Below are 230686 nucleotides of genomic sequence, written 5' to 3'. Positions count from 1 at the left end.
GGATTGCAAAGGTGTTTAGATGATGAGTTAAACAAGCAGCCATTCAATCAAGAGAATATCGTTGCCAAGGTGCAGTTGGACGCGGTAGAAGATGAACGCTGCCGGTATTTCTTGCAGGCACTGACAACGCTGCAAGGTGAACCAATCATTGGCTTAGGAGAGGAAGTATCCGGTTTCCCTGTGGTATGGGTCTTTTCGGGTGATGACTGGTCTGGTTCTGTCGGTTTGAATATAACAATGGCATTGCGAAATGCGTTACAGCAGGCCGTTACGAAAGCCCAAAATCAAACAGTTTGCCCCACAACGGAAGAGGTAGAAGGTTCACGCTTGCTTCAGGAAGGCAAAGCGCCGCTAAAGCTTGTGATTCCTGCGTACGAGGTGACAGCGCATTCTGAGGTTTTTCAGTCTGCCATGCAAGTTTTGGAAAGGAATAAAAAGCGAATCTGTGTTTTCGAACTAGAGTTGGAATCGTTTTTGAAAGAAGAACTGGCAGGGGTGTTTGGAGTGTTGTTGCGAGAGGAGGAATCAGGGTGAAAGCTGACGTATTGGTTGTCGGAGAAGGAGTGTTGGCTGACCATGTTTATGGAGACCTGTCCGGCCAATACCAGGTCACTCACCAAACCGATTTCGAGGCAGGAATACCGCAAACGACTGCTATGGTTCTGGTGTTACTAGATGCTTGGAATCCTATTGCCCATCAAAAGGCAGAAGAGATGTTACGGCCAACGGGCATTCCTTGGCTGCGGGGCTTCGTTTCATTTGGAGAAGGAATAATTGGTCCGCTGGTACGCCCGGACACTCAGGGGTGTTCTCAGTGTGCAGATTTAAGGCATCTCATGGCAGGACGTGATCGTAAAGAGATGTGGGAAATTCGCAAGCAGTTACAAGAAAAAGGAGGAATACAGCGTGATGTGGCGGCATCACGTACAGGACTTATGCAGATGGCTCACCTGATAGGCGCCGAGGTAGGGAGGGTAATGAAAGGTGATCACCCTCATTCGGAAGGAAGGGTTGCATTAATCAACCTGATAACACTGAATAGTTCATGGCATTCTTTTTTACCTGATCCGCTGTGTGCAGTTTGCAGCGAATTGCCTGAAGACTCGCCAGAACTGGCCCGTATTTCATTACAATCAAGTCTGAAAATCAGTCCCGACAGTTACCGCTGTCGTTCTATGGAGGATTTGAGTAAAGTATTAGCCAAAGATTATTTGGACCACCGCATGGGATTTTTGAATAATAAAATGTATGATCTTGTGCCTCCATTTGCTGATGTAAGTGTTAATCTGCCTTTGTTCATTGGAGATGAGGGAGCTGCAGGTCGGACTCTCTCATACGCCGTAAGTGAGATGACGGCTATATTGGAGGGCTTGGAAAGGTATTGTGGGATGGATCCCCGTGGCAAACGGACAGTAATCCATGACAGCTATCGTAATTTGAAAGATCATGCACTTAATCCTACCAAGGTAGGCGTACACGCCAAGGAACAATATGCAAAGTCTGATTTTCCGTTTCCACCGTTTAATCCTGATCGCTCAATAGATTGGGTATGGGGCCATTCATTTCTGCAGGAGCGTCCGATCCTTGTTCCGGAGTTACTTTCTTATTACAGCTTAGGCTGCGGGGAAGGATTTGTTTATGAAACCTCCAATGGCTGCGCTTTAGGTGGAAGTTTGGAGGAGGCCATTTTCTACGGCATTATGGAAGTGGTGGAGCGTGATTCGTTTCTGTTGACTTGGTACGCGCAGTTGTCTCTCCCGCGTCTTGACCCTTATTCTGCAAATGACAAAGAACTGGAGTTGATGATTGACCGGGCAAGGGCTGCGGCGGGATATGATATTTATTTGTATAATTCGACAATGGAACACGGCATTCCAAGCGTATGGGCGATGGCGAAAAACAGGAAGCAAAAAGGCTTGAATATCATATGTGCGGCCGGAGCTCATCTTGATCCGATAAGGGCGGTGAAAAGCGCAGTTTTCGAGTTGGCTGGCATGATGCTGACTCTTGACGAGAAAATGGAGGAGGACCAAGAGGAGATTGAAAAAATGCTGCATGATTCCTCGCTGGTGCAGAAGATGGATGATCATGGCATGCTGTATGGCTTGCCACAAGCTGAAGAACGCTTGCAGTTCTTATTGGATGATAATCGTCCATTGAGAACATTTGATGAGGAATTCAAGCAAAAGGCGAAGCATTCAGATTTGACTGATGATTTGCAAGATATTCTTCAAGAATTTCGCCGATTGAAACTTGAGGTGATTGTGGTAGATCAGACGACTCCGGAAATCAAACGAAACGGATTACATTGCGTAAAGGTGCTGATTCCAGGAATGCTGCCGATGACATTCGGACATCATCTTACCCGTACAACTGGGCTGGAGAGGGTATTGAAGGTTCCAATGGAACTCGGATATGCAAAACAACCGCTGAAACTTGAACAGCTCAACCCACATCCGCACCCGTTTCCATAAGCGGTGACTAGGAGGCAGGAGGATGAGTCTAGACACATTTCTTCACAATCTACATTTTGACGTTGAGAAGGCAAGTCCACCAGATTGGGTGGTGGATTGGAATGATGCACCGCTTACGTATAAGCTCTACCGTGATAGACCGGTGTTTCCTTTATCCATGGAGATGCCGCTGACGCTTGAAGAAGGGGCAACGCCTTCGAACCCTGATTGCGATAGAATCGGTCATTTTCTCTGGTATGTATTCGGACTTACACAAGTAAGTCAGACTTTGGGTTCTGCAGATCAGGCGGATCTCATGCAATCCTTTCGGCGTTTTGCTCCTTCAGGAGGAGCGTTGTATCCAAACGAATTATACGTGTATTTGAAGATGGAGGAGTTGCCTGTAGGTGTGTACCATTATGATGTGGCACATCATCGATTGGTGTTGTTGCGCGAAGGAAATTTTGATGAATATTTAGAACAGGCTCTTGGGAATCGGTGTGACATCTCATCCTGTTTTGGCACTGTTTTTGTGTCGACCATGTTTTGGAAAAATTTCTATAAATACAATAATTTTTCATACCGTCTGCAAGGATTGGATGCTGGAGTGCTGATTGGACAGTTGCTAGAAGTGGCAAAACGGTTTGGCTTTACATCCATGGTATACTTCCAATTTTTAGATCGTGCCATCAATCATTTGCTTGGGTTATCCGAAGAAGAAGAGAGCACGTATGCGGTGATTCCTTTATCTGTGGAACCGATTCACTCGTTTGCAAATGTAGGCAACACAGGCGGGCTTGTCTCTTCAAAAGAATTATACAGGGAATTGACAACGATTCAGTGTAATCACTATGTTCGGTCACTGACGATTAAAGAGTATCCGATGTTAACCAAAATGAATGCAGCATCCATGATGGAGTCATCAGAGTCGTTTCGACCAATGAAAGCAATGAAAGGTAGGAATTGTGAGGGAATCGAGATCGCTCTGTCCTCTACGAAGCGATTGTCGTATGATTTGGCTTCGGTTAGCCGAAAGCGATTTTCACCGGAAATGGATTTCGTTTTGGGAAAGGTAAGTCAAACACAACTAGCCACACTTCTTCAGGAGGCGACGGCTTCCTTTTCCTATCGAAATGATTTGGATGAAACAGATACAAAGCAAAATCCGCGTGTTTCCTTGTATGGCTGTTTATATAATATAGAAGACATACCTGATGGAGCTTATCAATATGACAGCATGGATCATGTGTTACGTCAGATACAGCCCGGAGATCATCGGATTCCTTTGCAATACGGAATGTCGCTGGATAATGTGAATTTGCAGCAAATACCGCTCTGCCTTCATGTAGCGGGTAATAAGGATCACTACAAACCGGAACTAGGCTATAGAGGATATCGAATCCAGCAAATGGAAGCAGGTATGCTCGTACAACGATTACTTATAGCGGCTTCAGCACTCGGGATGAATGGTCACCCCCTACTCGGATTTGATGTGAACGTGTGTGATGAAATTTACAAGATGGAAAATCACCTAGGAAAAACAAGCCTCATCCAAGTTCCAATCGGTCCCTATCGACAGCGCCCATGGCTGAAAGGAAGTTTGCGTAGTTAATAGAATGTATCATTCTTAATAAGCTAAAGCCTCCATTCCCCTATAAGGAATAGAGGCCGTTTTTATTTTAGCAGAGAATTCCAATGAGTTTGAAAAAATGGATGAAACTCACCAAATGTTGTGAACCTCTATCCCAATCGTGCAATAATCTTGATAGAGGATTATACTGACATAAATGGTTTTTCCACTTAAGGGAATAAATAAGGATTTAGTACGCTTTTAACTAAACGATTTTAAAGGGTGTAGCTTATGGAATGGAGAACGGATAGAAAATCCAAGGAGCCTTTATATAAACAAATAGCCGGTTATATTGAGAGTGGTATTGCTGATGGAACATTTTTACTAGATAAGCCGTTACCTTCTGAGCGCTTCTTGGCACATGAACTTGGGGTTAACAGAAGTACAGTTGTAGCAGCTTATGATGAATTGGAAGCAAATGGGTTAGTTGAACGAAAAAAAGGAAGCGGAACAATGATCAGCAAGGATATATGGGGAATCAACAGAAAACGTATGCCTAGTTGGAATAGATATATCGAAGCTGGTTCATTTTTACCCAATTTGCCGGTAACCCAAAGAATACGTAAAGAGACGGAAGGGCATAACCTTATAAACTTAGCTAGTGGGGAGTTATCAGAAGACTTATTTCCAGTCCAATCCTTACGTGAGATCATTTCGAATAGGTCTTTTATTGGTAGCTTAGGTTATGATCATCCTCAGGGCAATGCGGTTTTAAGGGACACCATTACCAATCATGTTAAACAGTATAGGAGAATTGACACGAATCCATCCTCCATACTAATTACTTCTGGTGCACAACAAGCTATATATCTCGTTATCCAATGCTTGTTAAAGCCAGGAGATGCCGTTGTATTGGAAAATCCTTCATACAGTTACAACCTTCCCATTTTTCAATCCGCAGGACTAAGAACTTTTCTATTACCAGTTGATAAGGATGGCATCAACCCAGAGGATTTACTAGCACTCCACAAAAAACATCGAATCAGGATGATTTTTTTGAACCCTGTTTTTCAAAACCCAACAGGAACTGTACTTCATATCAACCGTCGTAAAAGGATTCTAGAGATTTCATCCGAATATGGAATACCGGTTATAGAAGATGATCCTTATAGTTTAACTTCCTTTTCTGGGGAGGAAATCTCTACTCTTAAATCGATGGACAACAACGGAAATGTTTTATATATAAGCTCTTTGTCAAAAATTGTTGCTTCTGGTTTAAGAATTGGCTGGATAATAGGACCGAAACCAGTAATAGAGAGACTGTCTGATGCTAAGCAACAGGTTGACTTCGGTCATGGCTCATTCACTCAATGGATAGCAAACGATTTTCTTGATTCAGATCATTTCCCAACTCATATTACCTACTTAAGAGAACAGCTAGAAAAAAGAAGGGATGCAATAGTATCGAGCCTCCAACAATTTCTAAAAAACAAAGTTGATTATTATTCGCCAAACGGTGGTATTCATTTGTGGTGTAAGTTGAAAGTACAATTAAACGAAATACAATTACTAGAGGAGTCTATCAAAAGAGGAGTCATTTACGTTCCCGGTTCAACATTGGGAACAAACAAGGAATATATTCGATTTACCTTTGCGAGAGAAAACGAGGAGTCCATTCAAGAAGGGATCAAAAGATTTGCAGATGCTGTAAGGAGCTTATAGCTGTATGCTCAAATATTCTCGAGTGAATCATGACAAAGTCATGATTCTTTTTTTTGTCTTTTCAAAGAAGCGAGTTAGGTTAGAGGTGCCACAAGACGTGGTATCTTAGCCGTTCCTTCAAAGGTTCTTTTCCCTTTTTATGTATATTAATAAAAGAGTTCAACAAGTGGAGGGTGGAAATATTACAAGATTGGATGGTCATAAAATCGGTCGTTCTTTTATTATAGAGAAGTAGGGCTCATTCTAATACATTTACACCGTAAAAACTAAGAGTAGTCTACCTAGACAATTTAATTTTGGTATGTAAATTATTTCATATTCATATACACTGAATGTTTTGTGTTATTTTTAAAGGCTCAAATTTTAAAGAAAATAAAAAAAGGTATTGTTGCACTTTAGAAGAGGAGGTACAAGGATGGAGAACAAAGAGAATGTCCGAGTAGCTGTTGTTCAGGCTGCTTCCGTCATAATGGATAAAAAGGCAAGTGTGAAAAAAGCCATTGATCTTATTCACGAGGCTGCAAGTAAAGGAGCCAATATAGTCGTTTTCCCGGAAGCGTTCATCCCTGCGTATCCAAGAGGGCTTTCATTCGGAACAAAAATTGGCAGCCGTTCTCAATCAGGAAGAGAGGATTGGTATCGTTATTGGGATAATTCTATACTTGTACCAGGGGAAGAAACGAATTTATTATGTTCAGCTGCTCGTAAAGCTAATATTTATCTTGTTATTGGAGTAATAGAAAGGGATTCTGAGAATAGCGGTGGAACTCTCTATTGCACAGTGCTTTTTATTGGGCCGGACGGATTGATTTTAGGAAAACATCGTAAACTTAAACCTACGGCCTCAGAAAGAATTGTATGGGGCGAAGGAGATGGTAGCACTTTACCTGTTTTTGATACTCCATATGGAAAGATTGGGGCGCTTATTTGTTGGGAAAATTATATGCCATTAGCAAGGAGCGCCATGTATGCACAGGGCATACAACTTTATATTGCTCCAACAGCCGATTCAAGGGACTCCTGGCAATCTACTATTCGTCATATTGCTATGGAAGGAAGGTGCTTTGTTTTGTCATGTAATCAATACGTAACAAAGGATATGTATCCCAAGGACTTGGCCTGCTATGATGAATTAGAGACTTCCCCTATTGAAATGTGCCGGGGAGGAAGCGCAATTATTAATCCTTTTGGTGAATATGTCTCTGAGCCAGTGTATGGTGAAGAAGCAATACTAATTAGTGATTTGAACCTTAAACAAATAGCATACAGCCAATTTGACTTTGATCCAGTTGGTCATTACAGCAGACCTGATATATTTACGTTACACATCAATAATGAGAATCAGAATAATGTTAAATGGTTAAAGGATATAAATACTAATAATATTGGAGGCGTATGATGATGATGATTAGTGTAATATTAGTAGTAGCCATTAGTTTAGTTGCCTTAGTTAGTACCATTTCATTAATGGGGAAGAGTGATAGTAATTATTCTTCAGCTACAAAAGGGAATTTGTTGAATCTTAGTTATATTTATATTGGTCTTGCACTAGTATTAACTGTAGGCATCTTCTACTTCATAATAAAATTAGCTTGAATTATTGTTTAAGGTATACCATAAATAAGTATTTGTATAAATGTTTAAAGCATTTCTAAAGTAATCATAAAAATAATCAAATGTTGAGGTTTATAATTCATTTATGGCTAAGATTTGGATTAATAGCATGAAGCAGAGGTTAACTAATTAGTATTTTTTCTAAAAAAAATAAAGTGGATGGTCAAAATACCACCCAAGTGGATGGTTTAATTTCATCCAATTTTATTATGATAGAATTATCAACTTAAAACCAACTTACTGTTGCTGATTATTGACAGAATGGAGATGAAAAGACGGGAGAAAAATATAGGCTTAATTGTATAAAGGTCATGTTTGTTCGAGTGATGTACATGACACTAACTATTTGTGAGTATTTGTGAATTAGTTCACAAATGTGACAAAATTGTGAACTTAACTTACTGGTCTCTAGTTTAAGTACAACGTTTCACCAAAAGTGAAACGTTAATAGAGCGGTCATTTCTAAGAAAAACTGTCCGCTCCTTGGATATAACAATTAATTTATAACGTAGCGGAGATGATGAAATATGACATTGCCTATTTTGATTTTAACAATTCTCTTAGCCTTGTTAAAAATATTAGTTACTTGTCTTCCAACCGATGCAGTGAATTGGATTATCAGTAAATTTAAGCTGCATTCAGAACTTAGTGACGCGAATGCCATCGTAACCATTGACGGAAAACGCTTGGAAGGTGAAGACAAGATTCAAGTTATTAATTATTTTAACAAAGCGATATTTTTGAAAAAAAATCATATATTTCCAGGGAACGAGCAATTATTTTTGCATCCAGAGAACGGTGGGACTCCATTAATCATTGATACTAAAAGAGGCAAAACGGATGTTAGATTATTTGTGTACATTTACAACGACCACGTGGATGTAGTCAAACAGTACAAGAAGAAATTAATTGCGTATAGTCTGCTTTCCGATAGCCTCCAAGAACGTTCTATGCCAGTAATAAGGGATATAGTTTAAAAGGAACTGCACCCCAATTGTTAGACACCGTCTAACAATTGGAGGTGTAGTTTTTTTATGACAAAGTATTCATTTTTTAAAAATTAAAAGCTGTTTTTGCTTATTTAGAAGGAACGGAGTCAACTCCAGTATTATGAATAGTATCGATGACCTTCTGTCAGGTTTAGCTAACAAAAACATGCTGAAAACTTACAGCCCTATGATACATATCACTAACAACTACAATTGCCCTGTTTTCTGCAATTTTTAAAGCTGTAGTTGTATGGATGTTATAGGGAGATTCGCTATGATTAAGGCTGAAATCCACATTTTGGGTGATTATACTGATATATAGTTGTAAATAAAATCACAAAAATATCCAAATGATTTTTAGTATAATTCGGGTATTGGTGGGTAAATGTTATTTTTCTGAAGAAAAAACATTTTTTTTATTGAAAATCCGAATATTGTCTTGTGTAATTCACAAAAAGTATATATAATTACCTCAAACAACAGGTTTGGCAGGTGATAGTCATCTTACCGATAAACTCTAACGAAACGAAGAAATTGCTTTCTCATATGTATAATGAGGTATCGAAGGAATTGTTCGGCTTTGGTACGACGTTGCTAAAGGTTACTGTTGAGCTGAATGTGATTACATTTCAGGCCAAACATCGACGTGCCCCACGCTCTGAAGCTTTAGAGGGAGAAGTTCCTAGCCTAAAGCAGGAGGTTGATTTTCATATGTCACTGCTTTATAAAAAGAAATTAAGACAAAAGTTAGAAACGCAAACGGATTGGGATATTGAAGCCGTCCTAAGAGATTATGACTCAGCGACGCAACAAGCATTTACCAATATAGTATTGAAAGAAAAATAATATAATAATATAAATGGATTTCCACTTCGGATTTATCTGGAGGGAACGCCACAAAAGAACCAAATGATAGGTTTTATCTTTGTTTACAAAGAAAAGACAATCTTGGGTAGAATTTATATTCTATTTAAGATTGTCTTTTTTTACATTTATATTAGTAAGAAAGGCAACTTTAACCATATAAAAAACGGAGGTTTAATTGATGAAAAAAATAATTAGCTCATTTATGATGTTATCGGTTTTTGCAATAGTTTTAGCTGCATGCTCTTCAAATGAAAATACTTCTGATGGGAAAAAGCCAACAAAATTAGTCATTTCAACTTGGGGATTTGCTGAGGATTTCTTTCGACCTGAAGTTTACGAACCATTTGAAAAGGAGCACAATGTTGAAATTGTAATAGATTCAGGAAACAATGCAGATCGATTGAACAAAGTGCGTCAAGAAAACACCGATGTGGATGTTATCTATCTATCCGACTACTATGCACAACAGGGAATCGATGATGGTTTGTTTGAAAAAATTGATCATAGCAAGATTTCGAATATTGATAAAATTTATGACAAAGCAAAAGCTCCAAATGGCGATGAGTATGGACCAGCCTATACAATTGCGCAATTTGGAATTGCGTATAACCCTGATGAAGTGAGTAAACCAATTTCCTCTTGGAAAGATCTTTGGAGTAAGGATTTAGGTGAAATTACAATTCCATCAATTACTTCAACAACTGGACCAATGTTTTTAGATGCTGCTTCAAAAGTCAGTGGAAGTAATGAGTTTAATGAAGATAAAGCCTTTGGTCAAATGAAAAAAGTATTGCCAAATGTTGTTAAAGAATATGGACAAACATCTGAGTTTGTCAACATGTTCTCGCAAGGTGAAATTGCTGCAGGTCCAATAATGGAAATGTACTTTGGCGATTTACAGGAAGCCGTTCCTAATGCTAAGTTCGTTTCCCCTAAAGAAGGCGGATACGCAGTCATGAATACGATGAATATCGTAAAAGGAAGCGATCAAAAAGAATTATCTGAGGAATTTATTAATTACATCTTAAGTAATGAAGTTCAGGAAAAATCAGCGAAAGCGAAGATCGACTCTCCAGTTAACACAGAAGTTAAGCTATCTAAAACAGAAGCAAAAGGCTTAACGTATGGAGAAGATGTTGTTAATAGATTATTTGTACTAGATATGAAGTTTGTTAATGAAAACTCTAAACAATGGATTGATCGTTGGAATCGTGAACTTGCACACTAAGAAAAAGAGGTTTGATCGATGAAAAAAAAATTGATTCTCGATGTGGATACAGGAATAGATGATGCAATCGGGATCATTCTTGCTGTTAAAAGCCGTCAATTTGACATATTAGGCATTACAACAGTTAACGGGAATGTATCACTTGATACTGCCACACGGAATACATGCAAAATACTAGATCTGTTAGGTGAACAAGAAATTTCAGTCATTAAGGGGGCAGATACTCCAATTATCAGGAATTCCTTTTTTGAACATCGAGTTCATGGGGAAGACGGTCTTGGAGGTGCCTTAAAGAATGTTGAAGTTAACAAGCAGCCTGATGATGGCTTTGCTGCTGACTTTATTATTAATTCCATTTTAAATTTCACTAATGAAGTAACACTTGTCATGACGGGACCTCTTACAAATTTGGCCCTGGCAGTTAAAAAATGTCCGCAAATTACCAAGCTTGTGAAAGAAGTTATCTTTATGGGAGGAGTTGTACAAGGGGTTGGCAATGTCACACCAACCTCGGAGTATAACACGTTTGTCGACCCTGAGGCAGCCAAAATTGTATTACAAGCGGGGTTCGAATCTATTACACAAGTTGGTCTTGATGTCACGAGAAAGGTTCTTCTAACAGAAGAGCATATACAATTGATTCAAAACAGTACACTTGCTGACTATATAAGAGACAGTACGTCTGAATATCGGAAAAGGTATTTTGAACGTAATAATATTTGGGCGTGTGCTATGCATGATCCATTAGCTGTAGGTATTGCTTTGCAAAAAGATCTTGTCACTAGTGAAGAATACTATGTGGATGTAGAAACAAGAAGTGAGATTTGTGACGGGCAGATGGTTTGCGACTTTCAAAACCGGCTGATGAAGCCAGCAAATGCAAATGTTTGTCTAGACGTCAATGCGGAGGCGTTTTTCAACCTGTTTATTCGCATAATCAATTCATAAATAATATGAACAGGGGGTTACGAGGTGAAAAAACGTTATCTATACCTGTTGCTGTTGCCAGGTGTTCTTTTTTTAACGATTTTTATGATTGTTCCAATCTTCTTAACGATTGGTACGACATTTTTTAATGAAAGTGGCTTTACTATCCAAGGGTACCTCGATTTTTTCAAAGATCGATACTTCATTGAAATTCTGCTCACGACACTTAGAGTGAGTCTGTTCACGACTATTATTTGTATTCTGTTAGGATTTCCAGCAGCTTATTATATTTCTAAGCTAGGAAAAAGAACAAAGGCTATCATGCTATTGTTGACAATTTTCCCACTATTAACAAGTCCGGTTGTTCGATCATTTAGCTGGATGGTGATTATCGGTAAAAACGGCGTAATAAATAAATTGCTGCTGAGTATAGGCTTGATCGACAAACCACTCGACATCTTGTACACGCCAACGGCTATTATTATCGGATTAGTCCATTTATTTTTGCCATTGATTATTGTAACACTGGTAGGAGTGATGGAAAATATCGAAACTGATCTATTAAAAGCAGCGGAGAGTTTAGGTGCTTCAAGATTGGCGGTATTTTCAAAAGTGATTATTCCGCTTTCAGTTCCAGGTTTGGTCATTGGTAGTATTCTAGTTTTTGTAGGGAGCTTTACTGCGTATACAACGCCAGCATTACTTGGTGGAAAACAGCGTGTTATTTCGACGTTTCTTTATCAAAATGCCATTACATTGAATGAATGGCAAGTGGCATCAATTGTCGCTACGATAATGATCGCAGTAACTGTTCTTATCATATCAATAATGAATGGTTTGGCTAAAAAATTAAATCCGAAGGGGTAGAGGTGTATGCAGGAAAAAAATCGAGGATTGGCCCTGTTTACCTTCCTGGTGTTTCTCTTTTTACTAGGGCCTTTACTTATCATATCCGTTACGTCATTTGAAGGCGGCAATATTTTAAAATTCCCGCCAGAAGAATTTTCTTTAAGATGGTATGAAAATATTTTTAATGTGGAAATGTTTTTAATTTCGTTTAAAACGTCCATTCTAGTTTCACTTGCAGGCAACCTTTTGGCTCTTTTACTAGGAGTGCCAGCTGCCTATGCATTAAGCCGATTTGATTTTAGAGGGAAAACAATCATAAATGCATTTTTTGTTTCTCCTATATTAGTTCCGGGAATTGTGCTGGGCTTTGCGTTTTTACGATACATTGTGGGGACGTATCAGCTACCGATTTATGCGGCACTGTTTGTTGGACATACAGTCATAATGCTTCCTTTCATTATACGTGTGATTTCTTCAAGCTTATCAAATTTTGACTTTTCAATTGAAGAAGCGGCTGAGAGTCTAGGAGCGAGTAAGGTGGGTACCTTTTTTACAGTGGTCCTCCCGAATATAAAATCAGGAATCTTAGCAGCTGTCATGATTGCCTTTTTAGAATCCTTCAATAATGTAGACATTTCAGTGTATATGACAGGTCCTGGGGTAAGCACGTTTCCGATTCAGATGCTGACATATGTAGAGAACTACTTTGATCCTACCATTTCAGCTATTTCGGTATTACTCATGATCATTACGGCTTTCTTCATGTTTATAGTTGAACGGCTAATGGGCTTGTCCTATTTCACAAAACGATAAGGAGGTAATAATGGATGGCTTTATTTACATTACAAGATATTTCTGTAGCTTATAATAAACAAAATATTTTAAAAGACTTCAATCTTGAGATTGAAAAAGGAAAGCTAGTTTCTCTTCTTGGCCCTAGCGGCTGTGGAAAAACAACAACTTTGCGTTTAATTGCTGGATTTTTACAGGCAAACGAAGGGAAGTTTTTATTTAAAGATAAGGATTATACGAAAGTACCTGTTAACAAGCGGAACTTTGGCTTTGTGTTTCAAAACTATGCATTATTTCCGCATTTGTCCATTTTCGATAATATTGCATTCGGTCTTCGGCTTAGAAAGATTTCTAAAAGTGAAATTGAAAAGCGTGTTATGAATGTGCTAGAAATTGTTAATCTAAAAGGATTTGAAAAGAGATATCCACAAGAGCTTTCTGGAGGACAAAAGCAGCGAGTTGCGATTGCAAGGGCACTCGTCATTGAACCTGATATCCTATTATTTGACGAGCCTTTGAGTAATCTTGATGCAAATTTGAGGGTGAATATGAGAGTTGAGATTCGCCGTATCCAACAAGAGCTGGGGATTACAACGGTGTATGTTTCGCATGATCAGGAAGAATGTTTCTCCATCTCTGATCAGGTAGCGATTATGAATAAAGGTGTCATTGAGCAGCTCAGCGATCCTGCGTCTATCTACAAATATCCTGAAACCAAATTTGTCGCTGACTTTATCGGTTTTAAAAACTTCATTGATTTTGATAAGCGCGTGGATCACGAGGATAAAATTGAACTTAGTAAGTCGGGTTATGTCTTTGTGATACAAAAGGACGCACAAATGACCAATTTATCTGGAAAAATAGGGGCTATCAGACCGGACGATCTTTTAATTCGGGCAAAAGATATCTCTGAAGTTATTTCGGAAAATAGTATATCTGGCCGAGTTAAAGTTAGCACGTATCTGGGAAGAAGCTTTCAATATGTTGTTGAAACTCCAATAGGAGATTTCACTGTGAACAAGGAAATGACAGAATCTTATCGTGCTGGTCAGGAAATTGTCCTTGAAATTCCGAGAAACCAGATGGTGCTTGTTGATTAGCTTAGGAGGGTAAGTTATGCAAATAGATATGCTGGTAAGAGATATCTACGTTTTTAACAGCTATTTTAAAAGATTTATTAAAGGAAATGCAGCTATCAAAGACGGGAAGTTTTATTATATTGGAGATCGGGAAATAGATACCTTCCAGCCGGATCAGATTATTGATGGGCATGGTAAGTATATGGTTCCAGGTCTGATTGATATCCATTTACACATTGAAAGTACGATGGTAACGCCGTCCACGTTTTCCTACGGGTTAATCAAGAATGGCGTGACAACGATCGTGCCGGAACCACATGAAATGGCCAATATATTCGGAATTTCAGGTGTTAAGGAAATGATTAAAGCGAGTAAAGATTGCGTAGCAGATATGTTTTATGCAATCCCGAGTTCTGTTCCTGCGACGTCGATGGAAACAACAGGCGGTTCTATTGAAATTAGCGACATAGATGAATTGATCCAAACAGAAGACATTAAATGTCTGGGTGAAATCATGAACTACTATGAGATTATTTCCGACCCGGATTGTAAAACGAATCAGATTTTGTCTCATATCCGTTCTCGTTATCCCGATTTAATAATAGAGGGGCATGTTCCAAAACTGCTCGATTTAGACTTACAAAAGATAGCATATGCCGGAGTAAATTCAGATCACACCCACCAAACAGTGGAAGGAATGGATGCTAGGATTGCTGCTGGAATGTTTCTTGAGATTCAAGAAAAATCAATGACTAAAGAAGTTATCGATTACTTAAAGGAAAAACAAGTAGATGAACATTTCTGCTTTGTCACCGATGATGTTATGACTGACTCTTTTCAAAAAATAGGACATCTCAATGTCCTATTAAAGAAAGCGATACAAATGGGCTTGTCCCCGGAAAAAGCTATTTATGCGTGCACTTACACACCTGCACAGCGGATGAGAATGTATGACCGGGGTACCATTGCACCAGGGAAAGTGGCTGATTTTCTGCTTGTATCAAACTTGGAAACCTTTGACATTGAACAGGTATACAAAAAAGGTGAGCTTGTTTATGAATCTTCACAGCCATACCTGCAGGTAGTAAAGGAGAGACAATTCCCTGAAGCGTTTTATCAAAGTGTGAAGCTTGAAGCACTTATAGAAGACGATTTTGATGTCCCACTTTCACACAAGCATGACCGCTGCAAATGCCGCATTATAAACGTGCAGAATGGTTCAACTTTTACAAGTGAGACACATGATATGCTTGATATAAGAGATGGTAAGTTATGCTGGGAAGAAAGTTCTTACGGTTTAATCGCAACATTTGAACGATACGGAAAAAACGGTAATCGTGCGCATGGGTTAATCACAGGGGATGTTTTAAAGCGGGGAGCAGTCGCCACCACCTATTCCCATGATAACCATAATCTATTGGTGATTGGTCGCAATAAGCAGGATATGCTGATTGCCGCAAACGAAGTAATAAGGAAGCAAGGCGGAGTCTGTTGCGTAGAAGATGGTAAAGTCCTTTCCATGATTCCTCTCCCTGTAGGAGGAATTCTTTCGGAAGAGCCATTAGACATTGTATCGGAACAGGTTCAGCATCTAACTAATGCTCTTAAGTCGTTAGGATATGAACATTACAATGTAATTATGTCATTGAGCACTTTATCGCTTCCTGTCAGCCCGGCTCTAAAAATAACTGACCATGGATTAATCAACGTAAATGAAGGGAAAATTGTCCCTCTTATAGTAAGTGATGAGGATTAGTTTAGTATATAAATCCTTTCTACATTAAATCAGGGAAAAAACTGATACCAAAAACCATGTAAAGTGGGGTTGGCTCAGTTTTTTCTCTTTTTAATCCAGTATTGTATTTTTGATAAGTTTTGCACTGCATCAGTTTTTTGGCCTGAATATTTGGCTTTCCTATCCAGCTGCCAATTTATGCTAATAAATATTTTATCTGAATGGTTATTGAATTTCATTGACTCTTTTTTATTGATATGGTATAATTTTTCCAATCTAAGAAAAGGTGTGGTGTTTTATGTCGGGAGTAGGTATCAACTAATTTAGTTGAATAAGGTTTTTTAATCACTGGTTTATCAGTGCATTAAGTGTGCCTTTTTTTACAGTGTAAATATGCACTGTAAATACCTACCTTAAGACTGCTTCCTTTTCCATAATCGTGTAACATAAAGGTGTTACGACGAAAAGCATGGTGGGATTTGTCCTGCCATGCTTTTTCGTTGTAAGTAGGTCTATTTGACCTGCCGATTTTGTTATCGATAAAGGTCCTTATTATCTATAAGGCCGATGCCCGCAGGAGCTTTCTACTCAAATGAATGGCTGTCAATGCAGCCTGTTCATTTGTAAAGGTAGGAGGACTTTTGCGGGCATTTTTTTGGAATCAAGGATTTTTAATCTCTCACTCATTCAAGGAGGCAATCATAATGAATAAGATGACATATGAAAAATTACAATATATAGAACTGAAAGAAATGGTAAAAAAACATTGCATAAGTGGTTTAGGAAAAGCGTTGTTGGATCGGCTTCAGCCAAGTACTCAGTTGAATGTGGTTAAAATTCGTTTAAACGAGACGACTGAGGCGAGGAATTTACTGAATGCTGAAAACCATATTCCCTTAAAAGGCATATCTAATGTTGGATACCAAATTGAAAAGCTAGAAAAAGGAATGATTTTAGAACCATCAGAGTTAGTTGCAATAGCAGATTTTTTAAGAGGCTGCAGGAATATTAAGAAATTTATGAAAGATAAAGAATTCTTCGCACCCACATTGCATGCCTATGCTCACTCCATGACTGAATTCAGGAGTATTGAAGAAGATATTCAATTCGTTATAAAAGGAAATATGGTTGTTTCCGAAGCGAGTAAGGATTTGAAGCGCATTCGAAACCAAATAGTTAAGACAGAAAGTAAAATAGAGGAACGCTTAAATAAATTTTTAAAGAGTGGGGCGAACAAAGAGTTCATTCAGGAGTTTTTTATCAGTAAAAAAGATGATCGCTTTACGATCCCGATTAAAGCTTCTTATAAAAATCAAGTGGCTGGAACAATCGTGGAAGTATCATCTAAAGGGGCAACAGTGTTCATTGAACCAGCATCTGTGACCAAATTAAATGTAGAATTAGCGAGTTTAAAAGCTGAAGAATCGATGGAAGTGTATCAACTTTTAGCAACTCTATCCGGCACGATTTACGAGGAACTGAAACCAATAAAAATAAATATAGAACTAATCAGTCAATACGACATGATTTTCGCAAAAGCAAAGTTCAGTAAAAGCATGGATGCCATTGAACCGAAAATAAATAATCATGGTTATATTCAGTTAAAAGGTTGTAAACATCCTCTTTTACCCCAAAATAGCGTACCTTTGGATTTTGAGATAGGTAAGGACTATCGCAGTCTAATTATTACAGGCCCTAATGCCGGTGGTAAAACAGTGGTCCTGAAAACAATCGGTATCCTTACATTGGCTGTTATGTCAGGGTTTCATGTTGCCGGAAAAGAGGGAACGGAACTGGCAGTCTTTGATCAAGTATTTGTCGATATTGGTGATAACCAAAGTATTGAAAATGCACTCAGTACTTTTTCATCGCATATGAAAAACATCTCAGAAATCATGAGTGCATTAACCAATAATTCATTGCTGTTATTCGATGAAATAGGGAGCGGGACGGAACCGAATGAAGGCGCAGCTCTAGCTATTGCAATACTCGAGGAATTTTATCAAATGGGCTGCATAACAGTTGCAACAACCCATTATGGTGAAATTAAACGCTATTCGGAAATACACAGTGATTTTATGAATGCTGCCATGCAGTTCAATAGTGAAACACTAGAGCCAAAGTATAAGCTTTTGATCGGTCAATCCGGGGAAAGTAACGCCCTTTGGATAGCAAAAAAAATGGATGTGCGCGAAAAGGTTTTGCAAAAGGCAAAGCTTTATATCGAGAATAAAGACTATGACTTGAACCGTATCCAAGAAGGTAAAATCAAAAAACCGAAAGTAGCGGCGGTTCCAAAGGAAGCATTGTATGAATTTGAAGTTGGAGACAAGGTAAAGTTAACTGAACTGAATGGTTATGGCATTGTATATAAAAAAATGGATTCTTACAATAATGTAGTTGTGCTTTTCGAAGATACATTCATAGAAGTTCACGTTAATAGAATGGAGCTTGAAATAAAAACCAGCGATTTATATCCTGAAGGCTATGACCTGAATTCTTTATTTGTCAGTTACAAAGAAAGGAAATTGAAGCGGGACCTTGAAAGAGGATCCAAAAAGGCGTTGAAGAATGTAGCAGCGGATATACGGAAGAAACTTGGTGAATAGTACGGTCATGAGACAGTAGATAAACCATTTTATATCAAACCAAAGTGCAAAAAAGCCTCTAAATGATAGGCTTTTTTGCATATTATTCGTGTGCTTTTGCTTACAGGCACTGGCAAAAGTCTATTTTTGATTATTACTGATTTCTTTTACTTCTATCATTATATAGATTAATTAATTCTGCATTTTGCTTATTCATTTTTTTCACATTCTTATTAATCGTTGCCAATTCCCATAGTACAGCTAATCCAAAGATTATCATAAGCGATAAGTAATCCATTGTTGTCCTCCCAATTGATGTTTTGTACCTTTATAATTAAGCGATTCTTTTTACTTTCCTTGGATTCAATTCTTCAACTTGGGAAGGCAAGTTTTTTCTTTGATAATAATTGTTTTGAATCAATGCATATATCACTAAAAAAGTTCCCAGTAATTCGAATGATGTAAGTGATCCCCCTTGGATAAAAACAATGACTAACGTGGTTATCGGAACTACATTGATAAATAGAATTCCATTAATGGGAGTTAAAAGTTTAATACCTAAATTCCAGCTTAATAGTGCTATGGCACCGGGGAAAATAATCATAAAAATCATCTCACCATAAATGGATTCAATAACCTCTGCTGTAGGGACGGACAGGCCCAGTACAGTTGCAAAGAATGTTATGATTCCTGATACAGATGTTCCTAAAATGCACGTTAAAGTCGAATAGCGGAGTGTTGACCATCCACTAAACTGGTTGCCGCCCATCGTATATATAACCCATCCTATAACCCCAATAAGAATGAAAAGGATAGGAATGATGCTGTCTTTCAATAAAAATAGGAATGATAAGTTTCCATTGGTAATAACAAGAATGGCCCCTATTAAGGCAAGGAGCATACTGGCGATGGTATATTTCATGGGTCTTGCATTTTTGAAAACCCACATTATCATAATTGAAATCATAGGCATTAATGATTCCATGATGGAAGCAACAATTACCCCGTTATGGCCCAGTAAGTCTTGACCTGAGAAAATGAGAAAATTGTATACTGTAAACGCCATCGTTCCAAAAAACAATAAATTCTTTCCTTTACCTTCCAAGCAAAAAGACTTCTTTCCCTCTTTAATTAAAAGCAATATCCCTAAAATTATGCTAACAGCTAAATATCGCAGAAAAGAGAAATAAATAGGATCAATATATCTTAGTGCCCTTTCTGCAACTGGAAACATGGCTCCCCAAGAAATACTGGCTGTCAAACATAAAAGTGCACCGATTAAAACTTGATTTTTCTTCATTAAAAGCTTCCCCTCAAAAAAATAATGATTGATTAAATTCCTATACACACCTTATGATAAAGTCATTATCATGTAAAATGACTTAAAATGAATATAACCATCATTATTAATGATATTTTGGAAAGGGGGGTCACTTATATGGAAATGAGGGATTTGCAAATATTCCAGTGTGTCGCTAAATATGGAAGCATAAGTAAGGCAGCTGTTGAGTTAAATTACGTCCAATCCAATGTAACGGCGAGGATTAAGCATCTGGAGCATGAGTTACGGACGCCTTTATTCAATAGGCATAAACGTGGTATGTCTTTAACTGCAGAGGCACGAAAAATGCTGGAGTATGTAAACAAGATTTTGCTTGATATGGAAGAACTCAAGCAAGTATTCCTGGATAGTGAAACACCTACAGGGATATTGAACATCGGTACAGTTGAAACGGTCAGCGGTCTTCCTAAGATTCTAGCCTCTTATCATAAACAGTATCCAAATGTCGATTTATCCATAAAGGCTGGGTTAACAGAGGATTTAATTAAAGATGTTATTGATCATAGGCTAGATGGCGCATTTGTTACAGGACCGATTAAACATCCACTCATTCAGCAATACGATGTGTGTACAGAAAAACTTGTTTTAGTTACAAGAAATGAAACATTAAACCTTGAAGAATTTTTAACAGAACCAATTTTAGTATTCAGTCAGGGGTGTGGATATCGCTCTAAACTAGAACAATGGTTGAAAGAAGAAGAAGTGATGCCTAAAAGGATTATGGAGTTCAATGTATTAGAGACCATCTTAACCAGCGTAACACTCGGCCTTGGCATAACCCTCGTACCACAATCAGCGGTAAATCACCTTGCAGCCAATGAAAATGTGCATGTTCATGCAATTCCAGAAGAGTACGGCAATATTTCGACTGTCTTCATTCACCGTAAAGATGCTTATTTGACAAACTCCATGCAAAGCTTCTTACAAACAATTGAAGCTCATCATGAATGTACGGTTAAACAGATTTAATCAAAAGCTTGGAACCATTCCTGAGCCGATATGAAATCATATCTCTTTACATAAAATGATTAAGGATCGCTGAAACTTGGGCTTGTCCCGAACATGCAAGAAATAATAGCAAAAAGACGATTTTCCCCTTGGATTAGGTAAAATCGTCTTTTCCATTCCAAAAATACTAGCAGGAGTTTTATGTATACACGTAGTTAGAAAGTTAGGAAACGCGTGTGCCCAAGGAATAACTGGTATCAGGTTAATGGGGAAGTCCCTATGACTATTAAGTAGCTAACGTAAAACCAGATTCGACAATGATTTCTTTGCTGTTGTAAGATGAATGAAAAAGCCAGAAAAGGGGTGAATGATTTGGTTCTATTATTACCGTCGTTGATTGAAAAAGTAGGGATCATCGTGATTGCTGCATTCCTGCTTTCTTATATGAAACCCTTTCGGCAAATGATTGGTCATGAACATCAAATGTCAAAGAAAATCATGCTCATAGCACTTTTTGGGGCATTCGGAATTATAAGTAACTATACAGGAGTCGAAATTGGGAATCATGTAATACCAGAAAGTGTTTGGCATACTGAGATAGCTCCCGATAACGCTATTGCGAATACGCGGATCATGGGAGTAGCAATCGGTGGTTTGCTAGGGGGACCATTTGTTGGTTTAGGTGTCGGTTTGATTGCAGGGTTGCACCGTTATTCTCTTGGAGGTTTTACAGCGGGGGCTTGTGCGATAGCAGCAATTTTGGCTGGAGTCTTATCGGGGTTTTTAGGTAATAGGCGCCGAAAGTATGGGATGATCACTCCCTGGTTTGCTCTTCCTATTTGTATGGCCTTAGAAGCGATTCAAATGGTCATTATACTATTAACCGCTAAACCATTTGAAAGGGCGTGGGAGCTCGTAGAAGTAATCGGACTCCCTATGATTATTATCAACGGGTTTGGCACTTTGCTATTTATGCTCATCATTCAATCCACTATGAGGGATGAAGCACGGACGCGGGCTGTACAAACGAACCTTGCGTTTTTGATTGCTGATCAGACATTGCCTTATTTCCGACAAGGATTAAATCAAACTTCCTGTAAGAAAATAGCACAAATCATTTTGGGGCTGACTGAAGCCGACGCTGTGGCCATAACCAATGAACACAGTGTCCTTGCTCATGTGGGTGCTGCTTCTGATCACCATGTCCCAAAGGAGGGAATAGCTACAGGCTTAACAAGAAAAGCCCTTGAACAAGGCAAAATTATTATAGCTAAAACAAGAAAGGATATTTATTGTTTCCATGAACTTTGTCCATTGCAAGCTGCCGTAGTCCTGCCATTGCAAGTCCAACAGAAAACGGTCGGAACTTTGAAGATGTATTTCAAGCATCCCGATAAATTAAGCCAAGTAGAACAAGAGTTAGCTGAGGGATTGGCGAAACTATTTTCCACACAATTGGAACTAGCCGAAGCGGAAATGCAAACGAAATTATTAAAAGATGCTGAAATCAAGGCTTTACAGGCCCAAGTCCACCCTCATTTCTTGTTTAATGCGATCAACACGATATCTGTTTTATGCCGGACTGATGTGGAGAAAGCAAGAAATTTATTGTTGGAGCTAAGTGCCTTTTTTCGTAGCAATTTACAAGGTGCTCGTCAAATACTAATTCCGCTTGAAAAAGAATTAGAGCATGTCAACGCTTATTTATCACTAGAGCTGGCCCGATTTCCAAATAAATATCATATCGTGTATCGAATTGAGCCAAGTCTTAAAGAAGTTCTGTTGCCTCCATTTACGTTACAGCCACTTGTTGAAAATGCGATACACCATGCCTTTCCACATGTGAAGAGCAATGTTGAAATTATCATTCATGTATATTTTAAAAACGAAATGATGTGTATTGTTGTAGAAGATAACGGGAAAGGGATTTCAAGCGAGAAATTAGATGAATTAGGTAAACATGCTGTAAAATCTAATAAAGGAACAGGAACCGCCCTTTATAATATCAGTGAACGGCTAGAAGGTATATATAATGGTCATGCCAGCCTCTCTATTGAAAGTGAAACTGGTCATGGAACACAAGTGAAAATATCAATCCCACTTAACGAAAAAGGAGTATATGTCAACGATGATGAAAGCATTTATCGTAGAAGATGAACCACTGGCAAGAGATGAATTGAAATATCTTCTGAAGAGAAGCAGACAGGTTGAAGTTGTGGGCGAGGCTGATGGGATAGAAGAAGCCATGAGGGATATCCCTCGATTGAATCCTGATCTTGTCTTTTTGGATATTGAGCTTGCGGAGGGAAATGGTTTACTATTGGCTAAACAATTAGTAGAACTAGACCCTGCGCCTTCGATTATTTTTGCGACGGCTTATGACGAGTTTGCCCTTCAAGCCTTTGAATTATATGCTTTTGATTATCTATTAAAGCCATTTAATGAAAAAAGAATTCGTCAAACTTTGGATAAAATTATGAAACTCCATAAGATCGGGGAAGACGAATCTAGGATAAAATCTCCTGATAATCGAACCGCGGTTGAACAAACAAGTAAATTGGCTGTTGTAATAGATGATCGGATTGTCTTGATTGATAGGGACAACATTATATTTTTAGGATTCATAGAAGGAAAGACAATCATTAAAACCGAGGATAATGAATATAAAATAGGTGACCCTCTCATTGTGCTTGAAAGGAAGCTCGACAATCGCTCTTTTTTACGCGTGCATCGCAGTTTCATTGTAAATATTGTCCATATATTAGAAATACAACCTTGGTTCAACTCGACTTATAACCTCATTATGAGTGATGGATCAAACATTCCAGTAAGTCGCACATATGTGAAAGAGCTAAAGCAGCTTATTGGTTTTTAATATTTTAACAATTCTGCATTTTAACTTCTTTATTTTGCAACCCATCCCTCATTATTTGCATTATAACTTGAAAACCATTTGAATCCGCTTTCATTGTGATATCATCATTTTACGATGTAAGAAATAGAGGGGGTTCAAAAATGAATGCGGTTCCAATCGTCATAGGCTCCATTTGTATTTTAATGATTGCCTACCGTTTATACGGGACATTCATAGCACTCAAAGTGTTAAAGCTCGATGATTCTAAGCCGACTCCGGCTCATAAATTAGAAGATGGAAAAGATTATGTACCAACAAATAAATGGGTGGCATTTGGCCACCATTTTGCAGCCATTGCAGCTGCTGGTCCACTTGTGGGCCCCATCTTGGCTGCACAATTCGGCTATTTGCCAAGTTTATTATGGCTTTTAATCGGAGCTGTAATCGGGGGAGCCGTCCATGATGCCGTGGTGCTTTTTGCGTCCATGCGTAAAGACGGTAAATCCCTATCGGAAGTAGCGAAAGAAGAACTTGGACCTGTAGCAGGCTTCTGTACAGGACTAGCGATGCTTTTTATCATTACTATTACGATGGCAGGACTTTCAATGGTCGTTCTGCATGCTTTAGAAAATAACCCATGGGGGACCTTTGCTGTTGGGATTACAATTCCTATCGCAATGGGTGTTGGGATTTACCATAAAAAAACTGGCAATCTAAAAGGTGCCACCATTGTCGGGTTCGGGCTCATTATGGCCGGGATTTTACTTGGGCCTAACATTCAAGGTACAGCACTTGGGGAATTATTGACACTAGAAGCAAGCACACTTGCTATTATTCTACCAATCTATGCTTTCTTCGCAGCCGCATTACCGGTTTGGCTGCTGCTCGCACCGCGTGATTACTTGAGTACATTTATGAAAATTGGTGTGTTTGCCGCATTGATAATCGGCGTTTTCGTGGTAAATCCAGAGATACAATTTCCTGCGGTTACGGAATTCATTAATGGCGGAGGTCCGATTGTCGCTGGTCCGGTTTGGCCATTTATTTCAATAACCATTGCCTGTGGTGCCATTTCAGGATTCCATGCATTTGTTGGATCAGGCACAACTCCAAAAATGTTAAATCGCTGGAGTGATATAAAATCCGTTGGTTTCGGTGCGATGCTTGTAGAATGTGTAGTTGCCATTATGGCATTGATTGCTGCAGTTTCCCTGCAACCAGGCGATTATTTTGCCATTAACTCCTCACCTGAAGTATTTCAAACTTTAGGCATGGAAACCGTACATCTTAACGAACTTAGTGAGGAAATTGGCATTAATCTTGAGGGAAGAACAGGTGGGGCAGTTACACTTGCTGTTGGGATGACCTATATTTTTACCGGAATTCCCTTCTTTGACAAGTTGGCTTCATTTTTCTTCCAATTCGTCATCATGTTCGAGGCGGTCTTTATACTAACCGCAATCGACTCTGGGACACGTGTTGCCCGTTACTTAATCCAGGACTTCTTCGGAGAGTTTTATAAACCATTAAAGAAAGTCGACTGGTTACCGGGTAACATTTTCGCCAGTGCGTTAGCCTGCTTTATTTGGGGCTATCTTCTCTACTCTGGTGACATTGGTTCAATTTGGGCACTCTTTGGTGTATCAAATCAGCTTATGGCCTCGATTGGACTCATCATCGGTGCGACTGTCGTCTTAAAAATTGCAGACAAACGTTGGTATATATGGACATGCCTCGTACCTCTTGCCTACTTATATGTAACGGTTAATGTAGCGGGGTACTGGATGGTAAGAAACGTATACTTAAATCCAGAATCTGCAGGATTTAGTATCTTAAATGGTGTATTATCTATCACCATGTTATGCCTAGGATTAGTCATTCTTATTTCAGCCTTGAAAAAATGGCGGGAGCTTTGGAAGATCCCACAAGCCGAACTTTTGGAAAAGTCAGCATAATGTTAAAGAATCCGGGCGAAAGTTGCCCGGGTTTTTTAGATTCATTTATATCCAATCAACTTCAAAAGAATATTGTGAACAGAAAAAAAACGACCTAATGTCTAAAATATCTAAACAGTATAACGAGAAAAAAGTCCTTTGTTAATCGGTTAAAAAGCTTTTATTTCCCGATTCATGACATTTATTTTAAAGTAAAGGAACTTGAGCCTGAAAAAGGAAAGTATCAATAACCCCAACTTTGTTAATGATAACAAATGAGGAGGTGTGATACTATGGCAAAAGATGTTCTATGTGAAGTGAATAATTGTAAATTTTGGGATTCTGGAAACAAATGTAGTGCTGATGCTATTTATGTAGTTAGTAATAAAGGGAAACAAGCATCTAATAGCGAAGAAACTGATTGCAAAACATTTGATCCAGAAATTTAAATCATCGGGGGTAACCATCATACTGGTTACCCTTCTTTATTTATATTATTGATAACAATTATCATTTTCATTCAAGATTATAGAAATTCATTTTATTTTTTCTGCATGACCTCGTGAGATTCGTGAGTTAGTGCGTAAACTTGAGTTAGAGCGATAAATTCGAGAGTTTGAGCAATTTACTCGTGAATTTAGCAGTTTTACTCGTGAGTTTGAGCTGTTTACTCGTGATTTTGTGCAATTTACTCGTAAATTTAGCTGTTTTACTCAGAGTTCGCAATTTACTCGTGAATTTAGCAGTTTTACTCGTGAGTTTGAGCTGTTTACTCGTGAATTTGGCCGTTTTGCTCAGAGTTCGCACTTTACTCGTGAATTTAGCAGTTTTACTCGTGAGTTTGAGCTGTTTACTCGTGAGTTTGAGCTGTTTACTCGTGAGTGTGAGCTGTTTACTTGTGAGTTTGAGCTGTTTACTCGTGAGTTTGAACTATTTACTCGTAAATTTAGCAGTTTTACTCGTGAGTTTGATCGATTACTTTTGAAATGGTCAGCCCATCACCGATTGGAATAAGCAGGGATTCTAATTGAGGATGATTGGCCACAGTTTCATTGAATGTCTTCATAAATGCAGTATAATGTTTAGGTTCAGCATCCTGATCCGCCACACTGCCTCCCACAAGTACGTTATCCATGACGATTAAAGCACCCGGTTCCGCCAGTCTAATGCAATATTGCAAGTAATTTTCATAATTGTCCTTGTCAGCATCTATAAAGAAAAAATCAAATCGCTTGTTATCACCAACGAGTTTTTCAAGGCTTTGCAAAGCTGCTCCGGTCATATAGGATACTTGATCGCCAAAGCCAGCTTTGGATAGATTGGCATAAGCTAACTTTGCGTATGACTCTTTTAATTCAAGGGAGGTTAATTTTCCTTCGCTGCCGAATCCCCTGGCAAGGCAAATTCCGCTATAGCCCCCAAGAGCTCCTATTTCCAAAACATTTTTAGCTCCTGAAATGGATATAAGCATGGTAAGAAGTTTTCCAGATGAGGGAGATACCGATATGGACGGCATTCCATTTTCTTGTATGGTCGTAATGACTTCTTCCAAAAGAGCATCTTGGGTATAAAACAATGAATCGATATAACTGTTAATTTGTTTCATTCATTTCAATTCCTTTCTCATCATTATTGGAAGCTTCCTTTTCTTCACTTTTCTTATCGGCTGCCTCACTTTCTTGTATTTCAAATAATTGAATAAATTCGTTGATTAACATATCAATGGCTTTCAATTCACCGACTAAGATTTGGTTTATGGATTGAAACTCTGGTTTATCTAATTGCTCCTTGATGGTTGAACGTTTAAGATTCATCATTTCTAAAAAAGCAATTGCCCTTCCGCGGCGAAACGTTTTTGGACCACGATGGTGTGAACCATGCTCTTTTCCTTTGTGATGCTCACCACGGTGATGTCCCTCTCTCTTGAAATCCTTGAATTTTTCATTTTTCATTATAAAACCCCTTCCTGTGTATACGATTGTATACACATTGTATTATGTATTAACTGTATACATATGTATACAAAATGTCAACTAGTAATCAAATGTGCATTTTAAAAATTAAAATGCAGTTTATAAAAAGTTTGTCTAAATTGTGAATTCGTTATATAGAGAGGCAAAAAAGTACTTACATTCAAAGAAATTTTTTTGTTATAGTAACAAATAGACCGGTTGGTATGGTGGGGGTGTGCTACGGAAATGGATACTAAATCGTTGATAATCGACAATGCAACGATTCTTTTCCAACAAAAAGGATATAAAGGTGTTGGACTTAACGAAATATTAAGAGTATGTAATGTTACGAAAGGTTCGCTTTATCACCACTTTCCTAATGGAAAAGAGGAATTATTAATTGCTTGCCTTCATTTTTAGAATGAAGTAATTACGTTGGATATCGTGGATATTTTTGAAAGATATCCGACAACGTTAGAAGCGACAAATTCAATGATTGAAAAGCTAATCGTCAATTTAGAAACGGAAGGGACGATTACGGGTTACACATTTAGCAGCATGGTAAGTGAAATGGCCACATTAAGTGATCCTGTACGAAAGGCTTGCGCCGAACTCTATGCAAAAATTCAAGGGATTTATTTTAAAAAGCTTATGGAAGATGGATATTCAAAAGAGTTAGCTTCCAATATTGCATTGATGATCACAGCCTCTATCGAAGGGGCAATGATGCTTTGTTTGGCCGAAACATCGGCAAAGCCGCTAAAAGTAATTTCGCAATTGTTACCCAATAAATTGAAGGAGTTTTAACAAGTGAATCATAAAAATATTAAAACAGGACCCATAATGGCTGCTCTTTTGGTAGCAGGCTTTGTTGGGCTATTTAGTGAAACCGCATTGAATATCGCCTTAGGTGAATTAAGCCAAATTTTTGGCGTGGATGCGACGACAATACAGTGGCTTGCAACAGGCTACTTTTTAACGCTTGGTATTTTAGTGCCGGTAACAGGAATTTTAATGCAAAAATTCACAACACGCCAAATGTTCATGGCGTCTTTATTTTTTTCAATCATCGGAACGGTTCTCGCTGCAGTAGCACCGGTTTTTAGCGTGTTATTGACAGCACGTGTCATTCAAGCGGCTGGACTGGCGATTATTTTGCCATTGACGCAAAATGTCATTTTTACGATTTTTCCACCGAATAAACGTGGTGGGGCAATGGGTGTGATGGGCTTAGTCATTTTGGCAGGTCCGGCATTCGGTCCTACATTGGCAGGGATGATTTTAGATACGTTATCATGGCATTGGATATTTTGGATTACGATTCCGTTCTTATTATTCTCCCTTATCTTTGGCTATTTCTATATTCCGAATGTCAATGAAACTCGACAAGTATCAATCGATATCCTGTCAGTTGTGTTATCGACGATTGGTTTTGGAGGAGTTGTATACGGTGTAAGTGTAGGCGGGGATCACGGTTGGACGAGTACGACGGTATTTGGCACGATCATCGTTGGGTTGATCGCCCTGATTCTCTTTGCAATTCGACAAACGAAGATGGAAAACCCAATGTTGAATTTAAAAGCTTTCAAGTACCCACTATTTGTACTTGGTCTTGCGATGAACATGATTACGTTCCTTAACATGTTATCGATGCTGGTTGTGTTACCAATGTATATGCAAATGGCTTTATTGGTATCTGCGTTCGCCACTGGGCTGATTATGCTGCCTGGTAGTCTATTAAACTGCGTTTTTGCCCCAATAATCGGGCGGCTATTTGATAAATATGGACCTCGTGCCGTGATTACACCAGGAACGATTCTCGTTGTCATTGGCTACGGGCTATATGGAATGTATGGTACAGAAACAGCACTATGGATTATGGTTGTTACGCATATCGTGATGATGCTTGGTATTGGTATGGTACTTGCTTCAGTACAAACGAATACATTGAATGCATTGCCAAAACAATTCTATCCAGATGGTATTGCGATTACGCAAACCTCTCAACAAGTAGCAGGGGCAATTGGTATAGCGGTCATGGTTTCGCTATTCTCAGCGAAGCAAAATGGCTACTTGACTGATGTGGCAAATGATTTACCGGCAGCTGCTGCCTCAGGTTCATCACTTGTATTTAAAATTAGTTTAATTTTCGCCATCGTGAATGTGGTACTTTCATTGTTCATGAAAAAACCGAAGTAACATATGCTCAAAGTATTATATAAGCTTAAAAAAACAGGTCACCGTCTAGTAGGTGATCTGTTTTTTATTTTATATAAACGCTTCTTTCTCTAACGTAGTAGTATTTATTCATGAGCCATAATGTGCACAAATGTTTATAGAGTATATTGTTGTGCAGTCCATGTGACAACAATCGGACTTAGAAACGATTCATTTTCAATAAGAAGTAAGATATCGTAGAAGCAGGGAGAGGGATAAGAGAATGTTTTTAGATGAAAGAAGCGCCAATTTACTAAAACTATTACAGCATTCGCCCATTTCAAAAATGAAAGAACTTGAAGCACAAACCGGTCTGACAAGAAGGCAAATACAATATGGCCTGAATAAAGCGAATGACTGGCTCCAATTTCAAGGATATCAGCCCATTCAATATAATCGTGAAACAGGCTATTCCTTTTCTGGAAACATCAGAGATGAAGAATTGAACGTAAAACTGACAAAACGCAATTATATATTTTCAGAGACAGATAGAGAAAAAGTATTTTACCTCATGATTTTACTAAGCCAGGAAGAATTATCGGTCTATCATTTCCAATCGATCACAGGGCTTTCTCGAAATACTGTGTTGAAAGATTTAAAGCGGCTTAAGGAGAAAAACAGGAACATAGCGCTTAAGATCCAGTATTCCAAACAAGATGGTTACGTGATGAAGGGTGAAAGTCGATTAAAGAGATATATCATCGAACATCTCGTACATGATGTACTGAACAGCCCAAATAGTGAATTGATCTTGGAGTGCATATGGGGAAATCAAGAAAAACAAATAAGCTCAATCCGGTTACAGCTTGAAAGAATCGAGCGTAAATTGGGCATTACCTTTACGGATGAGCGGCTTCATGAACTGACATATTTGTTTTTATGTACAGATCAGCTCATTGGAAAAGGAGAAGAATTACAATCTGATCAGAGCTGGGCGCCTTTTGTTACAACTGAAGAATATAAAATGGTTGAGGAAATGACCAAAACCGATGCTTTTCAATCAGTATGGAGCGAAACGGAAAATTTATACGCAACCTTACATTTACTAAGTATGAATAGAACGAAGGATATTTCCCCACTTAAGGATGATGAAGTCATTCAACATCTTTTGCAGGAGATTGTAGAAGAGTTTGAGAGATTGGCTTTTGTTCATTTACATGATAAAGAACAGCTATGCCAACAATTGTACGTTCATTTTAAACCGGCTTATCATCGTCTAAAATATGGGCTCCCACAAATGAATCTGATGACAGAACGGGTGCAGAAGGTCTATCCTGAACTGCATCATCTGACCAAAAAATCTCTATGGTTATTAGAAAAAGAGATTGGCCGTTCAGTATCTGAAGAAGAAATAGCATACTTTACTATTTATTTTGGCGGATGGCTGCGCAAGCAAGGGACAACATTGGATGATCGAAAAAGAGCGATAGTTGTATGCCCGAATGGTATAGGAATCAGCAATATTCTCATTTATACATTGAGAGAATTGTTTCCGGATATTTTATTTTTGGATGTTCTGTCTGTTCGAAATGCCGCTGATTATCGACTGTCGTACGATCTTGTTTTTTCAACGGTGCATATGAGAACAAAAGCAACTTTATTTGTTGTACCGCCTATTTTAGAAATGCAGGACAAACATAAGCTGCGTCAGCAAGTCATGCAGGAATTGTATGGGTATACGACGGACAATGTAGATGTTGCAGCATTATTAAAAGTCATTTCCAAGTATGCAACCATTCATGAACCGGATCAGCTTGAAAAGGCACTTCAATCAAATGTGTATAATCACACACCAAAAGTAACCCAATTTTCTTTAAAGGAGGCAGAGAAGCCTGTGTTAGAAGAATTACTCAACATACAAACGATTCAATTAAAGTCGCATGTTTCAGATTGGAAAGAAGCCATTCAAGTCGCGGCCAAGCCTCTCGTGGATTTAGGAACTGTCGAAGAGCGATATGTGGAAGCCATGATTGAGGCTATAGAAACGAATGGCCCATATGTGGTCATCACGCCTGGAGTGGCCATACCTCATGCGCGTCCGGAGCAGGGAGTTCGCTCTTTATCCATGAGTCTGTTGAAATTGGACGAACCTGTGGACTTTGCGCCAGATAAACCGGTCCGGCTGATTATTGTTTTGGCAGCTGTAGATAACGATTCGCATTTGCGGGCATTAATTCAGCTCACTCAATTATTGAATGAACCAGCTAATATTGAGGAGATTTTACAGACTGCAGATAAATCTGTACTTATGGAGTATGTTCATAAATATTCAAAGGAGGAAGCGGAATGAAAATCATGGTAGTGTGCGGAAACGGATTAGGCAGCAGTTTCATAATGGAAATGAATGTGAAAAAAGCATTAACGGAAATGGGGAAAACAGCTGAGGTAGATCATACAGACCTTACATCTGCAAAAACAGTGCAAGCGGATATTTTCCTTGGAGCAGCGGATATTGTAGGCCAGCTAGATGATGGAACCCGAACAATCGTTACGCTTGAAAATATGATGAGCATTCCTGAAATCAAATCTAAATTAGAGTCGCATTTAGGATAAAAAAAGGAGAGATTGATATGAAGAAAATCATGGTAGTGTGCGGGAACGGTTTAGGCAGTAGTTTCATTATGGAGATGAATGTGAAAAAGGCATTAACGGAAATGGGAAAAACGGCTGAGGTAGATCATACAGATCTAACATCCGCAAAAACGGTACAGGCGGATATTTTCCTTGGAGCAGCGGATATTGTAGGTCAACTTGATGATGGGACCCGTACGATTGTTACCCTGGAAAACATGATGAGCATTCCTGAAATTACATCGAAATTAGCGTCACACCTATAATAAAAAACAGAATGAAGAGGGGGAGAGGCAATGCTGGAACTGATCATGAATGACATCTTAGGTACACCTTCCATACTAGTAGGGCTGTTTGCTCTCATTGGCTTGCTGTTACAGCGAAAGTCCAGTGCGGATGTTGTATCCGGAACGCTAAAAACAGTTATGGGCTTCATTATCATTGGAGCGGGAGCGACAGTACTTGTTGGCGCCCTTGATATATTCAGTCAAATGTTCGATCATGCGTTCAATGTTCAAGGCGTCATACCAAATAACGAGGCCATTGTCGCTGCAGCACAAAGTGATTTTGGTACTTCGACTGCACTTATTATGGTATTTGGTATGGTTGTCAATGTTTTACTAGCTCGTTTCACGCCATTTAAATATATATTTTTAACTGGCCATCATACATTATTTATGGCCTGTTTAATTGCGGTCACCTTGTCGGTCGGAGGGCTTAACGGTGTTCCGCTTATCCTTGTCGGTTCTATTATATTAGGGGTATGCATGGTGTTGTTCCCTGCTATCCTTCAACCATACGTACGGAAGATTACCGGAAGCGATGATTTTGCCATCGGCCACTTTGGGACGATCGGGTATTTTGTTTCCGCTACTGTTGGAAAATGGTTTGGAAATAAGGAAAAGACGACGGAGCAGATTAAGGTTCCTAAATCTTTAGGATTTTTAAGAGACACTTCAGTCGCTGTATCACTTACGATGACATTGTTCTTTGTGATTGTTGCGTTGTTTGCGGGTCAAGACTATATTGAAACGAAACTATCCGGTGGTTCTAACTTCATCGTATTTTCATTCATCCAGGCCATTACATTTGCGGCCGGTGTGTACATCATTCTTGCAGGGGTGCGGATGTTAATTGCTGAAATCGTTCCTGCCTTCAAAGGGATTGCGGATAAAGTGGCGCCTGATACAAAGCCTGCGTTAGATTGTCCAACCATCTTTCCATTTGCTCCAAACGCAGTGATCATCGGGTTCTTATTCAGTTTTTTAGCTGGACTATTATCCATGTTCCTTCTTCCGGCAATAGGATTAAAAGTAATCGTTCCAGGGCTCGTACCACATTTCTTTACCGGGGCAGCTGCCGGTGTATTTGGAAATGCTACGGGTGGCCGACGTGGAGCGATGCTAGGATCATTTGCCAACGGAATCATTATTAGTTTTCTGCCGGCGGTTCTCTTGGTCTTCTTAGGAGATGTAGGGTTTGAAGGTACCACATTTGGTGATTCAGACTTCGGTGTGGTTGGTCTCTTAATTCTAAGTATTATGAAACTATTAGGATTATCTTAATCTGATATTGAATAAGGAAAAAATCATATATTTGCCAACAGCCTAAGATCTTATAGATAGTAGGCTGTTGGCATTTTTATTACATAATAGAAATTTATCATTTCCCGCCAGAAGACTCCCTCTTCAAGCGTGTGAAGGGCGAGAGCCCAACGGTAAGGGGGAGATGAATGGCCGGTTGGCATAAGCCAAAGTAATCTTTTGACAAACGTATGTTCCTTGGTTAATAATAACTATAAGGGGGTGAAACCAATGGTCGTAAACAAAGCTTATAAATTTCGAATCTATCCAACTAAAGAACAATTAGTTCTAATCAATAAAACGATCGGCTGCTCCCGTTTTGTCTATAACTTCTTTTTAGGCAAACAAAAGGAGAAAGATGCCTACTGGTATATCTGTGAAGAAATGAAGCAGAACGGCCAATTACCCTCTAATGAATGGAAAGGTTCTTTTCTGAATAAATACGCAACAATCAAAGAACTTCCAGCTTTAAAGAAAGAGTATTCTTTCCTGAAAGAAGTAGACAGTATTGCCTTACAGAAATCGGTGGAAAATCTAGCAGATTCCTATAGTCGATATTATAAAAAGCAAAACAGGTCACCACGCTTCAAATCGAAAAAGAATCCTATCCAGTCCTACACGACTAAACATACGAATGGAAATATCGGAATAATTGGAAACAAAATCAAATTGCCAAAACTCGGTCTAGTTCGTTTTGCTAAAAGCCGCGAAGTCGAAGGGCGAATCATCAATGCCACAATCAGGCGGAACCCTTCGGGTAAATATTTCATTTCCGTTTTAGCCGAAACCAATGTACAAGTACTTCCTAAAACGAATCGTTCGTGCGGTGTAGATGTTGGTTTGAAGAACTTTGCTATTCTTTCAGATGGTACGGTCTATCAAAACCCAAAATTCTTCCGGACGGTCGAAAAAAAATTGGCCAAAGCACAACGGATTCTTTCAAGGCGACAAGAAATAGCCTTGAATCAAAATAAACCATTGACTGAAGCCAAAAACTATCAAAAACAAAAACGAAAAGTGGCTATCCTACACGAAAAAATTTCAAATGCCCGAATGGATTACTTACATAAAGTTTCTACCGAAATCATCAAAAACCACGATGTTATTGGAATGGAAAACTTTCAAGTGTCGAATATAATGAAAAGTCACAAACTAGCTAAAGCTATTAGTGAAGTATCTTGGTACCAATTCAAAAAAATGTTGGAATACAAAGCAAAATGGTATGGTAAACAAATCGTGACCGTATCTAAAACGTTTGCTTCTAGCCAATTGTGTTCTAGCTGCGGTTACCAAAATAAAGACGTTAAACATCTGAATCTTCGTGAATGGGATTGTCCTTTTTGTTCTACTCACCACGATCGAGATATTAACGCAGGACTCAATCTAATGAATGAAGCCATAAGGCTTCTAACCGTAGGAACTACGGGAGTAGCCTAATTAAAAATTGGCCGATAGGCTAATGTTCTTAGGAATCCCCCACTTCAATCAGACCATAAGGTCGATAAGTGGTGGGTAGTTCAAGAGGTGATGGTATGGATTATAAAGTAATTGTACTAGATTTGGATGGCACGACACTGAATGAAATGAATACGGTGAATGAGACACTGAAAAATTACTTAATCGAACTTAGAGAAAGTGGAAAGTTGATTTTTATTGCAACGGGAAGAACGTTAAAAGAAGTAAGAGACGTTTTGCCGGCTGATTTGAAAGTGGATGGAATGGTAACTGCGAATGGAATGTCTGCATTTATTGGAAAGAAGCAGATTGTCGAACACACTCTGTCGCCTGAACTTGTGGAAGAATTGGTCGCCAAAGCAGGAGAGGGAGAGATTTATTACGAAGTTCATCCGAACGACGGATCACGGATGGCATTACTTAAAGATAAAGTCTTTATGGTTAAACAGGGTTTGGGGCCCAAGCCTGCAACAGTCGAAGAAAATGAATGGCTATCAAGACAGGATGCAATAGATGGGAAAATCCACTGGTCAGAACAATTAGATATAAAAAGTGTCGCCAAAATCTACTTTTTCAGCAATGAAATGAATGTCATTCGGAAATGGAAAGCAGATTTGGAAAAGATCAAGCAGTATAATGCTTTTACGACTGCTTCTTCTACGCATCACAACGTGGAAGTGACGGTGGAAGGTGTCTCAAAAGCAACAGGCGTTCAAATATTACTGAAGCATTTCCAGCTAGCACCGGAAAATATCCTGGCAGTAGGCGATGGAGAAAATGACCTCCCTCTATTTAAACTCGCTGGGCATTGTACGGCCATGAAAAATGCCACTGACCTTGTCAAAGAACAAGCCGATGAAGTGACAGAGTATTCTTATAGAGAAGATGGCTTGTATCGCTTTTTGAAGAAAATGTTTCAATTACCTTAAGAAAGACCCCCTTGCTGTAGAGGAAGTACCCATAACGTTCATCTATTCTATGTGTCTATCAATCTGACTTATGTAAACTTTAAAAACCCTAACTATCTCTTTTAGTTAGGGTTTTTTACGGAATTTCTAGGTCTACTTCAAGCCTTGCCTAATCCTTTCTTTTATAATCTAACCGGTTTACGTCACGAATCAGTGGTTAAAACTGTAAACGATAAAATGCATGTAGGTTGTCTTAATGGTCATAATGATTTTTAATCACAAAACTTTTTTAATATTGACGGTATCAATCTCTGACTTTATCATAACAACAGTAATGATAATCATTTTCAATTATGATTATCTCGTTGGAGAATTAGTTAAATAGGTATAGAAGACAGAAGGGGTGCAAAAAATGCGAGGATTTAATAAAGTAAGAACATTTGGAGGGGGAATATTAATCCTGTTATTTACTATTATGATGTTGTTAACAGGATGTAATACCTCTCAAAAAACGACAGAAGCAGAGAAGAAACAGAATTCTGCCGAAACAAAAAATCAAGAAATAAGAACAATTAAGCATGAAATGGGAGAAACAGAAATTCAAAATACTCCTACAAAAATCGTTACACTTGAGTTATCTTTCGTTGATTCTTTAAATGCTCTAGGAATAAACCCTATTGGAATTTCAGATGACAACAAAAAAGATATGATTACAAAACTTGTAGGTAAAGAAATAGATTATACTTCTGTAGGAACACGTGAACAGCCTAATTTAGAGGTTATTAGTTCTTTACAGCCGGATTTAATTATTGCAGATGCTGAGCGACATAAAGGTATTTATAAAGATTTACAGAAGATTGCTCCTACCGTTATCTTAAAAAGTCGGGAATCTACATATCAAGAAAACTTGGATTCTTTTAAAACGATTGCAAAAGCAGTAAATCAGGAAGAGGCCGCAGAAAAAAGGTTAAGTGAGCATGAAAAAACGATTAAGGAACTTAAATCAAAGCTTAATGTTAATTCAAATATGACGGTTTTACCTGCAGTTGTTCGAGATACTTCATTCCAAGCTCATACTTCTTCTTCTTATGATGGAGAATTGCTTGAACGTCTGGGATTGAAAAATGCTATTCAGCAAGAACAACCACATGCTGAGATGAATCTAGAGCAGCTTGTCGAGATTAATCCAGATGTGCTACTTTTAGCGAACAATGAGGGTAAGTTACTTACTGATGAGTGGAAGGACAATCCTCTTTGGAAAGACCTAAAGGCTGTAAAAAACGGACAAGTTTATAGTGTTGATCGAGATTTATGGACGAGATACCGTGGTGTTGTATCCGCGGAGGCTATTGCTAAAGACACTTTAAAAATGCTAGATGAAAAATAAAGGAACAAAAGCGAAGTAAGAGATCTAATTCTTACTTCTCTTTCTATTAGTTATAAATTTTGTTAGGAAGTGTGTTGTATAGTCAATGGATACTGTAGTTAGAAGTAAAATGAAAGTGTATTGTACGGCTATAGCTGGAATAGTTTTGTTAATTTTAGGAGTTATAACAAGTATTTCTGTGGGAGCAGCTGATATAGATGTAGCAATGGTTTTGAAGTCCTTTTTTGAGGTGGACTCGTCTAAAGAACAGACTATTATAAGGACTCTTCGTTTACCTCGAGCTTTAGTTGGAGCATTAGTCGGTGCTAATTTAGCGGTGGCGGGTGCTCTTATGCAGGCTATTACCCGGAATTCATTAGCTTCTCCACAAGTATTTGGTGTTAATGCCGGTGCCTCATTTTTTATTGTGACATCTTTTGTTTTTTTTCCTAACCTCTCTTCTGTCTCTCTAGTTTGCATTGCATTTATTGGTGCAGCAGTGGGAGGAATGGCAGTCTATTCTTTTGCTTCGGGAGGAGGAATGACACAAGTAAAGCTGGCATTGGCCGGAATGGCTGTTCACTTTTTTTTATCTTCTTTAACGCAAGGTATGATTATCTTTAATGAACAAGCGAAAGATGTGCTCTATTGGTTAGTAGGATCTATTAATGGAAAAACATGGACGCATGTTAACATGATTCTTCCGTGGTCTCTTTCCGGGCTATTTGTTGCTGTATTGTTCTCTCGATCTGTTTCTATCCTTGTATTAGGAGAAAATATGGCGCAAGGACTTGGGCAACGGGTGTATCGAATCCGCATTTTAGCAGGGATATTGGTAATTATCTTGGCAGGATCTTCTGTGGCAGTCGCAGGCCCAGTGGGCTTTATTGGATTGATTATTCCTCATATTGTTAGGAGACTAGTGGGGGGAGATTATCGAAGAATCATCCCTTTTTCTGCATTATTCGGCGCTTTACTCTTAGTTTATGCAGATATTCTCGCTCGGTTTATCGCCTATCCTTTTGAGTCGCCGGTAGGAATTGTAACAGCTATAATCGGTGCGCCATTCTTCCTTTACTTAGCGAAGAGAGGCAGGAATATTAAACAATGAAACTAAAACAAAGGTTTGTGTTGAAACCAAATGTGTACCCTTATTCAATTCTCCTTCTGCTGATGGTAACGACGCTAATTTTATCAATGGTGAGTCTAGGGTTAGGGGCCATTTATATTTCACCTTTAGAAATTATACAAAATTTATTAGGAGATGGCATTCAAAGTCAGACGTTTATTCTGCACAACTACCGAATACCTCGTATTTTGATTGCTGTGATAGTAGGTGCGGGATTGGCAACAGCTGGAGCTATTCTGCAAGGTGTTCTTCGAAATCCATTGGCTTCTCCTGATGTGATTGGAGTAACAAAAGGGGCAGGATTGGCAGCGGTTATAGTAATTGTTTTATTTCCAAAATCGCCAATTATCATTCTACCCCTTTCAGCTTTTATCGGAGCGGCTATCATGGCGGCAATTTTGATGATATTTGTTTATAAAAAAGGAGCTCAACCAAATACAATAGCTTTGGTGGGAATTGCTCTAGGGGCAATATGTCAAGCGGGCATTGAGTATTTTATGGTCAAGTTCCCAGATGATGTGAATACGACACTCTTGTGGTTGACAGGTAGTCTATGGGGAAGAGGATGGGATCAAGTATTTATATTGCTTCCATGTCTTATTCTTGTCCCGGTATTAATTGGATTAACTTCTAAATTGGATGTACTGAGCCTTGGAGACGATATAGCTACAGGTCTCGGTGAAAGATCAAAAATTCTACGATTTATATTACTAAGTGTTTCTGTAATTTTAATTGGAGTATGTGTTGCTGCAGTTGGTTCCATCGGGTTTATTGGTTTAATTGCCCCTCATATTGCTCGAAGAGTAGTAGGATCTAAATTTAAGGTTTTACTTCCTGCTTCAGCTCTCTTTGGTTCTATCTTTCTACTCGTTGCTGATAGCCTAGGAAGAGGACTGTTTCCTCCAGTAGAAATACCCGCCGGAATAATCACAGCTGTGATTGGGGTGCCATATTTTTTATATCTATTACGTCGTGAACGAAAAAAAGCATAAGGAAGGCGGGAGATTATGACAACATTATCGGCAGAGAATCTTTCTCTCTCTTATGGAACAACTCAAATCCTGGATAATATCGATTTAGAAATTCCTGAAGGTAAGATCAGTATTATCATTGGTTCTAATGGTTGTGGCAAATCTACTATTTTACGGTCTCTAGCTAGATTATTAATACCGCAACAAGGTACGATCTATTTAGATGGAAAAGCTATTCATCATCAATCTTCCAAGGAAGTTGCAAAGAAATTGGCTATTTTACCCCAAGCTCCGGAAGCTCCTGAAGATATAACTGTTAAAGAGCTATGCTATTATGGGAGGCATCCACATAAAGGCTTATTTTCCAGACAAACTCCAGAAGATCATGCTATTGTAGACCGTGCGTTATCTGCAACAAAAATGACTGATTTTGCTGATCGTACATTGGATGCACTATCTGGAGGACAAAGGCAAAGAGCGTGGATTTCAATGGCTTTGGTACAAGATACGGATCTTTTACTGTTAGATGAACCGACAACGTATCTAGATTTAGCACACCAAATTGAAATATTAGAATTACTACGAGATTTAAATGTAACTTATGGGCGTACGATTGTCATGGTTTTACATGATCTAAATCAAGCCGCACAGTATGCTGATCATCTAATTAGCATTGTTAAGGGAAAAATCTATAAAGAGGGACATCCTGAAACAGTGTTTACAAAAGATATGATTAAGGATGTCTTTGGACTAGATTGTTGTATTATTGAGAACCCTGTTGATCAAACGCCACTTTGTATTCCAATTGGTTTATCTCAAGATAATTAAAAGTATTTTGGTTCTGGTGCAAAATCTACTCCTTAGAAACATAGATTCTCAGTTTCCATAAAATTGCCAGCTTATGAAGTTTACACGAACGATTATTTAAAATTTTTTCACCAATGAAGTCCAGGTATCTTTTCCGCGTTTTACTCATGGGACTTCTAAAAGAAGATGGATAAAAATCACAATCTTATATGTAAGTACAGAACCTATTTTGATTAGCTCTATTTCAAAATGGGTTCTTTCTGTTTGATGATAAGGGGGCAATTTTTCTAGGTTTATTTGGACAGTAATCTTGATGGGGATTTGGATATCAGGCCGTGAACGTGTTTCAAAGAAGAGGAAGAAAGAAATGGAGAAAATCGAAATTCAGAAATTGTAATGTTCTGTTATAGAGAGTGGATAACTTAATTCATTAAATGATCAGACTATTTATAAGTTGGCTAGGGAATATGACAAGGAATCTTAAAAAAATCATCATACAATAGAAGAAACTTGTCAAAAAGAATCCTTTGCAAAAGGCAGCATTTCACCAAGTGATCTTAAGAATCATGCTCATCAATTGCAACCATTTCTATTTGATTCCAAAGATTTTCTAATCTTTTTGATAATATAACCAACAAAAAGGGGCTTCTTCAAGCAAAACCACTGTTTACGGTGGTTCAGCTTGAAATATTCAAATAAACCACCTACTGTTCCTGATGATAAACTTTTAGGGAAATAATTATTTTGTGGTTCTGGAGCGAAAATAAACAGATAGCAAAAACAAAATAATCTCAGTTAATGGGATTATATAATCATACTTAAAGTTGAATTTCTATGATTAGAATATTCTGTATTTTGGTTATATCTATTTATTTTGTTGAAAAAATTTGAGGTTGATTAAGAATCCATTACGGCCTTAGCCCAATGAATCTCTTGTCACATATTGTTTATAGCAGTTTCTTTCCAATTCTCGCTTAGCTCTAATAAAAGCAATAAATTGTATCATTTCCTCTTCAGAAAGAGATATTCCATCGACAGCCAGCTCCAAATTTAAGGGATCCGTTAATTCCATGAATTGAACGGACTCTGTGGAAATCTCTTTAGGCAGAAAAGTTGAATGTTCAACTCTACCTAGAATGTAGTCAATCGAAGTATCAAATAAATCAGCCATTGACTTAATAGATTCTAATGATGGACGACGATATCCGGACTCGTAACCTGCATATGTACTCTTGGCAATCCCGAGTCGATCAGCGGTGTATTGCAATGACCATCTTTTTTTCTTTCTTAATGAGATAATTCTGTTTAATATCATTTTCCAGTACTCCTTCTTTTTCTTATTCTTATACCATTATAATAATATAAAATGTACGCGAAGCGAATAATATTTTGCTTGATTTCCCTCTTTTATAAAATTATAATACAAATAGCGTTCGCGGAACGCGAATTTTAATGAAAAATGCATTTATTTCTGTCGTTATACTTATAGTAATTGTAAATACCGATATAGGTAAGTTATAGAGGAGGTATAATTATGAAGAGGTTGATGCTTCTCACGACTGGTGGTACAATTGCTTCGTTAGAAGGGAAAAATGGACTGGTTCCAGAGATGAAAGCTGATGAAATTTTAGGTCATCTACCGGGTTTAGATTTACTCTGTCAGATTGATAGTAAGCCTTTGATGAATATTGATAGTACAAATATGCAACCGGAATATTGGTCTGAAATGGCAAAATCCATCCATGAACACTACCATGATTACGATGGCTTTGTAATCACCCATGGGACAGATACAATGGCCTACACTTCAGCTGCGCTCTCATATATGTTACAAGATGTAGAGAAACCAATTGTGGTTACAGGGTCTCAAATCCCAATTGCCTTTAAAAAAACAGATGCCAAAAGAAATATCTCGGACGCAATTCGGTTTGCTTGTGAAGGGATCGGAGGAGTATATGTAGTTTTTGATGGTAGAGTCATTCAGGGAACAAGGGCCATTAAATTGAGAACGAAAAGCTATGACTCGTTTGAAAGTATTAATTACCCTTATGTTGCTACTATATATAAAGATAAAATAGAGTATAATAAGTCTGTTCATTTATCAAAGAATAAGGAAGTTAAATTAGATACTTCCCTTTGTACAGATGTTGCTTTGGTAAAGTTACATCCTGGAATTAAGCCAGAATTCTTTGATTTTCTGAAAAACGATTATCAGGGGATTGTAATAGAAAGTTATGGAAGCGGCGGTATTCCATTTCACGGAAGAAACATTTTGGAGAAATTGAATGAATTGGCAGAGTGTGGAATATCTGTTGTCATTACTACTCAATGTTTAGAGGAAGGGGAGGATATGGATATATACGAAGTGGGGCGTAAAGTAAATCAGAATGTAATCATTCGTTCCAGAAATATGAATACAGAAGCCATCGTTCCTAAATTGATGTGGGTATTAGGCAAGACACAGGATCCACAAAAGGTGAAGGAAATGATGGAAACACCAATTGCAGAAGATATTACATTTTGAAACATGGGGGAGCAGGGGAAATGATGATAGACGAGAGAACATGCCGAATTGAGAAAGACTTTCTAGGTGAAAAGGAAATACCAGCAGATGTTTATTATGGAATACAAACTATGCGCGCTGTAGAAAATTTTCCGATTACCGGTTACAAAGTCAATGAAGAAATGATTCGTGCACTAGCCATGATAAAAAAAGCAGCCGCTTTAGCAAATATGGACACAAAACGTTTGTATGAAGGAATTGGAAGCGTTATCGTTAAAGCTTCAGATGAAGTGATTGATGGAAAATGGCATGAATATTTCATCGTTGATCCAATTCAAGGTGGCGCGGGTACATCGATGAATATGAATATCAATGAAATCGTTGCGAACAGAGCGTTAGAATTAATGGGGCACGAAAAAGGTGACTATGCAAAAGTTAGTCCAAACAGCCACGTTAACATGTCGCAGTCAACCAATGACGTATTTCCAACTGCTATTCATTTATCAACACTACGACTATTAGAGCAGTTAATAAAAACAATGACAAAGATGGCGTCAGTATTAAAGGCAAAAGCAAAACAATTTGATCATGTTATCAAAATGGGCCGTACACATCTTCAGGATGCAGTGCCAATTCGTCTCGGCCAAGAATTTGAAGCATATAGTCGCGTGCTAGAACGAGATATAAAAAGAATTAGTCAATCACGTCAGCATTTATATGAAGTGAATATGGGAGCAACAGCTGTTGGAACTGGATTAAATGCAGATCCACGTTATATCGAAAATGTTGTTACTTATTTAGCTGAAATTAGTGAATTGCCACTTGTAGGTGCAGAACATTTAGTAGATGCAACACAAAATACGGATGCCTATACTGAAGTGTCAGCTGCATTGAAAGTATGTATGATGAATATGTCTAAAATTGCTAATGATTTACGTTTGATGGCATCAGGGCCAAGAGCTGGGTTAGGTGAAATCTCGCTTCCGGCACGTCAACCAGGTTCATCAATAATGCCAGGAAAAGTAAATCCAGTAATGCCAGAATTAATTAATCAAGTTGCTTTCCAAGTAATTGGGAATGATAATACGATTTGCTTAGCATCAGAAGCAGGACAATTAGAATTAAACGTAATGGAGCCTGTACTTGTATTCAATTTATTGCAATCAATTAGCATTATGAATAATGCATTCAATGTCTTTACAGATTATTGTTTAGAAGGTATTGAAGCGAATGAGCAACATTTAAAAGATTATGTCGAACAAAGTGTTGGAGTGATTACAGCAGTCAACCCGCACCTTGGTTACGAAGTGGTTTCACGTATTGCACGTGAAGCGATTTTAAAAGGCAAATCAGTTCGCGAACTTTGCTTACAGTATGATGTGTTAACAGAAGAAGAATTAGATTTAATTCTAAACCCTTATGAGATGACAAAGCCTGGTATTGCGGGTGCTTCTCTTTTCGATCGAGAATAACTTTAATATATAGAATTTTTATTGGAAGAACTATGCCTATTATGCCCTAAAGGTTAAAGGCATAGTTCTTGATTTTTTTATTCTTAATTTGAACTTTTGAGTTAGCCTTTAGTGAAGGCTAACTTTTTTTAGATTTAGAAGCTATTTTGGGGGCAGCATTCTACCAAGACCCCATAGAAACGCATTGACTACTCCTAGAATTAAAGGCTAAGGAAACTAGGATGTTTCTGATATTACGTCCTTTGTTCAGAAATTTAGGGAAATATCATAGGCAAGTGTAGTATAAATTTAACTTGTACATGACATTTGTCATATGCTAGTCATGACACCAGGTACTAACAATGTCATTTTCTTTCCTTTATAATATGAATTAACAACAAAAACAAAAGGAAGTGCATTTGAATAATGACCATACAAAATACTAAAAACTTGAGAAAACAAGTTGCTCCTTTTGAACAATCAACCACAAAGGAAAGTATATGGCAGATTATCAATACGTTGGGGCCATTTATTATCTTATGGTACTTAACATATATAAGCCTTTCCGTTTCTTATTGGCTAGCATTAGTTCCAGCCGTGATAGCTGCTGGCTTCTTGACACGAATTTTCATTATTTTTCATGATTGTACCCATCATTCATTTTTTAAAAGCCGCCGTATCAATAGAATAGTGGGGACAGCTATGGGTGTTTTAACGTTATTCCCGTTTGATCAGTGGGGGCATGAGCATTCTGTTCATCACGCTACAAGTGGTAATTTAGATAAGCGAGGTACGGGAGATATTTGGACACTTACGGTGGATGAATATTTGGCAGCACCACTTAAACTACGTTTAGCCTATCGTTTTTATCGCAATCCATTGGTAATGTTCGGAATAGGTCCAATTTATGTTTTCCTTCTTAAAAATAGATTTAACCGAAAAGGTGCTCGAAAGAAGGAAAAAATGAATACCTATTTGACGAATGTACTAATCGTTGTTTTAGTAGGATTACTTTGCTTGGCAGTTGGTTGGCAGTCGGTTCTTTTAGTACAAGGTTCCATATTCTTAATATCAGGTTCAGTAGGCATTTGGCTGTTTTACGTACAGCACACATTTGAGGATTCTTATTTTGAAGAAGATAAGGAATGGGAATATGTAAAAGCAGCAGTGGAAGGAAGTTCTTTTTATAAGCTTCCAAAACTGATGCAATTCCTTACTGGTAATATCGGATACCATCATGTGCACCATTTAAGTCCAAGGGTACCTAACTATAAACTAGAAGAGGCACATAATAATACCCTTCCTTTAAAGAACGTACCAACGATTACTCTTGCTACAAGTTTACGGTCAATCCGTTTCCGCCTGTGGGATGAGGAAAATAAGAATTTTATTGGCTTCAAAGATTTAAGATATGTAGCGGAAAAAAGTGTTTCTGCTAAAGTGAAATCTGAGATTTAACTGCACCATTTATGGACAGACTCCCCTTGATTATAGGGGGAGTCTTTGATTAATATAAAACTGCCCGGTAAGGAGAGAACTTAAATGATTCGAATTGTAATTGCAGAGGATCAGGAAATGCTGTTAGAGGCAATGAGTTCCCTACTTAATTTTGAAGATGATATTGAAGTTGTCGGGCAAGCGCGTAATGGAGAAGAGGCACTTACACTTGTGCACCAATTACAGCCGGATGTTTGTATCATGGATATAGAAATGCCTGAAAAGAGTGGACTTGAGGCAGCAGAAGCTTTAAAGCCATTTGATTTCAAAGTAATTATTTTAACAACTTTCAGGAAAAATGGTTATTTTCAACGTGCGTTAAAAGCTAATGTAAGAGGATATTTATTGAAGGACAGCCCAAGCGACGAGTTAGCCTGTTCGATTCGCAGTATAATGGATGGAAAGCGAATTTACTCCCCCGAACTTATAGATCATGCTTCCAACAATAATGAACAGGATATGGGAGTGTTAGGACTGTTGGCCGATGCTCAAACCACAATTGAACCCTCTAATCAGCAAGGTAACACAATTGGGACTGTAAGAAAATATTTATCAACAATCAAAGATAAAATGAAATTACCAACCGGTTAGAAATTATTAACTTCACCCAAAAATAAACAACTTCTCAGGAATCTACTTGTGAGATTTATGTTGTAATAGATTAAAAATTCTTTTTGAACTCTTTTTCTATTGTGGAAAGGAGTTTTTGTTTTTTTTATGACTGAAGGAGAAGAGTCACGGGTCGAAATCCTTCAAAAAACCGCAAGTATGCTGACCAACACTTTGCTTAATGTGTCATTCATTGCCATACATACACTTATGTAAAATTGTTGTAGCTTAGGTAATATGAAAAAGGTTTCTGTTTTGGTTGGAATATCAGTCTAAGAGAAGGCAGAACATAAAGGAAATTAAAAGGAACCTGAATCAATCGGTTCCTTTTAATTTTTCCTCATATTGTAAAATCTAATTAGAAGCATACGTGAAGGTTTATTCGTTAATAATTTTCAACTCTTTCAGAACATCTACTGTAATCGTCTTTGCTTTGCTTCCGCTTCCGTTAATGTTCGTTGCAAAGACCCATTTCCCTTTGTCTGTTTCGATGTAACCTACATACCAGCCTAATCCCAGATCGGAAAGGCGTGTACCTGTTTTTCCGTGGAGAACATATGAGTCTGCTTCTTCATTAATCATGATTCTCTTTACTGTTCTCATATGCTGTTTATCAAAGGGTAGTTTTTCTTCTACGAGGTTCTCCATAAAACGAGCTTGTTCTTGGGCAGATATTTTTATGCTGCTGTCAAGCCAGAAATGATCAATCCCACCGGATATATCCCTGTTACCATAATTGATTCGATTCACGTATTTCTGCATATCCTCTGCACCAATATCTCGGGCCATTTCTTGATAATACCAGATCACTGAATGTCTCATGCCTGAAGCCAGGGTATGATCCCTGTTCCAATCCTCAAATTCCCTAAGTACACCATCCCAGCGCTTCACTTCATATTCATCATGTACGGCTTTTGTCTGTAAGCCGATTAATGCATTTGGCACTTTAAAAGTCGATTCTGGAGTAAAGCGCACTTTACTTCTCTTTTTGTTATAGATATATACCTTATCAGTTTTAATGTTTTGTATTACGGTTGTCCCTTGTACCCCATCGAACGATTCCCCAACTTGCAGTACTTTCACCTTCTGGTTGTTTGCACTTACTTGAATGCTGCTCATTGAACCACTAAATTGGAGTACAATAAGCATTAGAAATACCTTTAGGGTTTTCATTTCACACTCTCCTTAAAGTCATGGATTGATGGATCAGCAGCAATGCAGGCCTTCATTACTGCAATCAAAAATAGTTAACAAGATTTGATAGCTAAAGTATACTTATTTCCGTTGAGAAACTAAACGATGTTTTTCTTATGCTGTGCCCATACAGATTAGAAGGGAAGGGAAAAATGGTGAGGATATACGAGGAGATTATCGAGGTCATTAATCATCGGCTAGCTCAAGGTTCATTGGGGACAGGGAGCAAGCTGCCTTCTATCAGGGCTTTATCGGACGAGCTCTCTTGCAGTAAAAACAGTGTGATCAAGGCGTACCAGGAAATGGAGAATAGACATTTAATCTATTCTGTTCCCAAGAGTGGTTATTATGTTGTCGAGGACTACTCTCTTCGCCAAAAGGGTCACATAGAGAATGAGAAAATAGATTTTTTGTCTGCAGGTCCCGATAAACATTCAATGCCATATCTTGACTTTAAACATTGCATCAACCAGGCGATTGATTTATATAAAGAAGAAATGTTTTCCTATTCAGAGATTCAAGGATTGCGTTCGCTTCGTTTAGAGCTAGCGAAGCATTTACAGGACCTCCAGGTTTTTACCGTACCCGAAAGAATATTTGTTGTAACTGGATCTCAACAAGCCCTTCATCTTTTTGTCTCACTTCCATTTCCTAACGGAAAGAATAATATTTGCATTGAACAGCCAACACATACTGGATTCATTGAATCTCTAAAACATCAGAATGCTGTTGTTTATGGAATAGAGGTAACGAAAACTGGGATAGATTTGCATGATTTGGAACAAATATTTAAAAAGAATAGCATCAAGTTCTTTTACATAACTTCAAGGTTTCATAACCCAACTGGTTACAGTTATTCGAATGCTGAAAAAAAGAAGATTGTGGAATTGGCACAACAATATGATGTCTATATCGTTGAAGATGATTATATGGGAGATCTTGATTTCAATTTGAAGCAGGACCCGATGTTTGCCTATGATACATCAGGAAGGGTTATCTATACAAAAAGCTTTTCTAAGATATTACTTCCTGGTTTGAGGCTGGGCCTGACAGTCATACCTGACTCGATGAAAGAAGTATTTTTGCAGGCCAAATTTGCTGCAGATTTACATACCCCTGTTCTTACACAGGGTGCTCTAGAAATTTACTTCAAAAATGGAATGTTTCATGCACATATAAAAAAAATGAGGGAGATGTATAGAAACAAAGGAAGGCTATTACAAACAGCCTATAGAGATCATCTGCCTTCTTCTGCTTCTTTTTCCGGTTCATTATCGGGTTTTTATTCAACCATTGAATTACCTTATCCTCTAAAAGCTAAACATCTCATTGAACATTTAATGATGGAAAGTGTGTATGTGGACGATGTTGGAAAAATGTACATGCCAGAATGTAAAAAAGAAAATGTTATTCGACTTAGTGTTTCTCAAATTGAAGATGATTCTATCAGTATTGGTGTACAAAAAATTGCCGAATCTATTAGGAAACTTCTTAAACAGAGAAACATGTCTATGTGAATTTATGTAAAATATGACTAGGTGACAACTAATTAATTCAAAGAACCTAATTTAGAATCTGTTTCTGGGAATGGTGAAGCACATGTCTTAGTAAGCAGAATAACTCTAAAGAATAGAAGATAACTAGCTAAATTAAACCTCTATAAAATTCTGAGAAACGGGAGATTACACTTTATATTAAGGGAATATAGTGTAAATAGATCTGCTATACTTTATTATAATGATACATATGAAGCTCGCTTTATTTGTCGTAAAGGTTCCTAGAAGTTTATATGGTTATAGCTAAAGAATTGTATTTGACACGAGGTGATTAATAATGAAGCTTTATCATGATTCACAGTTTATCAGGGGTACCTACCTTAAAAGAGATCAAATTTCCTCATATGAAAATTTCCCACTTAATCTACCTGTAATTAAGCACATGCAAGAATTAACTTTTCATCCCAATGTTACTTATATTATAGGTGAAAATGGAATGGGGAAGTCAACCTTGCTTGAAGGGATTGCTATTGCATTTGGATTTAACCCAGAAGGTGGAACTCTAAATTTTAACTTTTCCAGTTATGATTCACACTCAAATTTAGAGCAATATCTCCGTTTAAAAAAGGGGGTATATAAGCCGAAGGATAGTTTTTTCTTTAGGGCGGAAACCTTTTATAATTTAGCTACAAATATAGAGGAATTAGACAAGGCGCCATCGAGTGGTCGAAAAATTATAGATTCCTTTGGAGGAAAATCACTTCACCAACAATCTCATGGTGAATCTTTTTTTTCAGCCTTTATAGAACGATTTCAAGGCAATGGTCTGTACATCCTCGATGAGCCTGAAGCAGCTTTGTCACCACTGAGACAAATATCGATGTTAGCCAGAATAAATGAACTTGTTAATCAGGGGTCCCAGTTTATCATTTCCACCCATTCTCCGATAATTATGGCCTATCCAGATGCTAAAATTATTGAAATAAAAGAGGGTGGATTGAGTGAAGTAACTTTAGAGGAGTCCAATCACTATTTATTAATGAAACAGTTTTTTGAAGATAAAGATCGGTTGCTTCATCATCTATTCCAATAAGTGTAGCTCAATTGTTCTTCTACTAACGGGTGCATTACTACAATAAGGGAGGTTGCTGAGGTGACCTCTTTCTTATGCAACTAAAGGGGTAGGTTAGCTGAAGAAGGAATTTTCACATTTTCACTTGAATATATCTAGGAAAAGACTATAGATGGAGGGCTATTTATGGCATTAGTTTCAATCTATACTGTTGGTAGGCTAAACCACCCCTATGACCACCCTGCCTCTCGTGAATTTTTTCAAGTGGGAAATGAAGTATATCGTCAGGCAACTAAATCAGGACTTATAGAGGCGTTTTCACCTGAAGGAGTCCCTTTCCCAGACGAAACCGTAAAGGGAAAGGGTTCTCCTATTCTCACACTAACTGTATGGAGAAGCCTTCAATCCTTATATCGCTTTACCTATTCAGGACAGCATATGCAAGCATTACGAGATAGAAGCAGATGGATCGAGCCATATCCAGAGAAACACCTTTCTTATGTAGTTTGGTGGACAGAAAAGGAGACGGATGTCTCATGGGAGGAGGCATTCAAGAGATATAACTATTATATTCAGCATGGTCCCACTCCTTTTGCATTTGATTTTAAGCATGCATTTGATGAAAAAGGAGAGACGTTCTTGATTAAGTAGCAGGGTTACCCTTTATTAATTGGGAAATTATGCATTGATAAAGTTATCAAACTAGAAAAAAGCTAATCAACTATTAAGGTTTTACTGGTACGCATATTTCGCAATAAGGGTTATTAATCATATCACCAGTGTATCTTTCCAAGATGGGTTTGTTATCAATTTGATATCCAGAGCTTTGTATAGATGGAAAAATTTCAGCATATGCTTTTTGAATATCTTCTGCTGTATGTTTGATTTCGTAAATAAGGTATTTTCCACCAGAAAGTTCACTTTCGCAAATTGAATCATCCATTTGAGAATCCTTTGAAATCACAATACAAGCATCAAACCTACAGTTTTCAGGAAGTGTTGTCTCAGGGTTATCTTGTGGAATTGCAAGTAGGATTGCCGATTTAAGAAGATTTTTCTCCCTAGCCCATACTTTTAACTTCTCCATTACTTCAATATTTTCAGGACCATATGGACCAACTCGTTGCACATAAGCGATACGATAGTTTGGAAGTGTTTTGACTTTAAATTTCATAAATTCTTTCTTCCTTTCTTTGTTTATATTTGTTTGATACATTTTGAATGTAGCATGCTTTAAAAATATATACATTTTATTTTTTAAATTTTTTTGAAAAAATTGTTAAATAATAGTTTTGTTTCTTCGGCTAAAGGGTGCTTTACATCACTATCAATCTTCAATAATCGGGCGCGATTCTTTAATAAGAATCGCTTTTCTTATGGAACTAACGGGAGCAGGATAGTTTGAATAAGATATGAATAATTTTCATAATTTATATTTCAAAATAGATGCATATCCGTTTCGGCTCTATTCATTAATTCATATCCTATTAATACTAGGGAGGAGATGAATAGATGACATCTAATGATGAATTAATTTGTCAAGAGTTTGCAAGAATTATCGGCGGCCAAGAAGGATTTGCGGGTGGAAAATGTGTGACAACCATAAATCGAAATGAAATAAAAGCAAAAATTTTAGGAAAACGTTTTAGAGTGACCTCTTCTTTCTCATTTGAATCAAGAGATAATAAGACTGGACAAGCATTGTGCCTAGGTAGGGTAGCACTCTTGCAAAAAGAAGTTGAGAATTTTGTTGCTTCCATTCTTAAACAAGGAATAATAGTTTCATCCATACACAATGAGTGGCTTTTTGATAATCCGAATTTGATTTACGTTAATATTGAAGCTGTTGATGACCCATTAGTTTTTGCAAGGAAAGTCAGAAAAGCGTTAAGGAACTAATGGATTTCTACTAGTGGTAAACCGGAGCTGTCATAAAAGGCAGAAAAGCAGCTATAAACTGATTTTAACGAACATAATACACAGTAAAACCCAGTTTTGTTGAACTAACGGGTGCGTTAGCTGAAGATCGAAGCTGTCTTTAAGACAGGCTTTTTCGTGCGCCCGGCATGGGTGCAATCTATAGGGTGTGAGTCCCGAACCATGAAGGCAGTAGTAATGGTTAACTTAATGCAAGGGTATCCATGGTGACGTGGAATCTGAAGGAAGCAAGCGGCCATTGATACTCCGAACGTATTGAAGAATTTAGATTCATGGATTCGAAGAAGACTCAGGATGTGCCTATGGAAACAATGGAAACTGCCAAGAACGAGAGTGAGGAAACTCAAAGGATTAGGCGTCCCATTTGGAAAAGCGTATGAATTGGGAAATAGCAGAAAGGGTTATTGGCGCATAGCGCATAGTCCTATTCTAGACAAAACCCTTAATAATGTTTATTGACACCACCAAGGGTTAGTCAATCTATATGAACGATATACAAAACTACGTCAGACTTAAACTGAACCGCCGTATACCGAACGGTACGTACGGTGGTGTGAGAGGTCGGAGGCTAGGCGCCTCCTCCTACTCGATTTATGGAACTAAACCAGCTAATAGTTAGTCAACATTTTTCAATGAAAACTTAAAATATTTCATGCTATACTAAATTTGTGCATGCTAAATAACCTTCCAATGAACTATATTTGGAAAGTTTTGTGCTATTTAGTTATATTTTTAAACTAGGTTAGATCTTGGAAAGTCGAGTTATTTTGTAATAGTGCATAAATCCATTGTAGAAGCTTATTGGCACATGCTATCACAGCTACTTTAAAGGGCTTTCCTTCTTCACGTTTCTTATCATAGAACTCTCGTAATCTCTTGTTCCGAGGGATGATTTCATCTGTCGTTTTCTTCTTGCGACAATCACGAATGGCACAACGAACTGCCATATATAAGGCATGTCGTAGTCTACCAGAACCTCTTTTGGTAATCCGATTTACTGAGCCTTTAAATTTACCTGATTCAAAGATACTTGGATCAATTCCGGCAAATGCCACTAGTTTTTTAGGGTGATTAAACCGATCAATCTCTCCAATTTCAGAAATAATCGTTGTAGCGATTTTTTCACCGATACCAGGGATGGATTGGATAATCTTATATTCTTCAATTTCTTTTGCCAAAGCATTTATCTCTTCTTCAAATTTGGATAAGTGCTTTTGGTATTCTAGAAGCATTTTTATATACATCTCTAGGCTTAAAATGTGACTCTGATATAAAGTTCTCTGAAAAGGATTTCGAGCTGAGGCAGCCATAAGTTTCTCTGCCTGTGTATTCGCCCACTTTCTAGAACGACTTGGACAAAGTTCATTAATCCTATTTGCTACAGTTTCTTCATCGACTGCTGATATGTCTTCAGAAGTAGGGAATTCTAATAGAGTAAGCAAAGAAACAACCGAATACAAATCTCCAAAAACCCCTCTATATTCAGGAAATACTTGATCAAGAACAGCCTGAAACTGTAGTTTTGTTTGTACATAGATACCTGTTATATTTGCATGTTGTCTTGAAAGATTACGAAGATTTAAGAGTTGTATCCCTCGTTTTTTATAAGGCTCTAAATCCTCTTTATAGTACAGCTCGCAGAGGTGACGTGCATCGATTAAATCTGTCTTTACTTTCCGTAAACTAGAGCTCTTCGCACGATAAGAAATGAGTGGGTTAACGATAATTAATAAGTAACCTCTCTCCTCAAAATACTGTACAACGGGCGTATGATAATGCCCAGTAGACTCTAAAACGACCGGAGGTCGAATTCCTGTTACGTTTTCTATCTCTCTAAGATATTGGTGTAAGCTCTCTAGTCCTTCAATGGTATGTGCTACTTTAAAACTTCTTTTATAAGGCTTCTTTTTATTCAAGAACGCTTGAACCTGACTTTCACCTTTAGCTACATCCAGACCAACCACTGGATTCATTTTTTATCTCCTCCAAAACATAATATTGCCGGTAACCCCTAATCCTTCTTGCAGTATCATAGCTTCGCTTGTTATACGAGATCTTGGTCCCAACCAGCCAAATCATGTTTAAGCAAGTAGGGGGCGAACTGTTTAGTTGACGGGGTCCAAGCCCCACGGGCAGGAACGTTCTACCCCGGCTACCGATATCATATATCGATATAAAAATTGTTCAACCAGAAATAACTGGCTGACCTTTATAATACGAAAGGGGCAGGATAGTTGAATAAGGGGGGGAGAAAAAAATTTCCTGATGAAATATACTAAATGTAAAAGTATCCTTTAAAGGATATATTAATAGCCATCGAATAGAGGTAATCAACTTTGGATTATGTAAGATTTTGTATTTATCAATTCATCTTATTTTCAGCACTTTTTGTTATCAACATTCCCCTTGATAAATACATAGGTAAACCATTTACTTCTGTTGATTTAATAGCAATATGTATAAGCTTACCTATCATAATCATCGTTTACCGAGTAGTGAGTAAGATATATAGACAATTCGAGAATATTAGGTTGCGAAATAAGATATTAATTTCAATACCAACTTTTATATTATCAATCTTGTTTATAGGGTTACTGGGGCAATTGTTCTTTTAGTTTTCTTCTTAAACGAACGGGTGCTTTACTTTAATTAGAAGTAGAGCCCTTTTCTTATTCAAGTAACTAGCAGTTTAGTTGAACAACAAAAATTTTAGAAGTGGTTTCTAATATTAATTTTAAACTAAGGGAGCATTTCTACATTAAGGGATGCCCCTGTATTTTTTATTAATAGGCACAGTAACCATTTGAAGCCCAAGTCATACACTATGAAAAAGAATTTTCCCTTAATAATCCCATAAACGAGGAGTGTAATGATGGATAAACGAACTATTAATCAATTGGGTGGGAACGTGCCTCAACCTATCCGAAGTGATGGAGCTGGAGGGATTGACTCTGGCCCGCGTAATATTATGCGAGATATTCAAAATCCGAATATGCTCGTCCCACCTATTACAGATGCAGGCTTAGTTCCTAACTTGAAATTCTCATTCTCAGACACTTCTATGACATTAAATCACGGGGGATGGTCACGGGAGATCACCGCCAGGGAACTTCCGATAGCGACTACTCTTGCTGGAGTAAATATGAGCTTAACGGCCGGCGGAGTACGTGAACTCCATTGGCATAAACAGGCAGAATGGTCTTATATGCTGTTGGGACGGGCACGTATAACCTCGGTTGACCAACATGGACGAAATTTCATTGCCGACGTGGGTCCTGGTGACCTTTGGTACTTTCCCCCAGGTATCCCGCATTCGATTCAAGGGTTGGAACATTGCGAATTTCTGCTCGTCTTCGATGACGGAAACTTTTCCGATCTTTCAACCTTATCCATCTCCGACTGGTTTGCACATACTCCAAAAGATGTTCTGTCGGCCAATTTTGGAGTACCAGAGAGTGCGTTTAACTCCATTCCTTCTGAACAGGTATATATCTATCAGGGGGAGGTTCCAGGTTCACTGGAAAGTCAAGAAGTCCAGTCACCCTACGGAGAAGTCCCTTTTACCTTTAAGCACGAGCTGTTGAAACAAACACCAATCAAAACGCCTGGTGGTAGTGTACGAATTGTGGATTCTTCCAACTTTCCAATTTCAAAAACAATCGCAGCAGCACTCGTTGAGATTGAACCGGGTGCAATGAGAGAACTTCATTGGCATCCCAATAACGACGAGTGGCAGTATTACCTTACCGGACAAGGGCGAATGACTGTATTTACTGGAAACGGTGCAGCACGTACATTTGATTATAGAGCTGGTGATGTCGGATATGTACCCTTTGCTACTGGACACTATATTCAAAACACGGGTACAGAAACATTATGGTTTTTAGAGATGTTCAAAAGCGACCGCTTTGAAGATGTGTCGCTGAATCAATGGATGGCACTGACTCCTAAAGAATTAGTTCAAAGCAACTTAAATATTGGATCAGAATTGCTCGATTTTCTACGCAAGGAGAAATGGCCAGTTGTGAAATATCCCGGGTTTTCCTACTATACAAAAAACAGGTAGATAAGAGTAGATTTGTTTATCCATATAGTTGTGGAGGTGATTACTATGTACAAGACAATTTACGACCACGCAACTGAGATTACACAAGCTGTTATAAAAGCAAGAGGGGAAGCGATTAATGGCGAAAAAGAATTGATAGAAACTTACCTAAGTGATGAAGCTGTTACCAACTTATATAAAAAAACATTTAGAGTTCTATCTGACCAATTAATTTTCTATGAGGTTGCAGTGGGGAAGAATTATTTCCTCCAACCATCGAACTATTGTCAACCAGGGGTGGTTTATCGAAATTCCATGGATGCTTTTTAAAATTAGTTGGAAAGTATGAAAAAATTCTTTTAAAAAGTTTGTTCTTAAGGAGTCCTATGAGAATTATCTTGAAGGACCTTTCTTTATTAAGTTTTTGTGAAACTTTGAACTTAAACTAACGGGTGCGTTAGTTCAACAAGAAATTAAATTAGGACTACACATTTTAGATATGTCTAATATGTGTAGTCCTTTTAATATCAACTGTTACGCTAATCTAACCTAAATATAAAAAAGTGGCATTTTTATTTGTTTTGAAGGTGATTCATTGATGTTGTCGTATTTTAATAATTGGTAGATTATTTCTGAAAATATAGCAAAAAATGGAGGGGGAATCACATGTTTAAAAATTGGAAAAAAACACTAATGGCTGGAGTGATCAGCTTATCCTTGCTAGGTACAGGGTACGTCGGTCACGACCTGATCTCCTCGCAAATCGTATCGGCTAAACCCGCATCAGAAAATGCACCAGGGCATTTGAAAAATGTTGAGACTTCCCAGCTTGATGAAATAATCGAACGAGGATACATTCGGGTAGGAATGACCGGGGACTACAAACCTTTTACCTATTTGAACCCAGAAACAAATGAGTATGAAGGCTTTGACGTGGACGCTGCCAAAGAGCTTGGCAAAGACCTCGGTGTGGAGGTAGAATTTGTCGCTACCACATGGCCAACGATGATGAAAGACCTACAAGCGGACAAATTTGATATCGCTGTGGGCGGTGTGACTCGCAACACAGCCAGACAAAAAAGCGCTTATGTATCCCAAGGTTACCTTTCATTCGGTAAGGTGCCTTTGATTCGCAAGAAAGATAAAGACAATTATCTTACCATTGAAGATATCAACAAGCCTTCTGTACGCATTGGCGTAAATCCAGGCGGAACAAACGAAGCATTTGTTCGTCAGTATCTAAGCAATGCTAACGTAACTGTTGTAGAAAACAATCTTGATATCCCTCATCTTGTTGCAGAAGGTACGTATGATGTTATGATCACAGACACAGTAGAAGCAATGCTGTATGCTAAAGCTGATCCCAGACTGTATGCGGCTCTAACTGACAAGCCTTTCACAAACAGTGAAAAAGGTTATATGATCCCACGAGGTGATTTCATTTATGCAAGCTACTTGGAAATGTGGATGGATGAAATGAAGCTCCAGGGAAAATTTGACGACCTCTACAAAAAGTGGATGGAATAGAATATAGATATGCTCCTTAAAAAGCTACCCTTAATACTGCCGTGTCAGTTTCTAGGGAAGCTTTTTTTTGTAAAAATAAAATCAGAAGAGTAAATTACTTCGCCTTTTTCTTGTTTCACTAACGGGTGCTTTACTAAATAAGGGAGGTTGCTAAGGCAACTTTTTTTGTATGCAAGGCAGGATTGATAAACAAGAAACACATGTTTTATAATATCTTTGATTACTCCTCTTGGTCATACACTGTGGGTTCTTTAACTGGTATAGTTTTATTTGGACTTATAATAAAGGTGCTTCGCAGGAAAAGATAACTGAATTTATTCTAAACTAATTCTTCTTAAACGAACTGTTGCGATACTTCAATTACGAAGTGTCGCTTTTTTCTTGAAGAGCAAATGTGGGTGAATAGTTCAGTAATTTACACGCCCGAATATACTGAAAAAGGGATATAGTTTTTTTTCGCCAATGAAAGGTGTAATGATCAAATACTTAAGATGAAAGGAAACCTTTATTTATGGTACAAACTTCAAGAATCATTTCTAGAGCTGCTGTTCGCGGATCTGCAAGTGGTTTACTATTCATGGCGTTTTTCGGTACGCTTTGGGCAGGCACAGGTGTAATGGGATTGCAAGGTTGGGGATTTCCTTACGTGGAGTTAGTTGCTGTTTTCGTAGGTATTACGTTGATTATTGGTGGGATTTCATTAATACGAGCATCAAAACGATTATCTAATCAGGTCTCACAAGAAGAGGCCAGGCGCTGGAAGCGTATAAGGTTTTGGTTTAACATAACCTTCATTGCGGAAGGTTTGGCAATCGGGATTGCAATTGCCATCTGTAACGCAACTAATTTTACTGATCTAATACCGGCAATTATCGCCTTAATTGTGGGTATTCATTTTTTACCTTTGGCGCATCTTTTTCAATTAAGAATCTACTATGTTACCGGATTACTCCTCTGTTTACTTGCGATTATTACATTACTGGTTGTGCCTGAGAGTGTCACGCTGTTTGAGCATCAAATCATTGCACCGTTATCGATAATCGGCTTCGGCTCCGCACTAATCCTTTGGACAACTGCATTGACGATATGGCTAAAGGCTAAAAAATTGCTAGGTATCGTCCCGCAATTATAACCTAAATAGTGAGACCGGACTTTACTTCGAAAAAGTGCGTCTATTGTACAAAAAAGTGAAATGCAGAGTAATTTTCTTATACAGCTAATTGGGAAGGCGTGAATAAAACTTCCTAGCGCCATACCAAAAGCCACTGAATTGGCAGGCGATCTAAACACGATGATTGAAGAGTTTATCATGACAGATGAAATTTGAGAAAAGGTGAAGGACGATCCATATGAAGTCATTATCAAAAGCAAGGATGACGAACGAATGACTTAAAGGAAGAGGGACTGTCTTATATAAAATAAGGCAGTCCCTTCAGTTTATTATGTTGTTTTTTAATTCAATAAATTGGTAGGACCCCAATCCGTGATTATTATTTGTTTCCTCATATACATAATCCGAACGAAATATAGCAAGAGTTGCATTATGCTCTTATATCTACATAACGTTTATTCGGTTTATTTGAGCTAACTTCAAAAGAGTTACCAATTAGTGTTTTATTGGATTCAACATTTTCTAATAGAAAATTATAAATGATTAGTACGTACTTATACATAGGACAGGTAACCCTAACATTGTTCCAAAATCGGCCCGTATGTATCCGTTCGTCGATCCCTTAAAAATTGTAGGAGATTTCTTGCAAACTCGATTTCTTTTATATTGATTTCCTGGACCAGGATTCCTTCCTCTTCATCTAATGATTGGACAATATCCCCCATTGGATTGCTTATGAAACTTCCACCATAGAATCTCATATCTTTTTCTTGGCCGACTCGGTTAACCGCAGCTACAAATACTCCATTGTGAATGCCGTGTGAAGAGATGGCTTTGGTCCAGGTTCTTCTAGTGGATAGCTCTGGATGATCCGGCTCCGAACCAATTGCGGAGGGATAGAATAGTATATCTGCTCCCTTCAATGTCAAAATACGGGCTACCTCCGGAAACCACTCGTCCCAGCAGATGCCGATTCCAATCTTCCCAAATTTCGTATCGTACACTGGATACCCTGTATTTCCTTGCGTAAAGTAATATTTTTCATGGTATTGAGGCCCGTCTGGGATATGGTTTTTCCGTGTTGTGCCTAAATGTTGTCCATTTTCATCAAAAACTGCAGCACTATTAAAATAAATCCCTTTTGCTACCCATTCATAGAAAGGAACGATTAACACGATTCCTAGCTCTTTGGAAAGTTCCTGCATCTCCTTTATAGCTACGTGGTCTAAAGGGATTGCTAATAGATAATTCTCTACAGAAACTGTTTGAGCAAAGTATTCAGAATGATAGAGTTCCTGTAAACAAATAACCTTTGCTCCTTGAGCTGCAGCTTCTCTGACCTTCACTTTTGTTTTTTCTACATTCACTTCAATTCGTTCATCACAAGTCAATTGAATTAATCCTATCTTCACTTTGCTCATATGGATACCTCCCCAACAATTTCATGGACAACCCTACCGTCTACCATGGTAAAAACAACATTTGCATTTTTGATTTCCTCATATGGGACATCAAATAAGTTACGGTCAAGGACAATAATATCTGCAAGTTTTCCAGCCTCAATTGTTCCTAGTTCTTTTTCACGGAAAGACCCATATGTCGGAGCCGCAGTATAAGCAAGTAGCGCATCCTTTAATGAAATTCGTTCCTTTTCATCCCATGTTACACCTTCATCATCTAGCCTTGTAACAGCACGATAAATCCCTGACAACGGTTCCAACTTTACAACTGGATAGTCGGTGCCAAATACAACATTTGTGCCATTATCTATCATCGTTTTTAGTAAAAAGGTATATTTCATTCGCTCTTGCCCGATTAAGTCCTCGTACACCTCCCTTTGTGAAACGTTGATATGTTCTGGCTGAACAGAGGCAAGTACTCCTAGTTTGTTAAACCTTTCAATGTCATCAGGATGAATCATTTCTACATGCTCTATTACATGACGGGAATCTCTCACCCCATTTTTCCGCTGTGCTGCTTCAAAAGAATCCAAAGCTAATTTAACCGCTCCATCCCCAATACAATGGAAGCGAACCCGAAATCCTTCTTCATCAGCTTCTACTGTCCAATTTTTAATCGTCTCCTCAGGAAAAACTGTATTCCCCTTTGTCGTTGGATTGTTTGCATATTCATCTAGCAAATAGGCAGTATGACTGGTGGTGACTCCATCGACAAACTGCTTGAAGCCACAGAATTGAACCAAATTGGATGTATATTTCTCACGTAAACTTTTTGCCAGTCCCAAATCTCCGTTTAAGGGAGCAACAAAATGAATTCTTGCAGTTAACTTACCTTGTTTTTCATATTCACCATACAATTCAGCTTCTTCCACACCCATTTCTGGGATCCTTAATAAATCATGAACAGAAGTAACTCCGTATTTAGCTGCTTCACGTAAAAAATTATTGAGTAACTTCTCTTGCATTTCAAGATTAATAGGTAATGCTTTCGTGACAAAACCTACAGCGTGCTCAAGTAATAATCCTGTAGGCTCCCCATTTTCATCCCTAACAATCTCGCCGTATGGAGGATTTTTCGTATTTTTATCGATTCCTGCCAATTCCAACGCTTTGGAATTCACCCATGCACTATGAAATTCAGCCTGATATAACAGTACAGGTCTGTCCGAAATTACTTCGTCCAAGAAGGATCGATGCGGCTGCCCATCCTCCCAAAGGCTTTGTTCCCAGCTACACCCTATGACAAAGGGGTCATCTATTTTGGTGTCTGCGTATGCTTTAACCATCTCAGCGGCATCTTTTGCCGATTTCGCTGAATTGAGCCGAACGCTATCATTCAATAAACCTCCTAACAACAAATGGATATGGAAGTCATGGAAACCCGGCATAATCAGTTGATCACCAAAATGGTAAATCTTCGTCTGACTATCTACATATTCAGCAAAACAACCTAATTCTAAAACTTCTATAATTTTATTTTCCTTGATTAATATAGACGCTGGAACGGGAGAGTCTGTTGACCCAGTTAAAACTGCATTCCCACTAATAACAATATCTGCTATGATCGGCATTGTAACCTCTCCTTATAGAGTAAAATCTTATTTTCGCATGCCACTTGTTTTATTTAAAAAGTGCAAGTTCTATGCCAAATTAACTCTGGCTGTTCACCTAATCCTATAAAAATGCTATTACTTTTGATTATTGTATCTTCTTTTATCATGATAATTTCCCCTTTATTTTTAAGTATGTTCACCTGATAAGTTTATTTCTGGTGGTGACTCTTTAAATCCTTTTGTTAATACCAGCATGTACACAAACCCAAGCACAAACCAAATCCCTCCAAGTACTTTTGAGTGAATATCTAAGTTCACAAGTAACCATAAATCAAGAACGGCTCCAATAAGTGGAATGATTAAATATAGAATGGTTCCTTTGAAAGATCGCTGTTTGTTCTTGATAAAGTAATAAAAAATTACAGAGAGATTAACACAAGTGAAGGCAAGGAAGGCTCCGAAATTTATAAATGAAGCAACTAATGTCAAACTTAAAACTAATGCAAGTAGTGAAAACCCACTAATTACAAGAATGTTATTAACAGGAGTGTTATATTTTTTATGAAGAGTTCCGAAGAATCGCTTCGGTAATTGTCCATCACGCCCCATTGCATAGAGGACACGTGATGCACTTGCTTGAGAAGACATTGCAGATCCAAAGGCGGTGAACCCATAGACAGCTAAGAAGAGAGTAGCAAATGTTTTTCCGCCAACTAATGTAATAATTTCATTAGCTGCTGCATCCGCATTACTGAACGTATCATATAAAGGCCATACGTTATGTGCAAAATATGAAACGGCTATAAATAGAATTCCTCCTGTAAACATGATGATATAGATTGCGCGGGGAATGGTTTTTTCAGGTTGAATCGTCTCTTCAGCAAATGCTGTAGCAGAATCAAACCCAAGAAATGAGAAACAAAGAAGTGCTGCTCCTGCGACTATGAAAGAAAAGTGCTCATTCGTATTATAAAAAGAATCAAAACTCCAAAGTGTACCCGTTCCTGTGCCACCGGTAATTTCACGGATGGATAATCCGATAAATATAGCGATGAAAAGAATGGCTAAAATTGTAAGGAGAGCATTTGCTTTTGTCGCTATTTTTACACCTATCACATTAATCACTGTCACAATCAACAGTAAACTTAATACCCAAACATATGCCGGTATAGATGGAAAAGCTGCCGAGAAGAAAATGCTAAATAATAAGTAGTTGACCATTGGAATGAATAAATAATCCATTAAAATCGACCAACCTACGAGAAAACCAGCATAAGAATTGATTGATTTTTGTGTGTACGCATAAGCAGAACCTGCTGAAGGTATAACCTTTGCCATCTGTCCATAACTGTATGCCGTAAAGAACATCACACCTAAAGCGAGTAAGTAGGATCCTGGAACCATACCATGAGATAATTGAGCCGCGATTCCATATGTACTAAACACAGTGGCCAACGCCATAAATGAAAAACCAAATAGAACGACAGGAATAAGCGTTAACGACCTCTTCATCCCTTTTGAATCTGACATATAACAACCCCCTTTATTTCTGTTTTAGTTTCTACACATAAAACAAAGCAAAAAATATGCCATTTTCTCATAATTAGTAAACGACCTTCTTTTGTGGTGACACAAGCCTTAAGAAATCCTTTATCAAATGAGAAGAAATTTGTACTTGAGACCACAATTAAGTTCCAAAAACATGTAAAATTGCATACCTTATTCACATTTGCATAAAAAATCACCCTATTTAAAGTAATCTACTTTAAAAGGATGTCATTGTTATTCGTACACTAGGGGTCCTACATTACTCTATTAGATTGTGAGGGTTTATACTTAAACTAGATTTCAAAAAACATTACGTGAAATAGAAGTGCCTAACTTTTTCTTGTTAAACTAACTGGTGCGTTTGTTCTTTAAAGAGCTGTGACGATGAACTGCACCCCAATTGTTAGACAACATCTAACAATTGGAGGTGCAGTTTTTTTGACTAAATATACGATAGACGAAAAATTACATGCAGTTTTAGAGTACTTGGAAGGGAAAAAATCCTATAAATCCATCGCACAAGAAAGAAATGTAGGTCTATCCCCTCTGAAGAGATGGGTCGCTCGCTATCTAGAACATGGGATGGAAGGAATTGCTTCATCCTATACAAATTACACTCTGCCCTTTAAACTAGAGGTACTTAATTATATGAACGAATATGGGGCATCGATCAGCGAGACCGCTGTACACTATAATCTTCCTTCCGATTCTACACTTTTGAAATGGTCAAATCAGTTGAAGGAAGGAGGTATAGACGCCCTTAAACCAAAGAAAAAGGGGCGTCTATCCATGAAAAAAGAAACCAAAAAAACATCACCAGCTAAAGGCTCTCAAGAAGCACTTCTTGCCGAATTAGAATACTTACGTGCAGAGAATGCCTATCTAAAAAAGTTGAATGCCTTAGTTCAAGAAAAGGAAGCCCTACAAAGAAAGACAAAGCGAAAGTAGTCCATGAACTAAGGAAACAATTTGATTTAAATCTGCTTCTATCCATTTCTAACATGGCACGGAGTACATACTATTATTGGGTAAACGCCTTCGGGCGTGAGGATAAATACACAGAAATGAAATCCCTTATCGAAGAGATTTTCCATACGCATAAAGGGCGCTATGGGTATCGGCGTATCACCCTAGAATTACGTAACAGAGGTGCTCGCATCAATCATAAAACAGTTCTCCGATTGATGAATGAACTAGGATTGAAGTCTTTAGTTCGCATGAAGAAATACCGTTCGTACAAAGGGAAAATCGGCAAGATTGCACCCAACATTCTAGCACGTGATTTCAAGGCAACAAACTCAAATGAAAAATGGGTGACAGACGTCACAGAATTCCATCTAGCTGGGGAGAAACTATACTTATCGGCCATTCTTGATCTGTTTAATGGAGAAATCATCGCCTATAATGTCGAATCTCGGCCTGTTTATCCCCTCGTTTCCAAAATGCTGGAGAAAGCCTTTGACCGCTTGGAATCGAAAGATTCACCCATTCTTCATTCAGATCAGGGCTGGCATTACCAGATGAAACAATATTCGCATGATTTGAAAAGACATAACATTACACAAAGCATGTCCCGTAAAGGAAATTGTCTCGATAATGCGGTCATAGAAAACTTCTTTGGCCTATTAAAATCAGAGTTACTTTATCTTCAAGAATTTGAAAGCATGGAGCATTTCAAACAAGAATTAGAAGAATATATCCATTACTACAATCATCAACGAATCAAGGTAAAATTAAAAGGCATGAGCCCGGTAGAATTCCGGGTTCATGCCCTCAAGGCTGCCTAATTAAATAAAGTGTCTAACTTTTTGGGTTCACTTCACGATCAGCTCTTTTCTTATGGAGCTAAAGGGCAGGTTTATTCAAGAAGGACTTCATAACTCAATGCAGAATATTAAGGAAAAATATATATTTTAATGTAATGATCAGATATACAGGGGGCACCTAAGGAAGGTTGCTGAGGCAGCCTTTTTCTTATGGCACTAACAGGGCAGATTAGTTGAAGAAGAACTGAATAAATAAATAAATAAATAAATAAATAAATAAATAAATAAATAAATAAAAACAGCCAGGTTCTGGCTGTTTTTTATAAAAAATCCAAATTCTTAAAATGAAAAAAATTCAATCAAATTTATGGGATAATTTTATTAATTCCAGTTTTTCTCTATAAATTGAATTGCAGGTTGTAAATTTGTTTTGTTAGCAATTGAAATGACAGTGGGAACCACAGAAGGGTCCGTTTTGGATAAATTAGGGATCCGTGGATTTAACCGAAAAAAACGATTTCCTAGAAGCTGAGAACTGACCATGGATTCATAGTAACCGGATCCACTAGCGATTATTTGAAGAAATGGCAGTAAGGGTTCATTGGGCGATCGGTCCAAAAGAACTCCCCAATTTGGGGGAAGGTTCTTCATATTTTCGGGGCGTATGTTATCTGCACTCACCATCCCCCACCCCTTTGTATCTCTTCTTAATTGAGTCGGCTCTTCACCTGTTCCAATGGATAATACCGCAATTTGATCCAACGGCTGTTTGGCTTTCCCCACTGCAAACGCGATACTGGCTGTACTGGGGTTAGTTGCTACTGTATACCCATCCACGTAGTTTTGATAGGCTCGTTGCGTCGCGGGAGCACCACTGCTCCGTAGTATTACATCACTCGCTTTCTCATGTAAATAGGGAGAGCCAGGAAAGTTGTGGAATAACACAGGAGTCCAACGATTCAGCTCCGGTGAGAATAAATGAAATGCAGGGACAACAATTCGTCTTTTTAAGTCTTTGAGGAGAAGATCTGGTGGGAAAAATGTTTGTACCGCTTTAATGAAACCAGAATATGGTAATTGTTGGTTGTAAACAGGTCCACCTGGTCGGGAAACGCTGAATGCCGGCAGGATTTTATCCTTAAAAAACTGGAGTGTCTCCTTCGGCGATCTTCCACTTGCTAACGCAAGGGCAGTGAATGAACCGATTGAATTTCCCGAAAAAACATTGGTTCGACTAATTAATTTTGGGTTTTGCTGAGCCAGTCTGTTCAAAAGTTGTAAACTTAAAGCCCCTAAGGTGCCGCCTCCATCAAAGGTCATGATCCGATATTTTGTCAAAGCTGATTTCTCCTTTCTAATCTGATCATAAGTATCATTCAGTATATGTTTTATTTCGTGTCTAATGAATACCTCTTTGACCTGAAATCCTTCAGGAGCCGGATTATGTAGCTAAACATCCAAGGAAAGACTTCATCGAGTATATAAAAAGATACTACGACGAGGATAGAGGAGACTACGTTTGAGTGGCAGTACGGGCATACCAAACGGGAATTTATTATGCATGTACTTTGTTTGTAATGGGTGATGAGAAAGTCAGAAAGTACGACCAAAAAAAAGCCATAGCGGTGGGCTACGGCTTACTAGCATGCAAGATTTAGCGGGTGATAATCCTTATCTCCAACGAGGGAAATGAGCACCCGTTTGCTTTCAAATGCTCAACTATAATATTTTCTACTTCTCCAAAGGTATAATCATCCCTTTGTTTTTCAGCTGCCGAACCTTGATTCGAAATCAGAAAAAGCCCAAAAACTATTGTGTTACAACAAAGCTTTACAAAGTATTGTACATTTAATCAATATTTAACTTTTTTATATATTTTTTGAAATTAATGTATGTATAATTAACTTTGTATTAAAAATTAGGAGGAGTTATATGAGAAAAATATTAATTTCGTCACTTTGTACTATTTAGCCAATTATCAACCTCTTTTTGGATCTCTTTTTCCAATTTATGAACAGTACCTTGTTTGTTGTTGATTGCTTTTTTGGCATATTTTTTAGGAAACATCTCTTCAATTGATTTTGTATATTCTGCTCCATCTTCTGGAACCCTGTACTCTTTTACTACGTATACATTTTTCTCTTTTGCTAATTTAATCAGTACAGGATAAGAAAACCCTGCTTTAATTTCGCCTCCAGTTACTTTATCATATCCCTCATAAACAGTGTGAAGATAAATGTTGGTTAAACCATCTTTTTCCTCGGTCCCAAAAATATTGTGAGCTTCGAATTGTTTATCAGTCGAACTGACAGAAGCTTTACCTTCTTCTATTATTGTATCTGTAATGAATTGATCCATATCTTCTGTCACTGTAACCTCACTATTAGAACATCCAATAATAACTACAGATAAAGCTAGAAGCATGGCTAGAACCTTATTCTTTCCTAATGAAAATTTCAAAAAAAACCTCCTGAGCAGTCTAATGTGTTTTTCCTATTATTAACAAATAGATTGTAACATTTTTTATCGCAGTATTTTATTATTTAAATAATTATTTTCCCTAATTTGCAAATAATTGAACCTCGATATGAATTTTCATTCGGATACTCCTTAACTTGTCCAACAGATCAATTCTAAGTAGATGATCTGTTTTTTTATATGTAATAAACATAAAGAAAAAATTATAAATCTACTTGGACTTATTAGGAGGGAGTTTAATAAGATATCTTCCATCTGTTTAATTGAGTGCCAGCTCATGTTATAATGGATAACTTAAGATAATTACTATTTTTACCTATAATTGAACGGATGCCAAGAAAAGCCTCCGCATAGCGATAAAATATGGAGGTGTAAGAGAATGAATAAACAATGGACGATTGGTAAAATTAAAGATTTTGTTGAGAACAATTCGGAAAGTAAGTTGCTAACGACTGAATATCACGGTTTTTCTCAAAAGTTACTATTTAAATGTACATGTGGTAGCAACTTTGAAAAAACATTTACGAAATTTAAAAATAATAACCAACGTAAATGTGACGTGTGCCAACCGCCTAAAGCGACACGATAATGTATAGCGAATAAACGAAGTGCCGATTTCTATTAATGAGAAGTTGGCACTATTTTTATTTTAGCGGGAATAAAAGTGGATTTCACTAAAGTGGCAGATTAGTTGAAGAGTGCTGTTTGACCTTTGTTCAACAATTGGGCCATTTAATGGAATATTAACTGGGCTTTGGTTTTACTTTATAAAAATTGGACAAACTGAAATGTGTTCTTCAAAGTAATGATGTATACTTAATTTACGCAGCGAACTTTCTGAATTATTAATTTTTTAAATGGAGGAATTATGAAACTAGGCGCATTCTCTGTAAGTTTAAGTGTAAAAGACATTAACAAATCAAAATCATTTTACGAAAATTTAGGATTTCAAGTCTTCGGAGGGGATATTACCCAAAATTGGCTCATTATGAAAAATGAAAGTTGCATAATTGGACTATTCCAAGGAATGTTTGAAAAGAACATTCTAACTTTTAATCCAGGATGGAATGAAAATGCCGAAAATCTCAATTCGTTTACGGACATTCGAGACATTCAAAATCAGCTTAAAGAAAATGGAATTAAAATACTGTCTGAAGCAGATGAAACAACCGAAGGGCCTGCAAGCTTTACAATTGAAGATCCTGATGGTAATCCCATTCTTGTTGATCAACACAGATGAAATGGAGGATGCAACAGGAACATATAATTATCCTTTAATAAACGTGAAATTCACTATTTAAGGTGACGGTAAAAATGTAGAACATGAGAAGTTATGGGTATTGAGTCTTGAAAAGGTCTCCCTTTATTATGTTAGATTGTTCTCCAATTTTCGATTAATTTATGAATCTATTCAATACTAAAAGGGGTTCTTTCTTTTGTCGTCATAAGGATGGTTTACTTAAAATTTATTAAATTTTCAAGTCACCCTTATGAATCTACAAAAAACTAAATTATTTATTCAAGAAAAGGGTGCGATTCTTTAATAAGAATCGCTTTTTTTTATAGAACTAACAGGTACTTTACTTCATTACCAGGAGCTGATCAGCAGCTCCTTTTCTTATGGCACTAAAGGGGAAGTTTAGTTGAAGATGAAAATCGTCTATTATAATTAAATATTAAGGTTGTATCTATTCCATAGGAGGATTCAAAATGGCTAAAGAAAAGGCTAAAAACATAGTAACAAATGGAGATGTTTTTGCTGTGAATTTACCAAATGGTAAATATGGAGCAATAAGAATTGCTGACCAGATAGACAATTCTTATCTTATTATCACTACACCATATATCGGAACAGAAAAGCCATCTATTGAAAATGAACTTTTGGTTGACGTTCTTCTTGAGAATCGCTTTTTTGGCGTTAGCTGAAGATCAGAGCTGTCTTTAAGGCAGTTTTTTCTTATGCAACTATCGGGGCAGTTTAGCTCAATAAGAAATGATATAGTATTTATAAATTTTGTTACATAAGAATATGTTTAAAAGTGATTATAAGAGGAGAGAGGAGCAATTAATAAACATGCATTTATCAAATTCACAACGATTAGCTATTGAATATATTGAAAATTATGCAAGAAATCATAAAAATGAAGCTAAATTAAATATTAATCATGTGTTAGAAATGTCAAACATATCAACAGATACATTTGAAAAAGCAGTTAATGCAATTAAAGTTTACGCAAGAATTGGTTTGCATTTTCATCCAGATAGACCCGATTCCAATATGACAAGCGTTGCCGAATCATTATTAATGCAAGGGGTTTATAAAAATCAATTCGAAACGCTTATCTCAAATGGAAGTGTATCTGCTCTTCCAGGTGGTGAACGAGACCTTTGGGAGAAAAGAATGTTTGGAGGAACATACCAACTTGAGGGTACAACAAATAAAGAACGTCCCAAATATGGTGCACTTAATTTGATGTTACATTCAGATGGACCAGCCCCTCGCTTTGGCTCATGCTATCTCCTACTTTATCCAGAAGCCTCATGTCGTTCTACATTTACATATTTAGATTCTCACCAAGATTTAAAGGAAAAGGGGACCTATAAAGAATTTGATTTAATTTTAGCAATACTTTTGGAAGAGTCATTCTCAAGAGAATATGTACTTGGAGAAAGTGAACTACGACCTCCAAAACTAATCAATCATTTATTAACTAATCTTCCTAAATCAGAAATATACCTCAACAACAAGAAACCTAATCGAAATCTTAATCACTACATAGAAGCTCAAATTCATGGAGATATATCACTTAAAGATGACGTTGAAGTTCTTGTTGCAGACAGTTCTTTTAGAGGAACTGATATTGGGAAAGCCCTAGAACAAATATGCCTAAAGTATTCAATTAGATTATATTGGCGAAGGGGTTTTAAACTTAAAGTGCAGGATATTCCTTCTGATTTTAGAGGACCAACAATGCCTTTTTTAGCAAAACGTATTGCACAAAGCGATTATATTGATGCAAGAATAATTGGCTCTGCCGTAAAAGACTTATACTTTAATCCTGATAATTGGTCTGATTATGGAACTGTTAAAGATATGCTTCAGGAATTAAAGCTATTGTGGCATGTACTGGTGAGATATGGTTAATGATATTCAGACATGAAAGTATAAATTGTGAAACAATACACTTAAACTATCGGGTGCGTTAGCTGAAGATCGGAGCTGTCTTAAAACAGCTTTTTCTTTATGCAACTAACGGGGCAGTTTAGTTCAATAGTATTCGAAATGGTAGAATATTTTTAAACGATTATGCTGAGGTATAAAATGTTATTTTTAAAAGAACACCCCCATTTTATTTTTCGTATGGGAGAACAACCTCAGTTTGTAGATGATTTATCCGACGTAGATGACTCTTCTACTGAATTGTTAATCCAAGGGAAAACAAAGAATATTGAAAAGCTAAAATCTTTTTCGAAATTGATAAAACTGTGGATTTACACAGTAAACCAAAATGAAATCAATACTATATTGAGACTAGTCAATCCGAAAATGCTGTATATATATGAAATGAGAGTAGAAGATTTATCTATAATCGGCTCACTTAAAGATGTTGAGGTAGTGTCGCTTGACTGGAATTTAAAAGCAACTTGTTTATGAGATTTATCTAATAATTCTTTACAGTTTGCAATGTATTTTCAGCCTTGCTTATTTAAAGAATCGAGGACCATTTGAAACGATACTTCGAATTTGGACAAATTGGTCTTGGAACGGACAGATTAAGATAAAACAGAACGGAAGTACTTTACATGAATAGTGACTCCAAAGAGTACTTTACAGATACATGGTGGTTTTTAGGCCTATGTGCTGCTGTAGCTGTAGTCTTAACACTATTTGCATTTTAATTAACATTTAACCTTACTTGGGTACAACTATACAACCTATTGGAATTCGTTTTCACCTGCCCCTAACTGTATATTAGTACTACATAATATACAGCTTATGGGGCGTTTTGTTGCTACAGCGAATTATTATCACTGGCTATAAACCACACGAACTAGGGATTATCAATGACAAGCATCCTGGCGTTATCGTGAAAAAAGCGCTTGAAGACCGTCTACGTACACTTATTGATGAAGGGTTAGAATGGGTTATTATTAGTGGTCAGCAAGGTGTAGAATCATGGAGTGTTAGGTTCTCATTGAATTCAGATTTGCTTTAGAACCTGCACTTAAAATTCAGATTGATGTCACCTGTGAAGTGAAGCCGAGGCAAATTAAAAGAGTCATCATCGAAGAAGACTTTACTAAGCTTTTATTGAATTTTAAATGGATTTAGACACAGTATCCAAAGGTTAATTTATCCGTATAATTATGCCCTTAAAATGGATTCTCTCCAACGGACTATCTCAATAGTCTTGACAACTACAGACTATCGCGGTAGTATTGGTATGTGGCAAACTATTGCAATAGTCCACTTAAGAAAAGGAGCATGCGCGTATGCAAGTTAAATTGTTTGATTCGGAATTACAAGTCATGAATATTTTATGGGAAGAAGGCGATTTGACAGCTAAACAGCTCACACAAATGTTAAACGAACGAATAGGTTGGAATAAAAATACCACCTATACAGTCATAAAAAAATGTATAAAAAAAGAGGCCATTGAAAGAATTGAACCTAACTTTATCTGTCATCCAATCATCAGAAAAGAACAGATACAAGAACAAGAAACGACGGAATTGATTGATAAAATATTTAATGGTTCTAAATCTTTACTATTCGCATCCTTACTAGACAAGAAAAAAATGTCCGCGAGTGAGATCGATAAATTAAAGCAAATTGTTAAAGATTTTGAGTGAGGAATTATGATATGAGTATTCTCAACATGGGTGTAGACGCATCTCTCCTCCTCATCATTGTGCTATTGATGAGGATGTTAGTAAGAAATAAAGTGCCAAAGCAAACATTTTTAATTCTTTGGGGAATCGTTGCATTTAAACTACTCATCCCCTACTCTTTTTATTCAAAGTTGAGCATACAGCCTATGCTGAAAAACTTATTTGTTACGCTCACTCACTCAAATGATTCGGAAAGTATGCACAATACAATCGAAATTGCACAAACATCAAGCACGTTCTATGATCAGCTTTTGCTTGTGATGACAAGCGATTTCGTTCAGTACCTTTGGGCATGTGGGGGTATCGGGGTTTTGCTATTCTTTATAGTGGCCTATGTTAGATTATATAAAGAATTTCAAACAGCCATTCCAGTGAAGAATAATGAGTATCTCGATCAATGGCTAAACGATCATAAGTTAAAAAGAACGATTCAAATTGCAGTATCAGATAGAATTACAACCCCGTTAACATATGGAATCTTTAAACCAGTCATCTTATTGCCGAAATCAACAAATTGGGAAGACGCTGCAAATATTCAGTTTATTCTCACGCATGAATTAATTCATATTAAACGCTTTGACGTTTTGTGGAAAGTAATTTTAACGATTATGGTAGCTTTGCATTGGTTTAATCCATTAGTTTGGCTTATGTATTTTTTAGTAAACAGAGACATTGAATTGTCTTGCGACGAAAGGGTTATTAGACAGTTTGGAGATAAGGCAAAGTCAGCATATGCACTATCTCTCATCAATATGGCAGATGAAACCTATACGGTTACGCTGCTTTGTAACCATTTTAGTAAAAACGGGATTGAAGAAAGGATAGTGTCCATTATGACCTTAAAGAAAAAGTCGGTTTTAGGAACAGTATTTGCATGTACATTAGTCATTGGAGGGATGACCGTCTTTGCGGCAACTGGCCAAGAGCCACCAACACTGAAAGAAGGCAAAGAACGAAATGCAGTGATTGTTACTGATGCATCAAATAGTACGACAGAACCACATGTAATCGCAACAAATAAAGGCAAAGAGCGAAATCCAGTTATTGATACTGATGCATCAAATAGTATGACAGAACCACATGTAATCACAACAAATAAAGGCAAAGAGCGAAATCCAGTTATTGATACTGATGCATCAAATAGTACGACGGAACCACATGTAATCACAACAAATAAAGGCAAAGAACGAAATGCAGTTATTGATACTGATGCATCAAATAGTACGACGGAACCACGTGTAATCGCAACAAATGAAGAATAAATAAATTATTCCAAAGACTAGTCCTGAAATCCGGGATTAGTTTTTTCATTTACTCCATCATTTTTTCATAATAAAACTCAAATGCCTTCCACTTTGATGGTCTTGTCAATAGCGCGGCTACCAAGTCAAACGAAAAGAACGTTTTCAAGACGGAGATAGGCGCTGTATTTTCCAAGCTCTTCTCGATCAGCTAGTAGACCAGGATTTTAAATTTAAGGTGGAAGAAGAGTAAAAAGGATGACAGTCACCTAAACAATCATGTTATCTCAAACAAATTCGGCAATATAAGGAACTATATAGGTATTTTATTTTTTGGAACAAATGATGGACAAGTTTATGGTAATACAAACGATACTCCTCAATCTTTTGAGGAATTAGCCAGATAAATGATGCTTTTGAAGATAAATTTATAAGTGACCAAATACCTGAAAATCATTTTAAAATTGATGTTCGACCAATTATGCATCAAATAAGATTTAGTGACAAGTATGTTTCAAAAACCTTCAAGCTAGATAACGGAAGTGTTGCAAAGTATATGGAAAAACCATTTAAGGGTTTTAATCTGTTAGTGTTTGAAAGAGATGATTGGGTATATATGTTCGGTATTGATAAAGAAGTTTCTGATAAGGTAACACCCGAAATACTAGTTCAAATAGCTAATTCTATTGATTTCTAAAAAATCGTTCTTCAACTACCGGGTGCTTTAGTAGAAAATCTTTGAGCTGTTTGTTTATACAGCTCTTTTTTTATGCAACTAAACCAGCTAATAGTTAGTCAACATTTTTCAATGAAAACTTAAAATATTTCATGCTATACTAAATTTGTGCATGCTAAATAACCTTCCAATGAACTATATTTGGAAAGTTTTGTGCTATTTAGTTATACTTTTAAACTAGGTTAGATCTTGGAAAGTCGAGTTATTTTGTAATAGTGCATAAATCCATTGTAGAAGCTTATTGGCACATGCTATCACAGCTACTTTAAAGGGCTTTCCTTCTTCACGTTTCTTATCATAGAACTCTCGTAATCTCTTGTTCCGAGGGATGATTTCATCTGTCGTTTTCTTCTTGCGACAATCACGAATGGCACAACGAACTGCCATATATAAGGCATGTCGTAGTCTACCAGAACCTCTTTTGGTAATCCGATTTACTGAGCCTTTAAATTTACCTGATTCAAAGATACTTGGATCAATTCCGGCAAATGCCACTAGTTTTTTAGGGTGATTAAACCGATCAATCTCTCCAATTTCAGAAATAATCGTTGTAGCGATTTTTTCACCGATACCAGGGATGGATTGGATAATCTTATATTCTTCAATTTCTTTTGCCAAAGCATTTATCTCTTCTTCAAATTTGGATAAGTGCTTTTGGTATTCTAGAAGCATTTTTATATACATCTCTAGGCTTAAAATGTGACTCTGATATAAAGTTCTCTGAAAAGGATTTCGAGCTGAGGCAGCCATAAGTTTCTCTGCCTGTGTATTCGCCCACTTTCTAGAACGACTTGGACAAAGTTCATTAATCCTATTTGCTACAGTTTCTTCATCGACTGCTGATATGTCTTCAGAAGTAGGGAATTCTAATAGAGTAAGCAAAGAAACAACCGAATACAAATCTCCAAAAACCCCTCTATATTCAGGAAATACTTGATCAAGAACAGCCTGAAACTGTAGTTTTGTTTGTACATAGATACCTGTTATATTTGCATGTTGTCTTGAAAGATTACGAAGATTTAAGAGTTGTATCCCTCGTTTTTTATAAGGCTCTAAATCCTCTTTATAGTACAGCTCGCAGAGGTGACGTGCATCGATTAAATCTGTCTTTACTTTCCGTAAACTAGAGCTCTTCGCACGATAAGAAATGAGTGGGTTAACGATAATTAATAAGTAACCTCTCTCCTCAAAATACTGTACAACGGGCGTATGATAATGCCCAGTAGACTCTAAAACGACCGGAGGTCGAATTCCTGTTACGTTTTCTATCTCTCTAAGATATTGGTGTAAGCTCTCTAGTCCTTCAATGGTATGTGCTACTTTAAAACTTCTTTTATAAGGCTTCTTTTTATCCAAGAACGCTTGAACCTGACTTTCACCTTTAGCTACATCCAGACCAACCACTGGATTCATTTTTTATCTCCTCCAAAAACATAATATTGCCGGTAACCCCTAATCCTTCTTGCAGTATCATAGCTTCGCTTGTTATACGAGATCTTGGTCCCAACCAGCCAAATCATGTTTAAGCAAGTAGGGGGCGAACTGTTTAGTTGACGGGGTCCAAGCCCCACGGGCAGGAACGTTCTACCCCGGCTACCGTTATCATATATCGATATAAAAATTGTTCAACCAGAAATAACTGGCTGACCTTTATAATACGAACGGGGCAGGATAGTTCCATAAGGAATACTGTTAAGTGACATTAAAGTTGTTTAATTTACAATAAAGTCGTTTAAAAACGTCAGTCATGTTATTCCATTAAAGGGCCATTTAGTTGAGTAACTCACTTTTAAAATAAATGGATAATTATGTTAAAATATATAGGGGTTGTGAAGAATTGTACTTAAAGTAACTAGCAGTTTAGTGAAGGACTGGTGCAAAGTTTATCCGAAATAAGACATAAGTGTTTATGAAACTTTTTCCATTTCCATTCTTAATATATAATGAATGAGGTGAAACTATTTAATTAATAGTAAATAATCGTCATAGGAGGTAAAAAATGAGAATAGTTGTATTAGCTGGCGGATTAAGTGATGAAAGGGATGTTTCTCTTGCTTCTGGTGCTCAAATTTCTAATGCTTTAGTTTCAAAAAATCATGATGTATTATTACTAGATATTTATAAAGGTTTACAAGATGTTTCTGATTTTGAATCAGCTTATAAAAAATATAGAAAAGAAACATATACTTATAATGTGCCTAAAGAAAAACCTAATTTGGAAGTATTACGAAAACAGCAAAATAATCAAAAGTCTTTAATTGGTCCTAATGTGTTAGAAATTTGTCAAGATGCCGATATTTGCTTCCTTGCTCTTCATGGTGGAATTGGTGAAAATGGACAATTACAGGCCTTATTCGATATATACGGTATTCAATATACTGGTAGTCCCTATGAGGGCAGTCTATTAGCGATGAATAAAATAATTTCAAAAGAATTAATGGCTTTTAATGGGATAAAAACGCCGAAATGGGATATTTATGATTTCGATAAAGAATTACCAGAAATTAATTATCCAGTAGTTTTCAAGCCAAATGACAACGGTTCTAGTATAGGAGTGATAATTCTTAATAATTCTGATGAACTTCATAAAGCATTAGAAGAAATAAAGGATATTTCAAATACTATTCTAATTGAAGAAAAAATAGATGGTAGAGAGTTTTCTGTGGGTATAATTGGAAATGCTGCTATACCTGTTATAGAAATTATTCCTAAGAAAGGTTTCTTCGATTACCAAAGTAAGTATCAAGAAGGTGCAAGTGAAGAAATATCTCCTGCAAATATTCCAAATAGTCTAGCTGAAGAATTACAAAACACGGCGTTAAAAGTACATAATTTATTAGGATTAAAAGTCTATTCTAGAATTGACTTTATTGTTGATCAGGATAATGTAATTTATTGTATTGAAGCAAATTCTCTACCTGGTATGACGCAAACTAGTTTATTACCTAAAGAAGCCCATGCTAATCAAATAAGTTATGAAGATTTATGCGAATTACTAATAATAGAATCTTTCAAGAAATACTCATAAGAACAAGATATATCATACGTAAACAAAAGCAGTGTGTAGTCAGTGCTTTTGTTTTTAGAGTCTTACAGTTTAATATCGTATTATTAGCAGGTACGAATCTGTAGTAAGAATTAAGTGATTTTATAAGTGAAGTCAGATTTTAGTTATTCAATTAAAGGGCGCGATTCTTTAATAAGAATCACTTTTCTTAATGAACTAACAGGTGCGTTAGTTCATTAAGGATCTCAAAAATGATCAATCTTTTTTATAAAAGATTGATCCAATTAAATAGTATAAGGGCATGTTTTGATTAATCTTTTTTCAAAACATGCCCTTTCTATTTATTCATTTAGGTTTCTTGTATTAATTTGATCAAACTTTGTTTCAAAGCTACAGTCATAAAAGTAATTGGTGAATTTCTTGGAGGTTTGCGTGTATTGTATATTTGCAACACAGGAAAACAAAAAGAAGTCGTAGTTATCAAATGAAAATCACGACCTAAAATTCAAAATTATTTGTGAGTCATTTGTCTTGTAAAATGGGGTTTTTCTTCCTTTGAATTTGCAACAATTATGTCGTGTAAATACATTGATAAAAATGAGAAACTGTGGTAAATTTATATAGATATATCAATTATGTATTTTTGTATAAACTATCCCTATTTTAATTATACATCATAAAATCCTTTTCAGTCAACCACTATTTTTATTTTTTTAAGGGAACATGGAACTTCGCCAGGAGTAGGAACGAGTGGACAGCGTAATTGGTTGATCAGATGAACAATTTTTGTAATATGATTCGTCTTGGTATTGAGAGATAAATGGGAGGGAAAGAAATGAAACCATATGTACTAGAGTTTCGGGAGATCGATAAAACGCAACTTTTGCTCGCCGGAGGAAAAGGGTCTAATTTAGGGGAACTATCGAAGATTCATGGAATACAAGTGCCAGAAGGATTTTGTGTTACGACAGAAGCTTATCAAAAAGCCCTCGAACAAAATGAAGCATTCTACGCATTGTTGGATCAACTAACACTGCTAAAAGTAGAGGATCGAGATCAAATTGGTGAAATCAGCAGGAAGATTCGGGAAATCATTATGGAAGTAGAGATTCCTTCCGATGTAGTGAAGGCTGTTGCTCACTATCTCTCCCAGTTTGGCGATGAACATGCTTATGCAGTGCGTTCCAGTGCAACTGCTGAAGATTTACCACACGCCTCTTTTGCCGGTCAACAAGATACCTATTTAAATATCATCGGAAAAGAAGCAATCTTACAGCATATCAGTAAATGTTGGGCTTCCCTATTTACTGATCGCGCAGTAATTTACCGAATCCAAAACGGATTTGATCACAGCCAAGTTTACCTATCAGTTATCATTCAACGGATGATTTTCCCACAGGCTTCATGGATTTTATTTACTGCTGATCCAATTACTTCCAATCGAAAGCTACTATCGATCGATGCTAGCTTTGGACTAGGAGAGGCCCTTGTCTCCGGCTTGGTATCTGCCGATTGTTATAAAGTACAGGAAGAGGAAATCGTCGATAAGATGATAGCAACCAAAAAATTGGCTATCTATGGACTTAAAGAAGGCGGAACAGAGACACAACAGATTGATCCTGATCAGCAAAAGACTCAAACACTTACTGAACAACAAATTTTACAACTAGCACGCACAGGAAGACAGATCGAAGCTTATTTTGGTTACCCACAAGATATCGAATGGTGTTTGGTTGATGATACATTTTATATTGTCCAGAGTCGGCCAATCACTACTTTATACCCGATCCCTGAAGCGAATGATCAAGAAAATCATGTTTATGTATCTGTCGGTCATCAACAAATGATGACCGATCCCATGAAACCACTGGGATTGTCTTTTTTCCTGTTAACGACTAATGCACCCATGCGTAAAGCTGGTGGAAGGTTGTTTGTTGATGTCACACATATGCTGGCTTCACCTGACAGCAGAAAAATGTTATTAGATGCCATGGGACAACACGATCCGCTCATGAAAGACGCACTTATGACCATAATAGAGCGAGGAGATCTCATAAAATCTTTACCAAATGATAAGCAAGAACAGAGTTCCGGTAAAAGCAATAAAAGTGTGTCGTCTGCGGATTCTAAGGCACAAATCGAAAACGACCCGACAATCGTTTCTGATTTGATTAAGAGTAGTCAAACATCGATAGAAGAGTTAAAACAAAACATCGAAACGAAATTAGGATCGGATTTATTTGATTTTATTCTGGAAGATATCCAGATATTAAAGAAGATTTTATTTGACCCACAAAGTTCAGCTGTGTTTATGGCTGCTATAGATGCTTCATCATGGATCAATGAAAATATGAACGAGTGGTTAGGTGAAAAAAACGCAGCCGACACCCTTTCTCAATCTGTACCAAACAATATTACTTCGGAAATGGGTCTGGCGCTATTGGATGTCGCAGATGTGATTCGTCCTTATCCAGAAGTAATTGATTATTTACAACATGTAAAAGATGATAACTTTTTGGATGAACTGGTTAAGTTTGATGGTGGACAGGAAACCCAAGACGCTATCTATGATTATCTCAGCAAATACGGAATGCGATGTACCGGAGAAATCAATATTACTAAAACTCGTTGGAGCGAAAAACCAACTACACTTGTCCCTGTGATTCTTAGTAATATCAAAAACTTTGAGCCTAATGCTAGCAATCGGAAATTTGAGCAAGGGCGACAGGAAGCTTTGAAAAAAGAACAAGAGTTATTAGATCGATTGAAGCAATTACCGGATGGTGAGCAAAAAGCCAAAGAAACAAAACGAATGATCGACCTAATCCGGAATTTCATCGGTTATCGGGAATATCCAAAATACGGCATGGTTAATCGCTACTTCGTTTATAAGCAGGCTTTACTGAAAGAAGCCGAACAACTCGTACAAGCGGGCGTTATTCATGAAAAAGAAGATATATACTATCTCACTTTTGAAGAACTTCACGAAGTCGTACGCACAAATAAACTAGATTACCAAATCATCAGCAAACGAAAAGACGAGTACAAATTATATGAAAAACTAACTCCACCACGTGTTATCACGTCTGATGGTGAAATCATTGTAGGGGAGTACAAACGAGAAAATCTCACAGCCGAAGCTATTGTAGGTCTACCGGTTTCTTCCGGAGTTATAGAGGGCAGAGCGCGCGTCATCTTAAAAATGGAAGATGCAAATCTAGAAGATGGAGATATACTGGTTACAACCTTCACGGATCCTAGCTGGACACCATTGTTTGTATCCATAAAAGGACTTGTCACCGAAGTTGGCGGACTGATGACCCATGGAGCAGTCATCGCACGTGAATATGGCTTACCTGCCGTTGTCGGTGTTGAAAATGCCACCAAGCTGATAAAAGATGGGCAACGTATTCGAGTAAATGGAACAGAAGGTTATATAGAAATACTATAATTCATTACATTTAAATCATAAAAGAAGAGCATTCGAATTAGGAAAATCATTGACATCATGGTGCTTTGCTTTCTATGGTAAGAACCCTGTCACTAGGACATATACGGGGGCAGTCACTGAAGATCGATATTAATGTCTGTTAAGATTATCTTGAAATCGAGTCTTCTGTTAAAGGGCACGATTGTTGAATAATTAAATCCCAATTTCTCATTTATATCACTGAAAGATTGGGATTTTTAATAGTGGAAATTCCTTAACGTTGTAAATCCGCGTTTTGCTAAAGGTCCCCTTTTAAGTATGAGAAGGTGCTACCTGTAACAATAGGTAGCACCTCTTTTTGGCCATAAAGCCTACCGCAGGTCTAAACGAAATACACCAAAAATGCTTCCTCGTTTTATCGATATCTTGATCCGATAGTGAACCTAAGCAATATGAGCTCAAGTCGATTATAAACAGAGGTTTTAAGCTCTTTTATTTGGCATCCGGGAACATTCTTTGTACCATATCACCAAACTCATTAAATAGTCCGCCAATCGGCTTTCCATTTTGAATATCGTTCCTGTAATCATTCATACTTTTAACAAAGTCAGGATTCGCAGAGACATAAACGTTGTCTACACTTTCATCATGTTTTTTTACATGATCAACAATTCTCTTTTCTAAGTCATTTGTCAGGTTCTTGTCATTTGTCAGATTCACGGCGACATATGCGTTATTATCTGTAATAATGACAGAGGCACCGTCTACACCCTCCATGTCCTCTAACCGATTTGCTACTTCATCAGCCACGCGCATTTTATTATCATTGTCATCATTGCTTAATTGCCTGGTATTGTAATCGTTGTCCCTGTTTCTGTCATTTACATTCAAGGTATTGTCCATGGCATTATTTTTATCGCTTCGTGTATTCATTCCTACATTTTTTCCATTATCATTATTATCACTTACCCCGCAGCCCGTTAGGAATAGAGCAATCAAGGCGCTTGTTAAAAATGTGTATTTCATGTTAGTCACTCCTTTAAAAGTTTATACCCTAGTACTATCTGCTGGATTTCCGGAAATATTCATAAAAAAAGAACTTTATATCATCGCTATGGATACTGCCCTAGTTTTCACGGGGAATAAACGAAATTAATTTTATTTCAATAATTGCTGTTTCTGATCTTACAGGTGTCCTACCACATGCCCATCAAGCTAGGCAAATATCGAATAAAACGCTGTATTTTAATCACTATAATAACTATTTGTAATCAATATGTGGGGGGGAGCTCGTGTTGGCTACTAACAAAAAAGTACCTTGTTATTCTAAAAATAATTCTTTTATTTCCATCTTTTATTCGTCTTTCTAGGTAGGATAATAATTTTTAATACGGAGGGAAATATAACGGCAAAATAAATAAGCTTCATAAAAGCAATATATTAAAAAATGCTTGAAGACTTAAACGATTATGCTTTTAAAAATTCAAAGGAGGAAGAAAAATGTCCTTTTTATGGTCATTATTGGAGGTATTATCGGCTGGTTAGCAGGTATGATTACCGGACGCGATATTCCATTTGGTATTGTACCCTATCTCCATCACGTTAAAAAAATGTTTGTTCCCCAGTAATGAAAAAAATGAATTTAATTCTCATAAATAACTGTAGAGTGGTAAAAATTTCGTTCTGGGGTACTACAAAACTTTAACTTGATGGCAATGGGGGTACCGCCAGCAAAACGCGGATTTACAACATTAAGGATATTCCAACATTAAAAATCCCAATCTCTCAGTGATATAAATGAGAAATTGGGATTTAATTATTCAACAATTGCGCCCTTAGTTCACATACATTATTTCGCATTCTTTTGAAAATAAAGCCTCCTAGTTCTTTTATATAAAACTTTAATTTCTTGTTTGGGGGATTTGATTAACAATTTGGCCCAATGCCTCGTTTATTGGTGTAGAAGATGCGGCTTTGTGGTCTCAACGCCCATGAAGCGATATTGAGTGCAGCATATGAAAGCGGAAGGATAATATGAAACCCGTAATCACCATAATCGTTAGCAAACGCATGAGATAAAGCCGCACCAGTCATTAAAAAGAAGATACCAGAGTGAGCCCATTCTTTAAGCCGAGGAAAACCTGGCACAACGAGAGCGATGACTCCAAGCACTTTCCAAATCCCGAGAATGGTCAAGATGTATAATGGGTAACCAAGATTCGTCACTAACTCGACGTTTCCCCCATATTGCATCAGTTGCCCGATACCACTTAACATAATAGCTGCTGCGAGTAGTAATGTGACCGTCCAATAAGCAATCATTTTTCTTTTGTTTTCATCCTTTAATCCCTTCCTTTAATCATTGATTTAAAAATGAAATACCATTACTGGGTAGTTCCTTACAACTCTTCACATTCGTCAGGACAATCGGCTTAGCGTTGTAAATCCGCATTTGCCTGACGGTTCCCCTATTATATTGTCTTTTCTTGAAATCCATTTTCATAAAAGAGGACGGGTTCCATATCCTATTGCAAAATCCGAAATTGTAATCAAAATTGCATCTGAATTTGTAATGTGTTTTGTATCAATATTTTTACTAAAAAAGCAAACGCATCAGTCCTATACTGAGCCGTTTGCTTTTTCCTCTACGTTTTTAGCTTAATAAAAAAAACAGGTTCAGAGGTTTGGTCTTACATTTCCTCTAACACTTTTTTTAGTTCTTCGCCCATTTTCGCCCAACCATGTTTCGCACCATTGAACGCTTGATCTTCTTTTTCGAATCCTGTTTGTTCAAGATGTAAGTAGGTTGTTCCATCCTCTTGTTTCAATGTCCATGTGACTATAGTGTTTATCGGACCACCTACCCATGTGTAAGATAACTTATAAGGCTCTTCCACTACTAATACTTCACAATCTACAATTAAATTCCACTGCTCATTTCGGAATTGACTTTTATGTCCTACGATTGGTTTAAAGTTATTTTCCATTATCCATTTTGCAAGAGTATCCGAATCTGTTAATGCGTTCCACACCTTATTGATCGGGCTCTTAAAATTAAAATCTTGTGATACTGTTAAATTCATTTTTTGTTCCTCCTGTAATATTTGGTTTAAAAGCAATATTCTTTCATTCCAGAATTTTCTGTAAAACGATACCCAATCCTCAATTTCTCTTAACGGGGCAGCATTCAGCCGATACCTTGTTTCTCTACCAACTTTACGGTCGGCAACTAGACCAGCTTCTTTAAGGATAGCCAAATGTTTAGAAACAGCAGTACGACCCATTTGAAATTGAGCGGTTAATTCGTGAAGAGGTAACTCTTCTGCATCTGCCAACAAACGAAGCAATTTACGTCTTGTTGGGTCAGCGATGGCTCCATAAACATCACGCTCTTGATTTTTATCGTTCAAAATCACCCCCCCTTTAAATTAGACACCAATTGGTGCCTTTATTATATGACACTAATTGGTGTCCTGTCATTTTCTTTATTTTCCATAATAGCATTAGTTTTATTCTCCTATCATCAAGTATATAAGTGCCCTAATCATTTAATCCCTTTCCATTGAGAATTTGCTGCATACATTTTTCAACCCTTGACACTCGAGTTTTGGATTGTTTGGGTTCAGAAAAATAACGAATGTATGCTCTTTGCCGTCCCGGCGTCAATGCTTCAAAAGCAGTTTTCAAGGCAGGGATTTCATCGAATTTATTTTGAAATTCTTCAGGAATTATGAATTCTGTCGTCTTCTTAAAATTCACTTCCAAACCGGCTTTTTCAACTTCAATGGCTTCATAAATATAGGCTTTCAAGATGGTTTCCATTTCAACTATTTCTTGAACATTGGTGAACCGAATCTGGCGCGCCGCCTGTACATTCTCCGTTTGTTGGATTAGAATCCCATGGGTATCCTGTAACAAGGCACCTTTGTGAAACAGAAGCGCACAATATTCTTTAAATCCATGTATTAAAACAATGTTTTTTTTCTCAAACGTGTAACAAGGATGCATCCACTTAAATTCTTCGGTCAGCTCACAGTCAAGAACGATATTTCTCAACTTCTCATATTCTTCCTTCCACTTGTTAGCTTTACTTAAAAATTCATCAACCTTAGGATTCATTCTACTATTTGTCATCAAGGAACACTCCTCTTCAATTTTTCAATCAGCTGACCGTCAAGAATGATCATTCTCAATTTCTCCAATTCTTTCTGTCACTTTTTGGCTTTACTTGAATATTCATCAACCTTGAATCATATGACCCACTTGGCAAGCTTGCTTGAATCGGTTAAGGCGGACGTGAAGAGGTAATTCTTCTACGTCTGCCATCAGTTCACGTCGAGTCGGGTCGGCAAGGGCAACATACACATCCCTCATTTTTTTTGTATGGGTCAAAATCACCCTCCCCTTACTTTCGGATTATAAAGAGACTCCGATTGGTGTCCGATTTATAGTAGGACATTAATTGGTGTCATGTCAAGCAGACCAGGCTTGGAAGTTACAGGGAACTTATGTCGATAATCTGCCCGTTAGCCAACCATGCAGCGCACGACCAGCGCTGCACCACAGAGAATGAAAATGGTGGAAAACCGTCCATACTGATTCTATGGCTGGGTGAGGAAGGTCGATGAACTATGGTGCCATTAGAGCCCATCCGTTAGTCTGACTCCAACGACCTCGGTGCATCACAGACTGTCGCTCCCTTACGGGAAGCACTCATGGTAGATTAATCCTATTCTGGTTTTTGCACCAGCCTCTAATTTTTTGCCATAGAAAGGATGGTTTCAATGGAAGTAATCATTGAACGAGTATGCGGAATGGATGTACATAAAGATAACATTACCGCCTGCATTATGACCCCCGAAGGAAAGGAGATTCAAACATTTTCTACAAAAACGGTGTTTTTAATTCAACTGATGGATTGGATTAAATCACATGGTTGCACTCATGTCGCTATGGAGAGCACAGGTGTGTTTTGGAAGCCTATCGTGAACTTAATTGAGGCTGAAGAAATGGAGTTTTTAGTTGTTAACGCACAACATATGAAAGCAGTCCCTGGTCGAAAAACAGATGTCAAGGATGCTGAGTGGATCGCTCAACTTCTTCGTCATGGTTTATTGAAGGCAAGCTTTATCCCTGATCGAAATCAACGAGAATTGCGTGAGCTTGTTCGGTATCGTAGAAGTATTATTGAAGAACGAGCCAGACAGCATAATCGAATTCAAAAGGTGCTTGAAGGTGCAAATATCAAATTAGGCTCTGTCGTATCGGATATTATGGGTGTTTCATCAAAGGACATGCTTCATGCGATCGCATTTGGTGAGGATGATCCTGAGAAACTAGCAAACCTTGCGCGACGTTCGATGAAGAAGAAAAAAGATGATTTAATCCTTGCCCTGAATGGGTATGTGAATCCTCATCAACGCATGATGCTTAAAACGATTCTAACTCATATTGATTTTCTGACTGAACAGATTAAAAACCTCGATCAAGAGGTTGCCCAAAGAGTTAGTGTGTATCAAGAAAACATAGAACGACTGGATTCAATACCTGGGATTGCCACTCGAATGGCAGAACAAATTCTAGCTGAAATCGGAACGGACGTTGAAAAACAGTTCGAAAGTGCAGCCAGATTATGTTCATGGGCCGCCCTCGTACCAGGACACAATGAAAGTGCAGGAAAAAGGAAATCAACCAGAGGCAAAAAGGGAAATAAATATTTAAAATCTGCTTTAACTGAGGCTGCTCACTCAGTTGGAGCCTCCAAAAACTATCTTGGCGCTCTATACAGACGGACAGCTGCGCGAAAAGGAAGAAAACGAGCTGGAATTGTCGTTGCCCACGCCATGTTAAGAATTTCTTATTATCTTTTAACAAGGAAAGAAATGTATGTAGACTTAGGCGAAGATTATTTTGATAAGCAAAAGCAAGCTTCCATTGTACGAAATTCGGTCCGAAGGTTAGAAAACTTAGGATATACCGTAAATATATCAGAGGCATCCTAACCACCGATTTATTAGGAGATCTAATAAGGCGCTGCTCTTTTTCAAAAAAATTGAAGCTTGCGTTTTATTTAATATGGTCTTTTTTCTTATTATTAGTGTTTAATTTTCATGGTAGTTTAAGTGCATTTCTTAACAATGTCACATAAATATCCAGTTTTGTTTGAGAGTCTTATTCCATTAAATGGCCCTTTAATGGAATAGCATGACTAACGTTTTTAAACAAATGTAAGGTTTTTTTCAATGTTGTAGCTACTGTCAAAAAGCATACTTTATGACACGTAGAATGATAGCTCTAATCTGTATGTCAAAAGGTGAATTATCTCATTTCTAGCACATTAACAATGTTCTTGTACGCTTGTTCAGTTATACGAAACCTAAGAAAAATTCTTGTTAACTGATAGGTTAGAGAATCACTTTATAGAAATAGCTTGAAGAGTTTATCACAGATGCAAAAATAGTTCCTAGTCCTAGGAAGAATTTAAACTTGATGATAAAGGCTTTTTTTATATATTGATAGCAAAATTGGGAATTTCCAAAGAGTTCAGTGTGCAAAACAAGCGGTTTTACAGGAGAAAATAGTTGGCATGGTTTTTGCTTATATAAATAGTGAGTAAATAGAGAAAGGAGGGAGAGATGAATCACCAACTACTCAGCTTTGTTGGTAAGAGTCTCAGGAAAGAATGACAACTATTCAAGTGCTCCTCTCCATTTTTTCAGGAACTATTGTCGGATTCGTACTTGGTTTGCTCGGCGGAGGTGGATCGATTCTAGCTGTTCCTCTTTTGCTTTACGTTGTCGGCGTGAAAGATCCACATGTGGTAATTGGCACGACAGCGTCAGCCGTTGCTATAAATGCCTATGCAAACCTTATTCCACACGCACGAGCCGGCCATGTGCAATGGAAATCGGCGATTACTTTTGCTCTACCTGGTGCACTAGGTGCTTATACGGGATCGATTATCGGAAAGTTGGTACCTGGTAAACAGTTGTTATTTCTTTTTGCCATTTTGATGATCGTCATAGCTGTAAAAATGGTTATGCCAAAGAAAACGAAGGGTCAGGCAGATGATTTTCAAAATCAAGTGAAGCTTCCACTGTTGATCACCATGGCCATTCTAGTGGGGCTGTTATCCGGTTTTTTCGGGATTGGCGGCGGATTTTTGATTGTTCCCGGTTTAATTTTTGTAACAAGGATGCCAATGATTGCAGCAATTGGATCTTCTCTGGTATCTGTGGGCACATTTGGGCTTATGACAGCTATAAGCTATACCTTATCTGGCCTTGTAAACTGGTGGATTGTGTTCGCATTTGTTGGAGGGGGAGTTGTCGGCGGAACAGTTGGAGCTTGGCTGGCAGTGCGCTTAAGCAAACAGCAGCGTACGCTCCATTATGTATTTTCCGGTGTTGTAATGTTGGTCGCCATTTACATGCTAATCATTAATGCTGAAGCGTTAGATTGGTGAGCTACTTAATAAAATTGAGATGAGGAGATTAGAATGGCAAATATGAAGAATGAAACACATTACAAAGTTTTGATTGTAGGAGGGGGCAGTGCCGGAATTACGGTTGCAGCCCGTCTCCTGCGTGAATCTCGCACTCTGAGCGGAAACATTGCCATCATTGACCCTGCGACGAAACATTATTATCAGCCATTATGGACACTTGTGGGAGCTGGCGAAGCTGACAAAACTGTGACACAAAGGGAGGAAGCATCCGTTATTCCGAGCGGAGCCGTGTGGGTACAGGATGCGATAACCACATTTCAGCCAGATGAAAATGCTGTTGTAACAGCATCCGGAAAGAAACTGCACTACGAATATCTAGTTGTCGCTGCCGGGATTCAAATTAACTGGCATGAAATCAAGGGGTTAAAAGAGAGTATTGGAAAGAATGGGGTATGTAGTAATTACTCTTATGATTATGTTGATAGCACTTGGGAGGCGATCAGAAACTTCAAGGGGGGGACTTCCATTTTTACCAATCCGAACACGCCGGTAAAATGCGGTGGAGCTCCTCAAAAAATTATGTATTTGGCAGAAGATTATTTCAGAAAATCAGGAGTTCGCTCGCAATCTTCGGTTATTTTTGTTTCAGGTAGCCCATCCATTTTCAATGTAAAAAAATATGAACAGGCACTAAATAAAATAATTGAACGGAAAGAAATCGAGACATGTTTTATGCATCATCTCATTGAAATTGATGGTGACAAGAAACGAGCGACATTTGAAAATCTGAACACAAAAGAGTGTGTGGATATGCAATATGACATGATTCATGTGGTACCGCCGATGAGCGCCCCTGATTTTATCAAGAATAGTTCCCTCGCAGCTAGTAATGGTTGGCTGAATGTAGATAAATATACGCTGCAGCATGAACACTTTGACAATATATTTGGCATAGGGGATTGCACAAACTTGCCTACTTCAAAAACAGGGGCTGCAATTCGCAAACAAGCACCCGTGCTTGTGCAAAATTTACTTCATCGGATGCGTGCCAAACAAATGGTTCATAAATATGACGGCTATACATCATGTCCACTTGTTACTGGATACGGGCGGCTTATACTGGCTGAATTTAATTATGATTTACAGCCGCAAGAAACCTTTCCTATCGATCAATCCCGTGAGAGGTTCAGTATGTATGTATTGAAGAAAAACTTGCTTCCCGTTATGTATTGGAACGGGATGCTTAAAGGTATGATGTAAAAACATTTCTGATAGGCATAACAAAACAAAAGTAAGCAAGGCCCTTAAAAGGAGGATGATTTATGCTACTCAAGTATTTTTATGATGAGAAACTGGCTCAAGCTTCATACCTTGTGGGATGTCAGGCTACTGGCGAAGCGATCATTGTTGATCCGTCACGTAATATAGAAGCTTACTTAAAAACGGCAAGAGCACATGGTGTGCGGATCGTGGGTGTAACGGAAACACACATCCATGCGGATTTTTTGTCTGGTTCAAAGGAGCTAGCTTCAAGGCTTGGGGCCACATTGTATTTGTCTGATGAAGGAGGGGCGGACTGGAAATATGAGTACGCAACTGAATATCAACACTGCTTTCTAAGAAATGGAGATGTATTTTCCATTGGAAATATCAATTTTGAGGTGGTACATACACCAGGACACACACCTGAACATATATCGCTGCTCGTAACAGATGGGGGTGCATCTACCAAGGATCCACTTGGCATATTTACCGGAGATTTTGTATTTGTCGGTGATGTGGGACGTCCCGACTTATTAGAAAAAGCCGCAGGGGTGCACGGGTCCTCGGAAAAAATGGCACGCATGATGTATCGGTCTTTACAGCAGTTTAAAAACCTTCCTGACTATCTGCAAGTATGGCCGGGGCATGGAGCGGGCAGTGCCTGTGGAAAAGCGCTAGGTGCAATCCCGTCGTCGACCATTGGATATGAAAAACGGACAAATTGGGCACTGCAATATGATAATGAGGATCGCTTTATAGAAGCGCTGTTGGCTGGACAGCCGGAGGCACCCCCATATTTTTCAATGATGAAGCGGTTGAATAAAGAGGGAGCGCAGCAAATTCGAAGTATAGCAGCACCACTTTGTATGGAGGTTTCAATAGATATTGTGCAGGAATGGACGGAACAGGGAATTGTCATTGATACACGTCCGGCCAGTGAATTTGCCACCAAGCATATACGAGGGGTAATTAATATCCCTTATAACAAATCATTTGTAACTTGGGCGGGATGGCTGTTGGATTATGACCGACCAATATATCTTCTGGCATGCAATGCTGATGTGGCAGATATGATAAATGATCTCCAGTCCATTGGATTGGATCGTGTCGTTGCAACAATGGAACCATATATCATTGAGCAGGAAGGAGAATCTGATTCACGTGTTATGAAGTATGAAGAAGTGACAATGGACCAGATAGATGGCACTATTCAAACAGAACGCATATATGTGCTTGATGTCCGAAGCATGGGCGAATGGGAGGAAGGCCATATTCCGCAGGCGAAGCATGTGATGCTTGGTCATTTACAGGAACAGGCACACAAAATTCCGCATGATAAACCAATTTTGGTTTATTGCAAAACCGGCGGAAGATCAGCCATCGCTGCAAGCCTTCTACAAGTTCATGGTTTTAAAGAAGTACAAAGCCTTGTAGGTGGTTATGAGGAATGGAATAAACAGAAGAAGTTACGACCCACCAGAGATGCTAAATGAAATCTTTGAATTTTATCATCCATGCGAAAATACTTACCATAATTGCAAATGTGGTAATGCTTAGGATGAAAGGGTCTTTAAATAATGACCGCGGCATTAGGGGATTCAACCAAGAACCTCTATAAAAATAAGGAGATTTTATAAGTGAAATGAGTTGGCATGACAATTGCTTATATAAATTAGTAATGAGGCATAGTGCAAACAAACATAAGAAGGAGAGATACTCGATGAAATATAATTTTGACCAAGAAATCTGTCGACTGGGTACAGCCTGCGAAAAGTGGGATGATCTAGAAAATCATTTTGGCATAAAGGATGTTATACCGATGTGGGTGGCCGATATGGATTTTCAGTCTCCACAACCTATCATCGAAGCATTAAAACAACGTGTGGAGCACGGTGTATATGGCTACACGCTTAGACCGGACTCGTATATGGAATCCATTGTTGGTTGGCTAAAAAGAAGACATCGATGGTCCATTGAGAAAGAATGGATTACCCACAGCCCAGGAGTGATTCCAGCCCTATCGTTGGCGATTCAGTCCTTCACGCAGGCAGGTGACAAAATAATTATCCAACCTCCTGTATACCATCATTTTGCCCGGGTGATCCAAGCGAACGGCCGTGAAATTGTAAACAACCCGCTTAAGCTTGAAAATGGGCATTATTCCATAGATTTCGAAGATTTAGAGGCAAAGATAGATTCAACGGTAAAAATGTTGATTTTGTGTAGTCCTCATAACCCAATCGGAAGGGTATGGAGCAAAGAAGAATTGACCAGATTGGGACAGATTTGTATGAAGCATAACATTCTCGTTGTGGCAGATGAAATTCATTTTGACTTTGTTTATAAGACACATACTCACATTCCTTTTGCCTCTATATCAGAAGAGTTTGCGAATCATTCTCTTACCTGCATTGCGCCAAGCAAAACTTTTAACCTGATGGGTGTACAGACGTCAAGTATCATTATTCCAAATCAGCAACTGCGCGATAGGTATGATCGAGAACTTAATACATTATCCATTGGTTCGCCGAACATATTTGGTGTTGTTGCGTTAGAGGCTGCTTACCGATACGGAGAAGAATGGCTCGATCAGCTCCTTGAATATTTGCAGGAGAATTTGGAGTTCACTCTGAGTTACTTCAGCAAAAACATCCCTCAAATCAAAGTCATCCAGCCGGAAGGCACATACCTTGTCTGGCTGGATTGCCGGGAATTAGGGTTTTCAATTAAAGAAATGGATCAATTTATGTTGCAAGAAGCAAGGGTTGCAATGAATGAAGGGCACATTTTTGGTATGGAAGGTGAAGGGTTTATGCGACTTAATATCGCTTGCCCGCGTTCGATGTTGAAAAATGCTTTGGGTGGCATAGAAAAAGCTTTCTCCTCTTTGTGCAATGCGTAGAAATTTATTTTATAATAAATTTATTTTATTATTTCATATACCGCTATAGCAGAGGAGGATAATATGGCAGGATTTATCGGCATGCAGCAGTTTATTCAAGATTACGCTGAGAACACAGCAGGAATCCTTGGTCTGGATATAACCGTGCTTGATGAAAAGGGCGTTCGTATTAGCGGAACTGGTTACTATAAAGATCTCATTGGCAAAACGGCTCCGGAAGGCTCCTTTTTCAGAATGATATTGGAAACAGGGGAGCCTGGAGTGGTTTATGATGTGAAAAAAGATGAGTCGCAGTGTAGGAGTTGTAAATTCGTAAATCAATGCAAAGAACTCGCTACCATCGGGTTTCCTATTGTAAAGCAAGACAAACCAGTTGGCGTCATCGGCATGATTGGTTTTTCCCATGAACAAAAGGAGAAAATGATTATAGAATCAGAGAATCTGATCCAGTTTTTACGCAATGTTAGTACATTGTTAGTCAATAAATTAGCAATGCTGGACCCTGATAAAGAACCGGGTTGCAAAATACAAGAAGATATCCCGATCCCCCCGAAATCTATTACTTTTGAAAACATTCTTGGTAAAGATTCCGGGCTTCAAGATGTTATTAAAAAAGCAAGACGGATTATAAACAGCCCATCCACTGTCCTGATTAGGGGAGATAGCGGTACGGGGAAGGAATTATTAGCCAAAGCGATTCATTTTGAAAGCAAACGCCGGATGCATTCATTTGTAGCAGTTAATTGCGCTGCCATACCTGAAAGCTTGTTGGAAAGTGAGTTGTTTGGTTATGAGGGCGGATCATTTACCGGCTCAAGTCGGAATGGGAAAATGGGGAAATTTGAATTAGCGCACAACGGAACCATTTTTCTTGATGAAATTGGAGATATGCCGCTTTTCTTGCAGCCAAAGTTATTACGGGTTTTACAAGAAAGAGAGATTGAAAGAATCGGTGGAAAAAAAGCAATCGAGATTAATGTACGGGTGATTGCAGCCACTCACCAAAACCTGGAGGAAATGGTGCGAAACGGAACTTTTCGCGAGGATTTATATTATCGTCTCAATGTCATCCCTCTACATACCAAACCCTTGCGAGAGCGGCGTGATGATATCGCTTTGTATCTTGAACATTTCATGCATAAACATTGTAAGATCATGCAAAGGCACCCCTTGAGACTGGACCCAATGCTGGAGCGATGGCTTATACGCTATGATTGGCCGGGGAATATACGGCAGTTGGAAAACGCCGTAGAATATATGGCAAATATGGCTGAATCAGATACCGTCTCCTTCCATGATTTACCTGACTATCTGTTTCAACAGGATCATCTCACTGTGGAGAGTAGCGGATTAAGTTTAGAACAAATGATTTCAGAATATGAAAAAGACGTAATCCAGAGCTATTTCTTAGCTGAAAAATATCGGCATGATAAAGAACAAATTGCCCGGGAACTACAGATTAGCCTTTCTACTCTTTATCGCAAGTTGGAAAAATATAAATTATGTTAACTTCATAAAAAATATCTATTTTTCTCAATTAATAGTTACTTAAAATTAAAGCGGGAGAGTGCATATATATCATTTTCTCGCCTGGATTTGAGAGGGGTCAGGGCAAAAGCAGAAGGTAGAGGTATTTTGTTAAATGACTGAAAGTTCTAAAAATAATCAATAAAGAGATTTTTTAAAAGAACAGCCAGATGAGCCTTGCATACAAATTGAAGGGGGATACACTATGGGGAAATTAGAAGCAGAGATAAGCAACACCCTAGAAGAGCGAAATTCAAAAGCATCCTTACAAAGGAAGCTGAAACCCAGACATTTAACGATGATGGCTATTGGTGGCGCTATTGGTACAGGATTGTTTGTATCCAGCGGATCGACGATTAGCACTGCGGGGCCGGGAGGAGCGCTAGCAGCATACATTCTGGTAGGAATCATGGTCTATTTTGTCATGAATAGTTTAGGAGAGCTATCGGCCTTCTTACCGGTCCCGGGGGCCTTTGATATCTATGCCTCAAAGTATATTGATCCTGCGTTAGGCTTTGCGTTAGGTTGGAACTATTGGTATACAACCGCGATAACGGTTCCTGCAGATTTGGTGGCCTCTACTCTTATTATGAAGTATTGGTTTCCGGACTCACCTTCTATCTTGTGGAGCGCACTATTTTTGGGTTTGTTGCTAATGTTAAATGTCTTATCAGTCAAGGCATATGGGGAAAGTGAATACTGGTTTGCTGGTATTAAGGTCATCTCGATCATCGTATTTCTCGTTATTGGGGTTGCTATGATTTTTGGAATTATGGGAGGACATTCGGTCGGGTTCAGTAACTTTACCCATGGAGATGCTCCTTTCAATGGCGGGCTTGTATCTATCTTTAGTGTAGTGCTCATCGCGGGCTTTGCGTTCCAGGGAACTGAGGTTATTGCGACGGCAGCCGGTGAAACCGAAAATCCATCGAAAAATGTACCGAAAGCGATTCGGTCAATCTTCTGGCGAATCCTTATTTTCTACGTGTTGACGATTTTTGTTATCGGTTTGATTATCCCTTATACGGATCCAAACCTGCTTAAATCCGGCGTTCAAAATGTATCTATCAGCCCCTTCACGCTTGTTCTTCAGAGAGCTGGGTTGGCATTTGCCGCTTCCGTCATGAATGCCGTGCTGCTTACATCTGTTTTATCAGCAGCAAATTCAGCAATGTATGCTTCTTCACGTATGCTATGGGCACTGGCGAAAGAAGGAAAGGCACCACGAATCTTTGCACGGCTTAACAGGAAGGGAATTCCCATGTTGGCCCTTTGTACAACTGCTATTATAGGACTTGCCTCTTTTTTAGCTTCCCTTTTTGGAAATGGTTCAGTGTTTATTTGGTTGGTAAATGCTTCAGCCCTTACCGGATTTATCAAATGGTTCGGGATTGCCGTTAGTCATTACCGCTTCCGTAAGGCATATGTAGCTCAAGGCAGAGATCTAAATGAATTGCCGTTTAAAGCCAAATGGTACCCGTTGGGCCCGGTTATCACGCTGTTATTTTTTGTGGTTTTCATTTTTGGGCAGACACTTTTTTCTGGACATCAAATTAGCTGGGCAGAAATTATAGCGACGTACATTGGTCTTCCTATTTTCTTGCTTCTCTGGCTTGGTTATAAAATCATTAAGAAAACAAAAATAGTTCCGCTTATGGAGTGTGATTTTGAGCGCAAAGAATAAGAGGTAAGGCTGTAATTAAATGTAAGCGTTTTATTCAAAGGGAAATTAAATTCAATTCCGTATAAATAGGATTACAAAAAAAAGAGGTGTTTTATATGTTAAAAGAAACAATCATAACCAAAGAAGCCCCCAAGGCTATCGGTCCTTATTCACAAGCCATTAAAGTAGGAAATGTAGTGTATACTTCAGGGCAGCTTCCAATTTATCCTGAAACTGGAGAAATGCCTGATAATATTGAGGAGCAAACAAGGGTGTCATTGGAGAATCTTAAGAAGGTTGTGGAAGCGGCGGGAGCAAGCTTACAGCAGGTAATAAAAACAACGGTTTTTTTAAGTGATATGAGTCACTTTGCCACGATGAATCATGTATATGGAGAATTTTTTACAGATAATTATCCAGCTAGAAGTGCGATTGAAGTTGCTCGTTTGCCTAAAGATGCTATGATTGAAATCGAAGCCATTGCTATGATTTAATAATAATAATTGAAAAGAGAATGTTAGAATGAAATTCTCTTTTCTTTATTTTACATATGGTTAGTCTTAAACAGAGAAATATGGAGGAGATTTAATATGAATTTAGCACAATTCCCTAGACGACGATATACACCAACCGATACACCTATTGAGAAATTACATCATTTTTCTGAAGTTCTTGGGGGCCCATCCATTTATCTTAAACGAGATGATTTACTGGGTCTGACGGCTGGGGGAAATAAAACAAGAAAACTAGAGTTCCTTGTTGCCGATGCAATGGAAAAAGGTGCGGATACGTTAATTACATGTGGAGGCATTCAATCAAATCATTGCCGCTTAACACTAGCCGCTGCAGTTAAAGAGAAAATGAAGTGCATCCTTGTGTTGGAAGAAGGCCTTTCAGAAAGTCCGGAGCCAGATTTTAACGGTAACTATTTTTTATATCATTTATTGGGCGCTGAAGAAATCAAAATTGTGCCTAATGGAGCGGACTTAATGCAAGAAATGCAGAAAGTAGCTAATGAGGTAACGGAGAAAGGGAATCGACCTTACATAATACCAGTCGGGGGATCCAATGTGATTGGTGCAACGGGATATGCTGCTTGCGCTCAGGAAATTTTGGCACAGTCATTTAATCAAGGAATCGATATGAAGTCAGTCGTTTGTGTAAGCGGCAGTGGGGGAATGCATGCTGGTTTGGTGACCGGATTTCATGGAAATCAAAGTGGAATATCGGTAATTGGAATAAACGTAAGCAGAGGAAAAGCTGAACAAGAAGAGAAAGTTTTTCAGCTTGTTAAAGAAACTTCAACACACATCGGCATTCCAAATTCAATCCCTCGTGAGGCTGTTATGTGTTTTGATGAGTATGTCGGACCTGGCTATGCTTTACCTACGCCAGAAATGGTGGAAGCTGTCAAACTCATGGCAAGAACAGAAGGGATTTTATTAGATCCCGTATATACGGGTAAAGCGGTAGCGGGACTCATTGATTTAATACAAAAAGGCACCTTTAAGCCGGATGATAATATACTATTTGTACACTCTGGCGGCGCCTCATCGCTATATGCCAATACTTCTCTCTTTTATTGAAATTTAAAACAAAAAGAAAGATGTGAAAGGTAATATCCGGTTCTCGTGTTAAAATTGCATTTATTGAAAGTAGTCTATGTTTCTTATAGAATTTGGTTTTTATGCAGCCATTCCAAATAGTTGATTCCTTTTATTAGAAGCTTGCTGATTCAGTTTAAAAGCAGTATTTTATGTTTGAAAAAACTTGTTTAAGTGTTTTAATATTGCTAGGTCTTTAATGGACAAGCTATGAGTCATATAAATAAATAGATTTGTAAGTGCATAGAAAAAATGATCAAACTTTTTATAAAGTCTATGTCAAATTTTAATGTTGATTAGTCAGAAATTAAAAATAGAGTTGATTCTACAATACAGTAGAATCAACTCTATTTCGTTTATTGTGGATTTTGATAATTTATCATTTCCCGCCAGAAGACTCCCTCTTCAAGCGTGTGAAGGGCGAGAGCACAACGGATTCTTTCAAGGCGACAAGAAATAGCCTTGAATCAAAATAAACCATTGGCTGAAGCCAAAAACTATCAAAAACAAAAACGAAAAGTGGCTATCCTACACGAAAAAATTTCAAATGCCCGAATGGATTACTTACATAAAGTTTCTACCGAAATCATCAAAAACCACGATGTGATTGGAATGGAAGACTTGCAAGTGTCGAATATGATGAAAAATCACAAACTAGCTAAAGCTATTAGTGAAGTATCTTGGTACCAATTCAAAAAAATGTTGGAATACAAAGCAAAATGGTATGGTAAACAAATCGTGACCGTATCTAAAACGTTTGCTTCTAGCCAATTGTGTTCTAGCTGCGGTTACCAAAATAAAGACGTTAAACATCTGAATCTTCGTGAATGGGATTGTCCTTTTTGTACTACTCACCACGATCGAGATATTAACGCAGGACTCAATCTAATGAATGAAGCCATAAGGCTTCTAACCGTAGGAACTACGGGAGGAGCCTAATTAAAAATTGGCCGATAGGCTAATGTTCTTAGGAATCCCCCACTTCAATCAGACCGTAAGGTCGATAAGTGGTGGGTAGTTCAAAATTAAGTCTTATTGTTTGTAGATTGAAGTACAGCATTTGGGGGATAACTACAATGTTCGTAATAGCCCCTTTATTTTCAAGATAGTCGTTACTCTCTATGGAATAAGTGAGGGTAGTGGATTTGCAACGATAGGAGTATTAATCATTATATTCCCTATTCTTTTTATAGCTGGGGTAGTTCTTTTTTGGATATGGGATTGATAAAAGAAATTTAAATTATTATTGGTGTAGTTGAAACAAGTATTATTATTAAAGAGACAAGCACAGTGAAAACAAGAATATAACTATTTCCTTTTATCATTAGATACCACGAACCTTTTTTAGTTTTTTGTACAATAAGTCGAAGTTAGTAGGAATTATTTACACAGAGTAAATCCTTGTTGAACTAACTGGTGCGTTAGTTCATTCATGAAGGAACACAATAATGATCAATCTTTTTTATAAAAGAATAAATCCAATTAATAAGGGCATGTTTTGATTAATCTATTTTCAAAACATGCTCTTCATATTTGTTTTTATATCCAGGTTAAAAGCGTTAATTTAAGCAAACTTTATTTTAAAGCTACACAAAGGGGGGCATTCATAATACTACTTTACCCATTGAAGGCAAATTATCCAATTGAAGAGCTGTGTCAGGCTTTTTTTAAAGTAGACGGTTAGCGAAGAACAATGGGGGAAATACTAAAGGGAAGGATGCTTATTTAGAATTTTCAGAAAATAATATTGACAATAAAATGACGTTGTTATATATTATTTATAAGTTAAATTTATTGTTATATAACAGAAGGAGGAATCAGATGATGAACATTTATGATAAAGCCTATGAAAGTTATTTAAAGATTTGTGAAAGGTATGAAATGGAGTCGATCAACTTCGACCACTTCATCAAAAATTTAACCAAAGATCAGTTGGATGAATACAGTAAATTAGCCATTTAAATGAAAGGGCGTGATTGCACAAGATGGACCTCCCGGTTGATGTAGATGTAGAAGCCAAATAGAAACCCCACCAGTTGCTAAATGGAAACAGGTGGGGTTTTGTCATGTGTTTAAGTGTAGTTTTAAAATTAAGTCGTACTGTTTATAAAAAAGATGTACCGATTTGATTTTGGTTTTCCTTAATGAACTAGGAGGTTAGTTTAAGAAGGAATTTCTTAGTGAAAGAGTGAATTTAATATTTAAAGGAGTTGAAATAATGAGATTAGGATTAAGAAAAGATGAAATAAGGTTATAAAATCAAGATCATTAGGAGGAAGGTAGAGTGTCTAATAAAATAAAGAGTTATATTGACTATCCTATGGTAAAAATTCCAGGGGGAGAAATAGAATTAAGAGACGATAGAATAAAAAGCAAATGGAAAGCTGAAATAAGACCGTTTCTTCTTGCCCGGTATCCTGTAACTATGGGTCTATACTATGCTATTACAAATAAATCACCTAATTCTTTTGACGGAGATCTAAAACCGGTTGTGAATATTTCTTGGAATGATGCAATTTCTTTTTGTAATCTACTGTCACAGAAAGCTGGACTGAAAGAGTGTTATTCTATAAGTAATGATGGTGAAAACATTATTTGTGATTGGGAATCAAACGGTTATCGACTTCCTTCAGAAGCAGAGTGGCAATATGCATGTAAAGCAGGGACTACTGGTTATAGATACGGAGAGCTTGATAAGATTGCCTGGTATAACGAAAATTCAGGAGGCAAGATCCATGAAGTAGGAAGAAAGGAACCGAATATATGGGGTCTGTATGATATGTTAGGGAATGTTTGGGAGTGGTGTTGGGATTTATATGATGAACAAGTGTACGGCTCCTACCGAATTTTCCGAGGGGGTAGCTGGGCTGAAGAGGCCAGGGGTTGTGGGGCTTCGTGTCGTCGACGTAGCCATCCGTCATTTTGTATAGACGACCTTGGATTCCGTCTTGCCCAGTCTTTTTAACTTCAACAAACAAGTCAACCTTCGAGGTTTTACAGCACAACTAACGGATAACAGTGACTGGCTACACGTGTTTGTTTAATGAGATGAAATCCAAAAAAACGGGTTCATTCCACGTAGGAAAATCTGCTTTTTTTATTGATAAAACCTAAATAATTTTTTATTTAAGCCCTCTTTAAAACAGAAAAGATCCCTCATATAGCTCCCGAACCATCATTCAGAGCTTAGATTTTCTATTGCCATTTTTATCTTGGAATAGGAAGTAGATCTCATTATGATTGCATCTGAAATTATATGAATAAAATCCACCCTGGCTAGATCCTCTACCTTTCTCATACAACACAAACTTAGAATTATATATGCTAAGATTTATTAATGTAACCCTTTATAATGGGATGCATTTTATTCAATTTTATCTATTTTGTTCTTGGAATGAGGAGATTCCTAGACTTTGTTATTGAACTAACGGGTGCTTTACTTCAAAAACAGGGGTTGCTGTGGCAGCCTTTTTCTTATGGGACTAACTGGGCAGGTTAGTTCTACAAGAAATGATATAATAACCCTCATTAAAAGCATCGTAAAGGTGGCTATTCAAATGGAAAATTGGATTGAATTATCTACATTAGAATATAAAGCGGTATGGGATAGGATATATGATGCATTTAAATTTGAACCGGGTATGTCAGACTTTCCATCTTTTGAAGTGCCAAATCCATTTATCACTTATGATGTATCCAAGTATTTAAACGTGTCCGTAGATTTAGATACTTATGATGAGATTTATAATGACCTAGAGGAAAAATCATTGCTTGTCTTTCAAGAACTCACACAGAAAAATGAATATATGTATGCGTTAGATTGGCAACATCCAGGTTATTGGATAAACCCCCGTTTGGAGTTTCCGAAAAGTGAATTTGATGAATGGACAGTACCTATTTTTCCAAACGGTGATTATTACTTTTTTATTCATAAGAATTTTGAATGGGGATTATTAGGGCACCCTTGGGAAAGAACCATAACTATTTTTGGAAAAGAATTGATAAAGGTTTTGGAAAAACATCAACCAAAAATGTTTCAAAAAATATTACGTCAGGGATAATGTAAACCTTGTTGAACTAACAGGTGCTTTACTTCAATAACTGTGGTTGCTGCGGTTCCTTTTTCTTGTGGAGCTAACGGGGTAATTTTTAATATAATAAGAATTATAGATAGTATAAAGGACCGGAAATTCACTATATTAAAGGTGGGAAATGACATGGCAAGAAAGTACCGATTATATCAAATTGATTCATTTACGAAAGAAAAATTATCAGGTAATCCTGCTGGTGTAATTACAAATGCAGATGGTTTATCTTCGGGTGAGATGCAGAGGATTGCTAGAGAGCTTAACAATTCGGAAACGGCATTTATATTTAAATCAGACAATAGCGAATCTGATGTACATATTCGTTTTTTTACGCCTACTCATGAGGTTCCCATCTGTGGACATGCGACGATTGCTGCCCACTATGCTCGTGCAGTTGAAAATAGTTTAAATACAGGTAAAGTTTATCATAAAACTGGTGCTGGCATTTTACCAGTCGATGTGATTAAAGAAGATAATGATTACAAAATTATAATGACCCAGGGTAGTATAAGTTTTGATGCGGTGATTGATGGTCTAGCTTTAGAAAACATATTTACAGCTTTCAATATTAGTGAAAATGATTTATTAGAAGATTGTCCAGTACAAATCGTTTCTACTGGGCATTCCAAGGTGATGATTGGAATTAAAAATTCGGAACTTCTTCACCGATTAAACCCTAATATGGATTTACTAACAAAAGTCAGTGGATTAATTAATTGCAATGGTTTCTATGTGTTTACGATGAATGCTCCCGACTCCGAAATCTTAATTCATGGAAGAATGTTTGCTCCAGCAATTGGTATTAACGAAGACCCTGTTACAGGCAATGCGAACGGCCCTTTAGGCGCATACTTAATACACCATGGACTTGTCAAACATGATAATACTTTATTTAGTTTTAAAGCAGTGCAGGGCGAAGCTATAAACCGGGCGGGTGTCATTGATGTTCAAGTGAAAATTTGTAATCAGGAACCAGAGGAAGTAAGGATTGCGGGAAATGCTGTAATCGTATTTAAGTCCGAGTTATTACTTGAATAGCCATTCAACGTGCGTTAGCTTAAGATCGAAGCTGTCTTAAGGCAGCTTTTTAATGGTTCAGGTTAGCTTAACCTGGACCATTAATATTATTGTAGCGTATTTAGATTTTGTGCCCTTAATAACCTTACAACTACCTCGAGGTTGAGTGAATAATTCCTTGTTACAAATACTATTAGTTTTCTTCTTTCAAGAAGGCAGGTTGCTGAGGCAGCCTTTTTCTTATGGCACTAACGGGGCAGGATAGTGCAATAAGATAAACTTATGAATCTGTATTAATAACCCACAATTTTATTTATGTACCATAATTGATATGTTAAAGAAAAGAAAGGGGATTTGAAATGAGAATTTTTGATGCACATTTTCATATTATTGATTTTGATTTTCCAATCATCGAAAACCAAGGATATTTGCCACCCAGCTATGTTGTAGAAGATTATCAAAATGAAACTTCTGATTTGAATGTATTAGGTGGAGCGATTGTATCTGGGTCATTCCAAGGGTTTGATCAAGAATATTTATTGAAGGCACTTAAACAAATGGGTTCAACATTTTGTGGCGTTACGCAATTACCTTTTACTGTGACGGACGAAGAGATTATAAGTTTAAATAAAAATGGGGTAAAAGCATTACGTTTTAATATAAAACGAGGTGGTTCAGAAGATTTATCGAAGCTCGATTACTTTGCAAGGAGAGTTTATGATTTAGTAGGGTGGCATAGCGAACTTTATATTGATGCAAAAGAGTTACCCGAAATTGCATCTACTATTGAAAAATTACCTGCCATATCAATTGACCATTTAGGATTATCTGAAGAAGGATTACCTCATTTATTAAGGCTGGTGGATAAAGGCATTCGAGTTAAAGCAACTGGTTTTGGTCGTGTAGAATTGAATATTGAGAATGCCTTACACTCTATTTATGATATTAATCCAGACGCTCTTATGTTCGGAACACATTTGCCATCTACAAGGGCGAAAAGACCTTTTGAGTATGCAGACATTGAATTGATTCAGCGTCTATTTGATGAAAAAGCATCCGATAAAATATTGTACACGAATGCGTTAAAATGGTATTTTAAGTAATTCAGCCTTAAGATTTAGAATGAAAATTTAAAGTTTGTGAGTGAGTACACGTAAACTCTTTTTTTTGTATGAAAACATATTCGTGAAAGGCCATACTAAAATAAGCCCACCATATTCTAATTTTTTTGAAGGACGTAAATGAACTATATGTCGTTATTTTAACTGGTTATGCAGTTTGTTGTTCTGATGGATCGATTGTATAGCCTTTCTTTTTTAGGTATTCGATCATTTTTAATTCTTTGTTCATTTGTTTTTCTTCAAGGTAATTGGAGCCTAGTTCATGATAGGGTTCTCCTGTTTTTAAGATGTTGTAAGCAATCGTCAATAGTAAATGAGCAGAAGCAATTCGGCCCTTCATTTTTCCCTGTCGTTTGGTAATCCTTTTTCGATGTGAAGCAATTCGATTATTTTGCCTTGAGGTTGCCAGTACACACTCTACGGCCATCGTTTTTAATGCTTTGTTACCTTGTGTGGTTTTACTCGTTTTTTTTTACCAGCACTTTCGTAATTTCCGGGACTCACACCAGCCCAAGAGGCAAGATGTTTAGCTGACTTAAATACGGACATATCAACGCCCATCTCTGCAATAAAAGTAGCTGCGGCAGCTTTGTTCACACCAGGTATTCCATCCAATAATTCTACTTCCTTACGATAGGGGGACAGGAGTTGATCGATTTGTTTTTCCAATTCTTCTATGGCTTTTTCTAAATAACTCATATGCTCCCAATGGTAACGCAACATATCACGATGATGACGGCGAATACGACCATTAATTGCACTGGCAATGTCAGTAATACTTGCTTTTGTTCGCCAATCCACCATTTTTCGAAGACCATCGGTCTCTATTTTTTCACCGTTTAGAATCGCTTCAAGGATACGGCGTCCCGATACACCAAAAATGTCTGATAGTACGGATGTTAGCTTGATATTAGCATCTTGAAGAATTTTGTGAATGCGATTCTGCTCTGAAGTGCGATGATGAATCAATTTTTTTCGATAACGAGTAAGATCTCGTAAATCACGAATATCCCCCGGTGGAACAAAATTGCTTTCAATAAGTCCACATCTTAGAAGCTTGGCAAGCCATTCGGCATCTTTCACATCAGTTTTACGCCCTGGAACATTTTTGACATGTCTGGCATTGGCAAGAACAAGGTGAAAAGAACCTTCGAGTATATTCCATATTGGTTTCCAATAGACTCCGGTACTTTCCATCACAACATCGGATACCTGAAGTGTAGCTAGCCAATCACTTAAAGCCAAGAGTCCCGTTGTTGTAGTTGAAAACGTTTCAATAGAGGTATTTGGCTTTTTATCTAATGGACCAAATAGTACACAGGCTACTACTGTTTCTTGGTGTACATCTAGGCCAGCACACCGTTCAATCATTGCTTCCATAGGAGAATCACCTCAATAAAAGATTAACAATACATATGACAGGAGATTTGTTACAAAAATTTTTGTATACGTACTTGTAGTACACTAAATGGTTCTTCAATACTGTCACAACCAGTTTCTTATACAGGGTATCTTCCTTAAGATCCACCAAAAAAAGTTCAGCCTGGTTGTATTGTTATCATCCATTATTGTCAAGGGTTTAATGGGTTAGACTTTATTTTGGGTAAAGAGCAGGTTTTCATGCTAGATGGTGGCGGCGAGAATCGCCGCCATAGAAGTTTCTTATGGAGCTAAAGGGAAAAGCGCCTAGGCACTCCATTTTATTAAACTTCATGATGGGAAAACTTAATATAATCTTTTGTAATCATATAGGGAAACAATTTAAATATGAATAGAAAACTAAGAGCCTTACTACAAAGAATGTTAGTAAGGCTCTTTAAAATTTTTAATATTCAATGGGCTAACAAAGGTGTTTAATTCATCTACAATTCAGTAACCCCTGCGACTTCTAATTCTTGTTTTGCTTGTTCTAGTCGTTCTTTATTTATATCAGCTAATAATAGTGTTCCTTTTTTACCAACTAATTCAGCAATCGCTTTGCCCATTCCGCCTGAACCACCAGTAATGACATATACATTATTCATTTTGTGAACCTCTAATTACTTTTTGATCTAAAGTATGGAACTCCTGCCAAAAATCCTGCTCTTGAGTAAACTTATAATTCATTAGTCTTAATCCTTCTAATTAACTCTTCAAACCAATATATTGTGTGATCTGTTCTGGTCGAAAAATAACCATCCAAAAATTCACGAATATTCTCGTTGCCTTTAGGGTCTGGCTCGAAATTCTCAAGCTGCTCCCAAATAGACTTGATGGACTTTACTTTTTTTTCTAATATATCTACTACTTTATCCCGGTCTACATACTTGATGTTGGCTAAACCAACAATCATTTCCTTAATTTCATCCGCACTTTCAAATAATTTATAGATTTTATTTGGTAGTTCTTCGCGACCCTTAGCCGTAATCGCAAATACCTGTTTATCAGGCCGATGTTCTTCTTTTATCACTTCAACTGGCTCGACTAAACCTTGTTTTACTAATGATTCAAAATGGTAGTACAGTTTACTTTCCGTTAACCCGCCTAGGCGATCCAACGGAATGGGTTCTGAAAGCTGCTTTTTTAATTTATAAGGATAATTTTTATCTTCCATCAGCTTGCTCAATATAAAAATTTGAATAGACATTTCCTACGCTCCTTTAAGAAGTATTATCTCCTTATTGTAGCAAAACCTAAGCTGTGATTTCAGCCGCATTCTTTTTAACTTCTGTTTCAGAAACCTGTCCTGGCATTGGTTTTTGAATAAACGCGACAATAGCCATATTAATTAACATCGAAACAGCACCAACCGCAACCATTGACCAAATATACGGACTTGGACTAATGCTGCCATATAGGTTTGCAAAGTACGCTTGCACCGAGTAATACATTGGTGAAATGTGGCTCATCCATTCATATGGTAAATGCATCATATCACGTGTGATAGTGGCACCATTTGCTATTGTTTGAATTAATAAAATCGGTAAGTTTAAAATCATGCCGCCTTCACCTAATAAGAAGATTAAAATCGCTGTGAAATTAAAACATACCATATAGTTTAAAATTTGTTGACCTACTATACTGAAGAATAGGTCACCGCTAGGCTTGTCAATTAAATACGCTACACCTACAGCAACGAGTGATGAAATAACTGCAATCAATAACGCAGCTAATTGAACATAAATGAATAAACGTGTTTTACTTGCTTTTCCTCGACTGGCTTTAAATGCACCTACTAATTGCATCGCTCCAATCATCGCCCCAACATAACCGGCCATTGTTAAGAACATTGGCAGCATATTATTATTCATACCATCTGGTATTTCGTTGATTGTAACTACATTTCCGACATAGGATCTCTCAATCTTTTCCGCTAATTCTGCGGCTTGCTTTTCTGGTACATTAAAGTTCATCAATACGCCCTGGGCTGTTTGTTGTGAGAATTGTGTGCTTAACTGATTGTTAATTTCAGTTACGATAGCATTCATGGTAGAAGAAACGACTGTTGCCCCTGCCTCATTGATTGTAAAGTCAATGCTTGATGACGCTTCACCTTTTTGCATATTCGCAGAGAAGGTTTTTGGGATGTGTACGACTAATGCCAAATCATTTTTCTCTAAATCTTTAAGGCTTGTTTATTGGTTATATCCGTCTCGATTTCTTTAAAGGGTAAATTTTCTTGTAACTTTTCGGCAATCATCGCACCATTCTTACCGACATCATCATTGATGATAGCGATAGGTAATTTATCGACATTTCCTGGAATGGCTGTATACCCAGGCAAGAAGATGCCTAGCATGGCAACAGCATAGAAAATCCCCATAAAGATTGCCGCAGTTGCCCCTCTTGTTTTTAAGAATTTAGTAAATTTCATCTGTTGAATCCATCCTTTTGAGTTAATTTTAACATGTTAATTTATTCAAAGTACTCAAGTTAGAGTAGTTTAAAATAAGTACTTTAAATTTTATTTTATTTTTTTCAATAAGTCAATTGAAAAATTTTATGCAGAGGAAAAAAACCCCAACAAAGCAGGACGTCAAATCTTCTACTTTTTTTGGGGTAACTATTAGGGAGATCATTTGTAACTTGAATTCCTTCGGCAACCTTGTATGCCAAAAACCCTTCTCTAACTGCCGCATATGACCATGATCACCCAAAAAGGAGCAACAGTAACTCTCATGCAGCTAACGGGGCAGGTTAGTTGAATAACATTTTATAAAATAAAAACATGTGTTAAAATAGGGAAAAATTAGGTGGCAGGAAGATGTTCTCATTCAAAGTAGATAATCAAATAGGAATTGAGTTACTTCAACAGCAGCACAAAGAGGAATTATTCAAATTAGTAGATAATAACAGAGAACATTTACGAAAATGGCTACTTTGGGTTGATAAAAGAAAATCTGCACAGGATTTTGAGCCTATCATATCGATTTGGATAAACAATTACGCTAATAATAATGGATTAGATGCAGGTATTAGATATAATGGGAAGCTGGTTGGAATGATTGGTCTGCATTATATTGATTGGAAGAACAAAGCTACAAGTATCGGCTATTTTTTGTCAGAAGAAGCACAAGGGAATGGAATAATAACTAAGAGTGTAAGTTCATTAGTAAACTACCTATTTAAAGAGTTGGATTTAAATAGAATTGAGATTCAGGTTGCAGTTAATAACCTAAAAAGTATAACTATTCCACGAAGATTGGGATTTGTTCAAGAAGGAATTAAACGGGATGGACAATGGTTATATGACCATTATGAAGACTTAATTACATTTAGCCTGTTAAAAAATGATTGGGAGAAAAGCGAGTGGATTAATCTAAAATAAGGGTAAACCACTTCATGCTTATAGAACTCCCTCAGTTTAATAGATAATGCTCACGAATACTCGCTTATTCGCAGGATTTCAAACCACATGGTATAGGTTGCTTTAGATGAACGAAAGAGATAGGACCGTTTTGATAAGATGAGGGCAGATTGAAATAGGGGATCTATTGAAAATCCCATATTATTACATATGCTGCACGCATTCTCCAAGCTGCCCCTGGACGCTTTCCCTCCCATGTCTCAACGGGTCATAATCCTATGCCCTTTCATTCCTTCGTCATGCCTATCCAAGGGGTGGAGGCTGGTTTTGCTAACGGAACGGGTCCTTGCCCTTTTGTTCTATATATCCAGTACTTCGTGCTTTCTTTGAAATCCTACGAATAAGCCAACTTTCGTAAAAATAATGTGAATGTATATTTACGCTGCTAGTTGTTCAAGAGGGAATACCATTTCCGGTTTATAGACAGAGCCATTACGAGCAATACCTACTAGGACACGGGCGAGTTTTCCACATAGTTTCATGATGGATTTCATTTTCTTAATCTTCTTCAACTTAACATTGTTCGAGTGTAGGGCTTTAAACTCAGGATTATTCATCACCAGACTCATGGTCGCAAGGAAGAGGTAACGCCGCAGGCGTGATCTTCCACGTTTGGAAAGAACAATTTGGCCTTTCCACTTCCCAGAGCTTGCCTCAGCGAGATGCAATCCTGCATGACGAAGGAGCGCATTCCCGTGAGCGAACCCACTCAGATCTCCAGCTTCTCCTAAGATGCCCGCCAGTGAAATCTCGCTGATTCCTTTAATGGCAAGTATTTGCTTAACGAATGGAATCTGTTCCAAGACGTTTGTGACTTCTTGCGTCACTCTTTCGAGTTGGGATGTAGCGAAATCATATTCCTCTAATAACTGTTCCAAGTGAAGTTTATACGCATCAAGGGCTTGTTTCGTACCAATTGAACGCTTGGCCAATGTAAGCAGAGAACGGGCTTTTTTATGCCCGGAATGTCGCTTCATACATGATTTCCATCCGGTTACGATATCTTGAGGCTGAAAGGAACATAATTCAGATGGGGTAGGAAAGAGGCGTAGGGTTGCGATTGCCCCTTTACATGATACGTCTTTAAACACTTGCCGGAGCTCGGGAAAGACAACATCCACCCAGCGATTAATTTGGTTGATGGAGCTTACAAGACGCTTAACGATCACATCTCGGTTAGCCATAAGGACACGAAGTTTTTCAAATGATTCTGAAGTGGAACGAACGAAGGCATAATAGCCATTCTTCACCATATCAGCGATGACAAGGGCATCTTTTTTATCACTTTTGGATTGCGTATTATCACGATTTTCTTTGTTTCTTTTGACATGGTGAGGATTGACCGTAACGACATCAATGTTTTGTTTGACTAGCCACTTTGAAAGGTTTATCCAATAATGACCGGTAGGTTCCATTCCGACTATCGTGGTGTCTAGGTTTTTCATGTGTTTTAGTTCCTTGATCCAATTTAGTAATCTAGTAAAACCCTCTTCGTTATTTTCAAAAGACAAAGGTTTCCCGATCACAATGCCTCGATAGTTTACAGCACGGGCCACGTGTACGTGTTGGGCGATATCCACACCAACAACTAGATGTTGATCCGTAATTCTCTCAATTAGTTGATTTTGTTTGTTTTGCATTTTAAAATTCATAGTAGAGCTTCCTCCTTAAGATGAGTTTTGGTTTGTGTGTACTCTCATCATACTGAGGGGCTCTGTTTTTTTCAAAGCCGATAATTAATGCTCTACAGGAATGCTAACGGGGCAGGTTAGTTGAAGAAGACCCGTTTGCTTTATGGTATAGTTTATTAAATTCAGTTTGTAGTTTATGGGGGAAATTTAGTGTCAAATAAGTTGAAATATGTAATGGGATTGTTTTTTGAAAAAAGAGAAAGTACTAAACCATTTATACTGATTAGATATTTAATGATAATAGCAATGGGCTTAATTTTAATATTATGTATAATTAATGATTTTAATTTCATAAAAAATATATATCTTTTATTAGGAATTGGTTCAATAATAGATGGATTTGAAAGTTTTTTAAAAAAGGAAAATAAGAGGCAGATGTTATTAAATTTTGGTATTGCGTTTATGTGGTTCGTAGTATTTTTGATATAGCATTTATATGGTGGTTCGGAACATTTTTTAGTGAACTAACGGGGCAGGATAGTTCAAGAGTGCATATGGAGTTGTTCAACAATTGGTCCATTTTATTGAAGATGGGTCTTGTTTAGAATGAGTATATTTGAAATAATTGGAACTTGATAAAAAGAAAGAGTTTTTTGGTAGGTGGTGATTCGTTCGTGGAGAGTGTTTTCGTAAAGTTAATTTTAATGTTATCTATTTTTGGACTTTTTCTCTTTTTCATTAATAAAGTTTTGAGAAAATGGCTTAATGTTGAAAAGAAAAAATTGTTTTCCTATGGCCATGTAAATGATAAACACAAAAAAATTGATTGGACAATTAGAATCATTTTTATTGTCTTTTTGTTTATCGGTTTTTTCACTAACGTCAAACGTGACCCTTTAGAGCATATTTGGTTTTTGGAAACGCATATCCTTTTGTTTGTTTTTATAATTGCATCTGAAACAGCTAGAGTAATTATGGAGAAGAGATATGCAGAAAATAGAAATGATTATATTTTTTCAACTATTCAATTAGTGATAATATCAATATTTTTACTTTCAGTGTTTACGACTGATTTTTTTGGATTGTTGAAATGGTAAAAAATCTATCTTCAGCAATCGGGCGCGATTCTTGAATAAGGTTCGCTTTTCTTATAGAACTAACGGGTGCGTTAGCTGAAGATCGGAGCTGTCTTTAAGGCAGCTTTTTCGTGCGCCCGGCATGGGTGCAATCTATAGGGTGTGAGTCCCGAACCATGAAGGCAGTAGTAATGGTTAGCTTAATGCAAGGGTGTCCATGGTGACGTGGAATCTGAAGGAAGCAAGCGGCAAACCTCCGGTCTGAGGAACACGAACTTCATATAAGGCTAGGTATCATTGGATGAGTTTGCGAAACAAAACAAAGTCCTTACTGCCGAAGGTGGTACAGAGTAAATGAAGCAGATAGATGGAGGGAAAGATTGCACTCTTACCCGGGGAGGTCTGGTGACAGCCAAGTACACTTGGTAACCTGTCCAGTGATGGACAGCTGAATCATCAGAAGTCAGCAGAGGTCATAGTACTTGTCTACTCGAGAAGATAAGGAAGGACCGAACAGATTGAGGAGGACGGATACTAGGCGTTCGTTATTTTGCGAAGAAGCAAACAATTCCTAACGGAACTTATTTGAAGGAAGAAGTGGTGAATACACGGGGAACTTCAAAAGGGCGGAGCAGATAAAGGCACAAATAGACCATCTCGTCCACGCAGGGAAAGGATATCAACGATGTTAATGGAACAGATACTAGAGAGGGAAAACTTAATACAGGCATTGAAGCGTGTAGAAAGAAATAAGGGAAGCCATGGTGTAGATGGAATGCCGGTTCAAAACCTGAGACCGCACCTCGTAACCGAATGGTACAACATGAAAACTGCCCTTTTACAGGGTACCTATCAACCGCAGCCTGTCCGTCGTATCGAAATCCCGAAACCAAACGGCGGAGTTCGGCTATTGGGTATTCCAACCGTTCTAGACCGTTTCATTCAACAAGCCATTGCCCAAATATTGACCAAGATATATGACTCAACCTTTTCGGAGAATAGCTATGGGTTTCGCCCTAACAAACAAGGGCACCAGGCGGTTCGAAAGGCCAAGTCCTATATAACCGAAGGTTAAACATGGGTAGTGGATATGGACTTGGAGAAGTTCTTCGATAAAGTGAATCATGACAAGCTCATGGGAATGTTAGAGCGGAAAATTGAAGATAAACGAGTTCTCAAACTGATTCGTAAATTCCTTCAAGCAGGCATTATGATAGGCGGACTTTTTCATAAAAGTGAGGAGGGAACTCCACAAGGAGGTCCGTTAAGTCCTTTATTATCTAATATCATGTTAGACGATTTAGATAAAGAACTAGAGAAACGTAATCTTCGATTCGTAAGGTATGCGGATGATAGTACTATCTTTGTGAAGACACGAAAAGCCGCCAAACGTGCAATGGGAAATATCTCAAGCTTCATTGAAAATAAACTGAAGCTAAAGGTCAACTACGAGAAGTCGAAGTATGATCGCCCTTGGAACAGAACGTTTCTCGGTTTTAGTTTCACGAAGTCAAAGAAGAACCCGAAGGTTCTACTGGCTAAACAAACGGTGAAGAGAGTAAAGAAACGAATCAGGGAAATGACCTCGAGAAAATTACCGATACCCATGAAACTCCGAATAAATAAGTTAAAGCAATACCTTAGAGGTTGGATGGGGTATTTCGCCCTCATTGATACTCCGAACGTATTGAAGAATTTAGATTCATGGATTCGAAGAAGACTCAGGATGTGCCTATGGAAACAATGGAAATTGCCAAGAACGAGAGTGAGGAAACTCAAAGGATTAGGCGTCCCGTTTGGAAAAGCATATGAATGGGGAAATAGCAGAAAGGGTTATTGGCGCATAGCACATAGTCCAACTCTAGACAAAACCCTTAATAATGTTTATTGGCTCCACCAAGGGTTAGTCAATCTATATGAACGATATACAAAACTACGTCAGACTTAAACTGAACCGCCGTATACCGAACGGTACGTACGGTGGTGTGAGAGGTCGGAGGCTAGGCGCCTCCCCCTACTCGATTTATGGAACTAAAGGGGCAGGTTAGCTCAATAGAATTCGTTTGGTATAATATGGTATTGTATAATTACTTTAAGTGAAATATATAGTTTTTTGGGGGCGAGTATGGAATCAAAAACACATCTGGAAAGTATAGTCAAAAAAAATGATACAATGATACTTATATTGTATCTAGTAATCTTCAATTTAATTTGGGTTCTTAAAGAATTATGGTTAGTGCAGTATATTAATCCATTGGGTGATGTTATATCTGCCTTTTTAAATGCATTGATTAAGATTTCTGTATGGATAGTTCCAGTTTGGTTGTACATAAAGTTCTATTTACACACTAACCCAATCAAGTATTTGAAAATGAATATTAACATAAAGAAAGGCTTATTCTTGGGATTATTTCTTTCACTACTTCTAGGTTTATATTTCGCCTTCGAAGTATATATTTTAAATGACCAATCATTTAATTTTAACTTATCACTAGGCAACTATCTCAACGGTATTCTTTTGGTTGGAATTACCGAAGAAATTGTGTTTCGAGGTTTAATTTTACAAGAACTTAATAAGAGACTAGCTTTTTGGAAAGCAAATATAATCACTTCTTTATTATTCTTAATAGTACATTACGCTATTTGGATTTATGAAGGTGTATTCTTCGATTGGTGGAGCCATATCTATGTTTTCCTAATTGGATTTATCTTTGGTGTGGTATACAAAAAAACAGGTTCATTTTGGTCGGTTGTAATATTACATTCCTTTCATAATTTATTTGTTAGTATGGTGTAACTGATAAAAGCACTTTATAACTTTCTTTACCAAACGGCAACTTTTATGTACTAAATGAAAAGAGATATTTGTTCTATTTCAATACATAGATAACAAAGTTTGTGAATGGATGTACTTAAACAAACGGGTGCTTTAGTTCTATAAGAAGTATGGAAAATGATCAAACTTTAAAACAAAATCATACTTAAAAACGCCCTTTATGTTGTTCCACTAAAAGGCGCTTTAATTGAACAACGAATTTTTTATTTTATTGTAGTAAATCTTAATGTTGTTGTAGTAAATGAGGTCATATGTAGTACAAAGAAGGATAGATAAAGCAAATTTTATCTATCCTTCTTTTTTTGTCTTATATAATGTGCAACATTATATAATTCTTCCTTTTTATCAAGTCATTAATAAAATATCTTGACTTTTAATAAAAGAATTACAGGGCTTTTTTTGAATATTACATCTTTACTATTCTATAAGTTTTATAACCCTTAATAGCATTAAAACTTCTTTCTAAATGATTATCTGTATGACCAGAAAGTTTAAGGTTATCACTAGATTTTGAATAAACCCACATGGAATGTGTATAACGTTTTGAATCAGATCTTTTAAATTGAATCACGTCTCCGGCTTTAGCATTACTAATAATTGAACTTTTACTTGTACTACTGTATCCTTTTTGCTTTCTTGTTAGGTGAGAATACAAATCCGGTACAACTGTCCAAGAGGCACTTCTTCCTTTTCCGCCTTTAGGTAAACTCTTTATATACCAGTATTTATTATCCGAAACTAATTTAGCGTTGCTATTAGAAACAACCTTACTTTTTCCACCAGCATTTAAAATTTGAGATACAAAGTTTGTACAATCTTGACTATATTCTGGATAGGAAGGATTATAGTTCTTATAATATTTTTTCGCATATGCTCTGGCATCAGCTATATTTATTTGTTCGTTTTACTTAACCATTTTTTAACCTGTTTCTGTATGTGTTCACCTAAATCAGCACTATTTCCCTGATCTTTAAATACCTGTTTTGAATATTTACTAGGAAACAAATCTTCTAGTGAGTCTATGAATTCTCCACCTTCTTCTGGTTTTTTATATTCTTTTAATACATATCCATTTTCATCTTTTGCTAACTTAATACGTGCAGGGTATGAACCTCCAGCTTGAACTTCTGTCCCAGTTGATTTGTTATACCCTTCATATAAGGCGTATAAATAGATGCTAATCACGCCATCCTTTTCATCTGCACCATATATTTTATGTGCTTCAAATTTCTTATCTGTTACGGATAAAGTATCTTTGTTCTGTTCCATTATGGTATCTGAAACTATTTGATCCATTTCTTTAGTAATCGTTACTTTACTACTGGAATTAGAACATCCTATAAGCAGTATAGAAAAAGTTAAAAAAACGCTCATAATCAAACACCGATTAAATAGAAATTTCAATTTAAAACCTCCTGATATCTTAATAATAATTTCCGGAAAATATACAAATTAATAATAACATTTTTTTACAATAATGATAATAATTTGAAGCATTCATTTTTATAATAGGTTAGGTACCTCCATTTTTTTCTTTTATGTTTTAATTGTGGATTTGAAATAAAGTCACGATGTTGTACCCCTTTAGATATGGTTATCTAAAGGGGTGTTTTTATAGTGAAAAGGAAAAGAACATTCGAAGTCAAAAAGTGGATTAAGAAACTGTTGAGTAACAATATAGTTAAAGTGAAGTATGGGAACCTTAATAGGATTCCCACTAAATATCCTATAATATCAACATTGTTCTTAAACATAGCCAAAGTTTAAAGAGTACAGTTATTTCTTAGAAAAAGAGCAAAAATGAATTGATGGGTTATTCAACTAACGGGTGCGTTAGCGCCATAAGAAGGCCGCCTTTTTGGCGGCCTCAATTGGCAGGTTTAGTAATAGCTTCATTGTTACAAAGGCACAAATAAAAACAGAAGAAAAACCCCGTTCTTGTAAGACGGGGTTTTTTAAGTTGGATAATATAAGATCATACTTAATCGAGTTAATGTTTCCCCTGAATTAAGATAGTCATGGGGTTTGTCAGCCTTGAATCTGATAGAATCACCATTTCTTACTGTGTATTCATTGTTATTTACACGTACAGTTAGTTCCCCTTCAAAAACAGTTAAGAGCTCTTCAGTTCCCTCTCTGTGCGAATCAGCACTTAGGAATCCACCTTTTTCTATCTCGATTGAATAAACTTCAAAGCGTTTATCATCTTCGAAGGGAAAGTAGGGATAGACTCGATATTTTCCGTTGTCTTCAGATAATGTTTGAATTTCACTTCTTAGAACAACTTTTGTATCTGGCTGCGGATTATTTATTAGAGAAGTAAAAGAGATCTTTAAGCCATTTGCAATTTTCCAGATCGTTGTAATAGTGGGACTCGATCCTCCTCTTTCAATTTGACCAATCATTGTTTTACTTACTCCAGTCAACTCTGCGACCCTTTCAAGGCTTAATTTTTTACTTTCTCTAAAGGCTTTTAAGTTTTTTGCAAGGATAAGATTTATTTCCTCCATAAATACACTCCTTTATATACAATATAACGTCCGTATTGTACAATAAAAAGTAAAACGTTATATTGTTCATTTTAGACATTATAACATACATCACAGAAGGAGGGTCCAATATGCCTTTATTGTCGTTTTTGCTATATGTTTTTGTTACTAGTTTTACACCAGGTCCTAATAATATTATGGCAATGTTATTCGCTAACAAATACGGGTTTAAAAAGACACTTGGATTTTGTTTAGGAGTAGGTGCAGGTTTCTTTGTAATCATGATATTGTCCAGTTATTTTAATCTTTTGCTTAAAAATTTCATTCCGAAAATTGAATTTTTTATGACGTTCCTAGCTGCAATCTATATGTTGTATCTGGCTATAAAAATAATAAGTAGTAAAAATAATGATAAAGACGATGATGGGGATAAAAATAACCGCTTTTTTTCAGCTATGCTTTTACAATTCGTAAATCCGAAAGGTATTTTATATGGCATAACAGCAGTATCAACCTTTATCATTCCATATCATACTTCAAATTTCAGCTTACTATTTTTTTCATTTTTTCTAGCTTTTGTTGGTTTCCTTAGTACTATGAGCTGGAGTGTGTTTGGTTCGCTGTTTCAAAGGTTCCTAAAAAAGTATAGAAGTCAGTTTAATCTAATTATGGCTTTGTTATTAGTGTATAGTGCAATTTCGATTCTTGTAGAATAAAACAGGTTTCTTGTTAAACGGGTGCATTAACTCATAGGTGGTTACCCTAAAAAGAAAAGTTGTTTACTGTACCTTAATTTCCTAAATTAGAGTCCTTTTCTTTTTTATTATGAAAAAATCCAACAAATACTATACCTAAGTTAGCGTTAGAATCCGATATTAGAAACTCATTTATATCTGACAATAATCCTACTAATTCAGCAGTAAAGCTTATAATTTCTATGAAATTCATTGATACCCTGCCCCCCTTCTTCGTTAGGCTTACGTGATTGAGCCATATAATAGGTTATATTTACTAAGGTGAAATGAGTTTGTAATTACTAAAATGATTTCTTATAATTGTTCTTATAATATGAAAATTGACAAACAGGAAAGTTAACCAAGTGCCCATTATCATTTTTGGATATTTAGGCAGCTCTTCAAAAAACCAAAAGAATCGTAGTTTGCTAAATCAAAATAATAAAAGTCCCTATCTATGTTGATAGGGACTTTTTGTGGATTTTGAATAAAGTTTGATAAAAATCCTGTTGGATATGTACCGGGATTTTTACATCTTCAACTAAAGGGGCAGAAGAGTACGGGCCTGTTGTTTTTGAATAATCAGGTTTGTTTTTCAGTAATAAAAGATGTTACGGTTGGTGGTTCATATGTATTAAATTGATCAAGTAGGCCATTTGGTTCTACATCTACCAGCGCCATAGAACGGTATTTTTCATGCAGGAACTGTTCATCAGACATATGATTAAATAAAGCAACAAGAGGATCATAATAATGATTAATATTTAACAATCCACAAGGTTTATGATGAAGTCCTAACTGAGCCCAGGTAAAAATCTCAAAGAACTCTTCTAATGTTCCTGGCCCACCTGGCAAAGCTATAAAACCATCGGCAAGTTCTGCCATTTTTGCTTTTCTTTCATGCATGGAGTCCACTACAATTAGTTCGGTTAGGTTCTTATGGGAGATTTCTCTTTTTTCTAGAAAACTAGGCATTACTCCAATTACTTTTCCACCAGCTTCCAAAACGGAATCTGCAACTGCCCCCATAATTCCTACACATGCTCCCCCATATACCAGTGTAATATTACGTTTAGCCAGTTCTTTACCCAGTTTTTTTGCAGCTTCTAAATAGACATTAGATGCTCCTTTACTTGATCCACAAAATACAGCTAGAGTCTTCAATTAATATCACATCCTATTAAGTAGTCTTCCTTACTTATCATACAGAAATATGGGAATTTTGTTAAACTTAAATTATTTAAATGGAAGGTGGGTTAAGTATGAACGTAACTGAATTTCAGCAATGGGTAAGAGAGTATTATGAAGAAAGGGGCTGGTCTGAATTAGACATTTTTATTCGTATTGGCTTTTTAGCAGAAGAAACTGGCGAGGTCGCACGGGCTATTCGCTCACTTGAGATTGGCAGGGATAGACCAGATGAAGTAAGTGGTTCGTTTGAGGAGAATAAACAGGAGTTAACCGAAGAATTAGGAGATGTGTTAGGTAATTTAATTGTGATTGCGAACAAGTACAACATCCCTTTAGAAGAAGTGTTTAATGCCCATAAAAAAAAATTATCTGAACGCTATTCTAATGCGAATAGCGTATAGAATCATAATTAAGTAACCTGATAAAGTTAAGCGGTTGAACCAGTAAGAGGAATCATATAGTACCTTGAAGAATTTATATAAGAATATAAATAAAATAGAGGTGATTAAATGCAAATTTTATTGATTCGTCACGGTGAATCAGAAGATGACTTTTTAGAGAAGGATTACACAGGTTCTACTGATTTACCATTAACAAGTAAAGGTCTCAGTCAAGTTAAGAAAATGTCTAATCGTGTGTTAAACGAGTTTCCACCAGATTTTATTTGGAGTAGTACTTTGAAAAGAGCTAGTAAAGCAGCTGAGATTCTATCCAATACTATCGGTTGCCCAGTGGAATACTTAGATGACCTTATAGAAAAGCAAGAAAGTGAGAGTAAACTAGAATTTAGGGTTCGTGGTGAACAAATTTTTTCTTTTATTAAAGAAAACAGTAAAGAGTTCAATAGAATTGCTATCATTTCACACGGTGGAATGATAACTAAAATTATTGAAAGTTTTCTGCAATTACCAACAGTTAATAATAATGTATGGTTTAATTCTGATAATACAGGAATTCATCTCCTTGAATATATTAGGAACGTGCAACTTATCCGATTTACTAATAGTACATCTCACTTAAATTAATTTAGCTAGAAGGGCAGATTAGTTGAGGTAGGAGTTAATGCCAGAAATAGGTCAAATGTGAAATGAAAAAAAGGAGGGGCAAAAATGACTATCTATATCGCCTTTCTGCGAGGGATTAACGTAGGTGGACACAATAAGATAAAGATGCAAGAATTAAGGAACTTATTAACAAATATGGGGTTAGATAAAGTTAATACTTATATTCAAAGTGGAAATATTGTATTTCAGTCTGAGGAAAATGCAGAACAATTACAACATCAAATTGAGCAAGAGATTAGAAATTATTTTGGTTTTTCTGTAACCGTTATCTTGAGAACGGTTACAGAGTTGGAACAGATTATTAACAATTGTCCATACCCAGTTAACTTGTTATTGGAAGGAGAGAGTGTGCACCTTTCTCTCTTGGCAAAAGAGCCTTCAAAGGAAGGTATAAATCATTTACTCGACCTTAAAAGTGAAATGGAAGAATGTTATATAAAGGGTAAAGAAGTTTATCTATATTTACGTCAAGGTGTTCGAAATTCCAAGCTTTCTTCACAGCTTCAAAAGTTAGGTGTTCCAGCCACAACACGCAATTGGAAAACGATCAAAAAGCTTGAAACCATGGTAAAAGCGATGCAATGAGTAGTTTGAAGAATTCAACAAACCAGTGCTTTACTTCATTATTAGGAGCTGATCAGTAGCTCCTTTTCTTATGGATAAAAGGGAAGTATAGGTTGAAGAAGGATCATTTTTAGTACCAACTATTGATACCAGATGATAGAATTAAATGAATAGTTAGTAATAAAATATTATTATTGTTATGGGGGCCTTAATGATGTTAGATATTCAAAAAATTAAGGAAGTAATTAGACATCGTTATCCATTTCTTTTAGTGGATAGGATTTTGGAATTAGAAGAAGGAAAAAGAGCAGTTGGTATAAAAAATGTTACAGCAAATGAGGATTTTTTTAACGGGCACTTCCCCAATTATCCAGTTATGCCAGGTGTATTAATTGTAGAGGCATTAGCTCAAGTAAGTGCAGTTGTGATGTTAACTAAAGAAGGAAACCAAGGACGATTAGGGCTTTTAGCAGGTATAGATAAATGTCGTTTTAAACAGCAAGTAAAACCAGGGGACCAACTCTTTCTTGAAGTTGAAATCACGCGATTAAAAGGTCCTATTGGGAAATGCAAAGGTATAGCTACAGTTGATGGGGAATTAGTTTGCGAAACAGAAATAATATTTGCATTTGGTGATTAAAAGTTATTAAATTTTGGTAAAAGTTTCCTTCTGGAAGCTTTTTTTGTTTAAGAAGGGTACAAATTTCATGTCAACTCTTTTTTTAAAAACATATTTCATAGGCGATGACACACGTACTGATAAGGGCTCTTTCGAAGTTCACTTTAATAAACAAGAAAACTGCCTTTAGTATTCATTTTTCACATCTATCACTATGTTTAACTTCGAAATTAATGATGGAATTCTCTTCGTATTTTCTACAATTTAAACGTATTTTTGAGCGGGATTTATTACAAAGCTACAAAAATTCCAAAATTTTTTGTCCACACAATATGGACAACTATAATTTTTTCTATTATTATGATTCTTATAACTATTAGTACAAAAGGATTTCGGTTACTTCTTCATGTATTTTTGGAGAGGACACATGTATTTTCATGAAAATGAGTAAAATTCAATATTCTTAAATGCAATGTTTGAGAATAGAGGTAAATCATAAAAAAAATCCTGCATTTATTCCAACCATCAATAAGGGGGTATATGAAATGTCTAGTGAAATATTAAATCAATTTTTGAATGAAAATTTGGAAGATTTAAAAGAAAAGGGACTTTACAACGTTATTGATCCGGTAGAAGGTCCAAATGGTCCGGTAATTACCATTGCAGGCAGAGAGTTAATTAATTTATCATCCAATAACTATTTAGGTTTAGCAACAGATCAGAGATTAATAGAGGCATGCATTGAAGCAACGAAAAAATATGGTGTCGGATCCGGTGCGGTTCGTACGATCAACGGAACGTTAGATATTCATGTCAAATTAGAAGAAAAGCTTGCCGAATTTAAACATACAGAAGCAGCCATTGCTTACCAGTCTGGATTTAATTGTAATATGGCAGCGATTTCAGGAGTGATGGATAAACATGATGCCATTCTTTCAGATGAACTGAATCATGCTTCTATCATTGATGGATGTCGATTATCTAAAGCAAAGATCATTCCCTTTAAACATTCCGACATGGCCGATTTACGGACAAAAGCACGTCAAGCAAAGGAGTCCGGATTGTATAACAAAGTCATGATCATTACCGATGGAGTTTTCTCGATGGATGGGGATATTGCCAAGCTTCCTGAAATTGTGGAGATTGCCGAAGAGTTTGATTTAATTACGTATGTTGATGATGCGCATGGTTCGGGTGTATTAGGTAATGGTGCAGGAACAGTAAAACATTTTGGGTTATCGGATAAGGTGGATTTCCAGATTGGAACATTATCCAAAGCCATTGGTGTTGTAGGAGGCTATGTAGCAGGAAAGAAAGATTTAATTGATTGGTTAAAAGTGAGAAGCCGTCCGTTTTTATTTTCAACGGCTGTCACACCAGGAGCAGTTGCAGCTTGTATAGAAGCCATTGATATTTTGATGAATAGCTCAGATCTTCAAAATAAGCTGTGGGAAAACAGCAATTACTTGAAAAAGGGCCTAAAAGAATTAGGGTTTGATATTGGAGAGAGCGAAACACCGATTACACCTTGCATAATAGGAGATGAAGCAAAAACACAGCAATTCAGTAAGAGGCTGAATGAAGAAGGTGTGTATGCTAAATCTATCGTATTTCCTACCGTTGCAAAGGGAACAGGAAGAGTGCGGAATATGCCGACAGCTGCTCATACAAAAGAGATGCTGGATCGTGCATTAGCCATTTATGAAAAAGTAGGAAAAGAGATGTCGATTATTTAAGGAATTGCTTGCTGCAGAGTGAAAAAGGGGAGGGATTTTTGATGAAAAAGATCTTAGTAACAGGGGCTTTAGGTCAAATTGGTTCAGAACTAACGCTGAAAATGAGAGAGATTTATGGATCAGACAATATCATTGCAACAGATATTCGAAAAACGGAGAGCGATGTTGCCCAATCAGGTCCATTTGAGATTTTAGATGTTACAGATGAAAAAGCGATGTTTAATATGGCAAAAAAACATGAAGTGGATACGATTATTCATTTAGCTGCATTATTGTCAGCAACAGCTGAAAAGAAGCCTCTTTTAGCTTGGCATTTAAACATGGGCGGATTGGTTAATGCTTTGGAAGCGGCACGAGAACTCGATTGCCAATTATTTACACCTAGTTCCATTGGCGCGTTTGGTCCAACCACGCCTAAAGATTTGACTCCACAAGACATCATTCAACGACCGAATACGATGTACGGAGTGAATAAAGTATCCGGAGAGTTATTATGTGATTATTATCATCATAAATTTGGGGTTGATACGAGAGGTCTTCGATTCCCGGGACTGATTTCGTATGTTACACCTCCTGGCGGTGGCACAACCGACTATGCAGTTGAAATTTTCTATGAAGCGATTAAAAATAAGAGATATACTTCTTACATTGCTGAGGGAACGTATATGGATATGATGTATATGCCTGACGCTTTAGCTGCCATCATTACATTAATGGAGGCAGATGCCTCAAAATTAAAACATCGGAATTCTTTCAATGTGTCTGCTATGAGCTTTGATCCGGAGCAAATTGCAGCCGAGATTAAAAGGCATATTCCGGAATTTGTCATGAATTATGAGGTCGATCCTGCAAGACAATCTATTGCCGACAGTTGGCCTAATACAATAGATTCAACTTGTGCAAAGGAAGAGTGGGGATTTAAGGCGGAATATGATTTGGAGAAAATGACGAGGGATATGCTGATAAAGCTGAGATTAAAGTCACTTTTAGTTACCGCATAAATAAGCTACTAGCCGAATAAAAGAGTTGTAAAACTCTTTTATTCGAGTTACTATATTCAGATGTTTTGAATTTTTTTTAAACGTTATGTGATGCACTTTTTACAGCCATTAAAAAGTAAGCGCTTTCTATTGGCGTATAAAATTAAACAATCGGTCGATATGCCGTGCATCAAATTTCGACTATTAGTAGTGTAGGGGGAATTGGAATGGCCAACAAAGATTTGAACAGGGAGTTGAAAGGTCGTCATATTCAGATGATTGCTTTGGGCGGTACAATTGGTGTTGGTTTATTTATGGGTTCAGCCAGCGCAATCAAATGGACAGGTCCGTCCGTAATGTTAGCTTATGCAATCTCAGGGATTTTTATATTTTTGATTATGCGTGCCATGGGGGAAATGTTGTATTTAGAGCCAAGTACAGGTTCATTTGCAACATTTGGTTATAAGTATATTCATCCATTAGCAGGGTATATGACTGCATGGAGTAACTGGTTCCAATGGGTTATTGTTGGGATGGCTGAAATTATTGCAGTTGGGACGTACATGCAGTATTGGTATCCGGATCTTCCTGCTTGGATTCCAGGTTTGATCGCAATGGTTATTCTAGGAGCAGCGAACCTAATTTCTGTTAAATCCTTTGGTGAAATTGAATTTTGGTTTGCACTGATTAAAATCGTAACAATTATATTAATGATTGTTGCAGGATTTGGACTTATTTTCTTTGGAATTGGTAACGGAGGAGAAGCGATAGGGTTATCAAATCTATGGGAACATGGTGGTTTATTTACAGGCGGTTGGAAAGGGTTCTTCTTTGCTCTTTCACTAGTTGTTGCAGCGTATCAAGGTGTAGAACTAATCGGGATTACAGCTGGGGAAGCGAAAGATCCGCAAAACACGATAACTAAAGCGATTCAAAGTACCATTTGGCGTATTTTAATCTTCTATATCGGTGCGATTTTTATTATTGTAACCGTTTACCCGTGGGATCAGCTAAGTTCAATTGGTAGCCCATTTGTTGCAACCTTTGCGAAAGTTGGTATTACAGCAGCAGCTGGAATTATTAATTTTGTCGTAATCACAGCTGCAATGTCAGGCTGCAATAGTGGTATCTACAGTGCAGGACGTATGCTTTATACTTTGGGAATAAATGGACAAGCGCCAAAATTCTTTGCGAAAGTATCTAATAGTGGTGTCCCTTTATTCGGTACGTTCGGTGTGATTGTTGGGTTAGCAATTGGTGTTGTTTTAAGTTATGTTGCACCAGAAAATTTATTTGTGCATGTATACAGTGCCAGTGTACTTCCTGGTATGATTCCGTGGTTTGTCATTCTGATTAGTCAAATTCAATTTAGAAAAGTAAAAAGTGCTGAAATGGTCAATCATCCATTCAAAATGCCTTTTGCACCTGTTACAAACTACTTGACCATAGCTTTCTTAATTATGGTATTAATCGGAATGTGGTTTAATGATGAAACACGTATATCGCTTATTGTAGGAATTGGTTTTCTAGGTATCGTTGTAATTAGTTATTACGCTTTTGGAATAGACAAACGTATACCAGTAGAGGCTGCTCAGACAGATGATAAAGTGGCTAACCTCTAATTCACTTTGGATTTTAAATTATTGATTTACTTCAAAACCAGGGTTGCTACGGCAGCCCTTTTTTTTGAAATGAAATGCGTAGGTTAGTTCTATAAGAGTAAAGATAAAAGATGTAAACAAGGCAAAGTGGTCGACCAATTTGAGATCAATGGTTATATCCATATTCATAAAAAAGCAGTCTAGGCATTAATCCTAGACTGCTTTTTAAAATACATTATTTATTTAATTAATCTACTTGATGATTAAGACGGAATTTCAATATGCTAGCGGCATACCCTATGAATCCTCCAACAATAGCTGGAATAATCCACCCTAGTCCTACCTCGTACAAAGGAAGAATTGCATTAAAGAAATTATTAATGGATGAAATGTGTATACCGGCTCCATTTAATCCATCAAATAAACTAACAATAAAAGTTAAAAGTAAGCTACCTTGATAAACTTCAGCCTTCCCTTTAAATAAAGAATGAAGGAATGTTAGGAAAATCAATACAATAGCTAATGGATAAATAGCTGTCATTACAGGTACAGAAATTGCAATTAACTGTGTTAGTCCAATATTGGCAACTATTGCACTAAAAATCGATAAACTAATAGCAATTGTTTTGTAAGGTACCTTTGGAAACAGTTTATGGAAGTACGTCGAGCAAGATGTAATGAGTCCTACGCTCGTCGTTATACAAGCTACTGTGATCATTAATCCCAATAACAGCCCACCATATGCTCCAAAGTAGTAATCCGAGACTTTTGCTAAGACAATGCCTCCGTTATCCAAGTGTCCAAATTTCTCAACACTTGAAGCACCCATGTAAGAGAGGGCTGTATAAAAGGTAGCAAGGATAACGGCAGCAATTGCAGTCGCTTTTCCACAAACAATCATTATTTGTTTTTTTGTTTTAGCACCTTTTTCTTTAATGGCATTAATGATGATGATACCAAAAACAAAAGATGCAAGAGTGTCCATTGTTAAATAGCCTTCTCTAAACCCATTGAAAAATGGTTGAACCGTATAGTTTTTGGCAGGTGCTTGAAAATCCCCAATTGGATTAACGAAAGCTACTACTACTAGGATTCCGATGAACGTTAACTTGATGGGGGTTAAAATTTTCCCCACAATTTCGACAAATTTCGCAGGATTGAGCGAAAGAAGGCACGAAATCGTAAAAAAGATGATGGTGAAAATAAGTAAAGGAAGCGGCCCAGCATTTTCGGGTAAGAATGGTTTTACACCTATCTCAAAAGAAACGTTTCCTGTTCTAGGCATTGCGAATAATGGACCGATTGCTAAGTAAAGAACGGTTGTGAATACAATCCCAAACACAGGATGTACGCGGCTTGCTAATGATTGTAAATCATCTTTTCCAGAAAAACCAAGTGCCAACACACCTAGTAACGGTAATCCAACCCCTGTTACTAAAAAACCAGCATTAGCAGTCCAGATATTCATTCCTGCTGATTGACCAAGCATCGGCGGGAAAATTAAATTTCCTGCCCCAAAGAATAGCGCGAATAACATGAAACCAATCACTACTATAAATGAAGATGGTACTTTATTAGACAAATTAAAACCTCCATGATAACTAAATTTTACTATTTTTAAAAAATATTAAATTTTCTAAAAATTAAACACGAACAAAATTAATAAGAACGTATCGTATTATAACCAGATAATTTTAATATTTCAATATAAAATTTAATTTTTATTATATACCCTATTGACTAGATAGTCTACGTTGATTCCATTTAGGAATTAGTTGGCAGTATTTTATAACCGAGAGCGGCATAATTTTTTTCCAATAGTAATAAAACATTTAAAATAGGAGGTAATTTGCTTGATTTTCTAGATGGATATCGAAAGTTTGAGCGAGAGAATGTATTAGGAACTGATGTTAAAATAGAATAAAGAGAACGATTTCAAAGGGGGATAAGATTGAAAATAAAGATATTTTTTTCGTTTTTAATTTGTATAGCATTTTTAATTGGTTGTTCAAAAGAACAAACATTTGAAGATTTCTTTCACAAATCGATAGATGAAATGCACTTAGGGGAAAAGGATTATTCTTATTCGCTCGTTCATAAGCAAATGAATGTGTTGCATGAAGATGATGCCATTGCAGTATTTAAAGAAAATAATGCACAAGGGGAACAAATATTTATTGCTTACTTTGAAAAAGAAAATGATAAATGGGAATGGAAACAAACAAGAGGAGCAGAATGGAATACACCTGTTAAATGGTCTTCAATGAACCAAGTTTCATACATTTATTCAGGAGCAATTAGTGATAATTCTATTTCTGAAATATATGCAGGTGATGAACCAGCGAAAATCATCAAGGTCGAAGGTGATAAAAGGTTTTGGTATGCCATCAGTGATGTCAAAGATATAGAAGTAAAGGTAGTAAAAAAAGATGGTGCTGAAGAAATCATTGAAGAAATCGACCAAGAGCTTTTAAAGGAATGGGATAAGTAAAGTGGGATATATAAAATAAACATACGACTTACTTCAACTAACGGGTGTAATCATTCTTTAAAGAGATATGATGAAATGCACTTTTACTTATGTAACAAACAGGGCGGTTTGTTGAATAAAGTTTGATAATATAATATAAAAAACAAACTGAGTGAGGATTACCTAAGGAGAAATCGAATGAAAAAACATTGCTGTGATGATATGGCATATCACGCGAATTTCAAATGTGAAATACACGAAAACCCATTTGAATGTCCAGATAAACTTGTAATCTATTATGAAAAAGATAATGAGTACGGGTTGATAATTCACGATGGTGGTTCATCATCTGTCGAAATTTTGTTTTGCCCGTGGTGTGGTAAAAAGTTATTAGAAGGAAAATAATCAGTTGAAACCCTTGTTGATTAGTTGGTGCTCTACTTGAATAACAGAGCAGGGTTCGTTTATAAATCCTATTCCAAATGGTTTGAAACCTGTGAATTAACGAGTATTCGTGAGCATTATCGTATTAAACTGAGGGAGTTTAATAAATACTGGAGTTTTAAACACTGGAAGAAAAATTCCAATAAAAGCGTAAATTAAAGGCAGGAAACAACTTCCTGCCAATGATCATTATTTGGTGTGGTTACTTCCTTTTTTGACTTTTCAATTTGTTCATTTCAAGTTCTGCAGCATATTCTTCTTGTGATTTTCCTTGCTTTTGACTTTCAGATTGAATTTTTTTGAATTTATTATCATTTAGATTAGGCATATAAACACCTCCTTTGAACATAAGTATTTTGTACAAACTTATGAGTATTATTCGATGATTCGCTATAAGAGGAGTAGTTGGGGATAATTCCCTTAAAGGATTTACCGGAAAATTATTTATTTAGGCATCAATTGTTTAACACGAAATAACTTATGAAAATGGAGGGGAATTAATATGACACAACCCGTATTAAAAATGTACAACTACCACGTGTGGGCAAATGGAGTTATAATTGATCGTTTAAAAGAACTTCCACAGGAAATTTATCATCAGGAAATTCAAAGTGGTTTTTCTTCAGTATCAAAGGTGTTGTCTCACATTTATCTCACAGATTACGCATGGTTTGACATAATCTCAGGTAAAAGTATGAATGAAGCAATGGGGTCTACGGATCAATTAAGAAAAGAGGTGGAAACGAAAAGTATTGAGGAAATGAAAAAAATATTTCTAGACTTATCTGAGCGAAACAAAGCACTTCTGAACAGTCAAAAAGATTTTGAAAAATTGATTGTGGTAGATAATCCATATGCTGGGTTGCTTGAAACTTCTATTTCTGAATCGGTACTACACGTTGTTACTCACGGATCATATCACCGTGGCAATATAGCTACCATGTTGCGTCAAATGGGGCACACCTCTGTTATGCAAGATTTTGGACTTTACCTATATTCCAATTAGAACAGAGTAGCTCAAGCACAAAATCCTTTTTAATTGGAAAAGTTCTTTCACTAACGAGTGCTCTACTTCAATAAGGGGGTTGCATGGGCAACTCTTTTTCTTATGGGGCTAAAGGTTAAGGGTAGTTGCATAAGATTTTTTTTACTCTATAATTAGTACCAGGTATTAATATCAGTTATAAAATTGATGCAATTCATAACACGAGGTGGCTATTTTATGTTCAAATCCAAAGCACGTATTACTGCGATAGGTTCTTATGTTCCAGAGAAAAGGTTAACAAATAAGGACTTAGAAAAAATGATTGAAACCAATGATGAATGGATTGTTAAACGTACTGGTATTAAAGAACGAAGAATTTCACATGAAGAAGAGTTTACTAGTGATATAAGTTATAAAGCTGTAAAGGATTTAATGGAACGGTATGATAAATCAGTCGAAGATGTTGATATGATTATTGTCTGTACCTTTTCACCTGATTTCAACACACCAAGTGTAGCTTCTTTAGTCCAAGCAAAGCTAGGTATTAAGAATACTGGAGCTATTGATTTAAACGCTGCTTGTGCAGGATTTACTTATGGGTTGCATGTAGCTAATGGATTAGTAACATCTGGTTTAAACAAGAAAGTTCTTGTTATTGGAGCTGATACTTTATCTAAACTTATGGACTATGAAGATCGAGCCACTTGTATTTTATTTGGAGATGGTGGAGGAGCAGTTCTTGTAGAATATGATGAACAACAACCAAGTTTTATTTCTTCACATTTATATTCGGAAGGAGCAGGCGGAAAACATTTATATAGTACAAACCTATCGACACGTATAAATGGTGAAGACTTAAATAATAGTGGTAACCTTGTACAAAATGGACGTGAGGTTTATAAATGGGCTGTTACTACTGTTCCAAAAGGAATGCAAACTGTGATGATGAATACTGAATTTCATTTGAATGATGTTGATTGGTTTGTTCCGCATAGTGCAAATTTAAGAATGATTGAGTCAATATGTGATAGAAGTGGTTTTCCAATTGAGCGTACATTATATAGCTTAGTGGAGTATGGAAATACTTCCTCAGCATCAATACCATTAGCTTTAGATAAAGGAGTAAGTGAAGGAAAGCTCAGTAATGGTGAGAAGATTTTATTATATGGTTTCGGTGGTGGATTAGCACAAGCAGGATTGCTCATCAATTGGACTCTATAACGCTTTTTTTCTTCAACTAATCGATGCTTTACTTAAAAATCAAGAGCTACTGATCAGCAGTTTATTTTCTTATTGAGCTAATGGAGCCCGTTTAATTTAACAAGGATACTAAACAAAGACATCGTACTATTAGGTATGGTGTCTTTGAATTATCTTAAGGGAATTTCAAAATCTCCAAATGGGCGGAAGAACGCCTTTAGTAAGAAGTTTGGGTTGGTTAGTGATAAGTTGAATGTGGCCAAAATATCATGTTTACTCCTATATTTAGCGGGAATGCTATTTACAGTAAATATCCCTGAAATTTGAGGAGGACATTTTAACATGCTTGATGCTAAGACCATAGAAATCGTTCAGTCAACAGCACCTGTTCTCAAGGAACATAGTAAACCAATAGGAAAGAGATTTTATGAATTACTATTTTCAAAAGCGCCTGATTTGTATAACCTTTTTAACCAAACCAACCAAAAAAGAGGAATTCAACAGGAGGCCTTGGGGTATGCTGTCTATGCTGCAGGTGAACATATTACGAACCTTGAAGCGATAAAACCTGTAATTAAAAGAGTTACTGAGAAACATCGTGCCATAGGGGTAAAGCCTGAACAGTATCCGGTTGTAGGTGAAACGTTGCTTCAAGCAGTTAAAGATGTGTTGGGTGATGCAGCCACAGATGAAATCATAGAGGCATGGGGAAAGGCATATGGCCATATTGCAGATGCCTTTATTGATATTGAAAAAAACCTCTATGAGGAAACAGAACATCAGCCTGGTGGATGGGAAGGATACCGAAGCTTCAATATCGATAAAAAGATAAAAGAAAGTGATGCGGTAACCTCCTTTTATCTAAAGCCTACAGACGGAAAACCCATTGCCTCCTATCATGCTGGGCAATACCTAACACTAAAGGCGGAAATTCCTGGGGAGAAATATACGCATATACGCCATTACAGTCTTTCTGATTCACCTGGTAAGGATTACTACCGAATCAGTGTTAAACGTGAAGATGCCCATGGGGATGCTCCATCTGGAATTGTATCTAACTATTTACATAGACAGCTGCAAGTTGGAGATACGCTGCAATTTTCTGCTCCTGCAGGTGACTTCGAACTTGATAACACAGATTTACCTGTCGTTCTAATTAGTGGCGGTATTGGAATTACACCATTGCTTAGCATGTTAAATACCATTATAGAAAAGCAACTACAACGTCAGGTTACGTTTATCCATGCAACAAGCAACAGCCAAACACATGCTTTTAAAGAGCATCTGCAACAAATTGTGAATGATCATCAACATATAAAATCAATTGTCGTCTATGGTGCACCAACAGAAGCCGATCGAACCTCTGGCCATTTTGATAAAGAAGGATACATGGGTTTAGACTTCCTGCAATCTATCGTTCCATCAAAAGAAGCTAACTTTTATTTCTGTGGACCTATTCCTTTTATGGAAGCAATCAATGAGGCCCTAAGTAAATGGAGTGTATCGAAAGACCATATTCATTATGAAGTATTTAGTCCACTCGCTATTTTAGGAGAAAAATAAGTGAATTAAATTTGTGAATAAAAAGGATCTTTGATTGAAGGTCCTTTTTTCATGGCTAATAAGAAGAAAGGGAAGTCTTGAAATACTATTTATTACTAACACAAGAAGGAGAAAGGATTATGAAGAATAACGAAAGCGATCTCCCGACAGGATTAGCTAAACCTGCACAACGAGCACTCGCTGGAGCTGGGTACTTATAACTTGAGCGGTTTACTAAGCTAAGTGAAGCAGAGGTCTTGCAGCTACATGGTATGGGAGCTAAAGCATCGGAGCAAATTCGTCGTGTTCTTTCTGAGAAAGGGTTAGCGTTCGCCAACGGTTCTTGAAAAACCTTTGTTGTACTTATTACATTAGGATGAGAGGTACTGCGGTATCTCCTTTTTTGTTGCGAGCAGGATTATCGAAAAAAGCAACGAATAGTAGGGTAATGAACATAAAATAAACGAGTGAGGGTGAATTTGATGGGAGTTCAAGCAGAAAAGATCTTTGTTAACTTGCCTGTTAAAGATTTGAATGCCTCAATAGAATTTTTCACAAAAGTTGGCTTTGAGTTTAACGAGCAAATGACCAATGAAAATGCAACGTGTGTGGTTATCAGTGAATCTATATATGTCATGTTATTGGTTGAAGATTACTTTAAAACGTTTACCAAGAGAGAAATCCCGGATTCAGCAAAAAGTACGGAAGCTATTGTGGCATTATCGGTTAAAAGCAAGGAAGAAGTGGATGAGATTGTGAATAAAGCCCTGGATGCTGGTGGAAAGCCTTTTAATGAAGCCATTGATCATGGGTTCATGTACGGTTGGAGTTTTCAGGATATAGATGGACATCTTTGGGAGATATTTTACATGGATGAAAGCGGATTTAATCAAAATTAAATCTATTTCAAGACACAATCCTTCACTAAGGACTGTGTCTTTTTTTGAAGTTCAGTGTCGTACCTGAGTCAACATGATTGCCTGCTTGTTAAAGTATAAAATAACAATTTATACTTATGATACAATATAAGGGAAAATGTAAAGGCGGGTACAAAAAGTGACGACAATTTACGATATTGCAAAAAAAGCGAATGTTTCACCGATGACTGTATCGAGAGTTATTAATAATAAAGGAAATATCAGTGAAAAGACTAGAGAAAAAGTAGAAGCTGTTATAAAAGAGTTAAACTATATACCAAATTCAGCTGCTCAAAGTTTGAATATTAAAAAAACCAAGTTACTTTCATTAATCATAACTGACATCACTAACCCCTTTTTTACAAAGGTTGCAAGAGGCGCTGCGGATAAGGCTAATCAAATGGGATATCAGCTTATTTTATGTAATACAGATGAAAACTACGAAAAAGAAAGTGAGTATATCAATGCATTAATTTCTAAAAGGGTAGATGGCGTAATTATTGCTCCAACAGGTGATCAATCGACCAAAAACTTAAAGAAACTTATTAAAAACAGAATCCCATTTACATTAATAGATAGGCAAATTGAAGATGTTTCGTGTGATAGAGTGCTTGGAGATAACTATGAAGGGACAAAATTGCTTCTTCAGCATTTAATTGATTATGGTCATCAAAGAATAGCGATGGTTCATGGCCCACTTACGATTTCCACTTCGAAAGAGCGGTATCAGGCGTATATTGAAACGTTAAAAATTAATGATTTAAAGATAGATCCCGCTTTCCTAGTAGAGACTCATTATAAACAAGAAAAGCGATGGAATGGAATCGCTCATTTGGTTAATGTTTCTCCTGCTGATCGTCCAACAGCGATTTTTGCAGCGAATAACTTCATTGCCATTAAAATTATAAAAAGTTTACGAGAAAAAAAGATTAAAGTTCCAGAAGACATTGCTGTCGTTTGCTTTGACGATTTAGAGTTATTTTCAGACTTTGATCCTTTTTTGACTGTATCTTCGCAGCCTGCTTATGACTTCGGATATTTAGGAACACAATTAGTGATTGAAAGAGTAGATGAAGTCGGTCCAGCTGATTATCGAACAATAAATTTAAAGCCTGAATTGGTAATCAGAAAATCATCTGGAACTCCTATAAAATAATAGGAGTTTTTTCCTCTGCTGTGGAGATTAATACAAATGAAAAAACCACCTAAAAGAAGGTGAGTCTTTTCTATTCATTCAAATATCTGAACATGAATTATTCAAGTAATTCAGCACCGTAAGAATTATCAATTATGCAACGCCAGGTACCTGTCGAATCCTTTTTAAAAACATAGGTAGCCATTCTTTCCATTGAGAATGCCGAATCAGTCTTTTGATTGGCACTCAGTAGTGCTTTTGCTACAACTAATGCCGTATCACCTGTTTCAATTATTGCCATCTTTTCTTGATTAACAATTAAACTATGATTAAAATAATCAGCGATAGCAACGAATGCCCGACGTATTTCTTCTTTGCCTTTAGCTAACGTTCCAGGTTTTACAACTAATGTAGCATCCTCTGAATAGAAATCCATTAATTGATCAAAATCCTCATTATTTATTGCTCGGTCTGCATTCTTTATTACTAGTTCTAACTCATGAGTTTGCATATTTGCCCTCCTATCCGATAGGTAATTTATAGGGATTCCAATTTACCCCTTAGTGAAGAATATTCGACTGTCTTGTTGAGGAATCCTTCTCTTGGCCAAATAAGAAAAATCAACTTCATTACTATAAAGCCATTTTTGAAGGGCAATCTGCCTATAGGGTAGCAATGAAAATAATTACCGTAGCAAACCATCCTAGTTATTACAGCTAAAGGTGAATTATTAGCTTCTTTCTATTTTGATAAAGTAAAGAAATAGAAAAAAGGCGTTAATGTGTAAAAAATGACTCAGACAGCAAGCATAGGCCTACTGTCCACCTTCTAATAAAAATCCTCTAATTTCCTCTAACGGTATTTCTACATTGATAGCCATTTGAATGAGTTCAATCCATTCTGTATCTAATTCTTTTACTCTGTCATTTGTCTGAAGTAACATTACCTATTCCTCCGTTGAAGAGGTAGCCCAGCTATCATAGTCAATCTGACCTTAGACCTGTTAGCTTTGCGTCCTAACCTTTCGATTAGTTTGCCGTTTTCTCATTTTATTATAGTTATATATTACTATCTAGATAGTGCTAATGTTGTCGTAAATTGTAGAAATGTAATTATTATTCTTTAAAAACAAATTGTTAATTCGATTGGGAGACCTGTTGAATGACAATAAAGATATTTAATGGGAAATAAAACTATTATATTTAATATGATTTTTTGTATTAAAGAAGGAACCATCCATTTTTAATAGAATGTAAGACTTTGATTAAGAGGAGGATGATCAGTTTGGAGAGAAGAGCTTTACTGGTATCTCGATTTCCAGAATATGAAGAAGAAATTGGCGGATGGCTATGGTGTTTAGAAGATGTTCGCCGTACTCTTTTAACAGAATTAACTGGAATCAGCCAAGGGATCCTTGATACAAAAATGGATGAAAGACAAACGATTGGCTCGCTGTTATATCACATTGCATTGGTCGAGGCAGATTGGTTATATGAAGAGGTTCTTGTTACTGAATGGGATTCTGAAATACGCTCGTTGTTTCCGTTAGAATGCCGTTCTGAGGAGGGCTCTTTAACCCATATTGAGGGACAAACTGTAGAAGAACATGTTAACCGACTTAATAAGGTACGTGAAGTATTTCTTTCTCACTTTCGTTCAATGGATCTAACGGATTGGCGTAAACCGAGGGTCCTTGAACAATATGACGTCACACCTGAGTGGGTTGTGTACCATTTGATTGAACATGAATCACATCATAGGGGACAGATTTTCCAATTGCTAAGCAAATTACGGAATGATTAAGATGTTAAAGAGTGGGAATTTTTATCCATCTTGAACTAACTGATTGGCTCCAGTTAATTATCAAACCCAATAAGTGGTGGCTTGTTTATGAACATTAGCACATTATTCCGCATTACCAGCTATTTCAAGTGGTGTAGTTATTCCATTAAAGGGCGCCTTTATGAAAAAAAGAAGGTGTCCTTTTTGAATGGGACCATATTCTTGAATAACGGATAACTCTAAGATAACTGCAACTTCAGCTTTAGACTTAGCGGAAATAAAAACATCCTTTTTTGTTAAGACTTAGAGAACATATGGAGGTGCTTTAAAATGGGTATAAGAAAAATCACAACAAACTTGTGGTTTGATACACAAGCTGAAGAGGCAGCGAAGTTTTACGCTTCTATCTTTAAAAATTCCAAGGTTGAAAGAATCACTCACTATGGAAAAGAGGGGCATGAAATCCACGGGATAATAGAAGGAACAGTAATGACCGTGGAATTCCAACTGGAGGGCCAGGAATTCGTAGCATTAAATGGCGGTCCGCAATTCAAATTTACAGAGGCGATATCATTTATCGTCAATTGCGAGTCACAAGTAGAATTGGACTATTTTTGGGAAAAACTCTCCGAAGGCGGAGACGAGAAGGCACAAGTGTGCGGTTGGCTGAAAGATAAGTATGGTGTTTCGTGGCAAATTATTCCTACGGCCCTAACTGAGATGCTAAGCGACCACGATCCAGAAATATCAGCAAGAGTTATGAATGCAATGCTCCAAATGAAAAAAATTGACATCAAAACATTAAAGCAAGCGTATGAGGGATAAGATTACAAGTTGTTTGAGGTATTAAAAATGAATTTCTTTGTTGTCACTTTACAAGACATTTAATAAAAAGTTTGATTAAAAACCTGTATAAATGTATACAGGTTTTTTTAGATTGTCCCACTGAACTATCCTCGCTATAGGTCCTTTTTCGTATCTCTAAATATTAACAGTGTTGTTTAAATTTTGATATTGTTGCAATTAATTTATTGACAATTTAAAATATTGTTGTTATTTTAATGTTACCGGTAACATTCTAGTAACAAGAGGAGGTCAAAATGATTATTGATGCTCATCAGCATTTTTGGAAGATTGACCGAGCTGACTATTCTTGGCTTTCAAAAGATATGGGAGTCCTCTATCAAGATTATCTTCCAGAAGATTTAGATCCCTTATTAGAAAAACAGGGTATTGCTGGAACTGTTCTTATCCAAGCTGCTCCTACATATGAAGAGACTTTATTTCTTTTATCATTGTATGAACGGTATGACTGGATTTATGGTGTAGTTGGCTGGATAGACTTATCTTCTCCAGCTTTTCCGAAGCAACTAGATTCGTTAATGAAACGACCGGGAATTGTTGGTTTGCGTCCAATGCTCCAGGATTTAGAAAATAGTGATTGGATATTACAAGAGCAAGTGATAGAAAATTTAAAATGGCTTATTAGATATAATCTTCCATTAGATTTATTAATTAATAATAAACACATTGCATCGATTTTAACTTTATTGAAAACGCTTCCGAACTTAATGACAGTAATAGATCATATGGCTAAACCGAATATTACTAAAGGGGATTTAAGCGAGTGGAAAGAGGATATGTACTCTTTATCACTGTTTCCGAATGTTTGGTGCAAAATGTCGGGTTTAATGACGCAAGCGAATCCAGCTATGTGGAAAACTGAAGATTTTGAGCCATATATTCATCATATTGTGCAAACATTTGGTCCATCCCGTTTGCTTTTCGGCAGCGATTGGCCTGTATGTTTATCAGCTGGAAGCTATGATGAAGCACTGCAGATTATCAAAAGAAATTTACCGGAAAATTTGACCAATAAGGAAATGGATAAAATATTTTCTAATAATGCGAAAGCCTTTTACAAATTAAAAGAAAGGGGAGATAGCCATGAGTAAAGTAGGCTATGAACAGGACGTTACGAGCATCGTTATGTCTGATCAAGATAATGTAGCGACTCTTTTGAAAGATGTAGAAGAAGAAGAAACATTACTATACGTCATCAATGGCCAAAAAGCGGTATTGACAGCCAAGCAATCGATTCCATTTGGACATAAAATCGCAATTAAACCGATTGAAAAATTAGCAACGGTTATCAAATATGGAGAAGTAATCGGTGCAGCGACAAGTGATATCGAACCTGGTGAACATGTACATGTACATAATATTGAAGGAATCAGAGGAAGAGGAGATAAGGCGGAAGGGGAGAAACAACGATGAGCATGATAAAAGGGTACCGTCGTTCAAACGGGAAATTTGGAATACGTAATCATCTGTTAATTATCCCTACTGTCATTTGTGCAAATCACGTAGCCAATAGAATCCAGCAAGCTGTACCAGACTCTGTAGCTATTCCGCATCAGCATGGCTGCAGCCAGATTGGTGATGACAAGGAACGTACACACAGACTTCTTGGAGGTATGGGGAAAAACCCAAATGTTGGTGCAGTTCTTTTAATTAGCTTAGGCTGTGAGGTTATTGATGCCAAAGTTTTGAAACAAGAAATTGAAGAAGAAACAGGGAAACCTGTTGAGTGGCTTGATATCCAAGATGCAGGCGGAACGGTAAAAGCTATTCAAAAAGGGTCTGAATTGGCAAAAAGCTTATTCAAGGAAATCGAAAAAGTGCCACAAGTAGATGTTCCTATTTCAGAATTAATACTAGGTGTGAAATGCGGCGGTTCCGATGCTACATCTGGTCTGTGCAGCAATCCCGCTTTAGGAAAAACAGCTGATCAGCTCTTAAATAAGGGCGGAACCATTGTAATGGGTGAAACAACTGAAATTATCGGGGCTGAACATATTGTCGCTCAAAAAGCTGTGAGCAAAGAAGTGGCAAATAAGCTATATGCCTATGTTAATAAATTTGAAAAAGAAGTAGAACGCATTGGGGCAGATATGCGTGGCGGAAATCCAAGCCCGGGCAATATAGAGGGAGGCCTGTCTACTATCGAAGAAAAATCTCTTGGCTGTATAAGTAAAGCAGGTACTGCTCCTTTGAACGATGTATTATCTTTTGCAGAAGAAATTCCAGGGAACGGCTATTACTTCATGGATTCACCAGGGAATGATATCGAGTGTGTATCGGGTATGGCTGCCGCTGGTGTTCATATGGTCTGCTTTACGACAGGAAGAGGGACGCCGACTGGAAACCCAATTATTCCGGTCATCAAAATAACGGGAAATGAACATACTGCCATCAAAATGATCGATAACATTGATATAGATACAAGTCCTGTAATGAAAGGAAAAGAAACAACAGAAGAAGCAGGAAATCGTATTTTCGAAACGGTTCTTAAAACAGCACAAGGTGAGCTGACAAAAGCTGAAATTTTAGGCCATCAAGAATTTAGTATCAGCCGAATCAGCATCAGCCTGTAGAAACAAATAGGAGAAGGAGGATCTATATATGAGTAAATTAAAAAATCGAACAGCTCTTGTCACAGGCGGTAGCCGAGGGATTGGAGCAGCAATTGTCATGAGATTAGCTGAAGAAGGCGCTAATGTGGCTATCAATTATACATCACCCGGTTCATTTGAAAAAGCAAACGCTTTAAAAGAAAAAGTAGAAAAAGAGTTTCATATTCAAGCGATTGTTGTGAAAGCAAATGTTGGGGTGAAAGAAGAAGTTGACCAAATGATAGACCAAGTGGAAAAAGAGTTAGGGTCGGTAGAGATCCTAGTGAATAATGCTGGTATTGCTCCATTTGAATCTTTTTTGAGTCTTTCAGAAAAAACATGGGATGATACCTATCAGACGAACGTAAAATCGATCTTTTTGACAACCCAAAGAGCGGCGAAAAAAATGATCGAAAATAAATATGGAAAAGTCATTAATATTACATCAACTGCGAGTGTTCTTGTGACAAGTCCAGTAATCCCGCATTATATCTCATCAAAAGCAGCAGCTTCGCATTTAACAAAGGCCTTGGCGATTGAGTTAGGCAAATACAATATTAATGTAAATGCAGTCGGACCGAGCACCGTTGCAACGGATATGTGTGATGAATATTTGGCAGATCCTCAAATTCTAGCAAAAGAGATTGAAGCGAATCCAATGAAGAGACTTGGTACAGAAAAACAAATTGGAGATTCTGTTGTCTTTTTAGCCTCTGATGAAGCCGTGCAAATCAATGGGCATCTGTTAATGGTAGATGGCGGATTAACGGTTAAAGCGGCACAGCCTGAAGATCATATGAATCATGAACAGGAGGTAACATTATGAGACTACTCAACAAGATAGCAGTTATCACTGGCGGAGGAAGCGGTATAGGCAAGGAATCAGCCCGTTTATTCGCAAAAGAAGGCGCATTTGTTATCATCACAGACATTCATGCTGAAAATGGGCAAGGAACAGTTTCTGAAATAGAAGAAAATGGCGGAAAAGCAGCATTTTACGAAGTAGATGTGACGAATCCTGAAGCGGTTCAATCTGCAATACAACAGATTATTGAGACGTATAAAAAAATAGATATTCTATTCAACAATGCAGGAATCAGCAATGTGGGTAGAGTGGACGAAGTAGAGCCAGATGTCTGGGACCGAATTATGAGTGTAAATGTGAAGGGAGTTTATTTACCCTCTAAATACACGCTTCCTTATATGATGGAACAAAAAAGTGGAGTAGTCATCAATATGTCGTCTTGCGCTGCGGAAATGGGTCTAGTTAAACGTGCCGCATACTCAGCAACGAAAGGCGCTGTACTTGCTCTGACAAAAGCCATGCAAGTGGACTATGCCCCTTATAATATTCGAGTAAATGCTTTATTGCCGGGCACCATCTTAACTCCATTTGTTGAAGATTATTTAAAAAATTCATATGACGATCCTGAAATCGCAATCGGATCGATCAAGAAAAGACAGTTAAGCGGAGAATTAGGAAGACCTAGTGATGTGGCAAAGGCTGCACTATTTCTAGCTTCAGATGAGTCTACGTTCATGATGGGATCGCCTTTATATATTGATGGCGGAGTTGTTTTTGGGAAAAATGCATAAAAGGAGAATGAAACTATGAAACTAGCTACTTTTATAAAAGGTGAAAAGCAGAAACTGGCTGTTCAGATTGAGAATAACTTAATAGATATCGAAGAAACTGCTAAGAAGAATGAATGGAACAATATAGTAACAGATGTGATGCAAGTAATTGAATTCAATCAATCCGAACTAAAAGATTTTGAAATAAAGGTTAATGAAGCTGTCACAAATGGAAGTGCAGTAGCTATTGAAGAGGAAGGGCTTATATACGGTCCTAGTGTTACAAAACCTCATAAAATCATTTGCGTCGGATTGAATTACAGAAGACACGCAGATGAAACCAATGCACCGTATCCTGAAGTGCCTATCTTGTTTAACAAATTTGATAATACGTTAACAGGTCATCAAAGTGAAATTGTTATACCAAATGTAACGAATGAACTGGACTATGAGGTTGAACTGGGAATTGTAATTGGCAAAAAGACAAAGAACGTAACAGAAGAAGCTGCTCTTTCTCATGTTTTTGGTTATTGTACAGTCAATGATTTGTCTGCAAGAGATCTGCAAATGAGAACACAGCAGTGGCTGCTTGGAAAAACCTGTGATGATTTTAGTCCAGTAGGACCTTTCTTAGTGACAGCGGACGAAGTAGGAGATCCAAACAACCTTAATTTGAAAACGTACGTAAATAATGAAATAAGACAAAACTCTAATACTTCCGATATGATCTTTTCATGCGCAGAAATCGTAAGTTATATTTCCCAGCACATGACGTTAGAGCCGGGAGATCTTATTTTAACAGGTACACCTGAAGGAGTCGTATTAGGCTTACCGGCTGATCAGCGCGTTTATATTCAGCCAGGAGATGTGGTCACTGTTGAAATCGAAAAGCTTGGAACACTAACGAACAAATTTGTTCAAGAAAGTGAAAAGGTTTTGACTAATGCTTAAAGGAATCCCGCCTATTATTTCTCCAGAATTGATGAAAGTTATGATGGAGATGGGGCACGGTGATGAGATTGTACTTGCAGACGGAAACTATCCGGCTGCAAGTCATTCCAACCGGATAATCAATGGTCATGGACATGGCGTTGCTGATTTTTTACGGGCCATATTAGAGTTTTTTCCACTAGATACGTATGTTACGTTTCCAGTCATGCTGATGAATCCTGTTCAAGGCGATGAAAAAAACCCTGTAATCTGGCAGACCTATGAAGATATAATAAAAAAAACGAGCGACTTTCCTGTCCAAATAGAAAAAGTCGAAAGAACGGATTTTTACGAAAGAAGTAAGGCGGCATATGCCATTATCGCTACAAGTGAACGTGCACAGTATGCGAATCTTATATTGAAAAAAGGTGTACTTTAATTAGTGAATCTAAAAGGAGTGAGTTATTTGCAAAAAATTCCGAATATTATGTATGTTTATGCGATTTTTGGTGGCTTGGCTGGACTTTTATATGGTTTTGATTCTGGTGCCATTTCTCCAGCGATTCCCTTTATTACCGAGGAATTTGGATTAAGCCCAGCCGGCCAAGGATTGATTGTAAGTTTCCTTCTTTTAGGAGCATTGCCTGCTATTGTTCTTTCAACCTCCTTATCTAAAGTATTAGGAAGGAAATCGCTCTTAATAGGAGCAGGCATCACGTTTATTGTTGGGTCTATTGGTTGTGCCTTCGCTACTAATGTAAGCGTTTTAATAGGATCGCGATTTATCCTTGGAATCGGATGCGGAATAGCCAATATGTGTTCGTTGATATATCTGGTTGAATTAGCTCCACCTAAAATCAGAGGATTAATTGGTGCATTATATCAATTAAGTGTAAATGTCGGAATTTTAAGTGCTTACATTGTAGGAGCTTCCTTTTCTGCTAGTGGTTCTTGGAGAATCATGCTAGGAATAGGTATTATTCCTGCTGCAATCTTTACGATTGGGATGCTAATCTCACCCGAAAGTCCACGTTGGCTAATGACTGCAGGAAAAGAAGAACGTGCAAGAAAAGTATTAATGAAACTAAGAGGATCGAAGAAAGAAGTGGAAGATGAAATAAGCGATATTAATTATTCACTAAAACAGCAAACTGTCGGATTCAAACATTTAGTTGGCCAGTATAAAAAGATTCTAAATATGAACTTCATATTAACGTTTTTTCAGGTCTTCACTGGGATTAATGCAGTAGTATACTTTGCTCCAATCATCTTTGAAGGAGTGGAAATTAACGGGTGGAGCGGATCGAATATAGCCAACTTCGGGATAGGTACTGCCTTAGTTATTTCCACGGCTATATCGCTATTCATTGTTGATAAACTGGGAAGAAAAACATTATTAATCTATAGTATTGGCGGGCAGGTCCTACCATTAATCGGTTTAGCACTATTTTCAGATTTTACGATATTTAGTATGGTTTGTGTGTTCTTATACGTCTTCGCGTTTGGAATCGGTCTAGGTCCTGTATTCTGGCTATTCATACCTGAAGTGTTACCTTTGCAGGCAAGAGCGATCGGAATGGGAGTCATTACATTTTTACAGTACACATTGAATTTTCTTTTTTCGTATACTTTCCCGCCATTGTTAAGTGTCATTGGAAATAATGTCTTCTTAATATACGCGGTATTATCAATAGTTGCTTGCGTATTTATTCACTATAAAACACCAGAAACCAAAGGGAAAACTTTAGAAGAAATTGAAGAGTACTGGCGTCAGCAAGATATGGAAAAAGCTATTAAACCTGCTTAAGGGTTTAACCCTTCCAATACAAGAACTAAAGATAAAACATCTATTGGAAGAATATTCTTCTTGCTAAGGGGACTGAGCAATGGGGAATTCTACTAAATAATTCTGCCAAAGGAACTGAAATAGGATAACCTTTTAAAATTGTAGTTGAAGGTTGATGGAGAATTTGATAAAATATAATTAATTAAAAAGACTATGTGTGACTGGCGAAACGCGGATAACCGTGAGGGAGCATATAGTGTCGTAGCCGTTCGCCTGGGCAGAGGTAAGGGAAATTATCCCTTGCCTCTTTCTGTTTATTAGGAGAGGATAGTGAAGACTAAAATCCATTATTAGAGAATACACAGATTTTTATGAAATTTGATTAGTAGCTTGCTTAACATCTTGTTAATTAATTTAGGAATTTAAAAACTATCATAAATTAAAAGAGGAGAAATAATATGAGCACATTAATTTTAGAAAAACTGAAAACAATCAAAACCTTAAATAATATTGCTGAAAGCGGGTTAAATGTATTCAATAAGGATAACTTTACTATCGACAATGACAGTGAAAACCCTGATGCTGTTGTTCTTCGTAGCTTTAACATGCATGCATTAGAATTAGGCGATAATTTAAAAGCAATCGCAAGGGCCGGAGCGGGTGTCAATAATATTCCCGTCGACAAATGCACAGAGCAAGGAATTGTTGTTTTTAATACCCCTGGTGCTAACGCTAACGCTGTAAAAGAAATGGTACTAACCTCTTTAATGGCTTCATCTCGTAACCTTTTTGCCGGTGTGGCCTGGACAAAGACGTTAGAAGGTGAAGGAGAACAAGTTCCAAAGCTTGTAGAAGCAGGAAAGAAACAATTTGTTGGAAAAGAAATCAAGGGGAAAACTCTTGGTGTAATCGGTTTAGGAGCGATCGGTGCGCTTGTAGCTAATGATGCACTAGGTTTAGACATGGATGTGATTGGATTTGACCCGTTCATCTCTGTCGATACAGCTTGGAACTTGTCCCGCAATGTACAGCGCGCTATGACGATTGAACAGTTGTTTGCTGAATCTGATTATATTACTGTACACGTGCCATTAACTGATGATACAAGAGGAATGTTTAACCAAGAAACATTTAGCATCATGAAACCGGGCGTACATATTTTGAATTTCTCACGTGGTGAGCTTGTGAATGAAACGGATATGGAAGCTGCACTTGAAAGCGGGAAAGTTGGCAGGTTTATTACAGACTTCCCGAATGAAAATGTATTGAAAATGAAAAATGTAGTTCCAATCCCACATCTTGGTGCCTCTACGCAAGAATCAGAGGAAAACTGTGCTATTATGGCAGCTCGTCAAGTGAAGTTGTTCTTAGAAACAGGGAACATCAAAAACTCAGTGAATTTTCCAAACACTTCCCTTCCTTATACAGGAAAGCGTCGTGTGGCAACTTTCCACGAAAACGTTCCAAACATGGTTGGGCAGATCACACTGGCTATATCAGACTATAATTTGAACATTGCTGACATGGTTAACAGAAGCCGTGGTGGATACGCGTATACGATGATTGACATTGACGGTGAAGTAAACGGCGATATCATTCCTGGTTTAGAGGAAAAAATCAAACAAATCACAGGCATCGTTACAACTCGTATTATTTAACATACTTTAATTGAACAGGAAGAAAGCGTACTTTCCTGCTCAAATGATAAATATTAGTACAAGCCTCAATTCCTTTAAGGAGTTGAGGCTATTTTTATTTTAGGCTTTGTTAGACAGTAAGGCTGTTGATTTTTGAACAAATATAAGAGACTACTTATTGTGGTCTTCTATAGAACTAGCACCTGTTAGTTCTATAAGAAAAGCGATTCCTATTAAAGAATCGCGCCCGTTGGTTGAATGAGGAAAAGATGTAATCCTTTTAATGGCATGCTCAGATAACCTTTCTTTTTATTTGCAGTTATTATTTTAATTTCCTATGCCGGGCGAATTCATTAATACAATTCTCCAACCATCTGGATCTTCAATTGTAACACCTGACTTTTCCCAATATGGATTTTCTGGAGATACTGAATCATAACCCATACCTTTCAATCTATTTGTGATTTCTTCAATGGTTTTACTTTCAGGAATATAGAAGACAAGCAGATTATCATTTGTTGGAGCAGGACAAGGACTTCCATCTTTATGTTGAGTAAACTCTAAATGATAGTTTGAATTGGGAAGCCCAATCATTATACCGTCATATCCCTCGTGTCCTTCAAACGAACCGATTTTTTTCAAGCCTAATCCCTCACAATAGAAGTTTACAACCTTTTTTAGTTGATCAGTAGGACGTGCAACTCGGATTTGCGCTACTTTCATTTCTTTTGGCCATTTATTTTCCATTGTCCCATTCCTCCCTGTATATCGTTCCATAATTAAATCTATGTCCTAGCACATTGCAACTTTAACATAAAAAGACTATTAATTGGAGTTACCTTCCACTTTTCTTGTTGAGTTTAACCTGCCCCGTTGGTTGCGTAAGAATAAGTGCCGATCTTGTCTTAAACATCATGATTTTTTTGCTCTAAAAGAATCGTCACCTATGAATTACAGAGACGATTCCTTATGTGGCTTGTTACTTATTATTTACATGATGGATCTGCCAATTCAAGCGTATACATATACAATTTTGGATCGGGGTTAATCCAGGCGCTTTCAAACACGAAAACAACTTTATAATTTTTGTTATCAGTATAGGTGACATAGTACATTCCCTCTTGCTCCTCTTCACTTACAGGTTTACCAATCAATCCCTTCAACTCAGATAAATGAATGGTTTGCAGCTGAGGATCAAAATCATCAATGCCGGTAATCGTTTTTCTACCTGTTGAATCGTCATAGAGGAATCGAACATTACGGCTCCAATAATTGGCTGCAACGGTACTTAGATCCTCCGGTGGACCCCAGGCTTTTTCTACTTTTTTCAACGAATCACCAACAGAAAAAGGTTTACTGTTAATCGATTGTTGGGATTCATAAGCTAAACCCATGATTTCTCGAATCAAGAGATCTGGCGTAGACTTCGATGATTCTGAAGCAGCAGAAGCAAAAGCTGCCCCTCCGCTAAACATGAGAAAAGCAAGCGTTAAAATTGTGAAGCTTCGGATAAAACCTTTCACTTGTTTCAAAATTAAACACCCTTTCTACACAGGAATTGACGAATCACCCTAAATATAATACGTATTTTACAAAAAAAAAGAACACTGAAAATTCTTGTTAACCCAACAGTACTCTACAGGAGGGAACATACTGCTTCAACCGATATCCCCGGAAAATTCTGATGCTGCAGTTAATCACTTATTAAAATAAAGAAAAATAATATCCAAAATTATTACCCCTTTTATTAGTAGTAACAACAACAAACGGATTTAAAACGGTAAGCAAATATCCATAAAAAATCCGGTTTTCAAAGAAAACCGGATTTTTAAATAAATTTAATGATGATGTTCATGACTTTCTTCTTGTTTATGCATACCTTTTTGCAAGATTTTTAAATCACTTTCAGAAAGTTTTCCTACGATAAACTGTTTTTGAGGCATAATTATTGAACCATCGTTACTAGCATGTACTTTTATATAGTATAGACCATCACTATCAAAGTTTTTCCTTAAACTATATGTGCCGTCTCCCTCTTCCTCAGCTTGTTCCATACTATATTTGAGAGAGCCATCTTGTTTCCATATCTCAAAATGAACAAAATCTGCGCCTACAACCCTTTTACCACCTTGAGTAAGAACAGCCTTTATAGTCTCCTGTGTATTAGCTGAAAAGGATTCTGGTATGATTATTTCCGATTCAAGAGGTGTTTCTTCTTTGTATAGAGTAGTGACATCCTTTTCAAGTGAACACGCACTTAGCAATATGATGAAAATAAAGATTAAAAAAATACATATATTTTTTTTCACGGCAAAAGCCACCCTTTACATTTCGAATTATGCATTCATAAACTTCTTAACTACAGTTATTCTTTTAATAATTAACCAGTCAATTAGCCACACAACAATAAGCGACAAACCAACCAAAGGAAACATAATTCCTAGACCTATTAACAGAATTAGAAAGGATTTCATGTTCTTTATATGAGGAGCTTTAGGTGCACCTAATCCTTTTTTCGGCTTTCGCTTCCACCATAAATAAAAACCACTAACGGCTACCAGAATAATTCCTAAACAAATAAGAAGGCTGAATATTTGATTAATCAAACCAAATTGAGTCCCTTTGTGCAAGGTAATTCCCCATGCAACTATTTTTCCAATAAAACCGTAATGATCATAACGATAATCAGCTAAAACTGCCCCAGAATATTGGTCAACATGAATAGTTGCTTCATCTTGTGCTTTCGGTGGAAAAGCTGACAATGTATAGACGCCATCTGTTTCATTTGGAATATTTATGCTATAACTTGGATGCATACCCTCACGATTCGCAATCGTAACTACATCATCAATGGACAGTGGGATAAAACCTTGAATATTTGAGATAGGTACATCTAAATTTTCTGCTGCCCAAGGTACATCTGCAATATCTTTTGTTTTAATTGAGGATGTTGGAGCACTTCCTGACCATATAGAAGGAGGATACCCAGATCCAGAATTGGTAGCTAAAGATTGAAAATTACTTCCCCAAAAACCTGACCAAGGTAAACCAGTCATAATTAAAAATAACATTCCTGCTGATATCCAAAAGGCAGGTACTGCATGTAAATCTCTTCTGAAAATATTTTTTCCTTTATTTATTCTTGGAAAAAGAACACCAGAAAGACTTAGCTTATTTTTGGGATACCATAAATAAAGACCAGAGACAATTAACACAACTGCCCAACACGCAGCTAACTCTACAATTCTATCTCCTAAGGTGCCAGCCATTAGTTCACCATGAATTTCTTCGATTTTATCCATAATTCTGTCTTCATCATTTAACTCTCCAATAGATTTACCTGTATAGGGATCTATAAAAATTGTAAGTGACTCCTTATTAGAAGTAATGCTTACTTCGCTCGAACGAGAGGCACTTTCTCCGGGATGATATTTTGTCACCACTGCATCAGGGTAAAGTTTCTTCACTTTCTCAATCTGCTGGGATGCTGGTATTTTATCTCCTTGAGGGGTAACCTCGTGGTAGTCTTGATAAAGTACTTGTTCAATCTGTGGCTTAAATAAATAGATTGATCCAGTAACTGCAAGAATAATAAGTAAGGGTGCAAAAACAATTCCAGCATAAAAATGCCATCTCCATACTGTTCTATACAGAGAGGTGTTTGTTTGTTTTTGATTTTGTATAGTAGTTTTTGTTTTAACAGTTTCCATTTATATAGGACCTCCTATTTCTTTGAATAGTACTAGTAAATTCACTTATATTGATGATAAAAAAGAATTGTGAGAAAAATATGAAGTTTTATTAAAAAAAGGAAATTAAAGTTATTCTACCGCGCATTATCATTATTTAAATAAATTTCCCACTTCAACTAAACTTACCTGTTATTTAATAGCCTTATACAACTGGAACTAAGGAGAGAACGTGCAGAGAAGAAATTTGCAAGTAGTAGAGTAGGATGGAATGGAGGGAAATGAGGTAAGTGTGGCGAAAGTAATCTATAGAAATGTGTGGAAGAAATAGGAGAGCGGCATTATCAAATGTTGAGGGATCAATACTCTACTAATTACCATGAATTACGGTGAAGACTAGGCGCGCTGTTTGTAAAAAAAATTATGAAGGAGTGTCAAATATGCCCAAAAAAGATTGTTCGAAATCGCTGTGCCAGTGTTTCATTGTACCTAACTACATTCTTGAGAATTTGGCACAAAATGAAGTAGAAGCAGCACGGATCAGTTTAGCGAAAAGCCGTCAAGTGCGCAGACGTAGAATCATGAAAGAATATGATATTAACGGTGTTATTGCTTTAACTGATGCAGGATCAGAACGTAAAGGTGAATCTGCTCGCCATGTTTATGATTGTAAAGGAGGGACCAAACTCCGACAGAATGAGGCTAGGAAAGAAGGAGATCGATCAAGTGGGGATTCTGTAGTTAACCATGCATATGATTATAGTGGAGTTGTGCGTGACTATTTCAAGGATGTTTTACACCGTAATTCAATAGATAACGAAGGCCTTGATCTAATTCTGAACGTTCATTATGGGGATAAATTTACAAATGCCTATTGGGACGGAGATGAAATGGTATTTGGTGACGGCGATGGGGTTATTTTTAGCAATTTTGCAAATTCACTTGATGTAATTGGACACGAACTTACACATGGTGTTACGCAGTTCACCAGTGGATTGGAGTATGAAGGCCAGTCAGGGGCTTTGAATGAACATCTCTCAGATGTGTTTGGAGTGACTATCAAACAATTTCATTTAAAGCAATCAGCACAAGATGCGGATTGGTTAATCGGTGCTGATATAATGGGACCAACACTAAAAGGACAAGCTCTCCGTTCCATGAAAGCTCCAGGTACTGCATTTGACAATAAATTAATGGGGAAAGATATGCAGCCTGATCATATGAAGAACTTCTATCGAGGAGAGCGAGATAATCATGGTGTCCATATCAATAGTGGGATACCAAACAAGGCTTTTTATCTTGTATCTATGGAGATTGGAACGGACAAAGCAGCTTTGATTTGGTTCAATGCCATGCAGAATTTATTTGCAACGGCGAATTTCAATCAATTCGTACAAATTGTTATCAAGGCAGCACAAAAACTTGTTGATAGTGGAGAAGTTACTGAGACAGCTATAAAAACAATTGAAGATGCTTTCAAAGCGGTTGGACTGCCTGAGTAGTTATATTCTATGAATAGGAGGCTTCATTCAGCATGCATATCCAATTTAGCTGCATAGGGGGATTTGCCAACCTCGACTTGAATTTTCAGATAGATACAAATGAATTGCCGCAGGAGAAAAATGAAGAATTAAAGAATTTAATGAAGACAGCTGATCTTTCTAATCCTCATCTAAGTAAAATGGTCGGAGCTAAATCTCAAGGAGCGGACGCGTTTTCATATCAGCTGGATATAGTAAATGAAAAAAAGAAACAGTCCTTCTCATTTACTGACACAACAGCTCCAGAGGAAGTACGGCCCTTATTAGATTATTTACGTAATTTAGCCATTGAAATAAAAATGGCAGAATAACAACAAAGGATAACTATAATCAAATTTTGGAGTTAATAATTTAACAGCAATCCTTCTGTGCTGGTGGCGGCAGGAGAGGACATCCATTAAAGGTCCGGGCGGTTATCGTTGGAACTACGGTTCTAGGGTGCTGCGGCAGGTTTTAATCCGTACAGGGGCGATATTGTACGAGCTGCAGTCGGTCGAAAGATCGGAAGTTCAGAAGGGCATATCATACGGATACCAAACGAGGCGACGTAAGGAATGCGACTTTGCTTCTTATATGCCTCAGACTATCCGTTTGACGTGTGTAAGGGGCAAAGTCTGCTCTCAGCCGTTTCCAATCCTTCGGCTCAGTAAGTCAAAGAGCGTAAGGGCGGTCAAGCAAAATAGCGATTATTTAGTAAAAAAATAGACGATAACTACATAAAGCTTACTTGTTAAGGGTGGGGAAACACAGTCTCGGCCTGAGTAAGGCAAGCAAGCGATAGCGCGGTAGGATCCAGCGCAAATATATGATATAGATACGTCACTCAATCCGGGTGGCGTTTTCTCGTAGGTTGGCTGCCATTGTGATTGTTAAAGAGAACTTTTTTTAAAACAATTACCTGAATAGTAAAATTATAACTTTAAGCATATTAAGCTGATAATTTCCTAATCTATGCTATGCTGCGTTTTACATTTAATTGGAAAGTGAGAAAGTAAATGAAAAAAAAGTTTAAAACTAGATTTTTATCTTTGCTCGTGAGTGCAGAATCAATGTCTACGAAAGAAAGTGAAGAAGTAGCTAAGTTGGAGAAAGATCTTAAATTTCTAATGGAGGAAGCTGCTATCTATGATTCGGAAAATAATGTAGTAGGCTTTCATTTTGATAAATTAGAAGCTGAATTTGGTGAAATAGACGAACTTAAAATTCTCCAACAAGAGATTGAGTCTTCAAGTTGTGAGCTTGCAGAAACTACAGTGATTAATCCTATACAGCCATTAGCTGTTAAGAAGAGTTGGAAAAGTTGTATGGTAGCTTCTTTAAAAGACCATTTTGGAGTAGCACTTATTGAAGTAGCTATGACTGGAGGCTTATGGGCTTATTTACAGAAAAAGGCGTATAAAGAAGCAGCCAAACTATTAATTAAAATTGGTATAGGTGGAAATGCAATTGGTTTAGCTGCTACTCTTACTTGGTATGGAACTAGATGTCTAGAGGGTGTAGGCCCTTGGGCTATTAATACGGTTGAAATGAATGATTCTATTTTAAATAAAGAATTTTATAGTATAGTTTGAACATAAGGTATTATAGGTCTGAAAAGGGTGATTACAATGGCAAAGGAAATCTTATACTTTTTGGGGTATTATCTATTAATCCCAATAATTTTTATGATTAGCATTTTTTTATGGAGATTAGTTATTCAGGGTAATGATCTATGGTTGGTTTTAACAGATTCTTTATCGATTTTAGGGTTATATTATTTATTTACGAGCATTTTATTTAGCTTTTTTATTAAACGATTTAAAGAAAAGAATGAAGCTTTTTACAAATGACCGAATTTCAAATTTCTTTTAGACTCCCGTTTTAAGGGGGTCTTTTTTGTGTGGGTAAGAGCCCGGAGGTCATATTTTCATCCATTGTCTATTCGAAGTTGTTGTTCATGACTGAAGAAGAGCGAGATCAATGGCTCAAGGAGCAACGTACTGCAGGTAATCCCGACCTATTGAGGTTAGACAGACTAGTCAATGAACTTTATCGAGAGTTTTATACGGGTGAGGAAGACTCGAAAAAATAGGTGTCTTTTCGGGTGCATTACGAAAGTGGACCGGGCCTTACAGCGCCAAGGTATACAGAGTTTATTCGTAATTCTGGTTCATCTTAATCAGTATAAAGAACTAACAGATTGCGCCCTTTCAGGTCGCCAACCTTCTTGTCGAAAAGTAATAATAATAAATACAAGAACGCCGAAAAAGGGAATTGAGGGCGGGACGTAGTGGAATGAAGGATCGCAGGTGGATTGAGGAAAGGTTTACCTAGATTACCCTCTTAAAACAAGCGTAACTGAGCATTTCAGTTACGCTTGTTTTTGTGTAAAAGAACTATTTCATGTAAACACTTTTTTCAAATTCCGTTAAGGTTCTGTAAATACCATTGTTTTATTAGAATAAAAAGCTACGATAGAGGTGAAATAATAAAGAGGAGGAAAATGAATATGAATAAATGGTGGCTAACGATGTCTTTAGCTGTTGCTGTTGCTATGCCCTTTTCATCAACAAATGCTTCCGCTGAACAGGTTAAGAAGGAACCTAAAGTTATAGTGCCGCTTGCAAAAGCGCATGCACACAATGATTATGAGCATGCACGTCCTCTCTATGATGCACTGGATCATGGGTTCACAAGTGTAGAAGCGGACGTCTGGCTAAAAGACGGTGAATTACTAGTAGCCCATGATGAAATCAATGTTAAACCAGAGCGGACACTTAAGTCCCTTTATTTAGATCCATTAAAAGAAAAAGTGAAGCAAAACAGAGGCTCTGTTTACAAAAATCGTGACCAGGATTTCTTACTGTGGATCGATATTAAATCCGAGGACAAAGCTACATATGAAGAAATTGATAAACAACTGGCAGAATACAAGAAAATGGTTACAAAATTTTCAAAGTCAAAGGTAAACCAAGGTGCTGTTACCGTCATTATTTCGGGAAACCGACCGCGTGAGCTAATGGAAAACCAGAAGGTACGTTATGCCACATTCGATGGCCGAATGAGTGACCTGGGATCTGATGCACCTAATGAATTCATACCTGTAATCAGTGACAACTGGACAAAGTATTTTACATGGCAGGGTGTTGGTAAGATGCCTCAAGCTGAACGAGAAAAGCTGGATCACATTGTCAAAACGGCGCATGCTAACGGTCAAATGGTTCGTTTCTGGGCAACTCCAGACGCAGCGTTACCAAGCCGTGAAGCTGTATGGGATGAGATGCTAAAAGCAGGAGTAGACCTTGTAAACACAGATGACCTTCCAGCCTTACAACAATACCTGCTTGAAAATGATCCACACCCTACGAAACAGCATATTAAGTGGTAGCCAATTCATATTATTTATTAATAAACCAGACGATCCCTATCCTAGTGAAGCGGGTTATCTGGTTTATTTTTGACGCCAACTAAGCCATATTTCTTTGAAGTAAAACATATATCAAAAAGATTGAATGAGATTCTAAGAGTGGCAAAAAGATAATAGAAACCAAAAAAGTCTATCAAAAATAGGCTTTTTTGCGTTCCTTCATATGTTCACCGAATGTTCACCGAAATTGCATCTCTACTCACTTTTCGCTTTGCTTTTGCTTATTATTTCTATAAATAGACACAAATTAACCACTATATGTTGAAACTGACTAACAGTTTCCATGAGGAAATCAATCATTATAACTTTCTAATAGGATTTTATAAAGAGTAACCCAATTAAACTTGAAATTTAGTCAGAAAGATAATGAAAATTGAAAGAGATTCAAACGAGAGCAGTTTTACAAAAATTGCGAAAAATAGGATAATGGTCGCGTAGGTGATGTGAAATGCATATCAAGAAATGAAAGTTACAACTTCAGGGAAGAGTTTTATCCTATTTGGGAAGAAAATATTAATCTCGCAAGTCCAAATCTCAACATTAGAATCTCCTTTGCTCATACGATTATCTACTCCACAAACATCATGAAATCCCCTCTGAAAAGCAATCAACCAACTTTTGCTATTAGAAAGGACCTGTTCTTGGAAACAAGATGATTCCTTTTTATCAAACATCTACGGCCCTACAAAGGGCGTCCACTATTATTTCATTTAACCTAAGATGTCTTTACACTTCTTTTAGGAGGTGAGGAAAATGTGAATTAAAAATAGAAAAACCCTTAGGTGGAGAAAGTCCGGGAAGACAGTCACCTAAGGGCTCATGAGCAGGAGTATACCTGACTCTATGTTCAGTATACCCTTATTAATGAAATATTAAATAGGAGGCGACTTACATGATGATACGAAATAGTTATCTAATGAATAGGGAAACGGTTGGAATGCTGGTTGAGTACGATTCAAAGGGAGTGGAGATGACAAGGGTGATAGAAGGAAAGAACACGTTTTTCGTAATCAAAACTCCACTTGAAATTTTGAATGACACACTGAACTATTTTGGATCTGATCTTAATGGTGCCCTTATCGGAGCAAAATCTGTGCTCGGCGGTAAATACAAACTGCCCATCTGTATTAACGCCCAGCTTGGAATGGCTTGGTTCTCATGTAGCTCCTTTCGAAAAGGCGGCGGGATCTGGCTTTCTTATATTCATATTAATCACTTTGAAAAAATCAGCGACAAAGAAACTATGGTTCATACCAACTTTGGTCACAGCTTACCTGTTTCGATGAGTACAAATCAACTCGAATTCAAAAGAGACCAAGCAGCCTATCTGCACACAACCTTCTATGAACGCTCTACGTTGAAAAAGACCTTTTATTACGAACCGGGAAGTGGAATAACATTCTGTAAAGAACCTGGAGAGATAAATTACAAGGTGAAGGAGAATGAAAAAGAAGAATGATTAACCAAGAAATCGCTAAGGAAGAGACTACCAATTTGGTGGTCTCTTCCTTGTGTAAAGCGATAAAAATACTATTGTCTGTTGGAAATAATGGGTATTAAGTTTTCCAAAAATCACTTGGTTTTTCTCTTGCTGGCTTCTAGCTTGGTTTTAATAAAATCGATCCAAGTTCTAGTAGCGTAGGAGATATAGCTGTCTTTTTTCCAAGCGATACCGATTTGCCAATTTATATGGGGGATAAGTGGAATGACTTTGATCTTTCCTTCGCTTACATCAATTTCTTTTAGGTCACTTTGAGGGAGGATTGTTATTCCTTGATTAAAGGAGACCATTTCCATAATGAATTTCCACTGTGATGTTTCGCAAATAACGTTTGGTTCAAAGCCGTTTAGCTTGCATGCTTGCATGATTAATTCATGAACTTGGTAGCCTTCCCGAAAGATTATGAAGCTTTCTTCCCTTAAATTATCCCAGGATACCGTCTCTTGATTGGCAAGTCGATGGTTCTGATGAACAACAAGACGTAAATCACCCTTCATAAACGGAATGCTATCAAACCCATCATCAATGGGTAAGGGCATTACTACTAAATCTAGTTCGCCATTAAGTAATGTATTTTTTAAATGAAGGGCACCATCCTCAACGAATCGGACAGTGATAAGAGGATATTCTATGTGGAATAGAGCCATGAGTTCAGAGAAAATGTCTGTTCCAAGTGTTGAAAAAATGCCCATTTTTATATTTCCCTTTTTACTATTCTTAATATCATCTAATTCGTCATAAAAATGCTCGATGGATTGGGAAATGCGTTGCCCGTAATGATAGAGTAATTTTCCTGTATCGGTCAGTTCAATCTTCCTTGTGGTTCTAGTTAACAACTTAGCATCCAGTTCTTTTTCTAAATCTTTAATGGTTTTACTGATGTTTGGTTGTGATAGAAATAAATGTTCAGCAGCTTTAGAGAAGCTTCCTTGGTTAACGACTTCGGTAAAATACTGTATTTGTTTAAAATCCATACAATCACGCCCTTATTTATTACTAAAATTTATAGAATATATCATTATTATATATTTCACTTATAATTTTTAAAATATTATATTTGAATAGTAGTTGTTGCTTAAAACAATTCGTAACTCATTTAATTTAGGGGGATGGGGATACAGGAACGTAACAAATGCTTATGTCCAGTGGGAAATGAAAGGGGTATGGTTCATGAAACAACTGAAAACGGTGGTGCTGCACGCACTTGTTAAGGGGAAATTTTAATCTTCGTCTGTTTAACAAAATAATGAAGTAGTGATCCAAAGAAAACCAAATGAAAATTTTCATTGGTGTTTTTTTATGAATGATACTTCTTACTGAGTTGAAACGGTTAAGCTATAGCAATATACACTACATGCGAATTTATCTTACAAAATAAAGATAGAGACAGGAGAAAACACATTATGGGTACAATCGGTATTTTAATTGCGATTGCTCTAATCGTCATTCTAGCAATGAAGGGTTTTAGCATCGTATTTATTGCCCCGCTTGCCTCAATTGTTGTCATTGTGACGAATGGCATGAATTTCTTTCCTTCTTTAATTGGAAATGAAACATCATTTATGACAGGGCTAACGGGCTTTTTAATAAATTTCTTTGGCGTATTTTTATTAGGTGCAATTTTAGCACAGTATATAGAGAAAAGTGGCGCAGCACAGGCAATCGCAGAGAAGGTACTATCCATCACAGGTACAGAAAAACCCTTTTCCGTATTAATTGCCATTTATGCGATCAGCGCAATTTTAACTTTCGGTGGCATTAGTTTATTTGTCGTTTTATTTGTGGTGGTTCCATTAGCGAAACCTTTATTTAAGCAATTAAATATCGGATGGAATTTAGTCGTTATTCCCGTATTTATGGGGATTGGGACATTTACGATGACGATGCTTCCTGGGACACCATCGATTCAAAACGTTGTCCCAACGACTTACTTAGGCACTACTTTAACCGCAGCTCCTTTAATGGGGATTGCCGCAACAATTGTTGCCATTGTAGTAGGGATCTTTTATTTAAGGTATGCATTGAATAAAAGCTTGGCAAATGGTGATACTTTTGCTACTTATGCACAAGAAGATAAGGGTAAAGCCATTTTAAAAGAAAAAATCCCTTCATTCTTTATAAGTATTTTACCGATTCTTATATTAATTATTATTATTTTTGCAGGGAGTGCAATGAAGGTTGCCAATATCGTATTAATTGGCTTGGCGGCAGCAATTATAGTAGCGGCTGTATTTTTCCACAAATACATTCCGTCACACAAGGCAGCACTTAGCTTAGGTGCGAATGGTTCAATCACGCCTATTTTCTTCACAGCAACAACTGTTGCGTTTGGTGTAGTGATTACCATGGCACCAGGGTTTAAAGTGATTTCAGATTTCATTTTAGGAATTCCAGGTAACCCATTAATTAGCTTAACAGTCGCTTCAGCCGCACTTGGTGCCATTACAGGTTCTTCATCAGGAGGACTAGGAATTGCGATGGAGGCATTCGCGCAGTCTTATCTAGCTATGGGCGTGAATCCAGATGCGATGCACCGTATTTCAGCGATTGCTTCATCTGTATTTACAGGCTTACCTCATGCTGGTGCTATTCTTTCATTGTTCGCATTAACAGGCTTGAATCATAAAAATGCCTTTAAATATTCTTTCTATAGCATGACATTACCAAACATAATCGGACTAATCGTCGCATTGGTGATTGGTATTATGTTCTATTAATCACAAAAATCTAGTGATAAAAAGTCTATCTACTACTAAGAAATCGAAAAACGAGTACAGGACAAGCTTACATGTAAGAAGGCTACCACATTTCAAGGAGGTGATTAAGAATGGAGAAATCAATGCGTGATCAAGTAGTTGGTACATGGTCATTGGTTTCATACGAAACGCAAGACGCTGATGGACATGTGATTTATCCTTTGGGTAAAGATGCAAAAGGTTTCATTATGTATAATCCAGATGGCTATATGTCAGCTCAACTCATGGCATCTGGGCGTCCTGCTTATCAATCTGGAGACTTGCACTCAGGGACTCTAGAAGAAATGGCTACAGCTGCGCATGGGTATTTGGCCTATTCAGGACAGTTTGAAGTAGATGAAGAAAACCATCAGTTAATACATCATATGGATGTCAGTTTGAATCCAACTTGGCTTAATCAGGCTCAGCCTCGTATCGCGAAAATTGAGGGAGACCAAGTGGTTATTTTCAATGGTCTTCATCCAGAAGACAAACTTATTTGGAAACGAGTAACTAAACATTAAAGTTAAATCGAAAATACGAACAAAGGGAGATAGGGATTATGACAAACGAACGCACAGTAATCGTAACAGGGGCAGCACAAGGGATTGGATACGCTATTGCAGAATCTTTCATCAATAATGGAGATTTTGTAGCAATCTTTGATTTAAATGAAGAAGCAGCTATAAGTGCAGCTGAAAAACTAGGCAATGCAAAAGGCTACAAAGTAAACGTAGCAGACGAACCAAACGTAAAAGCTGCTGTCGAACAAGTCATTGCTGAACGTGGTACAGTTGACGTATTAGTCAATAATGCAGGACTTCAATTCATTTCTCCAATCGAAGACTTCCCTGTAGAAAAATGGGATCTTGTAAATGATGTTATTTTAAAAGGAACATTCTTATTAACTAAACATGTACTACCAGCTATGCAAAAACAGAAAAAAGGACGTATTATCAATATTTCCTCAGCTCACGGAAGAATTCCAGATGCTTATAAATCTGCTTATTGTGCTGCTAAATTTGGCCAAGTTGGCTTTACGAAAGTAACAGCATTAGAAAACGCATTGAAAGGTATCACATGTAATACGATTGAGCCAGGCCCAGTACGTACAGAATTAATCGAAAAACAACTACCAAAACTTGCAGAACAAGATGGAACAACTGTAGAAGAGGCTCTAAACCACCACATCCTAGGTAAACAATGGATCAAACGTTTACTAGAGCCTTCAGAAATTGGTGCTACAGCTGTATTCTTAGCCTCAGACGGTGCAGGAGCCATCACAGGCGAAGAAATCGGCGTTGCAGGCGGGATTTAATTTTTCCGACTTATCCCCTATAAATATAAAGGAGCATGATTTCCGCGGAAATCATGCTTTTTGGTTATTTTACTTGTATGGGAATCTTTAAACAAATACCATCCCACTCTATGTACCGTTTCCTCACTTTACTTGCGATAACATCGTTTTATAAATTCCATCGTTCGTAAAAATATATATCGTTTCACCGCATGGCTATACGGCGGATAATTTTTTTACGATCCTCATAACATATTGAATACGACTGCCTTTTTTTAATGTTTGTCCTTTTCTGTGGAAAATGTAGCGGGCATTTCCTTTTAAAATGACGAGAGCATCATCACTAATCGCAAACTCCGAGAATGAATCTTTTTTTACTAAAAAAAGGTTAGTTAAAAAAGTTCATCTAATATAACGACAAAGTATCCAACTACGTCATAAACTGTTATATAATGTTTGAAGTGCATATTTTTGATTAAATAAAATAACTAAAACGGGGGATATTCCCAGAGTTCGAAAATCTGACGTTATTTTGAAATATCTGCAAAAGAAGGGGGAACATTTTTCATTTCTAAAATAATCCAGTACAGTGCAACTAAGAAGCGTGGAGGTTCACTGATAACGGCAAACCAAAGCCTTAACCTTTGCAAGAAGCTGGATAAAGATCTTGGTGTTATATAATAGTTGATATTTAAATCTATAAATAATAGTGATATACTATATAGGGTTAAAAATGCATACAGAAAAGGTGTGTTCCTTGGTTGCGTCTTGGCTTACCGTGACGCTTAAGCAGGAGCGTCTACATCCTTTCTGCAAATCTTTATAAGGATATGGTAAAAATGAGTAACAGACAAACTGAAACAGACGTTATCTTAATTGGTGCCGGAGTCATGAGTGCGACTTTGGGGACATTGCTAAAAGAATTAGTACCGGACTGGAAAATTACAGTGTTTGAGAAACTCGCAGACGCAGGTGAGGAAAGCTCTAACGAGTGGAATAATGCGGGAACCGGGCATTCTGCACTTTGCGAGCTTAACTATACTGTCGAAAAACCGGATGGATCCGTAGATATTAGCAAAGCTATAAAAATTAATGAACAGTTTCAGCTTTCAAGACAGTTCTGGTCTTATCTTGTAAATAGCAATCTGATAGGTAATCCGCAGGACTTTATCATGCCATTGCCTCATTTGAGTTACGTACATGGGGAAGAAAATGTAAAGTTTTTGAAAAGACGTTTTGAAGCAATGTCAAACAATCCACTGTTTGAAGGAATGGAATTTTCCGATGATCCTGAAAAACTGATGGAATGGATTCCAGTTATGTTGAAAGACCGAGCTTTAAATGAACCTATAGCAGCAACAAAAATCGATTCTGGAACAGATGTCAACTTTGGCGCCTTAACGCGTTTATTATTTGACCACTTAAAGACTAAGAATGTCGATATAAACTATAAACATAGTGTTAATAATATTAAACGTACTAGCGACGGATTGTGGGAATTGAAAGTGAAAAACCTCGATAGCGGTACTGTCGAACGCCATACTGCAAAATTCGTCTTTATCGGCGCCGGGGGAGGAAGCTTGCATTTACTGCAAAAAACTGGTATTCCTGAAGGAAAACATATTGGGGGATTCCCGGTAAGTGGAATATTCATGGTGTGTAACAATCCGGAAATTGCAGAGCAGCATCATGGAAAAGTATACGGAAAAGCTTCGGTTGGTGCTCCGCCAATGTCTGTTCCGCATCTTGACACAAGATATATCAACAACCAAAAATCGTTGCTATTTGGACCGTTTGCTGGCTTCTCGCCAAAGTTTTTAAAAAATGGCTCAATGCTCGATTTAGTAACTTCAGTAAAACCGGATAATCTCGTAACTATGTTGGCAGCAGGCGCAAAAGAGATGTCATTGACAAAATACCTGATCCAGCAACTTATGTTATCGAAAGAACAGCGCATGGAAGAATTACGTGAGTTTGTTCCGAACGCCAAAAGCGAAGATTGGGATTTAGTGGTAGCAGGCCAACGTGTGCAAGTTATCAAGGATACTGTTGAAGGCGGCAAAGGAACACTTCAATTTGGTACGGAAGTGGTTAGTGACGCTGATGGCACGATAGCTGCATTACTAGGTGCTTCTCCTGGTGCTTCTACCGCTGTTCACGTTATGCTTGAAGTAATGAGAAAATGCTTCCCGCAACATCTAAAAGAGTGGGAACCGAAATTAAAAGAAATGATACCTTCTTATGGCGTGTCACTAGTGGAAAACCCAGAGCTTTTCCACGAACTTCATGCTTCAACAGCGCAGGCGCTTGGTCTAAACGAAGACTTGCCGAACCAAGTTAATTCTTTAGATGCAGAAACAAAATCACTTCAAAAAGCTTAAGCAACATTTTTCATCAAAGGACAATGTTTCCTTGATGAAGAGATTGAAAAGGCAATGAATGAAAAATAAAACATGGAACCTTCGATCTATCTATGGATTGAAGGTTCTTTTTTTGGAATTTGCAGTTAGAATGGGCACGGAGAACCGGATCACAAGTGATGGTAAGCAAAAAATGGGGGGATTCCACCTACCTTGATCAAAACTGGGGTAAGGGTAAAGTGATTTTTTAACAGCATATAAATGAGAGAGTAGTGGTATGAATGACGCTGGATAGTCTTTTTGGGGCTATCCATTTTTTAATCCCGTATTATTCAGTATTTTACTCACCCTACAAAACAAACAAGCCCTCTCTATAAAGGAGGGCTTCAGACTGTAGACAACCTCGATAATTGATCTTCACTCCAGGCACTCGCTTTCCGCGGGCGGTCCGGGAGCCTTATCGGCGCTGCCTGCGGGGGTCTCCCATGGACGCACTATTCCCGCAGGAGTCTCGCACCTTCCGTTTCAATCACATTTGTTATAAAAATTAGAAGCCCTCTCTATAAAGGAGGGCTTCATACTGTAGACAAACTCGATAATTGATCTTCACTCCAGGCACTCGCTTTCCGCGGGTGGTCGGGGAGCCTCCTCGGCGCTGCCTGCGGGGTCTCCCTTGGACGCACTATTCCCGCAGGAGTCTCGCACCTTCCGTTCAAATCACATTTGAATGAAAACAGTTAATTCATTTTCTAATAGTTTGACTAATTCCATCGTTTTATAAAGTATTAGGAATTATCGGTAAGGGTGGGAATAGGATATGCCGTTATGCCATGGGATACTACGAATCGCCGTTGATGAGAGTGTCGTAGCTGCCATGAATTCAGTGACCAGCGAAGCAATGAGGCTTTCAAATATGTAATTAGTCAAAAAAAATAACCAGCCAAGCTACTTGCTCAACTGGTTACTGGATTTATATGTTAAATTAGAGTTTAAAACGACGGTTTATTATGGCAACTGATGTGCAATATATATTGATATAATTCAGAAATTGTGATAAATTAGTATAGAAACACATTTATCAATATATAAAATCAGTTTACCCCTTACTATAAGTATAAGGTAAAACTCACCTCTAGTCAACCCCTAATTTTTCATTTTTTAAAGGAGTGTCTGATATGAACAATGAAATTCGGCAGGAGCAAGAACGTTTGGATGAGGTGATAGAAACAATTACGAAACAAATCAGCAAAATAGAAGGTGAAACTTCCCAGCGTAGAAAAGAAGTTGTTAATATCCGTAAACACTTTTGGGATGACCTCAAGGTTAATATGGATACTTTCGATGATTACCTCGAGACGATCATTGGCTTAAGGCAGCAGGCTCAAGACTTGTCACAAAGTGAAGGCGCACATAGATATGCCTTCAAGAGGTTGTCAACACTGCGCCGCATGCAGGAAGTACCTTATTTCGGCCGGATTGATTTAACTGAAGAAGGGTCTTCCCTTACGGAACATATTTATATTGGGATCTCCACTCTTGCTGATACAACAGGAGAAAACTTCATTGTCTACGATTGGAGGGCTCCGATTTCGAGTGTCTATTATGACTATCCTCCCGGCCCTGTAGAATATTCAACTCCCGGAGGCATAATTCGAGGGATGTTAGAGAAAAAGTGGCAATATATCATCAAGGGAGGGGTTATCGAATCAATGTTCGATACGAGTCTCACTATTGGAGATGAGATACTGCAGCAGGTGCTTGGTAAGGGGACGGATAAGCATATGCACAGTATTGTGTCCACCATTCAACGGGAGCAAAATAGGATCATCCGGAACGATCGCGGACGCCTGCTCATTGTTCAAGGAGCCGCTGGCAGTGGTAAGACATCAGCTGCCCTCCAACGGATTGCTTACTTGCTTTACAAGTATCGAGATAGGCTAAAAGCCAATCAAATCATTCTATTCTCTCCTAACTCAATGTTTAATAACTACGTATCCAATGTACTACCCGAACTTGGCGAAGAGAATATGCAGCAGGTAACATTCCAGGAATATCTGGACCATCGTCTGACTGACTCATTTCAAGTTGAGGACCCTTATGAGCAATTAGAATTTTTGTTAACTGCAGCGGATGATCCTTCCTATAGCACTAGGACAGCGAGTATCCGATTTAAGGCTTCAATTCGCTTCTTTGAGATAATCAAAACATACAGTCAATCACTAGAATTATCTGGAATGATCTTTAAAGGGTTAAGGTTTCGAGGGGAAATGCTCGTCTCCGCCAAACAAATCTCAGAAAGATTTTATAACACAGACACCACCCTACGTTTTCACAATAGGATTGAAAAGTTGAAAGAGTGGTTATGTGACTTACTTGATGAAAGGGAAAAGTTTGAGTTGAAACAACCTTGGGTCCAGGAGGAAATCGAGTATCTTAGCAAAGAAGACTATCAGAAGGTATACACCTACTTAGAGAAAAAACGCGGCGATACTGAAGATTCCTTTGACGATTATGAGAAAGAGAATAAAATGCTCGCGCGCATGATTGTTCGTAAGAAATTGAAGACGTTACGCAAACGGATAAAAGCACTTCATTTTATCGACATTAAGGGAATATACAAGCAACTTTTTGACGATCAAACACGGATCGATCTGTGGAACGAGGGTAAAACACCTGTCGAAAGGGAAATTTGCTTATCAACGCAAAAAATGCTGGACGAAGGTAAACTGCATTACGAAGACGCGACTCCATTTTTGCTGCTGAAGGAGTTAATTCTAGGGTTTCAGACAAATACTTCCATAAAATACGTGCTTGTAGACGAAGCACAAGATTATTCTCCATTTCAATTCGAGTTTTTGAAACGGTTGTTTCCTTCTGCAAGGATGACCGTGCTTGGTGACTTTAACCAGGCAATATTCGCTCATGCCAGCGAACGGGTGGATTTCCAGACTCTTACCAGTTTATACGGAATAAGTGAAACCGAGAGTATAACCTTGGCTCAAAGCTACAGATCCACAAAGCAGATTATAGAATTCACACGTGAACTAGTTCCTGATGGCCATCGAATTAAGGCGTTCGACCGTGAAGGCGAAAAACCTGTACTGACTCAAGTGTCGAACCGTGATGAATTGCACGACAAAATCGTGTCTAAAGTCAAAGACTTTCAGAGTCGTGAGTATAATACAATCGCAATAATATGTAAATCTGCTGCTGAAAGTGCCGCTGCATACGATGCCCTTAGTACCATCGGTGAAATTAAACTCGTACAGAAAGGCACAAATGAATATGAACAGGGTGTTGTTGTCATTCCGGCTTATTTGGCTAAAGGCATCGAATTTGATGCTGTCATCATTTATGATGCATCTGTGCAAGCATACGGTGATGAGAGCTTACGAAGATTGTTCTACACCGCATGTACCAGGGCTATGCATAACTTGCAGATATATACGGTTGGCGAACCCAGTCCTTTCTTGCTCAACGTTGCAACGGATAGTTTACTTCTGACCCTAGATTAACAAAGAGGGCCCCAAATATGGAAAACAGCTTTTTGAAACCTGTGTAGACTTTAGTTCTATGCAGGTTTTTTATCGAGGTAATCTTTATAAGTTCCTGATTTTAGAGAGACGTTCACAGAAAGAAACGACCTCCATTTTAATTTACAACAGTTCGGACATAATATACTTGGAGGTGAAGGAAATGAGTAAAAAGACAGCAGGAAGAGGCCGAATCGCACCAAGTGTTAACCCGCAGGGACATGGAAAAGATGTCGAATTCGCCACTGAGCCCAAAAGCGAGCTTGAAAACAAGGCAAAAAAGTCCAATACAAAATAAGTGTATTGGGCAAAAATATGGTCATACTTTGTAAAGAATGCCCTTCTCTTAATCGAGAGGGGCTTTTATAATCTAAGAAGGCTCTAATCATCTTATTGATTATGGAAAAAAAACCTATCCTAAGTCCACGATTTTTGTCGATGAATCATACGTTTTTGGAGCAGTGGAATGTGAAAGAATAGAAGGATGGGGCTACCGTTAAAAAAATACCAAATACATTTGTCGCTGTGCTAATATGAAAGACTGAGCTTAATAAAATGGAGAGGAGTTACAAATGAAAATAAATCGATTAATAGCGAACAATATAAACCATTTAGATTCATCACTACCAGACGACCAATCATTAGGAATTGCTGGATTATCCGGTTCCGGGAAAACGACTTTTTGTCAAACCATTGGGGAAGAATCCAAGAAGCGTCTCGTTTCCTTATTGCCCAAGTCTGAATATCAGTATTTATTTCCTAATATTATGGAAACCAACTTCAGCGCCATCAAGATGGAAGAAATGCCGCTGGTCCTTTTTCTCGGCAAATCATCCATTTCAGCCAATCCCCGTTCAACCATTGGCACACATACTGGTGTGTTTAAAGAAATTCGTGTTTGCCTTGCAGAAAAATTCAACCTTTCTCCGGAAGTTTTTTCATTTAATAATGCCTTAGGCTGGTGCCCCACTTGTAAAGGACGCGGTACGACGAAAAATGTCGAATGTCCAAAGTGTGAGGGGAAGCGCTACAATCAAGAAGTCGAGCAATATACCATTGAGTTATTAGATCGTCCGCATACTATTTCCGATATCAACAACCTAAGCATTGAAACGATCCTTTCGCTTGCAGAGACATTACATATTAGTGAAGCTAAACAGCATATTCTCCAAAATATAATCAATATGAATATTGGTTATTTAGGCTTAAATCGTATTATGGGGACAGTTTCAGGAGGAGAATTAACACGGCTTTATTTGGCCGAATTCATGGCAACAAGTGAAAATACCGTGATCATCATTGATGAAATCTCCGTCGGTCTTGATCATCAAACCCTTTTGAAGATTTTAGAACAGATTAAGCAATTAGGTTATAAAAATCAAATTTGGCTCATTGATCACTCAGACACGGTGTTAGATAGCACAGATGAACAATTGTTCTTTGGACCTGGCAGCGGGAAATATGGCGGGAAAATTGTTGAGGAATCACCACGTCCCAAACCAATCAGCTGGGAACGAAATGAAGCAACGCCAACGGAATACTATCAATTTCAGGATCTTTACTGCCGTAATATTCAAATGGAAGAAATCCGGATTCCTAAGAATAGGCTCGTTACCTTTACGGGTGAGTCAGGCTGCGGTAAATCTACACTTGTCAATGAATGTATCTCTAAAGATTTTCAGAAGCGGTATCCAAAGGATAAACTGGTCATGGTCGGGCAGGACCGAAACAAATCGATTACCAGTCGATCAACCGTTGCGACGTTTCTTGATATTAAAAAGAAACTCACCAAATACAGTGATGAAATTGATGATATCTTTCAGCGTTCGATTGAAGATATTATCGAAGAATTGCCAAATGAAGACATCGCTCATAAACGCTTGAGCTTATTGATCAAACTTGGACTTGGTTATTTGACGTTAGAAAGAAAAACACAAACACTATCAACGGGTGAATTTCAATGTGTCCACTTAGTTTCCGAGCTGTTTGCGAAGACAAGAAACCCACACACGCTGTTTATTTTTGACGAGCCTTCAAAAGGGTTATCGCAAAACATTTTAAACCAATTCATTGATAGTGTCAGGGTCATCCTGGAGGATGAATCAGTCTCCATCATCATGATTGAACATAATGGTTATATGCTGGAAAGCTCGGATTATATCGTTGATTTTGGTAAAAGACAGCTTGCACCTGTCCAGCATCTTGACGTTGTCAGTCATGATGATCATTATCGTCACAAAAACAGTGAAGATCGAGTGGAGCCATTGCAAATCTCTTCCACACTTCGGTCAAAAAATGGCATCAATTATTTACAGGAAAATCATCTGGACTATTTTAAAAAGGCAGAGAACGTCTATAAGGGCGGCATTTTAAAAAGCTTATCACCAATCGCTCGTGTGATTTATGGTGAATACGAGTCAGACACGATCGCACCTGTGATCGCCATCGATCTGGAACGGCACTTGTATAGTCAATATACGTTTCTTTATGAATTGGGCGGAATGATCAACCATCTAGTGGCAGCACATCCGACCAATAAAGATACAAGAAGCTTCGATTTCTATTCTGCAGAAAATCATTGTCCAAGCTGTTCGGGCCGCAGGGTCATTGAAAAATTTGACTTTGATGTCGTCATTCAAGACAAAAACGTGCCATTCTGGGATGGCTTATTACATCCAGACGTGATGGAAGTACTAAAGTTTTATCAACATTCAAAACTGCAATTCCTGTTTGATGAGATCAAGAATGAACTCGGTCACGACATTAGTAAAAGCTATAATGAGATGACAGATGCCGAAAAGCAGACCTTCTTATATGGGTATTGGGAAAAGTCCTTTTACGATAAAGCAGGCAAGGCATCAAGGACATGGGAAGGATTCAATTTCATCATTGGACGTTATATGTTCATATCGAAATCGATCATTAAAGAGCAGATGAAAGCATCAAAAGAGATGATCGCCTGTCCTGTCTGTCAAGGAACGGTCCTGAACCATCATAAAAAACTAACATTTGGTGATACAGACATTCGCGAGATCATCCAACAGCCGATTGATCAAGTCATCAAAATTGTAGGGAAGCTGCCAGAACTGGAAAAACTAAAAGCGATTGTGGGCGGCGATATCGCACTTACAGATGATGTCTCATTCCTTCCTCGGGAAATAAAAGCGGCGTTGAAAATGCTCGAACTGGAACTGGCAAGCTTCGTCGGGTATGAAGTGGTTTTACAAAATACCCTGCCATTCTGGGGCAGCATTAAAGGTAATATCGAAGCAATCAGCAGCAAAAACCAGATCACCATCTGTGACTTTGCCAATATTAACGAAACAAGAGAAACCATTATTGATAAATACTTCACCAATGGCAAATACAAAAAACTAACCTATGTCTATGAAGCATTTGGCTACAAAAAAATCGTTACCCAAATCAATAAAATTAAGGCAAGTCATAAATGCCCATTCTGTAATGGGAAGAAAGTCATTTCAGAAGATAACATCCATGACGGTGTGTATAAATTAACGATACCCTGTGTGAGTTGTCATGCCAGTGGCATCGATGATGAAGGTCGTAAAGCAATCGTCGAGGACATCGACGTGCAGACCTGGCTGACGGGAAAAGTAAATGATGCCGTGGCTGAAAGTGAACGTACTGAGGCCGTTGCCGATATTCCGATTTTCGCCCGGATTCGTGAATTGAACAAACGAGATATGATGGCAGTTTATCAATGCCTTGAACAGAATAAATAAATTTGACTGACTTAACAGCACTCTATTGATAAAAAGTCCGCCGATAATGGCGGACTTTTTCTATAAGCTGATGCTAGATTATATGGACCCAAGTTAGTTGTTAATTTGGTTTTACATAGTAAAGTAAATATAATATAGGTAGAGGTGATTTACATTGAAAAAATGGACAAAAGAAATAGAAATAAACGCTCCAATTGAACAGGTTTGGAAGTTTCTTGATGGTTCTGTAGAAAATATGCAACAAATCATGCCTCAAGTAGTGGAACAGAAGCCCATTAAAATAACGGAAGAAGTGGTTGGAAGTGTATATCGCCAAAAATATAGAGAAGGAAAACGAACAGAAGAGTATGATATAGAAACATTAGAATATTCGAATGCAACGAATGAGAAAAAGCTAAAAGTAGGCTTTACACTAGCAAAAATGTTTGATATTACAGCTTTTTATGAACTAAATAAAATCAATGATAATAAGACTTCCTTTACATATACAGTCACCAATCGCCCTTTAAAGTGGTTTGTGAAATTATTTTTATTATTTGCTACCGATAAAGTGGTAGTTGAATTTTTAGAACGTGTCAAAAATGTAGCTGAAGCAGAAACAAGTAGAGAATGATTTTGTTAAGTCAATCTTCCGCAATCGACACAACAACACAGATAGAAAATGATCCATCTTTTTTCAAGATGAATTCAGACTGAATACAAGCCCATGTTTCAAAGGCACTATATGATGCCAATAAAAAAAGCGACCGTGATAAAGACTTGATCGCTTGTGAAAGATAAGGATTATTCAAAAGGCCCTTCCGAAAGAAGGGTCTCTTTTTTTAAAGATGAAATGTTACTGCAAGTTAAGGCAAATGATTATCCCCAAAACAAAAAACGCGTTAGGTCTCATGTTGAACGTCTCCTGTTTTTTAAAAATCGGGTTGTTATTACATTCAGCGATAGCAAAATGTATTGGCTTCTGTTATACCTCAATCTCCATCCCGATGTTCCGTTCTTTCGATTGGCAGTAAACACCTTTTGCCACAGCGAGGTCAAAGTAAGCAGCACCGACTGATTTAAAGAAGGTAATTTCCTCTTCATTTTCCCTGCCTGTTTTGGTCAGCATTACAAGTTCATAAAGCTCCCCATGAATATCATTAAACGACCAATTTCCCTGATTGGCTGCATGAATGAGTTCTCCTGCTTCATCCTTCACGCCCGCCAAATCGTCGACGATAATTTTAGCAGCGCGTGATACCGTGGTATTATCCACTTCTTTCATATGCGGCAAATAAGACCCGACCCCGTTAATGTGTGTGCCCGGCTTTAAATCCAGCCCGTTAAATACAGGCTCGTTCGAGCGGGTTGCACAGCAAATAATATCTGCTTGACGAACAGCTGCTGAAACATCTTCGAAAACTTCAAAAGGAACGGTTACTCCGAATGCCCGCAGCTTTTCACCGAATTTCTCCGCTTTCTCTGGTGTGCGATTTACTAATAAAATACGCTCAATGTCCCTTACGGCTAACACACCAATTGCTTGTTCAAATCCCATAGCTCCTGTTCCAATAATCGTGAGAACCCGGGCGTCTTTACGAGCAAGAAAGTCTGTGGCAATGCCGCTCAATGCCCCCGTTCTGAGACGTGTTAAATATGAGGCATTCAACAATGCTAAATGTTCGCCATTTTCTGCATCTGACAGCAAGATGACTCCTTGTGTTGTTGCCATCCCCCTTGAAGGATTCTTTGGAAAAATGGTAACAACTTTGACCGCCGAAACTTCTTCGGATAAATCAGCGCTTGGCATGTAAAGTGCCGATGCCTCGTGTTGAGGGAAAGCAAGAACTGTGCGATGGGGGTTGTCTATTCTTCTAGCACCATGTGCACGTAATACGGCCTTTACATCCGAAATTGCGTCCTTCATTCCATATGATTGTTGAATTTCCTTTTCACTTATAACCAACATTCAATTCTCCTCCTTGAAGTAAAAGAACCATAGATTACATGGCTCTACTATTATGTGTTTCGTCTAATTTCTGATTGCTACGATCCTTAACTGCCCAAATCGCTGCTAATGACACGAGAGATGCAAAAATAATATAAATGGCGACAGGAACATAGGAGTTATTAAACCTATTAAGTAAAGCCGTTGCAACTAGCGGCGCCGTTCCTCCTGCCAGAGCTGCCCCGATTTGATATCCAAGCGTGATGCCGGTATAACGAATCCTTGCATCGAAAATTTCCGAGAACATCGTTCCAAGAACAGCTGTGATGGGAGCCCAAATAACCCCTAAGCCTATCACTGTTGCAATGATTAATAAGAGTACCGATTTTTGCTGCAGCAACCAGAAGTATGGGAATGCAAACAGTGCCATCCCAATCGTTCCGCCTATAAACAGCTTTTTGCGGCCAATTGTATCAGATAACATCCCCATGAATGGTATTAAAATCGTCGTTATAATTGTTGCAATCATGACTGCAGTCAATGTAGCTGTCCGTGAGAAACCGAGAGTTGAGGTAGCATATGATACGACAAATGTGCTAAAAATATAAAATGGTGCTGTTTCTACCACTTTGGCTCCCACAGCGATAAGCACTTCACGCCAATAATTCTTAAGAGTTTCTACAATCGGTAGCTTTGGAACTTCTCCGGATTCCTTTACTTTTTTGAAAGACGGTGTTTCATCAATTCCTTTACGAATCCATAGGCCGAAAAATACAAGCAAAGCACTAAAAATGAATGGTAAACGCCATCCCCAAGTCATGAATGCGCTTTCAGGAAGCAGTGTCATAAAAGATAAGGCAATGGTTCCAAGCAGCATTCCTATCGTAACACCCATCTGAGGAATAGCTCCGTACAAGCCCCGTTTCTCAGCGGGAGCATATTCAACGGCCAATAAAAGCGCGCCTCCCCATTCACCGCCAATTCCTAGACCTTGAACTAAGCGCAATGTGATTAATAAAATCGGCGCCCAAATGCCAACGGCTTGATACGTAGGAAGAAGCCCCATCCCAAATGTTGCGACCCCCATTAAACTAAGTGTTAAAACAAGTGTTTTCTTTCTCCCAATACGATCGCCAATATGGCTAAAGATCACTCCGCCAAAAGGGCGGATGAAGAATGCTAACGCAAAGGATGCATAGGAAAGCAACAGCCCTATTGTCGGATCCTCATTCACGAAGAACAACTGGTTAAACACGAGTGCTGCAACGGTCCCATATAAAAAATAGTCAAACCACTCAATCGAACTTCCGACTAAACTCGCGATTAATATTCGCCGCATTTGTTTCTTTTCCATCTTTAGTCACCTCTTCAAAATTGAAGTATCACTTCAATTTATTATTTCCTTCATTTTAAATAATTAGAAATTTTCTGTCAATATTTTTTAATAAGTTATTAATGACGGGGCATTCATCAAAACTTGTCATGTATAATGAAGCTAAATATTATGTAAAAAAGGGGGCATCTGTATGCCTTTTGATTCAATCGGGAAAAAACTGAGATTATTGAGGAAAGAGCGAAAACTAACATTAAAGAGTCTGGCTGAACAAACAGGCGTTTCAATCAGCTTTTTATCACAAGTAGAACGGGGAAAATCAAGCGTCACATTAGAGTCATTAAAAAAAATCGCTGATACATTAGATGTCAGCCCAAGTTTCTTTTTTTCTGAGGACCGCTCCCAAGAAAATTCAGAATCGAATCATGAACAATTTCATTATCAGAATTTATCCAGCGGCATTCGTGATGCTGTTTTTTCGCCTATTCTTGTCACTTTAAAGCCAGGGGAAAATAAAGGAAGTGCTTTTTCTCATAGCGGTCATGAATTTTTATTCATTATCGAAGGGAAGTTAACAGTGGAAATAGAGGGAGAAAGAATAGAACTCCATGAACAGCAGTCATTCATGTTCGATGCTAGAAAAGCCCATTACTGGTTTAACTTCTCGGATCAAATTGTCCGGTTTTTGGTGGTGTCGTCGAAATAACCTTGTTTTACAAAATGTTGCACGAAAGACTTATGTAAAACTATATCCAGTTAACGAAAAAGTTGATTGTTGTAAATGAGGTCATAAGTCGTACAAAAGGATAGATGTAAACAGGTATTCCTCACTGTTCATCTATCCTTTCTTTTTACCTTGTTAAATGTGTGACATTAAATCAAACATTAAAGTAATAAATTATTTATCGATGAAAAGAATAGAAAAGAAAAGAGACTTTGTATTTAATAGTATTTGCTATAGGGATAGTACAATAAAAATAGGTTACAATGACTTTATAAGCTATTCTATCAAGAACACGATAAAAGCACTTGGTTCCTTTTAGGCAACCAAGTGCTTTTTAGCATAAAATGTTATAAGAACGTTTGTATTTGTATTCATAGCCTATTATGTTAGTACGATTTCGCATTAATATGGGAGCTCTTTTTGTGGTTTTCAGGGGGAGTGGGTTGCAGTAATAAGGGGGGCCAGGGCAGCAATATCTATTATTTTGTTAAACTATTGTTCTTAAGGGAGCTCCTTAATTTATTAATTGCTAGTTTGTGGTTTTTAGAAACTGCCTGCTGCGAAAAGTAATGAGAAAGAAATACGATGGAGTAGCTGACCTTTTGGGAGCTGTTTTTTTAGGTTATAAATTCCTTAAGGGAAAAACCACCAGAGGATAGGTGGTTTTTTTGATGAAAAGTTATTAATTATTGAATTATTGATAGGGAGTTTTAATATTGGAAATGTTGTTATTGTAAAAAATGAGATGATACATTATGATTAGTAAAAAGTTAATTTTTAGGAAAGGAAGTACATTTTATGAAACGTTTATTTACTATTTTACTATCTTTAGTGCTAGTTTTGGGTCTCTCGCTAGGAGCAAATGATGTTGCCAGTGCCAAAACAAAAGTGAAAACATATAAAAACTGTACTGCATTGAATAAAGACTATAAAGGGGGCGTAGCTCGTTCATCTTCCGTTAAAAATAAAGGAGGAAAAACGAAATACAAGCCCCATGTTTCAAAGGCACTATATGATGCCAATAAAAAAAGCGACCGTGATAAAGACCTGATCGCTTGTGAAAGATAAGGATTACTGCACCTATTTAGTCGATAGTTCAAAATGTGTAATATAGATAAAAAGTAGTGAAAAAGAAAAATCCATTAATTCAGTTCATGCTAATTTTAATAATAGGTTAATCAACAAAAAGTTGGCTTGAGTGTGTTAAAAGAAAAATAAAAACAAATTGTAAAATAGGAGAAGAAAATGAACCTGAAGATTCATTCCCATAATTTCGCTGAGAATATTCTATCTCAAGAGCCATTTAAACAAACATATGATGAGCTATTGAATATTTGCGAACAAGCACCAATTCCTATATATAAAAATAAATCCACGAATCAAAAGAAACTGGATGTAATTCAACAAATTATAGATTCATATTTAAATCTAAGACTAATGTTCGATGGCTGGAACCATGATGAGCATTTTCCTGTAAATGAAAAAGAATATTTAACGATTGACTATAAAAAATTAGTTTCAACCAAGGAACAAGACTACAATATTCATCTTGAAGTTGAATTTGGAAACGTAGCCAGTACCTATCGGAACTATTTTAAACTCCAATTTTTAAATTATAAAAGAAGTAATAATATTGGTGTTTTAATATTACCAACGGAAAGTTTATCAAAGCGCATAGACAGTGGAATAGCAACCTACGAAAAAACTGTAGGTGAACTGGAATCGGCTATAGGTATATTTAATTTCCCAATTTTAGTGATAGGGTTAGACTATAATGAAGAAGATGAACTACCACTGAATGCAGGTGAGCTCACATTGAAAGAACTCCAAAGCAAATCCAATATTAAGCATGAAATGTTTGTTAGGGATTTTATAAAGAACATTAAAGCATGAATAATTAATGGATGAGGTCATGTTAATTAAATATTAAAAAATTATGGCAGCTGACCTTTGGTTGGTTGCTTTTTTGTTCTAATCATAAATTGGCTTATACATTAAAGGATTTATTCTTAAACTATTAATATGGATAAGTGGTGAGTAGAATAGTTGTATGACATATTAGAATTGTTTTTACAACAAAACTTTAACTTTGGAAAGCATATGGATTATTACTCTAGGACCATTGTAAACCGTTTGCTATAATTAAACATGAAACTATAAGTATATAGTTTCATGTTTAATTTTTTCAAGGTGGAAAATGATCAGGGTTCATTTTTTTGAATATATATTTTTATAGGCTTTTAAAAAATCTATAGACATACTGAGGTGTTTTAGTAATTGCAGAATAATAATTTTGGATTTTTAGAGGGGAAGTTTCCGAAATTAGCGGAAATTGGTCGGCAGATTGAAGATGTCTTTTATAATGATCCGCAAACGGTTTTAATAAAAGGAAGAATATTTTCTGAAGAGCTATTGAAGGAAATTGCTAAACAACATGAAGAGCTTGAAAATATAAGCTACTTAAAATTAGTGGAACGGATCCAGCTCCTAGAAAAAGAGGAGATTTTAACGAAGGATATTGCAAGATCATTCGATACAATTCGTTATTTAGGGAATAAAGGAACACATGAGTTCATTGATAATGATTTGGAAAACGCCTTCAAGATGCATAAAAGGTTGTTTGAAGTATCAGTTTGGTTCATGGAACTATATGGGGATTATTCATTTGTTGCACAAAAATATAAATATCCTCAACCGAAAAGTGATTTGGATATTTTTAGCGAAATTGAGGAAAAGACCTCAAGCCTAGAGAAAAAATTGGAGCTGATATTGACAGCATCCAAAGCCGCTGCTGCGACAGTTGAAACTGAGAGCGAAGTTCCTGTAAATCGGGAAAATGCGTCACAGCCTTATCTCGTCTATGAAAAAGAAGTTAGTGAACAATTTGAATTCACTCTTAAAGAAGGCGAAAGTTATTTACTTAAAGAGCTTTCGAAACTAAAGGAATCTTCTCAAGAGGCCATTGAGAATTCAAATCAATTTAGTGGTTTTAAAGAATATTTACATGTAAAAAGGTCGATTCAAGATGATTTGGAGCAGGCATTGAACAGGTCAGTAAGTAGGAATCAGGCTCAGTTGATTTTCTTGTGTGGAAGTGTTGGTGATGGAAAATCACATTTGCTGGCATATTTGAAAAATAAATATCCTGACTTGGTAAATCAGTTCATGATTCATAACGATGCAACCGAGAGTTTCGATCCGCAAAAGAGTTCTTTGGATACATTGGCTGAAATTTTGAAGCCTTTCAGTGATGAAAAAATTAAAGGTGCTCAAGATAAGTTGATTTTGGCTATTAATTTGGGAGTCCTGAATAACTTCATGGAATCAACTTATGCGTTGGAAAACTTCAAAATGTTATCTGAATTCATTAAAGCGGCGAATGTCTTTGAAACTTCGACCATTACGGAAAACAAAGAAAATGACAATTTTCATTTAATCAGTTTTAGCGATTATCAACCCTTTGAATTAACGGAAAGTGGATCTGTTTCGGAATATTATTCAACCCTATTAGAGCGTTTAGTGAATAACACGGATGAAAATCCTTTCTACCGCGCGTACTTGAGGGATAAGGATAGGATTAAAGGTTTCTTTATCACTAACTATGAATTATTGATGTTACCGGAAATTAGAGAAGGAATAGTGGATTTGCTGATTCAGGCTATCATCAAGCATAAAATGATTATTTCAACACGATCTTTACTCAATTTCATTCATGATATCATGGTGCCGGCTAATCAGGAAGTGGATTATATCAATTCTGATGCTGTTCAAAAGACGGAAGGTTTACTTCCTTACCTGCTATTCGAAGGAAGGGAACGCTCTCATTTGTTGTCAGTGATTTCAGCATTGGACCCAATTCATAAGCGTACAGATGTAGTTGATCAAATACTTATTGAATTGAATAATTCATTGAATATTAAGGATACCTTTCATAAGTATATTGACCTGTCTTCCCTCGGAGATTGGACAAAGGAAATAGAGGGTGTTGGAGCATTCCATGATTTAACGGAAGCCTCTCGTCATCTTTATAATAAGGCGTTAATCCGCTTGGCCTATTTTTTAGCTAATGAAGTGAAGGAAGTCTTTGTAGACAGCGACTACAAGGAATATCTTTCATATTTATATCATTTTAATATAGGGGATAGGAATGGCTTGAGGAGGATAACGAATTTATTAAAAGAATCCATTTTCCTTTGGAACGGTACACCAAAGAATGATTATGTATATATAGATAAATCGAATGAAAACATTCAAGTAGCACAATCATTAATGATCAAGCCTTATTTTGGACACTTGGAAAGTGGTGGCGATGGTGTATTAAATAGGTTTCATTTGACGATTCGTTTAGCTTTTGGTGATGAATCAAAGAGAAATCCTTTCTATATGGAGATCGATTATCCTTTATATGAAATGCTGGTTAAATTGTCTAAAGGATACCGTCCCAATAAGAAGGATAAAGAAGATTGCATTCAATATGTTGAATTTATAGATAAAATCATGCAGCACGGAAATAGGGAAAAGGAGTTATTATTCGTAAACCTTCAATCCAATAAAGCGTTTAAATTGATTTATGATGATGACTACGAAGAATTTACGTTCAGAAGGGATTAAGTGATGGTTGAGCAGAAAAATTTACAAGAATTAAGAGATTCATTATCTATCAAGCCTGATAATGCAGGACTTAAGCATACAATCAATCGTAAGAGCACCTTTTTACCATTTACCACAAGAGGTACGGAGCGACCTAAGTTCCGTAAGGGATTTGAAGGCGTTTTAGGTGAGTTTACCCGTAATATTTCATCAAATCATTTGAAGGAAAAGTTGAATCTTGAGGATTTGATTAAAAATATCAGCCAAGTAGTTGATGTTTCAGAAGAAGATAAACCTTTCTTTGAACAAATACTTCGCCTATTTTTACAAGATAAAAAGGGGAACATTAAAGTGTTCCATCCACACGTTTTTCAATACTTGCCCTTTAATGAAGGGCCGGAAATGAAAGGAGAACAGGAGATAGCGAAATTTTTGTCCGACGTCTTGATTGAAGCTGATAAGGAATTCAAGAAAATGTTTGAAAAGAATTCATCCGATGATTTAGTAGCGAAGTTAGTTCTGCATCAACTTGTCGGGGTGGAGAAGACTGATGCTAAAATTAAGTATTCAAGCAAGCTTCCATACATTTCGAAGATGTTTAAAGAGGATTTCTTGTTCTTGGTGCAACATGAGGATTACTTTAAAAGTCATTATGAAATATTCTTAAGCTATTATTACTTTTTATATATTACCCAATTGACTTTAAAGTTTTCTCAAAAAGGAAAAGGAAAACTCGAATCAAACAATGAAGTTTTTTACACTTTGGATTGGGAAGCAACGAGTAAAAATCGTAAAAGCTATGGTTATGGTTATCAGATGATCAAGGAAGCCGCACGTACTCTATTAATTGATATCAATAGTTTAGAGCATTTGAACTTCCTGATGGGCACGGATGATTCCCAGAGTTATTCTGAACTGCAGCTGACATATGAACAGTTGCCTTCAGAAGAAAAAGAGGTGCTATTGGGCCTGCTTAGGCAATGGATAGTGGAGTATCGTTTTCATCTAGCTTTACCCGGACAAAACTTACCTGAGAATTTAACATATGAAGATTTGGTTGCAAAGTTATATTCAAGTATTGAAGAGGCATACGAAAAGCCGACGATGCAAGGTCCACGAAATCGGTATAATTTATCAATTGAAGAAATCGGAAAAAAGTTCTTCCTGAAAACTAGGGGTTCATTAGGTTACATGTTGAATGTTAGCCAGGATTTATTATTGTTGTTAACTGCACTTAGTTTAAAAAAAGAACGAAAGTCATTAAAGCAGGTTTTCCTTGATTTGGAACTCCGAGGCATATATTTAGATAGATATTCTCGAGAAGAAATCGTTAAATTATATGATAAATTGAATTTGTTAGACAAAAAGAGTGATAGTGGGGATGCCCAATATGTTAAACCAATTTTATAAATACCTGTCAGAGAAATTAATCAATTATTTTAATCAAGTCACTTTACAAGGAGGAGAACGCTTTTATCTGCAATTTGATAATGAGGAACAAGTTAATGCGTTTTACGAATTCCTGGAATCTGATGAAACATCAAGTGTTTTTAGATATCAGCATCATCAAGGCTCCCCGTATACAACCTTTTCGCTTCAATCCGGAAGAGTGAAGATCGTCGTTGCGGCAACTTCCGAAAATGTGACCCCCGATTTCTTGGTAACACTTCGTAATCAAGTGGGGGAACAGAAGGGAGATTGGTCAGGAACGGCATTACTGAGCATTTGTCATGAAACACTTGACAGTATAAGGGGTGGAAGTAGTGACTTACAAAAAGAGGGGATGCCTTTCAATGTAAAGTCAATATTAAGGACTTTGAAAGAAGAGATTGAAAAGAATAAGTCCCTAGCATCCGATCAAAAAGAATTATTGAAATTTCACCTTAACAAAAAATTGGAAGAATCTTTTATTCAATCATCATTATGGGATTATGAAGAGATACTAGGCTTCCTATCACAAGGACAGATAAAAAAAGAAGACTATTCCCATTTAGGACTTTTTTATGACGGGAAGTTGGACCAGTATCCTCAAAGCCAAATGAAAAAAAGATTAGAAGAAAACTATTCTTTATTTGAAAAAGTGCAACATATACATGAATATGAAAACCTTCAAAACCAATTGGAAAAAATATTTGATGATAAAGGTGTCCAAGCCTTGCGTAAGGAAGGTTGGAATGAACTGGACTATGGATTTGTGAAGGAATCATCCGATAATGTAGTAACTGGACGGACTCTTGGTTATATTGAAAATCCGAAAAAGAAATCCAGTGAAGGGTTATTTTATTGGGAAAAGCCTCATAAAGATACCAAAGTTGGCCAAAGAAAGCGGCATTTGATTGTTTTCAATACAACAAAAGAAAGCCAAGTAAATCTTACCTTTGAATTTGATGAGTGGCTAAAAAAAGAATTCATTCATAAAAAATCCGAAAACTTGTGTAGCGTATCAGGAAAAAAGCTAGTGATGTCACTATCTCATGAACCTAATGGCACCACTTTCCACCAAGTCGTCTATACACATAACAATCAATCGCAATCAAAGTATGATTTCAATATTGCCATTGTTGAATGCGACCAGGATTTCTTTGGGGCAATTAAAACTTTATATGAAGTCAATAGTAAAACCAAAAAGATTATTTTAAATAAAAAAGACGAAATGATTACCTTTGGAGATGAAGATTTTGGTAGGAAGGAAATATTCGTCGAAGAAGAAAACCAAGTCATCATGGAATCTAATAATGGGATTGAAATTTCAAATGCCTCTTCTGCTTGGAATGATGATAACTTACATTTCCAAATACAAAAAAATGGAGCCCTTATTCCATTCAATATAAAGGAAGAAATCTCTAGGGTAACTCCTATTATGGGAAGCAGAATATGGAAACTTAAAAGGGAGCAGTTGGAGGATTTCCATTATGATGTCGAAAATAATAAGCTAAAACAAAACACACGTGAGTTTTCGGCACGTGAGGAAATAAAAGTATATTTGTTGGATGAAAAAGAGTGGGTGGGTAAAGGACTTTTTCATGCGAAGCGAGAGGTGACTGGGCTCGAAGGTTTAAGTCTGGACTTAAACGTGGAAATTGAACAGGCTTATAATGATTTGCTTAGGTATTATAAATCGCGAAACCTATTACCTAGTCTTTCATATATGAACGAAGAGCTTTTCGATTTATCCTTAAAGTACGTAAACTCTTTCATTGAATTGATTTTGGGGATTCAGGAGAATGTAATTTTGGCGGAACGATCCAAGAACTTATTTAAACTTGGAACGATCATTGAGGAAGATAAAATTTCATTTACACCTTTACACCCTTTAAATGTAGCATATCAATTGGAAATCAATAAAAGGTTGAAGAATGAGCCAATAGAATTGCATATTTTGGATAGGCTGCATCCCAATAATTTACTTCCATATATTTATGGGGAGGATAAAGAGATTTATCGCCCTATAAATCAAAAAGATGCTCCAGAATGGATGGTTTATGAGCCGATGCAAAAAGTGGCAATAGGCGAATCAAATGCGTTTCTGGCTAATGTAGTGGAGGAAAAATTAAATCAATTCGTACAGCACTTCCCTTTTCTATTTTTAAAACAATCAAAATCGCCCATTCAAATAAATGTTATTAACATCAGTAATGATCATGAGGTAGTTAGAGGACTCATCAATTTCATCAAAAAGCAAATTGATAAAAAAGGTGCATCTGAAATCGTTCCGATTGAAGTTGCCCTGTATGATGATAAAGCTTCCATCAGTGCCTTCGAAAAGTTTTCCATGAATGACGATGTGGAAGAATTTGAAGCAACGTTCAATGTATCATTAACAACAAAAAAATTGGATGCAGTCGATGTTTTAAGGTTGATTCGAGAAAACGTGCTCTATTATAAACCATTGAATGTAAATGAATATGGCTATGCCCATATTTCTTTTTATAAAATGATATCGAACGATTCACCAGCTAAAAATAAAATCCAGGATATAGATACGGGCTTGTCATTGAAAGGGCTTCTTTCATCTATATCATTCTTGGAAACGGAAAAGGATTATCGTACTGGTTTTGGATTGAAGAACGCTGAACATCAATCCAATGAACTTATCTCTATTGCCATTTGTTTGAATGAGTTAGCCAGCAACCTGAATAGCGGAGGTACCAACCCTTATCGTAAGGATGAAACAATCGTTACAAGAACAGCCAATTATGATGAAGATATACTAAATCAATTGTATGATACGTCATATTGGGTGACTTTTATCGAACCTAATGTCGATTTGAACTTTTTCCAAAGTGCATCCCGGAACCTATTGGTAATCCATTATAGCGATCAATATTCTTCCTCCACACAATATGACGCAATCACCGTTACGGATAAATCAGCACAATATAAATTAATAATTGAGCAATATCTAGCTGGTAAGGAAATCAATACTCAGCCAAGTCAAATTGAAACGGCAATTCGTGGGTTCAATAGCTTAAATGGTGAGTGGCTCCTCCGGATAATTGGCAGTAAAGGACACTTTTCACGAGAAAAGTTAAGTATCATTTCAGCGATACGATATATCCTCAGTACTTTGGATCATGAAAACATTCTTTGGGTGCCTATATCATTGGAGGAAGTATTGCGTATTGCAGGAGCAGTAAGGTTAACGAAAAGTGAAGGTGTATTTTCTGCGAAAAACCTTAATGTCAAAGGTATGCATAGTGATGATTTGCTTTTGATTGGCATTGAAACCAGAGGTGAGGATACCTTTGTGCATTATTATCCAGTAGAAGTGAAAATAGGTTTTAATCAAGAATCGACTATCGTTAAGGCAAAAGAGCAAATTAACAAAACGCAACAATTGTTTAAAATGCAATTAGCCAAATATAATGAGGATAACCAAGCTTTATTCAAAAATGAATTCTTTAGGAACTTCTTCATCCAATTATTATTGTCTAATGCTGAGAAATTGATTGATAATAATATCTGGCCCGAAAAGGATTACTCCCGAATCCATTCCCTGAAAGAAAAATTGTTGAATGATGATTATCAATTAAGTAATCATCTCCAACCGTTTATTGGAAAAGGGGCGGTGTTATCCTTTAAGAAGGAACAAACATGGAGATCGGTTAGACTGGATGATGATATTTTGGTCGTCGATTTAACTGAGGATGATGGATATTCCGGTGTGATCACTGAGATTGAAACCCTTAAAACGAATATTAGAAGCGCAAAAACAGACATTAAACCAGAAAGTTTACTGTTCCATAAATATCGATTTATAATAGTGGATCCCACTGATTCAAAGTCTGATGATGTTGTGGGAATACCTGGTATAGAACCAGAACCAAAACCAGAACCAGTTATCGTAGACACGAGTATTCCGAACATTCCTGAGCTGAAGGATGTTAGGGTTCTTTTAGGAACTGTAGAAGGATCCGCGAAAAAAGTGTACTGGGAATACGGTCATCGGGAACTAGCAAATCGCCATATTTTGATTTCTGGAAAGTCAGGACAGGGAAAAAGTTATTTCATCCAATGCTTACTATTGGAATTATCGAGAAGCGGGATTTCCAACATCATTTTTGATTATACGGATGGATTTAAAAATTCTAAACTTGAGCCACAATTCAAAGAGCAATTAAGTGGTAGTTTGGAACAATTCCTGGTTGCAAGGGATAAGTTCCCAATCAACCCTTTCAAGCGTAATCAAAAGGAACTTGACGAGGATGAATACATGGATGAGGATAACACGGACATTGCTGAGCGGATTAAAGGTGTGTTCTCGTCCGTATACAAAGATTTGGGAATCCAACAGCAAAATGCCATTTATGAAGCTGTGCTTCGCGGGTTGGATAAGTATGGGGACAGCATGAATTTAGAACTGCTTTTAGTGGAACTTGGAGAGGACAATACAGGGCCAGCCAAAACCGCACGGTCTCAAATCAAGCCACTTATAGATAAAAATCCATTCAAGAGCGATGGTGAATATAATTGGGGAGAAATTTTATCTCAAAAAGGTAAAGTGTGCATAGTTCAGCTAACTGGCTATAATCGGGATGTTCAGATGATGATTACTGAATTCATTTTGTGGGATTTATGGAATTATCAATTAAATCATGGAGATAAGACTAAGCCTTTGGCTGTCATTTTAGACGAAGCCCAAAATTTGGATCACCGTGAAAAGTCTCCAAGCGCTAAAATTTTGTCGGAAGGAAGAAAGTTTGGCTGGTCAGGTTGGTATGCCACTCAATCATTCAGAGGTCAGTTTACCATCGATGAAATTTCCAGGTTGCAAGGTTCGAGTCAAAAAGTTTACTTTATGCCACCTGAAAATGAAATTAGTTCAATAGCCGCCAATCTTGCTCAAGATAGTCATGCAAGAAAAGAATGGGAACGCAAATTATCCACATTAAAAAAAGGGCAATGTGTCGTTTCGGGACCTATACTTCAGGACGATGGTACATTGAAGCATAGTATGCCGATTGTCATTGATATAAGTTCATTAGACGAAAGATTGGAATGAAATACAGAAGGCTCCTGTTTTCTAGGAGCCTTTTAATATTTTTATTTTGTTTATCGTCCTGATATCATTTGAATGGTACCTTTTCTTTTAAATCTTTCAGTAATGCTACGGCATTTATATTATTTTAGTTCTCCATATTATTGGTATTTAAAAATGGAATTATAAATTCTTTTACTATTACTTCTTTACACTTTAAAATGATAGAGATAGGATATATAATATTAAACTATTATATTCAGTAGCAAAACGAATTTATATAAAATATTTAAGGTAATCCTTGATTCTTTAGGGGATTATCATTCATTATAGGTATAAAAGCCGAAAGGGTGTTCGGTCATGATAAATGCAATTGAATTGTTTGCGGGGGTCGGGGGGTTTCGGCTTGGCCTAGAAACTGCAAAAGGATTTGATGTGGTTTGGGGTAACCAATGGGAACCATCAAAAAAATCACAGGATGCTTTTGAATGTTATGCAAGACAGTTCGATAAAGGCATTCACTCCAACGAAGATATTACAACAGTGGACGAAATGATGTTTGTAAATAAAGGGATTGAATTAATTGTAGGCGGATTTCCCTGTCAAGACTATTCAGTTGCCAGAGGCCTTTCCGGAGAAAAGGGAATCCAAGGTAAAAAAGGGGTGCTTTTCTGGGAAATAATGAGGCTAGTAGATGGAATCAGGCCAAAGTATATCTTGCTGGAGAATGTGGACAGGTTATTGAAGTCACCATCGAAACAGCGGGGAAGAGACTTTTCCATCATGTTGGCAAGCTTCAGGGATATGAATTATTCGGTTGAGTGGAGAGTCGTCAATGCCGCGGAGTATGGACAAGCCCAGAGGCGACGCAGGGTCTTCATTTTTGCAATCAGGAACGATACGCCGTATGTAATAAGCAGATCTAACGAAGGTGAAGCCGCCATGCTGCATGAGCGAGGTTTCTTCGCAAGTGCATTCCCAGTGAAGTTGGAAATTTCCACAAAGCATAAGCCCGATTGTTTCATGATGGAAAAAGATCTTTTGGAAATATCGGATTCATTCTCGAAGACTTATTTGAATGCAGGGATAATGAGAAATGGTAAGGTTTATACTGAGCAACTGGTTCCTATAGAGGAGAAAACACGTATGTTAAGTGAAATCTTACAGTCAGGTGTCGATGAAAAGTATTATTTGAACGCAAATGCAATTGAGAAGTTTAAAGATTTTAAAGGGCCGAAAAAGATTGAGAGAATCGCGGCGACTGGACATAAATATACCTTCTCCGAAGGTGGGATGGCTTTCCCGGATGCTTTGGATAAGCCTGGCCGTACGATGCTGACAAGTGAAGGTACAGTGAATCGGAGTAGCCATGTGGTGGAAGATCCTGAAACGAAAAGGCTTCGCATCCTGACCCCGGTGGAATGTGAAAGATTGAATGGGTTCCCTGATCATTGGACGGAAGGAATGTCCGAACGGATGAGGTACTTCTGTATGGGAAATGCCTTGGTGGTCGGACTTATTGAAAGAATGGCCAAGCGAATTCTCGAAATCGAGGAAGAAGATGCGGAAGCCATTAAAGTGAATCCACAACAACTACAACTTAGTTTATATTAAATTTAAACTGGTTCCTGGCGAAATTGTCAGGGACCATTTGTATTCATCTGCCATATCTTCCTTGGCATTATCGATGAAATTGTTGATTTTTTCGATGGTATTATCAAAATCTTTCCTTACCTCATACTCCCATATTCGTAAGATATGCCAATTTTCATCTTTATAATATTGGGAGATTTCTAAATCATGTTCCTGATTTCTCTCAAGCTTCTTCACCCAGAAATCTATATTGCTCTTCGGCATTTTTCCATGTATCGGGCAGAAGTGCCAAAAGCACGAATCGATGAATATGACGACCTTATACTTTTTGATGGCGATGTCTGGTGTTCCCATCATCCCCCTGACATTCCTCCTGAATCGATACCCCCTGTGCCATAGTTCATGCGAAACGAACGTTTCCAGCTTCGAAACGGCTTTAATGGATGACATGATTTTACTCCGGGTTTCTTTGGTCTCTGGTAATCGTGCTTTATTTGCCATTTGAAGAATCCCCTTTAGCAAAGAAGTGTTGTCCTTTACTTTATTAGTACCAATCCTTCTGGTTTTCAAACATTCATTCAATTTAATAATAGCCCGTTTTATAATAATTATTACTCTCATAGAGGTAGTGAATCTTAGAATTCATTGATTTAACTGGATTTTCATTCCGTTTTTAGAGCCTATCGTTAGAGAGATTGGTTTTTCTTTATTTATAAATGAGACATTAATATAAAAATACCCGCATAATTTTTCTACCGATTAGATGGCAGGTACTACTTTCGAAGAACAAGCATTTTAACCATTTTATAAAAGGAAATATAAAGTGAAATAGACAGTATATTGTCATTATGGTTTTTGAAAATATGGTAAAATCGAATGGTGTTTTACTGAAAACTAGGTGTTAAGGGTGAATTAGTATCATGCTCTTTTTTCAAAGTGTGTTATGTAATAGAAGTAGATATATAGAGAAAAAGATAAATGGATAGTAAGTAATCAGGGGGTAGGATATGCATAATCATTCTTTATTTGAGTTCGTTGGACAATTTTCAAGTGAGTTATTCGAGCTTGTTTGCCGTATTGAAAATCAGTTGTTGTATCAACCTCTTGCGTCATTGATACAGGCTCGTTTATATAGTGAACAGCTGGTGAAGATTATTAGCAAAGAAGAGGGGTTTGAGGATATCTATCCGCTCAAGCACTCAGAACGAATACATAAATTATATCGCCAGAATGTAGTTGAAGAAGATATTTATTTGAAATTGGAATGGATCAGAAAGAAAGGAAATAAAGCGGCACATGACATAAAAGAAGTGAGCATTACAGATGTGCTTCAGGTTCACAAATTTCTATTTGAGATAAGTGTCTGGTATATGCAAGTATATGTAAGCTACGATTTTGAAGCACCTATTTACAAGCAGCCTATTAAGACGGCTCAAGAAACTATTAATCCATTAGGAGCAAAGGAATTAGATGTCTTGATTAAGCCATATGTAGATCAGACGATGCAAAAGATGGATGATATGTGGATAGAGGTTCAACGTCAGTTGGAAGCTATAAAGGAGGAAGCGAAACTAGTACAAACTGAGGCAGCTACTTCTGAAGCTATCAGCCTACAGCAATCAGAAATAGCAGCAACAGCTGAAAAAGAAACACTGGCATCCTCTCAAGTAAATCCACAAATGACGAGTTTAGAAAGGATTTTTGCTAGAAATAATTTTAAATTAACAAAGAAAACCAAGAAGGCTACAGAATTTGAACATACAAAAAATGGAGAAGTATTATACTTAATGGCTAATAAAGAAATAAGTATTGTTCTGAATCCAAATACTGTCGAAAATAATTTGAGCTTAAAAGGTGGTGAAGAGAGTCATAGTACGGCATTAACACAATTTCCTAAGGAAATACATAACGGGAAAAAACCTATAAGCTACGGATATGCATTTAAATTTAAAACAGAAGGTGAATTAGATGCCTTTTTAAAGAGTTTAAATGATATTTTAATATAGGAGTCTTTCTTAATTACTTAATAGAGACAGAGTGCCCCGGAATATGTAATGGCAGCCTTCTTTTTTAAAACTCATTGAGCCCGGCAGTGCTAGACCTATATGATCAAAAAAGAGACATCCCCCAAAGGAATGTCTCTTCTCTTCACAAACTTATAGCACTCATCATCCCTTCATGCGTAGCTTCCTCGATAGTACGCGGTCCAAGGCAATCTCCTATTTGTTTCACGATAGGAGCATGGCCTTTCATTTCTTCGAATAGCTCTGTATTGGGTATGCGGCCAAGGGAGAGGACGATGGAGTCCCAATTTTTTAGTTCTTCTTTTTGTTGGGTGAATAGATTCCGGATGATGACGTGATCTTCTTTGATTGCCCCGATATCGTAATGGGGAAGGAGTGTGACGTTTAGGTTGTATAGTTTTTTTAGGTATTCATTCCTGAGATATTGGTGAACGGTTTCGCCAATGTGCAGTCTGGATGAAATGAGTGTTACTTGGTGGCCTTTTTCTGCTAAATAAATGGCTGCTTCCATGCCGGGCCAGTCACCGCCAAAGTCGAATACCAGTACGTTGTCCCCAACTTTTTTAGTTGAGCTGAAGAGGTCATCACTCATGATGATCCGTGGGTCATCGATTCCTTCAATGGCTGGAGTATAGGGCCGTGAGCCGGTGGCACAGATAATGGCGTCAGGTTTCGATTCGGATATTTCTTGGGCGGTTGCCGTTTTGCCTAATTGCACATTTATGTTGCTTCTCATTAATTTCCGGGAGTAGTTATCGAGCATCGATTCTGCCAGTTCATGCCGCATGGGTGCTTTGCGCATGGTGCGAAGTAGGCCGCCGATTGATTTGCTTTGATCGATGAGTGTAACGGAATGACCCAGTGAGTCCGCTGTTATGGCAGCCTGTAATCCGCCAGGTCCGGCGCCGATGACTAGGACATTCTGTTTGTTCCTTGTTTTCTTTAATTCTGGTAAAATCCATGCTTCTTTACCTGTTGTTGGGTTTTGGACACAGCCAATTGGCAGTCCTTTATGATAGTGACCGATACAGGCTTGTAAACAGCCTATGCATGCATCGATTGCTTGCAGGTCGCCATTTTTTGCTTTGTTGGGCATGTCAGGATCGACGATTAAGGCCCTGGTCATTCCTACGACATCGGCTTTACCGGTTGAAACGATTTGTTCAGCTTCAACAGGGTCAACGATTCTATTACCGACAAAGACTGGTACGGCTCCTGCCATCCTGATTTTGAATCCATGGGGCGATAGGTAAGCGTGCTTTATAGGTGATGGCGGCACGATATGTGTTGATCCCTCGAAGGTACTTGAATCTCCAGCTGTGACATTAATGAAATCCAATCGGACTTTTTCCGCGAGATATTCGACTATTTGCACGGAATCCTTCATCGTCGTCCCGTCCATCGTCAGTTCATCTGAACTCATACGAATGCCAACTGTAAAGTCTTCCCCAACTCTTTCCCATACTCTTTCCATAATCTCTACAATGAATCGCATCCGATTTTCAAATGAACCACCATAGTTATCGGTGCGCTTATTTGTATGCAGTGACCAAAACTGAGCAGGAAGGTATCCATGTGAACAGCAAATTTCGACCCCATCAAGTCCGCCTTCCTTTGCCAGCTGTGCTGAATGGGCGAACCCTTCAATCACCCCTTCAATATCTTCTAAGCTCATGGGCTTTGGCATGACGCCGAAACGCAAGCTAGGTACAGCAGATGGCGCCCATGCGGCATTTCGATAATCACTCGAAACGACTTCCCTTCCGCCATGAAATAGTTGGGAGAAAACCCTCGTTCCATATTTATGGAGCGCTTCGGAAATCTCTTTGTAGGCATTGACAATCTTTTGGTCATATCCTGCAATCGTTTTAGACGTAAGCATGCCGGATGGATGTACGGATGCTGCTTCAAGGATGATTAATCCGACACCCCCTTTAGCGCGAGCTTCATGATAGGCAAGCATATCCGAAGTGGGGATTCCGTCAGTAACATGATTGGTTTGATGAGCTGTACTTAAAATTCGGTTTTTCAATTCAGTATGACCAATCGTTAAATGAGTAAACAGATTCTTGAATTGAGTCATAATCATGACCCTCCCTAGTTTTAGATAGTATGAGAGTATAGATGGCATCAATCCAATCGCCTTCTAAATATCTCTATATAGGTTCAATATGCAATAATCATGCCGTGCCACGAAAGTGTATGATTGGGATCAATCTGAATAAATAAACCGTTTTTTTCACTTATGTAAAGAGGGTATTGATTACGAATCGAGTATTCTATATAAACTGAACCTTTTCTGAAAAGTGGTGATTCATTATAGGTTCAGGTTCGAATCGGTTGATATATGGACATTCGTTGCTAATGAAAGTGGCACTTATTTCTTTGCGTACTAAAAGGTGTAACAAAATCGGTTCGAAATAAAAACTTTGGGGTGATTGGATGGATACCGAATTAAAAAAGGAATCACTAATTGTATTTTCCGATATATCTATTTTGGATATAAAGTCATTACTGAAAATACATTCATCTCCTTTTATTGTCATGAAAAACCACTTGGAAATCCTGGGCATTTTAGATGAAGGTCTCTTTTTGAAGAAATTAGATAGCGTGGGTCAAAATCAGAAAATCATTGAATATCTTAATCAATCGTTTGTTGTTGTTGATGATTTAGATAAGCTAAATGAAGAGGATATGAGTCACTATGATTTTGCGATTCAACATAGTGATAACCAATATAGATGCTATCCGATATATGAAGTCAGGGAAATGATACTCAAAAAGAAACTTAAAAACTTAATAAGTCTAAAGGAATCCCTACATGAAGAGTTAGAGGTGACAAGAAAGAAAGTAAAAGAGCTTACCCAAATCTTACATTCCAGTTATGATGAAATTTTCGTAACGGATGCAAACGGGGACACGTTATTCGTGAGTGAATCATGTAAGAAACTTACAGGACTGCCGCCGGAAGCTTTTATTAATAAGAACATTAAAGAGTTAGTTGAAAAGGGACTAATCGTAAATTCGGTTACATTAAAAACAATGAAAACAAAAGCGGTTCATTCAGCTGAACAAACGTATCCGCATGGGTTGACTGTTTTCTGCACAGCAAAGCCTATTTTTGATGAGGAAGGGAATCTGTATAGAATTGTTTCGAATTCCAGGGATATCACGGAATTGGTTGAAATGAAGAGTAAATTAAATCAAGTGAACCTAAGGAATCAACTAACACAAAATGAACATTCACAAAGTAAGAAAACCGTGTCCTTCAATAACTTCATTACCAATTCCAATAAGATGATTAATGTTCTAGAATTAGCTGAAAAAGTGGCCCCGATGGATTCTTCGATCTTCATTCATGGAGAAACCGGAGTCGGGAAAGGGGTTTTAGCAAGGATCATTCATGATCTAAGCGCAAGAAAGGATAAAAAATTCATTCAAGTTAATTGCGGCGCGATTCCATCCGCTTTAATTGAGTCCGAGCTGTTTGGTTACGAAAGCGGTGCTTTTACGGGAGCAAATAAGCACGGGAAACAAGGACTTGTTGAGAGTGCTGATGGAGGCACACTTTTCCTTGATGAAATCGGGGAAATGCCGCTCGACATTCAAGTGAAAATCCTGCATCTAGTCCAAGATAGAACATTCATGAAAGTAGGGGGAACCAAGGAGAAGAAGGTGAATATTCGTATTATATCCGCCACTAATAAAGACTTGAAGCAAATGATCAAGATTAATCAGTTTCGCGAAGATCTATATTATCGGTTGCATGTAGTTCCAATGGAAATACCGCAGCTGCGTGAGCGAAAGGAAGATATCCTATTATTAACCGATTATTTTTTGAAGAAATTCAATGAAAAGTACGGTCAATCGATCACTATAGATGATCATTCCAAGTTAATTCTGCAGCTGCAGGATTACCCGGGTAATGTTCGGGAATTGGAAAATGTAATTGAACAAATTGTCGTGACGGCTAGAAAACCTATCGTAACGATAGAGGATTTGCCTTCCGATTTGACCTACAAAGATACGGCACTAGTCAATTTAACAGGAATCATTCCCTTAAAAAAAGCATTAGAAGAAACAGAAAAACAATTATTGTCTCAAGCCCTTTCTACATATAAATCCACCCGGAAAATGGCCAAAGCCTTAGAGGTAAGCCAAACGACCATCATGCGCAAACTTGGCAAATATCAATTTGTATATGATGAGAGTAATTAACTATAACCTTTGTTGATATCTGAAAATTCGAAAAGTTGGTATGGATATTGCATACTTCACTATTGATTATTTTCAATATTGTTAAGGGGGTCAACAAATGGGAGAGTTAATTTTTAGCTTGAGCTATGGGGGTTCGTTAATTGTCATGGGGTGGATCACGAACGTTTTTCTGATTAAAATGAAGAGAAATCAAGAGGCAATAAAAGAAAAAAGTCCGGTTGAAAAGGTGGGGATGTAAATGGCTTTCCTCATAGGAATCATCGTATCCTTTTGTGTTTATGTATCAATCGGTATTTTTTTATTCAGAAAAGTGAAAAGCTCTGAAGAATATTATGTGTCGGGACGAAGTGGAAACACATTGATGATTACTGGTACTCTTGTTGCTTCTTTCTTAAGCACTGTATCATTTATGGGGGAAGCGGGATTTTCCTATGAAGGGTATCCTATCCTGCTACTTATCCTTGTTATCTTTAATGCAAGTGGCTATATATTCGGGGTTTTCCTTTTTGGAAGATATTTAAGAAGAAGCAAATCATTAACGGTTCCTGAGTATTTTGGTAATCGCTTTCATTCCAAGAAAGTACGACTGGCAGCTGCTATTACTACAATTCTTGGCATATCTGCATACTTGGTTGCTGTTACTCAAGGAGCTGCGGTTTTGTTGGCAGAGGTTTCTGGTGTTTCATATCCGATAGCCTTGATAATCATGTGGCTAGTCTATTCATCATTTACGATCCTATCTGGGGCGAAAGGCGTTATGGTAAATGATACAGTCATGTTCTTTTTATTCTCAATCGCTACTTATCTTAGTTTTCCTTATATTATTAAATCTGCAGGTGGATTTCCTAATGCCATTACAAAGGCAGCGAATCTAGCTGAAAGGCCTGATTTATTAAGTTGGCATGGTATTACAGGACCAGGTGCCTCTATGGGAACTCCTTGGGAAGCATTGGCCTGGGCAGTTATTATGGGCTTAGTTTGGGGAATAGTCATTGCCGTAAGTCCATGGCAAAGTAGCCGATATTTAATGGCTAAAAATGAACACGTAGCGATTCGTGCTGGTGTTTGGGCAACAATATCAATTTTGACAGTCTATCTATTTCTCCATATTAGCATTTCAACTATTACCACCATCAAAGCAGATATCGCACCAACTGAAAAGGTATTTATATGGGCAGCTATGAATATTGTCCCTACGTGGCTCGGGGTTATTATTGTTAGTGGAATCATGGCTGCGGCATTATCTTCCTGTTCGAGTTTCCTTCAGATAATAGGGAGCAGTATAACACGAGATATCATGGAACAATCAAGAAATAAGGAATACACAGATAAATACCTTTTACGTGCCAGTCGAATTTCCATGGTTATTATTAGCTTAGTTATTTTATTAATTGGTTTGTTGCAACCACCTGCAGTTATGTGGATTGGCTACTTTGCTGCTACATTATTTGCAGCTTCGTGGGGTCCAATAGCTTTTGCAAGCGTATTTTCAAAAAAATTAACAAAAGAAGGTGCCTTCTGGAGTATAATTTTTGGTTTCTTTGGTGTTATTCTTGGTGAAAGCTTAGGAATGTTCGGAGTTAACCTTCCTGTATACTTTAACCCTGTGATTATTGGCTTAATCCTAAGCATAAGCGCATTAATTATTGGCTCTAAATATGGAGTGATTACCATGGAGGAAAGGGAGTTTCAGGCAAATATCCTACAAACCCCAATTGAAATAGACGAGCAAAAAGAAATGAATATCACTCGCAGATACCCAGCCTATTTAATGATTAGTGGAGTTATGATAATCGTAACGACTCTACTATTTTATTATTGGCCAATAAATATAAATTGAATGATAGACATATTAATTAGCGTATTATAAATACACTAATACAGGAATTATATAATATTTTTCACTCATTTAAGGGCAGGGGAAATCCCTGCCCTTTTATTGTTTGATAGTAAAACTACTTTCCTAAAAACATGCTACTCAACTTCACCACTGTTTACCCCAAAAACAACCCAGATACTATCCTATTAAAAGGAAAAGAGGGGGAAAACCATGTGAATGTGGTCTTTTGGGCTGAGTCTAGTCAAAAACAAAGCACCCTTTGGTCAATGAAGACTTGAGGGTGCTTTGTTATGTTGCCGTGAAGGGGCTTCTTTATTATAGATCTGATCTTCATTACACAGAATAAAGTTTGATCTGTGTGTTTATGGCAGCACATTGCCTGCCTCACGATAGATACCATACCATTCTTCGCGCGTAAGATGAATATCGCTTGCCTTGCAACAATCCTTTAGGCGGTCTTCATTCATCGTACCGATGACTGGTTGCATGTGTGCGGGATGGCGTAAAAGCCATGCGATGACGATAGTCGTGTTGCTAACCTCATACTTGTCCGCAATTTCATTAATCTTTTGATTCAATTCAGGGAACTTGTCGTTTCCAAGGAATACTCCCTCAAAGAATCCGTATTGGAAAGGTGACCAAGGCTGAATGGTGATATCGTTCAGTCTGCAAAAATCCAGCACACTGCCGTCTCGGTTCACAGCGTGGTCATTGTCCATATTTACATTAAATCCATTGGAGATCATGTTGGCGTTGGTGATGCTTAATTGCAGTTGGTTTGCCACAATCGTCTGCTTCACCGACTTCTTCAGCAACTGGATCTGCATCGGATTCTGGTTGGAAACGCCGAAATGGCGCACTTTTCCTGAACTTTCAAGAATATCGAAGGCCTCCGCTACCTCTTCCGGCTCTACTAACGTATCCGGACGGTGTAGAAGCAGAATATCAAGATAATCCGTTTTCAGCCGCTTCAAGCTTTTGTCCACCGATTCGAGGATATGTTCTTTGGAAAAGTCAAACATCCCCTTACGTATGCCGCACTTGGATTGCAGGATGATCTTTTCACGAATGCCCGTGTTCATTCCGATGGCGTCCGCGAATATTTCCTCACATTCGCCACTGCCATAAATATCAGCATGGTCGAAGAAGTTCGCACCCTCTTCCATCGCCGTTTGGACAAAGTGCTCAGCCTCCGCTTTGTCCAACGAATTGATTCGCATGCAGCCGACTGAAACGACCGGCACCTCTAATGTACTGTTTCCAAGTTTCATTGTCCTCATGATTTATGTCCTCCTTATTTGTAATTGAGTACATGGTGTGTGAGTCCGTCACCTGCAGAGAAGAAATGGTTCAACCTTTCATTTCAGCGGGTTGCCCAGGTCTGTCTTAACGTCACAAGTAAATCTGCGTATCTCTTTTTGATTGTGACACACAGTCATAGTAGTTTTCAAGATTTACTAAATTTGTTATTAACCTTGTCCTCCGTTGTACGTAGCAAGCAGTTGCTTTTTAATCTCACGAAGTTTAATAGAAGTTGACGGAAAATTTATAAATTTGAAGTTAGTGGACAAACACAAAACTTTGGGCAAAAAAAGAAAGGCCAGCTAGTAAAAACAGTTGAAACGGGTCTAATGGGTATTATCAATGGTGTAACAGATGGATCGGTTCATAATCTTAATCCATCAGACTATGAAAATATTCCTGAAAGTTCATCTACACCGGGAATCTAATCACGTTGAAACCTAATTTTAAAGGGGGCTGTCTCAAAAGATAAATGAACTTTTAAGACAGCCCCACTAGAATATATTGATTCAATATATGCAGAAAGGAGTGTTCGTTTGGAAAAGGAAAACCTAAAAAAGTTTAGTTGGCAGCAATAAATACTAATGTTCATGAATCTCACACAAATCTGTTGAGGGGTTCTTTTTTTTGTTCATAAGATATTACCAAAAACATCGGTTTTAAGGAAAAAAATAAGGGGCCTTTTTGGTTTCATTTAAAAGCATATACTGCAACTAATAAATTAAAGGGGAGGAAAGTAAAATGGATTTTGGATGGGATAACAAAGAGGTATATATAGGGACGAAAAGAAAACGTGGATTAGGAAAGAAAGGATTTTGTTTTGGTATTAAAGGCTCTCTTGGGGAATTTTTTATCCTAATCCACCATAAAGTTAAATTTAGCCATGACTTTTCAAGAAACATCACAATTCGGTATATTTCCTTTCAATCTTCCTAAGTTCATCTGAAAGTCCAAATAAGGTGTGTAATACGGCTGTTTGAATATATAGATTCATATAATTATCATTGCTCTTCTTCTGAAAAGATAAATCATGTTTTTCATCAATTATTCGAGTTATACAATCATTAATTTCTCTCCACATTTCTTTCGTTGCTTCTTTAGTTTTAATCTCCATAATCTCCCACTCCTTTTTTATTAGTCTATCCACTCTATTAAATTCTTATTCTTTTTTTTTTGTCACACCTTTAAATTTTTTAGAATCGATTTTTTCAACTCCAAATAGTTTCAACTGGTCAGTTCATCAACTGCTACTTTCCTATTGTTGGTGTTAAAATATCATCTCAAAACATACACTCTTCATAGTAATGTATTAGATTTTAGACAGTGAGGAGATGGAGAAATGAACTTCGAGATGCAAATAGCGAATATGTTGGCTAAAAATATAAATGGTTTCATTAAATTTGTTCATAAACATCATGAAACTAAAAACAATATCTTTTGTTTACATACAGATAAAGTGTATCAATTAAAACTTCTTGTTGAGGAGTATAAGTTTCAAGCATTAGCAGATGAGCTTCTGAGAATCAATCGGTTTACCTGGGATGAAAACTACACTCATTTATTAGTTGATAGATTTAGAAAAGGGATGAGCATTATAGAAGAGTACGTAGAAAATAACTACAATGATTTATTCATTTTTACCGCTAGACTCTACACATTAAATAGCCTCAGCTTAACATTTAGCAAGGAGGAATAAGGTGTCCCCCTATATAAAAAATCCCCCAAATGTAACCAATGAAATGGCAGGTACTATTTTAAATAAAAAGGATTTCAATATTTTCCATTTTATTGAAGAGTGGGGTGCACTGTTATCTTTTTTTAATAAAAATTTATTTGTTAAGTAATTAACCAGAAAAGAAACCGAAATGAAGAATTGGTAAAATGAGTTTTTATGTAGAAGTTTTTTTACAGTGAAAGAGGGGGAGTAAAGTTGGAGGAACATGTGAAAAAGTCTTTAGGTGAATGGAAAGAAGAAATTAGTGAATTATTAAATGCGATAGAAAAAGAATATGAAGAAGTTAAACTTGAACTTAAGGTTTATTCCTACAAATTCAATATCACCAAACAAGTTGTACAATCCACTATTAATGATGAAATTATTCGAAACATTCGCGAGCTCTATCATAAACCTTTTGAACAAAAAGTGAACGAATTGAAAGGATCAATAAAAGAACTGGAAGAAAAGAGAAAAGTTTTCCAAATGTTTGTTGAGAAAATTGAAAAGGTTAGTGAAAAAGGGGAAGGAAAACCTCATATATCCGTAATATAAGAAATAGTGGGAATTGTTAGCATGGTAGAGCCACAATCCGTTTTTGCAGACAAGCAAATCGATATTTGTGGTGTTTTTTTGCTTCGCTTTATCGTATTGTCCTGTAAATTGGCAAACCTTAGACTTCATGAACTTTTAAAGATCAAGAGTCTTTTAATCGATTGCATGAATTATTGTCTTTAAATATGGAGTGATTACCAGTGAAGAAAGAGAATTTCAGGAAAATATATGACAAACCCCCATTGAAATAGATGAGAAAAAAGAAATGAATAGTACCCGCTATTTAATGATAAGTGAAGTTATGATAATCGTAACGACTTTACTATTGGCCTAAATAAAGAAGAGCACATATTGTCATGTACAATATGTGCTCTTCTTTTATTCAATTAAAGCTATTATTTGCTTGGCATTGTAGATATATATTTTTTAACTACTTCATAAACATATTCTTGATTTGCTGCTGCTGTATTTGGGTTGTATTTACCACCATTCACTTTATTATTAGATAGTACTCTAATACCCAAGAATGGTACATCATAAGCTTTGGAAATTTGTGCTGCGGAGGCACCTTCCATTTCTTCTACAGATGTACCGTATTTAGTATGGAACCATTTATTTCTATCAACTTCATTATTCCAAACGTCTGCAGAACCTATAGTACCCTCGACAACCTTACCCTTAGTGTATTTATCTTTAACTGCATTAGCAGCTGCTAGTAAATCCTTATCTCCCTCATAGAAACGGGGTTTTTCAGCATTAGGATCTTCTCCTGCACTTCCTTCAGAAGCCATTAGGTCCATAGGTTTCCATATAGTTGGATCAATTCCTTGGTTTTCAGCCTTATCTGCTGTTTTTAATGAACCAATGTTTACCGTTCTTTTTCCTAAAACAATATCAAAAACGTTTAAACTTGGATCATGTCCCCCTGATGTTCCTTGATTGATTATTGCGATAGGGTTAAATTTTTCAATAGCAACTGCTGTAGCGGCTGCTGTGTTTTCCATTCCCTTGCCTGTTTTTGCAACTATTACAGGATAATTGTCTAACGTTCCAATGTAAAATACAAAATCTCCTGATTTTTCTTCTTTAACATTTTCTAATCTTTTTGCGAAATTTTCAGCTTCGATTGGCATTGGACCTTGAATTATAATAGGCCTTTGAGCAGTTTTTTGTTCAGTTGCAGTTTTTGAAGTAGAATTACAACCTGCAACTACTGATAGTAACAGTAAAGTAATAATGCCTAATAAAGAGTATTTTTTTAACATATTGTTTTTCATAAATAATCTCCTTAGTGATAGTTTTTCTCTAAAATAAAAAATTGAAAAGAGCCAATTAGCTAAAGCTATGTCTTCCTACATATCAATACTATTATTATTTAACACGAATATTAAAAATTGGTTTAATAATGCTACATATTCCTTTGCTTCTTTCCTTTATAAAAACTGTTGCTTTATGTTTTCCTCCTTGTTGTTTGTTATCCTCGTAGTTTTGGTCAACAGAAAAAAGTCTAGAAACTGTAGAATGATTTCTACCTTCTAGACCTACGAAAGTCAAAGTATAGATAATTAAGCAAAAATGAAGCTAATGCTAAATCATAAGCTGCTAAAAAAGCCGAACAGCCGAATACTTTAACTCGTAGTCTAGTTCTTTCAATGGGAACCAGGTAGAGACACTCAGACCATATTACTGAGGATATACGAGTAATGATATTTAAGATTATTACTTTGTTAATATAGCAAACTTATTATAGATAATCAACAAAAAGGTGAATATTAAATTGTGAAAATGATTTAATGTTCGTGTTTTTGGGAGGGGAGGATAAAGGGGAAATGGGGTTTTTGCTTTGGTTTTGTTTAAATGATGAATTCACGAGTAAATGGTGAAAACTCACGAGTAAAAGTTCGAAACTTACGAGTAAATCCCCAAAACTCACGAGTAAACCCCTAAAAGGGACCCATTCATAAGTATGGGTCCCTTTTTTTTATACACTTTGCAATTTATATAGTATTAAATGTAATATATATGTTGCGAAATGTTAAATAAATTATATAATAGAAGTGAATGGAGGATGATTAATGATGAAAGTATTTAAAAAAATCACGGATGAACGAATCGAGAATGTAAGAAATAAAATTTATAAAGAAATGTATCATGTCATTATGGCCATTTGTCTATTGAGCGTACTTTTCAAAATATATAAATATGGTGTAGGCAGCGGGGAATTATATCTGGAGTTGGTGATTCTTTTGGCATCAGGGGTGTATTATTTAGCTCGTTCCATTTTCTTAGGCGTATTCTGGGATGAAGTAGAAATGCATGACCGTACGAGTAAAACACCGATGAGCAAGAAGACCATTTTTGGTACGGTTGGTTTAGCTCTCATCATCGCTACGATCATGGGGGTGAATAGTGCTGTATCCTATGCAGATGGCAGTTCTCAAGGCTTGTGGTATTTTGTATTGGTATGGTGTGTTTCGGTTATGATTTATTTGCCGATTTTACTTCTGTTTTTTGGTGGTATATACTTGCTAGCGAAGAAAATTGGAATGAAAAATAGCGAAGATAATAAGAAATTGTAGGTGCGTTCCTTTGAAAAATATAAAACTGAAGCTTGCAAGAGTGGAAAAGGATTTGTCACAAGATGAGCTAGCCAAGATTGTCGGTGTTTCCAGACAAACGATAGGATTGATTGAATCCGGAAAGTATAATCCCTCATTAAGTTTGTGCATTGGTATTTGTATAGCATTATCACGTACGTTAAATGATTTGTTTTGGGATGAAGAAATAAAAGATTAATCATTGATTTGGATACCCCTTTTTCATTACGAGGCCAAAAACCAAGGAATTTCTCATCACAAAATGGGGGAAGGTATAAAGGCAGTTTGTTAGCTTTCACCTAATAGTTGAGAGGGATGGTATGATGGATCGTACGATTGGTTACTTACGTGAGATATTGTCTAACTATACGGATCAATATCCTGAAGCGCTGGAAATTTATAATAAAATCAAGGATGGACACTTTCATTCTGAAGAAGAACTTATCGATAAGCTTACCGGCAAAGAAGCTAGACTCCTTAATCGAATTCTGCCTCAGGAAATTGAGCATGCAAAGGAAGCTAGTGATACAGAACGGGTCACTCAATTATCGGAGGTATACGAACTTATTCTTGTTTAATAAAACCTTGTCCATGATCAACATGGACAAGGTTTTTAGATTTTTTTTATTAATCCATTTCGCTGAGGGAATCCATATGGCTTGCTATCATAGCGATGATCGTGCTAGCTTCTTCCTTACTGAATATAAAGTTTGTTTCATCTTTTATCAGATCATCATCTGCTGTACGAATGCGGTTAATCCGTTTTAGCACTCCATCACCAGTTTCCTGAACAACTCCGAATTGATAGGTGACCTCCACTTCATTTTCTTGAATATAGGCTGTCACTTCAGGTGTTTCCCATTCCACATCGATTTCGTACATCTCAGTCTCTTCGATTAGTTCATTTTCATCGTATTCATCATCGAGATCATATTCATATTCGATGCCATCCCCTTCTAAATAGTTATGGAAGCTTTCATGAACAGCATCAACGATATCTTCAATATCAGATAAGATCACCTTGCTAACCTGGCCTAAATCCGGATCAAAGGATTCCATATAAAATTCTTCATTATGTGGATCGAAAAACAGAGTGGAAAAATAATCCCTCTCATTGTCATCCAACTCTGTATAAAATTCGATACGTGGATGTTTAGCTCCTCGCTCCACCATCAAACTGCCATTTCGATCGTATTTTTCACAAATTGATTTAAGATGATCCTGCAATTCCCCGCTTACTCTGTCGAACCATTCTAAAGACATCCAACATCCACATCCTTTCATGAATATTATTTCCCAGAAAAAGCGAACCTGTCGTTCCATTTAAAGCCAGATGCATTTTGCCTCGTCGTTAGGTTAGGGTTTCTTAAGGTTGAAGCTTAATTCTAAAACTTTTTTGTTTGCGAGCTATTAGAAACAATTATTTATTCAATTCACTTCAAACTATAGTTTATTGTTGAGGATTCTTATACATTAGAAAGTCCCCCAACCATAAATGGAAAGGGGACTATTTTATGTTAAAAGGAGTATTTTGAGTAAAAAAGGTTCAAGCTATTTTTTATTAATTAGTCATAAAAAAATTTTAAGAAGGGAAGATAAGATATAAAAAATTAAACATCCTTATTCATTCTTTCTACATTCACACGCCCTGAAAAGAATGTAGCTCCGCCGCCCATATCGGCAATACGATCTGGAGTCAAGGCATTAACGAGTTGTTTTTTACCAGGCATGTCTGACCAGAGACCTTGACTGACTACGACGCCTGGAAGGACCTGTTCGCCTACAGAAACCACTAGCTCGCATTCTCCACGATCATTCCAGATGCGGACAGTTGTACCATCTTCTATTCCTCGATTATCTGCATCCTTTTGATTCATAAATATTTTAGGTGCTTTTTCAAGTGTGATGTGTTTGTCATTATTGGAAAAGGTAGAGTTTAAAAAGTTATGGTTCGGTCCAGGTATGAATTGGAGAGGGTAATCCTGCTCTTCTACTAATGGAATATACGTAGGAAGGGCTGAATATCCATCTTCTTCCATCACTTTGGAATATAATTCGATTTTCCCACTAGGTGTTTGTAAATTCTTTAACAAATCGGTCAAATTACTTGCTTTGATGTAGCGTTCATTTTTTAGTTTCTCATAGGTTATATCCGATAAATAAGGATTGGATAAATCGTTTAGAGCTTGTTTCATTAATTCTTCATCGTCATCCTTAAGAGTTTGTTCGTCAAATTCCATGGCTTTTGCAAGTAGCCTGAATACCGCTGTGTTCGATTTACTTTCTCCATAGGGTGCGATGATAGGCTCATGTAAGTGGATATAATTATGCCAGTATGATGTATAAAAATCTGTATTTTCAAAGGCAGATGTAGATGGTAATACAATGTCTGCAAACTTCGCTGTCTCCGTTATAAACAAGTCATGGGCGACAGTGAATAAATCTTCCCGGGCTAGACCCTCTCTTACTCTATTTGCCTCTGGTGCAACAAGAGCAGGGTTACTTCCATAGACATACAATGACCGAATGGGGTTGTCCGGTTCAAGCAATGCTTTCCCTATTTGATTCATATTAATTGTACGTGTTTTAGTCTTTTTGAGATCAGGGCGTTGTAAAGCTGCGGTATTAAAGGAGAGAAATCCTGAATTGGATTTAACTGCACCTCCGCCTTTTACTAGCCACTGTCCTGTTAAAGCAGGTAAACAGGCAATCGTCCGAGTGCTCATCCCGCCATTATCATGATGCTGAAGACCATTTCCAATCCGAATCATTGAAGGGGAAATCGCCCCATACATCCTAGCTAATTTGTATATGTCTTCTACGGGAACGCCTGTTATGTCAGAAACCATTTGTGGCTGATATTGCTCAAGATGATCTTCTAGCTCTTCATAACCAATCGTATATTCCTCTAAAAACGATCGATCCACTAGCTTTTCTTTATAGAGTATATGCATGATTCCTAATGCTAGTGCACCATCAGTCCCTGGGAGAATGGGAATGAACCAATCGGCCATTCGTCCGGTTTGATTTTTATGAACGTCAATAACAATGACTTTAGCTCCTGATTTTTTTGCTTTTTGTGCGAGTGTTACTTGATGCATATTTGTACTTACGGCATTGATTCCCCAAAAGATGAATAACTTAGTTTCGGTCATCTCTTCTGGGTCTGTACCGTAGCTCCCCCCCATTGTGTAGCGGTAGCCTGTTGAGCCAGCAACTGAACAGATGGTCCGGTCAAGTTGACTTGATCCGAGGCGGTTAAAAAAACGGCGATCCATTCCTTCTGCAGCGAGTTTCCCCATATTCCCATAGAAACTGTAAGGAAGAATGGTTTGTGCCCCTTCCTCTGAAATAAGATTTTTCCAATGATTTGTGATCGTTTCGATCGCTTCTTCCCAACTAATAATGGTGAAATTCCCCTCACCTTTTTTTCCCACGCGTTTTAAAGGATTCTTAATTCTCTTGCTATCATAAATCCGTTCACCCATATTCCGAACCTTGTTGCAAATATTCCCTTTCGTCACTGGATGATTTGGGTCACCACTAATTTTCTTGATTTTTCCATCCTCTTTGTGTACAAGTAAACCACATTGGTCTGGGCAATCAAGAGAACAGACAGAAAGGACTACACCATTTTCTATATCTTTATATGATTGCATGTCAGTATCCTTTCATGAAAAAAATGATTCATAGATTATATCATACGGAGAGAATATTTAGAAAGTTCAAATAAATATTGACTTCCGTTTTGAAATTCATTATATTTGGTATATTCTATTAATTGAAAAAATAGTTAAACCAATATAATATTGTAAAATTTCTATCAAGAGAGGTGGAGGGACTGGCCCTTTGAAGCCTCGGCAACATTATTGTGCCAATTCCAGCAAGCGAAGCTTGAAAGATAGAAAGAGTGGCCTTTTATTTTATTGTTGTGAGAACGATATTATGAAGTAATTATCTCTTTCCGTCTTAGCGGGAAGAGATTTTTTTATTTTTAAGAAGTGAGTTACTGACAGGTAAAGTCGTTACATAAAGGAGAGAGATGTAAAAATGAACATTCTAGTAACAGCACCATATAACGAAGCGGGCATCAAGGAATTAAACGAGTTATTTGGAAAGGCTACCTATCAACCTTGGAAGGAAAATGGAAGGGCCTATAACGAAGTAGAGTTGATCTCTTTATTAAAAGAGTCTAAGGCGGAGGGGTTAATTACTGAGTTAGATCAAGTAACAGAAAAAGTATTCGCTGAAGTACCTGAATTGAGATTTGTGGGTGTGTGTCGTGGCATGCCTTCTAATGTTGATGTGGAAGCTGCAACAAAAAGGGGACTTCCCGTCTTTTTCACTCCAGCACGTAATGCTCAGGCTGTTGCAGAATTATTTGTCGGTAATCTCCTTACATTTTTAAGGCATACCATTCCTTCCAATCAATGGTTGAAGGAGGAAAAATGGAATGAAGACTATCTCCAAGCCTATTTAAAGTTTAAAGGAAATGAAATTTCTGGGAAAACAATTGGAATGGTGGGGTTTGGGGCCGTGGGCCAGCGAATTGCAGCGGTTCTTGAAAGTTTTCAATGTTCGATAAAATACTATGACCCTTATGTAGAGAGTGATAATCCTAATCATGTTCGGGCTTCTTTAGAAGACGTTTTTTCGACAAGTGATGTGGTATCCATACACCTCCCTAGAACAGAGGAAACGATCGGGATGATCAATGAACACTTTTTGGGACTGATGAAAGAAGAGGCAATCTTTGTAAATATGTCAAGGGCTGTCGTGGTTGAAAGAGATGCGCTTGTACAAGTATTAAAAGCACAAAAGATTAGGGGGGCGATATTAGATGTGTTTTATCAAGAGCCGCCTGAACAAAGTGACTATGAATTAATTAAATTGCCCAATGTATTAGCTACTCCTCATCTTGCCGGCGCAAGTTATGAGGTTGAGGATCATCACGTCTCAATAATGAACCAAGCGTTAACAAAGTGGACAACACAACATACTCTTCAGATTCCAACTCTATATAACAGAAAAAATCTAGAAGTTAAGTCATAAGAAAGAAGAGTGAAAAAAATGGCTATAAAAGAAGGTTATTTAGTATTTGATATCGGTACTGGAAATGCAAGAGTGGCTATCGTTGAGACAACAGGTGAAGTCGTCTCTATTGAGAGAGAGGATATACAATATGAAATTGAACCTCTTTATCCTGATAGTCGATACTTTTCACCTGAATTACTTTGGAAACAGCTTATTCAATTAGCAAAAAAGGCGATGGCTAAAGCTCAGCACATTTCAATCAAGGCAATAACGTCCACTAGTCAACGGCAAGGAATTGTTTTGCAGGATCAGGATGGGCACTCGTTTATCGGGTTACCTAATATTGATAATAGAGGCCGCGAATGGGAAAAGGAGTTTTCAAATCAACCTTTTATTTATGAAAGGGCAGGTAGATTACCCTCTGCATTGTTTTCAGCTTTAAAGCTGGTCGCCCTGCAAAAGAGGCAGCCGCAATTATGGGATAAAATTAAATACTTTACAAGCATCAGTGAGTGGGTTGCCTATAAATTAAGTGACGTGCTCGTCTATGAGCCATCACAAGCGACCGAAACACTGCTATATGATGTTCAGAAACAAGAATGGTCAGAGGAGTTGTGTGAACAATTCGGGATATCGGTAGACTTGTTACCCGAATTAAAATCGTCTGGTTCGATCCTTGGTGAAATTACACCGAATATGGCTCAGATGCTGGGATTGGACGAAAAGGTTTTAATCGTAGTAGGAGGCGGTGATACACAGCTGGCTATCGCAAGCACGTTTGCCGAAAAAGGTGATGTCATCATCGTATCTGGAACGACCACCCCTATTTGCCATATTACTGATGAATATAGTGTGGATTCTAAACGAAGAGCATGGACAAATGCCCATACGAATAAAAATCAATGGCTGTTAGAAACAAACCCAGGAATAACTGGGCTTAATTATCAGAAATTAAAAAATATTTTCTACCCAAATGAGAGTTATCAATTAATGGAAGAGGAAATGAGTAAGCTTACGACGATTGATTGTGTATCAACGTTAGGCATGTATCTGACAGATGAGAAAAATGCGACGAAAAAAGGTGGCTTCATTTTTAATACACCATTAGAAGAAAACTTAACCCGTGCTCATTTTGTAGCTTCAGCTCTATGGGAAATTGCTTGTACAGTCAAATGGCATTTCGACAAATTATGCGAAGTGATTCCTTACGATTTGCCATATGTATGGGCTTGTGGAGGTGGTTTTCAAAGTGAAACGTTAACGAAATTTGTAGCTAATCTCCTTCAAAAAGAAGTGCGCATTCATCAAGGGTTCAATCAGGCATCCGTTGTCGGATCTGCAGTTATCTGCAATAAGACATTAGGGGTAAACAGTGTATTATCAGGCGATATCAAAGCGATTACAAATGAGGCTAGTTACGATGAATGGAAGTATGAGGAGTGGAAACAAGCTCAACAGTTCTTTTTCAAAGACCAATATAGCTTAAATCCAAATAAGATAGAAAAGAGAGATATATATGTTAGATAGAATTGGAATACCTAAAAGTTTAAGCTGGGGTTTTTTAGGTGTTATGCTCTTTATGATGGGAGACGGACTTGAAGCTGGCTGGTTAAGCCCTTTCTTAGTTGACAATGGATTGACTGTTCAGCAGTCAGCGGCCATTTTTACTGTATACGGAATTTCTATAGCTCTTTCTTCTTGGTTTTCAGGTGTTTGTTTAGATGTTTTTGGACCAAAGAAGTCTATGTCTATGGGATTATTGTTTTATGTTATTGGGACTGCAGGATTTATCACTTTTGGTTTTGAAAGTATGAATTATCCTGTTATGCTTATCACCTATTTTATTAAAGGTTTCGGCTATCCTTTATTTGCTTACTCTTTTTTAACATGGGTCATTTATCGATCACCTAAAAATAAATTAAGCACAGCTGTCGGTTGGTTCTGGGTAGCTTATTGTGCTGGAATGATGGTACTTGGCTCTTGGTATTCAAGCTACGCTATTCAATACCTAGGTTATGTCAACACATTATGGACCTCTATTTTCTGGGTATGCCTAGGTACGATTTTTGCTATAGTCATCAACAAAGACAAATTTGAAAAGAAACAGATATCTAGCAAAAAAGAAGCAGTGAATGAGCTCTTAAAGGGCATCACCATCTTGAAAACAAATCCAAGAGTTGCTGCTGGTGGTGTTGTAAGAATTATTAATAGTGTAGGATCATATGGATTTCCGGTTTTCTTACCCATGCATATGGCTGAACATGGAATTGAAACATCTGTCTGGTTACAATTATGGGGTACGATCTTCTTAGGAAACATTATTTTTAATTTGGTTTTTGGTTTCGTTGGAGATAAATTCGGATGGAAAAATACAATCATCTGGTTTGGTGGAGTCGGTTGTGCTATTTTTACCCTTCTATTATATTACACACCAATGATCACAAATGGAAACCTCATTGCAACTAGTATTGTTGGATTTATATGGGGTGCATGTTTAGCTGGTTATGTACCTATAGGAGCATTGGTTCCATCCGTTGCAGGTGAAGACAAAGGAGCGGCCATGTCTATTTTGAATTTTGCGGCCGGTTTGTCTTCATTCGTTGCACCTGCTATAGCCATGACTTTTATCGGTTCGGCTGGAGCAGAAGGGGTTGTATGGATTTTTGCGATCCTTTATCTAGCTAGTGCGGTGATTGTTAAATTCATTCGTTTACCAGAAGAGGATGAAATGAAAAAAGAAACGGATCCACTTGCATCATAATGAAACATGGTGACTTAAAATCACCTTTTCTTATTAATAGGAAGAAGCTACATTCCAATATTGGATTGTGGCTTCTTTATTTTTATTTATAACAGCTGCGTATCATTAAATGAAAATAAAAAAACTTTCACCACCATGCTACTTTCACCTCGTAAAAGTTTATATAGAGTGTGAAAGGAGGTGAGCGACATGGCAAACCAAATTCCAGTATCAAGTACGTTACGGATTGATTTTGAGACGGGGTTAAATGAAAAGGGGGCTATCGTTTTCAAGCGTAGGTCATTTTCAAACATCAAGGTTGAGGCGACGGCGGATCAGTTGTTTTCGGCAGCAACAGCGATTGCAAGCGTGCAGAATTATCCAATGGGTGAAGTGACCAGAGTGGATACGAATTCATTGATTGGCTAATCGGCTTTTAGCAAAAGGTTGAAAAAACAGGAGGTGATACAAAATGGCTAGAGTATTGGAAATGATTTTCGTAACAGAGGAAGGAAAGTCAGCGACGATTTCCGTTGAAAATCCGAAGGAGCCGGTTGATGCGAATACAGTCAAACTGGCAATGGAGCAAATGATTGCGGGGAATGCCTTCGTTGCATCATCGGGCGACTTTGTCAGTATTAAAGGAGCACGCCTTGTCGAGCGTAATGTCGAGGATGTTGAACTTATCTAACTTGTCAGCAGGCAGGCTCATCTTTGAAGGACGTGTCCTGAAAATGGGTGAGTCTGTTTTTCACCATACCAGAAGAGAGGTGAACAAAAGTGGATCAAATCCTGCCATTTATCAGTGATATCGGATTTCCGATTATTGTTACCCTTTATTTGCTTCATCGGATTGAAACAAAATTGGATACATTGAACGAAACCCTTGTCGAGCTGCCGGATCGTTTGCAAGAGGGATTCCAAAGTCAGTTTAGAGGATAGGTAGGGAGCATTATGGATGTTATCATTCATAGTGCTTTTTTTATTTTTGCAAAAGGGATCCTACCACTACCCATCGAGCTAACGAGTAAAAATACTATATGTAAAATTATCTTGAGAACATTTTAATTTATAAAAATAACGAGAATATACGGTATATTATCGGTTTTATTTGCACATTGTTTACTAAAAAAGGAAAATATTATTATTTTTTTAAAATGTAACAATTATATTAAAATGTTGTGTTAGTATAAAAAAGTCAGAAAAATCAGAATGAAAAAAGAGTATTTTCAAATTACATATTTGAAAGATTATATGGGCAGATGTATTTCAATAATTTTCACGCCTTAAAAAGACTGAATATTTAAAATATTAAACGAAGCTTGATTCGAAAATTAAATTGATTACACACCCTAGGAGGATTCTACTTTAGAAATACTATCATCATTTTTAGCACTAACAATAATTATTTCATCCATGACAAATTTAAATGCCAGCTGTAAAGGGGCAGAAGTTTATAGTGTACAACAAGAACATCCTTTATTTTGAATTATGGAATCAACTCTAATAAATATAATTAACACGATTATTTTATTTGGATTATTAACTTAAAGAATTGGAAACCATTTGAATGAATTTTTTTAAAAGCGTTGCAATTAGTTTTGTAATCAGTTTAATAGTCTTGGGCACTTTAGTAATTGTTTATCATTTTTTATCTAGAAATAATACATTAGATCTGGAAAAACTACTAGAAAGGGAAGAATATCATTTGCTAGATGGGGTGAAAATTTACAATTCAGAAAATGATGAATTGAATAATCTAATTATTAATGAGATAACGAATCTTAATAAAGAATTGTCTAGTATGTTTGGAACCATTAATATGGATGTTGAAATAAATATAATGGTATTTGAAGAATTAGAGGAATTACAAAAGTATGCGGAATTAGAAAATATCGGAGCCTTTTTTGATAAAAATTATAATTTAATTGCATTGGTTAAACCCGATAACCTTGTTAGGGAAGCAGATGAATGGTTCTTTAGAAGGGATTTACGTCACGAGTATACACATTATTATTTGACTAAATATCTAAGTGAAAATAAAATTACAGCCGTTCCGAAGTGGTTCGATGAGGGATTGGCCGAGTACGTTGCAGTTACTATGGATGGGGTTGAGACTACGGACCCATTAGAGGAAGTAATTAATTTTGAATTGTTGAAGAGTAGGGAAGATTGGGCAATGCAAAGAAGAAACCATACAGAGTTATATCCTCAATCACATTATGGAATCAAATATATAATAGAAGATAATGATTTGAGCATAATAAAAAAAATAATAGATGATAGCTATAAGTTAGACTTTTCAAAAGCCTTTAAAAGACATACTAACATAGACATAAATGAATTACATATGTTAATCAATTGAAATATTGCATGTTAAAGACTACGTATCTAATCTTTTTTTAAACTCTAGTGTTTCGGCAGTTACCAAAGCAACAATCGTTTTATTTTAGCACATTGTAAAGTGTGTTGGGAGTTTAAAATGGGTAAATAAGAAAGGAAAGAAACGCCTATAAAAGGGAGAGGTGATGAAGAAGTTGATTGCTCATTATTCATTTCCACGTTTAAAAGTAGGTGGAGTTACATTGAAAAAGGTAATTCAGTTGAATTACCTTTTTTTACGTTATAAAAACCGCTTTCGAACACTTGGGGATGGCAGCATACAGCTTTCTTCTTTTTTCCCAAACCATTTGTAACGGTTCTTGGCAATAAAGTCATAAGCGATGTTCCGAATGAAGCTTGGAACGATGGTAAAACCGTAAAACATTTTCCATGCCCCTTGTAAGCGACGGCAAATCCTCAGAGCTGCAGCCGATTTATAGTAAGCCTTATCCTTTTCGATCAGCACTATACTATCAATATTTGCAGGAACATCGTACTTTTTCAGCAACTCTTGTCCAGCTTCACTTTGAAGCGAAGCAAAATGAAAAAGCCCCTTCGGATCCCGCTTTATAATGAACTGAACACTTGAATCACAAAAATTGCATTCACCATCAAATAAAATGACCGAATTCATGAACATTCCTCCTAAAGAGCGACGTTATCATACTCATGCTTCTATCATACACTACCCGTTTTGGTAAGGCGAAAAAGTATGGAATTGCTTGGGGTTTTAACTGTCTCTTCTATATTATGTCATGTTTTAATAAGGAGTAATTAAGGTTAAGGAATAGCTTTTTTAGTAGTTAAAAAAAGGAAATGTCGATATTATTACAAATAATGGGTTTGTTTACTGAATGATCAAAAGGGTTGAAGTACTATTTAGGGGGGGAACCTTTGCTTTTTCAAAAAATGACTGTAGATTCCTAGTTGTATGTTGCCTTGCTGCTTGCGACGAACAACAAATCATCAAAAAAGAAATGATTCAGATACAAAAGAAAACAGAAGTGCAAGATACATCCTCCAGTAATCTCCCATCTTACAATGCACCGAAGTATCTGGGGAAATATTTGTATAGCTATTGGGTAGCGGAAGGTTCGTTCCTTGTTATTCTAAGAGATGAAATTAGCACATTTACAATGCAGAGGATCACAAAAGATGACATAGGACCAATTAGGCACTTTGAAATAATTGAACCAACCGATAACAAGATTACTGGTGTACTTTATAGTGTTGAGAAACAAAATAGAACTTCATTATTTACGTTAGAATTAAGCGAAGATAAAACGGAATTGACTATTACATTACCAAACGAAAAACCAGTTACTTTCAAAGAAACAGAAATGACTCCAGAAGAATATAATGCTAGTTATACTTGGAAATGAAATGTTATTTGAAGGAACAACTAAATTAACTCATTAATGACCTTGAAAGGGCTTATTTAAATACCAAAAGGTACGAAAGATTTCTGCAGATAAGGAAGCAGGCAAAGAAACATGGAATGAATTGTTTGCTTGATTAAAAATGAGACCAATAACCTCTAATGTGAATGGTGAATGATGGTGGATTGGATCAAATCGACTTAAAACGGAATAATTCGACGCACAAATCAAATAATTCGTCCTACACACAAAATAATTCGACCTACAGAGAGATAATCCGTCCTACATACTATTTAATTCGTCCTACAGGGAGATAATCCGTCCTAAAACGAAATAATTCGACCCATACACCGAATAATCCGTCCTACACACAAAATAATTCGACCTACAGAGAGATAATTCGTCCTACACACAAAATAATTCGACCTACAAGAGATAATCCGTCCTACACACAAAATAATTCGACCTACAGAGAGATAATTCGTCCTACACACTAATTATTCCGTCCTTGATGGATGTTAAAGTTCCAAACGCCAATTATTGCATCGCATAAAGCTCCCTGGAGGGTATTCGAATTCACATTCGGAAATAAGATTGAAGTCAAGCTTGCGACAAATTGCATTTGAAGCAGGGTTATGGATTGACGGGAATGCGTGAATATACTTGTATTTCCGCTCGGCTTTGACTTTTGCTATTACAGCCTTCACTGCACGGGACGCAATCCCTTTCCCCTGATATGAAGGGAGGACACTCCACCCAATTTCGTACACAGTTTCATCATTCCACACGGTTCGCCAGTAGCCAACGGAGCCAACAGCCTCTTCCTCTGGATACAGGATGATGCTAAACATACACCCTTTACTTCCAATCTCAAGATAACGTTTGTGGCGTTTCAAAATTTGTTCTTTACTCTCTGGACCTCCGAGATGTTCCATCATTTCTGGGGAATTTAGTTGAAAAAGTAAATCAAGGTCCCTATCTTCCCATGGTTTAATCTGTAACCCGTTTTCTTTGCTTCGTTTTGAAATCTCGCTCACCCCTGACATTATATTATACTCTTAATCAATACTTTCTTTGCTGAGAGTGAGATTCCTTTATTTATATGTATTTATTGTTCTATCTATTAACCTGCTTGAAAATCCTAGAAATAACGATTAGTCGGTATGGAAATTATCGGTCATTATTAAATTGTGAGTTTTCAGATTATGTAGATGAATATTTCCCATTAAATGCTATAATTTACAGGTGGTTCTATCAAATGACAGGGCGGAGATGATGAAATGAAATCTTCAGTAAATCAGTTTTCCACTCAATTTGAATGGATATTGAATGTGATTAATGTTGGTGTCCATATCGTTAATAAGGATGGAGATACCGTATTCTATAATAAAATGATGGCTCATATCGACGGGCTGGATCGTGAACAGGTGTTAGGAGAAAATATCTTTCAACTGTATCCATCATTGACTGATGAATCCAGTACGCTGCATGTAGCATTGGAAAAAGGCATCGAAACGATTGAGTCCATTCAAACATATGTTAATTTAAAAGAGAAAAAAATAACTTCTATTAATAGCACGTATCCTCTATACGAGGACGGTGAAATTATTGGGGCAGTAGAAATCGCAAAGGATATTACTAAGGTCATGAGCATGTACGATCAAATTGTTGATTTGCGTTCCCAGCTGGCCGAGACCCATAAGAAAAATAAGTTCTTTGAAGGGACAGCTACCTATCATTTTAGTGATTTAATTGGGAGTAGTCCTGCTTTTCAAGAAGCTATTTCATTAGCAAAAAAAGCGGCTCGTACACATTCTCCAGTCATGATTTATGGACCTACAGGGACAGGAAAAGAACTTATTGCTCAAAGTATACATAATGTAAGTGCTCAGCGAAATCAACCATTCATTGCGCAAAATTGTGCGGCTGTTCCAAAGGAATTAATGGAGGGGCTACTGTTCGGCACAACGAAAGGGGCTTTTACCGGAGCGATGGACCGACTCGGGATTTTTGAACAGGCAAATGGCGGTACCCTGTTTCTTGATGAATTGAATAGCCTCGACCTTGGTCTGCAGGCAAAATTGCTGCGAGTATTACAAGAAGGCGAGGTACGCCGTGTTGGAGGTTCGAAGGAGCAGAAAATTAATGTAAAGATCATTGCTGCGATGAATATTTCTCCTGATGAGGCGTTAGAGCGAGGAATTATTCGCTCGGATTTATTTTTTCGTTTGAATGTCGTAACCATTCAAATGCCTTCTCTTCTGGAACGTAAAACGGATATTCCGGAAATAGTAAATCACTTTATTCAAAAATTCAATAAATCATTCTTTTCGGATGTACGCGGGATCAGCCAAAAGGCGATGCAACGGCTTCTTCAATACTCGTGGCCGGGAAACATTCGTGAACTGGGACATGCCATCGAGTTAGCATTTAACGTCATGGACACAGGGGAAGTTATGATTGAAGAACATCATCTTCCTGCTTATTTATTCCCTTCAGGAAAATATTCCGCCTCAAATGCGCAGAGCCATCATCCTCCATTAAAAGATAAGATTGATTTACCTGTCGTTCTTGAAGAAATGGAAAGGGAAATGATAATAAATATGTTTGAGAAATATAATGGGAATATCAGCAAAACAGCTGAGGCCCTCAATATTAAAAGACAAGGATTACAATATAAGTTAAACAAGTACGGTATAGAAAAAGTTTATGCCGCAGGATCGAAGGAATTAAAATGATTGGGGAGTAATTGAAAACGCTATCATTCACTTATACTTTTAGAGAATTGTTGTTCAATAGAATAAGTATGTAACTTGAAGAGGGCTCTCGCGAAATGAGACCCTCTTTTTTCAATCTCAAAAGGATAAGCATTAAATCCGTATCTCTTTGGCGCAAAGAAATTGGCTGCAAAATATTAGGCATAACGAAAAATATTTTGCGGTTTAAGGGGACGATCCGCCCTCTTTTTTCTATGTTTTTCTTGTTTTGGATGTTGGCATTATTCTTGCAAGTAGATATATATATAGTTTCTTAAGATAAAGAGGGGGGCATTTTAATGAGTTTGATGGGAATGGAAGTAAAACATGAGGAATACCTTGGTGGACGTAGACATTATAATGAGATTGAATTGTGGAAAGATGTAACGGAAGAGCAATGGAATGATTGGCTCTGGCAATTAACCAATACAATTAAAACTTTGGATGATCTGAAAAAAGTTGTGAACTTGACACCGGAAGAAGAAGAAGGTGTTCGGATTTCAACTCAAACAATCCCTTTAAATATTACACCTTACTATGCATCCTTGATGAATCCTGATGATCCTCGCTGTCCGATTCGTTTGCAGTCTGTACCGCTTTCGGCAGAAATGAACAAGACTAGATATGATTTGGAAGATCCGCTGCATGAGGATGAAGATTCTCCTGTTCCAGGTCTAACGCATCGTTATCCGGATCGCGTTCTATTTCTTGTCACGAACCAATGCTCTATGTACTGCCGTTACTGTACTCGTCGTCGTTTTTCAGGTCAGGTTGGCATGGGCGTTCCTAAGAAGCAATTAGACGGGGCGATTGAATATATTCGTAATACTCCGGAAGTGAGAGATGTTTTGATTTCTGGAGGAGATGGCCTATTAATCAATGATAAGATTCTCGAATACGTATTGAGTAATTTACGTGCTATCCCACATGTGGAAATCATTCGTATCGGAACTCGTGCACCGGTTGTTTTCCCGCAGCGGATTACAGAAAATTTATGCAATATTCTGAAAAAATATCATCCAATTTGGTTAAATACGCATTTCAATCATTCACTTGAACTGACGGAAGAAGCCAAAAAAGCATGTGATATGTTGTCGATGGCTGGAGTACCGCTTGGTAATCAGGCTGTTATTCTTGCTGGAATTAACGATAGTGTTCATATTATGAAAAAGCTTATGCACGACTGTGTTAAAGCAAGGGTAAGACCTTATTACATTTATCAATGTGATTTATCTGAAGGGATCGGCCATTTCCGTGCACCGGTTTCAAAAGGACTGGAAATCATTGAAGCGTTACGTGGCCATACATCAGGATATGCAGTGCCAACTTTTGTGGTGGATGCTCCTGGCGGAGGCGGAAAGATTGCCTTGACTCCGAATTACCTTCTTTCGCAAAGTCCGAATAAAGTGGTCTTACGGAACTTTGAGGGAGTTATCACGAGCTATCCAGAACCGAAGAACTATGTTGCTGGCAGTGCAGATGCTTACTTTGATGAAGTGTATGGTACCGAAGAAAGAAAAGGAGCTGTGGGGATTTCTGCTCTGATGACAGACGAAAAATTCAATTTGGTACCAGAAGGCCTGCGTCGCCTTGACAAGAGAAAAGCGTATGAAACTACTGATGAACATGCTTCTTTGAAGGATCGCCGTGATAAACGTGATGAAATGAAGGAAAAATTAAGGTTAGCCCAAGAAAAAAAGAACGCCATGGTCGGAAGTTCTGAAGGCAAGGGGGAATAAGGATGGAATGCTTGTGGTGTAATGCCCCCAACGTTGAGGAAAGTGAAAAGAAGGATTGTTACTGGATTATGCCTGATGGTAAACGATCAATAAAAGTTCTTCAGGTTCCAGCCCTGAACTGTCCAAATTGTGGAATCTATGTGTCTGATTCGATGAATCAAAAGGTGGATGAATCCTTATCTATATATGACGTGAGTGAGTATCCTGATGAGTTTACGTATGAACAGCTTCTTCAGGCTCCTGTAAAGAAATTGTTTAATTGGAAATAGAATGCCGGGAGAAGTAGATGATGCATCGCTTCTCCCGAATTTTAGTTAAGGAGGGTATACATAATGTCTGTTCAAAAGCTGCCTTTTTTCACCCGAATTGAGACTGGGGAATGTTTTACGATGGAACTCTATCTTGATCATGCAAATCATCGCTTACGCATTGATGATTATCGGGGGAATATCAAAAAAGCGATAACTCGAGCTCTAGTCATCGCTCAAGAGCATGGCTTTACAAAAGTGATACTTAAAGCTAGACAAGAAGATTTATCTGCGACATGGGTCCATGGATTTATGCTGGAAGGAATATTGAGTAAGTATTTTAATGGGAATGATGCTTATTGCATGGCATTGTATTTTACCAATGAAAGGCGAACAAGCGACTATTGGATGAAGGAAGACAAAATTCTCCAAGATGTTATTGATATTCCTAGAATAATAGAAAAGCAGCAACTACCTGAAAATTACTCCCTTCGATTTGCTGAAGTTGAAGATGCATATGAGCTGGAAAATTTATACGGTGCAATTTTTGAAACCTATCCAACCCCAATGAATGATGAGGGTTATATCAAAAAAGTGATGGAAGAAGGAACGATCTTTAGTGTTATTCAATATGAAGGATCCATCGTTAGTGCTGCATCCGCGGAAGTAAATGAAATGTATCATAATGCTGAACTAACTGATTGTGCAACGATTCCTCATCATCGAAAACATGGTTTTATGAAGGTACTTATCTCAGCATTAGAACAAGAACTTATCAAGAAAAATATTTATTGTTCCTACTCTTTAGCGCGATCTTTGTCAAAGGGCATGAACGCTGTCTTTCACCAGCTGGGATATGAATATGGAGGAAGATTTACGAAGAATTGCAATATTTGGGATAAGTATGAGGACATGAATATTTGGGGTAAAGATTTATCTTCTGTAAATGGATTCTTTAAATAGGAGGAAAAGTTTATGGCTAAATACACATGGGTTGATAAAGATACCTGTATTGCGTGCGGGGCATGCGGTGCAACAGGTCCTGAAATTTATGACTATGACGAACAAGGAATCGCTTTCGTTATCTTGGATGATAATCAGGGGAATGCCGTAGTTCCTGAGAATCTGTATGATGACATGCATGATGCTATGGAAGGCTGCCCTACAGAATCAATCCTGATTCAGGATGAACCTTTTAGTTGGTAAACTCGGTTTTATGGATTCATATTTGCCATCTATTCTTTCAATCAGTTAATAGGATTTTTCCAATAGTTTAAGAGTTTTAGTGTACTAGAACTTCATAGATGTGTAGTTGGTAAAAAATGTAAATAAAGGAGAGATGAAATGAAGCGGAATCATTTAATTAAGCCCATACTAGATCATAACTATCCCACTGTCTCTCATGGGAAGGGAATATATCTTTATGACACGGATGGAAAACAATACATCGACGGATCTTCAGGTGCGGTTACGGCGAGTATTGGTCATGGAGTATTAGATGTTGTTGAGGCAATGACAGAGCAGGCAAGTAAAGTTTCTTTTGCATACCGATCTCATTTTACAAGTGAAGCCGCAGAGACTTTAGCCGAAAAGCTAAGTGAGTTAGCTCCAGGAGATTTAAATTGGTCGTTTTTTGTGAACAGTGGGTCGGAAGCAACCGAAACGGCGATGAAGATAGCCATTCAACATTGGCAAGAAAAAGGATTTGAGCGGAAAAATCGTATCGTCTCCCGCTGGACGAGTTATCACGGGATTACGATGGGTGCTTTATCGATGTCCGGTCATGTGTCAAGAAGAAAACGTTTTGTTCCGTTATTAGAGGATTTTCCTAGTATATCTGCTCCGTATTGTTATCGATGCCCTTATGAATCTTCCGGCTGTAAACTGCAGTGTGCAAATGAATTAGAGACGTCCATTCAAAGACTTGGTTCTGAGAATATTGCCGCCTTCATCGCTGAACCAATTATCGGGGCATCTGCTGGGGCTGTTACTCCACCGGATGGTTATTATCAAAGGATTAAGGAAATATGCGAACGCTATGACATTCTCTTTATCGCCGATGAAGTTATGACTGGAATCGGTCGTACAGGAAAAATGTTTGCCATGGAACACTGGGGAGTTACCCCAGATATCATCGCATTAGGGAAAGGTATGAGCGCTGGCTATACTCCAATTGCAGCCACTTTGGTTAGTGATCGGGTTATGGAACCCATTTTAAAAGGTTCGAAGTCAATCATGGCTGGACACACATATAGTGCAAATCCTCTATCTGCTGCCGTTTCTTTAGAAGTGCTTGCCTACATTGAACGAATGAATCTGGTTCAGGCAGCGGAAGAGAAAGGACAGTATCTATTGGAGAAATTACATGGGCTGGCTGAGAGATTTGACATCATTGGTGATGTACGAGGAAAAGGGCTTCTCCTGGGACTTGAGTTTGTTTCAAATAGGAGTTCAAAAACTCCATTCGACTTGCAAGATGGCATAACCACAAGAATTGTCAATAAGGCATTTGAGAAGGGATTGTTGATCTATCCTGCTTCAGGCGCAATCGAAGGGATCGCGGGTGATGCAGTTATTATATCTCCGCCGCTAGTTATTACAAATGAAGAAATTGATAGTCTTGTAAAGATACTGGAAGCTTCAGTTGAGGAATTGCAGCATGAATTGCACTCGGAAGGTCTGATAGAGAACAAGCAGGCTATTTAGGAGGAACCATATGAAGCAGGTCATTTCGAAAAAAAACAAAATTGTGACCCTGGAAGAAGCACTCGAGTATATTACTGATGGATGTACTCTCATGTACGGTGGGTTTGGGGGAGTGGGGACTCCGCCAACACTCATACAGGGCATCCTGGACAAGGGCGTTAAGGAACTAACATTGATTGGCAATGATACAGGATTCCCTGATATTGGAATTGGCCGGCTGGTGACTCTTGAAAGAGCCAAAAAGGTCATTGCCTCTCATATCGGATCTAATCCAAATGCCGGTCGGCTCATGACTGAAGGAAAGCTGCAAGTGGAATTTTCTCCGCAAGGGACATTAGCTGAAAGGATTCGTGCAGGCGGAGTAGGCTTGGGCGGGATTTTTGTTGATGTCGGGATTGGAACGATAGCTGAAGAAGGCAAGGACAAAATGGTAATCGACGGAAAGGAATATTTGATCGAAACCGCTTTGACCTCGGAAGTGAGTATCGTCTATGCCAAAAAGGCAGATCCGTTGGGGAATTTGGTTTTTGACAAGAGTGCCCGCAATTTCAATCCGCTCGTAGCGATGGCAGGAGCTTTTACTATAGCAGAAGTTGAAGAAATTGTTCCGGTAGGCGAATTGGATCCGGAGTGTATTGCCACGCCAGGTATTTATGTAGATATGGTGATTCCAACAAAAGGGGTGAATTGGAAATGGGCATGGGAGTAGATGTACGAAATCGCATCGCCAAACGCGCTGCCAAGGAAATCCATGACGGATTAATCGTCAATTTAGGTATTGGCATCCCTACCTTAGTGGCCGATCATTTATCTCAAGATATCCATGTGCTGTTCCATGCGGAAAACGGTGTTCTTGGAACAGGCCCCAGTCCAAATCAGGGGGAAGAAGATCCTGCTCTCTGTAACGCAGGAGGGTTCCCGATTACGTCTGTAATGGGGGCTTCTTACTTTGACAGTGCAACTGCATTTGGCATGATTCGTCGAGGATACATCGACATTACCATCCTTGGGGCATTGGAAGTTAGTGAAACAGGGGATTTAGCCAACTGGATTGTCCCAGGCAAACGGGTACCGGGGATGGGCGGAGCAATGGAGCTTGCCCAAAAAGCCAAAAAGGTGATTGTCTTGATGAATCATGTAAACAAGCAGGGGGAATCGAAGATATTAAAGAAATGCACACTTCCTTTAACGGCAAGACATAGTGTAGATTTAATCATTACTGATATGGCTGTCATGGAAGTTACAAAAGAGGGATTGGTGTTGAGGGAAGTTATGACACCTTATACAGTTGATGATGTGATTGCGAATACAGAGGCGTCGTTGAAAATAGGGGCTACTGTCAACAGCATTGAATAGGTAAGAGGAGGAAGAAGCATGAATGAGGTCGTCATCGTTGCTGGAGCGCGAACTGCAGTTGGATCCTTTGGAAAATCACTCCGGAATGTTAATGCTACCGAATTAGGCCGTCAATTATTGGAAGGCTTAATGGAAAAATCTGAATTAGGCAAAGAAAAGGTCAATGAAGTGATTTTCGGACATGGCTATGTCCATGGAGGCGGACTTAACTCGGCCCGAATTTCATCGCAGATGGCAAATTTCCCGCATAGTGTCCCAGGCCACGTTGTAATCAAAGCATGTGGATCAGGTTTAAAGGCCATTACCAATGCTGCATTAACTATTGCTGCTGGTCAAGAAGACATAATCATTGCCGGCGGAGTGGAGAGCATGAGCAATGTGCCTTATATCGTGAAAAATAGATGGGGCGGTAAATTTGGAAACGTAACGATGGAGGATGCTCTGCTGGCAGATGGATTAATATGTTCCTTGGGAAATGAGCATATGGGAATAACAGCCGAGCGCCTGGCTGAAAAATATGGTATCCGTCGTGAAGAACAGGATCAATTTGCTTATCAAAGCCACAAGAAGGCTTGGAAAGCTATGGAAGAGGGACGCTTTGATCGAGAAATTATTCCGCTCAAAATCAAGGATCGAAAAGGGCTTCAAATCTTCAATCAAGACGAAGGGGTACGCGAGGACATTCATCTGAGTCAACTAGCCAGTCTTCCAGCAGTATTCAAAAATGAAGGAACCATAACGGCAGGAAATGCCTGTCCCATGAATGATGGAGCAGCAGCTGTACTATTAATGTCCAAGCAGCAAGCAGAAGAAAAGGGATTAAAACCGCTCTTGAAAATTAAGGCTTTCGCCAGTGCAGGTGTTGAACCTGGAGTTATGGGGATTGGACCAGTACCAGCGACTCGAAAGGCATTGGCAAAAGCAGGTCTATCGTTAGAGGATATCGGACTGATTGAACTTAATGAAGCCTTTGCTGCCCAAGCACTTGCAGTGATCAAGGAGTTAGATTTGAATCCGGATATCGTCAATGTCAATGGAGGGGCAATTGCACTTGGTCACCCTGTAGGAGCAACAGGTGCAAAATTGACAGTCACACTGATGCATGAAATGTTGCGTTCCCAAGTTAAGTACGGAATGGTAACGTTATGTATGGCAGGTGGAATGGGACTTTCAGTAATCTATGAGAATATGTGTATAAAAGGAGGATAAAAGTGCCGGATTTTAAAAAACGAATTAACCAATGGATCAAGGATCATCGGGAAGAAGGAACAGACTTATTGCAAAGGTTGGTGCAAGCACCGAGTACCCAAGGAAATGAAGCAGACGCTCAGGCTATCGTCGCCCAAAAACTAGAGGAAATGGGCCTGAAGGTTGATATTTGGGAGCCTAACGGTGGGGAACTGAAAAAGCATTCCTATTTCTATTCTCCTCGCAGCGAATTTTCCAACAGTCCTAATGTGGTAGGAATTATAAAGGGAACTGGAGGCGGCCGCTCCATTATCTTGAACGGACACATCGATGTGGTTCCGGATGGTGATCGGGATCAGTGGGATGACGATCCATATAGTGGAGCCATAAAGAATGGGAAAATGTTTGGACGCGGCGTAACAGATATGAAAGGAGGCAATGTATCCCTTATCCTTGCTATGCAGGCATTAAAGGAAAATGGCATTCATTTAAAGGGAGATGTCATATTTCAAAGTGTGATAGAAGAAGAAAGCGGCGGAGCCGGAACCTTAGCAGCCGTCTTGAGGGGATACAAAGCTGATGCTGCCCTTATCCCTGAACCAACGAATATGAGGATTTTTCCCAAACAGCAGGGGTCGATGTGGTTCCGAGTTCTGGTAAAAGGCCGGTCAGCTCACGGCGGAACCAGGTATGAAGGTGTAAGTGCCATTGAAAAAAGTATGACCGTAATAAATCATATTCGTGCTCTGGAAGAAAAACGAAATGCACGTATCAGTGATCCGCTTTATCAGAACACACCTATTCCGATTCCAATCAATTTAGGCGTCATTGAAGGCGGTAATTGGCCTTCCTCTGTTCCTGACCTCGTGAAAATTGAAGGTAGAATGGGTGTTGCGCCAGAGGAAACGATGGAGCAGGCGAAAAACGAAATGGCTAATTGGCTGTTACAGATCAAAGAAGTTGATGAATGGTTCAAGGATAATCCGCCCGTTTTAGAATGGTTCGGAGCACGCTGGGTTCCAGGTGCAATTGATGTAGAACATGAACTAATGAATACGCTCGTCAATCAATTTCGGCAAGTTGCTGGACAAGATCCGGTCATTGAAGCCTCTCCATGGGGAACTGATGGAGGATTGTTGACTCATGTCGGTGAAACGCCTGCAATTGTTTTTGGTCCTGGAGTAACAGAGGTTGCCCATTATCCAAATGAATATATCTTACTGGAAAATGTGTTCGCGACAGCGGAGATTATTGCCCTTACTTTAATTCAATGGTGTGGAATTGAACAATTGCAGGATGAGCCTTATGTGGCCTTGGCAAGTAAAGAAGACAAATGATAACGTATATTGGGAGTTACCTGATGGAACAATGTCTATTTAAAATTAACAGGGCTCCATCCATTCAATGTGTTACTAATTGGAAGAGACAGAGAAAGAAATTGAATATCAACACACTACAGATAGATATGATGAATTGATGTCTAAGCCCCGTTTACTTAAAAGAAATTATTTTGTTTTTAGCCAGTAAAGTGAAGCTTCAATTGGTGAAGTTACCTTGGTAGTGAACGTATCAGGTTCTTACCTTCAGTTAGAAAAGGGTAAATACATAGTCTTCCGCAAAGAGGTTGTGGGAGACTATTCATATCTAATGCACTCTACTATTACCAACAATACGGCTGTTAAGACAAAATCTCTTATAATATTTCTTAAAGTTTTAATTTTAATAGAAAATGAGGTAGTAGCCAATGGACATGAATCTCATTGAAAATCAAGAACCGACAGTTAAAAGAAACTTAAAAGCAAGGCATATGACCATGATCGCAATTGGAGGTTCTATCGGAACTGGTTTATTTTTGGCAAGTGGTGCAACCATCCAAAGTGCAGGACCTGGTGGTGCTCTCGCTGCATATGCATGCATTGGGATCATGGTTTATTTCCTTATGACAAGCTTGGGGGAAATGGCTACATACATGCCTGTATCGGGTTCATTTTCCTCCTATGCGACACGCTTTGTAGATCCAGCATTTGGTTTTGCACTTGGCTGGAATTATTGGTTTAACTGGGCGGTTACCCTTGCTGTGGAAATAGCTGCGGCAGCCATCATCATGAAATTCTGGCTGCCTGAAGTGCCAAGCATAATATGGAGTGCATTGTTTCTTGGACTCGTCTTTATGCTAAATGCTTTATCCATTAAAAGTTATGGTGAATCAGAATATTGGTTTTCTCTAATAAAAGTTGTGGCCATTATTTTCTTTATCATTATTGGATTATTGACAATCTTAGGCGTTTTTGGTGGAGAGGTTATTGGATTTGAAAACTTCACCATGGGCGAGGCTCCTTTCAAGGGCGGATTTTTATCGATCATTAGTATCTTTCTTATCGCTGGATTTTCTTTTCAAGGTACAGAACTAGTTGGTATTGCTGCTGGAGAAAGTGAGAATCCTGAAAAAAATGTTCCGAATGCGATTCGACAAGTATTTTGGCGCATCTTATTGTTTTACATCGGAGCCATTTTGATACTCGGGCTGTTAATTCCATATACGAGTCCAAGTTTATTAGGTGGGGATGTAGAAAATATTTCTGTAAGCCCTTTCACGCTCGTCTTTGAACGGGCAGGATTTGCTTTCGCTGCTTCTGTCATGAATGCTGTTGTTTTGACATCATTACTTTCTGCAGGGAACTCGGGGCTTTATGCATCAACACGGATGTTATGGTCGATGGCAAAAGATAATCAGGCTCCAAAGTTTCTAGCTAAAGTTAACAGAAGGGGAATCCCGATGAATGCCTTGATTCTCACGGCAATAATTGGAGGACTAGCTTTTTTAACATCTGTTTTTGGGGATCATGTGTTTACATGGCTATTAAATGCTTCAGGATTAACGGGATTTATCGCTTGGATTGGAATTGCCGTAAGCCATTATCGTTTTAGACGTGCGTACGTAGCACAGGGCGGTGACATAAATGAGTTAAAATACAAAGCAAAATGGTTCCCATTCGGTCCGATTCTTTCATTTTTTCTTTGTATAGTTGTCATTGCAGGGCAGAATTACGAGGCGTTTCTAAGCGGCAGTATTGACTGGTATGGAGTCGCAGTCTCCTATATTGGTTTACCAATATTTTTAGCGATATGGTTAGGGTACAAGGTTTTTCATAAGACAAAGGTAATTTCATTGAAAGATTGTCATTTTGAGAAATCAGCATAGGAAAAGTAAACTGAATTTCAAAGTCAGTATCGTAACGAGCATTGTGAATGTTATCATTCATGATGCTTTTTTATCGTTGTTGCACTTATCGTTTTATTCGTCGTTGCCATTACTTTATTAATTAAGAAATTGCTTATTTCTAACAAAAAGAATAGTAATCAATTAGATATTGAAAACAGACTTGATAGAGTTGAAGATAAATTGAATTCAATGAATAAAGGGAAGTAATGATTAATTAAAATAGGAAGAAAAATGGTTTGATAATCTTTTAAAATACACATAGTATAAAATCTTTTATTTCTATTGTACGAATGCCAGTTTTTTGCGCAGGAAGCTGCTTTTTATAATTTTTTTGATAAAAGAATAATAAGATGTTGTCACTTATGGAAATTTATTGTAATATATATAACAATATAATGACCTAATGAATTTAAAAAAGCCATGATAAGGACATGAATTATTTTTACGGTTTTCAGAGAGGGAAGGGTAGCTGTGAACTTCCTGGCTTAGGGAAATGATTTACCGCCTTTGAGCTATATCAGTGAACGATAGTAACTGATATCGTCTAAGCTACGTTACAGCTCCAGAGCCATAAGTTGTATCTTACTTATGGGAAATTGGGTGGAACCACGAGTACAACGCACTCGTCCCTTGTATAGGGATGAGTGCGTTTTTTTTATATGAAATTGTTGCCATGATAAGGACATGAATCATTTTTACGGTCTTCAGAGAGGGAAGGGTAGCTGTAAACTTCCTGGCTTAGGGAAATGATTTACCGCCTTTGAGCTATATCAGTGAACGATAGTAACTGATATCGTCTAAGCTACGTTACAGCTCCAGAGCCATGAGTAATCTTACTCATGGGAAATTGGGTGGAATCACGGGTATAACGCACTCGTCCCTTGTATAGGGATGGGTGCGTTTTTTTTTATATAAAATTATTGCCATGATAAGGACATGAATCATTTTTACGGTCTTCAGAGAGGGAAGGGTAGCTGTGAACTTCCTGGCTTAGGGAAATGATTTACCGCCTTTGAGCTATATCAGTGAACGATAGTAACTGATATCGTCTAAGCTACGTTACAGCTCCAGAGCCATAAGTTGTATCTTACTTATGGGAAATTGGGTGGAACCACGAGTAAAACGCACTCGTCCCTTGTATAGGGATGAGTGTGTTTTTTTTATTACTAAAAAGGGGTGTATGTATTATGAGTGGAGATATGATTATGATTCAATTCCCGGATGGGAAACAAAAAGGGTATCTGAAAGGGATCACAGTGGAAAGTGTGGCAGAGTCCATCAGTTCCAGTTTAAGGAAAATGGCAGTTGTAGGGAAACTGGATAAACAACTGGTGGATCTGAGTTTCAAGCTGGATAAAGATGCCGAACTAGCGATTTTAACTCTTGATTCGGATGAAGGATTACATGTTTTACGTCATACATCAGCGCATGTTATGGCACAAGCAGTGAAGAGAATTTACGGTAATGTAAAATTAGGGATAGGACCAGTCATTGAAGACAGATTTTACTATGATTTTAAGCTGGATCATCCTTTGACTTCTGACGATTTACTGGCCATTGAAAAAGAGATGGAAAATATCATAAGTGAAAATTTGGAAATCAAAAGAGTCGAAGTTTCTTATAAAGAGGCAGAAAAGTTATTTGAGAGTAATGGGGAATCATTCAAGTTAGAAATAGTAAAGAACATCCCTAAAGATGAAAAACTGAGTCTATATAAACAAGGGGAATTTATCGATCTTTGCAGGGGGCCGCACCTTCCATCCACATCATTTGTAAAATCGTTCAAGTTAACTCATGTATCTGGTGCCTATTGGAGAGGGGACAGTCAAAATGAAGTTCTTCAACGGGTGTATGGCGTGGCTTTCAGCAAGAAAAAGGATTTACAGGGTCATTTGAAATTCTTAGAAGAAGCAGCCAAACGCGATCATCGTAAATTAGGGAAGCAGTTGGAGTTATTCATGTTTTCAGAGGAAGCCCCAGGAATGCCGTTTTATTTACCGAAAGGACAAATCATGCGAAATGAATTGGAAAAATTCTCGAGGGAGCTTCAGACTAGCGCTGATTACGACGAAGTTCGAACTCCTTTTATGATGAATCAACGGTTATGGGAACAATCGGGTCACTGGGATCATTACCATGAAAATATGTACTTTTCAGAAGTCGATCATACAAAATTTGCAATGAAGCCAATGAACTGTCCTGGTCATATGCTTATTTATAAAAACCATCTTTATTCATACAGAGATTTACCCATTCGTATGGCTGAGTTCGGTCAAGTTCACCGTCATGAGTATAGTGGCGCATTAAATGGAATGCTTCGGGTCCGTACATTTTGTCAGGATGATGCCCATATATTTGTTCGGGAGGATCAAATCGAAAGTGAAATTATACAAGTGTTTACTATGATTGACGAAGTCTATCGTACTTTTGGATTCGAGTATTCTGTGGAACTTTCGACTCGTCCAGAAGATTCATTAGGTGATGACTACCTTTGGGAAACTTCTGAATTAGCATTAAAAAATGTTCTGGAGAATATTGGGATTGATTACCACTTAAATGAAGGAGACGGTGCCTTTTATGGACCAAAGATTGATTTTCATATTAAAGATGCATTAAAACGAAGCCATCAATGTGGGACAATTCAACTTGATTTTCAAATGCCTGATAAATTTGATTTGACTTATATAGATGAAAATAATGATAAGGTTCGTCCGGTCGTCATTCATCGTGCGATTTTTGGATCCATTGATCGTTTCTTTGGAATCCTGATTGAACATTTTGCTGGTGCTTTTCCTATATGGCTAGCCCCTACACAAGTACAAATTATCCCTGTATCAAACGTTCATTTGGATTACTGTTTAAGGGTTCAAAAAGTACTAAAGAGTCTAGGAGTAAGAGTGAAAATTGACGATCGAAATGAAAAGTTAGGGTACAAAATCAGAGAATCACAGATGGGGAAAATCCCATACATGCTTGTACTTGGAGATAAAGAAGTGAAAGAAGATGCAGTAAATGTACGGAAATACGGGGAGCAAGAATCTGAAAGTATTTCATTTATTGGTTTTCAAAACAAAATTGTGCAACAAATAAAGGAACGTAGCATTTAACAGAAGAGACATTTAAGGAAAATATGGGCTGTGGTTTTTGAAGGAGTTAGCGGATGGTAGAGGTATCTTTTTAACCAAATATCATAAAAACAGTTATGGTGGCAAAAGCAAGTAAATCAGAAACTTGATTGAAGAAATGGAACTCGACTATATGTAGTCGAGTTCCATTTTTGTAAGCTTTCGATTGACGCTAAATTTCAATGATTATTGGAAGGATCATTGGTTTCTTCTTCGTTTGGTTATAGAGATATTGTCCTATTTCCTTCTTAATAGTTTGTTTAATGATATTCCAACGGTATATTTTATCACTTTGTAATTCGTTGACTGTTTTCGTGACAAGGCGATTTACCTGTCTAAGGAGATCTTCGGAATTTTGAATATATACAAATCCACGGGAAATGGTATCCGGTCCTGACACTATTTTTCTTTCCGTTTTGCTTAGTGTTATGACAATTACGAGCATCCCATCCTCAGAAAGCTGCTTTCGGTCCCGGAGTACGATCTCTCCTACATCGCCAACGCCCATACCGTCAACAAAGGTATTGCCAGCAGGAACTTTTCTGGTTTGAAGGGCGACCGAGTTATCAATATCCACGACATCGCCATTATTGATAACGAAAATATTGTCCTTCTCTACCCCGACAGACTCAGCTAATATTCGATGTTGGTGCAACATCCTATATTCACCGTGAATGGGTATGAAATACTTAGGCTTCATCAGGGTAAGCATGAGTTTTAACTCTTCCTGGTAGGCATGTCCAGAAACATGCATGCCTGTTACACTTCCTGATCCGTAAATGACTTTTGCCCCCAGCTGAAACAAGTTGTCGATGATACGTGAAACATCCCGTTCATTTCCGGGGATTGGAGTGGAGGCAAGAATCACTGTATCATCAGGTAATATACTCATATCGCGATAATTCGAACTGGAAAGGCGAGACAGGGCAGCAAACGGCTCCCCTTGACTTCCCGTACATAAAACCGCGACTCTTTCAGGAGCATAGTTATCGACTTCATGTGCTTGGATCAGCATCCCATCAGGAATATCGAGGTACCCACGCTCCATGGCAACAGATACGACGTTAACCATACTTCGTCCTAATAAGGCGAGTTTTCGGTTTGTCTTCCGGCAAGCGTTCACAACTTGTTGGACGCGATTAACATTTGAAGCAAAGGTAGATAGAAAAACTTTCTGTTTAGCCTGCATAAAGGCCTCTTCAATATGGCTACCAACAAGATGCTCTGAAGGACTTGAGCCAGGGCGTTCAGCATTAGTACTTTCAGATAATAAAACCAAGACACCTTCACTCCCGATTCTGGCCATTTTATGAATATCAGGATATTGCTTATTCATAGGAGTTAAATCAAATTTGAAGTCCCCTGTGTGAACCACTGTACCTTCTGGGGTATGTATGGTGACTCCTAGACAGTCGGGTATACTATGATTAGTTTTGAAAAAATCTAGATTTAAATTACCAAATTTAATCTTTGAATCAGAGTCAATCTGAATTAATTCAGTATCACCCAATAGTCTATGTTCTATTAATTTTAATTCAATTAAACCAAGTGTTAAACGTGTGGCATATATGGGTACATTTATTTTTTTTAAGATGTAGGGGATACCCCCTATATGATCTTCATGCCCATGAGTCACAATTAAAGCGCGGATATTATTTATATTTTCCTGCAGAAATGTAATATCAGGAATAATTAAATCAACTCCTAATAAACTTTCATCTGGAAACTTTGCACCACAGTCGATAATAATAATATCGTTTGAATATTGGATCACATACATGTTTTTACCGATTTCATTTACTCCGCCTAAAGCTAATATGGACAAAGCATTATCTTTCGTACTCATTTTTAGGCCCTCCTTTTATAGCAATAATGGCTAGTCTTTCCTTATGTATCCCGTATAATTACTGAGAATTGTTTTGTGAGGGAATTTAGGATTATGCTCCATTTTTAAAGTAGGGGACAAAATAGGCCTATTCATAAAATGACGAATAAATACAATGCATATAAACAACAAAAACAGATGGCTAGCTAAATCAGTTATTCCATCGAAACAGAAAATTAGCTTTTAGTCTACGATCTGTTAAGAAATGGCTTATTGAAGAATTTGTTGGAATGCCATAGACATGTTGAATCGCGGAGGAAAATTTCACTTCAAAAAGGGTTGCTTCGGCAACTTTTTTCGTATGATTCTGAAGAGACCTTTTGGGTATAAGGTTTGTTATAATAAGTTGAATCGTGTTGGAAAAGTTATAGAAATGAGGAAAAGATTTGAAAAAAGCATCACTTGTTATATTTTCTATTTTATTATTATTAGGGCTATTGGGTTGTGAAGCGGAGAACAAGAAAGCCAATTCTGAAGAAAAAACAGTCAAAGAAGATGAGAAAAAATCAATCAAAGAAGATGAAGAAGTTAAATCACTTTATACGGTCGATAGTTATATGAAGTCAGTAGAAGAAAACCTTGAAGCAAAATCGGAAACATTAATCAGTAACATGCAGGAGTTACATAAATACACCATTTACTCAAAAGTGGAATTATTGGATTTTGTAGCATTTGTAGAAGACCCTTCAGAGTTTGACTTATCCATTACTATGTTCTCAATGGATAGACAAGCTAATGAAGTCTTTAACGAGGGTACGGATTCTACTATCTTTGCAGGCAGTCTGGATATGATTGAAAATGTAAGATACACCCACCTGTTAGGTAATCAAACAGATGACTTTTGGGATTTCTACGAAAACAATGAAGAAGAACTTAACCTTGCAGAAAAACAAGCGTTTGCTACTTGGGTCGCAGATTGCTGGAAAAAAGCAGATGGACAAGCAATCACATTGCCAGTCTACTTTTCTCTTCACGATGATTATGAATCCTTTGATTTAAAGAAAAATCAATGGGTTACAGATGATGAGAAATGGTCTTATTGATACATAAAAGGAAGGGCCTTCAATTATGAAGGTCTTTCTTGTTCATACATCGGTTACAAATACCAAAGTAAGCATGCCTATAGAAATGAAGCCTGAAAAATTGCACTATATAATGAAACTTTATTTTTGAGATGTTAATTCATATTGGGTTTGGGTTTATTGTTCCCCTCTAATTAAGATACATTTAATGTAAGCTATTACGTAACGAGAGGGTATATGAAATTAGAAGAGAAAAAGAAAAAGTACAGCAAAGAAAAGAAGAGATAAGTTATAAAATAGGAGGTTTGTACTTTGGGGACTGCACTAATTTTCATATGCAT

General features: G+C 37.5%; 206 protein-coding genes, 8 pseudogenes, 4 riboswitches and 3 other annotated features (2 of these 221 only partly in view). Of the genes and pseudogenes, 161 read left to right on the top strand and 53 right to left on the bottom strand.

Annotation, left to right across the window (positions count from 1 at the left end; all coding sequences use genetic code 11):
* The 14 genes from RE409_RS23350 to RE409_RS23285 all read left to right on the top strand — a co-directional run.
* A protein-coding gene (locus tag RE409_RS23350) for a putative thiazole-containing bacteriocin maturation protein (protein ID WP_309558152.1) crosses the window boundary here: on the top strand, nt 1-534 show its 3' portion. 1419 nt of this gene lie to the left of the window's left edge; only the last 534 of its 1953 coding nucleotides appear in the window; its start codon lies beyond the left edge, outside the window; it ends in the stop codon at nt 532-534.
* Complete coding sequence (locus RE409_RS23345; RefSeq protein WP_201223019.1) at nt 531-2474, top strand: TOMM precursor leader peptide-binding protein; 1944 nt, start codon at nt 531-533, stop codon at nt 2472-2474. Before RE409_RS23350 ends, RE409_RS23345 begins: the two co-directional genes overlap by 4 nt.
* A gap of 22 nt (nt 2475-2496) precedes the next feature.
* Nucleotides 2497-4065, top strand: coding sequence for a SagB family peptide dehydrogenase (locus RE409_RS23340; RefSeq protein ID WP_309558151.1), 1569 nt, complete (start codon nt 2497-2499; stop codon nt 4063-4065).
* Nucleotides 4066-4314: 249 nt separating this feature from the next.
* Nucleotides 4315-5745, top strand: coding sequence for a MocR-like pyridoxine biosynthesis transcription factor PdxR (locus RE409_RS23335; RefSeq protein WP_201223023.1), 1431 nt, complete (start codon nt 4315-4317; stop codon nt 5743-5745).
* Nucleotides 5746-6160: 415 nt separating this feature from the next.
* Nucleotides 6161-7144 (top strand): carbon-nitrogen hydrolase family protein, encoded by a 984-nt coding sequence (locus RE409_RS23330; protein WP_201186712.1) that lies wholly within the window; start codon nt 6161-6163, stop codon nt 7142-7144.
* Nucleotides 7145-7886: 742 nt separating this feature from the next.
* Nucleotides 7887-8336 (top strand): YfmQ family protein, encoded by a 450-nt coding sequence (locus RE409_RS23325; protein WP_201223027.1) that lies wholly within the window; start codon nt 7887-7889, stop codon nt 8334-8336.
* Nucleotides 8337-8894: 558 nt separating this feature from the next.
* Nucleotides 8895-9194, top strand: coding sequence for a DUF2294 domain-containing protein (locus tag RE409_RS23320; RefSeq protein WP_397444137.1), 300 nt, complete (start codon nt 8895-8897; stop codon nt 9192-9194).
* A 199-nt stretch (nt 9195-9393) separates the two neighbouring features.
* Nucleotides 9394-10443, top strand: a complete 1050-nt coding sequence (locus RE409_RS23315) for an ABC transporter substrate-binding protein (protein ID WP_201186706.1) — start codon at nt 9394-9396, stop codon at nt 10441-10443.
* 18 nt (nt 10444-10461) lie between these two features.
* Complete coding sequence (locus RE409_RS23310; RefSeq protein WP_309558150.1) at nt 10462-11391, top strand: nucleoside hydrolase; 930 nt, start codon at nt 10462-10464, stop codon at nt 11389-11391.
* A 24-nt stretch (nt 11392-11415) separates the two neighbouring features.
* Nucleotides 11416-12237, top strand: a complete 822-nt coding sequence (locus RE409_RS23305) for an ABC transporter permease (RefSeq protein WP_056520065.1) — start codon at nt 11416-11418, stop codon at nt 12235-12237.
* 6 nt (nt 12238-12243) lie between these two features.
* Nucleotides 12244-13032 (top strand): ABC transporter permease, encoded by a 789-nt coding sequence (locus RE409_RS23300; protein ID WP_201186702.1) that lies wholly within the window; start codon nt 12244-12246, stop codon nt 13030-13032.
* 14 nt (nt 13033-13046) lie between these two features.
* Nucleotides 13047-14111, top strand: coding sequence for an ABC transporter ATP-binding protein (locus tag RE409_RS23295; RefSeq protein ID WP_201250393.1), 1065 nt, complete (start codon nt 13047-13049; stop codon nt 14109-14111).
* Nucleotides 14112-14127: 16 nt separating this feature from the next.
* Entirely contained in the window at nt 14128-15846 is a 1719-nt protein-coding gene (locus tag RE409_RS23290; RefSeq protein WP_309558149.1) for an adenine deaminase C-terminal domain-containing protein, read from the top strand.
* A gap of 683 nt (nt 15847-16529) precedes the next feature.
* Nucleotides 16530-18434 (top strand): endonuclease MutS2, encoded by a 1905-nt coding sequence (locus RE409_RS23285; protein ID WP_309558148.1) that lies wholly within the window; start codon nt 16530-16532, stop codon nt 18432-18434.
* 133 nt (nt 18435-18567) lie between these two features.
* Here the strand turns inward: RE409_RS23285 and RE409_RS23280 are convergent, their stop codons facing one another.
* Both RE409_RS23280 and RE409_RS23275 read right to left on the bottom strand, forming a co-directional pair.
* Complete coding sequence (locus tag RE409_RS23280) at nt 18568-18711, bottom strand: YrzO family protein (protein ID WP_309558147.1); 144 nt, start codon at nt 18709-18711, stop codon at nt 18568-18570.
* 36 nt (nt 18712-18747) lie between these two features.
* Complete coding sequence (locus RE409_RS23275) at nt 18748-19713, bottom strand: DMT family transporter (protein WP_201186693.1); 966 nt, start codon at nt 19711-19713, stop codon at nt 18748-18750.
* Nucleotides 19714-19851: 138 nt separating this feature from the next.
* Here RE409_RS23275 and RE409_RS23270 point away from each other — a divergent pair, with 138 nt between their 5' ends.
* The 5 genes from RE409_RS23270 (at nt 19852) to RE409_RS23250 (ending at nt 25940) form a co-directional block, all read left to right on the top strand.
* Nucleotides 19852-20724: a LysR family transcriptional regulator gene (locus RE409_RS23270; protein ID WP_056520050.1), complete on the top strand. Its 873-nt coding sequence runs from the start codon at nt 19852-19854 to the stop codon at nt 20722-20724.
* Nucleotides 20725-21042: 318 nt separating this feature from the next.
* The gene (locus tag RE409_RS23265; RefSeq protein WP_309558146.1) at nt 21043-22860 is read left to right on the top strand and encodes a LytS/YhcK type 5TM receptor domain-containing protein; all 1818 of its coding nucleotides are present in this window, start codon (nt 21043-21045) and stop codon (nt 22858-22860) included.
* Entirely contained in the window at nt 22832-23578 is a 747-nt protein-coding gene (locus tag RE409_RS23260) for a LytR/AlgR family response regulator transcription factor (RefSeq protein WP_056520044.1), read from the top strand. The genes RE409_RS23265 and RE409_RS23260 overlap by 29 nt, the downstream gene beginning before the upstream one ends.
* Before the next feature lie 140 nt (nt 23579-23718).
* Nucleotides 23719-25512 (top strand): carbon starvation CstA family protein, encoded by a 1794-nt coding sequence (gene cstA / locus RE409_RS23255; RefSeq protein ID WP_201223045.1) that lies wholly within the window; start codon nt 23719-23721, stop codon nt 25510-25512.
* Nucleotides 25513-25784: 272 nt separating this feature from the next.
* Nucleotides 25785-25940: a DUF1540 domain-containing protein gene (locus RE409_RS23250; protein WP_082527361.1), complete on the top strand. Its 156-nt coding sequence runs from the start codon at nt 25785-25787 to the stop codon at nt 25938-25940.
* A gap of 506 nt (nt 25941-26446) precedes the next feature.
* Here RE409_RS23250 and RE409_RS23245 read toward each other — a convergent pair.
* Together RE409_RS23245 and RE409_RS23240 are read right to left on the bottom strand one after the other, a co-directional pair.
* Nucleotides 26447-27097, bottom strand: coding sequence for an O-methyltransferase (locus tag RE409_RS23245; protein ID WP_056520039.1), 651 nt, complete (start codon nt 27095-27097; stop codon nt 26447-26449).
* Nucleotides 27084-27443 (bottom strand): hypothetical protein, encoded by a 360-nt coding sequence (locus RE409_RS23240; RefSeq protein ID WP_201186685.1) that lies wholly within the window; start codon nt 27441-27443, stop codon nt 27084-27086. Before RE409_RS23240 ends, RE409_RS23245 begins: the two co-directional genes overlap by 14 nt.
* 246 nt (nt 27444-27689) lie before the next feature.
* On the opposite strand from RE409_RS23240, the gene RE409_RS23235 reads away from it, so the two are divergent.
* From RE409_RS23235 to RE409_RS23175, 13 genes are all read left to right on the top strand, one after another.
* Complete coding sequence (locus tag RE409_RS23235; protein WP_242489049.1) at nt 27690-27863, top strand: TetR/AcrR family transcriptional regulator; 174 nt, start codon at nt 27690-27692, stop codon at nt 27861-27863.
* 24 nt (nt 27864-27887) lie between these two features.
* The gene (locus tag RE409_RS23230; protein WP_397444194.1) at nt 27888-28250 is read left to right on the top strand and encodes an LmrA/YxaF family transcription factor; all 363 of its coding nucleotides are present in this window, start codon (nt 27888-27890) and stop codon (nt 28248-28250) included.
* A gap of 36 nt (nt 28251-28286) precedes the next feature.
* A complete protein-coding gene (locus tag RE409_RS23225) occupies nt 28287-29642 on the top strand; it encodes a DHA2 family efflux MFS transporter permease subunit (RefSeq protein ID WP_252431036.1) in 1356 nt (451 codons plus the stop codon).
* Nucleotides 29643-29883: 241 nt separating this feature from the next.
* Nucleotides 29884-31950, top strand: a complete 2067-nt coding sequence (locus RE409_RS23220) for a BglG family transcription antiterminator (RefSeq protein ID WP_309558144.1) — start codon at nt 29884-29886, stop codon at nt 31948-31950.
* Nucleotides 31947-32213: a PTS sugar transporter subunit IIB gene (locus RE409_RS23215; protein ID WP_056520029.1), complete on the top strand. Its 267-nt coding sequence runs from the start codon at nt 31947-31949 to the stop codon at nt 32211-32213. Before RE409_RS23220 ends, RE409_RS23215 begins: the two co-directional genes overlap by 4 nt.
* Before the next feature lie 17 nt (nt 32214-32230).
* Nucleotides 32231-32497, top strand: coding sequence for a PTS sugar transporter subunit IIB (locus RE409_RS23210; RefSeq protein WP_053347686.1), 267 nt, complete (start codon nt 32231-32233; stop codon nt 32495-32497).
* Between the two features lie 30 nt (nt 32498-32527).
* Nucleotides 32528-33796 carry a PTS ascorbate transporter subunit IIC gene (locus RE409_RS23205; protein ID WP_053347685.1) on the top strand — a complete coding sequence of 423 codons (1269 nt, stop codon included), beginning with the start codon at nt 32528-32530 and terminating at the stop codon, nt 33794-33796.
* Between the two features lie 249 nt (nt 33797-34045).
* Entirely contained in the window at nt 34046-35251 is a 1206-nt protein-coding gene (tnpB, locus tag RE409_RS23200) for an IS200/IS605 family element RNA-guided endonuclease TnpB (RefSeq protein WP_201250400.1), read from the top strand.
* 95 nt (nt 35252-35346) lie between these two features.
* Nucleotides 35347-36198, top strand: a complete 852-nt coding sequence (locus RE409_RS23195) for an HAD family hydrolase (protein WP_201223050.1) — start codon at nt 35347-35349, stop codon at nt 36196-36198.
* 391 nt (nt 36199-36589) lie between these two features.
* Nucleotides 36590-37564: an ABC transporter substrate-binding protein gene (locus RE409_RS23190; RefSeq protein ID WP_201250401.1), complete on the top strand. Its 975-nt coding sequence runs from the start codon at nt 36590-36592 to the stop codon at nt 37562-37564.
* Between the two features lie 85 nt (nt 37565-37649).
* Nucleotides 37650-38654, top strand: coding sequence for a FecCD family ABC transporter permease (locus RE409_RS23185; protein ID WP_201186677.1), 1005 nt, complete (start codon nt 37650-37652; stop codon nt 38652-38654).
* The gene (locus RE409_RS23180; protein WP_201223053.1) at nt 38651-39664 is read left to right on the top strand and encodes a FecCD family ABC transporter permease; all 1014 of its coding nucleotides are present in this window, start codon (nt 38651-38653) and stop codon (nt 39662-39664) included. The genes RE409_RS23185 and RE409_RS23180 overlap by 4 nt, the downstream gene beginning before the upstream one ends.
* A gap of 15 nt (nt 39665-39679) precedes the next feature.
* Nucleotides 39680-40471, top strand: a complete 792-nt coding sequence (locus RE409_RS23175) for an ABC transporter ATP-binding protein (RefSeq protein ID WP_057214114.1) — start codon at nt 39680-39682, stop codon at nt 40469-40471.
* Nucleotides 40472-41366: 895 nt separating this feature from the next.
* On the opposite strand, the gene RE409_RS23170 is transcribed toward RE409_RS23175, so the two are convergent.
* Entirely contained in the window at nt 41367-41765 is a 399-nt protein-coding gene (locus RE409_RS23170) for a helix-turn-helix domain-containing protein (protein ID WP_201186675.1), read from the bottom strand.
* A 219-nt stretch (nt 41766-41984) separates the two neighbouring features.
* Between RE409_RS23170 and RE409_RS23165 the strand changes: the two genes are divergently transcribed.
* The 4 genes and pseudogenes from RE409_RS23165 (at nt 41985) to RE409_RS23150 (ending at nt 46518) form a co-directional block, all read left to right on the top strand.
* Nucleotides 41985-42974, top strand: a complete 990-nt coding sequence (locus RE409_RS23165) for an asparaginase (RefSeq protein ID WP_309558143.1) — start codon at nt 41985-41987, stop codon at nt 42972-42974.
* 20 nt (nt 42975-42994) lie between these two features.
* On the top strand, nt 42995-44425 hold the full coding sequence (gene aspA, locus RE409_RS23160) for an aspartate ammonia-lyase (RefSeq protein WP_053348174.1): 1431 nt from the start codon (nt 42995-42997) through the stop codon (nt 44423-44425).
* Between the two features lie 405 nt (nt 44426-44830).
* Entirely contained in the window at nt 44831-45862 is a 1032-nt protein-coding gene (locus tag RE409_RS23155; protein ID WP_053347681.1) for a Delta(5) desaturase DesA, read from the top strand.
* 84 nt (nt 45863-45946) lie between these two features.
* Nucleotides 45947-46518 (top strand): annotated as a pseudogene (locus tag RE409_RS23150) (response regulator transcription factor).
* Nucleotides 46519-46888: 370 nt separating this feature from the next.
* Here the strand turns inward: RE409_RS23150 and blaOXA are convergent.
* Entirely contained in the window at nt 46889-47683 is a 795-nt protein-coding gene (gene blaOXA, locus RE409_RS23145; protein ID WP_201186673.1) for a class D beta-lactamase, read from the bottom strand.
* Nucleotides 47684-47856: 173 nt separating this feature from the next.
* Here blaOXA and RE409_RS23140 point away from each other — a divergent pair, with 173 nt between their 5' ends.
* The 3 genes from RE409_RS23140 to RE409_RS23130 all read left to right on the top strand — a co-directional run bounded on the left by RE409_RS23140 (nt 47857) and on the right by RE409_RS23130 (nt 50923).
* Nucleotides 47857-49221: an aminotransferase-like domain-containing protein gene (locus RE409_RS23140; protein ID WP_309558142.1), complete on the top strand. Its 1365-nt coding sequence runs from the start codon at nt 47857-47859 to the stop codon at nt 49219-49221.
* Nucleotides 49222-49537: 316 nt separating this feature from the next.
* Nucleotides 49538-50293: an AAA family ATPase gene (locus tag RE409_RS23135; RefSeq protein WP_201250402.1), complete on the top strand. Its 756-nt coding sequence runs from the start codon at nt 49538-49540 to the stop codon at nt 50291-50293.
* 165 nt (nt 50294-50458) lie between these two features.
* Nucleotides 50459-50923 (top strand): DUF3291 domain-containing protein, encoded by a 465-nt coding sequence (locus tag RE409_RS23130; RefSeq protein ID WP_201223059.1) that lies wholly within the window; start codon nt 50459-50461, stop codon nt 50921-50923.
* A gap of 73 nt (nt 50924-50996) precedes the next feature.
* On the opposite strand, the gene RE409_RS23125 is transcribed toward RE409_RS23130, so the two are convergent.
* Nucleotides 50997-51446, bottom strand: coding sequence for an AraC family transcriptional regulator (locus RE409_RS23125; RefSeq protein WP_201250403.1), 450 nt, complete (start codon nt 51444-51446; stop codon nt 50997-50999).
* Between the two features lie 338 nt (nt 51447-51784).
* Between RE409_RS23125 and RE409_RS23120 the strand changes: the two genes are divergently transcribed.
* Together RE409_RS23120 and RE409_RS23115 are read left to right on the top strand one after the other, a co-directional pair.
* Complete coding sequence (locus tag RE409_RS23120) at nt 51785-52171, top strand: DUF1259 domain-containing protein (RefSeq protein ID WP_201223062.1); 387 nt, start codon at nt 51785-51787, stop codon at nt 52169-52171.
* A 270-nt stretch (nt 52172-52441) separates the two neighbouring features.
* Nucleotides 52442-52669, top strand: a pseudogene (locus tag RE409_RS23115) (group II intron maturase-specific domain-containing protein); the annotation flags it as partial.
* Between the two features lie 278 nt (nt 52670-52947).
* Here the strand turns inward: RE409_RS23115 and RE409_RS23110 are convergent.
* Nucleotides 52948-54183 (bottom strand): IS110 family RNA-guided transposase, encoded by a 1236-nt coding sequence (locus tag RE409_RS23110; RefSeq protein WP_309558141.1) that lies wholly within the window; start codon nt 54181-54183, stop codon nt 52948-52950.
* Nucleotides 54184-55082: 899 nt separating this feature from the next.
* On the opposite strand from RE409_RS23110, the gene RE409_RS23105 reads away from it, so the two are divergent.
* The 4 genes from RE409_RS23105 to RE409_RS23090 all read left to right on the top strand — a co-directional run bounded on the left by RE409_RS23105 (nt 55083) and on the right by RE409_RS23090 (nt 58914).
* Nucleotides 55083-56276, top strand: coding sequence for an oxalate decarboxylase family bicupin (locus tag RE409_RS23105; RefSeq protein WP_309558140.1), 1194 nt, complete (start codon nt 55083-55085; stop codon nt 56274-56276).
* A gap of 45 nt (nt 56277-56321) precedes the next feature.
* Nucleotides 56322-56585, top strand: coding sequence for a hypothetical protein (locus RE409_RS23100; protein WP_201186668.1), 264 nt, complete (start codon nt 56322-56324; stop codon nt 56583-56585).
* 336 nt (nt 56586-56921) lie between these two features.
* On the top strand, nt 56922-57782 hold the full coding sequence (locus RE409_RS23095; RefSeq protein WP_309558139.1) for a transporter substrate-binding domain-containing protein: 861 nt from the start codon (nt 56922-56924) through the stop codon (nt 57780-57782).
* 511 nt (nt 57783-58293) lie between these two features.
* Nucleotides 58294-58914, top strand: a complete 621-nt coding sequence (locus RE409_RS23090; protein WP_201186666.1) for a hypothetical protein — start codon at nt 58294-58296, stop codon at nt 58912-58914.
* Nucleotides 58915-59468: 554 nt separating this feature from the next.
* On the opposite strand, the gene RE409_RS23085 is transcribed toward RE409_RS23090, so the two are convergent.
* The 3 genes from RE409_RS23085 to RE409_RS23075 all read right to left on the bottom strand — a co-directional run bounded on the left by RE409_RS23085 (nt 59469) and on the right by RE409_RS23075 (nt 63436).
* Complete coding sequence (locus RE409_RS23085) at nt 59469-60314, bottom strand: carbon-nitrogen hydrolase (RefSeq protein ID WP_201186665.1); 846 nt, start codon at nt 60312-60314, stop codon at nt 59469-59471.
* Complete coding sequence (locus tag RE409_RS23080) at nt 60311-61924, bottom strand: amidohydrolase (protein ID WP_309558138.1); 1614 nt, start codon at nt 61922-61924, stop codon at nt 60311-60313. Before RE409_RS23080 ends, RE409_RS23085 begins: the two co-directional genes overlap by 4 nt.
* A 168-nt stretch (nt 61925-62092) precedes the next feature.
* Nucleotides 62093-63436 carry an APC family permease gene (locus RE409_RS23075; protein WP_201186663.1) on the bottom strand — a complete coding sequence of 448 codons (1344 nt, stop codon included), beginning with the start codon at nt 63434-63436 and terminating at the stop codon, nt 62093-62095.
* A 456-nt stretch (nt 63437-63892) separates the two neighbouring features.
* Between RE409_RS23075 and RE409_RS23070 the strand changes: the two genes are divergently transcribed.
* Nucleotides 63893-65241 (top strand): IS3 family transposase gene (locus RE409_RS23070; RefSeq protein ID WP_201182105.1). Its coding sequence is split into 2 segments (ribosomal slippage): nt 63893-64337 and nt 64337-65241, totalling 1350 coding nucleotides; the frame shifts between segments, so codons are not numbered across the junction.
* Nucleotides 65242-65601: 360 nt separating this feature from the next.
* Here RE409_RS23070 and RE409_RS23065 read toward each other — a convergent pair.
* Complete coding sequence (locus RE409_RS23065) at nt 65602-66558, bottom strand: patatin-like phospholipase family protein (RefSeq protein ID WP_201223068.1); 957 nt, start codon at nt 66556-66558, stop codon at nt 65602-65604.
* Nucleotides 66559-67173: 615 nt separating this feature from the next.
* Nucleotides 67174-67680, bottom strand: a complete 507-nt coding sequence (locus RE409_RS23060) for a hypothetical protein (protein WP_201186654.1) — start codon at nt 67678-67680, stop codon at nt 67174-67176.
* Nucleotides 67681-68077: 397 nt separating this feature from the next.
* Here RE409_RS23060 and RE409_RS23055 point away from each other — a divergent pair, with 397 nt between their 5' ends.
* From RE409_RS23055 to RE409_RS23015, 9 genes and pseudogenes are all read left to right on the top strand, one after another.
* Nucleotides 68078-68287 carry a hypothetical protein gene (locus RE409_RS23055; protein ID WP_201186653.1) on the top strand — a complete coding sequence of 70 codons (210 nt, stop codon included), beginning with the start codon at nt 68078-68080 and terminating at the stop codon, nt 68285-68287.
* 279 nt (nt 68288-68566) lie between these two features.
* Entirely contained in the window at nt 68567-68938 is a 372-nt protein-coding gene (locus RE409_RS23050) for a VOC family protein (RefSeq protein WP_056529927.1), read from the top strand.
* A 470-nt stretch (nt 68939-69408) separates the two neighbouring features.
* A complete protein-coding gene (locus RE409_RS23045; protein ID WP_201223070.1) occupies nt 69409-69624 on the top strand; it encodes a hypothetical protein in 216 nt (71 codons plus the stop codon).
* 148 nt (nt 69625-69772) lie between these two features.
* Nucleotides 69773-70843 carry a DUF3626 domain-containing protein gene (locus tag RE409_RS23040; protein ID WP_201250407.1) on the top strand — a complete coding sequence of 357 codons (1071 nt, stop codon included), beginning with the start codon at nt 69773-69775 and terminating at the stop codon, nt 70841-70843.
* 216 nt (nt 70844-71059) lie between these two features.
* Nucleotides 71060-71353 (top strand): hypothetical protein, encoded by a 294-nt coding sequence (locus RE409_RS23035; protein WP_201223072.1) that lies wholly within the window; start codon nt 71060-71062, stop codon nt 71351-71353.
* A gap of 355 nt (nt 71354-71708) precedes the next feature.
* A pseudogene (locus RE409_RS23030) lies at nt 71709-71897 on the top strand (SLOG family protein); the annotation flags it as partial.
* Between the two features lie 295 nt (nt 71898-72192).
* On the top strand, nt 72193-72552 hold the full coding sequence (locus RE409_RS23025) for a BlaI/MecI/CopY family transcriptional regulator (protein WP_201186646.1): 360 nt from the start codon (nt 72193-72195) through the stop codon (nt 72550-72552).
* 11 nt (nt 72553-72563) lie between these two features.
* Nucleotides 72564-73853, top strand: a complete 1290-nt coding sequence (locus tag RE409_RS23020; protein ID WP_309558137.1) for a M56 family metallopeptidase — start codon at nt 72564-72566, stop codon at nt 73851-73853.
* 460 nt (nt 73854-74313) lie between these two features.
* Nucleotides 74314-74529 carry a hypothetical protein gene (locus tag RE409_RS23015; protein WP_201223075.1) on the top strand — a complete coding sequence of 72 codons (216 nt, stop codon included), beginning with the start codon at nt 74314-74316 and terminating at the stop codon, nt 74527-74529.
* Nucleotides 74530-74745: 216 nt separating this feature from the next.
* Here the strand turns inward: RE409_RS23015 and RE409_RS23010 are convergent, their stop codons facing one another.
* Complete coding sequence (locus RE409_RS23010) at nt 74746-75981, bottom strand: IS110 family RNA-guided transposase (protein WP_116821653.1); 1236 nt, start codon at nt 75979-75981, stop codon at nt 74746-74748.
* Between the two features lie 586 nt (nt 75982-76567).
* Here RE409_RS23010 and RE409_RS23005 point away from each other — a divergent pair.
* Nucleotides 76568-77596 (top strand): D-alanine--D-alanine ligase family protein, encoded by a 1029-nt coding sequence (locus tag RE409_RS23005; protein ID WP_201186640.1) that lies wholly within the window; start codon nt 76568-76570, stop codon nt 77594-77596.
* Between the two features lie 814 nt (nt 77597-78410).
* Entirely contained in the window at nt 78411-81026 is a 2616-nt protein-coding gene (ppsA, locus tag RE409_RS23000) for a phosphoenolpyruvate synthase (RefSeq protein ID WP_309558136.1), read from the top strand.
* Between the two features lie 471 nt (nt 81027-81497).
* Here the strand turns inward: ppsA and RE409_RS22995 are convergent, their stop codons facing one another.
* On the bottom strand, nt 81498-82031 hold the full coding sequence (locus RE409_RS22995) for a YhcN/YlaJ family sporulation lipoprotein (RefSeq protein ID WP_201223081.1): 534 nt from the start codon (nt 82029-82031) through the stop codon (nt 81498-81500).
* Between the two features lie 443 nt (nt 82032-82474).
* Here RE409_RS22995 and RE409_RS22990 point away from each other — a divergent pair, with 443 nt between their 5' ends.
* Nucleotides 82475-82633: a GlsB/YeaQ/YmgE family stress response membrane protein gene (locus tag RE409_RS22990; protein ID WP_201225218.1), complete on the top strand. Its 159-nt coding sequence runs from the start codon at nt 82475-82477 to the stop codon at nt 82631-82633.
* A 298-nt stretch (nt 82634-82931) separates the two neighbouring features.
* On the opposite strand, the gene RE409_RS22985 is transcribed toward RE409_RS22990, so the two are convergent.
* The 5 genes and pseudogenes from RE409_RS22985 to RE409_RS22965 form a co-directional block, all read right to left on the bottom strand.
* Nucleotides 82932-83327, bottom strand: coding sequence for a DoxX family protein (locus RE409_RS22985; RefSeq protein ID WP_309558135.1), 396 nt, complete (start codon nt 83325-83327; stop codon nt 82932-82934).
* Nucleotides 83328-83695: 368 nt separating this feature from the next.
* A complete protein-coding gene (locus RE409_RS22980; protein ID WP_242485487.1) occupies nt 83696-84088 on the bottom strand; it encodes an SRPBCC family protein in 393 nt (130 codons plus the stop codon).
* Nucleotides 84089-84415: pseudogene (locus RE409_RS22975) on the bottom strand (ArsR/SmtB family transcription factor); the annotation flags it as partial.
* 130 nt (nt 84416-84545) lie between these two features.
* Nucleotides 84546-85139, bottom strand: a complete 594-nt coding sequence (locus RE409_RS22970) for a YdeI/OmpD-associated family protein (RefSeq protein ID WP_201186630.1) — start codon at nt 85137-85139, stop codon at nt 84546-84548.
* Nucleotides 85140-85244: 105 nt separating this feature from the next.
* Nucleotides 85245-85397 (bottom strand): hypothetical protein, encoded by a 153-nt coding sequence (locus RE409_RS22965; protein ID WP_309558134.1) that lies wholly within the window; start codon nt 85395-85397, stop codon nt 85245-85247.
* 392 nt (nt 85398-85789) lie between these two features.
* Here RE409_RS22965 and RE409_RS22960 point away from each other — a divergent pair, with 392 nt between their 5' ends.
* From RE409_RS22960 to RE409_RS22890, 15 genes and pseudogenes are all read left to right on the top strand, one after another.
* A complete protein-coding gene (locus tag RE409_RS22960; protein WP_201249217.1) occupies nt 85790-87007 on the top strand; it encodes an IS110 family RNA-guided transposase in 1218 nt (405 codons plus the stop codon).
* Nucleotides 87008-87687: 680 nt separating this feature from the next.
* A complete protein-coding gene (locus RE409_RS22955) occupies nt 87688-88470 on the top strand; it encodes a sulfite exporter TauE/SafE family protein (RefSeq protein ID WP_309558133.1) in 783 nt (260 codons plus the stop codon).
* A gap of 42 nt (nt 88471-88512) precedes the next feature.
* Nucleotides 88513-89712 carry an FAD/NAD(P)-binding oxidoreductase gene (locus RE409_RS22950; RefSeq protein ID WP_201225089.1) on the top strand — a complete coding sequence of 400 codons (1200 nt, stop codon included), beginning with the start codon at nt 88513-88515 and terminating at the stop codon, nt 89710-89712.
* A gap of 62 nt (nt 89713-89774) precedes the next feature.
* Nucleotides 89775-91208 (top strand): MBL fold metallo-hydrolase, encoded by a 1434-nt coding sequence (locus RE409_RS22945; protein ID WP_201186626.1) that lies wholly within the window; start codon nt 89775-89777, stop codon nt 91206-91208.
* Nucleotides 91209-91357: 149 nt separating this feature from the next.
* On the top strand, nt 91358-92617 hold the full coding sequence (locus RE409_RS22940; RefSeq protein WP_309558132.1) for a MalY/PatB family protein: 1260 nt from the start codon (nt 91358-91360) through the stop codon (nt 92615-92617).
* A gap of 63 nt (nt 92618-92680) precedes the next feature.
* Nucleotides 92681-94126: a sigma-54 interaction domain-containing protein gene (locus RE409_RS22935; RefSeq protein WP_201186625.1), complete on the top strand. Its 1446-nt coding sequence runs from the start codon at nt 92681-92683 to the stop codon at nt 94124-94126.
* Nucleotides 94127-94349: 223 nt separating this feature from the next.
* On the top strand, nt 94350-95828 hold the full coding sequence (locus RE409_RS22930) for an amino acid permease (RefSeq protein ID WP_201223087.1): 1479 nt from the start codon (nt 94350-94352) through the stop codon (nt 95826-95828).
* Nucleotides 95829-95923: 95 nt separating this feature from the next.
* Nucleotides 95924-96301: a RidA family protein gene (locus tag RE409_RS22925; protein ID WP_201223089.1), complete on the top strand. Its 378-nt coding sequence runs from the start codon at nt 95924-95926 to the stop codon at nt 96299-96301.
* A 96-nt stretch (nt 96302-96397) separates the two neighbouring features.
* On the top strand, nt 96398-97393 hold the full coding sequence (locus RE409_RS22920; protein WP_201186622.1) for a D-cysteate sulfo-lyase: 996 nt from the start codon (nt 96398-96400) through the stop codon (nt 97391-97393).
* Nucleotides 97394-97831: 438 nt separating this feature from the next.
* Nucleotides 97832-98350, top strand: a pseudogene (locus tag RE409_RS22915) (RNA-guided endonuclease TnpB family protein); the annotation flags it as partial.
* Between the two features lie 882 nt (nt 98351-99232).
* Entirely contained in the window at nt 99233-99373 is a 141-nt protein-coding gene (locus RE409_RS22910) for a hypothetical protein (protein ID WP_201188185.1), read from the top strand.
* 358 nt (nt 99374-99731) lie between these two features.
* Nucleotides 99732-100376, top strand: coding sequence for a formylglycine-generating enzyme family protein (locus RE409_RS22905; protein ID WP_201225091.1), 645 nt, complete (start codon nt 99732-99734; stop codon nt 100374-100376).
* A 592-nt stretch (nt 100377-100968) separates the two neighbouring features.
* Entirely contained in the window at nt 100969-101472 is a 504-nt protein-coding gene (locus RE409_RS22900; protein ID WP_201250415.1) for a DUF2716 domain-containing protein, read from the top strand.
* Nucleotides 101473-101628: 156 nt separating this feature from the next.
* Nucleotides 101629-102537 (top strand): PhzF family isomerase, encoded by a 909-nt coding sequence (locus tag RE409_RS22895; RefSeq protein ID WP_309558131.1) that lies wholly within the window; start codon nt 101629-101631, stop codon nt 102535-102537.
* 338 nt (nt 102538-102875) lie between these two features.
* Nucleotides 102876-103619: an amidohydrolase family protein gene (locus RE409_RS22890; protein WP_309558129.1), complete on the top strand. Its 744-nt coding sequence runs from the start codon at nt 102876-102878 to the stop codon at nt 103617-103619.
* A gap of 166 nt (nt 103620-103785) precedes the next feature.
* Here RE409_RS22890 and RE409_RS22885 read toward each other — a convergent pair whose 3' ends face one another.
* From RE409_RS22885 to RE409_RS22860, 6 genes are all read right to left on the bottom strand, one after another.
* Nucleotides 103786-104064: a hypothetical protein gene (locus RE409_RS22885; RefSeq protein WP_250211739.1), complete on the bottom strand. Its 279-nt coding sequence runs from the start codon at nt 104062-104064 to the stop codon at nt 103786-103788.
* A gap of 5 nt (nt 104065-104069) precedes the next feature.
* Nucleotides 104070-105017 (bottom strand): IS110 family RNA-guided transposase, encoded by a 948-nt coding sequence (locus tag RE409_RS22880; RefSeq protein WP_309558127.1) that lies wholly within the window; start codon nt 105015-105017, stop codon nt 104070-104072.
* Nucleotides 105018-105499: 482 nt separating this feature from the next.
* Nucleotides 105500-105661, bottom strand: coding sequence for an SDR family NAD(P)-dependent oxidoreductase (locus RE409_RS22875; RefSeq protein ID WP_309558126.1), 162 nt, complete (start codon nt 105659-105661; stop codon nt 105500-105502).
* A 71-nt stretch (nt 105662-105732) separates the two neighbouring features.
* Nucleotides 105733-106263 carry a PadR family transcriptional regulator gene (locus RE409_RS22870; RefSeq protein ID WP_309558125.1) on the bottom strand — a complete coding sequence of 177 codons (531 nt, stop codon included), beginning with the start codon at nt 106261-106263 and terminating at the stop codon, nt 105733-105735.
* Between the two features lie 46 nt (nt 106264-106309).
* The gene (locus tag RE409_RS22865; protein ID WP_309558123.1) at nt 106310-107179 is read right to left on the bottom strand and encodes a hypothetical protein; all 870 of its coding nucleotides are present in this window, start codon (nt 107177-107179) and stop codon (nt 106310-106312) included.
* Between the two features lie 53 nt (nt 107180-107232).
* A complete protein-coding gene (locus RE409_RS22860; RefSeq protein WP_309558122.1) occupies nt 107233-107490 on the bottom strand; it encodes a YhgE/Pip domain-containing protein in 258 nt (85 codons plus the stop codon).
* A gap of 390 nt (nt 107491-107880) precedes the next feature.
* Between RE409_RS22860 and RE409_RS22855 the strand changes: the two genes are divergently transcribed.
* Nucleotides 107881-108444 (top strand): GNAT family N-acetyltransferase, encoded by a 564-nt coding sequence (locus RE409_RS22855; RefSeq protein ID WP_309558121.1) that lies wholly within the window; start codon nt 107881-107883, stop codon nt 108442-108444.
* Between the two features lie 416 nt (nt 108445-108860).
* Here RE409_RS22855 and RE409_RS22850 read toward each other — a convergent pair whose 3' ends face one another.
* Nucleotides 108861-110135, bottom strand: coding sequence for an IS110 family RNA-guided transposase (locus RE409_RS22850; protein ID WP_309558120.1), 1275 nt, complete (start codon nt 110133-110135; stop codon nt 108861-108863).
* Nucleotides 110136-110324: 189 nt separating this feature from the next.
* Between RE409_RS22850 and RE409_RS22845 the strand changes: the two genes are divergently transcribed.
* From RE409_RS22845 to RE409_RS22830, 4 genes and pseudogenes are all read left to right on the top strand, one after another.
* The gene (locus RE409_RS22845; RefSeq protein WP_309558119.1) at nt 110325-110603 is read left to right on the top strand and encodes a hypothetical protein; all 279 of its coding nucleotides are present in this window, start codon (nt 110325-110327) and stop codon (nt 110601-110603) included.
* 185 nt (nt 110604-110788) lie between these two features.
* Nucleotides 110789-111211 (top strand): DUF4181 domain-containing protein, encoded by a 423-nt coding sequence (locus tag RE409_RS22840; protein ID WP_309558118.1) that lies wholly within the window; start codon nt 110789-110791, stop codon nt 111209-111211.
* A gap of 664 nt (nt 111212-111875) precedes the next feature.
* A pseudogene (gene ltrA / locus RE409_RS22835) lies at nt 111876-113138 on the top strand (group II intron reverse transcriptase/maturase).
* Between the two features lie 177 nt (nt 113139-113315).
* Entirely contained in the window at nt 113316-113987 is a 672-nt protein-coding gene (locus RE409_RS22830; RefSeq protein ID WP_309558117.1) for a CPBP family intramembrane glutamic endopeptidase, read from the top strand.
* A 445-nt stretch (nt 113988-114432) separates the two neighbouring features.
* Here the strand turns inward: RE409_RS22830 and RE409_RS30780 are convergent, their stop codons facing one another.
* The 3 genes from RE409_RS30780 to RE409_RS22820 all read right to left on the bottom strand — a co-directional run bounded on the left by RE409_RS30780 (nt 114433) and on the right by RE409_RS22820 (nt 116536).
* Nucleotides 114433-114915 carry an amidase domain-containing protein gene (locus RE409_RS30780; protein WP_397444193.1) on the bottom strand — a complete coding sequence of 161 codons (483 nt, stop codon included), beginning with the start codon at nt 114913-114915 and terminating at the stop codon, nt 114433-114435.
* A 2-nt stretch (nt 114916-114917) separates the two neighbouring features.
* On the bottom strand, nt 114918-115430 hold the full coding sequence (locus RE409_RS22825) for a hypothetical protein (protein WP_201250427.1): 513 nt from the start codon (nt 115428-115430) through the stop codon (nt 114918-114920).
* Between the two features lie 551 nt (nt 115431-115981).
* The gene (locus RE409_RS22820; RefSeq protein WP_201250428.1) at nt 115982-116536 is read right to left on the bottom strand and encodes a helix-turn-helix domain-containing protein; all 555 of its coding nucleotides are present in this window, start codon (nt 116534-116536) and stop codon (nt 115982-115984) included.
* A 110-nt stretch (nt 116537-116646) separates the two neighbouring features.
* Here RE409_RS22820 and RE409_RS22815 point away from each other — a divergent pair, with 110 nt between their 5' ends.
* Nucleotides 116647-117231, top strand: coding sequence for a LysE family transporter (locus tag RE409_RS22815; protein WP_201223113.1), 585 nt, complete (start codon nt 116647-116649; stop codon nt 117229-117231).
* 73 nt (nt 117232-117304) lie between these two features.
* On the opposite strand, the gene RE409_RS22810 is transcribed toward RE409_RS22815, so the two are convergent.
* A complete protein-coding gene (locus RE409_RS22810; RefSeq protein ID WP_157444057.1) occupies nt 117305-117463 on the bottom strand; it encodes a hypothetical protein in 159 nt (52 codons plus the stop codon).
* 368 nt (nt 117464-117831) lie between these two features.
* Nucleotides 117832-118413 (bottom strand): LOG family protein, encoded by a 582-nt coding sequence (locus RE409_RS22805; protein WP_309558116.1) that lies wholly within the window; start codon nt 118411-118413, stop codon nt 117832-117834.
* A 98-nt stretch (nt 118414-118511) separates the two neighbouring features.
* On the opposite strand from RE409_RS22805, the gene RE409_RS22800 reads away from it, so the two are divergent.
* From RE409_RS22800 to RE409_RS22770, 7 genes are all read left to right on the top strand, one after another.
* Nucleotides 118512-118841, top strand: a complete 330-nt coding sequence (locus RE409_RS22800) for a MazG nucleotide pyrophosphohydrolase domain-containing protein (RefSeq protein ID WP_201186612.1) — start codon at nt 118512-118514, stop codon at nt 118839-118841.
* A gap of 108 nt (nt 118842-118949) precedes the next feature.
* Entirely contained in the window at nt 118950-119465 is a 516-nt protein-coding gene (locus RE409_RS22795) for a histidine phosphatase family protein (protein ID WP_201223119.1), read from the top strand.
* An 84-nt stretch (nt 119466-119549) separates the two neighbouring features.
* Nucleotides 119550-120089, top strand: coding sequence for a DUF1697 domain-containing protein (locus tag RE409_RS22790; RefSeq protein WP_309558115.1), 540 nt, complete (start codon nt 119550-119552; stop codon nt 120087-120089).
* A 193-nt stretch (nt 120090-120282) separates the two neighbouring features.
* Nucleotides 120283-120708: a 3-hydroxyacyl-ACP dehydratase FabZ gene (gene fabZ / locus RE409_RS22785; RefSeq protein WP_201253951.1), complete on the top strand. Its 426-nt coding sequence runs from the start codon at nt 120283-120285 to the stop codon at nt 120706-120708.
* Nucleotides 120709-121232: 524 nt separating this feature from the next.
* The gene (locus RE409_RS22780; RefSeq protein WP_201223123.1) at nt 121233-122423 is read left to right on the top strand and encodes a glycine C-acetyltransferase; all 1191 of its coding nucleotides are present in this window, start codon (nt 121233-121235) and stop codon (nt 122421-122423) included.
* A 41-nt stretch (nt 122424-122464) separates the two neighbouring features.
* Complete coding sequence (locus RE409_RS22775; protein ID WP_201223124.1) at nt 122465-123424, top strand: L-threonine 3-dehydrogenase; 960 nt, start codon at nt 122465-122467, stop codon at nt 123422-123424.
* A 206-nt stretch (nt 123425-123630) separates the two neighbouring features.
* Complete coding sequence (locus RE409_RS22770; RefSeq protein ID WP_201223125.1) at nt 123631-125025, top strand: amino acid permease; 1395 nt, start codon at nt 123631-123633, stop codon at nt 125023-125025.
* Nucleotides 125026-125251: 226 nt separating this feature from the next.
* Here RE409_RS22770 and brnQ read toward each other — a convergent pair whose 3' ends face one another.
* Nucleotides 125252-126586, bottom strand: coding sequence for a branched-chain amino acid transport system II carrier protein (gene brnQ / locus RE409_RS22765; RefSeq protein ID WP_201223126.1), 1335 nt, complete (start codon nt 126584-126586; stop codon nt 125252-125254).
* 369 nt (nt 126587-126955) lie between these two features.
* On the opposite strand from brnQ, the gene RE409_RS22760 reads away from it, so the two are divergent.
* The gene (locus RE409_RS22760) at nt 126956-127495 is read left to right on the top strand and encodes a hypothetical protein (RefSeq protein ID WP_201223127.1); all 540 of its coding nucleotides are present in this window, start codon (nt 126956-126958) and stop codon (nt 127493-127495) included.
* Nucleotides 127496-127672: 177 nt separating this feature from the next.
* Complete coding sequence (locus RE409_RS22755; protein WP_201223129.1) at nt 127673-127879, top strand: DUF6980 family protein; 207 nt, start codon at nt 127673-127675, stop codon at nt 127877-127879.
* A gap of 241 nt (nt 127880-128120) precedes the next feature.
* Here the strand turns inward: RE409_RS22755 and RE409_RS22750 are convergent, their stop codons facing one another.
* Complete coding sequence (locus tag RE409_RS22750) at nt 128121-128246, bottom strand: hypothetical protein (protein ID WP_255263999.1); 126 nt, start codon at nt 128244-128246, stop codon at nt 128121-128123.
* Between the two features lie 174 nt (nt 128247-128420).
* Here RE409_RS22750 and RE409_RS22745 point away from each other — a divergent pair, with 174 nt between their 5' ends.
* The 6 genes from RE409_RS22745 (at nt 128421) to RE409_RS22720 (ending at nt 133718) form a co-directional block, all read left to right on the top strand.
* Nucleotides 128421-128924 (top strand): DinB family protein, encoded by a 504-nt coding sequence (locus RE409_RS22745; protein WP_201250432.1) that lies wholly within the window; start codon nt 128421-128423, stop codon nt 128922-128924.
* A 216-nt stretch (nt 128925-129140) separates the two neighbouring features.
* Nucleotides 129141-130124 carry a ketoacyl-ACP synthase III gene (locus RE409_RS22740; RefSeq protein ID WP_201186604.1) on the top strand — a complete coding sequence of 328 codons (984 nt, stop codon included), beginning with the start codon at nt 129141-129143 and terminating at the stop codon, nt 130122-130124.
* Nucleotides 130125-130445: 321 nt separating this feature from the next.
* Nucleotides 130446-131666 (top strand): NO-inducible flavohemoprotein, encoded by a 1221-nt coding sequence (gene hmpA, locus RE409_RS22735; protein WP_309558113.1) that lies wholly within the window; start codon nt 130446-130448, stop codon nt 131664-131666.
* A gap of 77 nt (nt 131667-131743) precedes the next feature.
* Entirely contained in the window at nt 131744-131866 is a 123-nt protein-coding gene (locus RE409_RS22730; RefSeq protein ID WP_309558112.1) for a hypothetical protein, read from the top strand.
* A 261-nt stretch (nt 131867-132127) separates the two neighbouring features.
* Nucleotides 132128-132544 (top strand): VOC family protein, encoded by a 417-nt coding sequence (locus RE409_RS22725; RefSeq protein WP_201186602.1) that lies wholly within the window; start codon nt 132128-132130, stop codon nt 132542-132544.
* Between the two features lie 157 nt (nt 132545-132701).
* Nucleotides 132702-133718, top strand: coding sequence for a LacI family DNA-binding transcriptional regulator (locus RE409_RS22720; protein ID WP_201186601.1), 1017 nt, complete (start codon nt 132702-132704; stop codon nt 133716-133718).
* A 97-nt stretch (nt 133719-133815) separates the two neighbouring features.
* Here RE409_RS22720 and RE409_RS22715 read toward each other — a convergent pair whose 3' ends face one another.
* Together RE409_RS22715 and RE409_RS22710 are read right to left on the bottom strand one after the other, a co-directional pair.
* Nucleotides 133816-134208, bottom strand: coding sequence for a YybH family protein (locus tag RE409_RS22715; protein WP_057219788.1), 393 nt, complete (start codon nt 134206-134208; stop codon nt 133816-133818).
* Nucleotides 134209-134511: 303 nt separating this feature from the next.
* Complete coding sequence (locus tag RE409_RS22710; protein ID WP_309558110.1) at nt 134512-134640, bottom strand: hypothetical protein; 129 nt, start codon at nt 134638-134640, stop codon at nt 134512-134514.
* An 18-nt stretch (nt 134641-134658) separates the two neighbouring features.
* Nucleotides 134659-134745: riboswitch (cyclic di-GMP riboswitch) on the bottom strand.
* A 236-nt stretch (nt 134746-134981) separates the two neighbouring features.
* Between RE409_RS22710 and RE409_RS22705 the strand changes: the two genes are divergently transcribed.
* From RE409_RS22705 to RE409_RS22655, 11 genes are all read left to right on the top strand, one after another.
* On the top strand, nt 134982-135500 hold the full coding sequence (locus RE409_RS22705; RefSeq protein WP_201186599.1) for a DinB family protein: 519 nt from the start codon (nt 134982-134984) through the stop codon (nt 135498-135500).
* 309 nt (nt 135501-135809) lie between these two features.
* Nucleotides 135810-136304 (top strand): VOC family protein, encoded by a 495-nt coding sequence (locus RE409_RS22700; protein WP_309558109.1) that lies wholly within the window; start codon nt 135810-135812, stop codon nt 136302-136304.
* 275 nt (nt 136305-136579) lie between these two features.
* Complete coding sequence (locus RE409_RS22695; protein ID WP_309558108.1) at nt 136580-137434, top strand: amidohydrolase family protein; 855 nt, start codon at nt 136580-136582, stop codon at nt 137432-137434.
* On the top strand, nt 137427-137756 hold the full coding sequence (locus RE409_RS22690; protein WP_190270905.1) for a UxaA family hydrolase: 330 nt from the start codon (nt 137427-137429) through the stop codon (nt 137754-137756). The genes RE409_RS22695 and RE409_RS22690 overlap by 8 nt, the downstream gene beginning before the upstream one ends.
* The gene (locus RE409_RS22685) at nt 137753-138916 is read left to right on the top strand and encodes a UxaA family hydrolase (protein WP_309558105.1); all 1164 of its coding nucleotides are present in this window, start codon (nt 137753-137755) and stop codon (nt 138914-138916) included. The genes RE409_RS22690 and RE409_RS22685 overlap by 4 nt, the downstream gene beginning before the upstream one ends.
* Nucleotides 138917-138944: 28 nt before the next feature.
* Nucleotides 138945-139760, top strand: a complete 816-nt coding sequence (locus tag RE409_RS22680) for an SDR family NAD(P)-dependent oxidoreductase (protein ID WP_309558104.1) — start codon at nt 138945-138947, stop codon at nt 139758-139760.
* Entirely contained in the window at nt 139757-140530 is a 774-nt protein-coding gene (locus tag RE409_RS22675) for an SDR family NAD(P)-dependent oxidoreductase (RefSeq protein ID WP_201186590.1), read from the top strand. The genes RE409_RS22680 and RE409_RS22675 overlap by 4 nt, the downstream gene beginning before the upstream one ends.
* 15 nt (nt 140531-140545) lie before the next feature.
* The gene (locus tag RE409_RS22670) at nt 140546-141460 is read left to right on the top strand and encodes a fumarylacetoacetate hydrolase family protein (protein ID WP_201253941.1); all 915 of its coding nucleotides are present in this window, start codon (nt 140546-140548) and stop codon (nt 141458-141460) included.
* Nucleotides 141453-141878, top strand: a complete 426-nt coding sequence (locus tag RE409_RS22665) for an RbsD/FucU family protein (protein ID WP_201186586.1) — start codon at nt 141453-141455, stop codon at nt 141876-141878. The genes RE409_RS22670 and RE409_RS22665 overlap by 8 nt, the downstream gene beginning before the upstream one ends.
* 27 nt (nt 141879-141905) lie before the next feature.
* Nucleotides 141906-143246, top strand: coding sequence for a sugar porter family MFS transporter (locus tag RE409_RS22660; RefSeq protein WP_200964801.1), 1341 nt, complete (start codon nt 141906-141908; stop codon nt 143244-143246).
* 186 nt (nt 143247-143432) lie between these two features.
* Nucleotides 143433-143511: riboswitch (ZMP/ZTP riboswitch) on the top strand.
* Nucleotides 143512-143683: 172 nt separating this feature from the next.
* Complete coding sequence (locus RE409_RS22655) at nt 143684-144883, top strand: phosphoglycerate dehydrogenase (RefSeq protein WP_053347601.1); 1200 nt, start codon at nt 143684-143686, stop codon at nt 144881-144883.
* A gap of 306 nt (nt 144884-145189) precedes the next feature.
* Here the strand turns inward: RE409_RS22655 and RE409_RS22650 are convergent, their stop codons facing one another.
* The 4 genes from RE409_RS22650 to RE409_RS22635 form a co-directional block, all read right to left on the bottom strand.
* The gene (locus RE409_RS22650; RefSeq protein WP_201223139.1) at nt 145190-145609 is read right to left on the bottom strand and encodes a VOC family protein; all 420 of its coding nucleotides are present in this window, start codon (nt 145607-145609) and stop codon (nt 145190-145192) included.
* A 239-nt stretch (nt 145610-145848) separates the two neighbouring features.
* Nucleotides 145849-146385, bottom strand: a complete 537-nt coding sequence (locus tag RE409_RS22645) for a DUF4309 domain-containing protein (protein WP_309559306.1) — start codon at nt 146383-146385, stop codon at nt 145849-145851.
* Between the two features lie 315 nt (nt 146386-146700).
* Entirely contained in the window at nt 146701-147171 is a 471-nt protein-coding gene (locus tag RE409_RS22640; RefSeq protein ID WP_201223143.1) for a FixH family protein, read from the bottom strand.
* Between the two features lie 27 nt (nt 147172-147198).
* The gene (locus RE409_RS22635) at nt 147199-148572 is read right to left on the bottom strand and encodes a PepSY-associated TM helix domain-containing protein (RefSeq protein ID WP_309558102.1); all 1374 of its coding nucleotides are present in this window, start codon (nt 148570-148572) and stop codon (nt 147199-147201) included.
* A gap of 419 nt (nt 148573-148991) precedes the next feature.
* Here RE409_RS22635 and RE409_RS22630 point away from each other — a divergent pair, with 419 nt between their 5' ends.
* From RE409_RS22630 to RE409_RS22605, 6 genes are all read left to right on the top strand, one after another.
* The gene (locus tag RE409_RS22630; RefSeq protein WP_201223147.1) at nt 148992-150053 is read left to right on the top strand and encodes a M4 family metallopeptidase; all 1062 of its coding nucleotides are present in this window, start codon (nt 148992-148994) and stop codon (nt 150051-150053) included.
* A 32-nt stretch (nt 150054-150085) separates the two neighbouring features.
* A complete protein-coding gene (locus RE409_RS22625; RefSeq protein ID WP_201186581.1) occupies nt 150086-150403 on the top strand; it encodes a protealysin inhibitor emfourin in 318 nt (105 codons plus the stop codon).
* Between the two features lie 684 nt (nt 150404-151087).
* Nucleotides 151088-151663 carry a hypothetical protein gene (locus tag RE409_RS22620; protein WP_309558101.1) on the top strand — a complete coding sequence of 192 codons (576 nt, stop codon included), beginning with the start codon at nt 151088-151090 and terminating at the stop codon, nt 151661-151663.
* A 308-nt stretch (nt 151664-151971) separates the two neighbouring features.
* On the top strand, nt 151972-152163 hold the full coding sequence (locus RE409_RS22615) for a hypothetical protein (RefSeq protein ID WP_201223151.1): 192 nt from the start codon (nt 151972-151974) through the stop codon (nt 152161-152163).
* A 417-nt stretch (nt 152164-152580) separates the two neighbouring features.
* On the top strand, nt 152581-153459 hold the full coding sequence (locus RE409_RS22610) for a phosphatidylinositol-specific phospholipase C/glycerophosphodiester phosphodiesterase family protein (protein ID WP_309558100.1): 879 nt from the start codon (nt 152581-152583) through the stop codon (nt 153457-153459).
* 931 nt (nt 153460-154390) lie between these two features.
* Nucleotides 154391-154957 (top strand): competence protein ComK, encoded by a 567-nt coding sequence (locus RE409_RS22605; RefSeq protein WP_057219804.1) that lies wholly within the window; start codon nt 154391-154393, stop codon nt 154955-154957.
* Between the two features lie 113 nt (nt 154958-155070).
* Here the strand turns inward: RE409_RS22605 and RE409_RS22600 are convergent, their stop codons facing one another.
* The gene (locus tag RE409_RS22600; protein ID WP_201223156.1) at nt 155071-155973 is read right to left on the bottom strand and encodes a LysR family transcriptional regulator; all 903 of its coding nucleotides are present in this window, start codon (nt 155971-155973) and stop codon (nt 155071-155073) included.
* Nucleotides 155974-156402: 429 nt separating this feature from the next.
* Between RE409_RS22600 and RE409_RS22595 the strand changes: the two genes are divergently transcribed.
* The 9 genes and pseudogenes from RE409_RS22595 to RE409_RS22555 form a co-directional block, all read left to right on the top strand.
* On the top strand, nt 156403-157716 hold the full coding sequence (locus tag RE409_RS22595; RefSeq protein WP_201223157.1) for a GntP family permease: 1314 nt from the start codon (nt 156403-156405) through the stop codon (nt 157714-157716).
* A 110-nt stretch (nt 157717-157826) separates the two neighbouring features.
* Nucleotides 157827-158258, top strand: coding sequence for a lipocalin-like domain-containing protein (locus RE409_RS22590; protein ID WP_053347593.1), 432 nt, complete (start codon nt 157827-157829; stop codon nt 158256-158258).
* Nucleotides 158259-158296: 38 nt separating this feature from the next.
* Nucleotides 158297-159052 (top strand): 3-hydroxybutyrate dehydrogenase, encoded by a 756-nt coding sequence (locus tag RE409_RS22585; protein WP_201223158.1) that lies wholly within the window; start codon nt 158297-158299, stop codon nt 159050-159052.
* Nucleotides 159053-159834: 782 nt separating this feature from the next.
* Complete coding sequence (locus RE409_RS22580) at nt 159835-161412, top strand: malate:quinone oxidoreductase (RefSeq protein ID WP_309559305.1); 1578 nt, start codon at nt 159835-159837, stop codon at nt 161410-161412.
* Between the two features lie 1154 nt (nt 161413-162566).
* Entirely contained in the window at nt 162567-164906 is a 2340-nt protein-coding gene (helD, locus tag RE409_RS22575) for an RNA polymerase recycling motor HelD (RefSeq protein WP_309558099.1), read from the top strand.
* 181 nt (nt 164907-165087) lie between these two features.
* The gene (gene sspL / locus RE409_RS22570; protein ID WP_309558098.1) at nt 165088-165222 is read left to right on the top strand and encodes a small, acid-soluble spore protein L; all 135 of its coding nucleotides are present in this window, start codon (nt 165088-165090) and stop codon (nt 165220-165222) included.
* A 274-nt stretch (nt 165223-165496) separates the two neighbouring features.
* A complete protein-coding gene (locus RE409_RS22565; RefSeq protein ID WP_309558097.1) occupies nt 165497-168667 on the top strand; it encodes an ATP-binding cassette domain-containing protein in 3171 nt (1056 codons plus the stop codon).
* A 154-nt stretch (nt 168668-168821) separates the two neighbouring features.
* A complete protein-coding gene (locus RE409_RS22560; protein WP_309558096.1) occupies nt 168822-169280 on the top strand; it encodes an SRPBCC family protein in 459 nt (152 codons plus the stop codon).
* 75 nt (nt 169281-169355) lie between these two features.
* Nucleotides 169356-169447, top strand: a pseudogene (locus RE409_RS22555) (hypothetical protein); the annotation flags it as partial.
* Nucleotides 169448-169631: 184 nt separating this feature from the next.
* On the opposite strand, the gene RE409_RS22550 reads toward RE409_RS22555, so the two are convergent.
* Complete coding sequence (locus RE409_RS22550) at nt 169632-170615, bottom strand: ornithine cyclodeaminase family protein (protein ID WP_309558095.1); 984 nt, start codon at nt 170613-170615, stop codon at nt 169632-169634.
* A gap of 34 nt (nt 170616-170649) precedes the next feature.
* Nucleotides 170650-171948: an MFS transporter gene (locus RE409_RS22545; protein ID WP_201253926.1), complete on the bottom strand. Its 1299-nt coding sequence runs from the start codon at nt 171946-171948 to the stop codon at nt 170650-170652.
* 172 nt (nt 171949-172120) lie between these two features.
* Here RE409_RS22545 and RE409_RS22540 point away from each other — a divergent pair, with 172 nt between their 5' ends.
* From RE409_RS22540 to dcm, 7 genes are all read left to right on the top strand, one after another.
* Entirely contained in the window at nt 172121-172633 is a 513-nt protein-coding gene (locus RE409_RS22540; protein ID WP_309558093.1) for a helix-turn-helix domain-containing protein, read from the top strand.
* Nucleotides 172634-173449: 816 nt separating this feature from the next.
* Nucleotides 173450-173719: an excalibur calcium-binding domain-containing protein gene (locus RE409_RS22535; RefSeq protein WP_309558092.1), complete on the top strand. Its 270-nt coding sequence runs from the start codon at nt 173450-173452 to the stop codon at nt 173717-173719.
* A gap of 177 nt (nt 173720-173896) precedes the next feature.
* Nucleotides 173897-174544: a BglII/BstYI family type II restriction endonuclease gene (locus tag RE409_RS22530; RefSeq protein WP_309558091.1), complete on the top strand. Its 648-nt coding sequence runs from the start codon at nt 173897-173899 to the stop codon at nt 174542-174544.
* Nucleotides 174545-174928: 384 nt separating this feature from the next.
* A complete protein-coding gene (dptF, locus tag RE409_RS22525) occupies nt 174929-177262 on the top strand; it encodes a DNA phosphorothioation-dependent restriction protein DptF (protein WP_309558090.1) in 2334 nt (777 codons plus the stop codon).
* 3 nt (nt 177263-177265) lie between these two features.
* Nucleotides 177266-178651 carry a DNA phosphorothioation-dependent restriction protein DptG gene (dptG, locus tag RE409_RS22520; RefSeq protein WP_309558089.1) on the top strand — a complete coding sequence of 462 codons (1386 nt, stop codon included), beginning with the start codon at nt 177266-177268 and terminating at the stop codon, nt 178649-178651.
* Nucleotides 178632-183743 (top strand): DNA phosphorothioation-dependent restriction protein DptH, encoded by a 5112-nt coding sequence (gene dptH / locus RE409_RS22515; RefSeq protein WP_309558088.1) that lies wholly within the window; start codon nt 178632-178634, stop codon nt 183741-183743. The genes dptG and dptH overlap by 20 nt, the downstream gene beginning before the upstream one ends.
* 336 nt (nt 183744-184079) lie before the next feature.
* Complete coding sequence (gene dcm, locus RE409_RS22510) at nt 184080-185333, top strand: DNA (cytosine-5-)-methyltransferase (RefSeq protein ID WP_309558087.1); 1254 nt, start codon at nt 184080-184082, stop codon at nt 185331-185333.
* Here dcm and RE409_RS22505 read toward each other — a convergent pair.
* The gene (locus RE409_RS22505; RefSeq protein ID WP_309558086.1) at nt 185325-185813 is read right to left on the bottom strand and encodes a very short patch repair endonuclease; all 489 of its coding nucleotides are present in this window, start codon (nt 185811-185813) and stop codon (nt 185325-185327) included. The genes dcm and RE409_RS22505 overlap by 9 nt on opposite strands.
* 506 nt (nt 185814-186319) lie before the next feature.
* On the opposite strand from RE409_RS22505, the gene RE409_RS22500 reads away from it, so the two are divergent.
* Nucleotides 186320-187318: a DUF4145 domain-containing protein gene (locus RE409_RS22500; RefSeq protein ID WP_309558085.1), complete on the top strand. Its 999-nt coding sequence runs from the start codon at nt 186320-186322 to the stop codon at nt 187316-187318.
* Nucleotides 187319-187460: 142 nt separating this feature from the next.
* Here RE409_RS22500 and RE409_RS22495 read toward each other — a convergent pair whose 3' ends face one another.
* On the bottom strand, nt 187461-189419 hold the full coding sequence (locus RE409_RS22495; protein WP_309558084.1) for an oxidoreductase: 1959 nt from the start codon (nt 189417-189419) through the stop codon (nt 187461-187463).
* Nucleotides 189420-189778: 359 nt separating this feature from the next.
* Here RE409_RS22495 and RE409_RS22490 point away from each other — a divergent pair, with 359 nt between their 5' ends.
* From RE409_RS22490 to RE409_RS22480, 3 genes are all read left to right on the top strand, one after another.
* Entirely contained in the window at nt 189779-191554 is a 1776-nt protein-coding gene (locus RE409_RS22490) for a sigma-54 interaction domain-containing protein (RefSeq protein WP_309558082.1), read from the top strand.
* Nucleotides 191555-191651: 97 nt separating this feature from the next.
* The gene (locus RE409_RS22485; RefSeq protein ID WP_157444062.1) at nt 191652-191792 is read left to right on the top strand and encodes a hypothetical protein; all 141 of its coding nucleotides are present in this window, start codon (nt 191652-191654) and stop codon (nt 191790-191792) included.
* A complete protein-coding gene (locus RE409_RS22480; RefSeq protein ID WP_309558081.1) occupies nt 191793-193394 on the top strand; it encodes a sodium:solute symporter family protein in 1602 nt (533 codons plus the stop codon).
* 362 nt (nt 193395-193756) lie between these two features.
* On the opposite strand, the gene RE409_RS22475 is transcribed toward RE409_RS22480, so the two are convergent.
* Both RE409_RS22475 and RE409_RS22465 read right to left on the bottom strand, forming a co-directional pair.
* Nucleotides 193757-194674, bottom strand: coding sequence for an aldo/keto reductase (locus RE409_RS22475; protein ID WP_309558080.1), 918 nt, complete (start codon nt 194672-194674; stop codon nt 193757-193759).
* Between the two features lie 923 nt (nt 194675-195597).
* Nucleotides 195598-195810 (bottom strand): hypothetical protein, encoded by a 213-nt coding sequence (locus RE409_RS22465; RefSeq protein WP_201223211.1) that lies wholly within the window; start codon nt 195808-195810, stop codon nt 195598-195600.
* Nucleotides 195811-196035: 225 nt separating this feature from the next.
* Here RE409_RS22465 and RE409_RS22460 point away from each other — a divergent pair, with 225 nt between their 5' ends.
* From RE409_RS22460 to RE409_RS22450, 3 genes are all read left to right on the top strand, one after another.
* Nucleotides 196036-196392 (top strand): hypothetical protein, encoded by a 357-nt coding sequence (locus RE409_RS22460; protein WP_201250471.1) that lies wholly within the window; start codon nt 196036-196038, stop codon nt 196390-196392.
* A gap of 1 nt (nt 196393) precedes the next feature.
* Nucleotides 196394-196540 carry a hypothetical protein gene (locus RE409_RS22455; protein ID WP_201223212.1) on the top strand — a complete coding sequence of 49 codons (147 nt, stop codon included), beginning with the start codon at nt 196394-196396 and terminating at the stop codon, nt 196538-196540.
* A gap of 86 nt (nt 196541-196626) precedes the next feature.
* Nucleotides 196627-196965: a hypothetical protein gene (locus RE409_RS22450; RefSeq protein ID WP_201223213.1), complete on the top strand. Its 339-nt coding sequence runs from the start codon at nt 196627-196629 to the stop codon at nt 196963-196965.
* Nucleotides 196966-197360: 395 nt separating this feature from the next.
* On the opposite strand, the gene RE409_RS22445 is transcribed toward RE409_RS22450, so the two are convergent.
* Nucleotides 197361-198242, bottom strand: coding sequence for a 5'-methylthioadenosine/S-adenosylhomocysteine nucleosidase (locus RE409_RS22445; protein WP_309558079.1), 882 nt, complete (start codon nt 198240-198242; stop codon nt 197361-197363).
* A gap of 339 nt (nt 198243-198581) precedes the next feature.
* Nucleotides 198582-198685: riboswitch (purine riboswitch) on the bottom strand.
* A 355-nt stretch (nt 198686-199040) separates the two neighbouring features.
* Here RE409_RS22445 and RE409_RS22440 point away from each other — a divergent pair.
* The 3 genes from RE409_RS22440 to RE409_RS22430 all read left to right on the top strand — a co-directional run bounded on the left by RE409_RS22440 (nt 199041) and on the right by RE409_RS22430 (nt 200140).
* A complete protein-coding gene (locus tag RE409_RS22440; protein WP_190270940.1) occupies nt 199041-199544 on the top strand; it encodes a DUF6773 family protein in 504 nt (167 codons plus the stop codon).
* Nucleotides 199545-199554: 10 nt separating this feature from the next.
* Nucleotides 199555-199761 carry a helix-turn-helix transcriptional regulator gene (locus RE409_RS22435; protein ID WP_053347568.1) on the top strand — a complete coding sequence of 69 codons (207 nt, stop codon included), beginning with the start codon at nt 199555-199557 and terminating at the stop codon, nt 199759-199761.
* A gap of 121 nt (nt 199762-199882) precedes the next feature.
* The gene (locus RE409_RS22430; RefSeq protein WP_242485381.1) at nt 199883-200140 is read left to right on the top strand and encodes a sigma-G-dependent sporulation-specific acid-soluble spore protein CsgA; all 258 of its coding nucleotides are present in this window, start codon (nt 199883-199885) and stop codon (nt 200138-200140) included.
* Between the two features lie 49 nt (nt 200141-200189).
* On the opposite strand, the gene RE409_RS22425 is transcribed toward RE409_RS22430, so the two are convergent.
* Both RE409_RS22425 and RE409_RS22420 read right to left on the bottom strand, forming a co-directional pair.
* Nucleotides 200190-200825: a hypothetical protein gene (locus tag RE409_RS22425; RefSeq protein WP_201253901.1), complete on the bottom strand. Its 636-nt coding sequence runs from the start codon at nt 200823-200825 to the stop codon at nt 200190-200192.
* A 347-nt stretch (nt 200826-201172) separates the two neighbouring features.
* On the bottom strand, nt 201173-203221 hold the full coding sequence (locus tag RE409_RS22420; RefSeq protein ID WP_309558077.1) for a molybdopterin oxidoreductase family protein: 2049 nt from the start codon (nt 203219-203221) through the stop codon (nt 201173-201175).
* Nucleotides 203222-203379: 158 nt separating this feature from the next.
* Nucleotides 203380-203470: riboswitch (SAM riboswitch) on the top strand.
* Between the two features lie 142 nt (nt 203471-203612).
* Here RE409_RS22420 and RE409_RS22415 point away from each other — a divergent pair.
* From RE409_RS22415 to RE409_RS22385, 7 genes are all read left to right on the top strand, one after another.
* Entirely contained in the window at nt 203613-204614 is a 1002-nt protein-coding gene (locus RE409_RS22415; RefSeq protein WP_309558076.1) for a 2-hydroxyacid dehydrogenase, read from the top strand.
* 18 nt (nt 204615-204632) lie between these two features.
* Nucleotides 204633-206123 carry an FGGY-family carbohydrate kinase gene (locus RE409_RS22410; protein ID WP_201223219.1) on the top strand — a complete coding sequence of 497 codons (1491 nt, stop codon included), beginning with the start codon at nt 204633-204635 and terminating at the stop codon, nt 206121-206123.
* Nucleotides 206113-207357: an MFS transporter gene (locus RE409_RS22405; RefSeq protein ID WP_201186508.1), complete on the top strand. Its 1245-nt coding sequence runs from the start codon at nt 206113-206115 to the stop codon at nt 207355-207357. Before RE409_RS22410 ends, RE409_RS22405 begins: the two co-directional genes overlap by 11 nt.
* A gap of 189 nt (nt 207358-207546) precedes the next feature.
* The gene (locus RE409_RS22400) at nt 207547-207765 is read left to right on the top strand and encodes a DUF1659 domain-containing protein (RefSeq protein ID WP_056530283.1); all 219 of its coding nucleotides are present in this window, start codon (nt 207547-207549) and stop codon (nt 207763-207765) included.
* 43 nt (nt 207766-207808) lie between these two features.
* Nucleotides 207809-208027: a DUF2922 domain-containing protein gene (locus tag RE409_RS22395; protein WP_201250477.1), complete on the top strand. Its 219-nt coding sequence runs from the start codon at nt 207809-207811 to the stop codon at nt 208025-208027.
* Nucleotides 208028-208116: 89 nt separating this feature from the next.
* Nucleotides 208117-208278, top strand: a complete 162-nt coding sequence (locus tag RE409_RS22390) for a YvrJ family protein (protein ID WP_056530289.1) — start codon at nt 208117-208119, stop codon at nt 208276-208278.
* 679 nt (nt 208279-208957) lie between these two features.
* A complete protein-coding gene (locus RE409_RS22385; protein WP_201253897.1) occupies nt 208958-209701 on the top strand; it encodes a collagenase in 744 nt (247 codons plus the stop codon).
* 258 nt (nt 209702-209959) lie between these two features.
* Here RE409_RS22385 and RE409_RS22380 read toward each other — a convergent pair whose 3' ends face one another.
* A complete protein-coding gene (locus RE409_RS22380; RefSeq protein ID WP_201223221.1) occupies nt 209960-210352 on the bottom strand; it encodes a thiol-disulfide oxidoreductase DCC family protein in 393 nt (130 codons plus the stop codon).
* 220 nt (nt 210353-210572) lie between these two features.
* Here RE409_RS22380 and RE409_RS22375 point away from each other — a divergent pair, with 220 nt between their 5' ends.
* Nucleotides 210573-211100: a hypothetical protein gene (locus RE409_RS22375; protein ID WP_201223222.1), complete on the top strand. Its 528-nt coding sequence runs from the start codon at nt 210573-210575 to the stop codon at nt 211098-211100.
* A 515-nt stretch (nt 211101-211615) separates the two neighbouring features.
* On the opposite strand, the gene RE409_RS22370 is transcribed toward RE409_RS22375, so the two are convergent.
* Entirely contained in the window at nt 211616-212143 is a 528-nt protein-coding gene (locus tag RE409_RS22370; protein WP_201223223.1) for a GNAT family N-acetyltransferase, read from the bottom strand.
* Nucleotides 212144-212377: 234 nt separating this feature from the next.
* Between RE409_RS22370 and RE409_RS22365 the strand changes: the two genes are divergently transcribed.
* From RE409_RS22365 to thrS, 14 genes and pseudogenes are all read left to right on the top strand, one after another.
* A complete protein-coding gene (locus tag RE409_RS22365) occupies nt 212378-213835 on the top strand; it encodes a sigma-54 interaction domain-containing protein (RefSeq protein ID WP_201186501.1) in 1458 nt (485 codons plus the stop codon).
* A gap of 332 nt (nt 213836-214167) precedes the next feature.
* On the top strand, nt 214168-215592 hold the full coding sequence (gene ablA, locus RE409_RS22360) for a lysine 2,3-aminomutase (RefSeq protein WP_309559304.1): 1425 nt from the start codon (nt 214168-214170) through the stop codon (nt 215590-215592).
* A gap of 2 nt (nt 215593-215594) precedes the next feature.
* Nucleotides 215595-215861 (top strand): YokU family protein, encoded by a 267-nt coding sequence (locus RE409_RS22355; protein ID WP_053347558.1) that lies wholly within the window; start codon nt 215595-215597, stop codon nt 215859-215861.
* 63 nt (nt 215862-215924) lie between these two features.
* On the top strand, nt 215925-216803 hold the full coding sequence (ablB, locus tag RE409_RS22350) for a putative beta-lysine N-acetyltransferase (RefSeq protein ID WP_309558075.1): 879 nt from the start codon (nt 215925-215927) through the stop codon (nt 216801-216803).
* Between the two features lie 12 nt (nt 216804-216815).
* Complete coding sequence (locus tag RE409_RS22345) at nt 216816-217046, top strand: ferredoxin (protein WP_053347556.1); 231 nt, start codon at nt 216816-216818, stop codon at nt 217044-217046.
* 138 nt (nt 217047-217184) lie between these two features.
* Nucleotides 217185-218546, top strand: a complete 1362-nt coding sequence (locus RE409_RS22340; protein ID WP_053347555.1) for an aspartate aminotransferase family protein — start codon at nt 217185-217187, stop codon at nt 218544-218546.
* 10 nt (nt 218547-218556) lie between these two features.
* The gene (locus RE409_RS22335) at nt 218557-219255 is read left to right on the top strand and encodes a CoA transferase subunit A (RefSeq protein WP_056530315.1); all 699 of its coding nucleotides are present in this window, start codon (nt 218557-218559) and stop codon (nt 219253-219255) included.
* A complete protein-coding gene (locus RE409_RS22330; RefSeq protein WP_201223224.1) occupies nt 219240-219902 on the top strand; it encodes a 3-oxoacid CoA-transferase subunit B in 663 nt (220 codons plus the stop codon). The genes RE409_RS22335 and RE409_RS22330 overlap by 16 nt, the downstream gene beginning before the upstream one ends.
* Nucleotides 219903-219920: 18 nt before the next feature.
* The gene (locus tag RE409_RS22325; RefSeq protein WP_201250481.1) at nt 219921-221111 is read left to right on the top strand and encodes a thiolase family protein; all 1191 of its coding nucleotides are present in this window, start codon (nt 219921-219923) and stop codon (nt 221109-221111) included.
* Between the two features lie 2 nt (nt 221112-221113).
* Nucleotides 221114-222427 (top strand): peptidase, encoded by a 1314-nt coding sequence (locus RE409_RS22320; protein ID WP_309558074.1) that lies wholly within the window; start codon nt 221114-221116, stop codon nt 222425-222427.
* A pseudogene (locus RE409_RS22315) lies at nt 222387-222617 on the top strand (YokU family protein). The gene RE409_RS22320 and the pseudogene RE409_RS22315 overlap by 41 nt, the downstream one beginning before the upstream one ends.
* Nucleotides 222618-222834: 217 nt before the next feature.
* On the top strand, nt 222835-224292 hold the full coding sequence (locus RE409_RS22310) for an amino acid permease (protein ID WP_309558073.1): 1458 nt from the start codon (nt 222835-222837) through the stop codon (nt 224290-224292).
* Between the two features lie 72 nt (nt 224293-224364).
* The gene (locus RE409_RS30775; protein WP_397444192.1) at nt 224365-224520 is read left to right on the top strand and encodes a DUF4083 family protein; all 156 of its coding nucleotides are present in this window, start codon (nt 224365-224367) and stop codon (nt 224518-224520) included.
* 204 nt (nt 224521-224724) lie between these two features.
* Nucleotides 224725-224947 (top strand) — a binding site (T-box leader).
* Between the two features lie 30 nt (nt 224948-224977).
* Nucleotides 224978-225198 (top strand) — a binding site (T-box leader).
* Nucleotides 225199-225229: 31 nt separating this feature from the next.
* Nucleotides 225230-225452: a binding site (T-box leader), on the top strand.
* A gap of 60 nt (nt 225453-225512) precedes the next feature.
* Nucleotides 225513-227420, top strand: coding sequence for a threonine--tRNA ligase (thrS, locus tag RE409_RS22305; protein WP_397444191.1), 1908 nt, complete (start codon nt 225513-225515; stop codon nt 227418-227420).
* 190 nt (nt 227421-227610) lie between these two features.
* On the opposite strand, the gene RE409_RS22300 is transcribed toward thrS, so the two are convergent.
* On the bottom strand, nt 227611-229284 hold the full coding sequence (locus RE409_RS22300; protein ID WP_201250482.1) for a ribonuclease J: 1674 nt from the start codon (nt 229282-229284) through the stop codon (nt 227611-227613).
* A 425-nt stretch (nt 229285-229709) separates the two neighbouring features.
* On the opposite strand from RE409_RS22300, the gene RE409_RS22295 reads away from it, so the two are divergent.
* Together RE409_RS22295 and RE409_RS22290 are read left to right on the top strand one after the other, a co-directional pair.
* The gene (locus RE409_RS22295) at nt 229710-230366 is read left to right on the top strand and encodes a hypothetical protein (protein WP_309558070.1); all 657 of its coding nucleotides are present in this window, start codon (nt 229710-229712) and stop codon (nt 230364-230366) included.
* Nucleotides 230367-230657: 291 nt separating this feature from the next.
* Nucleotides 230658-230686, top strand: partial view of a sulfite exporter TauE/SafE family protein gene (locus RE409_RS22290; RefSeq protein ID WP_201186480.1) — the 5' end (the start) only. The gene runs 697 nt beyond the window's last position; 29 of the gene's 726 nt are visible here — the first part of the coding sequence; its start codon is at nt 230658-230660; its stop codon lies beyond the right edge, outside the window.

The organism is Peribacillus sp. R9-11 (assembly GCF_031345095.1).
Taxonomy (GTDB): Bacteria; Bacillota; Bacilli; order Bacillales; family DSM-1321; genus Peribacillus; species Peribacillus butanolivorans.
Note: the sequence above shows the minus strand (reverse complement) of the source record. Positions and strands in the feature narration are given on the sequence as shown.

Bases quoted from the DNA above. Each gene is read 5' to 3' on its own strand.
- sspL (WP_309558098.1), top strand. From the start codon at position 165,088: ATGAGTAAAAAGACAGCAGGAAGAGGCCGAATCGCACCAAGTGTTAAC.
- RE409_RS22605 (WP_057219804.1), top strand. From the start codon at position 154,391: ATGATGATACGAAATAGTTATCTAATGAATAGGGAAACGGTTGGAATG.
- RE409_RS22770 (WP_201223125.1), top strand. From the start codon at position 123,631: ATGGCCAACAAAGATTTGAACAGGGAGTTGAAAGGTCGTCATATTCAG.
- RE409_RS23040 (WP_201250407.1), top strand. From the start codon at position 69,773: ATGCATTTATCAAATTCACAACGATTAGCTATTGAATATATTGAAAAT.
- RE409_RS22885 (WP_250211739.1), bottom strand. From the start codon at position 104,064: ATGGCCGTAGAGTGTGTACTGGCAACCTCAAGGCAAAATAATCGAATT.
- RE409_RS22405 (WP_201186508.1), top strand. From the start codon at position 206,113: ATGTTAGATAGAATTGGAATACCTAAAAGTTTAAGCTGGGGTTTTTTA.
- RE409_RS22500 (WP_309558085.1), top strand. From the start codon at position 186,320: ATGCATAATCATTCTTTATTTGAGTTCGTTGGACAATTTTCAAGTGAG.
- RE409_RS23280 (WP_309558147.1), bottom strand. From the start codon at position 18,711: ATGGATTACTTATCGCTTATGATAATCTTTGGATTAGCTGTACTATGG.
- ppsA (WP_309558136.1), top strand. From the start codon at position 78,411: ATGAAACCATATGTACTAGAGTTTCGGGAGATCGATAAAACGCAACTT.
- RE409_RS23335 (WP_201223023.1), top strand. From the start codon at position 4,315: ATGGAATGGAGAACGGATAGAAAATCCAAGGAGCCTTTATATAAACAA.
- RE409_RS23330 (WP_201186712.1), top strand. From the start codon at position 6,161: ATGGAGAACAAAGAGAATGTCCGAGTAGCTGTTGTTCAGGCTGCTTCC.
- RE409_RS22990 (WP_201225218.1), top strand. From the start codon at position 82,475: ATGCTTTTAAAAATTCAAAGGAGGAAGAAAAATGTCCTTTTTATGGTC.
- RE409_RS23165 (WP_309558143.1), top strand. From the start codon at position 41,985: ATGAAGAGGTTGATGCTTCTCACGACTGGTGGTACAATTGCTTCGTTA.
- RE409_RS23125 (WP_201250403.1), bottom strand. From the start codon at position 51,446: ATGAAATTTAAAGTCAAAACACTTCCAAACTATCGTATCGCTTATGTG.
- ablA (WP_309559304.1), top strand. From the start codon at position 214,168: ATGGAAGTAAAACATGAGGAATACCTTGGTGGACGTAGACATTATAAT.
- RE409_RS22985 (WP_309558135.1), bottom strand. From the start codon at position 83,327: ATGATTGCTTATTGGACGGTCACATTACTACTCGCAGCAGCTATTATG.
- RE409_RS23310 (WP_309558150.1), top strand. From the start codon at position 10,462: ATGAAAAAAAAATTGATTCTCGATGTGGATACAGGAATAGATGATGCA.
- RE409_RS23005 (WP_201186640.1), top strand. From the start codon at position 76,568: ATGAGAATAGTTGTATTAGCTGGCGGATTAAGTGATGAAAGGGATGTT.
- RE409_RS22920 (WP_201186622.1), top strand. From the start codon at position 96,398: ATGAATTTAGCACAATTCCCTAGACGACGATATACACCAACCGATACA.
- RE409_RS22665 (WP_201186586.1), top strand. From the start codon at position 141,453: ATGCTTAAAGGAATCCCGCCTATTATTTCTCCAGAATTGATGAAAGTT.
- RE409_RS23300 (WP_201186702.1), top strand. From the start codon at position 12,244: ATGCAGGAAAAAAATCGAGGATTGGCCCTGTTTACCTTCCTGGTGTTT.
- RE409_RS22530 (WP_309558091.1), top strand. From the start codon at position 173,897: ATGAACCTGAAGATTCATTCCCATAATTTCGCTGAGAATATTCTATCT.
- RE409_RS22855 (WP_309558121.1), top strand. From the start codon at position 107,881: ATGTTCTCATTCAAAGTAGATAATCAAATAGGAATTGAGTTACTTCAA.
- RE409_RS23050 (WP_056529927.1), top strand. From the start codon at position 68,567: ATGAAACTAGGCGCATTCTCTGTAAGTTTAAGTGTAAAAGACATTAAC.
- RE409_RS22410 (WP_201223219.1), top strand. From the start codon at position 204,633: ATGGCTATAAAAGAAGGTTATTTAGTATTTGATATCGGTACTGGAAAT.
- thrS (WP_397444191.1), top strand. From the start codon at position 225,513: ATGATTATGATTCAATTCCCGGATGGGAAACAAAAAGGGTATCTGAAA.
- RE409_RS22310 (WP_309558073.1), top strand. From the start codon at position 222,835: ATGGACATGAATCTCATTGAAAATCAAGAACCGACAGTTAAAAGAAAC.
- RE409_RS22715 (WP_057219788.1), bottom strand. From the start codon at position 134,208: ATGCAAACTCATGAGTTAGAACTAGTAATAAAGAATGCAGACCGAGCA.
- RE409_RS23325 (WP_201223027.1), top strand. From the start codon at position 7,887: ATGACATTGCCTATTTTGATTTTAACAATTCTCTTAGCCTTGTTAAAA.
- RE409_RS22880 (WP_309558127.1), bottom strand. From the start codon at position 105,017: ATGGAAGCAATGATTGAACGGTGTGCTGGCCTAGATGTACACCAAGAA.
- RE409_RS22700 (WP_309558109.1), top strand. From the start codon at position 135,810: ATGGGTATAAGAAAAATCACAACAAACTTGTGGTTTGATACACAAGCT.
- RE409_RS22905 (WP_201225091.1), top strand. From the start codon at position 99,732: ATGGTAAAAATTCCAGGGGGAGAAATAGAATTAAGAGACGATAGAATA.
- RE409_RS23080 (WP_309558138.1), bottom strand. From the start codon at position 61,924: ATGCCGATCATAGCAGATATTGTTATTAGTGGGAATGCAGTTTTAACT.
- RE409_RS23135 (WP_201250402.1), top strand. From the start codon at position 49,538: ATGAAGCTTTATCATGATTCACAGTTTATCAGGGGTACCTACCTTAAA.
- RE409_RS22345 (WP_053347556.1), top strand. From the start codon at position 216,816: ATGGCTAAATACACATGGGTTGATAAAGATACCTGTATTGCGTGCGGG.
- RE409_RS22970 (WP_201186630.1), bottom strand. From the start codon at position 85,139: ATGACAAATAGTAGAATGAATCCTAAGGTTGATGAATTTTTAAGTAAA.
- RE409_RS23250 (WP_082527361.1), top strand. From the start codon at position 25,785: ATGGCAAAAGATGTTCTATGTGAAGTGAATAATTGTAAATTTTGGGAT.
- RE409_RS23295 (WP_201250393.1), top strand. From the start codon at position 13,047: ATGGCTTTATTTACATTACAAGATATTTCTGTAGCTTATAATAAACAA.
- RE409_RS22995 (WP_201223081.1), bottom strand. From the start codon at position 82,031: ATGAAATACACATTTTTAACAAGCGCCTTGATTGCTCTATTCCTAACG.
- RE409_RS22800 (WP_201186612.1), top strand. From the start codon at position 118,512: ATGAACGTAACTGAATTTCAGCAATGGGTAAGAGAGTATTATGAAGAA.
- RE409_RS23100 (WP_201186668.1), top strand. From the start codon at position 56,322: ATGTACAAGACAATTTACGACCACGCAACTGAGATTACACAAGCTGTT.
- RE409_RS23285 (WP_309558148.1), top strand. From the start codon at position 16,530: ATGAATAAGATGACATATGAAAAATTACAATATATAGAACTGAAAGAA.
- RE409_RS23010 (WP_116821653.1), bottom strand. From the start codon at position 75,981: ATGAATCCAGTGGTTGGTCTGGATGTAGCTAAAGGTGAAAGTCAGGTT.
- RE409_RS23290 (WP_309558149.1), top strand. From the start codon at position 14,128: ATGCAAATAGATATGCTGGTAAGAGATATCTACGTTTTTAACAGCTAT.
- RE409_RS22325 (WP_201250481.1), top strand. From the start codon at position 219,921: ATGAATGAGGTCGTCATCGTTGCTGGAGCGCGAACTGCAGTTGGATCC.
- RE409_RS23055 (WP_201186653.1), top strand. From the start codon at position 68,078: ATGAATAAACAATGGACGATTGGTAAAATTAAAGATTTTGTTGAGAAC.
- RE409_RS22630 (WP_201223147.1), top strand. From the start codon at position 148,992: ATGCCCAAAAAAGATTGTTCGAAATCGCTGTGCCAGTGTTTCATTGTA.
- RE409_RS22445 (WP_309558079.1), bottom strand. From the start codon at position 198,242: ATGAAAAACAATATGTTAAAAAAATACTCTTTATTAGGCATTATTACT.
- RE409_RS23215 (WP_056520029.1), top strand. From the start codon at position 31,947: ATGAAAATCATGGTAGTGTGCGGAAACGGATTAGGCAGCAGTTTCATA.
- RE409_RS23075 (WP_201186663.1), bottom strand. From the start codon at position 63,436: ATGTCAGATTCAAAAGGGATGAAGAGGTCGTTAACGCTTATTCCTGTC.
- RE409_RS22475 (WP_309558080.1), bottom strand. From the start codon at position 194,674: ATGAGGACAATGAAACTTGGAAACAGTACATTAGAGGTGCCGGTCGTT.
- hmpA (WP_309558113.1), top strand. From the start codon at position 130,446: ATGCTTGATGCTAAGACCATAGAAATCGTTCAGTCAACAGCACCTGTT.
- RE409_RS22755 (WP_201223129.1), top strand. From the start codon at position 127,673: ATGAAAAAACATTGCTGTGATGATATGGCATATCACGCGAATTTCAAA.
- RE409_RS23185 (WP_201186677.1), top strand. From the start codon at position 37,650: ATGGATACTGTAGTTAGAAGTAAAATGAAAGTGTATTGTACGGCTATA.
- RE409_RS23235 (WP_242489049.1), top strand. From the start codon at position 27,690: ATGGATACTAAATCGTTGATAATCGACAATGCAACGATTCTTTTCCAA.
- RE409_RS22395 (WP_201250477.1), top strand. From the start codon at position 207,809: ATGGCTAGAGTATTGGAAATGATTTTCGTAACAGAGGAAGGAAAGTCA.
- RE409_RS23120 (WP_201223062.1), top strand. From the start codon at position 51,785: ATGACATCTAATGATGAATTAATTTGTCAAGAGTTTGCAAGAATTATC.
- dptH (WP_309558088.1), top strand. From the start codon at position 178,632: ATGTTAAACCAATTTTATAAATACCTGTCAGAGAAATTAATCAATTAT.
- RE409_RS22815 (WP_201223113.1), top strand. From the start codon at position 116,647: ATGCCTTTATTGTCGTTTTTGCTATATGTTTTTGTTACTAGTTTTACA.
- RE409_RS22820 (WP_201250428.1), bottom strand. From the start codon at position 116,536: ATGGAGGAAATAAATCTTATCCTTGCAAAAAACTTAAAAGCCTTTAGA.
- RE409_RS22890 (WP_309558129.1), top strand. From the start codon at position 102,876: ATGAGAATTTTTGATGCACATTTTCATATTATTGATTTTGATTTTCCA.
- RE409_RS22670 (WP_201253941.1), top strand. From the start codon at position 140,546: ATGAAACTAGCTACTTTTATAAAAGGTGAAAAGCAGAAACTGGCTGTT.
- dcm (WP_309558087.1), top strand. From the start codon at position 184,080: ATGATAAATGCAATTGAATTGTTTGCGGGGGTCGGGGGGTTTCGGCTT.
- RE409_RS22725 (WP_201186602.1), top strand. From the start codon at position 132,128: ATGGGAGTTCAAGCAGAAAAGATCTTTGTTAACTTGCCTGTTAAAGAT.
- RE409_RS23170 (WP_201186675.1), bottom strand. From the start codon at position 41,765: ATGATATTAAACAGAATTATCTCATTAAGAAAGAAAAAAAGATGGTCA.
- RE409_RS22585 (WP_201223158.1), top strand. From the start codon at position 158,297: ATGACAAACGAACGCACAGTAATCGTAACAGGGGCAGCACAAGGGATT.
- RE409_RS22830 (WP_309558117.1), top strand. From the start codon at position 113,316: ATGGAATCAAAAACACATCTGGAAAGTATAGTCAAAAAAAATGATACA.
- RE409_RS22780 (WP_201223123.1), top strand. From the start codon at position 121,233: ATGTCTAGTGAAATATTAAATCAATTTTTGAATGAAAATTTGGAAGAT.
- RE409_RS22370 (WP_201223223.1), bottom strand. From the start codon at position 212,143: ATGTCAGGGGTGAGCGAGATTTCAAAACGAAGCAAAGAAAACGGGTTA.
- RE409_RS23045 (WP_201223070.1), top strand. From the start codon at position 69,409: ATGGCTAAAGAAAAGGCTAAAAACATAGTAACAAATGGAGATGTTTTT.
- RE409_RS22485 (WP_157444062.1), top strand. From the start codon at position 191,652: ATGGGAGAGTTAATTTTTAGCTTGAGCTATGGGGGTTCGTTAATTGTC.
- RE409_RS22875 (WP_309558126.1), bottom strand. From the start codon at position 105,661: ATGAATAATGTATATGTCATTACTGGTGGTTCAGGCGGAATGGGCAAA.
- RE409_RS22790 (WP_309558115.1), top strand. From the start codon at position 119,550: ATGACTATCTATATCGCCTTTCTGCGAGGGATTAACGTAGGTGGACAC.
- RE409_RS22750 (WP_255263999.1), bottom strand. From the start codon at position 128,246: ATGCCTAATCTAAATGATAATAAATTCAAAAAAATTCAATCTGAAAGT.
- RE409_RS22380 (WP_201223221.1), bottom strand. From the start codon at position 210,352: ATGAATTCGGTCATTTTATTTGATGGTGAATGCAATTTTTGTGATTCA.
- RE409_RS22690 (WP_190270905.1), top strand. From the start codon at position 137,427: ATGAGTAAAGTAGGCTATGAACAGGACGTTACGAGCATCGTTATGTCT.
- RE409_RS22680 (WP_309558104.1), top strand. From the start codon at position 138,945: ATGAGTAAATTAAAAAATCGAACAGCTCTTGTCACAGGCGGTAGCCGA.
- RE409_RS23130 (WP_201223059.1), top strand. From the start codon at position 50,459: ATGGCATTAGTTTCAATCTATACTGTTGGTAGGCTAAACCACCCCTAT.
- RE409_RS22710 (WP_309558110.1), bottom strand. From the start codon at position 134,640: ATGTTACTTCAGACAAATGACAGAGTAAAAGAATTAGATACAGAATGG.
- RE409_RS22795 (WP_201223119.1), top strand. From the start codon at position 118,950: ATGCAAATTTTATTGATTCGTCACGGTGAATCAGAAGATGACTTTTTA.
- RE409_RS22365 (WP_201186501.1), top strand. From the start codon at position 212,378: ATGAAATCTTCAGTAAATCAGTTTTCCACTCAATTTGAATGGATATTG.
- blaOXA (WP_201186673.1), bottom strand. From the start codon at position 47,683: ATGAAAACCCTAAAGGTATTTCTAATGCTTATTGTACTCCAATTTAGT.
- RE409_RS22625 (WP_201186581.1), top strand. From the start codon at position 150,086: ATGCATATCCAATTTAGCTGCATAGGGGGATTTGCCAACCTCGACTTG.
- RE409_RS22950 (WP_201225089.1), top strand. From the start codon at position 88,513: ATGAAGAATGAAACACATTACAAAGTTTTGATTGTAGGAGGGGGCAGT.
- RE409_RS23025 (WP_201186646.1), top strand. From the start codon at position 72,193: ATGCAAGTTAAATTGTTTGATTCGGAATTACAAGTCATGAATATTTTA.
- RE409_RS22810 (WP_157444057.1), bottom strand. From the start codon at position 117,463: ATGAATTTCATAGAAATTATAAGCTTTACTGCTGAATTAGTAGGATTA.
- RE409_RS22860 (WP_309558122.1), bottom strand. From the start codon at position 107,490: ATGAAATTTACTAAATTCTTAAAAACAAGAGGGGCAACTGCGGCAATC.
- RE409_RS22545 (WP_201253926.1), bottom strand. From the start codon at position 171,948: ATGGAAAAGAAACAAATGCGGCGAATATTAATCGCGAGTTTAGTCGGA.
- RE409_RS22930 (WP_201223087.1), top strand. From the start codon at position 94,350: ATGGGGAAATTAGAAGCAGAGATAAGCAACACCCTAGAAGAGCGAAAT.
- RE409_RS22565 (WP_309558097.1), top strand. From the start codon at position 165,497: ATGAAAATAAATCGATTAATAGCGAACAATATAAACCATTTAGATTCA.
- RE409_RS23205 (WP_053347685.1), top strand. From the start codon at position 32,528: ATGCTGGAACTGATCATGAATGACATCTTAGGTACACCTTCCATACTA.
- RE409_RS22300 (WP_201250482.1), bottom strand. From the start codon at position 229,284: ATGAGTACGAAAGATAATGCTTTGTCCATATTAGCTTTAGGCGGAGTA.
- RE409_RS22925 (WP_201223089.1), top strand. From the start codon at position 95,924: ATGTTAAAAGAAACAATCATAACCAAAGAAGCCCCCAAGGCTATCGGT.
- tnpB (WP_201250400.1), top strand. From the start codon at position 34,046: ATGGTCGTAAACAAAGCTTATAAATTTCGAATCTATCCAACTAAAGAA.
- RE409_RS22910 (WP_201188185.1), top strand. From the start codon at position 99,233: ATGATGAACATTTATGATAAAGCCTATGAAAGTTATTTAAAGATTTGT.
- RE409_RS22600 (WP_201223156.1), bottom strand. From the start codon at position 155,973: ATGGATTTTAAACAAATACAGTATTTTACCGAAGTCGTTAACCAAGGA.
- RE409_RS22535 (WP_309558092.1), top strand. From the start codon at position 173,450: ATGAAACGTTTATTTACTATTTTACTATCTTTAGTGCTAGTTTTGGGT.
- RE409_RS22695 (WP_309558108.1), top strand. From the start codon at position 136,580: ATGATTATTGATGCTCATCAGCATTTTTGGAAGATTGACCGAGCTGAC.
- RE409_RS23095 (WP_309558139.1), top strand. From the start codon at position 56,922: ATGTTTAAAAATTGGAAAAAAACACTAATGGCTGGAGTGATCAGCTTA.
- RE409_RS23180 (WP_201223053.1), top strand. From the start codon at position 38,651: ATGAAACTAAAACAAAGGTTTGTGTTGAAACCAAATGTGTACCCTTAT.
- RE409_RS23110 (WP_309558141.1), bottom strand. From the start codon at position 54,183: ATGAATCCAGTGGTTGGTCTGGATGTAGCTAAAGGTGAAAGTCAGGTT.
- RE409_RS23240 (WP_201186685.1), bottom strand. From the start codon at position 27,443: ATGAAAAATGAAAAATTCAAGGATTTCAAGAGAGAGGGACATCACCGT.
- RE409_RS23220 (WP_309558144.1), top strand. From the start codon at position 29,884: ATGTTTTTAGATGAAAGAAGCGCCAATTTACTAAAACTATTACAGCAT.
- RE409_RS22495 (WP_309558084.1), bottom strand. From the start codon at position 189,419: ATGACTCAATTCAAGAATCTGTTTACTCATTTAACGATTGGTCATACT.
- fabZ (WP_201253951.1), top strand. From the start codon at position 120,283: ATGTTAGATATTCAAAAAATTAAGGAAGTAATTAGACATCGTTATCCA.
- RE409_RS22590 (WP_053347593.1), top strand. From the start codon at position 157,827: ATGGAGAAATCAATGCGTGATCAAGTAGTTGGTACATGGTCATTGGTT.
- RE409_RS23315 (WP_201186706.1), top strand. From the start codon at position 9,394: ATGAAAAAAATAATTAGCTCATTTATGATGTTATCGGTTTTTGCAATA.
- RE409_RS23175 (WP_057214114.1), top strand. From the start codon at position 39,680: ATGACAACATTATCGGCAGAGAATCTTTCTCTCTCTTATGGAACAACT.
- helD (WP_309558099.1), top strand. From the start codon at position 162,567: ATGAACAATGAAATTCGGCAGGAGCAAGAACGTTTGGATGAGGTGATA.
- RE409_RS23090 (WP_201186666.1), top strand. From the start codon at position 58,294: ATGGTACAAACTTCAAGAATCATTTCTAGAGCTGCTGTTCGCGGATCT.
- aspA (WP_053348174.1), top strand. From the start codon at position 42,995: ATGATGATAGACGAGAGAACATGCCGAATTGAGAAAGACTTTCTAGGT.
- RE409_RS22340 (WP_053347555.1), top strand. From the start codon at position 217,185: ATGAAGCGGAATCATTTAATTAAGCCCATACTAGATCATAACTATCCC.
- RE409_RS22935 (WP_201186625.1), top strand. From the start codon at position 92,681: ATGGCAGGATTTATCGGCATGCAGCAGTTTATTCAAGATTACGCTGAG.
- RE409_RS22620 (WP_309558101.1), top strand. From the start codon at position 151,088: ATGAAAAAAAAGTTTAAAACTAGATTTTTATCTTTGCTCGTGAGTGCA.
- RE409_RS23320 (WP_397444137.1), top strand. From the start codon at position 8,895: ATGTATAATGAGGTATCGAAGGAATTGTTCGGCTTTGGTACGACGTTG.
- RE409_RS22440 (WP_190270940.1), top strand. From the start codon at position 199,041: ATGATGAAAGTATTTAAAAAAATCACGGATGAACGAATCGAGAATGTA.
- RE409_RS22635 (WP_309558102.1), bottom strand. From the start codon at position 148,572: ATGGAAACTGTTAAAACAAAAACTACTATACAAAATCAAAAACAAACA.
- RE409_RS23225 (WP_252431036.1), top strand. From the start codon at position 28,287: ATGGCTGCTCTTTTGGTAGCAGGCTTTGTTGGGCTATTTAGTGAAACC.
- RE409_RS23020 (WP_309558137.1), top strand. From the start codon at position 72,564: ATGAGTATTCTCAACATGGGTGTAGACGCATCTCTCCTCCTCATCATT.
- RE409_RS23275 (WP_201186693.1), bottom strand. From the start codon at position 19,713: ATGAAGAAAAATCAAGTTTTAATCGGTGCACTTTTATGTTTGACAGCC.
- RE409_RS22595 (WP_201223157.1), top strand. From the start codon at position 156,403: ATGGGTACAATCGGTATTTTAATTGCGATTGCTCTAATCGTCATTCTA.
- RE409_RS22540 (WP_309558093.1), top strand. From the start codon at position 172,121: ATGCCTTTTGATTCAATCGGGAAAAAACTGAGATTATTGAGGAAAGAG.
- RE409_RS22865 (WP_309558123.1), bottom strand. From the start codon at position 107,179: ATGCAAAAAGGTGAAGCGTCATCAAGCATTGACTTTACAATCAATGAG.
- RE409_RS22850 (WP_309558120.1), bottom strand. From the start codon at position 110,135: ATGAATTTTAAAATGCAAAACAAACAAAATCAACTAATTGAGAGAATT.
- cstA (WP_201223045.1), top strand. From the start codon at position 23,719: ATGAATGCGGTTCCAATCGTCATAGGCTCCATTTGTATTTTAATGATT.
- RE409_RS23270 (WP_056520050.1), top strand. From the start codon at position 19,852: ATGGAAATGAGGGATTTGCAAATATTCCAGTGTGTCGCTAAATATGGA.
- RE409_RS23340 (WP_309558151.1), top strand. From the start codon at position 2,497: ATGAGTCTAGACACATTTCTTCACAATCTACATTTTGACGTTGAGAAG.
- RE409_RS22870 (WP_309558125.1), bottom strand. From the start codon at position 106,263: ATGTCTATTCAAATTTTTATATTGAGCAAGCTGATGGAAGATAAAAAT.
- RE409_RS22330 (WP_201223224.1), top strand. From the start codon at position 219,240: ATGGGCATGGGAGTAGATGTACGAAATCGCATCGCCAAACGCGCTGCC.
- RE409_RS22685 (WP_309558105.1), top strand. From the start codon at position 137,753: ATGAGCATGATAAAAGGGTACCGTCGTTCAAACGGGAAATTTGGAATA.
- RE409_RS22740 (WP_201186604.1), top strand. From the start codon at position 129,141: ATGTTCAAATCCAAAGCACGTATTACTGCGATAGGTTCTTATGTTCCA.
- RE409_RS22425 (WP_201253901.1), bottom strand. From the start codon at position 200,825: ATGTCTTTAGAATGGTTCGACAGAGTAAGCGGGGAATTGCAGGATCAT.
- RE409_RS22490 (WP_309558082.1), top strand. From the start codon at position 189,779: ATGGATACCGAATTAAAAAAGGAATCACTAATTGTATTTTCCGATATA.
- RE409_RS23245 (WP_056520039.1), bottom strand. From the start codon at position 27,097: ATGAAACAAATTAACAGTTATATCGATTCATTGTTTTATACCCAAGAT.
- RE409_RS22465 (WP_201223211.1), bottom strand. From the start codon at position 195,810: ATGGAGATTAAAACTAAAGAAGCAACGAAAGAAATGTGGAGAGAAATT.
- RE409_RS23195 (WP_201223050.1), top strand. From the start codon at position 35,347: ATGGATTATAAAGTAATTGTACTAGATTTGGATGGCACGACACTGAAT.
- RE409_RS22355 (WP_053347558.1), top strand. From the start codon at position 215,595: ATGGAATGCTTGTGGTGTAATGCCCCCAACGTTGAGGAAAGTGAAAAG.
- RE409_RS23015 (WP_201223075.1), top strand. From the start codon at position 74,314: ATGCATCAAATAAGATTTAGTGACAAGTATGTTTCAAAAACCTTCAAG.
- RE409_RS22745 (WP_201250432.1), top strand. From the start codon at position 128,421: ATGACACAACCCGTATTAAAAATGTACAACTACCACGTGTGGGCAAAT.
- RE409_RS22955 (WP_309558133.1), top strand. From the start codon at position 87,688: ATGACAACTATTCAAGTGCTCCTCTCCATTTTTTCAGGAACTATTGTC.
- RE409_RS23210 (WP_053347686.1), top strand. From the start codon at position 32,231: ATGAAGAAAATCATGGTAGTGTGCGGGAACGGTTTAGGCAGTAGTTTC.
- RE409_RS22550 (WP_309558095.1), bottom strand. From the start codon at position 170,615: ATGTTGGTTATAAGTGAAAAGGAAATTCAACAATCATATGGAATGAAG.
- RE409_RS22775 (WP_201223124.1), top strand. From the start codon at position 122,465: ATGAAAAAGATCTTAGTAACAGGGGCTTTAGGTCAAATTGGTTCAGAA.
- RE409_RS22505 (WP_309558086.1), bottom strand. From the start codon at position 185,813: ATGGCAAATAAAGCACGATTACCAGAGACCAAAGAAACCCGGAGTAAA.
- RE409_RS23155 (WP_053347681.1), top strand. From the start codon at position 44,831: ATGACCATACAAAATACTAAAAACTTGAGAAAACAAGTTGCTCCTTTT.
- RE409_RS23190 (WP_201250401.1), top strand. From the start codon at position 36,590: ATGCGAGGATTTAATAAAGTAAGAACATTTGGAGGGGGAATATTAATC.
- RE409_RS23260 (WP_056520044.1), top strand. From the start codon at position 22,832: ATGATGAAAGCATTTATCGTAGAAGATGAACCACTGGCAAGAGATGAA.
- RE409_RS23105 (WP_309558140.1), top strand. From the start codon at position 55,083: ATGGATAAACGAACTATTAATCAATTGGGTGGGAACGTGCCTCAACCT.
- RE409_RS22610 (WP_309558100.1), top strand. From the start codon at position 152,581: ATGAATAAATGGTGGCTAACGATGTCTTTAGCTGTTGCTGTTGCTATG.
- RE409_RS22895 (WP_309558131.1), top strand. From the start codon at position 101,629: ATGGCAAGAAAGTACCGATTATATCAAATTGATTCATTTACGAAAGAA.
- RE409_RS22980 (WP_242485487.1), bottom strand. From the start codon at position 84,088: ATGAATTTAACAGTATCACAAGATTTTAATTTTAAGAGCCCGATCAAT.
- RE409_RS23265 (WP_309558146.1), top strand. From the start codon at position 21,043: ATGAATGAAAAAGCCAGAAAAGGGGTGAATGATTTGGTTCTATTATTA.
- RE409_RS22940 (WP_309558132.1), top strand. From the start codon at position 91,358: ATGAGTTGGCATGACAATTGCTTATATAAATTAGTAATGAGGCATAGT.
- RE409_RS23140 (WP_309558142.1), top strand. From the start codon at position 47,857: ATGGTGAGGATATACGAGGAGATTATCGAGGTCATTAATCATCGGCTA.
- RE409_RS22335 (WP_056530315.1), top strand. From the start codon at position 218,557: ATGAAGCAGGTCATTTCGAAAAAAAACAAAATTGTGACCCTGGAAGAA.
- RE409_RS22415 (WP_309558076.1), top strand. From the start codon at position 203,613: ATGAACATTCTAGTAACAGCACCATATAACGAAGCGGGCATCAAGGAA.
- RE409_RS22375 (WP_201223222.1), top strand. From the start codon at position 210,573: ATGATCAAAAGGGTTGAAGTACTATTTAGGGGGGGAACCTTTGCTTTT.
- RE409_RS22460 (WP_201250471.1), top strand. From the start codon at position 196,036: ATGAACTTCGAGATGCAAATAGCGAATATGTTGGCTAAAAATATAAAT.
- RE409_RS22655 (WP_053347601.1), top strand. From the start codon at position 143,684: ATGAGCACATTAATTTTAGAAAAACTGAAAACAATCAAAACCTTAAAT.
- RE409_RS22430 (WP_242485381.1), top strand. From the start codon at position 199,883: ATGATGGATCGTACGATTGGTTACTTACGTGAGATATTGTCTAACTAT.
- RE409_RS22480 (WP_309558081.1), top strand. From the start codon at position 191,793: ATGGCTTTCCTCATAGGAATCATCGTATCCTTTTGTGTTTATGTATCA.
- dptG (WP_309558089.1), top strand. From the start codon at position 177,266: ATGGTTGAGCAGAAAAATTTACAAGAATTAAGAGATTCATTATCTATC.
- ablB (WP_309558075.1), top strand. From the start codon at position 215,925: ATGTCTGTTCAAAAGCTGCCTTTTTTCACCCGAATTGAGACTGGGGAA.
- RE409_RS23035 (WP_201223072.1), top strand. From the start codon at position 71,060: ATGGGAGAACAACCTCAGTTTGTAGATGATTTATCCGACGTAGATGAC.
- RE409_RS22945 (WP_201186626.1), top strand. From the start codon at position 89,775: ATGCTACTCAAGTATTTTTATGATGAGAAACTGGCTCAAGCTTCATAC.
- RE409_RS22675 (WP_201186590.1), top strand. From the start codon at position 139,757: ATGAGACTACTCAACAAGATAGCAGTTATCACTGGCGGAGGAAGCGGT.
- RE409_RS22650 (WP_201223139.1), bottom strand. From the start codon at position 145,609: ATGGAAAATAAATGGCCAAAAGAAATGAAAGTAGCGCAAATCCGAGTT.
- RE409_RS22960 (WP_201249217.1), top strand. From the start codon at position 85,790: ATGGAAGTAATCATTGAACGAGTATGCGGAATGGATGTACATAAAGAT.
- RE409_RS22900 (WP_201250415.1), top strand. From the start codon at position 100,969: ATGGAAAATTGGATTGAATTATCTACATTAGAATATAAAGCGGTATGG.
- RE409_RS22400 (WP_056530283.1), top strand. From the start codon at position 207,547: ATGGCAAACCAAATTCCAGTATCAAGTACGTTACGGATTGATTTTGAG.
- RE409_RS22420 (WP_309558077.1), bottom strand. From the start codon at position 203,221: ATGCAATCATATAAAGATATAGAAAATGGTGTAGTCCTTTCTGTCTGT.
- RE409_RS23085 (WP_201186665.1), bottom strand. From the start codon at position 60,314: ATGAGCAAAGTGAAGATAGGATTAATTCAATTGACTTGTGATGAACGA.